The following is a 204,554-nucleotide window of genomic DNA, read 5'->3' on the forward strand; positions in this document are numbered from 1 at the left end:
CCTCTTCGGGTCATGTAAGCGGCGCAGATGAAACCGGACGTGGTCGGCGCGGAATCGCTCCGCGAAAGCCTCGGTAGCCACATCCTCGAGGTTGTGCGCCTCGTCGACGACGAGGTGCGGGCGCGGCCGATCGGGCTGGTCACCCGGGTCAGCCATGGTCGCGAGCAGCCACGCCTGGTTCGTGACGATGACCTGCGCCGCCGCGCGCTGCGCCCGGTCGATCTGGTAGCCGCACAGGTGGACAAACGGGCAGGTGTCGCGGCAGCGTGCGGCGTGCGTTTCCACGGCGAGCTCAAGTTCCCGGAAGGCGTCGCTGAACTGCCACGCGCCCGGCAGCGCCTCGAGGTCGTAGTCGCCCTGATGCGCGAACGACGCGACGATCGCGTGCGCGCGGCGCACTGCAAGGTCTGCCTCCCTCGCGCCGTCCACGAGGGTCTCGGCGAGGGCGTCGAGGCAGATGTACTTCCGGGCGCTCTTGGCATTGACGGCGTTGGTGGCATAGGTGTGGGACCACCCGCGAAGCTCGTCGTACACCTGCTGCTGCAGCACCTTGGTGTGCGTAGCGATGATGACCTGCTCCTGCGGGTGGGTGGCGAGGTAGTGCTGGGCCGGGAACAGGTACCCCTTGGTCTTGCCCGTTCCGGTCGGTGCCTGGATGACGGCGGCGGGCACGGCGCCCTGGAGAACGTCGCACACGCGGCGTGCCATCTCCGCCTGGGGGGCGCGGATGGTCCCGTCCGTCTGGCGCTTCACCCGGAAGCTGCCAGCAAGCGTCCTCACCGCTCGCGCCGCCTCGGGCGCGTCCGGGTCCGCCGCAAGGACCTCCCGCACTCCCGTGAAGCTCACGTCACGCGTCTCCACAGCCCTGAGGAAGGCGGGGACCTCTATGTCGCGCACGCGGCCTTCCCGTACCGCCGCCTCGGTCCAAGCGGGAAACAGGGTGTCTACGCCTGGGAAAGACTCGCCAGCGCTGCGCACGCGCGGCACCGCCGCGGGAACGCGCAGGTAGTCCATTAGGGCGTCCTCGCCCAGGGGGTCGGCTGGGAAGAAGCGTGCGGCGTCGACTTGCAAGCGCGACCACAGGCGGCGCGTGGCCTGCGGAACGTCCTCGCGCAGCAAGGCGTGAAAGACTTTCTGGTTGGCGATGACATCGGCGTGCGCGCGGTGGGCCCCCTCGAGCGGCTCGCCCAACAGGAACTCGTGCAGGTCGCCGAGTTGGTGGCTAGCGAGCCGCGCCGCGCGGCCGTCCGGGCGCCTCGCGTCCCGCAGGACCGGCAGAACCAGCCGCGCGAGCCACATGGTGTCGACTCCCTGACCGTCCTTCGCCGCCTCGGGGACGGGCAGGCCAGCGGCCTCAAGGGCACGCCGCAGGACCGGCAGGTCGTAGGTGTGGATGTTGTGCCCGGCGAGCTCGGCGTCGCCCACATAGGCGAGAAACGCCGCGAGTTGCCCCCGGGGCTCACGCTTCTCGCAGTCGTACTCATCGCGCGGGATGTGCGTGATCTTGTAGGTCTTGTCTGGAACAGGAGATGTGGTCGCGAGGTAGGCGTGGAAGGGCGGGTGGCCGTCCCGGACGGCGGCGATCTCCACGATCTCTGCCTCCTCGACCTTCTCCGAGGTGGTCTCCACGTCGAAGAACACCAGCAGCCGCGCTGGTGCGCTTACGTCGACGTTGCTCTGCACTCCACCAGCCTAGCGCCCTCGCCATGTTCGTGTGGCGCAAATGAGGCGTCGTGCTACGCTCGCGGGGAAGCCTTAGGTACGCTGTGTCGCTCGTCCCCCTCACTGAAGAGCAGCGCCGGATCGTCGCGCACGACCACGGCCCGGCCCTGGTGTTTGCCGTCGCGGGGGCTGGCAAGAGCACCGCCGCCGCGCACCGAATCGAGCGTCTCGTGCGCGAGCGGGTCTTCGCGCCGCGCGAAATTCTCGCGACGACATTCAACCGCGCCGCCGCCCGCGAACTGCGGGAAAAGCTGCACGCCTGGCCCCATTGCGCCGCCGTGCCGGCCACCACCTTGCACTCAGTCGGGTACCGCATCCTGAGGCGCGCCCTGCACTTGGGGCACCTCACCCACCTGCATCTCGGCGACGCAGAGCAGACGGACCTCAACGTGACCATCTATACCCGCGCCCTTGCTCAGGCCCGCGCCGACGGCCTCAACCTCGGGCACGGGGTGGACCGCGACGACTTCCTCGAGTACGTCTCGCGTTGCAAGGGCGACCTTCAGTACGCTGATCTCGACGCGGCTGGCCTCCCCCCCGAGGGCCTCGCCGTTGCGCGGCAGGCGCAGGCCCCCACGCCCGGCTCGCCCTACCTCGCGCTGTACCACACTTATGAGCGCGTCCGTCGCCGGGACGGCATCGTCACCTTCGACGACATGCTCCTCGACGCCTGGGAGGCCCTGGTGCGCTTCCCGGACCTCCTCGCGGACATGCAGAGACAGCACCGGTGTGTGATCGTCGATGAGTTCCAGGACGTCAACCTCGCCCAGAGCGAGATCGTCGACCTGATTACCCGCACGCACCGAAATCTGATGGCTGTCGGGGATGACGACCAGACCATCTACGAGTGGCGCGGAGCGCGGGTCGACTTTATCCTGGGGTTTGCCGAGCGGTACGGGGCCACCACGTACTTCATCCGCGACAACTTCCGCTCGTTCGCGCCGCACGTTGTCCTTGCCAACAAGGTGATCGAGCACAACACGCGGCGCCAGCCCAAGCGCCTTGAACTCACCCGCGGCTTTGCGGGGGAGACGCTTGTCCATCAGCATGCCAGCGCCGAGGAGCAGGGCCGCGCCGTCGCCTTGGAGATTGACGCGGCCCTGCGCGAGGGCACGCGCCGCAGCGACGTCGCGGTGCTCGTCCGCACCTACGCGCAGACGCCCTTTGTCGAGCATTTCCTGATCGAGTCGCGCATCCCCTACGTGGTCCGCGGCAACCTGCCCTTCTACCAGCGGCCCGAGGTCGTCGTCCTCGTAAGCTACCTGCGCCTCGCGGACGCCGAGCGCGCCCTCCGGCGCGGCGCGGGACTGAACGATGCCCGCCTGACCGTGGCCATGCGCGACTGGCATCGACTCGTCAACCGTCCCACGCGGTATGTGCCCAAGGCGGTCGCCGACGAGGTCGCCTTACGCGTTACCCGCTACCACCTGGCGTTCGGGCGCGCAGCGCGCCTCGTGGCCGCCGGGCAGAATGATCAACTCGCTACGCGCCTCACCGACCTGGCCGAGACCCTCGCGTGGCTCGCTGACACACTGGACGACATGCCAGCCAGCGACCTGCTCGAGGCGCTTGACCGGCGGGTGGGGTACACCCGACATCTCCTGATGCTCAGCGGCCTGCCCGAAAACGCCGAGGGCCGTGTGCGCAACGTCCAGGCCTTTACTCGCTACGCGCGCGACAAGGGCAGCGGCGCGCTGTTCCTGCGCCACCTCGACCACATCTCCTTCGGGTGCGTGGGGGGCAACGCGGCCGACGAGACGGACGTCGTCATCCTTACCACTGTCTTCAGGGCTAAGGGGTCCCAGTGGCCCATCGTGTTCATTCCCGACGCGAATGCGGGCACCTACCCTATGGGCGGCCCCGACCGCTTGGAGGAGGAACGCCGCATCTTCTACGTCGCCCTCACGCGCCCTCAGCAGACTCTGCACCTGCATACGGTCGTCGGCGCCCCCACCTCACCCTTCCTGCTCGAGGCGGACTATGAGGCTGCCCTTGCTGATACTGGCCGCCTGCGCGCCGCCTTGGAGCGTGACCCTGCTGCGTGGGATGCCACGGATGCCCGCGCGATTCTCACTCTGCCCGCCCGCCTTGGCCTTGAGCGGTACCTGAGGGCTTGGTGGCCCTCCCAGGCGGACGGGGACCATGTCCTGGGGGTCGCGCGCCACGCGGCGCGGCTCCACGCAGCGGCAAGCCTCCTGTCGGCACACGATGTGTTGAGCGGTACGGAGGTTGACAGCGGCGTCTGGGACGCCTTTGGGCCGGGGGAGGAGCCGGATGAGGTGGACCTCGCCTTGGTTCGCGCTATCACCACCTCCAGGGAGGCTCCGGCACCAAAGGCGGTTAGGCTCACGGCGTTCGCCCACGGTCAGCGGGTTCACCATCCGAACTTCGGAACGGGCACTGTTGTCGCCGTGGAACGGGACGGTCGCGAGGAGAACGTCACGATCTTTTTCGATTCCGGCAGCACTCGCACCATGCTGGCTCGCTTTGCCCAATTGACGGACCCCGCCCGTACATAGACGCAGGCCAGGAAGGTTTCCCTTCCTGGCCTCAGGAGAGCGGGGGTATTGCCTTAGGGATGGCAGGCGCTGGTTGCCTTGCGAAAGCCTGGATCCTGTTGCCCCTTTCAGCTCGGCTCTCTCTCGAGTGCTGTTGCCACCCCCTGGGCAAGGCGTGTCGCTCTCTCCAAGTTGGTGTTGCCCCCTTGGGCGCTGAAGCCCGCGCTGTGGGTGGAGTGCACATGGTCGCGCAGGGAAGCGCGGCGCAGGTCACCAGGCGGGGCATACGGGACACCGGCTTTGCGGCAGGCCGAGTGCAGGGCGGCTCGCAGGTCGCGCTCGATCTTGTAAGGGAAGACCTTGCCACGCGCAAAGAGACCCCCCGCGTCCCGGTGCAGGGCTTGCAGCGCCTGGAGTGCCACGTCACTGAGACGCGTGACTGTATGGGGCCGCAGGGCGTCTCCAGTGCCCATATCGAAGTCGTCCCACTGCAAGAGCAGCAGCTCACGGACCCGGTAGGCGTGTTCGTCGATCAGCACCAGGGCGGCGTGCAGCGCAGGGTCGCTCCGGGTGACGCGGTGCAGGGCCGCGACTTGTTCGCGGGTGATAAGGGGAGCCCCAGCGCGTTCGTTGGGAGGACGCTGGATGCCGTCCAGTGGATTATGGGTGAGGACCCTAGCCTGAATGGCCTGATTGTAGATGTTGCTAAGGAGAGAAAGCCGCAGGCGAATGGTGTTGGGTTTGGCCTCTGGACCACGGTGATTGAGGCGGGCGACCTGAAGGAGCCAGGCGTGGAACTCGTCTGGGGGAGAGAGGAGGTCGATTCCGTCCGTAGCTGCCTGTTTGAAGATGAGGCTCAGCAGCGTGAATGCGGTGTTGGGGGGAACTGGGAGCTGGTCGCGGACGTGGGGGAGGAGTTCGTCGAGGCGAGATTGGGTCAGGGCATCCCGAATCTTGGTGGCGCGTTCATCGAGAAGGTCCATGCCCGAATGTAGCAGTTAATCACCGTTATTAGACAGACTGCCTTCTCTGCCCCCTCCTCCCTACCCCTCCCCCCAACCTCCGCTCCAGGTGCTGATTCAGCACGTGAGGAATCGCAGCATCCACCCTCAGCTCTCGCTCTAGCATGTCCCATGAAAGCGCCGGAACTTCACCCACCTACACGCGGTGAGCCGCCCGGAAGTACGCCGCATTGAGTTGCTCGGCATGAGGCACATCAGACGAAAACTTCTGACGAACAACCGCTTCGACACGCTCCAGGTCAGGACGCAGGATGCTGCACATGAAGCAGCAAAACCAGCTGACCAATCCAGGGAAACACCCACCGGCTGCGGAGTCTTCCCCAGACCCCAATGGGTGACTTCAGGCGGGACCCCTAGCGCAAGACGCATCCGGGCTACCGTGCAAAGGGACTGAGCAGTGAACGCTGTCCCGGACGCGAGAGCGCCCGGATTGATAACCCAAACCCCTTGGTCCAACGTCACCATAGGAATGTGCTTGTGCCGAGACATCACGATGCGTGCGCCTGCGGCCTGAGCGTGAGCCACCAGGTGTCCCATGCGTCCCCTTTTCACAACTCCATCTCGTCGGCTCGCCGAGCGAAATGACTGTGCCACAGGAAAACCCTGTGCGTTTGAATGCTCAGGCTCGGCCGCTCGGGAAGTTCGCGCTGCGCTGTCCCGGTGTCCTCGAGCAGCTACTCCAGGTGTGAGCTGATGGAGGACCCGAGGTTTCCCGACATCATCGGGATGGAGGATCAGACCGACATTGACAAAAGCAGCTGATCAGGCATGTTCTTCTGCGATTCCATAGGTGCGGTACAGCATAAGCCTGGGCTGGGGCGGGAAGGGGTGTGTCTATTAACGGTGGTTAAGTGGTAGGTGCAAAAATGGCCGCGCCAGCGCCCCATCCGGTTGCTCCTCATCCGCTAACCCCAAGGCCTCTCAACAACCCACCCATCCCCGAGCCAACCCCCACCCCAGTTCACGTAATGAGAACAAATAGGCGCGTTGCACGCATTTCGCGCGAGGCGGTATGCACCCGGCCCTCTGTACCGGACATCTTCAGGTTGAAGCTGTGCTGGACGGAAAATCTCTGAACGTGTGATCGGTCGCGAAGTGGCACGACAAACGGCGGTGTTTTGAGTGTGTGACCATCCCAAAACCCGCCGATCTCCAGCGTATCGAACTCACCCGCCACTTCAAAGCCTGCGTGCCCTTCCTGCGCCACGACACGCTGCAGCGTGTCGTGGACTTGATCTTCGCGATGGTGACGGCCCGAAGCGTGAACCAGAGTGACCTGTGCGCCCACCTGCCCGGAGTCAGCTCCCTCGACGCGAAGAGACGCCGGGTGGAACGAGGGTACCGGGATCCTCAGCTCACCGAGTCCGTCTTCCTGGCCTTCCTCCTGGCCCTGCTGCCCCCAGGGAAATTGCTGCTCAGCATGGACCGCACGACGTGGGAGCGCGGCGAGTCGCCCCTGAATCTCCTGGTGCTTGGCGTCGTCCTGCACGGCTACACGGTGCCACTCGTCTGGACTGCCCTGGATCACGACGGCAACAGCGGTACGGTCCGGCGGATCCAGCTGGTCTCACGACTCCTGAAGGCCCTTCCAGCGGCCCGCTGGAAGGGCCTCGTCGCCGACCGGGAGTTCATCGGCGGCGAGTGGTTCCGGTTCTTGAGACGGAAGGGCATCAAGCGCGCCATCCGTATCAGGAAGAACGCCGTGGTCGACGAGTTGCGTGTGGATGCGTGGTTCGGTGATCTGAAGGTCGGAGAAGTGCGGTGCCTCGCCGAGCGGGCCAACGTGTACGGGGAGGTGATGCAGGTCGTGGCCACCAGGTCCCCCGCGGGGGACCTGGTGGCGATCGCCACGGATTTCAGCGTCTGGGACACCTGCGTCCTGTACCGGGCGCGCTGGTCGGTGGAGTGCACGTTCGCCAGCCTCAAGGTGCGCGGGTTTGACCTGGAGCGGACCGGCATCACTCGACCAGACCGACTGGAACGGCTGTTCGGGCTGGTCATACTGGCCTGGGTCAGTTGCCTGCGGGTGGGCGTATGGCTCCAGGCGCACGTCCCGATCAAGGTGAAGGCTCATGGCCGCCCGGCCATGAGCCTGGTGCGGTACGGCGCAGAGCAGCTGTGCAATGCCCTGCGGTGGAATCTGCCCGAATTACCAGGGCTGATCAGGCTGCTGAGCATGCCATTTCACGTGCCAGGCGCAGTTTGAAGGCAAGATGTCCGGTACAGAGCACCCGGCCCAAACAACCCCCTCACTGCGGGTGACCCGATACGGCGTAGATGGAGATAAGCCTCGAAGATAGGAGGCACCATCATGACCGACCGCAGAACCCACAGCGCCGAGTTCAAGCGAGACGCCGTCCAACTGGCCCAAACCAGCGGCAATCTTTCCGGCACGGCCCGCGACCTGGGCGTCAATGCTTCTCTGCTGCGCAGACCTGACCCGGCGCCCGAGCGGGAAGTGGATCATTGATTTTGATCTGATGACGGAACAAGAGGCCCGGCAGTACCTGGCTCCGTTTGAATATGTCGAGCAATACGTCCAGCCTGCACGGTTGAACAACGGGCGTGAGGGTCGGCGGGTGTATTGGTGGCGCCTCGGCGAATCTGGCGCAGCCCTGAAGCGGAGGACAGCCCCCTTCAGCCGATTCATCGGCATCCCTAGGGTCGCCAAACATCTCCTCCCAGTCTGGCTACCTGCAGGCACCCTGCCGGACACCCAGGTCGTGGCGGTGGCCCGTGACGACGACTTCACTTTCGGGGTGCTAGCTTCCATCTTTCACCGCGTCTGGGCCAGGGCGCAGGGCACGTACATGGGCGTCGGCAACGACCTCCGCTACACACCCTCGACGTGCTTCGAGACGTTCCCCTTCCCCCGTCCGGTTGAAGACCACCGCGCGGAGGTCGAGAAGTGGGCGCGGTACGTCGTGCAGTTGCGTGAGCATCTGCTGGGGCAGGACCCGAAAGCGACATTGACGGGTCTGTACAACGCTGTCGCGGGGCTACGTGTAGAGTCGGACGCGACCCATCCCGTCGCCGCCCTGGCGACCGCGCATGACCACCTCGACACGGCCGTCGCCGCCGCCTACGGCTGGGACTGGACTCTCACCGAAGATGAGGTGCTGTCCCGCCTGCTGGCGCTGAACCTCGAACGCTCATCTGCGGGCACGGACCTTGCCTGAGCGACGTACTCTGCTCCGCATGTCCGACCGCGCCCTTCATGACGCCGCCAATGCCGAGCTGATTCAGCTGCTGCGCGAGGCGCTAGAGGAAGTGCCCACCGCAGAGGTGGCAAGTCCGCCAGCCTCACCCACCTCTCAAAGCAAGGCTCCCTGTGGCGCTCAGCTGGCCCCGACCGCCTCACTGGATTGACCCTGGGAGTCCAGTGCCCCCTGTAATTGGACCGCCGCGTCGAGAGCATCGGCGTAATAGAGCAGGCGGCTCGTAGCGTGCCCGCCGCTGATCAGGCCACTTCCGGCGTACAGCACGCCGTACATTGAGCAGATAAAAAGCGCGACGAAGACCCACGAGGGGATGGCAGGCAGCCAGCCCCGCACCACGTTCCAGGTGGTCGCCAGCGCCAGCGCGCTCAGCAAAATCCCGACGAGGCCATTTCCCCTTGATGACCCCAGAGCCGCCACTACGCGCCGCGCGACGAGGCCGCCATGGGCACGACAGAGCTGAGCAACGTAGATGAGGGCGGCGCGGTCGCAGGGCAAGAGCTTGGCGATCAGGTCCTCCCACACGCCCGCAGTCACCGCGAGATGCTCGACGCTTTCAGCGCGGCGCTCTTGGAACGGCCGTCCCCGTAAGGTAGGGTGCGGCTGTGCCGCGTGCGCTTGGAGGGCAGCCAACACCTCGTCCACGGCGTTGAAGAATGGGTTCCGTTCCGTCACGCTTTCTGTATAGCGGAGCGTAAACGCCTGGCCTGTGGCATACCCTGCTCTCAGGCGCCCCGCCGACCTGCTCGACGGGGTGGCCGACGCCACAGGGTGTCACGCTCCGGGCTCTCCTCGCCCTGCTGGACGATCTGCATGTCCGTTTCGAGGTGGTGGGCGGCGGCCTGACCGCATACCTGCCGGGTCACGCCAATCAGGAGGAGCGCGCCGCGCAGGTGCTGCACGCTTGGCTGGGTCAGGAGCGCGAGAATCAAGTGGTGCCGTCGGGCTGAGGCGCCCAGTCGCGCGGTTGGCCGCACATCTTGACTCGATGAAGGGCAAGGAGAGGGGGATGGACTGATTCCCTTTACCTTCATTTACAGTTGTGCAAATTTGTGAAAACTACGCCGTCGGCAGGCTATCGCCCCTGCTCAAGGCCCGCCACAGTGGATTCGCGTCTTTCTCAATGCGGCCACAGCAAAAGCCCCCGGTTGGGGGCTACCCGCCGACTTCACCCCTCGTCACTTCTGCACCCCGGCTCGTCTCCTGCCTGCTAGGCTCGACCCACGAACAGAAAAGGAAGGATGGTGGGAGGTCCCCACCGTTCGGAGCCCCTGCGTCCATGGAGAGCCCGCGTTGACGAACACACCAGCACGCCGTTCATACCGTGATCTCACCCCACGCGAGTACGGCGGCGAGGAAGCCCGGAAGGGGTTTGATTTTCAGGATCACGTTACCGCCGGTTACTGCCTGGACATGCTGCTGGGCGGCGACCTGGTCGAGGTGTGGTGTGAGACGCTAGATGACGTCACCCTGGTCCACGATCGGAACGGACATGAGACGTATGAGTTCGTCCAGGCCAAGAGCAACGACCTGGGCAAGCACTGGAGCGTCACCGACCTGTGCCGACGAAAGACGGTAAAGGTCAGCGGAAAGATCGTGCACCAGCCCGGCACGTCCATTTTGGAAAAGTCGCTCGCGAACGACGCTGGGCACGAACCCTGCGGCTTCCGGGTGGTGACCGCTGGCCCTGTCGACAAGGAACTGGCCCTCCTGAGTTTGCCCCTCGACGCACCAGGGCGCGCGGCAGCCGATCCCGCCTACTGCTCCTTGCAGCAGCGCATCACCGCACACGTCGCCGGGTTCACCTCCACAAACGGACGTGACGCCACCTTCTGGATGAGCAACGTGGTGTGGCAGGTCATGTACTCTGGGGACGCGGTTCAGGACAGGAACCTGTTGAAGTTGGACCGTCTGCTCGAACTGCGGGCCGTGGTGCTATTTCCCGACCAGCGCGCTGAACTGTACCGGCAACTCGTCGGAAAGGTGTACGAGGCGGCCAAGGCGCCCTTCGACGTCAATCCCCTTGCGAAACGCTTGACGCGGGACGCCTGCTCGCAGTGGCTTCAGGAGGTCGTGGACCGCGCCCGGTTCCCCGGCGCCGCCGGAAAGGGCATGTTGCTGCGCCAGAAGCTGGACCTGGGAGGCCTCGGTCACTACCAGGTGACGGCGCGCGAGCAGCAGATGTACTACCTGATGCGCCGCCGGAACCCGGGGTACCTGAACACCTTCGACGCCCCGCTTGCCGAGGCGGAGGCGCAGCGGGCCCTCACGCGGCTGAACGTCGAGCTGGACCGGGGCAACCTCACGGAAGGTCCTGAGTTCCTGGCGCAATGCGATGACATCCTCCAGGGTATCGCCCAACGCCTGGGTGAGCCGGGGACCGGCCTCCCGTCGTACCTCACCGGCTTCATGTACAACCTCGCCGACCGCTGCGTCTTTCGTTTTCGTAAGGCCGGGCCATGAGATCCATCCGGCGCCTGGGAGACCTGCCGGCTGGGCGTTCGCTCGCCGCCGACGACCTGTTGGAATTCCACGCGGCGCGCCTGCTGTTGCTGCTGCACCTGTGCGGCACGGCCGGCCGCATTGACGGCCTCACCAAGCTCGCGAAGCTCGACTTTTTCGTCCGCTACCCGCAATTTTTCAACGAGGCGGTGGCGCGCGAGGGTCAGAACGCGCGCTCCGCGACGCAGACTGTGGAGTCCAGTATGATTCGGCACCACTACGGCCCCTGGGACAAACGGTACTACCGGGTTCTGCCCTACCTGGAGGGGTGTGGATTGATTCAGGTGCGGAAAGAGGGCAACGCGTACCGCTTCGAACTCACCGGCATCGGCCGGGAGGCGGCGAAGCGTCTCGCCGGAGACAGGGCCTTTGAGGAGATGGTGCAGCAGATGCAACAGGTGAAAAAGGCCTTCGGCGGTCGCGCCGGCTCTGCCTTGAAGAGACTGATCTATGAGGTGTTCGACCGGGAGGTCGGGCAGAAGAAGCTCGGTGAGGTCATCCGCTGATGTCGCACAAAACATTGTTCATCAAGCGCCTCGCGCGCTACCCCGAGTCCGGTCCGTACGACCAGCTTCACTTCCAGCGGGGTGTGAATGTGCTCGTGGGGCCGCCCAACACGGGCAAGACCCAGTGGTTACGCATGCTGGACTACCTCTGGGGCGACCCCGGCTCTCCCGAGCAGGCGTTCGACGAGGACCTGGCCGAGAAGTACGAGCGGATTGAGGCGCTGGTGGAGATCGGCGGGGAGGAATTCCTGCTGGAGCGCCGCTGGAAGGAAAAGGGTGGCCGCACCAAGGTGTACATCAACGGCGAAGCCGTCGGCACCGACGAGTTCTCCTCGCGTTTCCTGTCGCTGCTCGACCTGCCGCTGGTTCACTTTCCCTCGGGCAACCCGTACGCCTCGCGCAAGTGGCCGTTACTGAGCTGGCGCGAGCTGTACCGGCACATCTACCGCCGTCAGGATTCCTGGTCGGACCTCGCGGCCCGGCAACCCGAGGGCACGCAGCACGCCTGCCTGCTGTACTTCCTCGGCATCGCTGAACACGTGTACTCCGAGACGTACAGCGAGGTCGTCAACCTCAACAAGCAGCTCGGCGCGATCGAGACGACCAAGGAGCAGTTCGCGAAGCTCCTGCAACGCGTGTCCCAGGAACTCATCGACGCGGAGAACCTGGGATTGAACCTCACCGGCGGGTCCATCGACGCCGCTCAGGCCCAGTTGAAAGAGGAGCGCGACCGCCTCACGGCGGAACGCGAAGACGTCCTGCGCTCCGCTCGGGAACAGGTGCCGTGGGACGGCGCCGCCGAGGTAGACCGGTTGTCGAAGCGGTGGGAGGACGTGCAGGTCGCGCGGCAGCAGCTGGCGGACCAGCAGCAGCAGGCAGAGCAGCGGCTGCACGAACTTCAGGCGTACGCCCAGAGCGTGGCGGACGAACTGGGCCGGATGCAGCGGGCGCAGGCGGCTGGCAGCGTTCTCGCAGACCTCAGGGCCACGCACTGCCCGGTCTGCGACCGCGCGGTGAACCCGAGAGACACTCCTGCCGGGCACTGTTACATGTGCAAGCAGCCGGACGAGTCGCCGCTGGATGAGGAGGCCAGTCGCCAGCGGGTCGAGTTCGAGTTCGCCCAGTTGCAGGCCGAGGCGGAGGAAGCGGATGGCCTCGTGCGGTACGCCGAGGAGGAGGTCGCCGCCCACCAGCGGCAGGCGCGTCGCCTGCGCGAGGAGTTCGAGGAGGTCGCCGCCAGTCTGCGCCCCATCCAGCGGGCGACCGCCGCGATCGTGCCGCCTGAACTCAGCCGCATCGACAATCAGATGGGGCGCCTGCACGAGCGTGAGCGGCAACTGGAACGCCTCAGGTCGGTCCTGGGCCTGAGACAGGAACTCATTGAGGAGACGGAGCGCCTGCAAACCCAACGGGATGAACTGGAACGGGAACTGGAGCGACGGGTGGCCACCGTCGACTTCGAAGAAGCCGCTAACGAACTGGCGAACGGCATGAACTTCTACTTGAAGGGCGAAGTTGCGCGCGCGAACCCGGACGCCTGGACGCAGGAGAGGGTGAATGTGCTCCTGCGGGAACGGGGGTTCACCATCAATGTCGGGGAGAAGTCGTGGAGGAAGTTGGGGGGGACGATGTCCCTCTTCTTTCTCGTCGCGTACAACTACGCCCTGTTGCGCTTGTCCCCGTGGGCGCCTTACCGGTACCCGGGCCTGCTCATCCTGGACATGCCAGCAAAATTCGAGGACACGCAGATGACCCGCGATGAGCGGGAGCAATTCGTGGTCGAACCGTTCGTTCGTTTAAGGAAGCAGGCGCCCACGCACGAGTTCCAGGTTCTCGTCACGGGAAGAAGTTTCTTCGGGTTGCAGGACGCACACCGCATAGAACTCGACACCATCTGGACGTGAAGGTGTGCGGGCACGGCTCGGCATGATTGACGGGTCCTCACCAGTGAACAGAGGGCCGTTCTGCATGGGGCCCCTCAGTGGATGACGCGTCCGTCCTCGCATTGACAGCTCCGGTTCACACAACCACCGGTCAGGTTCGACGGGTGGGCGCGGGAAAGCTTACGGGGTACGTCGCGGCCCCAGGACTCCAGTTCGTACAACCACTCCAGGGTGGAGGACAGGTCGCTGGAGCGGCCGACGATGACGGCGAAGTACCCGTCCACCATAACCCGAGCGAGCACTCGCGTCTTCAGGGCGGTTCGGCGGGCACTAAGCGCACGGGCACGGTGGTCACTTGCTGCGCGGCGCACTTCCTGCACCTTGCAGGCACCTCGGTCTCCTGCCTGGGCGTCGTGAACGTCTGGGGACCTGGTGCCCGCCCCACCGGGCAGGGCGAGCAGGAGCGCTCGATGCTCCGAGGTAACCTCGTTCCTGACGGACGTGCCGCACACCTTCCCGTTCCTCACTGAACTCCCTTCGTATGAGGAGGGGGGAACCAGACAGCGCGGACACTGCGCTTATGGCTTCCCCACCCTCCTCTCCCTGGCGGCACGGTGCACTATGGCTCGTCCTATACCTCGCGGCGGCCGCTCTCCTGATTGGCGGCGTGCTCGCGCTGGTGGTTTACGGCAGGCTGCCGATCTCCAGCCTGCCGGTCGCGGTCTTCCTCCTCGGCTTGGGTGGCGCCGTTCTGGGACTGGTGTTCACCTTCCGCCTCACCGGGCCCGCCCTGAGCCGCAGGCGGGAGCTGGCCCTGGCCCGGGTCCTCGCCGACGTCACCGCCGGGAAGTACCCCGCCGCTCCGGATGAGATGTGGCTCTTCCAGCGCCGCGGCTGGTGGACTCCAAGACGGGAACTCACCCCGCTCGGCGAAGCGGTCCTGGCCCAGGGCAGGGGAGAAGGCCGTGCCTGAGCCACCCCCGCCGCTGCTCACGGTTCAGGCCAATGTCCTCCAAGACCGCTGGGGCGCCACACCTTCGACGGGAACGAGGCGCTGATTCAGTTCCTCGGCAGGCTTGACCGTAGGGAAAGAACGCCCCACCCCCACGAACCGTTGGGATGACGGATATGGCGTTCCATCCAGGCGTTGCCTAACAGCGCGTGCGTACTCCAAGTCCTTACGTCTCCAACAGAATCCCCCGGTGTACGATGGGCGGGAGCATGATCGATGACTCCCTTCCGCCCCTCACCCGACCCGATGTGGTCTCGAAGACGCCACTTCAGCTTCCGCTCAACTTCCGGCTCACGGAAGAGGCGTTGCGTACCCCAGGGGAGGCCCTGCTGGCCGCGGGAGACTACACCGCCATCTGGCAGGTGGTGTACGTCCAGAAAACCCGCTGCGATGGGTGCGGGCGTCCCAAGCAGGCCAAGGAGCTGGTCATCATCCGGGATAACGACACCCTCGAGGAACGGCACGTCGGCCTCGACTGCATGGAGAAGCTGTACGGGGAAAGTGCGGCCCGGTTGAGGCAGCACGCCGGTGATGTCCGCGCGGCGCGCCGGGGCCTCTTGAGCAAGCTGAGGCTCAAAGACGACATCTCCACCGAGGAGGCGATCCGCCGGATTCGGGGGATGGTGCTCGCCCATGTCCCCCGGCCGGAACCTCATCTCACCTTGTTGGACGGCATCGACACCCTCACGCCAAACAAGCACGAGCAGGATCAGCTCGCCCGGTTGCAGGACCTGGCCCTCTACCACCGGGAGTGGCAGGACGACCCCGACCGGGCCCGGCGACGCTGGTCCGCGCTGAGCACCCATCCGCGGTTCCTCTACAGCGGACCTCGGAACCGGGTGAGGGAAGCCTGCCAGCGCGCCCTGCACAGCGGCACCCAGTTACCGGAAGATGAAATTCATCAGCTCAACACCTGGCTCGCGCAGGCCCAGACCTTCGATTCACCCCTCCGCACCATGACCCGGCCCGAAGAGTACGAAGGTCAGGAAGCGTACGAGGCCGCCGTGGAGGAAACCCTTGCCCTGTACATGGGAGCTGCCGTCCCCCAGCGGGTGCACTGGCGCCCACCCTTCATCCCGTCCCCGGAGGAACTGGTCTCGGTGGACAGGCGGGAAGGGTACGCGGTGGTCGCCATCGACCCGAGAGAGGTGCGGCGCTTCAAGCAGCGGATCCTGGAGCACGGACCCTACCGGAAGGCCACCCAGCGCCCCATCATCGTCGTCGGGCCGGAACAGGTGCATGTGGACCCGGCCGTCTACCGGCGGGGCCGAGTGGACGACCGGGAGGACCAGGGGGACGACGAGCCAGGCAGCGAGATCCTGGTTGCGGAACGGCGGCACCGGTACGTGCTGGTGGGCTGGGCGCTGGCGGAACGGTACACACCGACCCATCGGGCCTGGCGGCAGTGGTCACGCAGCGCCCTGGAGTTCTACCTGTGACGCCCGCTCCCGCCCGCCTGCTGAGTAGCCTGACCCTGAGGCGGCGTCACCCCCGCTGGCTTGAGCTGTACCCCGCCGGGTTCTGGCGACCCTGGCACATGGGCCTGCTGGGACATGGGAGCGTTCCCGTGGAAAAGCCGGTGTCCTTGATGGAGGGGCTCTACCGCCGTGACCGGCAGGAGACACCCGCTGCTCAGGACCTCCTGCGGTTCGAGGCGCGGACGGTCATCGGCCACCTCCCCACCCAGACGGGCGCGACGGCCACGCTCTTACAGGGCTTTGCCGAGGAACTAGAGCCGGCGGCCGACTTGCGGCCCTTCTGGACCACCCTGAACGCGCATTTCGAGAAACACGGCCAAAATTCGGACGAGGTGGCACACCTGCAAGCCGCTTCCACGGCGACCATGCAGCACCTAGTGGGGCTGATCGGACTCAGTGAGGCGGAGCGGGCGGCCTTCGATCCGGGTCCTGTGGACACGCCCGGGCGCTACGCGGCGCTGGCCCGCCTGGTGGTGCTGCTGGCCCTGACTCCCGAGCGCCCCTTCGGGTTCAGCCTGTACTGCTCGTATGGCGACTACGAGCCGTATCACGCGCTGTCCCTGAACGTCACGGTCCCCCAGGCGTTCCTGGCCGACCAGGGGGTGCTGGCCGAACGGGACGTCATTGTGGGCCTGACCGTCGCGGGGAAGGACGCCCTGCCTGTTCCGGGCGGGGAACTGCTCCTGCCGCGTCTGGTTCCGGAGCTGTACTTCAGCACGCTGTTCGCGCCCAGACCGCGGGAAGCCACCCGAATGTACGCGGGTGGTCGTTTCTGCCGCCTCATCCTGTAATACTCTGAGGTGTATGGAACGCGACCCGGAACTGAGGGACATTGACAACGAGTATGTCGATGCCGTGGCGGAGGCCCTGCGCCTCGGTCCGCGTCCCCACGTCGTCCGGCGTCCGGAAGGTCAACCCAGCCTACTGCAACGCCTCCAACAACCGGAGCTCCGCACTCTCCCGTTGCAACAACCGACTGAACCCGTGAAGCGGTAGACGGCTGGCCCTCCGGCTCGGCCTACCGAACCCTTGAGTTCCGGTAGGCCTGTACCTGGGCATCGAAGGCGGGGCGCTGAAGATCGAAGAAGCCGAAGACGGAAAAAATCTGTCGGGCCGCCACGAACACGATGTTCTCAAAGTCGGCTACCAGTTCGTCCAGCGTGTAGACCCCCGAGAATTGCACCTGGGCCTGTGTCGCGCGTCCACCGCCCACGCCGTAGCGGTGGTTGGACGAGGACAGCAGACGGCCCTCCAAACCCTCGTACCGCAGTTCGAACAGCAGTTCGCGGCTGCCCTCGACTGCCAAGGCCTTGTACAAGGCGAGGCCATGATCAAAGGCCTCGGCCATACGCCAGATGTGGGTGTCGAAATACAACACGTGGCCCGGTTCCTGGGACCGCGTATCTTCCTGAAAGAAGCGGCCCAGGAAGTAGCTGCCGTCCGAGGTTAGGGACCAGTCGTCGAAGTGGTCGACGTCGTTCCGCCCGATCACCGTGCGGATGCCCTCCGGAAGGGATCGGGTGGAGTCCTCGGGGTCCCGGAAATGCTCCACCACCAACCCCATCGGCCAGCCGGTGTTGGGCCGCTCCGCCTGCCGGGCGGCTTCTCGCAGGTCAACGGCAGTCCGGCGACCCCCGAGGAGCCGAGCCGGACAGTGGGCGACGATATAGGCGCCGTGGACGGTGCGTCCAGCGCTCGCGGCTTCCCGATAGAAGTCAGCCGTCCGGGCATCCACCCATGTCGAGAACTCTGTCTGGAGCTGGTCCAGGGAGAGTGAAGGGGCAACGTGAGGCGAAACCCCTCAAGACTTGCCGGAAGCCCCTTCCTGGCCTTCCTGTGGGCGAGCGATTTTCGCTTCGTCTGGGACGACGTTTTATGCACCTCTCTTATGGTGATGGTAAAGAGCAGTAGCCTTATTCTGTTTCTGAACAATGAGGGCTAGGGCGCAAGCCGGTTGTATAGGTCAGGAGGGGCCGCGTGGCCCCTGTTAACCCCGGGGGTTGACCCCGCGAAGCGACCCAGGCGGAGGGTTGCTGGCCGCTCCTCAAGCGGTCGTTGGTTTTTCCAATAAGGATAGTTATTGTAAGATTCCTAGGTGGCTCCAGCGTTGCACCCCCGTCTGCGTGGCTTGACCCGGCATGCCCACGCCCCCCTCGCCGTCGCCGCCGGACTCCCGGACTTTCTCAGCCGTCACCCCCACTTCGAGGATCATCCTGTCACGAATCGGCTGCGCGACCTCGCACGTCGGATTCACCAAGCAGAGACGCCCGAACGAGCGGCCACCCTGGCGGCCGAACTCCTCGACCTGGTGGAAGCCATCACCCTTATGCACCACGAGGCGGGCCACGCCGCCGCGTACTACGCCCTGACGCCAGCCTCGCAGATCTGCCTCGTCCGGGTGACCTTCGACCCGCAGGAGATCCCGGTGCCCGGCTTCGACCAGTTCGCCGCCGTGGTACGCGAACTCCCCGACACCTGGCCCGGGAACGCGCACGAGGCCCTCCTCGAACTCGCCTGCCTCCTCGCCGGGCCGCTGCACACCCCCGGGTACGAGGGGGGCTACGGCCAGGCGCACATGCGCCAGGACGTGGCGCTGCAAGGCACCGACGCCCTGCGGGTCGAGGAACTGCTCTCCGCTTTCGCCGAGAACGGTCTGGACCCAGAGGCACAGCGGCGGGAGGCGGAACGGCTCGCCACCGACCCCACCCTGCTCCCCGCCATCCGCGACCTGGCGCGGGTCCTGTTCGACGCCTGGGAGGAGGGACAGCGCGACGTTCCAGGCTCCGTCCTGGAAGCCGTCCTTGCGCGGCACCTCCGGAGGCCGCGAGCATGACGGGCTTGTCCCTCGACCTGGTGCGCCAGGACCTGCAGGGCCGCGCCCGCGCGTGGGTGTCACTCCACCCCGACGAGCGCCGCCGCCGCGCGGTGCAGGCCTGCGCCGAAAAGGACGCCGAGGCGCTCTGGTCGCTGGTTGAGGCGTACCTAACCCAGCACGCGCAGCCGGGCGTCCTGATCAGCCGCCACACCCTGCTCAGCTACCGCACCGGGGTGCGGCAACTCGTGGACCACATGACCAACCAGGCCTGGACCGTGCTCTCTCCCGAGCGTGAGGACGCCCAGACGTGGGTGGGCGATCTGATCGCTTCCGGCAAGTCGATCAGCACCGTGCAGGCCCGAGTGGCGGCCGGGATCACCTTGTATAAGGCCCTGCGTTGGGCGGGCGCCACGAAGGCTGTTCCCTTCGAGGACGTGCGCCTCCCCCGTGACCGCCGTCACCCCCTGGAGAAGAACGCGCCTTACACCGAGAGCCTGGTCACCCGGGTGCTGACCCGAGCCCGGGAAGCCTACGGGGAGGCAGAGACACCAGCAAAGCGCTCCCGGCAACTGGAGGTCTGGGCGCTGCTGCTGGTCCTCACTCACTCGGGATTGCGCATCGACGAGGCCCTCAGCCTGCGCTGGCCGGACGTGGACGCTGGGGACGACGAGCCGCACCTCGTCGTGCAGTCGGGCAAGGGGCGCAAGAGCCGGGTGGTGCCGATCAGCCCGCGCTTGGCCGACGCGCTGCATGCCTATCGGGGGGTTATCCGGACTCGGCGGCACCGGGAGGACTTCATCTTCCCGTACCGAACCTGGCAGGGAGCGGCGTACCACGTGCGGCCGCTGTTCGCGCGACGGGACGGTGGGAACGACTTCCGGGGGTTTCACGCCTTCCGCAAGTACATGGGGAGTCGGCTGTACGAGGCGCTGGGGGACTTCGTGGCGGTGGCGGAGGTGCTGGGCCACGCGAACGTGAACACCACGCGCGGATATGTGCGCGTCGGCGTGAAGCGCGCCCGGCAGGCCATCCGGGAATGGTAAGGCACCATCGCTGGACACATAGACATACGGGTGACCACGCCACAGGCTGATCAAGGCGTCGAGAAGCCACGCCCGTCATGAGCCGGGGACGTGCCTCCGGACGCGCTCCAACAGCACAAAGGTGGGACAAGTGGGATGCCCTGATGGTGACGCCTGGCCCTTCATCTTCGACCCATACGCTGCGGACTGAGGCCGTCATACTGAGGTGCCAACCTCCTGCACCCACTCCTAGGCTGGTCCGGCAAGTTCTGACTCCCAGGAGGAACGTATGCTGATCACCGGACTCCGCCGTCCTGCTCCTATTAAGGGGCGCGTCCGTCTGCTCCTGCCCGCCGTGGCGCTGGCCTTCCTCGCCTTCATCCAGCCCATCCTGGTGCCGCTCGCCCTGCTGGTGCTGTTCGCCGTGACCGTCCCGGTGGGCACCGAGGTCCAGAGCGTCGTGGCCGTCTTCGGGCTCGGATTGCTGGCCCTGTTCGCCGGCTCGGCCGTGTCTTTAGCGACCGGCAGCCTTTGCACGGTCACGACGGTCAGCACGCTGGCGTTTCTGGGGACCGCCATCGTGGTGTTGTGGCGCACGCACAAGCGCTGAGGTTCGCCCCACGCCGCCACCGCGGCACGCCGTAACCACTTCGCCCCTACAGTCAGGTCCATGTTGCATGGATCATTGATCGGCCAGGTCACGTCGACACCCCAGGTGCTGACGTCACCTGGCGGCCTTCTTTTTTCGATCTGCGCCGGTCGTTCCGTGCTCGACGTGCTCGTAACGCACGAGCTGGCGAACAAGGCCAGGCGGCAGCTTGCCCCGGACCGCAGCGTGTTCGTCCAGGTCGGTCACGTACACGGCGGGCTGCTGGTGGCCTCCGCCTTCGACCTGGTGATGCCCGGCACCCCCCCACTCAACATGTTCAACGTCTCCGGTCGGGTCTCCGGTTGGCCGGAAGAGCGCCAGGGCGAGTTGCGGGTCCGACTCCTTGTCGAAGCGGCCGACCTGCCCTCCACGCTGGCCCTGACGGCGCCGCAACACCTGCCCTGGCTCGGCTCTCTTCAGCTCGAACACGGTGTGCAGGTGATCGGCGAGCTGCGGCAGGTTAACGGCACCCTCGTGATCGACGCGACGCGCGTCGAACGGTTGCTAAGCACCTGAACCGCAGAGGGCCCCCGGCCCATTACCGAGAACAGGTTCCACGGAGCAAGCCAGAATTCCGTACAATGCAGGAACACTGACAAGGGGGCAACCCACCCTTACCCCGGTGTTCTCTGAACCAGCCTGGCTGGTCTGCTGACTCGGCAGAGTCATTCGGCACCTTCAACCCAAGCGTCTCACACGCCCCCTCGGCGGCGTGAGACGCCGAGGCAGAAAAGTGTTGTTTTGCGTTTGGTCGATCTGGTCGTGGACACTGACGTGTCCAGGAGCCCTATTCGGGTCCAGGCAAAGCATCTCCACGTAATCAGCGGTGACGGGTTCGACCGCCACCCGCGTCTCGGTCTACGGACTGGAGTTCGAGGTCGTCGTCGTGCAACCCGTACCCCGGCCCTGCCGCCCACGGATGATGCAGAGCACCGAGTTTCCCACCGGGAACCTCGAAGAGGAGCCCAGGCCGGTCCCAAGAAGTTGCCCGCGCCCGATGCTTTTCAGCTCTACCTGTCTGCTTTCCGTGCCTGCGAGTTCCTGTACGCGCACCATCACTTTCGATGTGAGCAGTGCGGTCAGCCGGGGCGGAGGGGTTTGAACCTTTGCGAGGAGTGTCTGGAAGGGCTGACTGAAGCCCAGACAGAGCGCCAACTCGCCGAGTTCGACGAACACCGTTTCGACTGATTGTTCCTCCAGCGACCCGTAAACGCAGCCTCTCCGCACGTTGTCGTGCCCTCACCGCTCGCGCGGCTGAGGTGACTCGGCCGCGCGGAAAGGACCCACCCATGTCCAGCACCATCATCCTGCTCCGCCCGCTGCTCGTCCTCAAGGCCTTCCAGGACTTCCTGCTGGTCGAAGGGATTTCTCTCCGACCTCTGGCCCTGCTCGTCTGGAAGCTTGGAGTCAAAGAGCACCATCCCGACCGCGTGTTCACCCAGGCGGTCACGGACCTCGCTCTGGAGAACGCGGTGGTCGGGCCATGGATAGAGGGCCTGATCAAGCGTCAGATGGACGCGCCGAGCACGCGGGGCGCACTGCGTGGAGCTGTCCCCTTCGCGGAAGGCAACGCTTACCTCGAGCAGGTAAGAAACGCCGTGTTCCAGACTGTCCGCATCCTTGCGGCAGAACGGACCGAAGCGCTGGGACCAGTTGGCACACCCACCCTGACGGTGTCGTTCAAGACGCGGAAGGTTCGACTGACCGCAGCAGATCGCCTCTCCCCGAGAGTGCGCGAGCTGCACGTCGAGGACCCCCGGGTCGATCCTCGTTCGGAACGTGCGCTGGATTGGCTGGACTCTCTGGGTTCAGTTCAGCTCACGGACCACAACGCGGAGGGTGATTTGGTCACCGGACACGACGAAGAATCGCTCGTGCCCATGAGCCTCTTCACCAGCGCACTTCGTGAGGCCAAGGAATTTGGTTTCGCGGACGCGTACGATCCCACCGATCCCGGTGGCATCATGGAGCTGGCAGAGAACCTGGAACGTTCCTACAACCGCGCACTTGCCTTCCAGCTTCGGGCGGCATTGCAGGTTCACGGCACGGCCCTCCAGGCTCGCGCGTACTTTCTCCCCGACAGTGACCAACGCGTCGCTGAGGAGATGGCCTGGCATCACCCCAAGGTGCCTGGCGAGTATGTCGGAACCACGCACCTGCCGTGGCGTTCCGCGAATCACTGACGGCGTCAGTGAGTGAAAGCAGCGTTGTTGCTTTCACGGCCCTTTGAGTCCGAACCGGTTGGTTCAGCTTGAAGGGTTTTCTTTTTGCTGTCAGGGGAACCACCCGCACCGTACCGTGCAGCCATGCCACCTCATGCTGAATTCGGAAGTGTTGTGGACCTGATCGGGTGTGTGGCACGGTCGCCCGAACCTCGCGGGGACTGCCTCGCGTTCGTCGTGGCGGGTGAAGAACTGGTCTGCTTCTCCGACGGAAACGTCCGCGAGATGGCCTTCTACCAGCGCTGCCTGATCGAACGGAATTCCCTGTACGCCGGGAACATCCTCAAGGGAGCGGCGGTGACCGCGACCGGTCGGCTGTGGCAGACGAAAAACTCGATCACCCACAAATCCAGGGTGGAGGTGAAGGTGTCCCGCGTGCTCCAGATCGAGCGGCCAGCGGCCGACCTGGTTCAGGATGGCGGCGGGGGCTACCGGTTACGTAACGGGTACCAGCAGGTCCTGGTGTCCGGCCGGGCCGGAGGAGCAGCGCAGCGTGGCCTGATCGAGAACAACACCGAGCTAATGAGCGTGAGTCTCGCCGTTCCCGATCAGGTGCGGGACGCGGTCCACTGGGTGGACGTGTGTTCGTACGGTCCGCTGGCAGCCCACGACATCGGCCGGGGCCAGCGCGTGATCGTCAGGGGGCGCCTGTGGAACCGTGCGAAGACGCTGCCCGCAGGAGGGCGCCACACCTTTACCGTGGTGGAGGCAAGCCAGGTCTGTACCAGTCAGCTCTACCGTCCGGGGGGGACCGCCCCACTTCTGCCTAGCTGAGGCAAGGCGGCCGTGTTTTAACCTTCGACGGCCGGAAACCCGAGCGACTGCCGTGAAGCGACGGCGGCGTCAGTACCAAAGACGTTGCTGGGTAGAAAGGCCCGCCCTCCATGAACGCACGAACAGAGCAACACGACGGCACCAGGTAGCCACCGACACAAAGGGCTTCTTGATCTCCTCCTGGCGGAAAGCCCTCCTCAGGGCCGGATGGCACCCATTTTGGCGGCAAAGCCTTTCGCAGTCAGGTGGCCGTCGAGCAGCTCCCTCGTGTACCGCTCAACGTCGTCCAATGCCCCGATCATGGGGTAGAGCGCGTTGGTCATCGGCCGAATGCCGTAGGTCTGAATTACGGACTCCGCCCGCCCCTGATATTCCGGGTTCTGGTGTCGCATCATCCCGTAGGCGAGCTTGACAGCCGACACCGGAAGCCGCCAGACGGGGACAGTGCCACAGGTCTGCAACAAGTCCTTTTTCTTCTTGCGGGAGGCTCCGGGATCACCCTGCACAAAGGCGAAATCCCGACGCAGGTCGAAATCCAGTGCCCTCAACGTCAAGTCACAGGCATACACCGGTGGGATACCCAGGTCGTCGACGAAGTTGTGCTGCCCAACTTTCATCACCGAGCGCGTGGCCGACGCGCAGGCCAGGACCGGATTAGGGGCGAGCGCGAGATAGGCCGCTGCGGTGGGATGCCAGCGCTGGAGCAGCCGGGCTAGACCTGCTGGCGAGGCATACCGAATACGGGTGGCATCAGCGAAAGCTTGACGCAGCAGATGCTCGTACCTCGCGACCGAGAACCCCTCCGGAGCCTGCCAGCTCAGTGACAACTCCAGAGCCGAGCCTAAAACCAGAACCCGAATATCCAGCGCTTCAGGGTTAGGTTGTTCGGCATGTTCGAGCACGCCCGCAGCATCGACGAACTCGCCACGGCCCAGGTGGGCGGTCGCGATTGCCCACTGCGCGAAGAGGTGCTTCCAATCGTGCCAAGGGTGACCGTTCTCTTCTGCTCTCCGGCATTGCTCAAGAACTTGCGAAAAATGCTGGGCACGTTCTTCGGCGTCCTTGCCCTCGCGCGGTACACCGTAAGCCCGCATCAATGAACGCGTCACTTCGGTAAGCCATTGGGAGGGAGCGGAGCCTGTAGCAACGGCGTAAGTCGGTCCCTCTAAACCTCCGACACCCCAGATGGCCTCTACGCGTTGCCTGTATTCGAGCGCCCGTTCCCGACGTTCTCCTTCACTCCTGGCTACCAAGCCACTCATAATCGAAGAGGCTTCCTCGTAGTTGCCAAGCCTAAACAAGGCAGCAGCCAACTCCAGGTCCGCGTAGTGTGCGTCGTACCTGAGGGATTGGCGCCGGTCGTCCTCTACCATCTGAATGGTCGCAACGGTGTGCCCGGCATTGGCCTTGCAACAAATCACCATCGTGCGGGCACGCGCAATGGTGATGGGAGCCTGAAGTTGCTCGGCCAGGAACAACCCTTGAGAGGCCAGCTCAATGGCGTCCTCGTACTGGCGTTCTTCAAGGAGCAGGACACACAGCGGGATGATAATGCCGACCTGACCCTCGATCACCACGTCGGATTGGGGCAGGGCAGCCAGACGTCGTTGAGCTAAGGTGAGCGCTCCCTTCATCTCAGAGATCCGAACCCGCATGTGAGGTTCACCTTGGCGCAATATTTCCAGCGAGCGCTGGAACACCGCATACCCCTTCGCAATCTCCGCAGCAAGCAGATCTCCAGACGTGAGGCACTGCTTGGATAAGTCCTCGTATTCCGGCAAACGGTCTTGATATGCCACACTAAGCGCGCGAATGGTAGCCAGAGTGGAGTCCATCTCGCCTAGAGCTGCAACAACTTCGCTCGGCGTCGCCCCTGCTTCAAGCTCTTCCAAATACCACTCTTGAAAGAGTCGTGTTGTATTCAGATCGACACTAAAAACGTCCATAGAGAGCCGCGTTATTTAATGGTTCTGGCGGGTGCGGTCGTCACGGCTGTAGTCCACGCAGCAGGCACTCTGATTAATGGGCACGACATCTTGCGCCAGCCCCCTATTCGCAGCGACCACTCCCAGACCAATACCTAGAACGAGCAGATATCCTACGAGCTTTTTCGACATAACTCCTCCTTTAGCTGAGCCATTCGTTTAGCACGTCTCGAGCAACAATGAGTTGATTTCTCGAGAAAGGGAACACGATCCCAGCCTCAGCAAAAATCGCCGTCGGTCCCGCAGTGGCGCCCATCCGCATGGCCGCTTTGAGTCGCGCGAGTGCGCCTGCCGCGTCTTCTTGGTAAGCGCGCACGAACAACAGGGCGGCTACCGTGGCAATGGCATACTCGATATTGTAAAAACTGTGGAGAAACAAGAATCGGTTCTGCCACCGCTTGCGGAGAATATCCTCATGTGCCGACCAGTCCACGACAGGGCGGTGATACAGCGTCAGGTAGTGGGCGTCAATCTCTTCGATGGTGACGTCCCGAGTCTGCTGGTAAAGCCAGAGCTCAATCCGCACTCGCTCGTCCACATCCCGCAATCGAGAGAGAAAGCCTGCGGCCAGGGACTGTTCATACCATCTCCGCTCGTCTGAACCCAGGTTGAGATTCTTATACAGATAAGATTCGCCCAATATATTGAAAACGAAAGCACAAAATTCGCGGACCTCCATAAAATTGTAGAAGTCCCAAACGAGGTTGTTAGGGTTGGAGGAAAGGAAATGCGAGTGAACCGAATGACCTAGCTCGTGTAACAACGTTCCGAAGCCCATGAGCCCGTCTGTATCGCTACACAGCACCTCAGACGTACCGTAAGCGAAGAGATGAACTGAAAGGTTGCCAGTGTCCTTGCCCAAACGTGGCAAGAGGTCCATTCTTCCCTCGGCTTCCAGCTTACGGACCACTGCACCAAATGCAGGATCAAGGTGATCCAGAACCCGTTGAGCAGTTGCGACGTACTCCTCCACCCGAAGCGTGTTGCTTGCTGGAGGCTCCAACTTGACGGTTAAATCCCAAGGCTTCAGCTGCCCTATCCCAAGCTTCTTCGCTCGGTCGTGGTCTACCTGTGCGGTCAAAGGTGCGAACACCTCAGCCATGCCGTCCAGGAACTCCACGGCCTCCTGGATGGTGTATTCCCGGTTGGTCTGCCGCCAGACATGCTCGGCGTAATTGTCGCTTCCGGCCTGGACAGCCACCTGCTGCCGTGCTCGCAGGAGTTCGGCGAACAGAGCGTCTAAATCGCGAGAAACGCCCAGGTCGGACCGCTTGATCGCCTTCCAGATGACCTCACGTTCGTCAGCCTCTGTCGAGGATTTCAGCCGGTTCCTTGCCTCCTGGGCAAGCAAGCTGCCTCCTGCCAATTCAACCGTTTGATTGGTCGTGATGCTGTTGTACTGCCTGCTTAGAAGGCGCGCTTGGGCCAGTGCCTCTCGCAGTTCCTCCGTGTGTTGTCCCCCCAATTCGGCCACCAATTTGCGCGCAAGTCCGGGCTGGAGTTTAGCTACACCCGCATTTAATACTGCGCGGTCCAACGGCTCTTCGTACGCCTCCAGCTTTGGCATCCAGGTCCCCATCAGATGCTTGTAAATCGCCTGCGCCTGAGCGTCATTCGAATTACGTTCAGTCGCCAGGAGGCGCTCCGCCCACAGGGTCTGAACTCTGCACTTGACGCGGCTGTACTTCCTCAGCCAGTCAGGAAGCGTCTTGGCATCCACTGGAGTCGTGTGTAAGGCTTCCAGATCGCTCAAAAGCGCCGCAGCCTGGGAGTCCAGTTCGGCCACGGAATCGGCCGTCGAAGCGGTCATACCCTACTATACCGTGGGCAGCACATGACTCCCCGACGCGATCTGGACCCCTACCTCGCGCTGATTCCGGCGGTTGTCCTGTGCGCTGTGGCCGTGGTTCACCTGTGGCGCTGGCACCACGAGCCCGTGTCCTCGTGGCGCGGGGGCGGTTTCGGCATGTACGCCGACATCAACGACGAGGCGGGGCGGTATCTCAGGGTCTACGTGCTACGCGACGATTGGCAACCTGCCGAGCTGAACGACCGCCTCACCACGCGGGTCACGAATGTGCGACTCAACCCGACCAGGTTCAACGTCACCGCTTTCGCGGACTACTTGGCTTGTAGCGACCTCTTTCTGTCCCAGAATATAGGCGCCAAGCGAATCCGGCTGGAGTACTGGGAGCAGAAGTTCGAGGCGAACACTTCGACCGTGCGGATGGAGAAACGTCTGGAGGTGAGCCGTGAACCCTGCCGAGTGGGCTAGATCGTATGTCCGCCTCTGCGCCTCGCTTGACCCCTTCTGGGCCATCTCCGCGATGACGCTGGTGGTGATGGTCCGCTACGAGCAGGGCGCTTGGTTCTACAGCATCCTCAACGCAGTCCTGCTCAGCCTGGCGTGCCTGTTTCCGCAGGTTGTGAGGCGGGAGCAGTTCTGGCTGGCGGTCTGTCTGGTGGGTGGATCGTCGATCATCCTCAACTGGTATCTCCACGGCAACCACATCTATTTGCAGTTCTACTGGACGCTGGCGCTGCTCATCTCGTGCTTCGCGAGGAACCAGATGCGCGTCCTCGCCCTGAGCGCCCGTTGGCTGGTGGGAGGCGTCTTTCTCTTTGCCTGCATCTGGAAACTGGTTTCGGCGGATTTTCAGAGTGGGGCCACCATGCGCTACCTGATGAGCGCCACGCTTCCCCTAGGTCAGAGTGCCGTGGTCCTTACCGAACTGACCGGCCCACAGTTGGCGGAGAATATGGCGGCCGTCGAAAGGGTCATCGCCGCACCGGGGGCCGCGTCCACCTCGATCATCGTGCCGCCTGGCTTGGGCATGCTGGCCGACATCCTGACGAGGGCGACGTGGGTCATGGAGGGGTGGATGGCCCTGGTGTTTCTCAGCCCGCTCTCCACCCGCTGGCGGTGGCTGCGCGAGGCGAGTTTGCTGGTCTTCTTCGTCACGGCCTACACGCTCCTCCCCGTAGCCGCGTTCGCCACCCAACTGGCTTACCTCGGGTACGCGCTGACCCGCTCGGACCGGTACCGGGCAGCCTTCATCGCCGCGTATTTCGCGTACCAACTCGCGGATCTAGGTCTAGGAAGGGTCTGGAGCCCCACCTATTGATGACGGCCAAAGTACGAATCGATTTTCTCCAGGAGCCTGACGCCGTGGAGCACGTCATAGAGCTCGCCCGTGCTGTTGACCAGCTCCGATTTACGCCGTTCTCAATAAGAGGTTCTCATCAAGTGGTCGCCTCAAAGTCGTGTCGGTTTTCGCTGGCGCACCTAGCATTTTTTTATGCGGTGCTTGAACGTTTCTCCCATCGGAACAGGCCGCGCCCGGTCGCGTTTGCCGACAGTAGGCGGCGCCCATTCGAGCAGCCGGCTATGACGTCGTCCCCACATCTGGCGTTGTATTTGGCCGCCGTGCAGCGCTGCCGACAGCACGACTGGGCGCAGGCCACCACGTCCCTCCAGCAGGCGCTGGAGTCCTGTCCACCGCAACAGCTCACCCAGTCCGATTGCGCCACGCTCCGCACGGTCAGTGACGATCTGGTGTACCTGGGCCAACTTCTCCCGTCTCCAGCACCCATCCTCACCTTGCTGTCACGCCTCATCGAACTGGAACGGAGGCCTGTCTGATCCCTATTCATAGGAACGACGCGGCCATCCAGTTGGACCGGTGTTCAAGCTGAGGCAGGTTGGTTCAACGAAAATGCGCGCAGCCATCTTCCACCATGCGATTGGAGAAAACGGGGGTTCGTTGTGCCGGCACTCCGCCCCACCCCAGCGCACACGCTTACTTCTGCGCTACAGCCGCTGTTCCGTCCCTGGGGGGGCTGGCATGCCCTGCTGAGGCATCGCGCTGCCACCTCCGGCGTAGTTCGCTTCGCATTGACCTTGACGATCTTGTCATTGGTTCTGCTCGACCTGATGCGGTACGCCCTGGCTCTTCTGCTCGCCCTGTCCACGGTCGGCCTGACCGTTCTGATCGGCATAGGGTACCTGGGGTTCGTGCTCTTTGTCGTGCTGTTCTCCGGTCTGGTCGGCGGCGCCTTCGCCGTGCGGGACGCTCCCGCGGGGCGGTGCTGGCCCAATGACCGGTACCTGGGACCCCGGCCGTGAGAGTCATCCCGCGGATGCGTCTCCTCAGTACCCTCTGGCGACCGGGCGCATCGCGCGTGGTCTTGCTGCTCGGCCCGTCCGGGTACGGCAAAACCATCCTGATGGCTCAAGCGGCCGAGAACGCTGAACTCTGCGTTCCCCTTAATCTGCTTGAGGTCGAGGGGGACGCCCACGCCCTGGTCGAGGCGATGGCCGAAGCGCTTTCCGACAGGTTCCCCGAAGTCGCCCACGAGATTCACACGGGCAATGGCGAGCGCACGTTGCCTGCCCGACAGACGGCCAGACTGCTCGGCCACCTGCCTCCCGCCCTGATCCTGGTGGACCACGCCGAGCGGCTGTGCGCGGACAGTGAGACGTGGCTGCTGGAGTTGGTCCGGGCCCTGCCCCAGCAGCATCGGATGATCATCGCCGGGCGTACGCTCGATTCCTTCGAAGTGCCGTACCTGGTCGCCACGCAGCACGTCAGGGTCATCGGCCCAGAGCAACTGGCCTTCGATAACCATGAACTGCACCTGTTGGCCTCGGAGGCGCCTCATGCTCCAAACTCCGCCGCTCTTCAACACCTGCATGGCTGGCCGTTAGGCGTCGCCCTCGCGATTACCGGGGCGTACGGGCAGACGGCGGCCGAGCTAATCCGGGTCCTCCTGCGGACCCTGCCGCGCGACCTCCAGCGGGTCCTGCCGCACCTAGCTCCGTACGACACCTGGACCGACTCCCTCCCACCGTCCCTGGGGTTGGAGGTGCCGGACAACTGGCTGGGCACGCTGCTGATGGCGCGGTGGCCACTGCTGCAAAACGGCCAGGGTGGATTCAACCCCCATGAAGTGATCCTGGGCGTGCTCGAGGAGCAATTGCGCCGGGACACACAGGAATGGCAACGGGCTTACCGGCAGGCCGCCGAACGCGCCCTCGCAGGTGATCGCCCCCTGCACGCCTTCGGGCTGCTGTTGAACGCCGACCTGGTGAGTGAGGCGGCGCACCTGGCGGAGCGGGTCGTGCCGACCCTCATGAGCCGCGGCCAGTTCCTGGTGATGCGTCAGGTGCTGGACAGGCTGCCAAAGGAGGTCACCACCGGTTCCCCCGTCCTGACCCGGCATTACGGGATAGCCCTTATCGAGACCGAGCAGCTTCAGGCGGGGATGGGGTACCTCCAGGCCCTTGCCGAGGCGCCGGGCACGCGGGTCCAGGTCCTGCCCGCCCTCGCTCACGGGATGTGTTTACAGGCCCGCCTGCTCGATGCGAAGGCACTCATCGAGGAGGCCAAGGGGTACCTGGGACAGTACGGCGTCGAAGAGCAGTTGGAGCTGTTGTCGACCGAGGGCAACATTCTGCGCGATATCGGCCATCCCAGGGAAGGACTCGAACTCCTGCTCAAGGCGGCCCGGCTCGCGGAGACGAACAACGCCGAGAAAGCGCTGGGCACCGCGATGATCGGCCTAAACGCGAGTTACCTGCGCCTTTCCAAGCTGGACGAGGCCATGAACGCCGTGAAAAAAGCCCACCTCATCTTCGAGCGGCTAGGGATGGTGGGCCGCCTGCCCATCCCACTGCTGAACGCCGCGCTCCTCCACGCCGCAAAGGATGAACTGACACCGGCCAGAGACCTGCTGCACCGCGCCCTGAACATGGCCGAGGAGCAGCAGGCACGCTCCCTCACGTCCGTGTACTTCGCGCTGGGCGGCATCTGTCTCAAGGAGGGCAAAACCGAAGAGGCCACGGGGCACCTCATGAAGGCCGTGGAGCACGCGCGCGTCAGCGGTCGCCCCGACCGGCAATACATGGCCGAGTTGATCCTCTCGGAAGCCCTGCGCGCGCAATTCCAGCACGTGGAGGCCGACCGCCACCTCGGGCTTGCCGAGAGCCTGCTGGAGCTGCACCCGCAGATCGAGGAGAACGCCACGCTGGCCGGGCTGATTCAGTTCCAGCAGGGGCAACGTGCCTATGCTCAGGGCCGGGGAGCGGAGGCCGCCTCGCACTTCCGGGCCGTGCCCACCGAGACCGGGGAAATCAGCGAGTGGGCGGCGCGGGCTGGCCTGTACCGTGCCCTGATCGCCCATGAGCAGGGCACGCTCGGGGAGGAGCACATCCGCGCGTTTATGGAGCTCCACCGCCAGCAACAAAGCCGCCGCTACCTTTACCCCGATCTGGCCGTGACCCGCCCGGTGTTGCGCGAGGCCGTGCGGCAAGGCTGGTTTGTCCCCGAACTTCAGGAGTTCGCGTTCGGGCAACTTCAGGATCAGCGGCACCGGCTTTACATCAAGACGCTGGGGGCCCTGACGGTCACCCTCAACGACGAGCCGCTGCAACTTGTCGGCAGCAACGTCACCCGTGCCCAGGAGCTGATCGCCCTGATGGCCCTGGTGCCACCGGCCACGGCAGGCGAACTGCAACGCATCCTGATCGGCGAGAAGAAGGGCGACCACCGCAACGCCCTGTCCACCCTGCGTCAGTCGCTGGTCAGAGCTACCGGTCTACCGCACCCGGTGGTGCAGGACGCCAGCCGCCGGTACAAGTACAGTGACGAGCTTGACGTCCGCACGGACATCGACGAGTTGCGGCGGGCCGTCCGCACCAGGAACATTCTGGCCCTCCGCAAGCTCCTCGGGCAGGGCACCGAGTTCCTGCCGGGGATCGACAGTGCCTGGGCGGCCGATCTGCGGGAGACGGAAATTCCGGAAGTTCTGTCCGATGCGTACGAGGTGCTGGGGACTGAGGCGCTCGAGCGCCGGGCTTTTACAGAGGCCCTGCGGTACTACGAGGCCGTGCAGCACCTGAATCCGGCGGAGCACATCCTGCGGGCGCTCATCGAGATTCACCGCGCCCTGGGGGACACCGCCAAGATGCAGAACACCGAACGCGAACTCCAGGTCCTGTTCCCCAACTGACGGCACGGCGCGGGATCACTCCGAGGGCACCGGAACAGACGCCGCACTGACCATCAGCAGGCGGACGGCCGGCGCGAACGGAGGCACCTCCAGGACCCGCCCTTCGAGGCCGTGAGCAGCGAGGACCGCGAGCAGGGGTGCCAGGTCACCGGTTGAGGCATATGACTGATAGACCAGCCTGAACTGTCCGGCGGCATCCCGGCAGAACGTCGGCCGGTCGAAGAACACCAGTTGTTGCGTGAGACTCAACGTGGTCCGGGCGCGGCGAAGCGACCGCAGGACCGCACGCCGGCTCGTCGCGTCCGCCGCGCGGTCGGGCTGCAACCCCAGGGCCGAGAGGGCCGCGTGGTCCGCCTGGACCACGCGGCTGTCCCCCATCAACAGGTCGAGCATGGTGAGCAGGGCATCCCGCCAACGCGCGGTGGAATGCAGGTCCCGCAACTCCTGCCCCAGTCGGTCCTGCACGGCCGTCAACACGTCGGCCCGTTGCAGGCCGCGCTCCAGGTCCTCCCAGCGCTCCCCGCTCTCGAAGTTGGGGCAGTGCGCGATAGAGGTGCCGTCCGGCCGACGCCACAGCCGCTCCCCACCCTCACTGATGCACAGGTAACCCGCCACCACGGTGGCCAGTCGCTGGTTCAGGTCGGGAAGCTCGGCCGCCACGGTTCCAGCATAAGCGTCTGAAATCACATTCTCGTCACGCGGCTCCACGAGGTTTCCACAAGGTCTCCATAGGACTTAGCCGGGATTCCACAATGCGCTCCCTAGGGTGCGCGGCATGGGAGCCGCCCAAGAGCACCGCCGCACCACACACCGGCAGTTGGTTCTCACGGTATTGAACGACCCTGCCCATCCGTCCCTCTCCCTCACCGAGCTGCGGGAGCAGGTCAACACCACCTTACGCGCTGGGTACGACACGCTGGCCGCCGTTACCAAGGACCTGTGCGAGGAAGGCCTGGTCACACGCCACGGCGGCAACGGCGGGCGCTTCATGCTGCCCGAACGCGAAGCGGAAGCGCTGCGCACCTTGGAGCACCGCGTGCGGACGTACCTGGCCGGATGTCCGGAGCCCGTGGCGTACAACCAGCTCTACGCGGAACTGCTGCTGGACAAGACCACCCTGACGAGCATCCTGACCGTGATGGCGCGGGAGGGCACGCTGCTCGTGGTGGAAAGCCTCAGTCTGGGCAAGAAGCTCTATCACCTGGCCGAGACGCCAGCAAGCGAGCAGGAAGACTTCCATGTGGAGCTCGCCGATCAGGTGCTGAAGGTGTTCAGGCGCTGGGGCCGCGCCCTCGCCAGTCACGCCGATCTCCAGCGGCTCGGCAGCAAGGCCACCATCAAGCGTTACCTGACCTGCCTCGTCGAGTACGGGCTGCTTCAGGAAACGGGGGGCGGCAGCGCGACGAACTACCGCGTGTACACCCAGGGGGTCCACGGGGCCGGGGTGGTCGCCGAGGTCCTCAAGATCATGGCCCAGGAACTCGGCCAGCCTGCCGCGCCTGTGGCCGCCACGACCCCTCCTCTCCCCACCCAGGAGACTCCCGGCCATGACGAAACCAGCAGCCACACCCATGCCCACCTCGACCACCTCTCGCCCGACGCAGCATCTGTGGCTGCTGGTCCGCAACCTGCCGGGCTCTCAGAACGTCGAGGTGACGGAGGTGATCGCGCAGAACGGGGCAGGGCGGGCCTTCCAGTACCAGGTAGCGGCTCAGGCAGACCGTCAGGCGCTATTGGGCAGCGTGCTGCTTCAGGCGATCAAACGGTGCACGAACAACGGGGTCATCGCCCTGCACAGTCCACACACCGAGTACGTGCGGATCGCCGACCGCCAGGGCAAGCGCCCGCCGGAACTGGCGGGCACCCTGAAGCGGCACAACCTGACCCTCACGCTGGCGCGGCGGCAGGGCGGGGTGGGACTGTTCGCAGAGTACGCCGAGGCCCTGCACGAACACCGCATTCCGGACCTGCCCCCCATGATCGACTTCCAGCTGTACACCGGCTGCATCACCGATGGTCAGGAGGCCTATGTCGGTGCCGTTCTGGTGGGGGCGAACCGGCTGCACACCTGGCGCAACACGGTCAAGGGTCCCAACCTGACCCTCTCGGAACTGCACGCGGTGCGCTGGGCCTTCAGCACCATGCCTTCCGGGAGCACGGTGGAGATTCACAACCAGTCGCGGGACGCCCGGCGGCTGTGGACCGAGCCCGAAGAGGTGATGGGAGAGCACGAGGCCGACCTGAGGCCCTACATGCTCAGGCTCGCCCAGACCATCGCCAGTAGGCAGATCCGCTTTCAACCTCCCAAGGGGACAGCACACCCGGGGCTGTTTCGTCAGCACACGCGCTTGCTGGCAGGCACGCAGTTCGCTGACGCCGCGAGGGAGCGCCCATGAGCTTCGACCTCCAGACGCTCCAGGCCCGTGGCCTCCTGTCGGGGGCGCAGGTGGCGGCCGCCCTGAGCGTTCAGGAGCGGCGCGGCGGAACATTCCTGGGCGCCGTGGCAGAGCTTCTGGGAGACCAGGCCGGGCAGGTCTGGCAGCAGTTCGCGCGGGACCTGAACTGGCCGTTCTATCCGGACCACAAGGCGCTGAAAAGCCTCGAAGGGCACCTGATCGACCACAGGACCGCCTTACGCCTGGGCGTTCTCCCCCACCGTCGGCAACACCTGTCCCTGCACGTGCTCACCCACGACCCCGAGCTGCGGGTGAAGGACCTGCACGAACTGGGGAGCTTCATCACCCTGGAACTCGTCACGCCGGATGTGTACCGCCGGGTGTCTGCACTGATCTACCCCCGCCTGCCGTACGAGCGATTCGACGAGTCTGAGGCCCTGGCCATCGCCACCGGGCGCGGGGCAAGGCTGTTCGCGGGCGGCAGCATCGCGGACTGGCGCGGCCGCCGCCTCATCACGGAAACCCAGGCCGCCGAGGCGCAGGCCATCCTGAACGGCTTCGAGTACGTCGATCCCGAGATCAGCCCACCCGATCCCAGCACCCTCAGCCTGGTGGACTGGGACACCCTGGTGACGCTGCGCGTCTACCCCTACCGGCTGGTGGGCACCCACCTTCAGGTCCTGATGAGCGAGTCCAACGACATGACGCTCCGCACGCTCGAGTTCAGCGCGCAGCGGCGGATCGTGCCGGTCATGACGGCCCAGGCTTCCCTGGACCTGCTGCTGAGCGCCAACGCGGAAACAGGGTCGACCATCACGGCCCTCGCGGACATGATCAGCGCGCTGGGGCCGCTGCCGACCCAACCGGAGCCGTCCGTTGCCAGCGAATAGCCTGCTCATTGAGGCGCTGGCAGCCCACGCCGCGGGCCTGGTGGTCATGCCCGTGAACGCGGGCGGAGAGTACGACAAGCGGCCGCACCTGGTGTTGATGGACACCGGGCACCGCGCGCCGAGCCGCAAGGCCCCGGGCCGGTGGGTGCCGTCCTGGCGCCCGCTGATGGAGGAGGCACCCACCGAGGACATGGTGGTGACGTGGTTCCGCCGTCCGGCGGGGAAGGGGCTGGCCTGTCTCACCGGGCAGCGGTCCGGACGGGTCGTGATCGACCTCGATGGCGCAACCGGGGATGAATTCCGCCAGCGCTGGGGGGTGCGGCCCCATGTCCGCACCGGGAGCGGGGGCTGGCACATCCACGTCGCCGCCCCGCCCTGGCGCGTCCCCACCCTGAACAGCAACAGCAAGGCGGCACTCGGGGCGGCCTTTCCCGGGTTGGACAGCCGGGCCGACGGCGGGTACGCCATCCTTCCGCCCACGGTCAGCCGCGCGGGACCCTACACCTGGCTGCGCCCCCTTGCCGATCTGGAAGGGACGGCGTTCCTGCCGGTGCCCGCTCAGGTGCTGCTGGGGCTGGTCGGTCCACCCCGGCAACCTCCGGCTTCACCGGCAGTGGCCCACCCTCCTTCCCCACTCCCCGCTGCAGCGGGGAGCCGCCCGCCACCGGGTGTCATGCAGGACGCCTTGGACGAGGCGTTGCGGCTGGTGGCCGCCTTCTACGGGCGTGACAACGCCGGGTTCTGGCTGGCGCGCACCCTGCGCGACTGGGGGCACGGCCGAGAGGACGTGAAGGACCTGAAGTTCCACACGCGGGTGCCCGAATACAACACCAAGGGCGAGAGAGAGCCGTATACGCAGGACCACTGGGAGGCGTCGGTGGACTCGGCGTTTACCCGTGCCCCCCGCGTGGGGGCGTCCAGGAAGCCGGAGCCGGTCACCACCCCCGACCGGCTGGTCCGGGTCTGGCCGCACCTGAACGGCGAGGAGCGGCGCCAGGCCCTGCGGTGTGTCGCCGCAAGCTGGACAGCCCAGGGGAAAGTGGACCGCGTCGTGTCCTTTTTCACGGCCCTGGCGGTGCCCGAGGAGGTGATCGCGGCGGAACTCGGCCACCTGACTCAACAACAGGCGCGGGGAATCCTCCTGCCTGGCCTGACATCGCTCGCCACCCGGTACCTTCCCGGCTGGGAACGCCGCGCCGCGGGTTGACGGCGGAGCCTGGTTCAGACCAAACTGGCCCTTACCAGAGGGTTTCCCAACCGGAGCGCTTTGGAAAACGCACCCCTCCTGCGCAAGTAGGAGGGGAAACTTGTTTCTTGTTACGCTGCCCCTGCGTTTTCCAAAAACTCAGGAGGAAAGTATGTTGGACCTGGTGCGTCGGCCCTTTGGTTTCGCTTCTGCTCTTGCGACGGAAGCCCACACGTTCACCGCAGACGAGAACGTTTTGCCCACCTCAGATGCGGTCCTCCGGGATCAGCTCCAGCTGATGCGGGAAGAGATTCGGCGGCAGTACGTCCGTCTCTCCAACACCGACCTGGTGTGGCACGCCAACGTGATCAACACGTACAAGGACGTGCATACGCTCTGGTTCGATGTCTGGGGAAGCACGCCGCCCTATCTCCTCACCCTGGCGTGCCTTAACTGGCTCAGGCACGTCCAGCGGTGGAACACCGAGGCTCACGCCTCGGTGGAGAATCTCTGGCGATTTGCAGCTCCCATCGCTCTCAAAGTGAGCGTGGAAGCCGCACCCCAGTTCTCCAGCTGGCAGGAGGCCTTCAGTTTCGTTGCGAGCAACGGCCTGGAGGTGATTCACCGCTGGAGACCCAGGGCAGGGATCACCTTCCTGAAGTACTTCGAGGAGTCCAGCCGAGCTGAACTTCCGAAGGGGGTGGCGTTCCTGCGTGGTCGCGGTCAGCAGCTTGACCAGCGCCTGCGCACCGTCTGGGCGGCTCGTGCGACGCTCCTGGCCTACGGCATCGATCAGGCCATGATCACGCCCGACCTGGTGCTGCGCGAGATTGCAAGCCAGTACACCGTGAAAAAGGAACCGATGCCCCGGCACTGGAACCTGAGGACGGTCACCGAGCTGCTGGAATCCCAGCAGTACGCGCCGATGTGGTCCCTGGACTACACCGGCGAGGACGATGACCGGATGTACGGTGACACCCTCGCCAGTGAGGTGGACGTCGAGCGCCGGTTCGAGACGACCACGATGCACCGCGAAGCCGGGATCGCCGCCCGTGCCCTGGCACACGCTGGACTCTGGCCCCTTGCGATGTCCCTGCCTCTCAAGGACCTGCTGGAAGCTGCGGAAAGTGGAACTCAGCCACTGGACGCCTTCTGTCGGGAGTACAACTTGAAGCGGGACGACGCATTGGAGATCGTCAGCCTGATCGGTCACCTGACCCTCTGGACCGACTGATCCCCGAGAGGCAACGCCGTTGCCTGACCTCCAAGGTCACCTCAGAAATCTCAACACGACGTGTTGACTTCTGAGGTTCTTTTTTTGGCGTGAACCAGTCTCCACCTACGGTGAAGGCATGAAAAAGGTGCTGCTCGCGTTATCACTTCTCTCCGCCGCGTCCCTGTCGCTCGCCGCCACACCCGGCCCAACGCTGGGCGGGAACATCACCACCACGTTCAACGCCCTGGACCTTCAGGACCGGCCGATGGTCCTGAAGATGCACCAGGGCGAGACGTGGCAACTGGACCTGCCCGACAGCGTGGCCAAAATCATCTCAGGCCGCGACGACCAGCTCGACGTGCAGGTGGACTCGAACGTGGTCTTCCTGAAGGCCATCCAGAACACCGGCTGGGGCAATCTGACGATCCGTCTGAAAAACGGCGACTCTATTCAGGTGGTCTACAGCCTGGCGAGCGCCAGCGGCCGGTACATCCGCCGGGTGGTGGTCGAGTACCCGACGGACCCTGAACTCACCGAGGCGCCGGTCCAGGCCGCACGCCCCGTCTACAGCACTCCGACCACCACGGTACCCGCCGCCTCGACCCCCAGGACTCCTGCGGCGCTGGCGCCGACCCCGACGATCCCGGTGGCAACGGGCCCACAGGTCGCGCCCGAGTGGCTGCGGTTCGGCTTCATCGGCGGCACCCGCAACGGCACCAGCCTGAACCTGGGCTACCGCATCACGAACATCGGGACCGAGGCCGTCGTGTTCAACCCCCAGGCCGTGCGGATGCAGGCCGGTTCCCAGGCCCTGAAAGTCGCCGTCCTCGGGGACCAGAACGGCACCGTACGCGTGAACGCCGGGCAGACGGTGTACGGCAACCTGGTGGTCGACACGACGGGCAGCGTGTCGAACGCGCCCATCACCTGGAGCTGGATCGGCTCGACGATGAGCGGCGCGCACCAGTACGACGTCGGCGGCCCGCTGACCCTCGTGCTGGCCGGAGCGGGCCATGCGGGGCGGTAAGCTCGGCGCGGCCGGGCTGCTGCTGGCCACGCTCAATGTGGGCAGCGCGTCGGCGCAGACCGGCATCGTGTCGTTGATCGACACGAACATCGCCCCCAACACCCGCTTCTACCGCAACCGCGCGCTGATCGAGGTGATCGACCTTCAGTTGCTGGGGAGGTGGCGGGATCAGGGCTGCAAGATCGGCGCGAAGCCCAGCAGTGCCTGCCCGACCTTCGAATTCAGCGTGCCGTTCCTGCTCGACCCCACCAGCCTCCAGAAGAGCAGCCTCGACGTGAGCCGCGACCTGGGCGGCATCATGCAGTACGAGTGGCAGCGGTTTCAGGACCGGACGCGCTGGGCTGTCAGCATGGACCTGAACAGGAGCATCAGCGCCGCGACCGCGCTGCCCGCGCTGCCCTACGCCACCCGGCCGCTGGGATGCACGCCCGGGCTGAACATCGCGGGTGAAATGGCGATCACGGCGGCCAAGCTGCTGGCCGGGAATCCGCTCGACATCAGCAGCACCCCGGCCCCCTACGCCCTGAGCGTGCCCGCCGGGAGCACGAACCCCAACTTCAGGCTCCCCAGCGGCCTGAGCTACGGCCTGAAGGACGACGGGGTGCCGCTCCCGAACTACCCGTACCCGCGCGTCGCGCGCGCGCAGTACTGCCCCGGGCGCGAGCTGCCACAGGTCCTGCCCGACTCGGCCTATCCCCTCCCCGGCAGCGTGTACATGCCCAACACCTCGGTGTACGGGGTTTCGGGACCGAGGTACCCGCTACCCCTGGCCTTCAACTGGGGCGAGGTCCGCAGCCGCATCAAGAACTCCTGCAACCAGGCCGTCAAGCAGTACTACAAGGAGTATGTGGAGAACGTGCTGGGGGCCGTCGCCACCAAGATGCAAGGCAGCATGCACTGGAACGGCTACACGAAGTGGCAGGGCAACCGCAGCGGGGTGATTTTCGCACCGGTGGCGGGCGCGCTGCCCAACACGGCGAAGTTGGTGGACCTCGCGTCGAAAGCGCAGACGCCGCAGTTCGCCGATTACCTGACGGTGCGCACGCCGGGCTCCCAGCTCATCAGCAACCAGTCCCGCGTGAGCGGCAAGCTGGTGCAGCTCGAGGATCTGAAGCGCTGGCTGGAGGCGGGCAACCTTACGGACGCTTCCACCCAGGGCAGCGTCAACCTGTTTCAGACCTGGCAGCAACTCCTGCCGATGGTCGACAGGCGCCCGCTCACCTTTTACGCCCACGCGCGGTACTGCACCCTCACTGGATGTGTGCCGGTGCCAGTACCGATGCTGATGCCGGACATGGTCGTGAGCGCGGCGGGCTGCACCGTCGCCCCCACGGCGGGCGGATTGGGCACCATGACCTTCACCCTACCCGCCTTCCGGTTCGCCTGGGTGTCGGTGCCCGAGGGCTTCCCCATCCCGGGGCTGAGCGGCCACCCCGAGCTGAGGGTCCAGTGAGGCGGCTTCACGCCTGGCTGCTGACGGTCACGGCGCTGGCGGGCCTGTCCGCTGCCAGCGCCGCGACCGCCCCCTCCCAGACCCCGCCCAAGCTCTCTTCCAAAGAACGTGCGCAGGCCACGCAGATGATGCGGGAGCTGACGGCGCGGCCCCAGGCCCTCCTCCTGAACCCGGGAGTGCTGTACGGCGATCTGGGAGCCGACCGCGGCGAGGTCCTGGTCGTGACCTACCAGATGCCGCAGGACCTGGCCGACGCCCTGGTGAAGGCCGCTCGGGCAGGCGCACGCGTCACGGTGCTGACCGACGCCCGCACCGCGCGCAGCATGGTGGCCCTGAAAAGCGTGGGGATCGCGCTCTACCGGTCCAGCATTCCTGTGAACCAGGGCATCCTGGTGTACGGTTCGGTGGTTCTGACCGGACGCCTGGTGAACAAGACCGAGCAGGGCAGCAGCGCCTTCAGGTCCGTGACCACTGCCGACTCCATTCGGGCCACCTGGCCGACCCTGGTGAAACTCAGTACACGGCTATGACCACCAAACTTTTCCTGCTCATCGTCCCTGTTCTGATCTGTAGCTGCAAGGCGCAGGTACAGAGCGGTGACCGTCAGGCGGTGACCGTCAGCGTGCAGGAGCAGTCGGCAACGAAGCCGTCGGCGCGCGAGGCGGAGCAGGCCATCAACGAACTGATCGCCGACGTGAGAGCGTACACGCTGGAGGACCTCCGGGCGGATTACCGCTCGCAGGACTCGGGACGGCACGAGTTGATGCTCGCGACCGTGCAGGACCCCAACTACCGGCTCCAGCCGGAACTGCGCAGTGAGGGCGGCCAGGCCAGTGAGTGGGGAGTGCGGGTCCACCGGGCCAACGCCCAGCCGTTCCTGAGCTACCAGGCCATCCAGGCGGCGGCCACCCGGATCGGTTCGGATACGGTGGGGACACCGCAGGTCACGGCCGAGAAAAACCGCCACGCCGCGGACCAGGTGCGGGCCGGTGCCGCGCCGTACGTGGACCTGTTCGTGCCCGTCACATTCAACCGCGAAGGAACAAAGTGGACCATTCAGCGTACTCCACAGCTCATCGGCACCCTGACGCAGCCGTAATCCCCTTCACTCAGGGTCTCGGCGACCTCCGACGCCCACCCCAGCGCCGGGTGGGCGAAACGCATCTGGCCTTTTTCCGCGAGGTGGACCGCTGGTCGGCCGTCGGTGCCCACGATGTCACCCAGGTGCTGGGGGCCGAGGAAACCAGACACCTGGTGCGGGACGGGTACCTGCTGCACTGGCCCAGCCTGATCGGCGGCGTGATGATGCTGGGACCGGCCGCCCTGCGGGTGGTCGCCCCGCAGCAGCGGCCCTGGATCGGCAGTTCGACGGAGGCCACCAACCAGGCCTACGTCCGCGAGGGCATCAAGCGGTTGCTGGCCGAGGGGTACACGTACGAGCTGCCGGACGAGTACAGGCGGCACTGGATGTATGCGCCTGGCGGCAGGCGGTGCCTGGTGATCGGCCGGTGCATCGGCGAGGGCTACAGTCCACGGGCCGTCCGCAGCCTGCTCCAGCAACGGCGCTCACACCTGCTCTCCCAGAACGCGGGCCTCGTGGTCATCACGCCGACCCTGGCCCGGCTTTCCCGGCTGGCGGGCGCCCACCCCCACCTGGTGGTGCTCTACCGTCTGCCGCTGTCAGAAGTTCAGATCGGCCCCCGTGCCGTCCCACCAGTTCACGTGTAAGACCTGCACGCCGTGGGGAGCGAGGGTCTCGACCAGATTCCGTGACCTGACCCGGCTGGTCACGCCCCACACCAGCCCGGCGTACTTCCCGCTGAAGGCCTCACGTTTCTGCCGGACGACGCGGCCACGGTAGGAGCCCGTGTCGAACTCGATGGCCACCAGGTGCGGCCCGAGCGTGAGGACAGCGTCCGGCTTGTTGAGCTTCCCCAGAGCGGCGGCGTCGGAGTGCCACTGCTCGGGCGGGTACCCCAGCCGCAGTCGAAGCTCGGCGGTTCCGCACAGGTGCCCGATTCTCTCCGGGCTGAGGCGCCGGGGCAGACGCGGCGCGGACGTGACGAACCAGATGAGCTGCCGGGAGGTCTGGGTCCGGAAGATCGGCTGCACCACCGCACTGAAGCAGATGAATTCACGCAGGCCCTGCAACTGCCCCAGGTCCAGATCGAAGTAACGCTTCAACTGAGCGGCGCTCAGGACCCGGTCGGTCCTGAGCGCCGCTCTGAGCCGGGCCAGTTTGCTCAGGAGAGGGTTACCGCGGGGCGCCATCACCCGCCACGCTTCCACCGAAGAGGACGTTGATGGGAGTGCCGCGGTCGATGTGGGCCAGGGTGACGACCGAGGCCGTGGTTGAGGGGAGCTTGAAGCTGTTGACGGCCCCGCCGAGAAGGGACAGCCAGAAGTTGGGCGGCGCCTTGGTCACGACCGTCGCTCCGCCTGTCACCACCGTAGTTCCCGCCTGCAACTGGGCGTTGGCCGCCTCCTGTACCCCGGAGAGCGTGCCGCGCACCGCGTCGATGGCTGCCGCAGGCGCCGAGGGACGGAAGCCGGGCTTCACGCCGAGCGTCCCGTCCGTGGCGACTCCGCTCGCGCGCACCGGGACGACCTGTCCGTCAGGCAGGGCCAGTTCTGTGAAGTTCATCTGGACCCGCTTGGAACCGTCGAGGGTGGCTGTGCCCTTCCAGACGTAGTTGCCCTGAGCGGCTGGGGTGTTCACGAAGAATTCCACGCCGGCCCCCTCGATCAGATCGAGGGCAACCACCATGTTGGCGGGAATAAGCTGTCCCATCTGGAAGGGCGAGGCGGAAGCCGGGGCGCTGGAAGAGGCTTGCCCGTTTCCCTGGGCGACAGGAGCTGCACTCGCCTGCTCGGGCGCGCTGTAAAGGACCTTTGACCGGCCGTCCTGAGCCTGGGGGGGGGGGGTGCTGGAGGTGGAGCCCGTTTCGGTCGTCTGACCGTTCTGTGGGGCCTGCGCTTGGGTACCGGACTGTCCCTGATTCTGGTTCTGACCGGTCCCGGAGGATGTGATCCGGTTCGTGGCCTTGGCGTCGTAGATAACTTTCAGGTTCCGCGAGCGTGCGTCGTTGGCCCCTCCTGTAGAGTTCCCTGCCCCCTCCGCTCCCTGACCGCTCCCGGCGCTGGCCGTGGACGCCTCATTGCCAGCGTCAGCGCCCCTCACGGAGAGCACCGCCATGCGGCCCGTACGCTGTCCCTCTCCCTGCTGCCCATTGGCCGCCGTATAGGCAACATGAAGCCCCGAGGCCGCCCCCCCTGCCCTTCCGGAAGGGGAGGTGGGTCCCGCCGCTGTGGCGGGGGAGGTCGCCGCCGAGTTTAGCTGACTTCCCGCGAAGTTTTCAGACACCTGCACGGGTGGGGGTGTCGTGGGCGTCACCGTCACAGGCGGCGTGGACGCGGTGTTCGAGTCCGGCCCGGGTGTGGCCGCCGAGATGCTGGCAGCGGGTGGAGGGGTGAAGACCACGGGCGCGGCGGTGTCATCTGGAGCGGCCGTGGTGTCGGGAGTGGCGCTGCTCACGGCCGGGGGCGTGGAGGCGGTGGTGCTGTTCACGGCTGGGGGAGGCGTGTCGACGCTCACAGGTGGGGTGTACACGGTACTCCAGTCCGGCTCGGGTGTGGCCGCCGAGATGCTGGCGGCGGGTGGAGGGGTGAAGACCTCAGGCGCGGCGGTGTCGTCTGGAGCGGCCGTGGTGTCGGGAGTGGCGCTGCTCATGGCCGGGGGCGTGGAGGCCGTGGAGCTGTTCACGGCCGGGGGGGGCGTGTAGACGCTCGGACTGCTGGGCGGCGGCGAGTAGCTGGAGGACGTGTCGTTGGCGTAAGACGGCGCGGTGTAGGACGGCGCGGTGACCTGTGACTCCGTGGGGGCCACAGTCTGTCCCGTGCCGATACCCGGCGTGGACCCTGTGGACGAACCCGGCGCGGGGGCCAGCGGGCTGGTCTCCACGGGCTCCGTCGGAAGGCGCGGGGGACCACCGGCACTCTCGGTATCGCTGCCTGCCTGCACGTTCTCCGACTGGGCCGCGCCCGGAGGGGTGGCCGTGGCACTGGCCGTCACCGTCTTGGGCTGCCGCGGCCAGAACATGAAGGCGCCCAGCGTGCCGATCAACAGGCCTGCACCGATGATGCCCAGCCGCCGCGCGTCAGGCACCGGTGCCCCGTTGGGGGTCCGGCGCGTGACCCTGGCCGTGATGCGCTCCACGAACGACTCCCGGCCGTCGATGGCCCGGGCCTGCTCCTGGAGGAGGGCAGAGGCGCGGACCTCGGATTCGGGGATGCGCGCCAGGCTGACCCGGGTCGCCAGGCCGGGGTTCTTCGCCCTCAGTTGCTCCATAAAGGCGGCGTAGTCCGGGCTGTTGGGATCGCGCGGGATCTCCAAGCCCAGCGCCTCGACCTCACTGCTCAGTGTGTCCACCACTTCGGGATCGTAGATGTACGTCTGGGGATCGGGATGCGTCATGGCTCCACCCTAGATGCGGGCTGGTTTCGCCCAGGGACGCGAGAAGGCCCGGCCGCTCTGGCGGAAACCTGAATCCAGTTAGAAATCGGAGGTGTTCGTCGTCTCCGTGAATGGCGCGAACTCCGGAGGTAGGTATGAATCAGGGGCTCACCATCAGCCAGCGTTCCGTCGCCTTTTGGACCCGCGTGGGGGTCAGTCCGCTGCCCCTCCTGACCTGGGGCGTGATTCTTTTGGCGGCCTTGGTCTTCAGCATGGCGTTCGCCCAGCAGACCGGCAACAACCCGTTCGACACGACCTTCGCACAGCAGGGGAAGACGGGCTGCGGCTGGATCGCCTCATTTGTCAGCAGCATCCTCGTGCGCATCGTCTTCTTCGGCATGGCGATCATCGGCTTCGTCATGGGTCTGGCGCGCATGCGGGGGGGCTGGGGGTGGTGCGCCCTGGGGATTGTCGGCGGCATCCTCTCCCTCCAGGCCATCCCCCTCGGCAAGAACCTCGGCATCGTCCCGCCCCAGTGCGGCCTGTAAGCCCCTGGCGAACGCCGAGTCTTGTGAACGGAAACGGGTGAGGACGTGGAGTACGATCCGATCTACCGCTTCAACCAGGAACCGGAATGGCGCTTCGGCATCACCTGGCCGAAGCTCGGCAAGGCGGGGGCGGTGGCCTTTCTCGCGTTCCTGCTGCTCTCAGGCTCCCTCGAAGGGATTCCCCTTCTCGCCGTGCTGCTGGGCGTGCTGGTCGGGACGTACCTCGCCCTCGCCGCCTACCAGCGCCTGGTCCCCCGCAACTACATCAAGAACCTCTTCTATTACGTTTCGACCCCGATGGTCCTGGAAGTCACCAACGACAGTAGGCCCCTGCCGCTCTCGGTGCCCAGGTATGCCGAGGTGGCCCCTCCCAAGAACAACCGGCGCAGGCCTGCCCGCACGGCACCCGCACCCATCCAGGACGCCAAGGCCTGAACTCTCTCTGTCCGGCCCGCACCCACCAGGGCGGGCCGCTTCCCATTGGTGCCAACCAGAAAGAATCTACGGTGGGCCTATGTCCTTTCTGACCAGTCTTCGGGATGCCCTGACGCCTGTACGCCAGACCAGTTGGACCGAGAAGTCCCCGTTACTGGGAATCCGCCAGGGGGTCCACGTCGCGCGGAACGGCTCGGCCGAGATCGGGTTCGAATTCCATCTCCCGAACGCGCTGCAAGTGTCTAACGCCGTACGTGACAGCATCAAACACACCCACAACATCCTGCTGAGCCAGGCCCTGCCGGTCGGCTCACGCGGACGCATCATCATCGAGAACCGCGACATGCCCGAAAAAGAGGTGCGGAGCTACATGCTCGAGGCGCAGGGTCAGCAGGACATCCTGAGCGCCGTGGTGCAGGCGGACAACGACCTTCTGGAACGTGACCGCCGCGCCGGGAAATTGAAGCGCACGCGCTATTACCTCACCGTCAAGGTCAACCGCAAGACTCCGAAGAACCGCAGCCTATCCGAACGGGAACTTGGCATTCTGACCGACTACTGCAACGCCTACGCGGGCCGGCTGGGCGACGCCATGCACGCGGCCGGTCTGTCGCCCCGCCGGATGGGGACGCAGGACATCGCCAACCTGATCTACAGCTACCGCAACAAGCAGTTCGGCGACATGCCGGGCGAATACCGCAGCGTGGTCCCCACCGGCGACGCTTCAGTTCGCTCGCTGCAAGCCGACGACCGCATTCAGCTTCCCTCCCCGCGCCGCCAGCTCACGGAAAGCTCGGTGGACAAGTCCAATCCCGGGTTTCTGGTTGTGGGCACACGCCTGGTCAACGTCGTGAGTTACTCCGAGGTGGGCGAGGGCACGCAGAGCGGGATGCTGGAGCAGCTCCTGGCCGCCCTGCGGGACGTCGAGTATTACCTGATCATCGATTTCGTCATCGTTGATCCCACCACCAAGAAAGCCGCCCTGGCGTACAAGGCCGAAGGGGCTGGCAACACCCTGGCCGAGGGAGGCGGTTCCGCAAACAGGGCGATCTCCGACGAGATGGAGGAGGCGCTGTACGCCATCACGCGCGGCAAGGCCAAGATGGTGAACTTCGGACTGGCCATGGTGATCTACGCGCGGACGCAAGACGAGCTGAACTACGCCACCAACCGGGCGCGCGCGGAGATGGGGCAACTGGGAGGGGCGCTGGCCCGGGTCGGGAACGTGGACAATATCCGGCAGTACGAGGTGCTGGAACCGTTCAACGGTCTGACCAACCAGTACCTGTTCGACGGCCGCACGATCAATGTGGCCGGTCTAATTCCGCAGGTGGGCGCCTGGGAGGGCACGCCAGACCCCCTGGTCGTCTTCCGGAACCGGCACGGCGGGCTCACGCCGATCAACCAGGCGGTGGGAACCAACAACTCCGGGACGTTCATCATCGGCACGGCAGGCAGCGGCAAGAGCAACCTGAACATGACGTTCCTGCTCAACGTGCGCGCCATCGGTGGCAAGGTCTATATCCTGGACCTCAAAAAGGACTACGACGCCGTGGTGGAGGCGGTCGAGGGCGAAATCATCGAAATCTGCCCGGGTGCCGTGCTGCCGAACGGCAAGCCGGTGTGCATCAACATGTTCGACCTCCCCCCGGGTGGGATCACCGCGACGGCGGAGAAGCGCGGCCTGCTGATGGGCATGTTCAAGGCGCTGCTGATGCCCAGCGGCGGGCTGGGGCCACTCGACTACACTATCCTCACCAGCGCGCTCGAGGCCGCCTACGACCTGGCAGTCAAGCGGATTCCCACCGGGGACGGAAAGTACCGCGAAGAGTTCAAGGAATTCTACCTCGGGGACTTCGTGCGGATTCTCAGGAACCTGCCAACCGTGGCGGGCGTCGCGCCGAACAAGACCATGCAGGATGCCATCGACATCCTGGGTGCCCGGCTCGGGGCCTTTACAGGCAAGGGGGAACTCGCGTCTTTCCTGAACGGCCCCACGACGGTCCGCATCGGAAGCGACGTGACGAGTTTCAACATTTCCGCCATGCGTGACGAGTCGGCCCGGGAACTGCGGCGTATCGGAATGATCCTGCTCGTCGACCTGATCTGGCGCAGCGGTTTGGACAACCCGGGCGTGATCAAGTACCCCGTGTTCGAGGAGCTGGGAGCGATGGCGGAGATCGAGGAGGCCGCGAAGTTCGTGGCCGAGATGTTCAAGGTCGGGCGCACCTTCGGTTTCTACCCGGTCGGGCTCAGCCAGGAGATCGGGGACATCGAGAACCTGGGGGGCATCATCAACAACAGTGCCCTGCGCCTGATCGGCAGCGTCACGCCCGACGAGGCCGAGAAGATCGTGACCACCCTGAAGCTGAACGAGGCCACCCACGCCAGCATCAACAGCCTGGGCGGCGGCGCCAACTTCCGTGAGTACGTGGCGATTATGGAGCTGTCGAATGGAACCACGGTTGGCGACGTGATTCAGAACCACCTGACCCCGCTGAAGCGCTGGTTGACCAGCAGCCACCCGGCGGACAAGGAACGCCGCGAGGAGTACACCCGTCGCCTGGGCGGCAACCGGATGTCCGCGGTGCTGGCCCTGGCCGGTCATTTCGTCAACTGACGGACCCAGAGTGCCTTTCGGGAGGAACCTATGAAAAGAACGTTGCTGACCGTCACGGCCACCGTCTTGCTGTCCACCGGCCCCGCGCAGGCCGCAGGAAGTGTGGGCGGCGTGCCGCTGCCCAGCCAGGCGCAGAGCGCTTACGACTTCTACCAGCGCAACCAGGCCTGGCTCCAGTCCCTGACCGACCTGAAAAGCATCAGTGACCGGATTTTCAGCGAGGACAACCTGAAGAACCTCGGCTCAGTCATGCTCCAGCGGCTGGCCGACCAGGGCTTCAACACCGCGGGCATCGACCCGGAGGGCTTCCTCAACGACCTGCAACAGCAGATCGACGCGATCAAGGAGGAGATCAGCAAAGGTCAGGCGTTCGTCGCCTCGGCCGCGTTCCTGAAGCCCGGCACGAACGAGGTGGACACCGCGATCGCTTTCAACCCGACCCTCCAGCAGATGAAACGCGACAGCGCCGTGCAAAACGTACAGGCGGACGAGCTGACCAAGTCGCAGTTGCAAAATACGGCCGACAGCGCCAGGACCGTCGAAGAGGCCGTCACCACGGCGAACACGCTTCAGGACCGGGCCAAAGATGTCGCTACCCAGGCGCTGCACCTGGGGAACGCCCTGAACGGCGCTGACTCCACCCGGGACGGCGTGCAGGTGCTGGGGCAGATCGTCCTCGAAGACATGAACAACCGGGCCATGAGCGACGCGGCGCTGGCCGCGCAGTTCGCGCAGCTCTCGCGCAGCCTGGACATCACCAACCAGACGATGGGAGCCGTGGTGAGCGACCTGATTGCCCGGAAGAAGGGCGAGGCGCTCGCGCGTCAACAGATTGTGGAAGAGCAGGTGGCCCGCTCACAGGCGCGCGCCGACGAAACGGCCAGGTCGGTCCGTGCGACGGGCAGCGCCATTGTGGAGATCACGACGGCACCGGAGACCAATACCGAGAACACCGGCCAGTTGCTGCGGGGGAACTGATGCAGGGATCATTCCGCTTCGCGTTCATGCTGGGCATTCTTGCGCTGACCCTGTTGGGCAACGCCGGGGCCACCACGACGCCGGGGCTCTTCGAGGTCAACCTGTCCGACTACGTGCAAAATCCCCGGATCTGGATGGATACCCTGGCCAAGGACATCGGCGACCAGCGGCTGATCCAGTCGCTCGCCCTGTACGGCATGTACATCGCCGGTGGCATGGGCCTGTACGTGATCTTTTTCAAGGGCATCTTCCGCAACAACTGGGGAGTGGCCACCCTGACCATGTTCAAGATTCTCGCCGTGCTGGCCATCATGGATGCCACCCGAGATGGCAACGGGCCGGTCTGGGCCGTCATCGACAGTTCCACCGCCGGGTGGTCGGCGCTCTACACCACGGCCTCCAGGCTCGCCAGCCCATTGATCAAGGATGCCGTCGAGGTGGGCACGGCGGACATGGCGAACGCGGCCCACGAGTACCTGATGGCGGCGGGCGCAGCGTCGGGCATCGCGGAGGTCATCACGACGGCGCAGTGGAAGAACCCGAACAATCCGCTCGACGACACGACCGTGCAGGCCCTGGTCACGGCCGAGCAGCAGGCCCGGCAGATCTCACCGCTGGACCGCGCGAGTTGGATCGTGCAACTGGGCTACGTGCTGATCCTCGGATTTTTCGCACTCTTCACCTCGATCATCCTGGGAAGCGGCTTCAGCCTGATCCTCGGCAGTCTGCTGCTGCCGTTTGGCGTGGTGGCGTGGGGCATCGGCGACGGCCGGATGCTCAAGTACATCCTCATGCTGGTGATCGGGGCGTGGCTGACCGCTGCCGTGACGCCCTTCGTCATGGTTCTGTCCGCCAAGATCGCGGTGCAGTACCCCCAGCAGGTGCTCACTAACCAGATCAAGAGCAGGACAGCCGACCTCAATGCCCTGGCCTATCAGTACCGAGAAGAGATGGTGAAGTGCATGTCGGGCACCACCGGTCAGGGGAACGAGTTGGGCGTTCCCAAGTGGCTCGGCGGTGACTCCGCCTGCTCTGGAATCAAGGCCTTCTTCCTCCAGATCAACGCCGGGTTGCAGTCGTTCTGGAGCATGGTCCGGGGGTTCATCCTGTTCGTCATCGCCATGGTTGTGGCTCAGGGCATCGCGGCCGCCCAGCTCCGGCGCGTCCCGGGCTTCCTGGCGAGCGCACTCAGCACGGGCATTGACTCGACCGTGTACGGCATTCAGACAGCAGGTGCGGGCATGTTGGCCCGCATGGGGGGGGGCGCCATGCGGGGCATGTCCGGACCCGCCGGGAACCTGGCGACCACCGGCGGCCGGGCACTCGTGGGCGGCGCGAACGCCACTGCGGGAGGCGTGGGCTACATGGGCAAGAACGCCACGGACTCGTACCGAACCGCTCGGCTCGGAAACGAGATGAACCGGACGATCCGGGACGCCCCTGGACAGTCCAGCCGTGAGACGTACTCGAACGCCGCCTCACGGATGAGCCCGCAGGGCGGCACGCAGACCAGACCCCAGCAGCCGTACACCGGGAACAGCGGCAACCCTGGCAGCGCGCGCGGCACGGCCGCCGACGTGGGCGCCAAGAGCGGCCGGACCAACCAGAAGAACTGACCTCACAACCAGCAGCAACCCCTTCCAGGCGGGCCGTCATCTGACCGCCCGCCTGCACTCACTCAAGGAACGGACGATGCTACAGAAACGGAACAACATCGAGAACCTCCTCGTGAAGTCGAGGTCGCCGTGGGCGGTCCTGGGCATGACCCTGTGCCTCGCCGCGTTCTTGGGCGGCCTTGCGTATGGCGTGGGTGAGCTGATCAAGCTCATGGTCGGTCTGGGAAAAGAGCTGATCGGCCTGGGCTGGGGGCGCGTGTACTCTCAGGAAAGCCCGCTGATGGTGTTCACCTACTGCCTGGGAGACGGGCGCTGTGCACCTGGGGCCAACAAGGCGCTGTCGGCCGCCTTTCCCTACCTGCCGTTCGCCCTGAGCTTCGTGCCGCTGGCCGGAGCCGCCCTGATCCACCGCGCAGGAGGTGGCAACAAGCACGTGAAGATGCCTGGCCAGCAACGTTGGGCGCTGGAGACGGACGACAAGATCAAGGTCTATGTCAGGGGAGACAAGGACCGACCAGAGAACAAGCAGAGCGGTTACCTCGGCTACTTTATGCGGCCCGCGGGCACCGACCGGTTCGACCTGAAAAAGCTCGAAATGATGATGCCCCCGGTCGAGGACCGCTGCACCAACACCATCATCATTTCCGGCGTCGGCGGCGGGAAAACTTCCGGCCTCTTCATTCCACAGCTCATGATAGACGCCATCCAGGGCAACAGCGTGATCCTGTTCGACCTGAAGTACCCCAACCGCAAGGGGTTCTACAACATGATCGCGTTCTGGCACCGGCTCGGGCGACAGGTGCAGCTCTTCACCCCGTTTTCCGAGGACACGCTGCACATGCCGCTGCTCGACAGCGTGACGGACATGAAGACGGCCCTGGAGGTGGCCGAGAGCATCATCACCCCGCCCGAGTATCAGAAGGAGGTTGGCGAGCACTACAAGAGCGTGGAGCGGCACACACTGGCCTCGATCATGCTGGCCGTCGCCAATCACCCCGTGCAGTCCAAACGCACCTTCCGTGAGGTGCTGCGCATCGCCCAGTCCACCAAGACCGAGCTCGAGCAGTGGTATCAGCGCGAAAGCGCGAACAATCCCGAGATCAAGGAGGCGATGAAGGGTATCTTCGACCGCTCGCCAGCCGCCAACGCGGACATGCTGCGGGGACTGATCTCGGAACTGAAGATCTTCTTCAACCCGGTCTTGGAACGGGCCACGACCAGCAGCCCGGGACGCAACCTGAAGCTGGTGGACGTGTTCAAAAGGCCGACACTCCTGTACGTCGGTATTGAGCAGGAACACCTGGTGGACGGCTCCGGGGAGACGCTGATCAAACTGATCAATCGCCAGGTGGACCGGGTCGCGTTACAGGAATCCGCGCGGCAGGGCGGGACCCTGGCCATTCACGTCGAAAAAGTCTTCGACGAGTTCAACAGCTTTGGTCGGCAGGGCAACATGATGCGCTCGACGGCCACCAACCGTGAGCGCAACATCGGCATGACCATCGGCGTCCAGAACAGCAGCCAGGGGCGCTTGGTGTATGGCGACCTGTACTACTCGGCGATGACCGAGAACGTTATCGGCCACACCATCCTTCTCCCCTACGGCATCACCGGTCAGGACGCCATCAACTGGTCGAAGTTGCTGGGAAACACGAGCAAGGTGGTGACGGGTGAAAGTGCCGCAAACGACCAGTTCCTGCCCACGCCGTTCAAGGGGCGGCGCACCACCTCGGAGCGCGTGGAGCGGCAGGCCTTCCTGCCTCCAGAGGAATTCGCCACATACACCAAGAACGAGGGTGTCCTGTTGATGATGGGGTGCCCGCCAGTTCGCATCAAACTGCCGCGTTACGACGCTCGGTTTGTGGTCTCCGTACCCTGGTGGCAGTTGTGGTCTCGCCCAGTCGAGAACCGCATAGCAAAGGTCTACCGGAACGTCATGGGGAAGGTCGCGCCCGGCGTGCTGACCGACCAGCTTCTGGCCGATCCCAGCTTCCGTCATCAGGGGCGGGCACCCGTGCAGGAGAACGCCCCGGAGACTCCTGAGGCGCTGTTGCATGCCTGGGCGGACGCCGCGCTGGAACAGGGCGCCCGGGTGCGTCTTGTCAGGGCGACCAATCCCCCGAAAATCTACGTTTCCAGCGACTCGTTCGAGTCCCCAGTCTCGGCCGAACAGGTCGCGTTCTTGGTGGACCAGAGCAAGTGGCTGGCCCGCGGTGCGGCGGGCACAGAGTTGCGCATCACGGACGCGGGACAGGCCCTGCTCGGCGAGACCAAGATGAAGCGTTTCACGGACGCCGAGGTGCTGGGGCCGATCATGCGCTGGATGCGTCAGCGGGCGCCCAGCATCGAACACCATCCGGTCCGCGACGCGTTGCCGGAAGACCAGCGCCAGGAGGTCACGGCGTACTACGAGTACGAGATGCTGGCGATGCCCTCCACGGTGCTGCGCGAGTTGCTCGGCGTGGTCCCAGAACTGCCCACCAAGCGTCTCGGGACCAAGAACCTGGTGGTGGTCCCGTTGAACGATCCCGCGAGGCTCAGGGCAGCCGTAGACGCCGCCCGCGAGGCCGCCGAGATGCACCCCAATGGCGAGGCCAAGGGCTGGGGCAAGGCGAGACAGGAGGCTGCCGCGAACCAGCCTCCCGTCGACCCTGAACCGCGCCCGAAGCCCGCGAAGACAGGACAGTCAAAGACCTCCAAGAAGGAGTCCAGAAAGGCACCGACCCTGCTCGAGGAGCACGCCTTGCTGAGGGCCCGGGAGGCTGCCGAAATCGCAGAGGTCGCCGAGATGGAGGCGGCACCCGCCCCCGCTCCAAAACCGGTCAGGACACCTCGCAAGAAGTCGGGAACATCACCGTCCCCAGCAAGCAACCAGCCCCCGATTTTCCTGCCTTTGCCGGAACTGGAGCGAACCTCAACCGGCCTACCCTCAGAGCAGGCAGGTGCAACGGAGCCCACGCCCGAGTCCAGTTCAAACGTGGAGGCCGTGCCAGACGTCATGGCGATTTTCACGGCCAACCGTATGAGGGGAGAGGAATGAAGAAGCTGTGTTGTGTTTTGACCCTTATGTTAGTGACGACGGCAGGCGCGCAGGCCTCGCCGCGGGTCGCGCTGAACGTGGCCGTCAACCTGATCGCGAGGGCGCAGAACTCGCTGCTGATCTACGCGCCGACCATGCAGAATCCTGAAGTCACCACGGCCTACCGTCAGGCCGTCGCGCGCGACGTCACGACGGTGATTATCACCACCCCAGAGGCGGTCCGGCAGGGCAGCAGGAACGAGCGCGTAGTGCAGGTGGCCTTTGCCGGTTGGGACACCGAAGTGACCCAGCTCTACGCACCGAACGTCACCAACGCGGCGACCAGCGTGCCGTTCGTGGTGATCGACGAAACTTTCGCCCTGGTGGGCCGCAACCTCACCCGGATTCCGCTTCCGGGAGACAGCGTGCAGGTGGACCTGGTGCGTGACCCGAAAATCGTGGCGTCGCTGGTGAAGTGGGTCAAGGCAAACGCGCAGGCCAATCCACAGGTCGACCTCCTGAAGTGGTTTTCCAATCGCCTGAAACGGTCATGAGCAGCAGCAAGCGGTGCGGCCTCCGGGCCGCTTTGTGCTGGCCCGGCTCCCGGGCAGAACCACTCCCCATCTACGGTGCAGGGCGAGGTGATTGCAGTGAAACAACGGTGGTTCTACCCAGCAGATCTGTTCTTTCTCGCCTGCGTGGTCCTGGCGGTCATGGCCGCCTCCGCGGGCGGGGCCCTGGGCTACTTGATCGGCTTGGTCACGGTGGGCGTGGGCCTGATCGTCAGCATCCTCCAGCGCATCCTGGTGGCGGTGCGCCTGCCCGCCCCCGCCCTACGCGAACAGGGGCAGACGGCAGGCGGCACGTCCAGGGCCGGGACGCACCTTGGGGCCGTGGCGGGCAGCGCAGAGGCGACGGTACGCCCGGGTGCGGAGCAGGCGGGCGCCGCAGCCGCGATGCCCGGAACGGCGCAACATGACGGTCAACTTCCCCGCTAAGTTCACCCGCAAGTGGGCGCTGATCGGAGGCGTGATCAGCGCCTTTTCCGGTTCAGCCCAGGCGTGCGGCGTGATCCCCCAGAACCTCCACGGCTGGACGGTGTATCACGCCGGACGTTTTGGCCTCGACCCCGATCTGCTGGTGAGTCTGATCTGGGTGGAAAGCCGGTTCTGCCCGCGCGCCGTCAGCCCCAAAGGGGCGCTCGGCCTGGGCCAACTGATGCCCGGAACGGCACGCGACCTGGGCGTGACCGACCCGCTCGACCCCCGGCAGAACCTGTACGGGGCGGCGAAGTATTTGCGAAGGCAGTGGGATACCTTCAAGGACTGGCCTCTCGCGCTGGCGGCCTACAACGCTGGCCCGGGCAACGTCATGGCAGCCGGGGGGGGTACCCAACATTCCGGAGACCCGGAACTACGTGGCAAAAGTGCTCGCAACATACCGGGCTTTGAAGCGGGCTCCGGTCCGTTTCCAGGGGGTGAACGGATGACGGTGGTGGACCTGACGAGGCCCGAGGAGTACCAGATGGTGCTCGACTCGTTGCCGGAAGAACTTCAGGTGTATCTGGCAGGCCGGATGCACCTGGTCGACGACATTGCCCTCGACGTTGGGCAGCACTTCGCCGTGCTGATGGACGACCTCAGCGTGACCTTCCCACGGGTGGTCACGGAGGCCGACTTGATGCGCGTGTTGAACCGGGTGGGCCGACCTCGTGCGGACGGTCGCCAGGGCATCCCGGGCACCCTGCACCGGTACAGCACAGCGACGAATGCCGCCGGGCAGTACACGTCCATTTCCATTCGGGTTGGCCGCTACCTGATGGGCATGTTGGAACCGTTGCGAAAGGAGATTGAGGCGGCTCAGGGCATCGCGATTGTGGGCGAACCCTTCTCGGGGAAGACGGCCACGCTCCGGGACTGCATGCGCATCCGCACGGAGATTCAGGGCAAGCGGTTGTCCGTGGCCGACACCAGCGACGAACTTCTGGGACCTGGTGTGATCCCTCACGCCTGTGTGGGCGTAGCAAAACGGGTCTCCGTCGGGGACCCCTCCAGACAGCGGGCGATGATCGCCTACGCCTTGCAAAACAACAGCCCGCGCGAGCTGCTGACCGACGAAATCGGTCCGCGCGACGACGTGCCGCTGGTGGTGGAGTACGCCAACAAAGGTGTGCTGTTCGACGCCACCCTGCACGCCCGCAACACGGCTCAGGCCTTCACGAACCTGACCTACCGGCCACTGTGGGGACTCGACGCCAACAAGCAGGTGGTTAGCACACCCATCTTCAGCCTGATCATCGAGGTGCTGTCGAAGGGTGTGTACCGCGTAATCGACGACGTGCCGGGTGCAGTGGACGCCTGGTTACGAGGCGATGAGATCCAGGGACGAATGATGCAAGCCGCCTGAGCCCACCCCTTCCACAAACGCCGCCGGTCTCCCCGATCAGGCGGCGTTTTCCTGTCACCATTCCGCGCCCCAGTATGTTCAACCCACACCTCCCGGAACAGCGAAAAAGGCAACGCCTGGAAGCACCTGTTTTCATCGAGATGCCGCAGTTGAGACCGACCGATTTGCAGCCCTCGCCTGTACCTGTGCCAGGTAAAATGCCCCGCTTTCGCGGCAGAGCGTGGCTGCGGTCAGTTGCTCATGTAATCCTCATTTTAGAGGCCAACTGGGGAGCCCGGTGACCAGCCCTCATCCCATGCGGGTTTTACATTTGAGCGCCAATCCTAAACCTCAGACCCTGGCCGTTTCTCGCCGTTCCAGCGCAGGTACAACCCACGTTCCTGTCTCTATCAAAATCACTTCACCAACTGATTTAGATTATAAACCGCAATCTCTCACGCTCTTCATACTCCGGGGTTGTCTCCGAACCGCCGCCGCACCCGCGAGTGCCAGTCGGAGTCACCACATAGGCGGCGGAAGTGGCCGGGGGAACCTGCGCCGTTTTACGGTCAGGGTATGGAGACGGAGAGCAAGCGGGAGCTAGAGTTTGAAGGCAAGTCGGTGCGGCGTCTGAGCGAGGTGATTGCGGCGTTGCCCGAAGACGCGGCGAAGCGTTTTCTCACGGCCTACGAGGAGGCGTACGCCAAGGCGGTGTTCGAGGCGGTGTTCCTGCGCGAGACGCTGCCCGCCAAAGTCGGCGGCGGCGCCAGGCGAGACGAGCTGATCGAGGTGACCCCGGCGTACGAACGGTGGGAACGCCGGACCCGGGCGTGCGTGCTCGACCCGGGTCCCCACGCCGAGGTGTCCACCTCCCTGGACGAGCTGCAACAGGGAGACGCGAGTTTCGCCGAGCTGGCCAAGGCCCGCCGCGAGGCCACGGCGACACAGAGAAAGGCAGCACGAGGCTCACGCCGTTCGGGAAGGAAGCCGAAACCCAGAGCGGGCGCGGCTAAAGGACCGGACGCCAAAGCGGCGTGACGTGATTCAGAGGTGGTCGGGAAGGGAAGGGAGAGCGGTGGTCCCTTCCCTCTTTCCATGCCGCCTGATGGACCGGGTGTCGCGCACTCACGTGCGCGCGGGCAGGTCATGTCGCAAAAACAGTACGAGGTGCACTTCCGCAATGGACGCTCGGTCGTGGTGAACGACGCGCTGGCGCTGGCCGGTGTGGTCTTCCGGGAGATGCCGCAGCGGGTGACGGTCTGGGACCGGGAAACGGGAGAGGCACTGGAGGAACTGGACGGCCGCCTGCGGCCAGTCTGGAGCGCCGGGGCCACGCCGCTGGTGGAGGTGGAGGAGAACCTGCTGGGAGGGCTGTTGCTGACGACAGGGGCGGCGCACGTGACCCTGACCTGGGCGGAGACCGTGACACTCCTGATGGTGGTCGTGGCGCGGGCGAACCCGGGCTGGCGGGGACTGGCGAACGGAGAGCTGAAGGTGTGCGCCTCCGCAGAGGTCGTGTCGCTGTCCCTGAACGGGGCGCAGGACACGGTGTTCCTAGACGCGCCGTCGGGGCGGGCGCTGGAGCGGCGGTTGCGCCACCTGGTGGACGGCAACGCCGAGGCGGCGCGGCTGCTGCTGGCGGCACAGACCCCGCAGGGCTCGTGGACGCACAAGCTGGCGAGTCCGTTCTCGCGGCCCCAGCCCCGGAACAGCACGCTGGGTGCCGGGCAGTACTCCCGTCCTGAGCGGACGCGGCGTGGCAACAGACGTTAGCGCGCGGTCCCTCGGCGCGTCAGGGGTCGGACGCTGGCGCGTCCAGGGGTGAAGTGTCGGGAGTGGTTCGGCACATCGAGATCACGCATAGGGAGGAACGCACATGGCCTTGGGACTGAACCGGGTGACCCTGGGGGGGCGGTTGGCGGAGGACGCGGCGCTGCGGTACACGCCGACCGGTATGGCGGTACTGGAAGGCACCTTGCACGGGCAGGAGGAGCTGTTCGTCGGGGACGACGTGCGGATGGTGGAGTGGTACCACCGCTTCGAGCAGGTCGGGAAGGCCGCCGAGTACTCGGACAAGCGCCCCTGCGTGAAGGGCACGCCGATGGTGCTGGACGGCTCGCTGGAGTACAGCGAGTGGGAAGCGCCGGAAGGCGGCAAGCGCAGCGCGCTGAAGGTCAAGGCCTTGCAGCTCGCGGTGCTGGACGCTCCGGCGGACGCGGTGCTCGGCCTGAACCAGGTGCTGGTCTCCGGTCACCTGGCGCGCGACGTGCAGCTCCGGCAGACGGCGGCGAAGGAACCGGTGCTGGAGATGCGGGTCGGCGTGACGGACCGCTTCAAAAACCGCCAGGGCCAGCCGCAGGAGAAGACGCACTGGATAGACGTGGTGTTGTGGCGCCACCTGGCCCTGACGCACCAGGGTACGCGCAAGGGGACGGGCGTGGTGGTGGGAGGGCGGCTGTTCAACGAGCCGTGGACGGATCGCGAGGGCAACAAGCGCCTCTCCACGAAGGTGGAAGCGCGGAGCGTGCAGCTTCTCGCGCGCAGCAGTCAGGACGCCCCAGCAAACGGTGCCTGACCCTCCCCTTGCCGGTCAGGAAGGGATGCGGACCCCTGGTCTCCCCCACAACGCGGGGAGACTGGAGGCCCTTTTTTTTACGGCCACTGGGCATGTACGTCGGCATCTTCGCCCTCGCGGCCCGGCGGACACCGCTATCGTCGGAATGGTCAGCCTTCGCGCCTGCGGCGCTGGGAAGAACGCGGAGGTGCAGGATGATGGCAAAGGTGTTTCATGCCAGGGGTCCCGGGGCACAGTGGCCGGACGACTTCGTGCTGGTGGCGGAGGTGGAACGCTGCACTGACCCGGACATGGCCTTCCGGGTGGTGCAGCACTTTAGCGACTCGCACTGGGCGCGTGGCTCCGGTGTCCGCTGCCTGGTGCCCCAGGAGACGGCGCGCAGCACGAGGCCGGGTGACGTCGTCGAGTTGAACGGCGAAGTGCTGGAGTGCATGCCGGGCACGGGGTGGCGGCGGCTGGAGTAACACTCGGGAACGCAGACAGCGGGGAGTCGCGCGCGGCCGCGCGCCGCAGAGGGGCATGACCCAGGACGAACGCGCCGACGTGATCCTCGCCTTCCGGGACTCGGACTTCCGCCTGATGCACCCCAACCCCAAGTTCCATCACGAGACCTACCACGTGGTGGGCCGGACAGGCACGCCGGTCGAGGGCGTGAGCCTGCGCTTCAGCACCCTGCCTGAGGGGCGCGAGCTGGTGTGGGAGTGTCAGGGCCACCTGGCGATGCCGGACGTACTGACCTTTGCCACCCGCCAGCGGGTGTACGGCGGCGCAGTGCTCGGCGGATACGCCAGCGTGCACGCGCACTTCCGGGGGACATGGGCGGGCATGCGGCGCCTGGACCTGCTGGCGCTGTGCCGCGAGGCCGGGGTGAAAGAGGAGCAGCGCGCGGGGTGGCTCGAAGGCGCCCGCGCGTACGTCAGGGCGTTCTGGCAGGTGGTCGGGCCGGGACCCACGGTTGAGAACGCGGCCGATTGAATTGAGGGGGTGCAGGGGGGGACGTGCCGGTGTATGGCGCGTCTCCCCTTTTTGCGTGGAGCGTCGCGGCGGCCGGGGCCGCCGCCAGGTCGGGTGTGAAAGGAGGTGAGAGCATGTGGAACTTCGTCTGGACGTTCCTGACCAGGTGGCGGTTTGACACCTCGGGCCTGGGCAGCGAGACGCAGGTGATCTGACCTGAGCCCCTCGTGGGGGTACGGGGTGCCACGCGGTGCCGCGGCCCCCTCTTCTCATGGAGAGAGCCATGCACCCACTCTTCCGTTGCGCCGTGTTGGGCCTGTGCACCGCCGCCATCCTGCTTGGCCTGATCCTGCTGGGGCTGAGCGTCTGGCAGTGGCACGCTGGCCCGGCGGACGTTCAGCAGATATTGGACCGTTCTCGCGTTGGCGTGGCAGGACTCTAGGTCGGGGCGCTGATGTGCGATTGGGTAAGGGGCAGGAGGCGGAGCCGGTAGTGTCGCGCCGGGACTGCACCGGCGCGGTAGCCGCAGTGGAGGTCAACATGGACGCAACACCGCTGTTTCAGGACTCAGGCGAGCGGCAGTACCAGGTGGTGCCGCTGGCGGAGATCGAGCCGCCCGAGCTGCGGGGCGCGCGCAACCCCATCGGCCCGAGCGTGGGGGAGTTCGGCATCCTCACGCCGCTGGAGCTGTACCCGGCGCCCCAGGGCAGTCCCTACCGGTACCGCGTCTCTGCCGGGAGCCGCCGCTTCCACACCGCCTGGGACGTGGGGCTGACGGACGTGCCCGCGTTCGTGAGCAGCAATGACGGGTCGGCGGCGGACATCACCGGCATCGAGAACCTAGGGCGCTCGAACAACCCGGTCGCCGAGGCGCTGGCCCTGCGCAAGAAGCTGAATCAGGGTTACAACCTCAAGGGGGTCGCGGACCTGTGGGGTGCGCCGCTCGGTACCTTGAAGAAGCGCGCCCGGCTGCTCGAGCTGCCCGAGTGGGTGCTGGACCTGGTCGGCGAGCGGGTGGCCGTCGGCGTGGTCGAGCAGATTGCCGGGCTGAACGAGCCGTACCGCACGCAGGCGGTCGAGGCCTTACAGGCCAAGGTAGCGGGGAACCTGGGCGCGAAGTTCACGGCCGACGACCTCAAGGGCGCGCGGGTCGCCCACGCCGAGGACCTGGGCGACGTCCTCGGCGCCGCCCTGATGGACGCCCCGGCGCCACTGATCGAGGTGGACGTGGTCGCCGACCTGGCGAGCCGGGTGGGGGCGATGGCCCGCCACGAGGGCGTAGACCTCGGCGCGCTGGCCCAGGCGCTGCTGAACCTGGTCCGGGACGGCGCCGCGCCGGAGACATCGGCCACGCGGTGCCCACCGTGGAGGCCACGCCGGAGCCCACCCCACCAGAGGTGCCCGCTCCGCCCGCCGTAAACCGTCCTCCAAGCCGGGTGCGTGTGACCCGCTCCGGAGCCGCCTGAGGGCCAGCAAGGCCAGGGGCGGCGGCTGGGGGAGATGGCCTCCCGGCCCGCGCTGCCCTCTTCCCGGGGCGGGGAGAGGGCCCGGCGCCCGATCACTTCCCCGAGGTTCCCATGACCCAGCCCCTGCACCGTGCGCCGTCCACGTCCGCGGCGTGACGGTGGACTGGTGCGCCGTGCCCACCCACACCTCCCCCTGGGTGCTCACGACATACCTCACCGTAGCGGAAGCCTGCGAGTACGCGCTCAGCGGCCGCACCCCTGCCCTGCGGGCCACCTGGACCCAGGCCGCCCGCCCGGTCACCCTTCACGACCTCGGGCGGGCCGCGACCCTGCTGAGCCTAATCGGGCCGTGGAGCGTGGTAGAGATCACGCCCTTGGGGTGGACACGCCGCACGGTTACGGGCGCCACCTCGGTCCACGTCGAGCAGGTCCTGCCGCCCTGAGGAGGGGTCGCGCGCTGCTCGCGCGCAGGCGCAGGGCAACGGAGGTGCAGCATGCACGGACTGGCGCAGGGTGGACGGCGGCTTTGCGGCGACGGGCGGATGCTCGGCGGATGGTACCTGGAATGCGCGGTCAGCGCCAGCGGCTCCCACCCACTCGACCACTTCCTGGTGGACTTCCCCACCCTGGTCCCCACCAACCTGAGCGTCAGCGCGCTGGGCGTCACGCTCTGGACTGATCCCAAGGGGGTTACGCACGTCGTGGACGTGATCGGCGAGTCGCACTACCCCTTCGTGCCGGACTTCTGGGAGGAAGCGCGGCGCATGGGCTTCTCGCGCAAGGTCTCCCCCACCCTGCCGGTGGGCAAGCTCAGCGCGCAGAGCCGCTTCCTGTTCCTCCACAACAAGGCGCTGATCGCCAATCCAGAAGCCCTGATGCCTCACCTGGAAGGGACGCACGTCTGCCCAACGGGCAAGCGCCACCCCGCGGACACGAGTTGCACCGGCCTGCACTGGTGGGTCACGCCGAGCGCCACGCCGGGGACCCTCACCCGGTACCTGGGAGAGGGGGCGTACGAGTTGCGCGGCCACCTGGGGGCCGGGGCGCCAGCCGTGCGCTACGCCCGGGCGATCTTCGCGTCGGTGCCGATCACCGCGATCAGCCACATCGTGGGCCAAGGCGGAGTGCAAGGGGCCAACCAGGCGCAGTTCGCGGCCGCGCAGCAGAGCGGCCTCCCCGTCTACGCGGTGCGGGCGTGAGCCCCCACGATCGTGCGACCGTCTGGCGGCAGTCGGAGGCGCTGCTGGGGACGGGAAGCCCGGGGACAGCGCTGAGGAATTGAACGGTTGCATCTCTTGAAAGTCCTCGTCCAATTGCAATTAAGGTTGCCCATATAAAATGAAGGCGTAAGGTGGCGATTTGCTGAATCAGAGAGAACCTGGAGTCCACGCGCGAGCCTGGCCCCGCCCAACGAAGGAGGCCATGCTTGCCGCGTAGATCGGCGCGTGCGAAACCGACTCCGCCCGCCGAGGGCGAGCGGCGCGCGATGGGCGGGTATCTCTCCCAGTACCGCTGGGCGGCGGCCCGCGTCCTGCGCGACCTCGAGCGCGGCCTCGCCTGGATTCGGCTCGCCGACCCCGGCGCGGGGCGCACGGACGACCTCCAGGTCGGGTTCGACCTGCGGGTGGACGCGTACCAGGTCAAGTGGAGCCAGTACCCCGCGCCCTTCACCTTCCAACAGCTGGTGGCGCAGGGCGGCGACACGCCGCCGCTGGTGGCACAACTCGCCGACGGCTGGACCCGGCTGCGCGCCAGCAACCCTGGGCGGCGCGTGGTCGTGCACCTCGTCACCAACGACCTGCCGTCCACCCGGGACCGCCTGCCCCTCGCCGACGGCGCCCGGCACTCCCACTTCGCCGCCTTTATGGAGGAGGGGTGGAGGCCCGGGCCGCGCCACGCCCCGGGGGCCTGGCGCGGGGCGTGGCGGGCCCTACAGCAGGCCAGCGGGCTAGGCGAGCCGGAGTTCGAGCGGTTCACCGCCGACTGCGATCTGTTATTCGGAGAGAAACTCCCGGCCCCGAGCGGCGCCCCCGGGGCCGGGGCGCCGCAGGAGCCATTTCTCGAGCACCTGGTCCGGCACTTCATGGCCGTGGTGGCCGACCCCGGGGGCACGGTCGAGGTGTCGCGCGCCGAGCTTCTGGCGAGGCTGGGCGCCGGGGCCGGGCAGTTCCGGGCGCGACACGACTTTCCAGTGGGCGCCGCGTACGTGGCGAGCGGGGCGACGGCCACCGCGTTTGCCCAAGCCCTGGACAGGTTGCCCGGCGGGTACGTCGCCGTGTTCGGCCCGCCCGGGGCGGGCAAGTCGACGTTCCTGACGGCGGCGCTACGAGAGCGGCCCGAGCGGGTGGTGCGATATTACGCGTACGTGCCCGACACGCACGATCCCGTGGTCGCTCGCGGCGAGGCGGTGAACTTCCTGCACGATATTGTGATGGCGCTCGAGCAGGCGGGCGTGCCAGCCGGGGCGCGCGTGCGCCCATTGGAGCGGGAGGCGCTCCTGGGCGCATGGCATACCCAGCTACGGCACCTGCACGAGGAGTGGCGCACCCAGGGCGTCCGCACCGTCATCCTGATCGACGGTCTCGACCACATCCCGCGCGAGCAGCGCCCGAACCGGTCGCTCCTGCAGGACCTCCCCCTGCCTGAGGAGGTCCGTGAGGGGGTGTTCCTGGTACTGGGCACGCAGACGGACCACCTTGACGGCCTCCCGACGCGGGTGGCTGTGGCGCTGCGGGAGCCCTCGAGGCGCGTCGACGTGCAGCCCCTCAACCGGGAGGAGGTCGCCCGGTTGGTAGAGCAAGCGCGTCTTCCAGTGCCGCTCGACCCAGAGCGGCAGCGGCGCGTGTTCGACGCGTCGAGCGGGCACCCGCTCGCCCTGTCGTACTTGCTCCAACGTCTGGCGGGCGCCGCGACGGTGGTGGACGTAGACGAGGCGCTCAGCACGGCGGCGGTCTTCGGGGGCGACGTAGCCCTCGAGTACGAGACGTACTGGTCTGCTCTGGAGGCCGAGGAGCCGGTGCGCGCCCTGCTCGGCCGGCTGTGCCGGCTGCGCCGGGTGGTGGACCTCGAGTGGGTCGAAACCTGGGCTGACCGCAGAACCCTGCAGAGGTTCGTCGCGCTGACGTGGCAATACTTCCGCCGCGAGACCGACACGCGCTGGTACTTCTTCCACAACAGCTTCCGGCTCTTCCTGCTTAGCCGCACGGCGCGCCGCCTGTTCGGCCCCGGGCAGGACGAGGCCCTCGACCGGGCGCTGCACGCCGAACTCGCTGACCGGTGCGCGGCGTCCGGGTCGCCCGTGTGGCGCTGGGAGGAGCTGTACCACCGGGCCCGCGCCCAGCAGGGGGACGTCGTGCTGGGGTGGGTCACCCCGGCCTGGGCACGCGAGCAGTTCTTCGCCCTGCGCCCGCACGACGCCCTCCAGACCGACGTGCTGCTCGCGCTGCGCGAGGCGACGGCGCGCCGCGACGGGGTGGCCCTCGCGCGCTGCGCGCTCATCCTCTCGGAGTTGCAGCAGCGCGCGTCCCAGCTCGACGTGGCCGAGTTCGACTTTGCGGACCTGCTGCTCGACCTGAACGAAGCCCAGGCGGCCGCCGAGCTCCTGCGCGACGGCGGGAAGCTGCGCGTGAAGCGTGCCCGCGCCCTCGACCTCAGCGTGCGCCTGCTGGAGGCGGGACTGGAGACCGAGGCGCGCGCCGTGTTCGGTCTCGCCGAGCCGTTCGAACTGTTCTCCGGCCGTGCGGTGGCCCTGGATTATCCGGACGAACCCCGCGAGGACATTCAGGCGTGGGCGCGCGCCGCACCACATTTCCGGCAGATGCCTTACCTGATTGGTGCGATCGAGCGCATCAGGTTTGAGCGCACGCGGGGGTGGGAAACCTCCGAGGACCCGACGCGTGAGTGGCAGGCACACCTGCTGCTGCTCACTGGCCTCGGCGCCATTGACACGAGGAACGAGGGGGACGTCTCACTCGTGGACGCCGCCTTGAACGCCCGAAGCGACGCCGCAGAAGCGCGGTTCTGGCTCGCCATGCACCGCTGGCGGGAGACTCCCGGGGCCCGGCGCGAACTTGTTCAGGGCGCGGCAGAAGCCTTTGCGGGCGCAAGCCTGTCCGCGAACGCGCGGCTGACGCTCGCTGAGGCGGTGCTCCGCGACCTGGGTGACCCGGTTCGCGCCGCCGAACTGGCCGAAGGCCTCTCCCCTCCAAGTCTGGACGACGTCCTGAACGTACAGAACGCCGAACAGGTGTTTCACCGGCACCTGCGGCACTACCGCCTGCTGTTCGCCCTGGGGCGGGAGGACGAGGCACGCTCGGCGGTCCCGGGGGCCGAGCGGGACGGCCAGCGGGGGCTGGTCGCGTACGAACGCGCCCTCAACGTGCTCGGGCGCCTGTGGGCGGACGCGTGGCGTGGCCGCCTCCGATCTGGGGCCGCGCTGTTCCACGAGGTGCAGGTGTTCATCCCGCTGTTCGACAACTTCCGTCCACGCGGCGGCGACGGGGTGGCGAGCTACCAGGTCCCCCACCAGCGCGCGGCCTTCCTCGAATGGGTGGTGGACGTCGCCCACGCGCACGGTCCGGCGGCGTTCGACGAGGTGCGCCGGCTCGTGCAGGCGCAGTGGGACTCACCGCCCAGCCGCGCGGCATGGCCGGTCGCCGTGCGCCGCCGCGTCGCGCGACGCTTTCTGGCCCACGGCGCGTCCCCCGCCTGGGTCGTCGCGGCCCTGCATGACGTGCAGGCGGACATGCCGCGGCACGCGGAGATGTTCGGGCAGCTGGAGGATGTGGCCGAGCAGGTGCGGGCGTGGATCGAGGTGGGCGAGTTGCCTGCCGCCCGGGGCATGCTGCATGAGGCGCAGGCGCTGTCCTTCAAGGTCGGGCAGCGCAAGGACGAGCAGATGACCGACTGGGTGGGCTGGCTTGGTCGGCACCTTCGGGCACACCCCGGGGACGCCGGGGAACAGCTCGCGTGGTGGGCGCGGGCCGTCGCGTCGCTTGAGCACTTCACCGAGACCGGGGCCGAACGGCGGGCAGCCCAGGAACTGATTGAGGTCGCGTACGGGCGCGGCGCCGACTACGGCACCGGCTTGTTCGAATGGTTCGTCTCCCGCGGGACCCTGTCCTTTGCGGCTGGCCTCTCGGCCCTGCTCGGGGCCGCGGTACGTGGCGCGTCGGGGGAGACGTTGGCCCTGGTGGGCGCGGGGGTGCGCGACCTGCTAATCGCGTCATCCGCGAGCGCCCAACCGGGTGCGGTCGGCAGGTACCTCCGGCGCACTGCGGAAATGGGTGGGCGGGCGCTTGCGGAGGCGGAAACGTCGGACCTGCGACGGGCCGTGGCGCTTTACGCCCTGCCCTCCGAGCTCGCTGACTGGATGGAGGGCCTGAGGGACGTCGCCGGCGAGCTGGACCTCGAGGTCCCAGGTTTGGACGTGAACGCGCCCCCCACGGGCGTGCAGGACTACGACTCGCGGGTGCTGCGCCGGACCTCCGGTCCCCCCCTGAGCCTCGCGCAGGTGCTGCGCCGCGTCCACACGCTCGACGAGTTCTTCGACCTGCTGGGCGAGCAGGCCGAGGGCCGTTCCTTCGGCTGGGCACCGGTGATGCGGGCACTGGCGCCCAGCCTCGGGCCCGGCGAGGTGCAGCGTCTGGCCGAGGAGGTCCGGGCAGGCCGGGCCGGGCTGGGCCAGGGCGTGGAGTCCGGCCGGTCCTTGGTGCTCGCCGCCCTCGCCCGGAGCCTGGTGGCGGCTGGGCAGGCCGAAGGCGCCTGGGCGCTCGGCCTGGAGGCGCTCCACACCTCGAGCAGCAGTGGTTGGACCCGGTGGATCGACGGCGGGACGCGCGTCGAGGCCCTTGCGGCGCTGGTCGCCGCCGATCCCGCCCGGGGCCATGCACTCGCGTTCGATGTCCTCGCACGCGACATCGAGGCGCAGCCGTACCTCGCGCAGACCGTCGCCCAGGAACTCGACATGGTGCTGCCCCTGCTTGCGGACTTACCGCCGACCGAGGCCGTTTGGGGCGAGATAAACGGATACGTTCAGGCGATGTTCGCTCGGGCGCCCCTGCCCGACGACGACCCGACGTTTCCTGCCCCGGGCCAGGCGGAGGACGACGTGCTCGCTCGCGGTCTCGTGCGGGTGGCGCGCCACCCCGTGCCGCTCCTAGCCTTCGGGGCCCGCCGCGCCCTCACGCGGCTGTGGGGCAGCGGTCACGGCGCCGTGACGCGCGCCCTGCGTGAGGGCGTGAACGGGGACGAGGCCACGCGGGAGGCCCTGGCCATCGTGCTTGAGGGCGCCGGGAGGGACTGGCCCGACCTGCTGCGTGGTTGGTCGGGGGAACTCTCGGCCTGGGCGCTGACGGACAACGTGGCGCTGCGGGACAGCGCGGTGAGGCTGCGGGGCCGCCTGGGTCTCGTCAGGGCCGCTCCGCCCCGGCGCGCCCTACCCCTGGAGTACGCCCTAGTGGTACCCGGGGATGTCGCGGCGCCCTCCTTCCTGTTCCCTGTGCGGTCCGACGACGCCCTGCCCGACTCGGCCGACCCGGCCCAGACCCTGCGCCCGTACAACGAGGTGCTGGAGTATGTGGCCGACCTCGCTGGGCTGGGCGGACGGGCCGTGCTGTGGCGGGCGAGGCGGCTGATGGGGGAACTGCGCCCGGAGGCGGCCTGGTCCGCGTCGGGCGAGCGAGCACTGCGTGACAGGCTCGACCGGGCGGGCCTGCGGCTGACATTCAACCGGCCACGCGCGGCCCTAGCGAGGAGGGCGCTGTTCCACATCGTGGCGGAACTCCTCGATGCGGGCCAGCTCGACGCGGCGGACCAGCGCCTGTTGCGGAGCGAGTTGAGGTTCTTCGACCCGGCGTTCGTGACGCGCGAGCCCGAACCTCGCCCCGAGTTCGTAGCGGCGCCCCGCCGCGGGTGGGCCCGCTCGCCCGCTGCCTGGGAGGACGTGGTGGCCGGCGCGGCCGCAGGGCTGCCGTTCGTGCTGACGGACGGGCGCGTCGTCCTAGCCGAGGAAAGCCTGTTTCGCCTGGTGGACCAGGGGCGGCCCTTTGAGCGACGCTCGTCGCGCGTCGACCGCGCGGCCCTCCTGTACGAAGTGCCCGGGGGCGTGCGTTTCCCGAGGTCCGTCCTTGTCAACGCGTGGCTGGACGACTGCGCGGCAGGCACGGGTCCTGACGAGGACGTGCCGCTAATCGTAGAGCACGAGGGGCGTGGCTTCGACACGCCCGGCGAAGGGTGGCTGGCCCTCCACCCAGCGCTAGGAACGCGGTTGGGGTGGTCGTTTGACGCCCGCGGTCTGTTCCGTTGGACGGACGGGCAGGGACAAGTGATGGTGGAGAGCCTGTGGTGGCAGGCGGGCGGCGCCGACCACGCCCAAATCGCCAGCAACGCTGCGCTCGGCCGGGGCTGGATGGTCGTGGCGACGGCGGCCGGTTGGGCCGCGCTGCGCTCGGCCTTCAGCCGCTGGCGACGGGTCGTCCGAGTGGAACGTGGACGTGAACCTACTCCCGACTCCGTGGATGAGAAGGCGGTTGATCAAGAAGTGCATGAGGTGTAGGGGGCGACGGCCACACCCCGGATTGTTGAGGCGTGTACTTTTAGGCGCAATTCCTTAGCGCCAATTCGGTCCAAGCTTATTGGCCTCGAGCGTCTTACACGGCGAGCTGCCAGAAAACCGGGTGCCCGAGCCTGAAGACTTTCCGAGTCGTGTCACCGCCCTATGCCGAGCCGGAGGCGGGCCGGTCCGGGGCCTCCTCCCCACCGTGCCGGACAGCCCTGTCTTCAAGGGTCCCCCCGGCGGGGCCGGGGGAACGGCCCGGCATAACCGAGATACGAGGGTTCCGTGGTCGGCACGCCTTTCTGAGCAACTTCGAGCCTGCCGTTATCTGGATGCGGGGCACGCGGTACCCGACCATCGAGCACGCCTTCCAGGCCTGCAAGACGGAGGACCTCGCCGAGCGGGCCGTCATCGCCGCCCTGCCGACCCCGGTGGAGGCACGGCGGGCCGCGGGCAGCAGGTCACCCTACGCCCGGGCTGGGACGACCTGAAGGAGGAGGTGATGCTGGCGATGCTCCGCGTGAAGTTCCGCCAGCCGGACCTGCGCGAGCGCCCGGTGGCCATCGGCGCGGCCACGCTTGTGGAGGAAAACGCCCAGCGGGATCGGTACTGGGGCCTCTACCGCGGGCACGGCCTGAACCGGCTGGAGGTGCTGCTGATGCAAGTCCGCAAGGAAATCCTGGCCGTGCAGCTTCAGGCGGCGTAGCCTCCCTTGCCGGGCCGGAAGGGACGCCAGCCTCTTTCCGACCCGGCCGGGCGTCGCGGGCGCCCGGCGCCCGCCGGGGAAGGATGACCCCACGAGGTCAGAAAGGATGCCCATGCCCGACCAGCCCGACAACCTGCCCCTCTCCCCTGCCGCCACCCACCTGTCCCAGGTCCAGCGGCGGTTCCAGGCCCCCTTTCCCAGCCACCTAGTGGGCTGGAAACCGCAGGCCTTCACCAAGGACCGTGGCCGCACGCTGCTGGTGGCCTACGTGGACGCCCGCGCCGTGCAGGACCGGCTGGACGCCGTGTGCCCGGACGACTGGTCCTTCGAGATCGCAGTCGTGGCGAGCACCACCCCCACCGTCAAGGGGCGCTTGACGGTCCTCGGCGTGACCCGCGAGGACATCGGCGAGGCGGGCGAGGGGGAAGCGGGCACCCTCAAGGCCGCCTCCTCGGACGCCCTGAAGCGTTGTGCGGTGCAGTTCGGCATCGGACGCTACCTGTACGACCTGCCCAAGCAGTGGGTGGACTGGAACAACGCGCGGCGCGAGCCCGCCACCACGCCCGAGCTGCCCGAGTGGGCGCGACCGGACGACGAACGCACCGCCGCCGGTGGGGCGCACCTCGCCCAGGCGCTGGAGCAGCTTCGGCATGAGCTGCCGGAGGACCTCGATCTCCAGCGCGAGGTGTACAAGCACCTCAAGGCGGCGCTCGGCAGCATCAATGCCTTCCGGCGCGGCCAGAACACTCCGGCCTGAGCAAAGGGCTTCAGGGGCGGCAGAGGATGTCCCACCGCTCCTGAAGCCCTCCACCGGCGCCGCGAGGTGTCGCGCCCGGAGGGCGCAGTGAGCAGGGGCGAAAGGAGCATGTCATGACCCAGCCCGCGCCGGTTCCCGCCTATGTCCTCTCCACGCCGCACGGCACCCACCTCGCCCACTGCGCCACCCGCGCCCTCGCCGTGCAGGCCTCGCAGGTGCTGGCCACGCACTACGGCGCCGGTTGCTGCTTCGTGCAGGCTGCCACCGGCGAGGAACGGGACGCCCAGGGCTGCGCCCTCGAGCTGCTCACAAGGGACGAGGACACCGAGCTGGTGCTGGCGGTGCAGGCCCGCCTCGATCCGTTCGGCGGGGTGATCACCCGGCAGGTGATGACCCTTCGGGGGCTGGTCTGGCAGGAAGCGCGCCGGGTTCAGGGGCAGCCCGTGGCCTGCACCCTCGATTTCGACCACGCGCTGGCGCTCCTCGCCCCTCACCTGCTCTAAGGGTGAGGCGCCCGGCCCGCCGCCACGGGCCTGGGACACCCCGCGGCCCGTCCCAGGTCCTGCGCCCCGTCTCCCACCGCCCGGAGGAGATCCCCGTGCCCCAGCCCCTGATGTACGTCGCCTACGACGGTCACGACCACCCCTTCCTCGCCACGGCGGACTCGGCCCGGTACGGCGAGGACGACCACGAACCGGCCCGCAGCCTCGCCCGGCACCTGTACCGGGGAGGGCGCGCCGTGGTGCTCAGCCTCAGCCCCAAGTGGGAGGAGGGCGACTCTCTCCTAGACGCCTTGCAAGCTGTGGCCCGCGGGGAGCCCCCCGTGGAAAGCCTCGGTCAGGTCACGGTGGAGGCAACCTACGACACCCTGAGCGCCTTTCTGAACGCAGAGGACTCCTAACGGTCTCTTCGCCAGTGCCCCAGCCCCCAGCAACGGCCGGGGCATCTCGGCCCCCCCCTTCACGCTTTGGTCCCACGAGGTGTCGTATGTCACTCCCATCTCCGCAATCCCGGGCCCTCGCCGCCCTGGTGAACGCCGTGCTCAACCGCGAACTGGCCGTCCGCAGCTTCGAAGCCACGCCGGGTGTCCTGACGCGCTGGCGTCTGCGCCTGAGACTCCACCAGGAGCACCGCGCCCTCACCCGCGCCCTCCGGTTGGGGATGCGTCCCGAGCGGTCCTACGCCGCCGGGCACTGGATGGTCTGGATTACCCGTGAGGGCAGCGTCGTCGTGACCGACGATCTGGAGCTGGACATCCTCAACCGGCAGGTCAGTCTCGAACGGGCCAACGAGGTGCTGGAGCCTCACGGGCTGTGTCTGTGGCCGACCTCCGAGGACGGCTGGACGGCCGTGCTGCTGGACACGACCGGGCGTTACCTCGCCTCCGCAAGCGTGGGCGACCACGGTGACGTCAGGTTGCTGTCCCCGGACCACCGGATGCTGATGCTGACGTCTATGCGCGGGCCAGACGCCCAGGGCTTGCCACAGGTGACCTGCGACACCCGCACCGTGTCGGCGGCCCAGCTCGGCGAGTTCCGGCCCCCCTTGGTGGAGCACCGGAGGTCCTGAAGAGGACCTACCCCATGTGGGCCTGGCCTGCCCCTGGCGGCCCATCTGGGATTTTTTCGAGGCTCCCCGCGTGAACCACAGCATCCCATTGTCCTGGGCGGACCAGGACTGTTCTGCCGGGCAGAAGTCGCCCCCTCACGGGGGCAGCGGGGGAGCGGAGGTGCCCCATGCCCAAGACCTTCTGGTCGGCCGTCAATGCCATCGCGTTCACCCACACCAAGAGCCAGTCGGTGTGGCCCAGCCTGTCCTACCACCAGGCCATCCCGCCGGGCGCACACTCACAGCACAAGGACACCACGGCGAAGAGTGTCGTCGGCTTCGGTGTGCTCACTGCCATCTGCGGGGTCCTGACCGGCGACGTCCAGGCCACGCCGGGCAACGGGCAGGACGTGCTGATCTGCTACCCCACCACTGGGAGCGGCCAGAGTGGGAACCGCTGGCTGGGCGCGACGGTGCACGGCACCCACATCACCTTCGAGGGCGGCATCGGCCGCACCGGCCCGTTCGCCCTGACGGTCGTGCTGGCGGTCCTGAAATGCCACCCCGCCCTGGTGGAAGTTGAGACGCGCTGGTGGCTCCTGGTAGGCGAACTCTCCCGCCTGCGCGGCCCGCGCACGCCCGCCCAGCCGACCTTCACCAAGGCCGACCTGCGCCAGGCGAGCAATGACTCTGACGCCACGCTGGCCATGATGGCCCTGATCGACAGCCTCTACTACAGCATGAAGGCGCTGTTCTCCGTGGGCGAGATGGACCACCTGGACGTCGAGCCCACGCAGGCCACCCTGTTCCTGCCGCCGGAGGAGTTCACCATCCTCAAGGGCACCCTGCCCACCACCGCGCCGCAGCCGAGTGCCGGGAACACGCCGCTGGACGAACTGCTGCGGGTCTCGCGCCGCGGCGGGCGGGTACTGATCACCGGTCCCACCGGCGTGATGAAGACCGAGACGGCCAAGGCCGCCGCCGTGCGGCTGGAGCGGCCGCTCTTCGTGGTCAAGGGCAGCCCGAACATGGACGACCAGGACTTCCTCGGTGGCTACCAGATGGTCGGGGGCAAACCCGAGTGGGTGGACGGCCCCTTCACCCAGGCCTTCCTGCGCGCCCAGGAAGCGCCGGTGGTGTTGCTGTTCGACGAGCTGCTGCGCTCGGACCCGATCAACCTCTCCAGCGCCGTGGGCATCCTCGACCACGTCAGCGCCCAGGAGGCGGGGCTGATGGGCGTGCCGCACCTGGAAGAAGGGCGCTACTACCTGCTGCGCCTGAAAAACGGCGAGCTGGTCTGGGCGCCGGTGAAGAACGTCCTCCTCATCGCCACGACCAACCTCGGCGACGGGTACATCCAGGCCGGGCAGAGCATCGATACCGCGCTGCTGGGGCGCTTCAACCTCCACCTGGACATGGAGTACGGCGACCCGGCCGTCACGGTGGCCCTGTACGAGCGGCTGTCCAGCGACCCCCAGCTCGCGGCCCACCTGTACAGCATCGAGGTGGAGACGCGCGCCAACCACGTCAGCCGCTCGGGGCTGCTGGAGCGCGAGGCCAATCCCCGGGTCGTGATCAGTTGGCTGGAGGCGATCCTGGCCCTGGTGGAGGACGGGTGGGAGCGGCACGAGGCGTTCCGGCGGGCGGCCGAGACGACCCTGATCCCCTTCTGCGTGCCCCGGAACGACTTCGGGCGGCTGGAGCCCGCCGCGCTGGAGGACCTGCGGCGCGTGCTGAACGAGCAGGCGCTGAAGCTGGTGTAGCAGAAGCTGGCCGCCGGAGTACTGAGGGGTGCTCCGGCGGCCAGCGGTCCCCCTTCAGGTGCTTTCCAGTTCCGGCACCTCCCAGATCGCCCTGGGTTCCAGCAGCGCGAGCAGCGTCAGCAGCCCGACCAGCCCCACCAGGCGTGTAGCCAGCGCCAGGTACAGCGGCACGCCGAAGCCCAGCACGTCCAGCACCACCGCCCCGCCCCCCACCAGGGCGGCCAGCATCGCCGGTGACCCGTGGGGCGAGGGGCGCAGATCGCGCCCGCCGCTGCGCCACACGAACACCAGGGCCAGCACCTCCAGCACCAGGGTCACCACCACCATGAACAGCGGCACGCCCGCCGTGGCCCTGACGTTGGACAGCAGGACCACCAGGTCCCCCACCGACAGGGCGACGACCCCGGCCAGTCCCACGATGCCCAGCGCGCGGTAGCCCACGTCCCCCCACGTCTCGCCTGCGAACTTCTGCATGTCCAGACGGTAGGAGCGCGCTGGTTCCGTCCGGCGGGAGTCGCGCCGCGCGGCGGCGCCGGGGAGGGTCAGAAAGGAGTCTTCATGATCGTACCCAGCGGGCCCTCCACCCTCCCCTGGCCGCATCAACCGGCCTGGCGGACGTTCGCGGGGCAACTGTTCCGCTTCTACAGCCGCAAGAGCAACTTCACAGTGCTGCTCACGAAACGCGGCGGCACGGCGGCCGTCGACCCGGAGTCGAAGGTGGTGTACCTCGATCCCAACCTGCTGCCCGTCACCGACCCCAATGTGCTCCGGCACGCCCCGGTGGACGAACATGGCACGCGGGCGCTGCTGCTCCGGGCCATCCTGGCCCACGAGGCCGGGCACGTCCAGTTCAGCGGCGACAAGCCAGCCGCGCTGCTGGGGCAGCTCTGGAACGCGCTGGAGGATGAGCGCATGGAGCGCCTGATGGCCGCCCGCTACCCCGAGCTGGTGCCTGCCTTCGACTTCTTGGGCGACACCCTCGCCGAGAAGGTCAGCCCGAAGTGGCGGTTCGACTCGCTGGAGGGTTGCCTGGCGGTGCGCTTCGAGCACGACCGCGCCGCCCCCAAGTGGGCCCCCGCCCGTCCGGACGAGTGGGCCGACGTCTGGCCGCTCATGCAGGCCGCCTGGACCGCGCCGGACAGCGACCGGGTGACCTGGATCGCGGGCTGCATCCTGGGCCTCCTGGGGCTGGATCAGGCAGACGAGCGCGACCCGTTTGGCGGCCTGGTCGGCGCGGGCGGCGCGGGCGGCGCGGGCGACCCGGACCGGCAGCAGCCGCGCGACGACGGGGACGGCGGCCGGTCTCCGGGAGGGCAGGGCAGCGGAGACCCCGGGGACCGGCCGCCCCCCGATCCGGCCCCCGACCCGGCCGACATCCTCACCGTGGGCGACGTGGAGGGTCCCGCGCGGCTGGTGGCGTCGGTGCTGCGCGAGCGCGCCCGGCCCGGACGGACCCGCCCGCACGAGACCCGCGGGAACCTGGACCTCACGCGCTACCTCGAGGGCCGCTCCAAGCTGTTCCGGCAACGCCAGGAGCCCACGCGGCCCAGCGAGCTGCACGTCACCTGGATCGTCGACCGCAGCGGCAGCATGAACGAGGAGGGCCGCATGGGCTGCGCGGTCCGGGCGCTGCACATGGGCATCCGCGCCGCGCAGATCGCGGACGTACCGGTGCGGGTGATCGCCTTCGACGACGTGGTGGAGGAACCCGTGCCGTTCGGGCTGTCCCCCGCGGCCGCGACCTCGGCCCTGCGCACGATCTTCCCGCGCGGGTACACCGAACTCGCGCCCGCGATGCGCCGGGCTTTTGAAAGTCCACGCCGGGCGGGCGAGCAGCACCTGCACATCGTGATCTGCGACGGCGGTCTGGACGCGGAGGACATGGCGGCCTGCGGACGGCTGATCGGAGATCACCGCGACGTGCGGGTCCTGCCCGTGCTGATCGGCGAGGCCGCGAACAGAAGCATCGCGCAGGCCTGGCAGGCGACCTTCGGCACGCTCCTGCTGGCCCACGACCACACCCAGCTCGCGGGCGTCATCCGCGCGCGGCTGCGCGCCCTTCGCCGCTAAGCGGGGCCCTGCCCACCTCCATGCCGGGGTGGGCGCCCACTCTCCCTGGAGGCTCGCCATGTTCCCTTCGGTTCTCGCCCAACCCTCCCTCGACGAGGACGTGCTGTGCCATCTGGCCCACGTCAACCACCGCCCCCTTGCAGTATTACGGCCTGCGCCTGCGCGGCGGGCAGTATCTCCGGCTGTGCCGCCTGATCGAAAACCGCTGTATCCCCTTCCGGGTGCTGCGTAAGGACGGACAGAACCGCCAGGTGGTGCAGGTGGTCTGGAAGGGCCAGGCGCTGCTGCTGGTCTACTCGCCGGTCCGGCAGCTCCTGCACACCGCCCTGCATCCCGAGCGCGGCCTGGCTCCCCGGGGAGGGCCGCGTGTCCCCCGGCCCCGGCGGGTCACCCGGCGTCACGCCTACGCGCAACGGGGGCGGGGCAGTCTCCTCAAGCACCCGGAGTGCGGGGACGCCTCCTTGCAGGTGTCGCGCCCGGGGGGCGCCCGGGGCAGGTGGAGGTCGAAATGAGCAACGGGATGAACGTCGGAAAGAGCAGCTTCGGAAGCTTCTTCAAGAACTGGGGGTCCGACCCGGCGCCGACCCCTGGTCCCCAGGCGGCACCGACCGCGGCGGTCCAGCCCGACCCCGTGCCGTCGCCGGTGCAGGAACCGCCGGTGGCCCCCACCGCACCAGTGCCGGACGCGCCCGCGCTGCTGGCTCCCCCCGCGGCCGTGCCCCCGCCGCCCGCACCCGCCGCGCCTCCCCCGGCCGTGACGGAACCCGTGCCCCCTGCTCCTGAGGCTCAGTCCCCCGCGCTGGAGCAGAGCGCGCCTGCGGACGAGGCAGACGACCCGGAGGGCAGCGACGAGGAAGAAGAGGAAGGGGCCGAGGAGGCCGGTGAGACCGCTCCCACCGAGGTGGAGGAAGCGGCCAGCGTGCCGGAGGCCGGGGACGCCCCCGGGTTGCCCGCCCCGACCGGAGAGGTGTTCGGACACCTCGCGAGCCTGATGAGCCCGGGCAGCGCCCTGGCCTTCACGCTGAGCCTCGGCGAGGATGGCCGCCTCACCGCCCAGGTGAGGCCCCTGAACCTGCCCGCGCTTCCGGAACTGACGCTCACCGGCACGGTGGAGGAGTTCGACACCGCCGAGCTGCTGTACGCGCTGCGCGAGTACCGCCCGGCCGTGCAGGGCGGACTGCGGGACCAGGCGCGCAGCCAGGCGAAGGCCGTGCAGACGAAGACGGCCGCGCCCGCCTCGCCGAGCCCCGCACCGGCGGCCAGCGACCGCAACAAGGGCAAGCTGAGGATCGCGGTGGATGTCCCCGGCGCTGGCTTGAAGGCGACCCTGGGCGGCCACGGCATCACGGTGAAGGTGGGGGAAAACGACCTGGCCCCGGGCCGGTACACCGTCGAGGCCAGCGCCGAGGGCTACAGGGCGGCCAAGCAGGCGGTGAAGGTCGAACGCGGGAAGACGGCCGAACTCGCCTTCACCCTGGGCGGCTCGCTGGAGGTCCAGGCGCCAGGTGGGGCGGCCGTCACGGTCCTCGATCCCGCAGGAAACCCGGTGAATCCGGCTGGACCGCTCCCGGAGGGCATGTACAAGGTCCTGGTCGAGGCCGAGCAGAAAAAACCCTTCACCTGGCACGGCACGGTGAAGGCAGGCGCGCCCACAAAGGTGACGGCGACGCTGGACGACGCGCCCCAAACGCTCTTCGGGTCGTAACAGGGGTCGGAGGGGGCCGGAAGCGCCCCCTCCACGGTCAGGGCGGGAAGTCACCTTCCCAGGAGGAACACCTATGGAAGCAAACGTCGTGGTCCGCAAGTTCGTGTACGCCGATCTCAACGGGGGGCAGCCGATGAACGACCCCAACCCTTCGGGCACGCCGGACGACGTGCGCAAGCTGCTGGCGGTGAACACCCCGTCCCTGACCAACGCCAGCATCGAGGGGCCGGAGGTGGAGGGGAACGTCCACAAGTACACCTTCCGCCGCGCGGTCGGCACGAAGGGCTGACCCTGGCCTGCCACCTGGTGCCGCCTCCTCCCCGGGGGCGGCACCCTTCACGCACCGCGAGGTGACCATGTTGCTCCACGCCGCTCCTGCCACCGTGCTCGCCGCCCTCTCCCCCGCCGTCACCGAACTGAAGCTGCGGCCCCTCGCCCTGGCGATGGCCGAGCGGGACTTCACCGGTAAGCCAGGCACCGTGCTGAACTACGTGCTCAGCGGCCTGCAAGACACCTTGCAGCATCTCCCCCACCATCTCGAAGCGGTGGTGGACACCTGCCGCACCGAGCAGGGAGAGGTGCTGCGGGTGCAGTTCCACTATCAGCCGGTGCGGACCTTTACGGCCATGCACCTGGGCGGCGCGCGCCGGGTGCTGCACAAGATCCACCGCAGTCTGCTGCCCGAACTGCTGAGCCGCGCGGCCCACGCCAGCCGTCAGGTCCTGCCCCTGTTCACGCCCGTCGAGGCGCTGGGCTTCTATGCCGAGCACCATCTCCACGGTGCGGAGAGCGACGAGGACTACGCGGACCTGATCACCGACCTCGGCATGTGGGACGCCGAGCCGCACCTTCCTGTGGAAGCGGCGCTGGATCTCGCGCGGAGGGCGGACGTCCGCCTGCCCAGCCAGGTGGAACGCCGCGTGCCCGGCTTCAAGCTGTGGCGCCCGGAATCGGTGCTGCCCGAGCTGACGCTGCCCCCCAGGGTGCAGGCCCTCGTGGCGGACTTGGAGGCGCTCGAACGGCAGGCGGAAACCCTGCCCGAGTACTCCAACGCGGAGTGCTCGGTCTCCCCCGAGGGGCTGTGGCCGTACTACCGCGAGAGCCTGCTGGTGGACCCCTTCCCGACCCGCGACCAGCAGCGACTGAGCTTCACCCGCGAGATGCACGGGGAACTCCAGTACCACGACGGTGAAGAGTACCCGCTCCGCACCTTCGTGCTTCAGGGCGAGCCCGACTTGGAGCGCCTTGACGCCTATCTCACGCAGGTTCCCGCCCTGCAAGAGAGCGTCCGAACCTGGCTGAAAGCCCTTCATGCCCTGGGAGGGAAGTGATGCGAATTCACGCCGCCCCGGCCCGGCTGCGCAGCGGGGTCCACAGCCCTTCGCTGGTGGAGTTCGGCCAGCTCTGCCTCGAGGCGGACTGCACGCCCGCGCGCGACCCGGAGCCGGACGAGACACCCCGGGCCTACGTCGAGGAGGCCCTGCTGGTCCCCCTGCGCCGCCTCAAGCTGCCCTGCCACTTCGGGGTCTTCGCCGACCAGGAAGACCTGATCGCGTACGTGAACCTGGACGACGAGAAGCACGAGACCGTCTCCCTGGCTGGGGCGGCACGGGCCTGGGGGCATCCCTTCGTGGCCGGGTTGCTGCCTCACCTGCACGCTGTGGCGAGGCCCGTCATGCCCGTGATCTCCCCTTTCGACGCCGGGGACCACCTGCTGGGCATGTACGGCAACTTCACCATGCCGGGCGAGCAGCAGGAGATCGTGGAGGGCCTGGCGGAGTGGTACGGCGTCGAGGGTGAGGACGCGGACGCCCTTCAAACGGCGCTGGAGGCTCAGGGCCGCCCGACCCCCCGCACCCTCCTGCGTGAGTTCGGCCCGTTCCTCTCGGTCCCCGCGACCCTGGAGGGGCTCGCGGCGCAGGCTGCCGGGTTGCCCGGGCGGGCGCTGGCCGTGGTGCGGCGGCTCCAGCAGGCCGAGGCTGTCGCGGCGAGGCTTCACCCCGTGTCCCCTGATGACTGGCCGGACTCCATGTCCGCCCCGTACAGCCTGGACGGCGAGGACCCGGTGGTCGTGCTGCTCACGACGACGCCAGCGGGCAGCCAGGACCTGGGCTGGGTCGAGCACGCCTTTCACAGCCTTCAGGCACAGATGAACGAGGCGGGAGCTCGCCCCCTGCACGCCTGGGACCTGCACCGGCCCGAGCAGCGCCGCGCGGCCGCCGCCTACCTGCGCCACGCCCCGGAGTTGGCACGGCACGTGCGGGCGATCCTCGCCGACCTGCGCGCCGCGTGACCAGGAGTCGCCCGCCTCCCGGCGAGCCGGAGGAAGACCATGCAGATTCATGGAGCGCGCTTCCACCTGAGCGAGCAGCCGGATGCGGCGCCGCCCGCCGGATTCGATCACCTGATCCGGGCGGGCGTACCCCTGGCCTCCCCTCCCCTGCCGGACGACCATCCCAGCGTCTGGGCGTTCCGCGAGGTGCTGACGCCACTCCTCGCACCCCTGGACGAACTGGACTGCGCGTGCCGGGTCTACGAGGTGACCCGGCGCACGCGCGCCCTGGCCGTGGGGTTCGTGCGCCACACCCAGGGCATGAACATCCCTCACATCGATCACCTGCCCGCGCTGTACGGAGGGTTGCCGGAGGGGACGCTCGGCAGCGTGCTGTCCCACCTGTGCGAGGGGGCGGCGGGGGTCTATCCGGTCTTCACCCCACAGTTCGCGCTGGAGTACACCTTCCCCGAGATCGACGTCACCACCACCTCGGGACGCGAGAAGGGACTGTGGCAGCTCGCCGAGGAATACGGCATCGAGGCCGACGACCTGCCCGCCCTGGAAGCGGCCCTGGCCAAGGAGGGCACGACCACGCCGACCGTCATGGCCGAGGCGCTGGCGCCCTACCTGACCGAGGCCCCGTTCGAGTTGGAACATCTCGCGCGCCTGGCCGCCGGGCACCCCCACCTGCGCCGGGTGGTTCGCGCCCTGACGGCCCTGCACGAGGCCTCGCGGCAGGTGCCGACCCCCGAGTGGGACGATTGGAAGGCCGGGGAGGACGGCCCCTTCTACAGCGCCACGGTGAGTGGGTTCGCCGCCGCGCTGTTCGTCTCCGCGCCGGGGCAGCCCGGGCAGCGCCACGTACCCTGCCAGGTCGAACACGCCCTGGACGACCTGGGCGACCGGGGCATGAACACCGAGTTCGCGCCGCACTGGGCAGTGTATCTGGGTGACCCCGCCGCCGCCCGTCGGCTGCTGGACTACGTGGCCGTCGCGCCGCGCATGCAACGCGCCGCGCAGGCGGTCCTCAGAGAACTCGCACGGAGGCCGTCATGAACAAACAGGAGCTGATCAAGTGGCTGCGGACCGCACCCCAGGACCCCCAGGACGCGGGGGCGAAGATTCTAGAGGGGGAACGCTCGCCCGAGCACCGCACCCTCGCCCAGACAGTCGCCGGGCTGAAGCACGTCGGCCCGGCGCTGCACACCCCACACCCCGACGAAGCGGAACTTCTGCCGTGAACATCCACGGGGCGAGGTCCCACCAGCGCAGCCACACGATTCACGAGCACGCGGGCGTGTTCGAGCAGCTCGCCCGGTATGGGCTGCTGCCCGGACGGCCCCAACCGGGCGAGACGTTGCCGGTATTCGCCGGGCGGGCCCTTGAGGACGGCTTGCGGGCCCGTTTCCCGGAGTCCGCCGTCCCCACACTGCGCCTGGAGGTCGCGGGCCACCACCTCCACCACCACTCGGCTACGCTGGAGGTGAGTTACGAGCCGGTGATCGAGTCCCGCGGCCTCTCGGCGGAGTTCCTGGACGCCACCGACCCGCTGTGGTTGCAAACGGTCATGGCCTACCTCAGCACCGCCAGCTCGCAGGGCCTGTCCGTGTGGACCCCTTACGACGCCTGGCATTACTACACCCGGGAGTGGGGCGACTTCGAAAGCTTCCGGCGCCACTGCGCGGTAGAGCAGCAGGTCCCGGAAAAGGAGCTGACCGACCGGGACGTACAGGACTGGGCCGCGGCCTTTGAGATGCTCGATCCCTGGACGGTGGCGCGGCTGTTTCGCCTCGACCCGGGGCGTAAGCTGCTCTCCCTCCCCGCCCTGGAGCGCCAGGCCGCCACACCGCTGCACCGCCGTATCGCCGAGCAGCTCGCAGCGCTGGTACACCTCGATTGGCGCCTCCCGGCCGGGCACACTTCGCAAAAGCAACCCTGCCCCCACGTGATCGTCTTTTACGACGGGGACGACGGACTGTGTCTGGAACTGGCCGCCGAGGTCCTGGATATGCTCGACACCGGTCCAGCTCTGCGGGTGAACGTGGACCCGGGAGGGCTGAGGGTCTTCAACACCTACGCCAGGAACGCCCAGACGCTGTTCCGCCGCACCGAGGCGCTGCTCGACCTGCTCCAGGAACTCTAACGCCGGGCAGCTCTTCCACCGGGTGTCGCCGCTGACGCGGCAGGAGGAAGGCATGCCGACCCTTCTTCGGGAAGAAGACGCGGCTCGGCGTCACCTCACCAGCTCCCAGGACGGCTTTGAAGCCTGCATCCTCTAGCAAAATGACCGACTCCACGGTTATCGACGTGCCAGGGGGTAGAAAAGCCTAAATTTCGATGAACCACTCCTCAAATCGAAGCCACCCTGCGAAGTACCGACTGGCAGGCCCTCGCCGAGCAGAAGGCGGCGCTCGTCGACCTGCGCGCGACCCTCAACGAGGAGGGGGACCGCTACGGCAAGCTCAGCGGCCTGATTCACTTCCTTGAGGCTCTGTTAGACAGCGCTGAGGCCGATGGGTTCCCCGTTGTCTTCCTGACCGATCCCGACGAGGGCGACGATGAAAGTTGACCAGAGCGTGAAGGAGATCCAGTGAGAGGAAAGCACGCCTACAAGTTCCACGTCAGCGGCGCCCTCACGGTCAGCGCCGACGTCACCGTGATCGCCGCGAGCCAAGAGGAGGCTGAGGCCTGGGTCCGCAAGCAGCTCGACCTGCGCGCCTCGAACCTCACCAACGAGTTGCAGGAATCCGCCGTGGAACAGGTTCGCAAGGAGATGGGAAGTGACGAGTTCGAGGTCGAGCTGACGGAGGTCCGCGAACCCACCGAGGACGACGAGGAGGCGTGAGCAGCGGCGCCTTCCTTTCCCTTGGTGGCATGGCCCCGCTTTTTGGGCGATCTCTCCCCGTCATCGCCAGAGGCGCGTTCGCTGTCCGGGCGCACCTCGCTCCCGCTCAGCCCATCCCTCTCCAGGCCGTGGAACGCCAGGCGGTTACGTCCCTGCAACAACGTATCGCCGAGCGGCTCACGGAACTGTTGCGACTCGACTGGCGCATTCCCGCCGGTAACACATCGCAGAAGCAACTCTGTCCCCACGTCATCGTCTTTCACAACGGCGACGAGGGCCTGTGCCTGGAACTGGCCGCCGAGTTCCTGGAGATACTCGACACCGGCCCAACCCTGCGGGTTGACGTGGACCCCGGGGGGCTTATGGTCTTCAACACCTACGCCAGCACGCCCAAGCCCTCTTCCACCACACTGAGACGCTGCTAGACCTGCTTCAGGAACTGTAAGCCGGGGACGGGCGGCCCTCCGCACAGCCTCGCACGAGCGCGCCATGCGTACGAGCGGTCGCCTCCGAGGCCTCGGGGAGAAGCTCGACCAGCCACTGCCAGCCCCGCCCGTCACTCAGTGCATTTGAGCGATCTGAATGAGATTCCCGCATGTATCGTCGAACACCGCCGTCGTGACCGGGCCCATCGCCACGGGCGGCTGCGTGAAGCGCACGCCCGCCCGCTGCAACCGGTCATACTCTGCCTGCACGTCTTCGACACGGAACGAGGTGTAGGGGATGCCGTCCTCCACCAGCGCCGTCTTGAACGGCCCCACCGCAGGATGCTGGTCGGGTTCCAGCAGCAGCTCGACGCCGTTCGCGTCGCCGGGAGACACGACCGTGAGCCACCGGTAGGCCCCGGCGGGGACATCGGTCTTCTTCTCGAAATCGAGCGTGCCGGTATAGAAGCTCAACGCCTTTTCCTGGTCGTCTACGAACACACTGGTCACCACGATCTTCATGTCTCTCCTTCTTGCCGTGTGGACCGACTCGGGCTGAGCCAACGCTCCACGATGGCGCCCAGCGGCGTCGTGTCGAGGTGGTGGTACTTGTAGCGGCCCTCCCGCCTGGTCGTGAGGAGCCCGACCGCCTCAAGCAGGCCAAGGTGTTGGGACACCGCCTGCCGGGTCAGCGCGAGGTCGTAATGCATGGAGAGCCGGGCGCAGAGTTCGAAGAGCGTCTGGCCGTCCCGTTCGCGGAGGGCGTCGAGGATCGCGCGCCGGGCAGGGGCGGCCAGCGCTTCGTACAGGTCAGCCACACATTCAGCATAGGCAAGTAGCTGCTTGCCTGTCAAGGTGGGCAGGGGTGGACGGGACGCCCTCTGCCCTCGGTCGTCGCGCCCCGGCCGGGGCGCCAGGGTGAAGTCAGGAGGGTTCTATGCAAGTGGACATCCAGATCGACGCCGGACGCGACTACCAGCCCCACGCCGCCATCCTGGTCTACCGCGACGCGCAGTCCGGCCAGACCATCGCCGAGTTCCACCCCGCCTACCGCCGGGGCCAGGAGTTCCACGTCGCGGAGGCCCACCCGCTGACCTCCGGCGACGTGAAGGAGCTGCTCGACAGCCTCGGCGCCACCGCGCTCCAGTTCGTCCCACAGCACGCCGTGGCGGTCAGCGCCCTCGCCGTCGCCTGGTGGACCCCGGCGCAGAACCGGGCCATGTTCTTCCTCAGCCACACCGACAAGGCCGTGAACGAGCTGAGCGGGCGGGTCTTCCCGCAGCCTCCCCTGCTGTTCATCGCGCGGCGGGGCAGCCTGACCGTGTACGCCCTCGCCGAGAACACCCGCCCGGGCGCGGACACCCCATTGATGTGCGCGCCCTACTTCAACATCTTCCAGGGGCACGGCGTGTGCCGGGGCACCACCCCGTACCCCGAACACGTGGAGGCCAGCCGCACCGACGAGTGGGAGCGTGCCTTTTTCGGCTCGAACTTCACCCACAACGCCGCGGGCACCCGCAAAATCACCGCTTTCGGCGGCAGCCACGCTGAACTGTGGCTCGCCACCGAGCACGCGGGCGCCTTCGACCCGGCCTGGCTGGTCCCCGCGGGCCGCACCCTGGGGGAGGCTCTGCTATGACCCGCCGCTACCTGCGGCCCCTCAAGCGCCCCATGACCGTCGCCGTGGTCGGCTGCGGCGGCACCGGCAGCCACATCCTCAGCGGCCTGACCCACCTGCACCACGCCGTCCAGGCGCTGGGCGGCCAGGGCCTCACCGTCGTCGCCTACGATCCCGACACCGTGGAGGCCCACAACGTCGTGCGCCAGCGCTTCTACCCGGGCGACGTGGGGCAGCACAAGTGCGAGGTGCTGATCAGCCGCATCAACCGCGCCCACGGCCTGCACTGGCGCGCGGTGCCCAAAACCTTTGCGGAGGGACCAGGCATCCCGAACTTCGATCTGGTGATCGGGTGCGTGGACTCGCGCCGGGGCCGGGCGGAGATCCGGAGCATGATCACCAGCGGCCCCTGCGCCCGGACCCGCTTCTGGCTGGACATCGGCAACGCCCGCTTCCCGGACGGGCGTTTCGGCGGGCAGGTGGTTCTCGGCGAGCCCAGCAACCTGCGCAACTGGCGTTCCCGGCGCACCGGGCGGCTCCCCATCGCCAGCGAGCTGTACCCGGAGTTGGTGGGCACCCGCCTCGCAGAGGACGAGCAGCCCTCGTGCAGTGCCCTGGAGAGCCTGAAGCGCCAGGACCTGTTCCTGAACGCCCTGCTCGCCCAGCACGCGCTGAACATCCTCTGGCGGGTGATTCTCGACCGCAAGCTGGACGTGACCGGCGTGTTCCTGGACGCCAGCTCGCACATCGTCAATCCGGTGTATGCCGAGCTGCCCCAGCAGCGGGAGGCAGCGGACGAACACCGTTCCCCCGGCTTCTTGGAGGACCCGGGGGTGCGGTCGCCCGGCACCCATGCTCAGTCAGCCAAGTGAGCGTTCAGCTTTTGGAAAGGGAGACCGATGACAGGAACCGACGTTGGTAAAGTGCTCACCCGTACCGATTGGGCGTTACTGGGCCAGCAAAAGCTCCAACTCGTCCTCGTGATCGACGACCTGGAGAGGCGATGCGACGCAGCCGTGACGTACGGAAGAACCGAGGAGAAAGCAGTGTTGTCCAGCCAGTTGGAAGCGCTCAGCGGCATTCTCCACTGGATCGATGCTCTTCAAGATGCCGCTCAGGCCGAGGGATATCCCACCGTGTTCCTGCTTGATGTCGAGGAGGACAGGTGTTGAACCTCGCAACCTGAACGCAGGCTCAGAAGACCTGCGTCAGGAAGGACTCACGGAGTCGGCGCGCGAGTTCACACTGAGCTGCAAGCTGCTGGCTCGCGCTATGAGTGGTCAGTCGGCTGCCCGACAAGGCGGCTGGCAGGTACACTGGAGGAACCATGACCCGGCTGCCCGAACCCTTGCCCGCCACTGCACGCCCCCACCTCACGGAGGAGCGGCAGGCCGAGGTTTACCGCCACGTCGCCAGCAGCTTACAACTGGAGGGGCTGGACACCACCCCCGAACAACTCGCCCGGCTTGCCGGGCGGGAGGACGAAGGCCGTGGGTCACACCGGGAGTGACGGACGGCCCTTCACCCCGCAGGAACAGGAGCGCCTGCTGGAGGCGCTCCTTTCCTTGACCCGGCAGGTGGCCGCCTCACCGCCATCCATGTTGAGTGAGGCGGAGTTGCAGGCCTGGCACGCCACCCTCTGTGCCGGCATCGAAGCGATGCAGCCCGGTCGCTACCGCCAGGCGGAATTCACCTTCGGCTCGTTCCTCGGCACGGCCCCGCGCGTGATCCCCCACGAGATGACTGCCCTTCTGGAACAGTACCGGGAGGGGCTCCCAGGCCTGGAGGAGCGGCAGCAGGCGGGGGAAGACCTCGCTCAGGCCGTGCTCCACCACGCGACGTGGCTGCACGCCGAACTGATTCGAATTCACCCTACTGGGACGGGAACGGGCGGCTCGCCCGGCTGGTGCAGGCCTGGCTCTGCTGGCGCTTCGACCAGCCTGTGCCGATCTACACCAACCGGGCGCGCTACCTGGCCGCCCTCAGCCGTTACCACCACACCAGGGACCTCACCCTCCTGCTCCAACTGAGTCAGGAAAGCCAGACACGTCCAGGTTGACCGACACAGCGGGGCGGAGCTGCCTCCCTTGCTCCTGGCATCGGTCGGACCCAAGACCTCTCCCCTCCCCCGAGGGGTGCAGGCGTCGCGCCCCTCTGTGGGCCGCTGGAGTGGGGTGAAGGTTACGATCTCACGACGATTCCCTCTCGCGGCCAAGCCTTACAGAGCGATGGATCGCACGGACTCATCAGCGGTCGAGTGAAGGACGCAGGCCGAGGGGTACCCCACCTGAACCATCGAGGGCAGCCAGACTGAAAGCCATCCCCACCCTGCTCGCGCAGCCTCATCGTTCCACGAACCCGAGGCTGCGCTTCCAGCAAGGTCAGGCCGACTGACCCTCGAGCGGTGGAGAGGGCTCTTCCCTTTCCACCCAGCGAGGTCCACACCCCTCGGCGCCACTCCACATACCTAAATACCAGCCGAAAATTTGTCCATGACAGAATAGGATGAGGGCCAACCCTCAGGAGAGCCATGACCCAGACGCAGACCCCCGCCCAGCGCCACGCCCAGCTCACCGCCGAGGTCGCCCGGCACAACCGCGCCTACTACGAAGAGGACGCGCCCACCATCCCCGACTTCGAGTACGACGCCCTGGTGCGCGAATTGCGTGACCTCGAAGCGCAGCACCCGGACCTCGCGGCCCCGGACTCCCCAGCCCAGACGGTGGGCGGCCGTCCCAGCACGCTGTTCGAGAAGGTCCGGCACCCGACGCCCATGACCAGCCTCGACAATGCGTTCAGCGACGCCGAACTCGCCGGGTTCGACGAGCGGGTGGCCCGCGCGCTGAATCTGGCTCCCAGGGGGCAGCACTTCGCCTACACCTGCGAACTCAAGATCGACGGGTTGAGCGTGAACCTGTACTACGTGGACGGCGTGCTCCAGTGGGCTGCCACCCGTGGTGACGGCGAGGTAGGCGAGAAGGTCACCGCGAACGTCGAGGGCATTCCGGGCATCCCTGCCAGATTGCCCGGGCTGAAGGGGGAACTGGAGGTGCGCGGCGAGGTCTACATGAGCAAGGAGGCCTTCCTTGCCTACAACACCCGGGCGGAGGAAGAGGGCCGCCCGCTGCTGAAAAACCCCCGCAACGGTGCGGCCGGTGCCTTGCGGCAGAAGGACCCTGAGGAGACCCGCCGCCGCAACCTCAGCGTGATCCTCTACGCCCTGGGCAAGCGCGACGGCGTTCAGGCGCGGACCCAGTGGGACATCCTGGAGTGGCTCCAGGCCCAGGGCTTCACCACCAGCCTGTATTCGCGCCGGGTCGTGGGCAGCGAGGCGGCGGCGGCCTACCACGCCGAGATGACCGCGGGGCGCGCAGCGCTCCCCTTCGACGCGGACGGCAGCGTGGTCAAGCTCGACGACCTGCACCTTCAGGACGAAGCGGGATACACCAGCCGCGCACCGAAGTGGGCCGTCGCCTACAAGTTCCCGGCGGACGTGGCGGAGACGGTGGTGGAGGCCATCACCGTCCAGACGGGCCGCACCGGAAAGCTCACCCCCGTGGCCGAGCTGCGGCCCGTCCAGCTCGAGGGCAGCACGGTCAGCCGGGCGACCCTGCACAACGAGGATTTCATCCGTGGACTGGATCTGCGGGTGGGCGACACGGTGCGGGTCCACAAGTCGGGCGGCATCATCCCCGAGGTGCTGGGCGTGGTGCTGGACCAGCGCCCGCAGGGCGTCCTGCCCTTCGTCTTCCCCACCCACTGCCCGGTCTGTGCCCACGAAGCCGTCCGGCACGAGGGGGCGGCGGGGACGTTCTGCCAGGGCCCGGCCTGCCCGGCGAAGGCGACCTTGCGCGTGCGGTATTTCGCCTCGCGCGACGTGCTGGACATCAAGGGTCTGGGCGAGCGGCTGGTCGAGCAACTCGTGGACGCGGGCCTGGTCAAAGACCCTGCGGACCTGTACGGGCTGACCGCCGAGCAGATCGAGCACCTGGAGATGGGCGAGACCACTACGGGCGGCGTGCGCCGGGTGGGCCGCAAGAACGCCGAGAAGCTGGTGACCGAGATCGAGGCGAGCAAGACCCGGGAACTCTGGCGCTTCGTCCGGGCGCTGGGCCTGCCCTTCGTGGGTGAGGGGACCAGCACCCGCGTCGCCCGGGTGAACGGGAGCCTCGGCGCCCTCCAGTCTGCCTCGGTCGAGGACCTGGCCCGGATTCCCGACGTGGGTCGCCAGACGGCCGAGAGCATCGTCTCCGGCTTGGCCGACCCGGACATGCGCGCCTTCATCGCGCGCCTGGAGGCGGCCGGTGTCCGGCCCACTCCGGGCGAGGACGTGCAGGTGGGCGAGCAACTGGCCGGGTTGACCTTCGTGGTTACCGGGACGCTCAGCGTGCCGCGCGACGCCATCAAGGCGCACCTGCAACTGCACGGGGGCCGGGTGAGCGGCAGCGTCACGAAGAAGACCAGCTACCTGATCGCGGGCGAGGACGGCGGCGGCAAGCTGGACAAGGCGCGCGAACTGGGCGTGCCCACCCTCGACGAGACGGCTCTGAACGCACTGCTGACCGAACGCGGCGCTCCGGCCATCGGGTAAAGGCACCGGCATCAGGATCGGGGGGCGGCCTGGTGCTGCCCCTCTTCGCCTGCTGGACCCCTCAAGAGTCGCGCCGGGCGCAGCGACGGGAAATGTGGATCGAACAGGGACAGGGCAAGGCCACCATCATTCCCTGCCGGGGCGTCCTCCTGGTGGTCGTCGAACGCACGCCCCACCCGGGCAGCAGCGACTTCGTGCGCCAGCACGCCCGGCGGCCGTGGCTGACCGGGCCTCAGCCGGAGGAGGTGCGGCGGCGCGTGGTCACGGCCGAGGAAGCCATCCGGTTGCTGTTCCGCGAGGGCCTGCACCTCTCCCTCGCGGAACAGGATGCTCTGACCCACCTCGAGCGCTTAATGCCCCCATGCCTTCCTGGTAGGGAAGCGACTTTCTTCCAGGAGTCGCGGCCCAGGCCGCTCTGACCTGTTGGAGGTCACCATGCCAGATCCCATTCCTGCCCGCACCCCAGCCCACCCGCCCCAGGCCCCACGAACTCACGTGCAGGCCTTTGTGCCACTGTCCCTCTCGGCTGAGCGCGTCGAGCGGTTGCTGGCCTGCCTGGACCGGCACACCCGGGCCACGCCCACGCAGCTCGCGGACGCGCTGGGCTTGACCTGCGCCGCCGCCCGTCCGCTGATCGACGAGCTGTGCAGCCGTGGACTGGCCCGGCCCGCAGGAGGTGGCCGCCGCCTCTACGAGCGTGCCCAGACTCCGGTGCAGCCGAGGCTGGTGCTCGACCGTCTGCGGCCGATCATCCGGACCTCCCTGCAAGGCCGTCCGGCGCTGGCCTCCGGTGTGGCCCGCGACCTCGGCGAACCACTGGACAACGTGGCGGAGACCTGCAAGGCGATGCATCTGGAAGGGGAACTGCGCGGCGTCGCCGTGGGGGCGACCTTCGTGTACTCCGTCAACCCCGCCGTCATCCAGCAAGGCCTCCCGGACAGGACGGACGCGGTGGCCGCGCCTCAACCTGCCGCTCCCCACCGTGGGCGCATCACCGAGGACCTGGTGCGCCAGGTGCAGGCGGCGTTGCCCCCGGCCAGACGCCGGGCAGGCGGCGAGGTGGAGCGGGTGGCCGAGCGCTTCGGCCTCAGCCCCAGCCAGGTCTACCGCGCCCTGAAGCAGGTCCTGGCCTCCGGGTAGAGCAGGGGTCGCGGCCCGGCGGGGCCGCTCCGGGGGGGTGGAGGTTCCCATGACCCAGACCCTGCCCGAGACCGCCCCGCTCTCCCCCACCACGCCCGGCGCCGCCAACCCCAAGGCAGTTGCCCTGCTGCTTAAACGCGCTGACGGCCTGGAACGCCGGGCGCAGCAGAAGGAAACGCCCTCCTACGTGGGCATGAATATGACCCGCAAGCGCAGCAAGGACGCGGGCAGCCGGGCCGAGGACGCCTTCCGCCTGCGCCGCATTCAGCGTGCCTACCGGGCAGTGGCCAGTGGTCTGGAGGAAGGCACGCTCCCGGCCGTGCTTGTCCGGGTCACCGACCCCAGGTTGATCGAACTGCTGGTCCACCTTGGTCCTGATCACGCCCACTCGCTCGCCACTGTCTGTCTCGCCAACGAGGAGTTGGGGGCGCTGCGGAGCCACCGGCCCCACTCCCTCGTTCTGGAGAGCGTCGAGGCGCTGCCGGTGAGCTACGGCTGGCTGCGCGAACTCCTGCCCGAGCAGGTGAACGGGGTCCTGACCATCTTGCGGGAATTGGCACCCCTGAAGCCCTTCGAGCACATCACGGTGAACTGCCAGCGGTTCGTGTCTGATGCGAAGACCTGGAAGGCCTCGCACGCGTGTGGCTTGACCACCCCGGCTCTCGTCGAGGAGGCCGCGGCCGCCCTGCGTGCCCTGGCGGAGTCGCGGGTCGATCCAGCCCGTGCCCGGCGCGACCGGGTGGCGGCCCTGGAACGGGACCTGGTCGGATACCGCACGTCTGGGTTCTGGCCCACGCCCGCCCCGCTCGCCACGCATCTGGCGACGCTGGCCGACCTCCGTCCGGGCCTGCGCGTCCTGGAGCCCCAGGCCGGGAAGGGCGACCTGGTGGACGCACTGCTGGCCCTGGAGCCGGAGCTGCACGTGGAGGTCTGCGAACAGAATGGACGGCTGCGCGAGGTGCTCGAGGCCAAGGGGTACCGGCTGATCGGCGACGACAGCATGGCCCTGCGGGGCGAGTGGGACTGCGTCGTCATGAACCCACCCTTCGAGGGGCTGGCCGACATCGGCCACGTGCAGCACGCCTACCGCCTGCTGGCCCCCGGCGGGGTCCTGGTGGCCGTGATGGGGAACGGACCGTTCTTCCGGCAGGAACAGGTGGCCCGGGACTTTCGGGCCTGGCTGGAGGGCGTGGACGCGGAGGTGAACACCAACGACCCGGACGCCTTCAAGGTCAGCACCACCGGGCACAGCACCGGGGTCCAAACCCGCACCCTGCGAATCGTAAAGCCGCCCCTGGGCTGAGGAGCGGTGGGGGCAGGCTCTCCCCTGCCCCCCCGCCCTGCTCGTCAAGAAGGAAGGTCATGATCAGCCCCAGCGCACCGGCGGGAGGCCCCGTGTACTCCCCGATCTGCTGCCCGAACTGCGGCAGCCCGCACGTAGACCTGACCCACCGCCAGGACCCGGAGCTGTTGGGCTGCACCTGTTGCGGCCTGGTGGACGATCTCCTGCAATTCCGCCCCGCCCACCTGCTGGGCAGGCCGACCCCGGCGACTCACGTCCAGGGGTCGCGCCTGCGGGCGCAGGTCCAGGAGGAGGTATGAAGTACAGCGTCATCGCCAGCATCACCGGCTCCATCTCCTCGCCCACTGCGCCACACCGGAACTGGCCGAGCAGGCCCGGCGGGTGCTGCAAAGCCACTCCGGCCCCAACTCCTGTCACCTCCTCCCGGTCACCGGCCTGGAACGGGATGCCAGCGGAGCACCCCTGTCCCGCCTGACGACCGAGGACGATCTGATCTCCGCCTGGTCGACGCGGTGTGGTGCACCTTCGGTCCAGAGGTGGAGTGCAGCGCGGTTCTGCCGGTCGTGACCCTTCAAGGGCTGGTGTGGGATGAAGCGCGGCTGGTCCAGGGCCAATGGCTCGCCCTGGCCCGCGAGGCGGATCGGGGCCGGGAACTGATCGAACGGCACTTGGGCGAGGGGCAGGCGTCGCTCCCCTGATGGGGAGCGCTGGCCCGCCATGTCATCCGGACCCCAGCGTTTCAACCCGGCCATCTGGCGCCGCTCGGAAACCCCTGCGAACTCTCCAGCTCCCACGCCGGAGTTGCCCCCAACTCCCGCGCTGGGGCCTCCCCCAGCTCTGGAGAAGGCCTCGCAAGCGGCCCCAGCGGCCTTCCAGGAAGCACCACTGCCCCGCGCCCCCTGGGCTCCACCGGAGGGGTCGAAGAAAAAGCCCCCGGCCCGGGAGTACCCCGTTCGTCTGCTTCCACCGCCCCACATGGACAAGGACCAGTGCGAGGCGGCCTTTGAAACGCTCAGCGACGAGATCCGTGCCCGCTTTCCCGGCGCATACGCCATCCAACTCGTGGCGACGCACTGTGGGCACCGCACCGGCCTCAGCCTCCTGGTCCGTAACAAGCTGGGCTCCCCGCTGGACCTGGAGCGCGGCGACGGCGCCCTGCCCTTCTACCTGATTGACCGGCTGATGGAACTGGTCGGCCACGGCGACTGGCTTCTCGCCAAGTCCCCTCCTGCCTTCTCGGGAAGAGACGATCACCTGTCCTGAAGGAGACCATCATGCGCACCGTTTATCTGATCACGCCTGTCCGGCCGCGCGAGGACGACTCCCCCGAACGCATCCGGCAGAGCACCATGAACTGCCTGGCGGCGGCAGCGGGTCGTCCGTTTGCTTACCCCGAGGCATGCCTGGTCCTGGAGGTGGGACGGCGAATCGGCGGCCAGTTCGAGTTCCGCTCCAGCACGGTCACGGAACAGGGTGTCCCGCTGTATTCACCGGGGGCGTGGGTGACCTTTCTGGAAGAGCGGTGTGCGGCCGGAAGCGTCCTGTGTTCCGAGGACGGCGCGACCTTCACCTTGGGTGTCTTCCTGGCCCTGCCGGACGTCCAGCGCCGGGTGAGTCCGGGGGTCGCGCCGCAGGCGGCGCCAGGGGAGATCGAGGAGGCACCATCTTGACGACCCCATCCTGGCTGAAAATCGTCCTCAAGTTCGAATAGCGGCACTCGGACGTGTTCCGGGACCCCTCTCCCTCTGACCCTGGCCGCTTGCGTGTGCAGCTCGGGTCAGCGGGAGGACGAGTACCGGCGCACCGCCGCGAAGTTCACCCCGGAGGAACTGAACGGCCTGTGCAAGGCCTTTGGAAACCTGATGCACCTGAAGCTCGCGGACCCCTTCCTGGACCTGTTCAGCGAGACCTAGATGGGTCGCCTGAGCAAGAGCGCGCAGCAGTACCTGGGTCAGGTCTACACCCCGAGTACGATGGCCCTGCTGATGACGAAGATGATCATGCACCCGCCCGAACCCGGCGAGGCCCTGAAGGTGGCAGAGCCCGCCGCTGGAAGCGGAACCCTGGTGCTGGCCGCAGCCCAGGCGCTGGAGGACCTGGGGGTCAGCCGCCTGCACATGCGGGGGGTGGCCACCGACCTCAACCCCTTCGCGGTGGACATGGCGCTGGTCAATCTGGGACTCGCAGGCGTCCCGGCAATCGTCCGCTATGGCAACAGCCTTACCGAGCAGGTCTTCCGCGAGTACCCGGCGCCCGCCTGGCCCTTCGCGTATCCCTACAGCGGCGAGACGAAGGCCGAGCGGCTGCGAGGCATCGATGTCCTGGACATATTGCGGCTGACCGTACCCCTGCCAGTCCGTGCCGCGGGCTGAGGCGCTGTGGGATTCAACCATCCGACTGAGGTGTGGCTTTCACTCAACAAGAAGTCTGGCGTTCCTGAGGAAGTCAAGAACGGCAGGGGAGAGGGGCCCGCGAGTTGTCGCCCTCTACAGCCCGGTCCTCCTCTACACGTTCAGCTTCTCGGCCTCCCCACGCCTCGTCACCGCGGAGTTAGAGACTTGATCTCTAACTCCGCGAAGTCGGTCCTGAAGGGTGTCGTTTGTCGTGCCTCGCCCCAGCCTCTCGGAATGGCGAAGCAATCTCTCCTGCCGTCCACTGGGCTCCGGGGGTGCAGAAACTGGGGAAAGTTGACAATGTTTTAAACATTTGAGTAGCCTGCCGTCATGCCGCTCAAGCCCGTGCCTGGAACCGCTCAGGTGACCAGCGCCGAATTGCGGTCGCGCTTTCCCGAATTGCTCGATCAGTTGGGCCAGGGCACACGGGTCGTCGTCACGCACTACCGCCGTCCCATCGGCGCGCTCGTGAGCCTGGAAGATCTTCAGCGCCTGCGGCGCGCCGACGTCGCGGATGCCCAGTCGGGGCAGGGGAGACTTATGCAGATCATTGGAACGCACAACCAGTCGGGTGGAGTGGGGAAAACCACCAGCGTCGCGGAACTGGGGTACGACCTCAGCACCCGCCTCAATCTCCGCACCGGACAGCCCAACCGGGTGCTTCTGGTCGACACCGATCCGCAGGCCTCCCTCACGAAACGCTTCGGCCTGCATGACGACCCCTCGTCCCCGGCCCACGTAGTCACCAGCACGCTGTTCATGAGCGTGATGGACCCGCAACTTCCCGGGCCCACGCCCCTGCCGTCCCCCACGGTGCCGGAACTGCACCTGATCCCTGCCAACCAGCACCTCAGCCGCCTCGACGCGCTACTCTACAGCGACGACAGCCTGCTGCCGAACCTCGGCCAGGTGCTGCGGCGTTACCAGGACTACGACTACATCCTGATCGACACCCCGCCCAGCCGGGGCATGATCACCCGTGCCGCGCTGATCGCGAGTGAACACATCATCATTCCGGTCAACAGCAGCCTCAAGGCGATGGAGAACTTCGACAGCGTCTCCGAGCTCATCGGGCAGTGCCAGCGCCACAACCCGAACCTGCGGGTGGCGATGTTCCTGCTGACCCAGTACCAGAAGAACATCCTGCACGACCAGGACGTGCAGCGCATCCTCAAGACCCAATACGCCGGGATCGCGCCTACCAGCAGCCCAGTGCCGCACCGCAAGGCCCTGTTCAACGACGCCAGCCTCGCCCGGCTGCCCATCGCGCTCTACCGCCCCAAGGACCCGGTGAACAAGGATTTGCGGAGGGTCACCGATGAACTGCTTGCCTCCATCGGTGAGCCGGTGACGGCATGACGCGCGGGCGACCCAGCATGGAGGCGCGGACGCCGGCACCCGCCACCGTCCTGAATAACCTCGACCTTGCCCGGGCGCGGATCATTCCCCTCACGCAGATTCGCCTGATCGAGCACCACAACCCGCGTGGCCGGTACTCGCGGGACGAGGTGTTCAGCGAGGAGAGTTTGAGCCCGCTCGTGCGGTCGGTCCGCGAACGCGGCGTCCTGCAACCGGTGCTGCTCCGTGCCACGCCGGGCGGACATTACGAACTGGTCGCGGGCGAGCGCCGCTTCCGCGCGGCGCAACTCGCTGGCCTGAGCGGCGTCCCCGCCGTCGTCGAAACGGTCGCCGACGCGGACCTGCTGGAGTACGCGCTGATCGAGAACCTCCAGCGGGAAGCGATGAACCCGGTCGATCAGACCTTTGGGGTGCTGGAACTGCTCAGCCAGCGCACCGGACACCCGCTGAGCGCGCTGCCCGCCTATCTCAACCGCCTGCGCAACGGCACCGAGCGCGACGAACACCGGGTCGAGGAAACCCTGCAACAGGTGGGAGGCTGGACCCTGCTCACCTTCGCCACCCGCAACGTCAAGTTTCTCGGTCTCAGGACCGGGGAACTGGACGCCGTGGCCGCAGGCAAGCTCACCAGCAGCGCCGCCTTTGAACTGCTGCCCTTGGGCGAACACGAGCGGCGACCCGTCCTCCTTGAGGAGGCCCTGCGGCAGGGGTGGTCGGCGAAGGAACTGCGCGCCCAGGTGCAACGGGTGTTGCAGGAGGGGAGCGCACCCTCCGAGACCAGGGCACTCGTCTCCCGGGTCAGGGCTTCCCTGACGGAGCGGCGCGTCGGCCAGCTCAGCGCCGCGAAGCGGAAGGAACTCCAGCGTCTCGTCGAACAGCTCGAGTCGCTGTTGCAGGAGGAGCGCCCCCGAGGCCCGGGAGGACGCCGAACTCAGGCGAGAGCCGCCCGGGGGGAGCGCCCGACCTGAGCACCAGCAAACCCCACGGATCGCGTCCTCCTCCACGTGCCTCCTCTCGGCTCCTCAGGCCTCGGCACACAGCTGGCTTCGCCAACGCTGTTTCAGGGGTGCCGACAACGCCGTCGTGTTCCCCTCCACGCCACTGCGGATCAACAGGAGGGCCAACTGGGCTGCGCCTCCAGTTCAGCCAGTCGGTTCCGACCCCTTTGGGGGAAACCGGACGTGCGGGGAGGCGTCAGCGAGGTGCGCCGCTGAGAATTTCCTTTGGTGGTGACCGCGGCGTTCAATTCGAGAGCAAATGCACCGGTAGTACCGGTCACTAATTGCCATTATTGACCCACGCCGACTCCAGAGTTTTGCGTGCAGCACAGCGGCTTCCTGAATCCCGACCGGCCTCGCCACACAGCTAGACAACTTCGGCGGCAGTCAGATCGAACGCAAAAAACGAGCACACGGTCAAGTTCAAGGCAAATACGGTCAGAACGAAGGCAAATATCGGTACGATTCTGCCTCAGCTACGGTCACCACCGAGGCAAATTCTCAAAAGTGCTGAAAACGACGTGTTGGTGGCCGAATACGTCCGGCCGTGTTGTTGTTCTCTTTTAATCTTTTATCTACTTAAAGACCAACAGACACAGGAGGCCCATGAGCAAACGACTGATCATTCCAGAGAAACTGACGGATGAGCACTTCCTCGCCCGGCTCGGCCTGATCAGCGTGCAAACCCGGATCGACGAGCGCAGCCCCCTGAACCACCGCTGGACCAGCCGCTTCAGCATCAACGGACACGATTACCACGTCGAGGGTTTCGCGGCCGACTTCGGTCGCCCCCGCGGCGTGGACACCGACGTGCAGATCGCCATCGAAACCCTCTTCGAGCGGCAGGGGTGTCCTCAGGACAACACCATTGTCACCACCGCTTATGAACTCCTGATGCTGTGTCTGATGACCGATAAGGGCGACAACTACTTGCGGCTGCGCGAGAGCCTGATGCGCCTGTGGCGGGTGGGCTTTCTGGTGTCCCGCGCCTACCACCACCCGAGCAGCCCCTGGGCGATGTACCTGAACGAGACCCTGAACCTGATTCAGCGGGTCCGGTTCTGGAGCAAGGGGGCCCGCCGGGAGTCACCCGACCTGAGCACGATGGACGCGGACGGCCGGCTGATCATCCAGCTCTCCGACCCGGTCGCACAGAGCATCCGGGCCGGCTTCACCCAGCACCTGGACACCATGCTGCTCTCGCGGATCGAGCAGCCGGTGGGCCGCGGCGTGTACCGCCTCCTTCAGGCGCACCGCACCAGCGAGCAGGGGGGAGGGCTGCGGGTCGGCCTGCGGGAGTGGGCCAGCGCGTGCGGCATCTTCAGCCCGGACTCGGACAAGATCCGCCGCGTATTGCAGCCCGCCCATGAGGAACTGGAGGCGAACGCCTACCTGGAGGGGATCGAATTCGAGGGCCGGGGCGCCAAGCAGGTGTTGCACTACCACTTCCGCGTCGAACCGTCGCTCGACCCCCACCTGGTCCGGGACGTGCGGGAACTGGGGATCAGTGAGGTGCGGGCCCAGACCCTGGTGAAGGGGCACCAGCAGGCCCCGGAGCGGGTCCTCGCTTCGGTCGAGTACGTGCGCGCCCAGAAGAACGTCCGCTCTCCAGGGGTCCTCCTCGCGGACATGCTGACCCATCCCCAAAAGTACATCCTGCCTGAGGGGACCACGCGGGGCACCCTGGCATCCGCCGCACCTCATCCCGACCCCCGCGTCCTCGAGCAGCAGATCGAACGGGAGCAGGAGGTGCGGCAGCGGCAACTGCTCGAGTTGCCGCCAGTCGAACAGTGGCGGGCCAACCAGACCACCCTGCGCTTCATGCTCAAGGCCTACCTGAGCGCCCCGCAACTTCAACACCTGGAGGAGGCCTGCGTGTCCGGCCGGTTGAGCGCTTCTCAACTGGCACACGATCTGAGCGTCGCCACGGCCCGGGCGGCCAGAGCGGACCTGGTGCACACCCTGATGGCCGAGTTGGACGGCTGAGCCAGGACCATCGAAAGGTCCACCCACCTGCCGGAAGCACCTCCACAGCACCGACTTCGCGAAAGCTGTGGTAGGCAATCAGGAGGACCTGGGCTTCGTCTCCTGAGCAGCAGGCCAAGCTTGACCAGCCCTCACCACCCCACCAGCTCCCCTTGGCCTTCACAGTGAGGTGCAGCCAGCACAGCGGCCTCCCGGCCCGGCCGTGTCCAGCTCATCCTCCGGCAGCTCCGGCGCCTCCCGGAACCGTTCCTGCCCAGAAGGCAGCAGGGGAGGGGAGAGGCTCCCGGAAAGAACGATTCCCGGTCCACCCCAGAAGCATGCGCACGGTCTTTCTCTCCCTGCTGCTGGCCCTCGGAGACGTGGCCCGCGCGGCCACACCCATGCACCGCCTGGTGGCGGTCGATCAGGTGCTCAACTGGCCGGCCGGGAATCAGAGCGTCACGCTGAACGTTCGTGACCATGAGGGTGGCTCCCCCCGGCTTCGATGGCACCGGGTACACGGCACGGCAGGCGGTCCAAGGCGACGAGCAGGACCGGCCCGAGCTGGTCACCACCTGCCAGCTCACGGACGTGGCCGGGCAGCTTCTCCTGCGGCGCGACTATGTGACCGGGCCGGGGGTCGCCGCAGACGATCTTCTCCGGTGCGCTGCAACCTGGCTCCTACCGGCTGACCTTCTCGGTGACCGGCGCGGCCAAGCGCGCGGTCGGCCTGAGCGTGACCGGCCCGGTCGAGGTCAGCGCCACGGCCATCAATCATACCCTCAGGGGAGCGCGAGTAGATACCAGTGAACACCGTCATCTGGGGGCAGATCGCGCTCGCGGAACTCGGCTTCCGTCCAGACGTGCCCCTGGTTCTGTTCCCGGCGGTGAATGCTCATGAGCTGGTCATGGGTGTAGGTCGCGCGGTGATCATTCACGGTCTCGGCGGCCACGTTCAGGGTGGCGCGCAGGTAGAGCGCCAGGTCCACGCCGACGCGCTGTACGGCGGCGGTCAGGCGCTGCATTTCGAGGTCGCTCAGGAGGACGGAGACAGACTGTTTGCGGCCCAGGCCCTGATACTGCCGTACCTGGAGGCGGCCCGGCAGGGGGGCGTTCACCTCCGCTGGGGGCATTCCTCTTGCGTGCGCGCTGTTGAGAGGTCACCATGCGCACCATGACGAAGAAAGCCGCGAAAGCCCCTGCCGCCAAGAAGCCCGCTGCCCCCAAGGCCCCAGGCCGCGCCACGGCGGAGAGTAACAAGGTCGGCAAGACCCAGCTCGTCGAGCAGGTCGCCGAGAAGTCCGGGTTGACCCGCAAGCAGAGCGACGAGGCCGTCAGCGTCGTCCTGGACGCCCTGGTGGACGCGGTTCGCGGTGGGCAGAGCGTGGGCCTGAACGGTGTGGGGACCTTCAGCGTCAAGGCCACCGCCGCCCGCACTGGCGTACGCCCCGGGACCAGCGAGAAGATCCAGATTCCGGCAGGCAAGAAGGTCGCCTTCAAGGTCGCCAGCACCCTCAAGGGCACCCTGTAACCGCCAGCTTTCCCGATGGGGGCCACAGCAGCGTGCTGTGGCCCTCGTTGTTGCTCCCCATCCCATCCGGGCTGGGAGCGCTTAGACTGCCGGTGATCCCTATGCCTGCTCTCGTCAGTCCTCCCCAGTCCCCTGACCCTGCCCAGGAGACCCGGCGACTGTGCATCCTGCTGATCGACGACAGCGCACCCGACCGGCTGATCGCTCAGGAAGTCTTCGCTGAGTACAGCGATCAGGTCGGCGTGATGACCGCTGAAAGCGGCGCGGACGCGCTGGCGAAGATGCGGCACTCCGGTGTACGCCTCCCGGACGTGGTGCTGCTCGACATCAACATGCCGGGCATGACCGGCTTCGAGGTGTTGCAGGCCATGAAAGCGGACCCCAGGCTGCACCTCATTCCCGTGGTCATGCTGACGACCTCGGGGAACGAGCAGGACATTCAGCGGGCGTACACGTTGCACGCCAGTTCGTACCTGACCAAATCCATGGACTTCTGGCACTTCGTGGAGCAGATCGAGAGCTTCGTGCGTTTCTGGCTCACCACCCGCCTCACGCACTGGCCGGAAGGGCGCGGCCGTGAGGACACCATCCGCCCGTCCGCCTGTTAAGGCCTCAACACGGCGCTGCTCTCAGCGATCAGGCGTGCACCTGAACCATTCATCCGGCCCGTGAAGCGCAGCACACTCACCGCGCCCACCGACCGCCAGGCCAACCGAGGCTCAGCCACCACTCGCACAGCCTCGACCGGCAACCGGGCCGCCAGACGCCCGGCCGCATCCGCCTGCACCACCTGATAGCCCACCCCTGCCGCCTGAGGGTGACGGTAGACCAGCAGGTAGGTTCCGGCCGCAGGCACCTGCACCTGAACCGGGTGCTCCAGCCCCTTCGGTTGCCGCTCGGCCGCGACCGTCAGCCCAAACTCCTGCGCGAGCGCCAGGCCTGCGGTCTGCCAGAGCACCTCCTCAGCCGGGTCCAGCTCCGTAAAAGCGAAGGGGATCTGGGTCTTCGCCAGGCGGACCGTGCTGCGCCCCGCCGCTTGTTCAATCCGCACTGGCAGTTCCCGTAGATTCGCCAGTCGACCGAAGAGGGCCGTGGCCTGAACGAAGGTCTCGTCTCCCCGGCGAAAGGTCGTCTGATCCGGCGGCACCATGACGCCCCTGGCGGCCAGGCGAGCACGGTGGACGTGGTCCGGGCCGTTCGGGAGATCGAAGGTGACCCCGGCGGCCGTTACCCGCAGGACGTCGTTCGAGATGCCTGGAACGTCGGCGGCCGTCGTGCGGGCGGAAGTGACCTTCCACCCCTGGGCCTGGAGGAGGTGTATCAGGTCGCTGAGAGCCACCCACCCCTGACGTTCACTCAGGCACTGGAGTGCGGGCGCTGGAAGATCCGCACACACGGGTCGCTCGCCCTGCGCCGTGACGAGGAGCGCCTGGCTGGCGCGGGTACTCGTGACCACGCCGACCACCGCGAACAAGGCCAGGAACACCGGGACGAGCGGTTGCAGGCGCGGCAGGGTATGCACGCGCGTGAACCCCAGCGCCGTCTCGGCGGGATCGCCGTACAGGGACAGGGCCGCCTGGGTCGCGGCCGGTTGATCCAGGCCCAGGAGGCGCTGCTCGTCGATCAGGCGTTCCAGGTCGGCGCGCAGCTCCCGCTGCACGCGGCGGCGGTCACACGGCCGCAACCCGCGTGTGGCGTCCCGCAGGTACCGTTCGAGGGGCGCGTTCATCCTTCCCCCCAGAGGGCCGTCAGGGTCCGCTGGAAGTCCTGCTGCGCCGCTTTCAGGTCGGCGAGGTGGGCGCGGCCCGCGTCGGTCAGGGCGTACTCACGAACAGGCCGTGCCCCTGCCGGGGACGGCCTGTCCGTGCCGAGAAGAAAGCCCTGGGTTTCCAGGCGGTGCAGCGCCGGGTAGAGGCTGCCATAGCTGAGCGGATTCCCATCGTCGATCAGGGCGTTGATCTGTTTGGCGACTTGCAGGCCGTAGAGGGGGCCGGAATGCAGCAGGCTGAGGATCAGCAGGTTGAGGTTGCCCCGGACGAAGGTGCGGTCCATACCGCAGCGTACGTCAATTTCTCCAGTTTAGCGATAGGCGATAATTAAAGGCCAAAAAGATCAGCAGTACGGCCGCTCACGGGTCTGGCCGTTGACCTCTCCCGTCCAGCCGTCCGAGGCGTCGACATTGACGTGCGCGAAACAGCCGGAGGTGCCGTACGCCCTGGCGAACACGCTCAGGTACGACCGGCCACTCTTCTCGTCCCAGCCGCCGGGGTCGGTGCTGGTGTACGCGACGGCCTGGCCGCTCAGGCTGTAGGCGGAGGAGGGGCAGGAGACGGAGCCGGTGGCCTTGACGCCGCGCGCTTCGGTGGTGACCTGGAACTGGCCTGCACGGTGCACTGCCAGACGCTCTGGGAGGTCAGGGCGCCTTTCTCGCGGGCGGTGTCGAGGTTGCGCTGGAGGGTGTCGACGGAGTGCTGGAGTTTCTGGAGGATGGGGGCGCTACCGGGGCGTCCGGCGAGGTCTTTGGTGACGCGGTCGAGGGTGGCTTTGCGGTCCTGGAGGGCGCGTTCGGCTCCGGCGGCGCCTGCGTAGAGGGTTTCGCGGCCGTCCTGGGTGGTGCGTTCCCAGTAGCCGGGGGAAGTTTGCTGCCAGCCAGGTTCCTGGAGGAGGGTAGCGAAGGTCTTCAGGTCAGGGGTGGCGGGGGCTTCAGCCTGAGTCGGCGAGGTGGCTGGGGCCTGCGCCCCAGGCACGGTGGCCTGTCCACAGGCGGCGAGGAGGGAGAGGGGCAGGGCGAGGAGCACGGCACGGTTCTTCATGGTTCTCCTGGACCGGGGGAACGACCCGGTAATTTACGCTAACCGATAATTTGGGGAGGGGGAGTGGCATTCCCAGCAAGTGAGGGAAGGTTAAGCCCGGCTTAAAACTAGGCTGAGAGACCTGGGCTGGCAGATCGATCACTCGAAGAGGGATGGCTGGGCTTGCTTGGCCGCCACAGCGGGTAAGGCACTCACTTCTCGGAACTCCAGCCCACGCGCTTCCAACTGCGCCCGGGCAGGCCCCGTGATGGACGGCGCCGCCAGAATGCCCCGCACGACTGCACCCCCGACTATTCCCTGAACCACCAGCACGTACCGGGCCAGTTGCGAAACAGCATCCTGTGTCGCCCGCCCACGCTTCAGCTCGACCACCACGTACCGGCCCTGAGCATCCTGCGCGTACAGGTCAATGCCCCCGGACGCCACCAGCAACTCTCGGTTCAGGACCCGAAGACCTGGCTCGATCACCTCCGGGTGCTGCGCCAGGGCTTCTTGCATCTGTGCCTCGGAACCCGAGAGGACAAAACCCGCTTCCTCGGTCCGTTCCAATGCTTGCGCGACCTGCACGTTCAGAAATACCACCCGCACCAGCTCCTGCGGGATCCGCCGGGACGCCATCAGCACGCCCTGCCCGAGTGGGCAGTGCTGACCCCTTCTGCGCTCTGCTGCTGATCCGGCCTGGAAAGCACCAGGCGTTCGTGACGACCACGACCCGCCGCGGGCGACCCCGCCGGGGCCAGAACGAAGCGGGTCCTCGGGTGCCTGGTGGCCCACTTCACGGGCGCCCAGTCGCCTCCTGAAGCGGTCTGCCTTCGCGCCTCGTCAGGGTTTTGACAGGCTCCCGACTCTACCCTCCAGCCATGCTCGCGGACCCGTCGCCCGTGCACCAGGACGCCGACGCGCCACGTCTGGCTGCCCTCCACCGTTACGCCCCCACCAGCACGACGTCCCAGGCTGCCCTCGACCGCACCGCCGCCCTCGCCGCGCAGGTGTTCCGCGTGCCTGTGGCGGCCGTCACCTTCATCGACGCAGACCAGCAGTGGTTCACCGCGCGGGTGGGGGTCGAACTGCGGCAAGCCCCCCGCAGCACGTCCTTTTGTACCCACGTGGTCCGGCCGGACGGCCCAGACGTTCTGGTCGTGCCCGATACGCGTGCGGACGTACGCTTCCGGCACCTGCCGGTCGTCGTGAACCCACCGTTCGTGCGCTTCTACGCGGGCGCGCCGCTCGTCACGCCCGACGGCTTCAAGATCGGTACGCTCTGCCTGTACGACATGACGCCCCGTCCGGACCTCACGCCCGACGAGCGCGCCACCCTCCAGGCCCTGGCGGACAACGTTGTCAGCGAACTCGAACTTCGCCGCACCCTCGCCGTCCTCGAGCGCGAGCGCAAGATCCACAGCGCCGTGCTCGCGTCCGCGCTTGACGGCATGATCATCCTCGACCGCCACGGCCGGGTCACGGAATGGAATCCGGCCGCCGAGGCCCTCCTGGGGTTCACCCGCGACGAGGCATGCGGGCGGGCCCTGACTGAGGTGATGGTGCCGCCCGAATATCACGCGGTCCACCAGGCGGGTCTCGCCCGCGTCATCCAGGACGGTGACACCCGCAAGCGCCGCGTGGAAGTGCCTGCATTGCGGCGCGACGGCGCGACCTTCCCGAGCGAGTTTACCCTCACGCCGTTTGATGTGGACGGGGAGCCGATGTTCATGGTGTACGTCCGCGACCTCACGGACACGCAGGCGGCGCGCGACGCCCTGACGGCCAGCCACGCGCTGCTGCGCACGGTGGTCGACAGCGTGCCGGAGGCCATCTTCGTGAAGGACCTCCAACGGCGCTACGTCATGATCAACGCGGCGGGCGCCGCGCAGATCGGCCTGAGTGCGGAGAGGATCCTCGGCCGAACCGACGACGACCTGTTCCCCCACGGCCCGGCCACCGCCTCCAAAGCGCGCGACGAGGCGGTGCTGAACCATGGCCAGCCGCTGACGTACGAGGCGACGGACCCTCTCCCGGACGGCACACAGCGCACGTACTGGTCCACGAAGGTGCCCACGCGGGAGGCTTGCGGGCAGGTGACGGGTCTGGTGGGGGTCGCGATCGATATCACGGAGCGGCAGGCGGCGGAGGCGATGATCCGGCGGCACAACGGGGAACTCACCACGCGCATCGAGGCGGCGCAGCTGGAGATCCTGCACCGCCTCGCGCGCGCCGCGGAGTACCGCGACGACGACACCGGCGAGCACATGGGCCGCGTTGCCCTGACCGCCGCTGGCCTCGCCCGCGAACTCGGCCTGCCGGATGAGGAGGTCGCCCTGATGGAGCGGACAGCGCCGCTGCACGATGTGGGCAAGATCGGTATCCCGGACGGCATCCTGCTCAAACCGGGTCGCCTGACGCCCGAGGAGTTCGAGGCGGTGAAAGCGCACACCCTGATCGGGTCGAGCATTCTTTCGGGAGGTCAGTCGCCGCTGGTGGAACGGGCAGAGGAGATCGCACGGACGCACCACGAGCGATGGGACGGGAGCGGCTATCCACTAGGCCTGGCGGGTGAGGCGATTCCGCTGTCAGGACGCATTGTCGCGGTGGCCGACGTGCTGGACGCCTTGACGAACGATCGACCTTATAAGCAGGCGTGGTCGTTCGAGGCGGCTCTCGCGGAGATCCGCTCGCAGTCCGGGCGGCACTTTGACCCGCGTGTCGTGGCCGCACTGGAGCGCCTCGTCACGCGTCGATAGGGTGGAAGGTGCTTGGGGGTCAGGGAGACGGTTTCCGACGTGCCTGAACTTCTGCCCCCTCCAGGGCAGGACATCACGCTGCATGACGAGGGCCCCATCAGAGTGTCCTCCCCGGAATACCAGCGCGCGGGGCGCTTCCTGTGGCTAAGGCTGCGGCGGTTCTGAAGCCGTCTCAGGAAGTGTGAGGTGCGCGCTGCGGTCCTGGTGGTGCTCACGGCATGCTGAGGGCGTGATTCCCCTGACGTTGCACGCCCGGGGCCGCCCACCCCTCACCGCGCGCGTGATCGGCGTGACCGTAGAGGGCGAAGACCTCATTCTCGAAGTCGGCGGCTACCCTGGCGTGTTCTTCCTGACGCGCACCGCAACCGGAGCGTGGCAGGCATCCCGCGACGGCAGCCCCCCGATTACCGGGTACGAGGTGCAGGCCGCAGAGGTCGAACAAGCCCGCGCGGCGTTTCTCGCCACCCTGACCCCGCTCCCTCAGCCCTGAGCGCCGCGCCAGGATGGGGGGCTGGTAGCCTGCACCCGTGAAGCCCCTGGAGATCGTCCGCCTTCACCGCTCGGAAGACGTGGCCGAGCGGCCCGGAGAATGGCGCTGCGGCCTGACCCGCGCCCGCGAGCTGATGCTGGACGCCCCTGCCGCGCAGGCCATCGACCGCCTCGCCCGGCTCTCCGCCGAGATCGACCTCCCCAACCCGCACGGTGCCCTGGACCTGGAGGGGGTGACCTTCGCCTTCCGCCCGGCCGAAGACGGTCGCCAGCGCTTCGCGGGCGTGCTGGTGCGGACCCCGGCCGGACGGGTGCTGCGGCATGCCCCCGTGGAGGAAGGCGTGCCGGGCACCGCGGTCGTGTGGTTCCTCCCCGCACCCCTGGAGGCCCTGATCGCGTCTGCCGTTCGGCCCGAGGAGCGGCCCGTGCTGGAGGGCACCCCACGCGCCGTGCAGGCTGAGGCACCACCCGAAGTCGTCCCGGCACGTCCTGCCGGAAAGACCGTGACCGACCTGATCGCGCTGGGGCAGGAGGCCGCCTTCAGCGCTTACGCCGCCGTCCGCAGTGGGCGGGATGAGTTCTCTTCGATGTCTCTGCCCAAGCTGCGCGAGCTGCTCGGGGAACGGGCCGAGACAGCAGAGGGAGCGGCACGCGACCTGTGCCCGGACCTGCCGGACGCCACCCTGGCCCGGGTCCTGCGCTGGGTGGCGCGGGGCCTACCCGGCGCGCAGGCCGCCCGCATCACTCAAGTGCATGACGAACTCGCGCAGGCGCACCGCAGCCCACCGGGCAAGGCCCCGTCTGAAGGTTGACCTGTCCTTCTACTCCACGCTCTCCAGGTTGTCGAAGGCGTCCGCCACCGCTTCCTGCACCCTGGCCCGAACTTCCCCGGCTTTCACCGCGAACGTTCCCGACAGCCGCACATCGGCCGCTTTGCCCTGCACCAAGCGGATCTCCGTCTCCGGTCCATAAATCGCCTGGAGGGCACGCTCCACGCTTGGGTAGATCGCCGCCATCACGCGCGTGAAATCCGGTCCCTCTTCCTTCACCGGCTTGCCTTTTTCATACCGGACCCGCGGGGTTGGGGCGACCAGCCGGACCTCGATGCAGCGGTCGAAAGCGGGTTCACCGGTTGTCGTTACGTCCTGGGCAGATTGCGTCATCACTGTTCACCTCCTAACTATCTTGACACGAGACAAGGAAGGGGGCAATTCTATCCTCAGTCCTTAGACACCCATCCAAGAAGAGAGGAGAGTATGCCCCCCGACCTGACCCGCACCCGCCGCACCATCCTCCAGGCCGCCCTCCGCCTCGGCGTGCAAGCCAGTCTGAATGCGGTCGCCGAACAGACCGGCCTCACCAAGCAGGCGGTGAGCTACCAGGCCGCCATCCTGCGGAATCTGGGGTATCTGGAGCCCGCCAGCAGCCGGTACTCGCCCCTGGTCCCCACCGACCGCGCCCGCGTGGCCGTCGGGGAAGGCCTGCCCATCTACGGGCAGATCGCCGCCGGTCCCCCCACCCTCGCCGACCAGTCCCCCGAGGACTACACGCCAAGTCTGGAGAGCCTGCTCGGGCTGAAGGACGGGGATTTTCTGCTCCGGGTGCGCGGCGACTCCATGACCGGGATCGGCGTGATCGACGGCGACTACGTGGTGGTGCGGCCCTGCCAGGAAGTGCATGACGGGGAAGTCGCGGTCGTGCTGGTGCCCAGCGAGTCGACCGCCACTCTCAAGCGCCTGTATCACTTCGGGGACCAGATCACCCTGATGTCCGAGAACCCGGCCATGCCCCGTCTGACCTTCCCAGCGGACGAGGTGCAGGTGCAGGGGCGGATGGTGGGCCGGGTCGGGGTGGGGGCGCCCCGGGTCAGCGCCCGCTGGGGGTAAGCATGGCCGTGGCTGCGTCCGTCGCCTGTGTGCTGCTGGCGCCGTGGCCGCTGACGCTGCTCGCCCGGCAGCATCCGGGCGTGCCGGTCGCGGTGTTGAGCGAAACGGCTCGGAAGGTGGTCTTCGCGAGTCCAGAGGCGCGCGAGGCAGGCGTGCAGGTCGGGATGCGGGAGACCGCGGCCCTCTCCCGCTGCCCGGAACTGCACGCAGAGGTCGTCAGCGCCCCGACGGCCACCGCCGCCTGGGCGGAACTGCTGGAAGTCCTCTACGCGCGCTACAGCGACCGAGTGGAGGGAAGGGAACCGGGCGCCGCGTACCTGAAGCTCAGTGCGCCCGCTGCCCGTGACCTGGCCGCCGCGTTGCATGCCCCGGTAGGTCTAGGAGCCAGTCTGGAAGTCGCGCAGCTCGCCGCCCTCCGGGCCAGGCCGGGCGAAGTGCGGGAAGTCCCTGCCGGGGCAGAACAGCCCTTTCTCAGGCTCAGCCGAATCGGGCACCTGCATATCCTGGGCCTGACGCCCGCCCACGTGGAACGCCTGCATTTCCTGGGGATACCAGACCTCGGCGGGCTGATGGGCTGGACTGCCGCGCAGCGCGAAGCCTTTCTCGGCGTGGACGCCGGGAAAAAGGTCAATCGCTTTTTGCGTGGCGAGCGCAGCAGCGCTGTGGCGAGGTACGTTCCCGGGCGCGTCATCGAGGCCAGCCTGAGCATGGACGCGCCTCTACACGAGCCGGGAGAGACTGAGATCGTCCTGGGGGACCTGGTGCCCGGCCTGCTCGCCGAGTTGCGCGGGCGGACCTGTGCGTACCTCACCCTGCACGCCGAGACGGTCGGGGGACGGCTGAGCGCGACGAGGAAGTTGAAGTGGCCGCTGGACGCTTCTGGTCTGACCCGGGTAGCAGGACTCGCTCTCCAGGACACGGGTGCTCTGGCCCTGGGCGTGGACACCCTGACGGTGCAGCTCAGCGGCCTCCAGCAACCCAGCCGCATGGTGGGCCTGTGGGCCGGGCTGGCGGACCTCGAAGTCACGCGCGACCTGCTCGACCGCTTTCCCGAGGCCTTGGTCAAGGTGCAGTGGCTCGATCCCTACGCCTACGTGGCCGACGCCCAGTACCAGTGGGTGGACTGGCTGACCGGCGCCGTGCGCCCCACCCCGATGACCCCCCGGCAAGCCTGGGCACCCCAGACCCAGACGCAGCGCCGCGAGCAGGCCGTCAACAAAGTCCTGGCTTTCTTCGAGAGGGTGGAGCTGTGAGGGCCATCCAGCAGGAGGTGAGCGTGACGATCCAGCAGGGCGGCCTGCCCCGGCAGCTGTACTGGCAGGGCCGGGGGCACACCGTCCAGGTCGTGCTGGATACCTGGAGGAGCGGCGGGCGCTGGTGGCTGGACGAGCCGACCCGCGAGTGCTACCTGGTCCAGGCGGGGCCACTCGTCGCCGAGTTGCACCACGAGGACGTGCCGGGCGGCCGCTGGTGGCTGGCGAGGGTGCAGGACTGAGATGACCCGCTCCCTGCCCGCGCTGCTGACCTGCCAGAGCTATTTCTCGGAGGGGCGCAGCACCACGAGTCCTAAGCGGCTGGTGCAGGAGGCCGCCGCTCACGGCTTTGGAACCGTGGGACTGGCGGACTGGTGCTCGGTGGCGGGTGCCGTCGAGTTGTGCGAGGCCGCCCGGGAAACTGGAATCCGCGCCGTGACCGGCGTGACGCTGCCGGTGCTGTTCCCCGCGCCGCCCCGTTCCCCGCACGCGACCGAGGCCTTCCCACTGGTGCTGCTCGCAAAAAGCCGGGAGGGTTACGCGTTGCTGTGCGAGCTGATCACGCACGTGAACCTCCAGAGTCCGGAGGGCGTGCCGCTGACGGTCCTGCAAGCCGTGGCGGCCAGGGGGCGGGATCACCTGATCTGCCTGACGGGCGGACGCGCCGGGTTCCCCAACGTGCTCGGCGAGCACCAGGAGATCGCGCGGGCGGCCGGGTACCTCCGGACCCTGCGGAGCCTGTTCCCCTTCGATTTGTACGTGCAGCTCTTCCACGGCTCGGCGCCGAACGAGCGCCGTCGCCTGGACTACCTGCGCGGCCTGGCCCGTGACCTGGAACTCCCGACCGTAGCCGCTCCGGAGGTCTGTATGGCGGCCCCCGAGGATTACCCCCTGCTCGACGCCCTCACCTGCGCCCGGCTGGGCATCGACGTGCAGACGCCCCACGTTGAAAGGCCCAGAAACGACGCGCGTCATACCGGCACGCCGGACGGCTGGGCAAGACTGTTGCCCTTCCCGGACGCGTTACTCAACGCGCAGAAGCTGGCAGAGGCTTGCACCCTGGATCTGCTGCCTGAACGCCTGCACTCTCCGGAACCTCGCCTGAAGCCCTTCCAGACGCCGCAGGATGCGCTGGAGGAACGGGCTTTCGCGGCGCTGGGTCAGAAGTACCTCCCCGATCAGCTGGTGGCGGCCGACACGCGCCTGCGGCAGGAGCTGGCGACCGTCCGCAGCCTGGGTATGGCAGGCTTCTTCTTAACGGCTTGTGAGGTCACGGATTACTGCCGCGAGCACGGCATCCTCGCCGCCGGACGGGGGAGTGCCGCAGGCTCGGTGCTCTGCTACCTGCTGGGCATCACCCTCTCGGACCCGATCAAGCACAACCTGCTGTTCGAGCGCTTCCTGCACACGGGGCGGAACGTCATGCCGGACGTGGACATCGATATCGCCTCCAGTCGCCGAGATCAGGTGCTGGCCTGGGTCGAGCAGCGCTGGGGAGAGGACGGCACCGGGGAAGCGATGGTCGCCAACCGCATCACCTACCGCTTGCCCAGTGCGGTACAGGACCTGGGGCGGGCGCTGGGGCTGCCTCCAGAGCTGCGCGACCGGCTCAGCCGTGCCCTGGGCCGGGACTACCGCCATCACCGGCCCCACCGAGCGAGGGAAGCGGAGATGGTGTTCAGCGAGGTTCTGGGCGAAGCACCTGTGAGGGAGGCCTTGCTCAAACTCCTGGAGCGCATCGAACCGGGCTTTGTCAGGCACTTAGCGCCGCATTCCGGTGGGGTGGTGCTGAGCGCATCGACGCTGACCTCGCATAGCCCCTTGACCCGCAGTTCGGGCGGCATCCGCATGCTGACGTTCGACAAAGACGACGTCGAGCGCTTGGGCCTGATCAAGCTCGACCTGCTGGGCCTGCGAATGCTCGCGGCGCTGGAGCGGGCCAGGGAAGAGGTGCTGCGCCTCACCGGGGAGTGGGTGGAGTACGGCGACTTGCCCGACGATCCAGCGGTCTGGCAGCGTATCTCCAGCGGGGACACGATGGCGCTGTTCCAGATCGAAAGCCCCGCTCAAATCCAGATGACCGCGCGGCTCCAGCCCCAGACCATGACCCAGCTCGCGCACCAGATCGCCCTGGTGCGTCCTGGCCCGATCCAGAGCGGCACGGTGCATCCCTATGTGCGGCGGGCCAGGGGAGAGGAGCCGGTGCCCGAATTGCCCGAACCTCTCCGAACCATCCTCGCTCCTACCCACGGCACCCTGATGTTCCAGGAGCAGGTCCTCAAGCTGGCCGTCCACTATGCGGGCTACAGCTGGCCGGACGCCGACCGCTTCCGCAGCCGGTTGAACAAGAGTGAGCACGAGGTCGAACGGGAGCAGCTGCGCGACCTGTTCGTGGCGGGGGCGGCATTGACCTGTGGGGCGTTCCCCGACGAGGCCACTGAGGTGTTCGAGATGTGCGCGGCGTTTCGCGGGTATGGCTTTGCCGAAAGCCATGCCCATGCGTTTGCTCAGCATTCCTACGCCTCGGCCTGGATGCGGCACCACCACCCCGCCGCGTTCCTGGCTGGCGTGTTGACGGAGGCGCCCGGCATGTGGCCTGCCAGCACCATCAGCCACGAGGCCAGACGCTGGGGGGTGGACCTGTTGCCTGCCTGCATCAACCGGAGCGGGATCAGTTACCGCGCGGAAACGGCGCAAGTTGTCCGTGTCCCGCTGACGGCCGTCGAGGGCCTGAGCCTGGACGCTGCCCGCGGAATCGTGCAGGAGCGCTTGACCGGGGGCAAGTTCCTCTCGGTCGAGGACTTTTATGACCGGGCGGAGGTCAAGCGGGACGTGCTCGAAGCGCTGGTGAAGGCGGGGGCGTTCGACCGCACAGATCGCCTGAAAAACCGGCGGGAAGCGCTCTACGTGCTGCACACCGTCGCGCACGCCCGCCCACCAGGAACACGGGGGCTGCTGACCCCGGCCACGGCGGCACCGGAGCTTCCGGATCTCTCGCCGGACGAGATCATGGCGCTCGATCTCCAGACCAAAGGGATCAGTGTGACAGGCAGGCATCCGCTGGACGCGCACCAGGCACGGCTGCGGGACGTGGGGTGTGTTCCCCTGGCAACCCTACGGCACGGGCAGGAAGCCTGGACGGCGGGGCTGATCGTGGCGAGGCAGCGACCCCCGACAGCGAAAGGCTTTGCGTTTTTCGTGCTGGAGGACGGCTCAGGCCGAGTGCAGGCGATCATCTCCCCGGACCTCTGGGAGGCGCACCGGGTCCTGTTGCGGGACGCGCGCGCCCTGATCGTGCAGGGAGAGGTCACGGCTCGGGGGCGGGCCGTGACCCTCAAGGTCCGGCGGCTGAGCGAACTGCCACTTCAGGGGCAGGCACCGTCGCAGGCAGCCGATTGACGGTCAGGAGTGATCAAATTCTGCTCCGGGCCAGCGGTACGGCGGACGCAACGGCCAGGGCCACCGTAAGCAACACTTTTCGCATAGCTCCTTCACTCTCACACAAGCAAGGCCGCCCGGTGACAGTGGTACGGCCCTGGCTTAGGTTCTGGTGGCCGAATTGACGGGTTGAACCATCGGGGGAGCCGTCAAGCACAACCGTCCTGACGTCCCCTCATGCTCGTTCGGGCTACCCTGCGGCGGGCTCCTCCTCTTGGAAGACAGGCCTGCCCATCTGACAGCAGGGGAGAGGAGCCCTGGAAAGAACCATTCTCAGTCCATGCTGGGAAGCATGCGCACCGTGTGTCTTTCCCTACTGCTCCTCGCCCTGGCAGGCCCCGCCCAGGCCGTGGCCACACCCACGCTCCGCCTCGTCGCCGTCGGGCAGACCCTGAATTGGGCGCCGGGCGATCAAAGCCTGACCCTGAAGGTCCGGGAACGCGGCGCCGTTACCCTGACAGTGGACCATCCCGGCTTCGACCCCACCGGGTACGCCACGCGCCAAGGGGTGGGCGGCGACGAACAGTACCGGCCCGGCGCGGTCACCACCACCTACCAGCTCGTGGACGCGACCGGGCAGGTTCTCCTGCGGCGCGACTACGCGACCGGGCAGGGGTCGCCGCAGGCGCTCTTCTCCGGCACGCTGGAACCTGGTCCGTACCGACTGACCGTGTCGGTCAGCGGGGCGGCCAAGCGTGCGGTCGGCCTGAGCGTGACCGGCCCGGTCGAGGTCAGCGCCACGACCATCAACCACACCGTGAGGGGGCGCCAGTGGACGCCGGTGAATGCCGTTCGTCTGGGGGGGCGGACCACGCTGCGGCTCTACAACGGGGACAGCGCCCGGGAGCTGGAGTTGCGCCTCCGCTCCGGGAACGGGCAGACCGTGCCGCTTCCCAGCGGCGTACGCGGCCGCTGGACCCAGGTCCCGCTCGCTGCCGGGACAGGCGTGATCGAAGCGCGTCAGGGGCCGGGAGCCAGGCAGTGGAGCAAATCCTTCGCGCTGTCCCTGACGGGTGAGCAGGCCCAGGCCATGCCCCAGGTTCTGCAAGCCTGGACAGCCTCCGCGCCGCGACAGGTGGCGCAAGGAACGCCCGCGCGCACCCAGGTCGTCGAGATCCAGGACGTGCGCGCTCCGGCCCGCGAGGTGCTGGTGCGCGACGTCACACCGGCCAGCCCTCCGGCGCAGGCGGCCTCCAGCTCGCCGTTGATCGGCCCGGTACAAGCGGGCACGCTGGCTCCCCCGGTGGGCCAGAGCAGGGGCACCGTCACGACGGGCGTTCCGGTCAGCCCCACGGCCGTGGACAGCCATTTGCCAAAGACGGTCACGCTCCATCTGGCCGCGCAGGACCCCTCCCGCTTCAGGTATGACCTGTGGCCCGCTCAGATTTCTGGCCTCCGCCTGCCGTAGAAGACTGCCCTTTCGTTGGACCTTGATCCTAGGACTGGTGCTGGGCACGGTGGCGGCTGCCGCAGGTGACAGCTTCGGTGGAACGCGAGGTGGACAGGCACAGACTTCCGGTCTGGGCTCTGAAGTCATGAGGTCATGGGTCCCGCCCGCATTCATAGGTTGATGCGGATTGATGTTCATTATAGGGTGGGGCATGAACGCGGTCGACCTCCCCCTGCTGGGTGAGCCACCGGAACCCCAGTCCCTGCAGGCGACCGAGGTGGTGCGCCACACCCTCAGCCTGCCCAGGGGCGTCTCGGAGTACTTCGCGGCGCAGGGGCGGCCGCTGGGGCTGAGCGGCGCGTCCATGATGGCGCTCGTGCTCAGCCGCCTGACCCACCAACTCGCCCTGCCCACGGCGCCGCTGCAAAACACGCACCGGCGCCTGCTCGCGTTGCTGTCCTGGCACGGCGCGGGACCCGCCGACCTGGACCGGCTGCTGCCACCCTCGGCACGAACAGTTCCCCTGCCCTGGGCGACGCTCGCGAGCAACGAGGCGGCCCTGGAGCTGCTACAAAGGAACGTGCCCGCTTCCGGCACGGCCGCCTCCACCACGCTGCTGCACCATATCGCGGGGGAGTGGCAGGTCGATCCCGACTGGCTTCTCGGCGTCCAGCCCCGTCCCGGCCGCAAGGTCGGCTTTCTGACGGGCGGAACCGCATCGCCGGAGCATCTCGCGGACCAGGTGGTGGAACGGGCCATCCAGCATGGCGACCTGGAACTGGCCCTGCTGACCCATACCCCTGGAGAGGAGCTGACCACCCCACCCCCCAGGCTCCTGTTGCTGGCTGCCCGCTTTGGGGATTCTGTGGAGTTGCCCCGCCACCAGGTGCTCGCCCTCGTCGATGTCGCTGACCGTTCTCAGCTCGGCGCCCTGCGCGAGCTGGCCCGGCGCGTCGCCGCGAGCCACCCCGGCGTGCAAGTCACGGGCGAGCAGGTCGCCCCCGACGACTTCCAGGTGCTGATTACCGGACGGCGCCACATCGCTGAGGTCCGCCACCAAGCATCTCCCACCCGCTGGCCCACCGAGGAACTTCTCGAGCTTCATCCGCCGGGAGCCGCCGACGGACGACCCCCTCCCAGGAGACCCTGATGATCGATCCCGCCGATCCCTTCACCGCCTACCGTGAGGCGGTGGCCACCATGAAAGTGCCTCTGCTGGACAGCCCCCTGCATCGCGTAATTAGCGGCCTGACCGTCGAGGCTCCCTCACGCCACAGCCAAGTGCGGCTGCATGTCACCTTGCAGGGCACCCTCCCGGTGGCCGCTCTGCTCGGCGACGAGACGTTCCGGAGCCTGCTAGCCCCCATGCTGACTCCGGAGGACCTGGAGCGGGCCCAGGTGCAGTTCGAGCACGTCGACCTGGCCACGCTGAAGTACAGCACCCGCGTGACCGGCGTCGATGTCGGCGCGGCGGCCCTGCTGGAGGCTGTGATGCGGGAGTATGTGCAGGCCCTGCGCTACCGGGGTGAAGTGCAGGCCGGTCTGCACCTACGGGTGGAATACACGGAAGGGGAGATCGCGGCCAGCAGCAGCCTCAACCCCCAGTGGCGTGAGCCGGTCATCACGGCCCACGGTGCCGTGTCCCTGTCCCGCCCGGAAACCAGGTTCACGCCGCAAGCCCCCGGCGGCAGTGAGCCGCCCCCCTTCTGATGGCCGCCCCGAAAGGACGTGGGCGGACTGGTCCCGCGCCCACCCCCTCCCCGGACAAAACCACGTCCTCCGTACACTTCCCGCATGGTGACGGGAGGGAAGCGGACATGCTGAGGGGGCACGACGAGAAGAACGTCGCGTCCCTGATTTTCGTTCCAACTCAGGAACGCCTGCCCGGGGACATGTTGCGGCTCGAACGGATCGTGTTCCGCCCCAGCGGGCAGCCCGCCCGGATCGTCTGCGTCGGCGTGGCGGAGATCGGGCTCGCCCGCGGCAGCGACAACGATCTCCTGGTCGCCCTGATCAACACCTACATCGAGGCGGGGTGCCCGGCGGACGGGGTCATCACCACCACGGCGTACGCGCTGCTCAAGCTGGCCGGCCTGGACACCGGCGGTCAGCACTACCAGGCGCTGGGGCAGGGCCTGGAGAGGATGCTGCACACCACCTACCACGTGACGGACGGGTGGTTCGACGTGCGGGAGAAGCGGTATACCACCGTGTCCTTTCGCATCATCGACAACCTGAGCCGCACCCACGGCGAGCCCGAAAAAGGCCGCATCCGACTCGACCGTCGCTCGGCGTTGCGGATCCGGCTGAACGAGGAGATCACCAAGAGTATCAACGCCGGGTACATCAAGCCGCTGAACCTCACGGTCTACCAGCATCTGCCCTCGGTCGGGTCGCGGGCGCTCTACCGCCTGCTGGATGTGTACCTCGACGAGGCCGCACAGCGGGGCGACTCGAAACCGTACCGGGTGGTCGTCCCGATGATGGCCCTGGCGGAAAGCTGCGGCCTGCTGGGGCGCCGGACCGACCATGTGCGCAAGTCGCTGGAGAGCATGCACGCCCCCCTCCTGGGCATCGGGTACCTGGGGGGGGTGGACTTCATCGGGCGGGGCAGCAAGACCACCGTGCAGTACACCTACGGTGAGGCCAGTTCTCCCATCAACCCGGAGCACGTGGCGCGGCTGACCCGGTACGGGGTGCACCGCGGTGTGGCCGAGAAGTACGTCCGCAACCTGGGTGACGACGTGCTTCCGGTGGTGGAGAAGTTCGAGGAGCGTCGGCGAACAGGGGAGAAGATCAACAACGAGGGCGGGTACCTCTCCAAACTGCTGAAGGAGGCCGCCTCCATCGTCGAGGAGGCCCGGGTCGGGGCCCTGAGGGCGCAGGAGGTGCAGCGCACCCGCAAGGCCGCCCAGGGGGCTCAGGGCAAGGCGGAGGCCGAGCAACACCAGCTCTTCGAGGCCCAGCGCCGGAGCGTCCTGGAAGCCGATCCGGAGGAGGCCCTGGAGTTCGTGCTGTCTCCCTTCAAGGCCAAGCAGCTCGAGCGCCGGGGGCTCAGCTTGCAGGAACTGGATCAGGTGCGGTCTCGGGTCCTGGAGGGTAGGGTCACCGCCCCCGAGCTGGACGCCGCGGTGAACCGGGCCCTGATGTCGCCCGAAGGCCTGGAGGCGCTTCGGCAGCTGCTGTGAGGCGGACCGGGCCCGGGGCAGAGCGCGACATGCCTCTGCCTCTTCTGGTTTGCCTCCCTCGCTGTCCGTCCTGTGTTCCCCACCGGAAGCTGGTGGAACCACCCTGTTCTCTGCGGCGACAGACGCGCTGAAACCCTGGAGACCGGAGTATCGGGTAACTTCGGGAGTTTGACGGCCCCAGCTCTCGGGTAACTTCGGGAAGATCCCCGGTTTTTGCCCTCCAGAACGTCAAGCGGGTCCTCCAATGGTCGCTTTCGGGTAACTTCGGGAGTTCAGGTAACGGACTATCGGGTAATTTCGGGGGTTTGGGAACCGGACCATCGGGTAACTTCGGGGAAAGCTATCGGGTAACTTCGGGGGTTTGGGAACCGGACCATCGGGTAACTTCGGGGGAAACCATCGGGTAACTTCGGGGAAACTATCGGGTAACTTCGGGGGAAAACCCAAAAAAAGCTGTTCTGGCGGGCAAAAAAGCCGTCCCTATGATGATGTCATCAATCTTTTTAAGATCTTCCAAAAAAGAAAAAACATCAATCAGCAGAGCCGGTTTGTTCAGGATAAGGATCACCGCAAGCGCTCAGCAAGGAGTCGTCCTGATCAACCTGATGTGGTCGCCGTCTCCCCGGTCCACCTCACCGCGCTGGTGCCCGTCCGCACAAAAGACTGGCATAGCTCCTGAATCTGCTTGCCCCTCGTCATAGGTCCGCCTGCCTGGGTCTGCCCCTGCTCCCGGTCTCCCCGGCAGCCTGACAGCCCACGCGAGGTTCCTCTACTTCGTGTTCACGTGTGAACATCCATTCAGGTATAGTGCGGGCATGACCTCCCCGGACCGGAGCACGCCGCGCTCCCACCTCGAATACTTCGTGGACGGGATGGACTGCGCGAGCTGCGTCCAGAACGTCGAACGCATGATCGAACGCCTGCCTGGCGCAGGCGGCGTGAAAACCAGTTTCAACCGGCAGACCCTCGCCCTGGAACTGGACGAGGCCCAGACGCCCCGGACGAGGCTGGAGGAAAACCTGCGGGCCCTGGGGTACGCGCCCAGCCCCCTGCGGCAGGCGGCCGCTCCCCCTGCGGCTGCCCCGGCCCAGCTCGACTATTTCGTGGAGGGGATGGACTGCGCGAGCTGCGTTCAGACGGTCGAACGGATGGTCGCCACCTTGCCGGGGACCGGGGACGTCAAGACCAGCTTCAACAAGCAGACCCTGGCCCTCTCGCTCGACGAGGCACAGACCCCCCGGACCCTCCTGGAAGGCCACCTCCAGGCGCTGGGGTACACCCCCTCGCTGCTGGGCGGGGTGCCCGCACCCGGCCCGGGCCCGGCCCACGACCACACTGACCCCGTGGGGCCCAGCCATGTTCATGACACCCCGAAGCCGGGCCAGCCCTGGTACGCGACCGGGCAGGGCAAGCTCGTCGTGACCTCCGGCGTGCTGCTCATCCTGGCCTGGGTGCTGAGCTTCACTCTCCCTCCGTTCGCCACCTGGGGCTTTATCGCCGCGACCCTGCTGGGGGTATGGCCACTGGCGAAGAAGGCACTTGCCAGTGCGCGCTTCGGCGACCCCTTCAGCATCAACATGCTGGTGAGCCTGGCGGCCATCGGCGCCGTCCTGATCGGGGAGGCGGCGGAGGGCGCAGTCGTCGTCTTTTTCTTCGCGGTCGGGGAACTGCTCGAAGGCATCGCCGCTGGGCGGGCCCGTGCGGGCATTCAGGCGTTGGCAGCCCTGGCGCCCAAGACCGCCCTGCTGGTCGAGGGTGGGGAAAGGCGCGAGGTTCCCGCCGACGCCCTCGCGGTCGGGCAGACGGTCCAGGTCAATCCCGGCGCCCGCGTTCCTGCGGACGGCACCATTCTCACCGGCACCTCCAGTCTCGACGACAGTCCCGTCACCGGCGAGAGCGTCCCCGTCGTGAAAAGCGCCGGGAACACGGTGTACGCGGGCAGCATCAACACCGACGGCGTGCTCACCGTGCGGGTGGACAAGGCCGCCTCAGACAACACCATCGCCCGGATCATCCACCTGGTCGAGGAGGCCGAAGGCAGCAAGGCCCCGACGGCGCGCTTTATCGACCGGTTCAGCCGGTACTACACCCCCGGCGTGGTCGCGGTGTCCGCCCTGGTGGCGCTGGTCCCGCCGCTGTTCTTCGGAGCCGAGTGGTCCCCCTGGCTTTACAAGGGCATCAGCCTCCTGCTGATCGGCTGCCCCTGCGCCCTGGTCCTGAGCGTTCCGGCTGCAATCACCAGCGGCATCAGCGCCGGAACCCGCCGGGGTCTGCTGATCAAGGGCGGCGCGGCGCTGGAGAGCATCGGCAGCGTGAAGACCATCGCGTTTGACAAGACTGGGACCTTGACGGCCGGGAAGCCGCGCGTGACCGATGTGGTGGGGCAGGACCGCAACGAGGTGCTGCGCCTCGCCGCCGCGGTGGAATCGGGCAGCAGCCATCCGCTGGCGAAGGCCATCACGGACGCCGCGAAGCAGGCGAACCTGACCCTGCCCGCCGCCGAGAACGCTCAGGCCATCCCCGGCAAGGCCGTCACCGCCACCGTGGAGGGCCGAACGTTGAGTGTCAGCTCCCCTCGGCACGCGGCAACCCTCGCCGCCCTCTCCCCTGAACTGGGCGCGAGCATCGAGGCTTTCGAGAAACAGGGACGTACCGCCGTGGTGCTGCTGGACGGTCAGGCGCCCCTGGGGGTGATCGCCATCCGGGACGAGCCGCGTGCCGACGCCCGGGAGGCGGTCGCTCAGCTCCATGCTCTCGGCGTGAACACGGTGATGCTCACCGGAGACAACGCCCGCACGGGCCGGGCGATCGCCGGGGACCTGGGCATGGACGTGCAGGCGGAGCTGCTGCCCGAGGACAAGCTGCGGGTCATCGCGGACCTGAAGGCGCGGGGCGGCGTGGCGATGGTGGGCGACGGGATCAATGATGCTCCCGCCCTGGCCCAGAGTGACGTGGGCATCGCGATGGGCGGTGGCACCGATGTGGCGCTGGAGACGGCGGACGCAGCCCTGCTGCAGGAGCGGGTCATGGGCGTGACCGACCTCGTCCGCCTCTCGCGGGCGACGATGGGAAACATCAAGGTCAACATCGCCTTCGCGCTGGGGCTCAAGGCCATCTTCCTGGTGACCACCCTGCTGGGGTATACCAACCTGTGGATGGCGATCCTGGCCGACACGGGAGCGACGGCCCTGGTGACGGCCAATGCCCTGCGCCTGCTGCGCTGGAAGGGCAGCGCTGCTCCCCGCACGGTCACGCCCGCCCCGACCCCCAGCCGGGCCTGAGCTGTGGCAGAAATCATGCTCTCCACCGTCCCGAACGGCCAGGCTCTCCGGCGGCTCCTGACCCAGCGCAGCGCCACTGTCACGACGAAGAACGTGCGGGGGGATCCGGAGGCCCTGGCCGAGAAGCAGGCCCAAGCAGATGTCCGCACCGCCCCGGTCACGTTGATCGGTGAGCAGGCCTGTTCAGGCTCCTTCGACGGGCCGCGTCCCCGGATGCTCGCCGCTCGGCCAGCGGTGCGTCCTTGAGTTCCTGCCTCCTGACCCTGCCGCGGCTCGGCGTGCCGCTCTCCAGGGGGGCCTGGTGAGGCGGCGTCTCTGGCCCCTGGCGGCGTTGATCGGTCTGCTGGCGCTCGAGAGTCTGCTCAAGGCCTGGGCCGTCCAGCACCTGACGCCCGGCGTGGACCGCCCCCTGTTGCCCGGCCTGCTGCACCTGGATTTCACGCTCAATCCTGGGATGGCCTGGGGGATGCTCGGCACCTTCACGGCTCCTCTGGCGATCCTGCGCCTCACGGTGGGCCTGGTCATCGTGGCCGCCCTGCTCTCCGGCCGCCTGCCCCCTGACCGCCGGTGGCCGCTGGCGCTGATCGCGGCGGGTGCCCTCGGCAACGCCGTGGATGGCCTGGCACGGGGGGCGGTGGTCGACTACCTCACCTCACCGGTGCTGGACGCCGTCTCCAGGGCGCTGAGTGGTGGGCGCTTCCCGGTCTTCAACCTGTCGGACGTGCTGGTGTGCAGCGGTACCCTCTGGCTGCTGCTGCACGCCTGGCGGACGGAACGCCGGTCTGGACATTCGGCCTCTGCCGCGCGTGCTACCTCCAAGGAGAACCCATGAAACGACTGATCCTGCTGACCCTGCCCGCCTTGCTCGCCGCCTGCACCCAGGGGGGTGACATCGAGGGCGTCAAGACCTTCAAGAACGAGGGCGGCGCCCACCAGCCGGGGCGCGTGGCGTACGAACAAAGCCCCCCGGCCGGTGGTCCCCACAATCCTGCCTGGCAGAACTGCGGGGTGTATGACCGGCCGCTGTACGACGAGTACGCCGTCCATAGCCTGGAACACGGCGCGGTGTGGCTCAGCTACAAGCAGGACCTGCCCACCAGCCAGGTGCTGCAACTCAAGGAGGTGGTGGCCGGGCGGACGTACACGCTGCTCTCTCCGCATGAGACCCAGACTGCACCCTTGGTCCTGACCGCCTGGAACGCGCAACTGGAAGTGCAGGACGTCACGGACCCGCGGGTGCAGAAGTTCCTCCAGAAGTACGAGCAGGGCGGGGAAGCCCCGGAGATCGGTGCTTCATGCAGCGGCGCCTACAGCGGCACGGTCTGAGTAGGGTGGCGGCGGGAGCCAGCCTGGCCGCCGCGGTCCTGCTCGGGGGAACGCTGGCGGCCCTCTGGCCCGACACGCCGGGTGAGGCCAGCGCGGAGGTCACCTTCGCCCGCGACATGAGCGCGCACCATGCTCAGGCTGTCGATATGAGCGTCACCCTGTTTCAGCGGGCGGCGGACCCGGCCGTCAAGCTGATCGCCCAGGACATCCTGCTCACGCAGCAGGCCCAGATCGGGCAAATGAGCGGCTGGCTGATGGCCTGGGGGCGGCCGCTGGCGGGCCGGGAGGCCCCGATGGCGGGCATGGACCGCCAGGCGATGGGGTTGGCTTCCGAGCAGGAGGCACGGGAGCTGGCCTACCTGCCCGTAAAGGAAACCGAGACCCGCTACCTCACCTTGATGCGCCGCCACCACCAGGGGGGCGTGGACATGGCGAAGTTGGCCCTGAACACCGTCAAGCGGCCGGAAGTGCGCGCGTTTGCGCAGCGGGTGGTGACGGCGCAGACCTCGGAGATCGGGGCCATTGATGCCTTGCTGGCCGCCCGGGGCGCGAACCCGCCGTCCGCTCAGTCCGAGCCGGAGATGGACGGGATGCACCATGAGTGAGCACAACCACAGCCACGGCGAGAATGCGAACGCCCGGCAACTGGGGATCGCGTTGGCCCTGACCGGCAGCTTCCTGATTGTCGAGGTCATCTACGGCTTCCTCTCCGGGAGCCTGGCGCTGCTCTCGGACGCCGGGCACATGCTCACGGACGTGATGGCGCTGGCCCTCTCCCTGTTTGCCATCCGCATCGGGCAGCGGGCGGCCGACCGCCGCCGCACCTTCGGCTACCGCCGCGCGGAGATCCTGGCCGCCGCCGTGAATGCCGGGGCGCTCTTTGCCATCGGCCTGTACATCCTCTTCGAGGCCTACCAGAGGCTGCGCGAGCCGGTCGACGTGCAGACCACGCCCATGCTGAGCGTGGCGGTGCTGGGCCTGCTGGTGAACGTGATCAGCGCCCGCGTCCTGGTGGGGGGCAGCGGAAGCAGCCTGAACATGAAGTCGGCGTACCTGGAGGTCATGGGCGACCTGCTGGGCTCGGTGGCCGTCATCGCCGGGGCCCTGATCATCCGCTTCACGGGGCTGACCTGGGTGGACCCGGTGCTGGGCGCGTTGATCGGGCTGTGGGTATTGCCGCGCACCTGGACGCTGCTGAAAGCCAGCGTGAACGTGCTGATGGAGGGCGTGCCGGAGGGAGTCGACCTGGACGCCCTGCGCGCGGAGTTGGCCGCGCTGCCGGGCGTGACGGAGGTGCACGACCTGCACGTCTGGAGCGTGACCAGCGGGGAGCATACCCTCACCGCACACCTGGTGGCGGCGGCGCCCGGAGGCGCCCTTCTCGCGCAGGTCCACCAGGTGGCCGAACGGTACGGCCTGGAGCACAGCACCGTGCAACTTGAACCGCCGGGCACCCATGCCGGGCAGGAAGGACACCTGCATCCATGAATGACGCTTCCCTGCCCACCTCCCCGTCCGCGCGGCGCCCCGTGTGGACCTCGGTGCTGTGGGCCATCCTGGCCGTCGGCCTGGTCCTCGGCGGGGCGTGGGCCTACGCCCGGATCAAAAGCCCCTACCCGTTCTACGGCACGGTGTTCAATGTAGAAACCACCTCCCCCGGATTGACCGGCACCGGGGAGGACGGCCAGCCGTTCGCCCTGAGTGCCCTGCGCGGGCAGACGGTGGCCGTGTTTTTCGGCTTCCTGCACTGTCCGAACATCTGTCCGACCACCCTGGCCGCTCTGGAGCAGGTCCGGCAGACGCTTCCGGAGAAGGATCGGGCCAAGTTCCGCACGGTGCTCGTGACCCTCGATCCCGCGCGGGACGACGTCGACAAGCTGCGCGAGTACGTCAGGTTCTTCAGCCCTTCGGCCAAAGGCGTCTTTATCCCGGAGCCTGCGCTGGCGGACACCGCCGCCGCCTGGGGTGTGGGATACCAGAAATCAGACGTGAAGAACGCGGCGACCTACCAGGTCGACCACACCACCGGGGTGTACCTGGTCGACCGCGAGGGGCGGCGGCGGGTGGTCTGGGACTCGACGCAACTCACGCGGGTCGACCGGGTGGCGGCGGACGTGCGGGAGGTGATGCGGTGACGGTCCTGGGCGCCCCGCTGCGCTATGGTCAGGACATGAGAACCGCTTCTCAAGACGACGTGTGCGAGATTCCCTGCGTCCACCCTGAGGCGGTCGCCCGTGTGCGCGCCGCCTTGCCTGACACGGGAGGGGTGGAGGACGCCACCGCGCTGCTCAAAGTCATCGCGGATCCGACCCGCTTCCGTATCCTGACCGCTCTGAACGTGGAGGAGCTGTGCGTGTGCGACCTGGCGGCGGTGGTGGGCATCAGCGAGAGCGCGGTGAGCCACCAGTTGCGCCTGCTGCGCGCCCACCGGCTGGTCACCTTCCGCAAGGAGGGGCGCATCGCCTACTACCGCCTGCTCGACCAGCACATCAATGGGCTCATCGATAGCGCGGTGGATCACGTGCGCGAATGAGGTCTGCCCGGGTCGCGCTCGCCGGGCCGCCCAGCCGGGGCGGCGGGTCGTTCGTGAGCGGGCGCCGCTGGCAGGGTGGCCTGTGACGCACGTCCTCCCCCGGGCCCTGGTCACTGAGCACGCCGGGAGCGCTCCAGAAACCCATGACCCACAGGCACAGGACGCCTGACCGGGCAGTGCCGGAGCACCTTCCCGCGGGAGCAGGTCCGCCCCCTTGGCTACCGGCTGAAAAGGATCATCTGGCCGCCGGTCCCCGGCAACGCGGGCTCGGTCCACCTCTGGCCGGTGTCCTGCTGTGCTTGCTGGCCGGTGTGGGGCTGGCTTTCACCTTTCCGCCCTCGCCGTTGGGTTGGCTCGCGCCTGTGCCCCTGGCCTGGCTGTTCCGGGCCGCGTCGACGCGGCCGCCGGGCCAGGCCTTCACGCTGACCTTCGCCTTCGCTGCTGGTTTTTTCGGCGCGCTGCTGCTGTGGCTGCCGGGCAGCCTGACCCCCCTGTTCGGGCCCGGTGTGGGGGCGCTGTATCCGGCCCTGGTGGGGGGGCTGGCCCTCCTGTGGGCCGGGACGGTGGCCCTCACCCGCCAGGTACTGGGTCCGGCCACCCTCTGGGCCCTGCCGTTTGCCTGGGTGCTGCTGGACACCGCGCGTGGCCTGGGTCCCTTTGGGTTTACATGGGGCAGTCTGGGATATGCCTTCGCCTCCACCCCGCTCGTCCAGCTCGCCGACCTGGGCGGCCTCTCGCTGGTGGGGCTGCTCGTGACGCTCACGGCGGCGGCCCTGGCGGACCGGCGCCCACGCGTCCTGCTGGGCGTGGCGGCGCTGCTGCTCCTGGGCGCCCTGTACGGACTCACCCGGCCGCCGGACGCGCCGGGCACCCAGTGGGCCCTGCTGGTGCAGGGCAACGTCGATCCACGGGCCAAGGTCCAGGGGCGCACGGCGGACGAGCTTGGGCGCTATCTGGACCTGACGCGGGCGGGCCTGGCGGCGGATCCGGCGCAGTTGGTGGTGTGGCCCGAGACAGCTGCCCCAGCCGCGCCCACCTCCCCGGAGCTGGCCCGCGCGCTGACGGCCCTGAACGTGCCGCTGCTGCTGGGCGCGCCCACCGAGCAGGGAGGGTACCGCAACAGCGTGTACGCCTTTGCGGGGGGCGAGGTCCGCGGGCGGCAGGACAAGGTGCGGTTGGTGCCGTTCGGGGAATACTTCCCGGGCCGCTCTCAGCTGGACGGTGCCTACCGGACGGTATTCCGCGCGCTGGGGCTGCCCGCCCTGACCGGGACGGTTCCCGGCCGCCGCCTGAGCCCGCTGCCGGTCGGGAACGTCCTGGTGGGTGCGCTGATCTGTTACGAGTCGACCTTCCCGGCCTTCGCCCGCGCTCAGGTGCGGCGCGGTGCGCGGGTCCTGGCTGTGGTGTCGAACGACGCCTGGTTCGGGCCGTCGGTGGGCGCTGAGCAGCACTTCCAGATGGGGCGCGTGCGGGCCATCGAGACGCGCCGCTGGGTGCTGCGGGCGGGCAACGACGGGGTCACGGCGGCGGTCGCGCCCTCCGGGCGGGTCACGGCCCGGCTGCCGCGGGCGGTCGCGGGGGCGCTGCCCGTCTCCTTCGCGCAGGCCGGGGCCATCACGCCGTATGTCCGCTGGGGGGAGTGGGTCACGGCGCTGAGTGCGCTGGTGCTGCTTGGGCTGTGGCTCAGCGTGCGGGAAGGGTGTTTCCAGGTTTCCAAAACGCGGGAACAGGGGCCAGGCTGAAGACGACAGGCGGTGGCTTTGGGCCACCAGCAGCCGGTGTTGCCTCAGCGGCTCCTCGGGCGGGACATCTTCGACGTGCTTGCCCCGCTGGGCTTCCTCGACGTGTCCTTCACGTCGCCGCTCGGGCGGCGGCTGCGGCGGCGGGACCCGGTGATCGGGACTGACCTGCGCCGTCTGGCTCGGGCGGGCCGGTTGCGACTGACGCCGCGTGTCCAGGAGGCAAGCGGGTTCCGGCCGAACTACAGCTGGTTGGACATTCCCTTGCTGGATGACCGAGGCCATCCGGTCCACGAGGGCGGGGTGACGGGCGTGCCGGGGGTTTCCTTCCTGGGTCTGCCCTGGCAGCGCACGCGGGGATCAGCCCTGCTGGGCGGAGTCGGGCGAGACGCCGAGGTGATCGTGCGGCGGGAGACCGATCGGCTGCGCGGACGGTCGGCAGTCTGAAGAACTAGGCGGGAGGGCAAGCGGGTGCCGGGTCCGCTTCAGCATGGGCTGCGACACGGAGCAGCCCTTGGTGTATACCAATGTCGCGGAATCTCTTCTTGGGGCAACGAGACAGATCAGGTCACTGCGCGAAGGTTTCCGTTTTGCGGGACGCCTCAGGCGTAGGTCACCCAACCTCGGAAGGTGAACCCGGCATAGAACAGGCTGACCCCTGAGCACCCATCGTCCCGCAGAACGGCTTCGTCCTGCGCCGGCGTGAGATGCAAGTGCGCGTTAACCGCCGCACGGGCATTTGCTGCCTTCTGAAGCTCGACACCAGAAGACACCAGGAAGGCGGCGTAGCGTGACGGCCACATGTGTCTCGCTCGCCCTCACCCTTCGGCAGGCTGAAGTGGGCCACCACGAACGGTGCACCAGGCTTGAGGCGACGATGGACTTCGGCTACGGTCTGTCGCCGTTCTGCCTGGGTCAGAATATGCTTGGGACAGCATGTCACTATGCCCGCCCAGGGATCATTCAGGATCAGGGCATGGCGGACCTCTCTGACATGCCCATCGGTCAACTCGCTGCCTCGACCGGCGAGAGCGTCAAGGCGCTGCGCTACTGGACCGACTTCGGCCTGCTGACGGTGGAGCGCCGACCCAGCGGCTACCGGCACTACCCGCCCGAGGCCACCGACCAGGTCCGCTTCATTCGCTCCGCGCAGGCCGCCGGATTCACCCTCGACGAGATCCGCCGCATTCTTGCGGCTCGACAGGACGGCCAGAAGCCCTGCGCGCACGTCAAGGCCGATCTCGACGCGCACCTGGAAACGGTGCGGGCGCAGATCGCGCACCTCCAGGCCCTCGAAGCGCAGTTGCAGGCCAAGGTGACGTGGGCGGAGGAGCATCCCGACCTGGCCTGCGATTCCGCGGGATGCATCTACCTGGAGGACACGCCCAGGGCTTGACTCTCCCGTGGGCGGGAGACTTTAGCTTCTGAGCATGACCACCGCCCCTGATTGCTGCGCTCCGACCACACCGGTCGCGGCGACCACCTGTTCCACCTGTGGCACCACGGGCAGGGCGGTGAAACTCGTCACCCTCAAGGCCCTGCTGACCCCGGCCGCGCTCGCCACCCTCGATTCCAGCGAGGCATACCGCTTCTGCCCCGACATCGCCTGCGACGTGGTGTACTTCAGCCCCTCCCGGACTTACCGGCAGGCGGACGTGAAGGTGCCCGTCTTCCAGAAGGACGGGCGCGGCAGCACGCCCGCCTGTTACTGCTTCGGCCACACTCGGACGGACCTGGAGCAGGCCACCCGGGAGGGACGTGCCGAAGTGATCCCCCAGTCGATCCAGACGCACATCCAGGCCGGACGCTGCGGGTGCGAGGTGAACAACCCCCAGGGAAGCTGCTGCCTGGGCAACGTGAACCGCACCCTGGCCGCCCTGCGGGAGGCCAGCCATGCCTGAGACCGCGCCGGTTCACCCTCACCTGACCGCGCTATTGGACTGCCGCGAGGGCCGGGCACCGGGCACCCGAAACGGTCCTGCGCGAGTTCATTCTGTTCACGCCCACGCCGCACGTGGTGCACACGGCAGGTGGCGTCCGCATCTTCACGCGGTGCGCCCTCGACACCCTGCTCGCCGCGTGGATTCTGAACGGGAACATCGACATCGCCACTACGCCCCCCGGCGAGGCGCAGCCCCTCCACCTCACCGTCCGCGACGGGCACCTCCAGGCACCGCCCGACGCCGTGCTCGCCGTCCCCACCCAGCCTGATGTTCAAAAGGCAGAAGGTATTCACCGCAGCTTCCTTCCCTACGCGCCCGTCTGGAGGTGAAACGGTGATCGGTGCTCAGATCGGGCTGGATAGCCCTGTGTTTCACCCCGTCCCCAGCCCTTGATCGACGTGAGCGCGGGCACTGTCAGGGTGCGGAAGTGACTTGCAGCGCGCGTTGTAACGCCAAAGGTGGGAAGTCGCCTCGTTTGACCGGGAGGTCAACCGGAAAAGACTCAGCCCGATTGTCGCCTGCCTGACTCTTCCAGCGCCCGGCTGCTGCTTGGGGCCAGCAGCAAGAGCGGAGATGGCCTGGAGAGCGGGAGGAACTGTGCGGGAGCACCGCAGCGGCTCCCTCCCTTCACGTCTGCCGCTGCCACGCCCTGTGTCTACCCCACCAGAATGTCGCGTTCGACTGGGTAGTCGATGCCGTGACGCTGTTGCCGCCGCAGGTTGAAGGCCACCACAAAGGTCACCGGCCCGATGCGGCCCAGGTACATCAGGACCGTTAAGATGACCAGCCCCGGGTCGTTGATCCGGGGCGTGGTGTTCATACTCAGTCCCACTGTTGCGGCGGCGCTGACCGTCTCGAACAAGAGGTCAGTAAACCCCAGTTTGGGATTGGTGGCGAGCAGTGCGAAGAAGGCCGCGGCCACCAGCAGCGCGTAGAGCGTCGTCACTGTCCCGGCCCTCACGACGTTCTCGGACTCTATTCGGCGCCGAAAGGCGATCAACTCTCCACGTCCAGACACCATGTTCCACGCGCTGCCCACCAGGATGGCGAAGGTACTGGTCTTGATGCCGCCCCCGGTGCTGCCGCTGTTCGCGCCGATGAACATCAGGGCGATCATCAGAAACAGAGTCGCGCTCGTGAGGCCGCTGATATCCACGGTAGCGAACCCACCGGAGCGGGGGGTCACGCTCTGAAAAAACGCCGCAATCAGCTTTCCTGACGGGCTCAGGGTCCCCAGCGTCCGGCTGTTGTTCCACTCCAGCGCCAGGATCAGGACGGTCCCCATGAGCAGCAGGAACCCCGTGGTCAGCAGGGTCAGCTTGCTGTAGACCAGCAGGCGGTGACGACGGCCCCGCGTCAGGTGAAGGAGGGCATTGAGCTGCACCAGGAACCCCAGGCCGCCCAGGATGATCAGGACGCTGATGGTCAGGCTGACCAGCGGGTCCTGAGCGTAGGGCACCATGCCGCCCGGCAAGACGACGAAGCCGGCATTGTTGTACGCGCTCACCGCGTGGAAGAACGCCTGGTACAGACCCTCACCCCACCCGAACTGCGGCACGAACCGGAAGGCGAGCAGCACGGTCCCCGTCGCCTGCGCGACCAGGGTGTACAGGAAAATCGTGCGGATCAGCGCCAGCACCCCGCCAGCGTCAAGGGCATTGATTTGCTGCGCAAGGTGTTGTCGTTCCCTGAAGTTCACCCGGCGGCCCGTCATCAGGGCAAACAGCGTCCCGAAGGTCAGGATGCCGAGGCCGCCGATTTGCGCGAGCAGGAGAATCGACCATTGCCCCAGCCGTGTGAACGCCTCGCCGGTGTCAGCCACGACGAGGCCTGTGATGCAGATGGCGCTGGTGGCCGTGAACAGAAGGTCGACCGTGTTCAGCGCTGCCCCAGCGGTCGTCATTCCGGGCAGGAGCAGGAGGGCCGTACCCAGCCCGATCCCTACGAAGTACACCAGAGCGATCAGTTGAGGGGGCGACAGTCGGGCAAGCAGGCGACGCCGGGAACGACCGGAAAGGTCCGATAGGCGTAGGCCACGCATAGGCACAGGCTATCCAAGATACCGTGACGGGGGCGCTGAACTCGGCAAGCTTCAAATCCGGGGAACCTTGCCTGACGCTCTTGCCATTCACGGTTACGCCGTGCAGCGCCTCCCAAGACAGGTTGAATGCCCACAGGCTGGGACCGGGCCCAGGGCCAGGCGGAACGGGCCGAAGAGACTGCTTTCTTCGGGAGCATCTCCACCACCGCAAGAATGAACACGCGCGGCTTCGTGGACGGAGACGATATTCAATAGGCCGTGGGAGAGACCCTTCAGGGATAAAACTTGAGAAGGGGAACGGCGATCAGCCGCTTTCGTCCCAACGAAAGAGTTGGTGCCGCAGGCATGGATGAAGCCTTCGACACAGACGGTAGAGGGGCGGGTACCCGTCACGGGTCAGCGAACCTCAGACCCCTCTTCCGGTGACCGCCACCCCAGCCAGTGGCTGACCAGCCAGAAGACGGCAGCGGTGGAGGCCAGGACCAGCGCCACCCAGCCCGTCCCGAGTCCACTCGCCGTTGCCCCCGCCCAGGCGTACATCAAGTTGAATGGCAGCGCGCCCAGCGTGGCTGCCAGGATGAGCTGCCGCCAGCGCAGGGAAGACGCGCCTGCCAGTACGGCCACCGTCTCGGCCAGCAGGGGCACCGGGCGCGTGACGACGATGGCGAGCGGTCCCCAGCGGCGGAGCACCGCCTCGCTGCGGGAACGTGCGCTGGGGGGTACCAGTCGGTCCAGCAGCGGCCCGCCGCGCCGACCGAGGGCAAAGGCCAGCAGCGCGGCCCCTACGCTGCCGACGAGGGAGAGCAGGGTCCCCAGGGCGACGCCGTACAGCGCCCCGTGCGCCACCATCACCACGCTGGAGGGCACAGGCAGCAGCACGTCCGTCGCGAGCAGCGCCACTCCCGCTAGGCCTGCCGCCGCACCCCCGCGGCGCAAGAAGGGCAAGGGGTCCGTCAGCAGCGGCACACCCAGCGCCTCAAAGGCGACGAACAGCACCAGGAAGACCGTGACGAGCGCGCCCACGACCGCCCAGTACCGTTTCACCGCCCATCCCGCCGCAGAAGGGCAGGCGGCACCAGCTGCCACCGGCTGTTCAAGGGTCGCAGGTCGTCGCAGGTGCTCCGCTGCGTCATGTCGCCAGCGCCAAGAGTGCAACATGGGTGGGAAGTGGTCACGGCCTTTTGCTCCTCATTTCACGGTGGTCAGGATAAGCGGTCTGCCGCTGGGCATCACGCCGGGACGGAAGGCTTAGCAAAGCGGTGTGGCTTGGCCGCGGTGGGGTGCATCAGCGGAAGTGCCGTGAGTCACCCGTCGCATCTCGTGTGCGCTCACCGGCTGGTGACCTTCCATAACGAAGGGAACGTCAACATCCTGATCCTCGGCGCCATGCACCACGCCCACGAATCAACGCGCCCCCCAGACTGGTCGTGTTCTTCCTGTCCTGGGCGTTTGCGGGGACGCCCGGCTCCTGTTCAAAACTCAACTGAAAGTTTGCTCATATGTCAGGACAACCGCCCTGTCCTGGGTGGCTAGCATGGCCCGGTGCCCCACCCCGCCCTGCCTGTTCTCAGTCTGCTTGCCCTCGTCGGTGTAGGCACCTACGCGGCGACGGAGCTGCGCTGGCGTTCACCGGCCTACTGCATCGAACGCCGTGGGCAGCTGTGGAACGGTGAGGCCGGAGTGCTTCCCACGGCTTACCGCCCGCAGTGCCCGGCGTCTGCTTCCTACCGCGCAGAGGTCCGGCGCGGCGAGACGCGGGTCGAACAGTACGTCACCTCCGGCTGGCGCCCGGACGAACTCGCGGCGCAGTTCAAAGCTCAGGGGTTTCGTGAGCTCGACGCCGAGCTGATCAACCCCGGACTGTACGAGGCCATCCTCGAGAAGGCCAGTGGCAAGGTCTATTACCTCGCCACCCGCCAGGGTGACACCACTGAGGTCACCATCAATGGTGCGCGCTAAAGGAGGACCCATGAACCACCCGCGACGCTTCCTCGCCGCGGCCCTGCTGCTCGCGTCCCTGGGGGCCTGCGCGCCCAAGCAGGACCCCGGCGGGGCCAACACCGCCCCGCCGCTGACCACCTCCACTGGCGTCCGCATTGAGGGCGCGGAACTGCGCGAGGGCCTGCCGGGCGGGGAGGACGGCGTGCTGTACCTCACCCTCACGAACACGGGCGAGACCGAGGTCAAACTGCTGGGCGGGCGCACCCCCGTCGCCCAGGAGATCGTGCCCATGCGGGACCACAGTGCGGGTGGAACCCTGGCGCCCACCCTCGCGCCTGGCGAGGAGCTGGCGTTCAAGCCGGGCGGCAATCACCTGATGCTGATGGACCTGAAGCGGCCCCCGGAGGTCGGCGAAAAGATCGACGTCACCCTGAATTTTGCGCCGGGCGGCGAGGTCACTCTGAACGTCCCGGTCAACCCGTACTGATCCAGACGCTCGTGCACGGAACAGCGGGGGAGGACAGTCCTGGCCCCGGCACAGAGCTCTTTCAGAATGAAGGCCCCGGCCACCGCCCCGGTGGAGACAGAGACCTGGGGCACCGACAACTCCCTCACGGCACTGAGACGGAAAGGCCGTGCTGAGCGAAATGCGGCCTTAACACAGCGCCGCTCCCTTGACCCCGGAGGCAACGGATATGCACCAGACCCGCCCGATGATCCTCACTGGCCTGCTCCTGGGCACCTTCGCGTTCGCGCAACAGCCCGGTCGTGTGCCCAGCCCCGCGCTCCTCAAGGGCGTCAGCCCCCAGCAGGCCCTGAAGCTCGCCAACACCTGGCGGGCCCAGGGGGGCTGCAAAGCCACGTGACCCCTGAGGCCATCCATTTCACCTTCCCGGATAGCCAGAAGAGGGCCGTCGCCCTGCCCAAAGGCCGGATGGTGGTCGCCATCTCGCCCTACATCACCCGGACCCACCCCTGCAAGACGCACTTCACCTCGGGCTGTCAGGGCGAGCTGGTTCACACTCCGGTCAAGGTGCACATCACCCGGATGGGCAAAACCGTGCTGCGAAAGACGGTGAGAACGCTCGACAATGGCTTTCTGGAGCTGTGGCTTGGCCGCGGCCAGCAGTACAACGTCACGCTGACCGCCGAGGGCAAGATCACCCGGGGAAAGTTGACTACCCTGCCGGGCAGTGACACCCGCGTCACCTCCCTCCAGCTGCGCTGAGCGCCCAGGTCCAAGTCACCCCAACCCTCTGGACGTCCGCTCATCCGTGCAATGGAGCGCCAGTCCCGTAAGCTCGCCCCATGTGGCGTTCCGTGCTCCTGTTCGTGCTGGCCGCCCTCGCCGAGATCGGGGGCGGCTACCTGGTCTGGCTGTGGTTGCGCGAGGGGCGCCCCTGGTGGGTCGGACTGGTCGGCGCCCTCGTCCTCGTCTTGTACGGTGTGCTGCCCACCCTACAACCCCAGAGTTTCGACTTCGCCCGCACCTATGCAGCTTACGGGGGCCTGTTCATCGTCTTCTCCCTGCTCTGGGGCCGGGTCGTTGAGGGACGGGTGCCCGACGTACCGAGCCTGTGGGGCGCCGCCCTCGCTTTGGTGGGCGCCCTGGTCATCGCCTACTGGCCCCGGGCATGACGGCCGTCCATCATCCTGCGGTCCAGTGACCTGGCGACCCTCAGAGCGGCACCACCAGAAGGGCGGCAAACATTCCCGTTCAGTCCGTGAAGGTCCTCCTGCGGAGGTGACCACTTTGGGTCTGCCCAGGCGGGCTGGGCTTTCCCCAGGGTCGACCTACATGGCCTTGGCGTGCGCCAGCATGTCCGCGATCAGTCGCGTCACGTGATCGTTCGCCAACCGGTAATACGCGATCCGCCCCACCTTCTTGAACGTCACCAACCCCAGTGCGCGCAGGTGGCGCAGCTGGTGGCTCATGGTCGACTCGTTGATGCCCGCGATCACCGCCAGGTCGCACACGCACAGGTCCTCCAAGGCCAGTGCGGAAAGAATGCGCAGGCGGGTAGGGTCAGACACCACCTTGGTCAGGTTGGTGGCACGCTCGATCAGCGCGTCGTCGGGCAAAGCCGCCTCCACCCGGGCCACCGCCTCCGGGTGGACGCAATGGACCTCGCAGTCGGCTACGCGGTTGGGCTTTGCATCAGGTGCGGTCGTGGTCATACTCCATTCTCCCGCAGGGCGGCCTCCAGCAAGGGGCGCTGGTCCTCGAAGGTGCCGAAGAAGCCCTGCTCGCCGATCATGGTTACCGGCGCGATGCGCACGTTCGCCCGGGCCTGCATCTCTGCCAGGGTCGCCGGGTCCTCCCGGACGTTCTTCTCGGTAAAGAGCACCCCGCGCTTGATCAGGAAGCGCTTGACCGCCTCGCACGACGAGCAGTTCGGGACGGTGTAGACGGTGACGGGCAGGGGCATGGGACACCTCGGAAAGAAAGGAGCATGGCGGGCGTGTCCGGCTCAACCCGCCGACCGGGCATGTTCCGCAGCCTCGGCCGCTTCAGAAAGGATCTCGCGGCCTCCGTTGGCCGCGATGGCCGACACGACCAGGCCGAGAATCAGGTCCGGCAGGTTCGAATCCAACCAGAGCACCAGCGCCCCCGACAGCACGATTGCCAGGTTCACGATCGAGTCGTTGCTGGTGAAGATGGCCGACGCCTTGAAGTTGACGTCCTCGCCCCTGTGGCGCTTCAAGAGGTGCAGGCAGACCAGGTTCAGCGCCGCGTTGACGGCGGCCATGGCCATCATCGCGGGGCCGACAGGCTCTTCACCACCGAAGAACCGGCGCAGCACCTCCACGAACAGCAGCACCGCGAGGCCGATCAGGAGCCAGCCGGACAGGCGGGCGGCGCGCACCTTGATGGTGGCGGCGCGGCCAACCGCGTAGAGGCTGACGCCGTAGACCGACGCATCGGCCAGGTTGTCGAGGGCCGCGCCGATCAGGGCCGTGGAGGACGCCCAGACGCCGACACCCGCGCCCGCCAGGGATTGCCCGAGGTTGATCAGGAGGACCAGCCACAGGATCCGGCGGTCAGCCGCCTGGCTGGCGTCGAGGTGGTGTGCGTCGTCGTCTGTCCGGGAGTCGCTCATGGGAGTTCACCTTTCTGAGGGCAAGCGCTGATGGTGAAGGCGCTGTGGGTTCCGAAGGTCATGCCTGTAGCGTGGAGGAGGTTCGTGCTTGTTCGTTGCTGCGCACGCGAGAGCCACGGTGGGCAACCGCTCACGCGCCGAGCTTGAAACGCAGCAGGCGCAGGGCGTTGGCGGTCATGAGCACGGTGGCACCGGTGAGCAGGACGTCGCGTCCCTTGCCCGTCTGGTACCAGGGCAGTTCCACTCGGGCAGGCCGGGGAGGGGCCGCCGGAGTGGCCACCACGTCCTCCTGCAATTCCGGCGGGCACCCGGTGGAGCCGCAGGGTCTGTTCGAGCTGTGTCCGGGGTGTCCGTGCCTCGTCCAGCGTCAGCCTCAGCGTCTGGGGAGTGATGTTGACCTCGGGCTCCCGCACGCCGGGAAGGCGGGTGACGACGCCCTGTACCTTGTGGGCGCAGTCCCTGCACTCCACGAAGGAGCGCACTGGCGTACCTGGGGCGGAGACGGCACCCATCATGCTTTATGGTATCTGTACAGTTATACAGACATCAACCGTGGTGGTGAGACCCTGGGCCGTCAGGGGTGCTCAGGCCCGACCCACGAGTCCCCAAACCACGCAGCAGCGCCGTGCCCAGCCCCAGGTACGCCAGGCTCTGCACGGGCGCGAGCAAGGGTTCGAGGTCCGCGACACCGAGCGGTTTGGTGGCGATCACGACGCCCGCGAGCACCGCCGTCACCAGGAACCAGGCACCCAAGATGGTGTTTTGCCGCAGGCGCAACAGCAGTCCTCCACTCAACGCCAGCCACACGCCGAGCAGCAGGTCCGACCCCAGGCGGAGGTGTAAGGCCAGGTCGCCGACCATCCGGCCCATCACCTGTACCGCGTCCCGGGCCTGCCCGGAGGCGTCCATGTAGCCCTGGGCCAACACAGGCGACGCGGCGGCCAGGACCAGCGGCGCGGCCAGGCCGAAGATCACCCCGCCAACACCGGCCATGGCAGCGACCCGGGAGACTCCCCCTGCTCCATGCCGGAGGCGGTCGTGCAGCGCCAACGGTGCGGGCAGCAGCGCAAAAGTGGAGAGCAGCGTCAACCACCACAGGCCGGTGTAAGCGCGGGCATGCTCGGCCACCCAAGGCAGCAGCCGCGCCTGATCGTCGAACATCTCAACGTCCAGCCCAGCCTGGGCCAGGACGCCGTACACGTACATCAGGGAGAGCAGGAACAGGGCGCCCGCCAGCAGCGCACCCGCTCCCCCCAGCCGGGCGAGCGCTGCGTCCGGCGCAGCCTCTTTCCCAGCAGGCTGAGAAGCTGGCGACGGCATCACGCGCGCTGTGTCCCGTGTCCTGCCAGGCGCGTCCGGCGCTCCTGCACCCAGGTGTTCAGCAGCAACAGCAGCACTCCCCCGACCACCCAGACGTCCGCGAGGTTGAAGATGGGAAAGTCCCTCTGGCCGAGGGTGCGGGTCACCAAGGACAGGGCAGGCGAGGCGAGCATGTCGGTCACGCGCCCATGGCTCAAGCCGTCGATGGCGTTGCCGAGGGCACCACCGGCAATCAGGCTGAGGCTGACCGCTTGAGCGGTCGGAGGCGTGCGCCACAGGAAGAAGACGATCAGGCCCAGCCCCGCCACCCCGCGCACCAGCGCGAGCGGCAGCGCCGAGCCGGAAAAGAGGCTCCACGCTGCGCCGGTGTTGTAGGTGAGGGTCAGGTCAAGGACGCCGGGGAGCCAGGACCGCACTTCACCGGGCAGTTCCGTGCGCGCCCAGCTTTTCAGGGCGAGATCAAGGACGACACACAAAGTGGTCAGGGCGAGAAGGCCGAGGGGAGGCACAGACCCTACTTTACGTGTTGAACTTGAAAGCTGTACAGCTATCCAGATATTCAGTTACATGTCTCCGAGCACGACCAGAAGGGAGCAGTGCCTGGGAGCGCGCCGCGGCACCCGGTCAGAAGTTTTCTTCCGCAGGGCCGGCCCTGCGCTGATACTCCTCCGTCCAGTCGTTGCTGAGGGAGAACTGCTGAACTTCCAGTTTGCCGAACGGGACAGTGTTCACGTCCAGCTGCACGCCGCTCCGCATGTCCAGGTTCAGCGCGTCCCGGTCAACCCACACCGTGTCCAGAATCGCGTGCTGGCTTTTGAGCGCTTCCACTTCCCGGCCGTCCCCTTCCCGGTACGGCGGACGAAAGGACGCCTGGGTGTAGGCAGGCGGCCCATACTGTAGCGTGAGCGCGGACCGCATCGTCCGGTAGACGGCCAGGATACGGTCTGCCGGGGGCGTCACCCGCAGGTCCACCGCGACCAGGCGGCCCAGCAGGTCGTACTTGAGGGTGGCCCGCGCCGGGTGCCCAGCGACGGTGCCCGCGTAGACGGCGTCCCCGTAGGCGGCCTGACGGGTGAACCGCCACCCCAGGCGTGTCAGGGTGGGGTGGGCTTCGCTGCGGTCCGCGCCCCAGTGCAGGTCCGCGAAGCGGTGGGGGATAGCCTGGGCGGGGCCCAAGGCGGCCAATAGCAGCGTAGCCGTGAGCAGGGCCAGCAGCCTTCTTCGCATGAAACCACTCTACCCACTCACGGTTGAGGTGCGGGTGCGCCGTCAGGGTGGCCCCTGGACCCGATACTTCAGTTTTGGCGAGTGGCGGGCGTCCGGTCTGCGGGCCAGCCCACGGGTCACGCGCACCCCGGACGGCACGGTCAACACCGACACGCTGACGCTGCCCTTCCGCGCCGACGCCTTTCAGTACCGCGTCACCGCCGGGGCGGGCCTGCAGGTGCGGCTGCTGTCGTTCAACACCTCCGACACGGCCCTGCGATTCCGCGACCAGGGCGCCGCAGGTCAGGCCGCCGCGTGGAACCGGGTGCTGAACGTGCCGGGCCTGTCCCAGATGATCTATCCGGACGGCGGACCCGTCTGGTGCAGCCCGACCAGTGTCAGCATGCTGCTGGGCTTCTGGAAGAACCCCGTGCGCGTCCCGGACGCCGCGAAAGCCACCTTCGATGCCGTCTACCAGGGCTTTGGAAACTGGCCTTTCAACACGGCGTATGCGGGCACCCAGGGCCTCCAGGCCTTCGTCACGCGGATGGGCAGCCTGCGGGACGCGGAGGCTTACCTGGGGCAGGGCCTGCCGCTGGCCGTCAGCGTGCGGTTTGGGGCCGGTGAACTGCCTGGGGGTCCGCTGACGTGGTCGGACGGTCACGTGATGGTCCTCACCGGGTTCGATGCCCAGGGCAATCCGGTCGTCAACGACCCGGCCGCTCCCAGCGACGCGAAGGTGAAACGCACCTACCCCCGCGCCACGTTCGAGCGGTTGTGGCTGAACCACGCGGGCGGAATGGCGTACGTGACCGCCCCGGCGCCCTGAACTCGCGGCGCGGCGAACGGTCGCGGGACGCCCGCCCGGGGCGCGCGAGGCGGACAGGTGGTGCGCGACGGGTCCGGTCCCCGGCAACCCGACTGCCGCCTCCCACTCGCGAGGACGCTCCGCTGGCGCAGACGTGACCGGCTATGCTGAAGAGACGCAGCCCCATGTGGAGGACCTATGAAGCGTGTGCTTGTCTTGCTGGCCCTGCTCTGCCTCGCGCTGTTCTCGCCCGCCTCGGCGGGGGGTGGATCGGGCGCTCTGCGGCGTCCCGCGCCGAACTTCACCCTGACCGATCTGGGCGGTGAGCGGGTCAGCTTGGCGGACCTGCGCGGCGAGGCGGTGATCGTGCAGTTCGGTGATCTGGGCTGTGGCGTCTGCCGTGAGAACGACCGCCTGCTGCGGCAGTACCAGTTCGAGTACCTGAGTCACGGGCTGGTGGTCGTCAGCCTGTACGGGCAGGCCACACTCGGTGAAGTGCAGCGGTATGACGCGGAGTTCACCTTCAGCACCCTCACGGGGCTGGATCCGGGGCAGGCGATCGCCCGCCAGTATCAGGCCTTGCCCATCCCCACGACGGTCTTCATCGACCGCGACGGGTTCATCCGGGACGTGCACCGGGGGCGCCTCAGCGAGGAGGAACTGCTGCGGTGGCTGCAACGTTTCCTCTGACCCCTCAGCCACTGACACGGGACGGGAGGCCGAATTCCAGGCACCACGCAGTATCGGCGGACGGCAGAGCCGCTCCGGGAGGAGCGCCGGGGTGGCGATCAGCCCCGCGAGACGTGCGCCCTCCGGGGAAGGGGATCAGGAAGTCGGCCTGGAATGGGTTGGACCCTTGACAGGTTGACGTCGTCTCCAGCCCGCCCTCGGCCCCATCCAGGGGCCAGAGGCTGCCCGCGTGAGGTGAAACGCCGGGAGCGTCCGCCGCACCGTTGCGGCCCTACGGCACGCTGGAGGGATCGACCGCTTGACCCCGGCGGTACAGGCGGTAGTCGACATGGGCCCCCGTGCTGTTGCCGGTGCTGCCGACCCGGGCGATCACGTCGCCCGCCCCCACGCGCGCTCCGACCCGGACGAGGTTGGCGCTGTTGTGGCTGTAGCGTGTCCTCAGTCCGCTCCCGTGGTCGAGCACGACGGTCCAGCCCCACCCGCTCCGGCGGTCGAAGTAGGACTCCACGACGCTCCCGGCAAAGGCAGCGCGGATGGGCGTCCCGGTGGGGGCGGCGAGGTCGAGCCCTGGGTGAGTCGCCTGGTAGGGCGTGGTGACCCGGCCCTGGACCGGTAGCGCGGCGTTGACCCGGATGGAGGCCGCGCGGACGACCGTGGTGGTGCCGGTGCGGGCTGTGGCCGGAGCAGGCAGCGTGACGCGTTGCCCGACCCGGAGGGGAAGGCGGGGATTCAGACCCCGGTTGACCCCCAGCAGGGCACCCAGCGTGGTGCCGCTCCGCAGCGCGATCAGCGACAGGGTGTCGCCCTGGCGGACCGTCCAGGTCCGGCCTGCCGCGGCGGGCAGGCGCAGGCCCGTCCCCACCCGCAGGCGGTCTGCGTTCACTCTGGGGTTGGCACGCTGGAGAGCCTGCACCGTCGTGCCGTGCCGCACCGCGATGCGGGTGAGGGTGTCGCCGGGCTTCACCTGGACGGTCGTGGCGGCAGCGAGGCTGAACATCATCAGCGTCAGCGCGGCGGACAGGTAAGTACGCATGAACGAGCGGCAAGGTAGCAATATTCGCTAAAGATTGGATGAATGAACAATCATGCAGCTGATTTCGCTGTGCAGCCGGGTGGTTCGTGAGCGGACGCGGCTCAGCAGACGCCAGCCAACGGGAGGCCGGTCCTGCTGCGCGTCGCGATGTTCAGCGCTGTGCTCGCCGCCTAGCGCCTCCGGGAGAGACGGGCTCCGTCGGTGACCCTGGGCGACGGGACATCTCATGCTGAAGGCTGTCGATCAGGGTGCACAATTGCAAACTCACTCCTGCTCTGCATGATTCGTTTGCCTGCCGCCGCATGCTGAGTCCGCGTTCCCTGGTGGGTTGCCGGTGGACTGGCCAGGGCAGCTTCCCGGTAGGGTTCGGGGACGTGGTGCTTACTCCGGCCCTGAAGCTGTCCAGTCTGCCCTGCACGGCGTTGACCGACCCTTGGAAGTCACGCTGTGGCACGTGACCACCGGAGGCGCGAACTCCGACCGACGATACCGAACGGCGTCCGGGGCTGCTGCTCGAGCTGGCGGTGGTGCTCCTGACCCCGGCGGCAACGGTCCCGGTCCGCCCGCCGTGCGTTTGCCCCGGGACGGCACGTCCAGGGCCACCTCGCGCTGGAGGTTGTGCTGCTGGTGGCGGTACTCGGCGTCACAGCGGCCCTCTCAACCAGGCCGCCCCCGGCACGGCCCGCCAGCATCTATCGGCTGCGTTCCCGTAATCCTGCGGTCCTCTCCAGCGGGCAGGCGCAGCCTGCCCGCTGCTCTTGCACTCCATGGAAGCTATGGAGGCTGGTGAGCCGTGCCGGGGGCGGCCACCCCGTCCGCCGAGGGTCGCTGGCGCACCGTTCTGTTCCGCCGACGTAAAACCGGTGTGGTACATCAGGGAAGAGACGACACCTCGCACAAGGGCTGGACAGGACGCGGTTCCATCGGCACGCCATACTCCAGCCAGTTCCATGAGACCCCAGCCCCTGCACCATCTCACCACCGACCGTGCCAAGACGCTCCGGGCAGAAGATCAACTTGAGCGTCAGGCCTTCAGCGACTCCATCGCCCAATCTATTGCAGGCTGGCGCAATAAAGACAGTCTGGTCATCTCCGTTGAAGGCCCCTGGGGCGATGGAAAAAGCTCTGTCAAGAACTTCATCAAAGACTATTTGCAGACGACCGCAAATACCGCCGTAGTCTTCGAATTCACTCCCTGGGAATGGCAGGACGGCGACCAGATTCATAGCGCTTTCTTCCAGCAGCTCAGCAGCCACATCAGCCAGAACATCAAGACCCGGCAGGCCAAAGCGGTGGTTCAACGCCTGAAGCGCTGGAGTGCCACGCTGAATGTGGCGCCCGTCCGCAACGAATTCAGCACACTGGCCCTGGCAGCTGCAGGCCTCTTTGGCTTGCAGGCTGCCGATGCCCTGACCGCTACCCCCCTGAAAGTGCTGCTCTTCATCCTGGCGACCCTGTCCATCATGACCGCAGTTTTCAACTATGCCGTCCAGTTTTTGGAGTCGCGTCATACTGGAGAGCAAACCACCGCTGATCAACACCAGCAACTCAGTGACAGCATGCTCAACCTCAATCACTCGGTGATCGTCCTGTTGGATGAACTTGACCGCCTGACCGGCAGTGAGCTGCGCGCCGTCTTCCGGCTTCTCAAGGCCAACGCCGACTTTCCCAACTTGGTCTATGTCCTGTTCTTCGACCGGGAACTTATTCGGGAGGAGGTCAGGCAGCTCAGCAAAGGCGACCCTGATACCTATCTTGAGAAGTTCATTCAACTGCGCTTTGCACTGCCCCGCATCACCCAGACGCACCTCTGGTCGGTGCTTGACCGGGGCATTCAAACGATCTTCTCCTCGCGGGCCGCTCAGGCCAGGTTGAATGCCGAAACTGACCTGTATCAACTGGAATCGCTCACCGGGCGGTACTTCACCAACCTCCGCGACGTGAAGCGCTACCTGGCCAACCTGGAATTCCACGCGAGCGCCTTCCAGGGGGAGGTGTACGAAGTCAATCCCCGGGATCTCAGCCTCGTTGAGGTGCTTCGCCTCTTCGAGCCGCAGGTGTACACCGCCCTCGCCCGTGAAAAGGAAGCCCTCACCGGCTATATCAACGAATACCGGCGCGATGACAACCAAGCCGTCTTAACGGCTATCGTGGATCAGGCCAACCATCCCGAGCGGGTTCGCGAGATGCTGCATACCCTGTTCCCGGACCGGAACTTCCAAGACGCCCGGGGGAGCGTGGTTAGCAACCACAACCGCAACTACCTGGAGGCTCGGGTCAGCAGCCCGGATCTCTTTGACCGGTACTTCCAACTGCACGTTCCCGCGAGGCAGGTCTCGCACAGTGAAGTCCTGCAGGTGTTTGGCCCGGATCAACCCCCAGCCCAGCTCACAGCAACGCTCCGGCGCTACCTTGAGGATCAACGCTTTCTACCCTTACTGGAGGCCCTCAATCAGCAGCGCGGCGGCATCCCACCCGAGCGCTGGCTGACCATCACTGCCAGCTTCAGCACCCTGGGTGACCAACTCAGTCAGTCCTGGAGCCGGGGCGGTGACTATTCGCTGCTCTGGATCATTCCTCTGTACGCGCTGGTCGAATACTCCGACAGGCTGGACACCTTTCAATTCGTACAGGAGTTGTTGCAGCAAACCGAAGGGGTGTATGTCCCGCTGGCCCTCACGGAGCACCTGCGTGATCAGAGGCATCATCACGACTTGATAATGCCGGAGCAGCAAGGAATGCTGCGAGGACTGCTGCTGGCCCGCATCCGCGAGCTCGCGACCAACGGACGACTCATGCACGTCGGCCACTTCATATACACGCTGGCCCGCTGGCAGGACTGGGGTGACGAGTATGAGGTTGAAACGTGGTGCCGAGATCAGCTCATGACCCGCGAAGGCTGGCTGAGACTGCTGAGCAACTACGTCTCGTTTTACACGGGTGGGCGCCCGGGTGTGAGCCTACCTGTTCCTCAACTCGACCTGCACAATCTCAAACGCCTTCTGCCCGTGCAGGACATTCTGGACGCCTGGGACGCCTTGCAAGTGGCTGAGCCTGCTGGGGAAGAGGCAAATATTCTGAACATCCTCAGGAACGACCTGGCGACGCAATCTGCGTGACCAGCCAGAAAACGGTGATGTCAGCTCTGCCGATGGAGCACAGCTCCATCCTGCGGCAGGATTCCTCGATTCCTCGCTTGACATCAGGCAACTCTGAGGCGCGTCCCAGCCTGGATGCCCCGCAGGCCGGGCAGGCCGGTGCGGTGGACGCGCCCAGGACCCTCCCGGACCCTGGGAGACGCCCGCAGTGGCCGGTTTCCGTGGGTCCGCCCCGATTACCCTTGCGTCAAATCTGTGACGCCTGCTCTTGCTCTGCAACCGTCCAGCCTGGATTGCAGCTCCGGCTCCCCAGGAGGTTCCGGGGGCCGCCCTGGACTTCCCCTCTCGCGGCGTAACCAAACTCGACCTCGTCCTTCCAGCCGACCCCGACCGACTCGCCCTCGGCATCGCGCAGAAGTGACGGGCAGGCGACTCGGCGTCACGACAGGCCTTCTCCCCGAATCTGCCCCCGTTCGCGCGCCTCAACCCTGACGTTGCTGGCGCGGCTTCCGCGCTGCCAGAATCACGCCCAGCACCAGCAGCGGTGCCAGCAGACCCAGCAGCGCGGACACGACGTACCGCCCCGGTGTGGAGGTGGCGGGCAGCACCACGGTCACCCGTGTGGGTTGCCCAGCGAAAGCAAAGGCGCGCGCGGCTACCGCCGCTTCTCCCCGGTAGGTGGTATCCACCACGGTCAACAGATAGCGTCCAGCAGGCAGGAGCGTCAGGGTTCCGCTGTAACGTCCTGCCTCCCCTGCGGTCAGCGTCGCCCGGCCGAGGAGGTCCGCACCGGCCACAGCTTCCGCGCGCGGCACTCCGGTTGTGGCGCGCGACACCCGGACCTCCACCGCTGCGCCGCGGATGGGCAGGCCGCTCGTCTGACCGACGAGATCCGCCTCCACCCGGACCGCGTTCTGCATCGGGGTCAACGAGGTCGTGACCGCCACCGTTTCGCTGTGCGCCAGCGACCCCGACGCGAGGAGCGCCACGAGCAGCGGGGTCAGCCGCCTCACGGCGCGCCGCCCGGGCCGCTGTTCAGCAGGGTGCCGCGCATTTCCATGGGTTGCCCGAGAATCAGGATCGTCAGGGCCGCCAGCACGGTCAACCAGACGAGCAGCGGCGCGGCCGCCCACCACTTCCCCTCGGCCCGCGCGGAACGCACCACCAGATACGCGCTGGCCCCGTAGCCGCCGTAGAGCAGCCCCACCTGCAAGGGAAACAGCAGGTTCTCAGGCACCAGGGCTGCCAGCGTCCAGTCGGGAGTCCCGGCGTTCAGGCCGAGACGCCCCAGGGCCTGCTGGAAGACCGGCACGAGGCTGGCCCAGCCGGTCAGGAAGTGAAAGCTGTAATGCCCCGCCCAGACCGCGAAGGCGAGCGGGAAGACGGCCATCCCCCAGCGGCGCGCGGCCGCCCGTGCGGGCTCGGGCCGTCCCGCGAGACGGCTCGCCCACCCGGAGAGGGCCAGGGTAAGCCCGCTGCCGCCCCCCAGGACCACCCCCAGCATCACCCCCAGCACCAGGGCCTCGCTGCGGGTGCCCAGCAGCGAGGCCAACGACTGCGCGGCAGCGTGGTATGGAGGGGTCATCGCCAGGGCGTTGGCGACTCCCGCGAAGAGCAGCCAAGGTGCCCAGCAGCGCGACGTCGGCCCGGGGGCGCCACCCGGCGAGCGCCCGCGTGGGCGGGCGCAGCACCAGCGCGACGTTGTCGTGCGGACAGGCCCGCACGCAGTTCAGGCAGAGGGTGCAGTCCTGGTTGCTGCGGATCTGCGGCACGAACAGCCCGGTCTCGCAGCCGGGAAAGGCGCGGGCGTCCCCCAGCGGCGCGAGGTGCAGCAGGGGCGCGGAGGGTCCCCCCAGGGTGCCGCGCCCCTGGGCGCTCTCCAGGCGGCCGTTCACGCAGTACTGCCCGGCGCAGGAGCGGCACACGTCGGGGTCGCGCGCGGTGATCTGGGCCGGACTGACGTGTGAGAGGGCGAAATTGAAGTTTCCCAACGGGCAGACATACTTGCAGAAGGTGCCAGCGGGAAAGAAGGTGTCCACCGCCAGGGCCGCGCCGAAGTAGCCCAGGATCAGCCAGGCCGTCAGCCAGGGACTGGCCCACAGGTCGAAGTATTCGTACGCGAACAGGAACCCGGCCGTGAGCCCCAGCACCAGGAACTTGTTGCGCAGGGCACGGGGCCAGGGCCAGTGCGGCGTGAAGCGGCGCAGCGTGCGGGTCGCGCCGCGGGTGAGCATCAGCGGGCACGCCGCGCAAAAGACGTTGCCCACAGCCAGCAGCGCGAGCACCAGCAGGCCGCGGTAGTGCAGCAACACCGAGACTGTGGCGAGGTTCTGCGGGGCGACCTGCCGTCCGGTCAGGCCGTCATAGACGGCGAGCAGCGCGAGCAGCAGCAGGGGGAGCTGGAAGGCCAGCCGTGCGTACCGCAGGCGCATGAAGCGCTCGACGCCCGGGAGGCGCAGCAGGTCTGGACCCCTCACACGGCGCCTGCGCGTTTCCGCGTTCACGGGGCGAACACCTCCAGCGGCACGTCGGTGGTGAGCGTTCGCCCATCGTCGGTGCGGGCAGTGACCGTGACCACCCAGCTCCCGGCCATGTTCAGGGGGAAGGCGTCCACCACATACCGGCCATTGCCGGTAGGCGTGGCCTGCGCGCGGACGGGAGCCATGCCCGCGTGGGCCATGTTGCCCTCGAGGCTGATGGCGGCAGCAGGCACGTCCGGGAGGGTCAGTTCCATCCGCGCGCTCCCCACCCGCGCCGGGTCAGGCTGGGTGGTGAGCCGCACCTCGAAGTCCCGGGCCTTCGGCGGCTGGCAGGCGCTGAGGAGGAGGCACACCGCCAGGGCGCTCGCTTGGCACACGAGGCGTGACGTCAGCAGCGGAGGCAGGCAGCTTGGCATAGCAGTTCAGGAGGGTATCCTGGCCATCCTACCCCTTCCGCACGGGCCCGCGCGGTCATCGGCGCTGTTCAAGCCCGGGACCGGCGGCGGCGCCACCACAGCCCCGCTCCCGCGATCAGCGTTCCCACGCCCACCCCGAGCAGGCCCAGCGTGAGCGGCCCCTGCTGCGCGAGGCGTTCGGCGAGGGAGGGGTTATCGCGCCGCCAGACGAGGACCAGGTCGCGCACCGTTTCCTCCCCCCACCCGGCCACCACCGGAGCAAACGCTCGCACGGTCCGGGCTTCCGAGTGGATGTCGCTCCAGGCGGCCTGGAATTCGCGCGCAGTTCCCGTGGCCTGGGCCAGGCCTGGCCTGGAGGCGGGCGGGTCGGTCACTCTGAGGGCCACCTGGTAGCTGTAGGCGGGATCGCCGAAGCCCACGTAGGTGCGGGGGTTGAGGTAACGGACCTCGGCCTGCAAGTGGGTGAGACCGCGGCGTCCCTCGCACGAGGGCCGGACCTGGTGGCGCACCTTGGCGCGCTTCAGCGTCGACGTCAAAGATTGCGTCAGCGCGGACGCCAGTTCACGCTGCACCTGCGCGGCCCGCGCGGAAGGCATCTCCTCGACCTTCACCTGGACGGACGCCCCATCCAGGCACAGTGTGACGCCCCGCAGGTCGGACGCTTCCTCGCCATGTGCTCCGGCCACACCCAGCAGGGCCGCGCACGTCAGGGACAGGAGGCGGCGCCATTCGTGGGGAAAGGACCGGGGCGGCATGCTCGGGCAGCGTACTTCATCCCCGCGCCCTGCGTCGGAGGGCCACCAGGTTCGGCCTCCAGGAGGCCGGGCCGCGTGCCTGGACGTCCAGGCTGCGGCGTCCACGGCGCCTTCACTGGGGCGCGACACGCGCCTTGACGCTCTGCCTGGGTCTACCCGCCCAGGTTGGCATGGGCACGCCGCTGAAACTCCTGAAGTTCTTTGCTTCGTGGAAACGTTTTCAGGGCCAGCCCCGTCCATTGGAGGGTCTTGCGGTGGTCACCTGCCTGGGTCCAGGCCTCAAACGCCTCCTGGCGGTAAAGGAAATACAGCGTGGGCACGCCCAGCATGACGGCCCGGTCGAAATTGAACACCGCCGCCCCGACATTGCCCAGCCGCAGGTTCGCTTTGCCCAGCCCCCACCAGAGGTAAGGATCGTTCGGCCGGGCGCGGACGTCCTGGTCTCCGTGCATCTTCAGGTGCCGCCAGTTGGCCTGCGCGCTGAAGTCGTCGCCCAGAGCCGCACGGACCTGAGCTTCCTGGGAGGGCGGGTACGCGACCAGGTATTCCCCGTTGTAGAAGCGCCACAATGCCAGCAACTCAGCGGTACTCAGGCGCAGCGAAGGGCCGCGCAGCGGATCACTGACCAGGAAGTACCCCGGACCGTACGCGTACACCGTGCGGAAGTGTGCCACGTTGCTGCCCGCCTTCAAGCGCTGTTGCAACACGACCGGGAAACCGCGGGAGAGCAGCTCCCGCAACAGCTGCGCGTCGCCCGCGTAGCGGATGACGCTGCGCAGCCCGAAGCGGCCGAGGTAGGCGGCCAGTTCCAGGCTGGAGACCTGCGGGTCGCCGGGGTAGTCCTTCATGGCGCTCGCGGCCTGCGCCTGGGTGACGCGGGTGCCGTAATACCCCAGGACCGTCAGGGAGGTCACCGGCGCGCAGTTGTCCGGTCCCTGGTATTCATGGCGGATATTGTTCAGCGTGACATTTGCGGGAAGAGCGGCAGCCACACCCCCCAGCGCGCAAAGGGCCAGCAAGGACCGGAGCAGCAGACAGAGCGCCATTCCCTATCTTGCCGGGTGTTCGCTCACTCCTGCTCATATGTCCAGGGATATTTCTTGATTCTTCATTGAGACAGGGGAAGTCAAAATTGGACTCGCTTTCCCCGGAGGTTCGGCACCCCAAGCCCGAGTAAACGCGAACCCAGGCTTGACGCCTGCCCAGAAGGGCAGGTGGGTGGTCAACCTTTCTGTTGGGCGCACCGTCACGCCCCCTGCGTGGGGGCCGCGCGGCTGGTGCATCAGGAGGGAGGCAAGGCTGGGTCCGTCATCCACCGGACGGGCCAGTCCCCCGGCGGCAGTTCCCACGCCAGCCCTCACGGCCCTTGGTACACTGCGCCACGCTTCATGTCACAACACCCACACTTCGAGGAGGACGTTTCCTTCCCCGCGACTTTGCAGCCGCTGAGTGCCGACCTGAGAACCCGCTTTCCGTTGGCTCCTGCGGACGTGCAGCAGGACGAGCAGGACGTCGAACGCGCGTATGCGCAGGCCCTGGAGCTCAGCAACACGTTCCTGACCCGGCTCACCACCTTCGGCGAGCAGATCCAGCAGCGGGCGATGCCCCGTCCCAGCGGGATCAAGACCTGGGAGCGGACCTTTGAGAAGGCCGACGCGTACGGGCTGGTTCCCCTGGACATTCTGGCGGGCAAGTACGTGTTTCAGGATCTGCGGGCGCTGTACGGCGCCGCCTGCCGCCTGGAAGACGTGTTCCAGGTTCGGGCTTTCCAGGACCGCTTTCTGCAACCGCAGCCCAGCGGGTACCGCGACCTGCAATTTGTGGTCACCGTGGAGGGCCACTGCGCCGAGGTGAAGCTCTGCCACGCGGCTTTCGATGAGCTCGACAGCTACGAGCACGACCTCTACAAGATTCGGCGAAAACTCGAGGCCAAAGTCGAGGATGGGATTTCGGTGATTGAACGGCTGGTCTTGGATACCCTCATTGATGCGAGTACACTGATGTTCCAGCGGGTCTGGAAGACCGTCAGCGGAGAGGCCGGTGAGTGAATGACCAAGTTCTACAGGGTGGGCAACGTGCCCGTGAAAATCACCAAGCGTGAGGACGGCGTGACGGTGATTCAGGCCTTCAATGCGGCGCTGGGCCGGTTTGAGAGCAACTCCCGGTACTACAGCATGATCCGCCGCGACGACACCGGTCTGGTGCGTCAGGTGACCGAGGTGGAGTTTGATCGGCACGTCGAATCGCTGAGCCAACAGGCCTCTTGAGAGGCCTTTACGTCCTGAGAAACGCTTCAGCGTCGGCCACGACCCGCCGGGCCGTGAGGACCGCGCCGGACTCGCCGAGCTTGACGGCTGCCGCGTAGGCCCCGGCCAGCAGGCCAGGAGCCTGCGGGTCGCGGCTCCTGGCCAGTTCCCGGGCGTAGTACAGCCGGGCCAAGACCTCACGTTCCGTGTTTTTCAGGGACCGCGCCACCCGCAGGGCGTCCTCGTACAGTTCCGCGCCACGGGCCGGATCGCCGCGGCGGAACGCGATGAGGCCCTCGGTGGCGCGAAGGGTCAACCCGAGTTCATCATCGGGGGCCGACGCCTGAGCACGCGTCAGATAGTGCTCAGCCAGGTCCAGTTGCCCGTCGTTCGCCAGGTAGAACGCCATGTTGTTGAGGAGGGTCTGCTCCTCGGGCGTGGCCGCCAGGCCGAGCCTGGTGAGTTCAATCGCCTGCCCGGGCGTCTCGTCGAGCAGATGCGAGAGGTACCCGGCCATGATGGCGGGCGTGGACGAGAAGGGCTCGTCCTGAAACCAGGCGACGAACGCCGCGCGCGCGTCCACATAGTTGCGGGCCTCATAACTTTCCTGTCCGCGGGCCTCAAAGTTCCGGGGAACGTCGATCAGCTGCGCTCCGTCCATCTCCAGACGGACGTGTGGCGCGGCCCACTGCACCTGCGCGACCGCATTCTCGGTGGGGCGTTCCAGGGCCTGCTGAAAGAGTTTGCGTCCACGCTTCGTTTTTCCGTCGGTGAGTTCGAGTGTTCCCAGGGCGGCAGCCAGTTCACTGGTGTGTAACGGCAGAAATTCGCGGTTCTCCAGCACCTCACGGGCACGCCTCACGGACCTCGGTGGCAGGCCCGCCACCATCGCCGCGCTGATCTCGGCGGCCATCAACCACGGATCCTGGAGGGTGACGGGCTGCTGGCGCAGGAGGCGAACAGCTTCGCGGGGGTCGTGGGCATGGACATGGAACCGCACGGCGGCCCGCAGGGTCAAGCGGTGCTGCGGAGCCAGGCTCAGCGCGACGGCAAGGTGACGCTCTGCCTTGACCAGGACCCCGAGTGCCGCGTACATGCGGGCCAGGTCCACATGCGCGAGCGGGTTGCGCGGGAAGGCCCTGACCACTGCCTTGAGGCGCCGGACTTCTTCCTGGAGACGGTCTCTGCCCAGGGGTGGAGAGGAGATGCCGGGGCTCGGGAGGGCCATGTTCAACCCCAGGACCTGCCGAGCGGTGGACAGGGCGGTGAAGGTGGTGTCCTCCGCGTGCATCAGCAGGTACTCGGCCGCATCCGCCGCCGCTTCCGGGCGCACGGCCAGCGCGGCGGCGCTGGTCAGCTCAGCGGCCCGCCCGACGCTGGGCCGGGCCGCAAAGGCCACCTGGAGCTGGTCCAGGTGTGCGGCGATCCGGGCACGCACCTGCTCGGTACTCGCGGGACGGGGCGGCCGCAGGCTCGACGCCTCGCCCATTTCGACGGCCACCCGCGTATCGCGCCAGCGCGGAATGACGCGCCGCTTCTCGACTTTCTGAATCAGGGTCATGGGACTCCCCGGGTACTCTGTTTTTGCAGGAGATTCGCCATGACCGCCAAACGGTCGAACACGCTGACGTACTGCTGAAGGCTGGTGGGGTCCGCTTGTCCGAGATTCCGGGGATGGCCGCGCCGCAGGGGATCTGGAAAACACAGCTCCTGGATGCTGCGGGTAATTTCCGCCGCGAGGGCAGGCCCCAGGCGCCGCTCGAGCTGCGCCGCCACCAGCCGCATGGCCCTCCCGAAGGCGCCGAGCAGATGCGGCAGCACCTGAGGAAAATCGTCCTCCCAGTCCCCACCGCAGAAAAGAGGCCGCATCGGCTCGTCCAACTCGCTGTACAGGTAACTGTTGAAGTGTTGGTGCGTGAACAGAAATGTCACCAGCCCACCCAACATGTACAGGTCGGCACGTTTCCGGTCCCGCCAGACGTCGGCGGAACGTGCAAAATAGAGCGCCTCCGGCGGGGCGTACTCCCAGGTGCCGGGAAAGGCCGTCTCATGATGGGGGGATTTCCCCAGAGCGTCGACGGCCGTGCCCAGGTCGCCAATTTTCCAGCCCTCCGCGGAAAACACCAGAACGTTCGCGGGCTTCAGGTCGTTGTGAGCCAGCTTCGCGACGTGAAGTTGCTGAACGCCGACCGCCACGTGGTGGATACATCGCAGCAGCCAGACCTCGTCGATGGTCGTGATCGCCAGGTGGTCACGAACGTCTCCGTCCGCGCGGTCGAAGATGATGTAAGGCACCGGAACGTTCACCCCGGCCAGGCGTTCCTCGCCGTGACTGATGGCCCGCACCACACGGTTCATTCGCAGATCGCGGCACATGGTCAGCAGCGAGACCTCGAAGTTGAACTGTGCCGACACCGCCTGAAGCTCCTGCATGACGTTTGCCGCCTGATAGACGTTGGACAGATCAATCGCTTTGAGAAACCCCTCTCGACCGTCAGTGTGTTGCACGAAATACCCGACAGAATGGTGCCCCTGAGAGTAGGGAGCAGACGGGGCTGTGCTCCCCAGCACGGTCCACCCGTCTGCCAGCGTTATTCCGCTGAGGAAATGTGCGGGGTGTGTTTCACGGGTTCGGGCAGCGGGCGATGAGGTCATTCCATCCTTTCCGAGAGCAGCGTGCCTTTTCCTGGTCGTGGGGGTTCGCGCAGGAACACCACATCCATCTTCACACTGAAGGAGCTTACAGCTCAGCTGTCACTTCGGAGTTCACCGGCGGTATGACCCTGACTCTGCCCGAGGTCGCGGTCTCAGCTGCCGCCAGCATCCTGTTGCCTGGTGTGCGGAGGGTCAATGGGTGTCAGGCGCGGGCCAGTGCCAAGCCGAGATGACGCCCGGTCACGAAAAGTCCTGTGCTGCAGACAGTCAGTATCAGACCATCGGCCGCGTCGAGCAGACGAGGCACTTCCGCGCCTGTTCGGCAGGCGGTTGCTCCGTGCAGACCCACGCCGTAAACTGAATGGGCCTGCCAACATCAGGCAACTTCATGTGCAGGGAGGAGAGGGTGCTCAGTCCTCTCCTCCTTTTTTGGTCGGTCCTGGTCTTGGAAAGCGCTGCCGACAGTTTCCGCCTCGTTTCCACACCCAACGATGACCGTGAGTCATTCAGACGCCGGTCAACTCTTGACCCTGTGGGTTCTTCAAGCTGAGGCCGCGAGAAAGGTGCTGCAGTTCCGACGGAGAGGAACCGCTGCCCCGTGGATCAGAGGTAACGCTGGCTCGAATCGGCCGTGTCTGCCCGCAGAGGGAACGCCCCCATCCCAGGACTCCACCGGAAGTCGCTGGAAGATGCGCTGGTGAAGGTGCTGGGGCCCAGATCCGTTTCCCCGCCTCTCTGGGCACGTTCCGCCATTGCCCAGGTGCCCGCCAGGCGTCAGGCCCGGGGAAAGGGCGCCTGGTGGTTCGCCCTGAACCTGCACTTCAGGCTTCGCGATCGTGTATGGTGTCCCCACATCTGAGCATATGTTCAGATGTGGAAGGATAAGATGAACGAACCCACGGTTGCGCAGGCGCCAGCCCTGCTGGTCTACCTGTTGGTGTACGTCCTGGTGGCCTTTGTGTGGCGCTCCGTGCTGGTGTGGAAGCGCACAGGCATCAACCCTTACGTTCTCTCGGCGGACGACTCGGCGCATGGGTACGTGGGCCGGGCGATGCGGCTACTGATGCTCAGCTTGGCACTCGCCATCCTGGTCCTCACCGTGTTCCCGGAGGCCAGCACCTGGTTAGGCACTCTGTCCGCCCTCACTATTCCGGGAGTCGTGTGGACGGGATGGGTGCTGCTGCTGACGTCCCTGGGCTGGATCGCCCTCGCTCAGGCGCACCTGGGGGCCTCCTGGCGCATTGGTGTCGACGAGTCGGCGCGCACCGCTCTGGTCCAACACGGCATCTTCGCCCGTTCGCGCAATCCGATTTTTCTGGGAATGCGCCTCAACCTCCTGGGCATTCTGCTGGTGGCGCCCAACGCGCTGACCCTGGCCATCCTGGTTGCTGGAGAAGTGCTGATGCAGGTCCAGGTGCGGCTGGAAGAAGCTTACCTGGAACAGGTCCACGGCGAAACGTACCGGGCGTACCGTCAACAGGTCCCCCGCTGGCTGTGAAGGCCATTTCCTGTCCTGCGGCTGCCGATGCTCCGTGCACGGGCTGAGCTTTCTCCCGCCTCCCGCTTCTCACGGCAGACAGGCCCGGAAGCAGTAAGATGAAAATCGTGAAGCAAACCTTGACCTTCGTCACGCTGGGCCTCGCCCTGACGGCGTGTGGCGCCCTCGGCCCCGTCACCCCGGACCCCGTCAACGTGACGGTTTTGGGGCTCAACGATTTTCACGGCAACCTGGAACCCACCCCCTTCTCCGGAGTTCAGGTGCCCAATCCGGGAGGCACCGGCACCGTCGGGCTCACCGCAGGAGGCGTGGAAGCCATCGGGGGCGAGCTCGCTGCTGTCCGCAAGGAAAACCCCAACACGATCTTTGTGGGCGGCGGTGACCTGATCGGCGCGAGCCCGGTCACGTCCAGCCTGCTGCGCGACGAGCCCACCGTGGTGGCGCTCTCGAAGCTCGGCATGAAAGCCAGCGCGCTGGGCAACCACGAGTTCGATCAGGGACTCAAGGAACTGCTGCGCATGCAAAACGGCGGCTGCGATTCCAACAGCCCCGACAAGGCCTGTAAGTTCGACCCTGCCTATGCGGGCGCCAGCTTCAAGTGGCTGGGCGCGAACGTGGTGTACAAAGCGGGCGGAGCCAACCCCTTCCAGCCGTACTTCATCGAGACCATCGGTGGGGCGAAAATCGGCTTTATCGGTGCAGTCCTCAAGGACACCCCCACGATCGTCAACCCCACGGGCGTCGCGGAGCTGAACTTCCTGGACGAAGCGGCGTCGATCAACCGGTACGTGCCGGTTCTCAAGGCCCAGAAGGTCGACGCCATCGTCGTGCTGATTCACCAGGGCGGCGTGGTCAAGCAAGGCTCCACCGCGAAGTTCGACACCGTCGGGTGCCAGGACCTCGAGGGTGACCTCGTGCCGATTGCCCAGAAGATCGACCCGGCGGTCAGCGCCATCATCAGTGGCCACAGCCACCAGGGCTACAACTGCACCGTGCCTGATCCCACCGGCAAACCCCGCATCGTGATTCAGGGGGAGCAGTACGGCCACCTGCTGCAACGCCTGGACCTCAAGGTCGACAAGGCCAACCACACGGTGATGGAAGTCCGGGCCCAGAATGTCGTGATCAACTACACGGACCGCAAGGCCAACGGCACGCTCGACGCGAACATGACCGCGCTGGTCAAGGAGGCCCAGGCCAAGACCGACGTCGTGAAAAACCAGTTCGTGGTGAACCTGGGTGCTCCCCAGATCAAGCGTGCGGCCGACCGCGCCAGTGAATCCGCCCTGGGCGACGTGATCGCCGACGCCCAGCTGGCCGCCACCCAGGCGCAGGGCGCCGTCATCGCGTTCATGAACCCCGGCGGCATCCGGGCCGACCTGCCGGGCGCCCCCAAGGCGAACAACGCGGTCACGTTCGGGGACGTGTTCGCCGTGCAGCCCTTTGGCAACACGATGGTGGTGATGGACCTGACGGGGGCGCAGATCAAGGCCCTGCTGGAGCAGCAGACCACCGGCAACAATGCGGGCACGAACGCGAAGCTCTTGCAGGTCTCGGCGGGTTTCACGTACACCCTGACGCTCAGTGCGGCGGAAGGGCAGCGCGTGTCCAACTTGAAACTCAATGGCGTGGCTCTCAGCGACGCGGCCACCTACCGGGTGGCCATGAACTCGTTCCTCTCGACCGGCGGGGACAACTTCACCGTTTTCAAGGAAGGCAAGAACGTGGTGCAGTTGCCTGGCCTGGTCGATGTGGATGCCCTGGTCAGCTATCTGAAGGCCAATGGCCCGCAGCTGACCGGCGCCGTCCAGGGCCGCATCACCGTTATCAAGTAAACGAATGCTGTTCCAGAACGCCCCTTTTAAAAGGGGCGTTCTGTGTGCTGCCGTGGGGGCGTTCCCAGCCCAGAAGGTCTTCCCTCAGGCTACGTACAGCGAGTGAGGAACGTGTCCCGGGGGTTACCCGTCGTGCGGCGGCGGCTGGTCCGGGTCGCAGTAATCAATGGCAGCCCCCGCCCGGAAGTTCCCGACCACGATCTCGCGTTTGAAGGGGTACCCGATGCGTACGCCCTCGGCCGCCACCTCCAGCGTGAAGCGTTTCCCCTTGGGGACCGGCGTGTCCCCGATCACCAGGGGCCGCTTCGCTTCGTAAATCGCGCAGTACGGCGTGCAGAAGAAAAAGCCCAGGGGTTCACCCTGCACGTTCTTCGCGATGGCCGCTCCACCCGTCTCCACCGCACGGCGGACCTCGTCCCACAGCGTCACGCTCGCCACCGGATCCGGGTCGAGTGCCCACATCTCGTCGATCACGCGCTGGGCATCAGGGTTCTTGCGAAGCGAAGCCACGTTGTTCGGGTCGGTCATCGCCCAACGGTCAAACCCCGGTTCCCCCGGCAGGGGCGTGCGCAGAAAAGGACCCTTGCCCCGGGCTTTGCGTGGGGAAGCGGCGCGGTCCCCATCCACCAGCAGCGCCGGGTAGCTGATGAGCTGCCCGACCCGGTACAGCCCCTCGATGGCCTGTTTCGCATGCGCCTCGATCTGCTCGTGCAGCGTCACGGAGGCCCCGGGCGTGTACATTCCCGACACGTAATTCGCACGGGCCAGCGCCTCGGCCAACTGCCCGTTCAGGCGGGCCAGCTTGGCAGCGTCCGCCTCGGGGGTGGCCTGCTCCACCGTGTGCATGGCGGCTTCCGCGTGCAGGCGCATGGCGTCCAGCGCCGCGATCATCGCGTCCAGGTGAGGCCGAGGGCAGGGCTCCACTGGCGACCAGTCGGGGAGCTTCGCGGGCAGCGTCCCGGCAGGCAGTTCGAAGTCTGCGTCGTGTCCCGCCTGGCTCGCGTACCCCAGCCAACGCTGCACCTCGGTGTAGTAGCCCTGCACCTGATCGAAGGTCACGGGCGGCACGAAGCCCACCGTGGCCGGGTCGGCGGTCTCGTCGGCCCCCAGCATTTTGTCGCCCAGCGTCTGGAGCGTGAAGGCGTTCCAGGCGCAGGCGAGTTCAAGGCCGACGTGACGCTTGAGGGCAAATGGACTCGTGCCGCTGACCGTCAGGTCAAAGCGGCGGCGTTCGGCGGCGTCGAGCAAAGGATGAATCTGCGCGCCTGCCCGGCGGTAGGCGTACAGCGTCTCGGCGTCCCGCTCACCTCGGGCGAAGGCCCGCACGCGGGTCCAGACTCCTGGGGTTTCCATGTCTGCACGGTACGGTATGGCGGGGCAGAGCGTTCCTCGACCCGTGGTCGTTCACGTAAGGGCTGGTGTGGGCATCCCGCCCCGCTGCACCGGGAGTTGCAATAGGGCAATGGCCTCCTCCCTGTCGGTGCTCTCTTCGAAACGGGAGGCGTGCTGGATGACCCTTCGGTGGTTCGGCGTCTCTAGCGTTACAACACGCTGGGGGGCTGTCAAAAATGCAGTCATACAGGTCACGCTCTCCACTGTCCTCATACCGCCCTGATCGGCCGAAAAGGCGAGCCTCGCCTGGGGTCGACTTGCCCGATGCCGAACTCGACACGCAGGACTTCCGATAAGTCCTGAACAAGCGATGCCCGAGTCGGTAAAATACCTGCACATGGTCTCAGAAATGCAGATGATTCCTGCTTTGCGCACGTATCTGCCGTATGTCGCGTGGCTGCAAGCCGTGATCGCCACCACCGGCAGCCTGTACTTCAGCGAGGTCATGCGCCTGCCGCCCTGCACGCTGTGCTGGTACCAGCGCCTGATGATGTATCCGCTGGTGTTCGTGCTCGCTGTCAGTCTGCTGACGCAAGACCGCCGCGTGCGCGCCTACGCCCTGCCTCTCGGCGTAACCGGCTTGGTGATTGCCAGCTACCACAACCTGCTGTACTACGGGGTCATCCCCGAAGGCCTGACCCAGTGTGCCGCCGGGGTGTCCTGCACCGCGCGGCAGATCGAGTGGCTGGGCTTCATCACCATCCCCGTGCTGAGTCTGACCGCCTTCAGCGTCATCACGCTCAGCCTGCTCTTCTCGAAAGTCCGAGGTGCCCAGTGACCCGTCAAGCCAACAAGGCCCCCCTCCTCCTCCTCGCCCTCGGTGCCCTCGCCGTGCTCGCCACCCTGCTGGTACTGAGCCTCGCGAACCGCGCCACCCGCCAGAGCGCCGTGCCCGCCCAGGCCAGCGAGCGCCTGGTGCGCGCCGACAGTCCGGCGCTCGGCCCCGACGATGCCAAGGTCACGGTGGTGGAATTCTTCGATCCTGAGTGCGAGTCCTGCCGGGCCATCGAGCCCGACCTGATACGCCTGCTCGACCAGTACGAGGGTCAGGTGCGGCTGGTAGCGCGGTATTTCCCCTTGCACGCGAACTCTCTGCTGGCCGCGGGCACCATCGAGGCGGCCGCACAGCAGGGGGGGGAGTTGCGTTGGCGGATGCGCGACTACCTGTTCGAGAAGCAGCCCGAGTGGGGTGAGCAGCAGACCCCCCAGAAAGCCAAGTTCCTGGGATACGCCCAGGACATGGGCCTCGACCTGGCTCAAGTCGAGGAGACCATCGAGTCGGCCTCCGTGCGTGACCTGGTGGAGCGCGACCGTCAGGACGGCCTGGCGCTCGGGGTGAGCGGCACGCCGACCTTCTTCGTGAACGGTGAGCGCCTCACGCCGCTCAGCGTCTCCGCGCTGGAGCGGGCCATCCAGGACGCGTTGAACAGGTAGGAGGGCCGGGCAGAGCACGGTTGAGGGTGGACCCACGAGGCGCCCTGGATCTTCATTGCACCACAGTCGCGCTCTCGGGCATGGTCGAGGTGCGGCAGCAGTGTCACGTGCTGGTTCGCGAACTGGCCGTCTACCGTGCGCCCGACTCTGCGGTTCGTTACGAGGCGGTGCGCGCGGCAGCCGCGATGGAAGCGACAGGTGGCGTTCTGACTGATGCCCACCACCAGGGCGAGATCACGCACACCTCCTCGCGCGTCAGGGCGCTGAGCATCTTCGGGCGGGTGGGGTCTGCCACCGCCTTGAGCAGCGCGCTCTTCCTCCACGCACGCCCCGGCCGGCACCGCATCCTGGGCGCGTGACCACCGTGACGGGGACCCTGTGCCACACGGCTCCCGGCAGGCGGTCAGGATGCTGGGCCACCCGCGCCCAAGACGCTCCCTCGGCTCGGCGGTCAGCAGGTGGCGGGAGTGGCGGGCACACCAGGACAGGTGGAAGAGGGCGAGTCCGGCGCTCGCCAGGACGGGGGGGGCGGCCATACATTCCAGCGGCATACCGTATCTCCTGCGCGGAACGGAATGGGGGGCCCCGCGCTATCCCAGGAAGGTCTGCGCGAGCAGGTACAGGTTCAGGCTGATGATCAGCGCCGCGATCAGCCAACCGGTGACGGTGACGAGCCGGGTGTTCACCAATCCCCCCATGAGGTCCCGGCGGGCGGTGAAGATCAGCAGCGGCACCAGCGCGAAGGGGATGCCGAAGGACAGCACCACCTGTGAGAGGATCAGCGTCTCGGTGGGATTGAGTCCTGCCAGAATCACCGCGAAGGCGGGCAGCATGGTGATCAGGCGCCTGAGGAGCAGCGGAATCTGGAAGCCCACGAAGCCCTGCATCACCACCTGCCCGGCCATCGTGCCCACCGTGGAACTGGACAGCCCCGAGGCCAGCAGCGCGAAAGCAAACGCCACCGCCGCCGCGCCGCCCAGCAGCGGCGTCAGCGTCTGATACGCCACCGTCAGGTCCGCCACGTCCGACTTGCCGGTGAAGTGGAACGCCGCAGCGGCGGAGGCCAGCATGCTCATGTTGATCAAGGCCGCGATGGTCATCGCCAGCAGCACGTCAAGCAGGTTGTAGCGCACCAGCCGCCGTTTCTGCTCCTCGGTGCCTGCTGGAATGCGGTTCTGGGTCAGCGCGCTGTGCAGGTAGATCACGTGCGGCATCACCGTCGCGCCAATGATGCCCACCGCCAGGTAGAGGCTCTCCGGTCCCTCGAAACGCGGCACGAAGCCGCCCAGCGCTTCCAGTCCAGGGCGGCTGAGGATCACCTGCACCAGGTAGGCCAGCGCGATCACGCCCACGAAGGCGCTGATGGCGATCTCGATGGGGCGGAAGCCCCGGTTTTGCAGAGCCAGGATGCTGAAGGTGATGATGCCCGTGATCACCGCGCCCCACAGCAGCGGGAGGTTGAACAGCAGCGCAAAGGCCAGCGACGCGCCCAGGAACTCCGCGAGGTCGGTCGCCATCGCCACGACCTCGGCCTGCACCCAGTAGAACCACACCACGGGCCGGGGCCAGCGGTCACGGATGTGCTCGGGTAGGTTCTTCCCGGTGACGATGCCGAGCTTGGACGAGAGGGTCTGGATCAGCATCGCCATCAGGCTGGCCGAGAGCACCACCCACAGCAGCAGGTAGCCGAACTGCGCGCCGCCCTGGATGTTGGTGGCGAAGTTGCCGGGGTCCATGTAGGCCACCGACGCGACGAAGGCCGGACCCAGGAAGGGCAGCACCCGTCCCAGGCCCCGGCGGTTCGAGGTCCGCTCCAGGACAGCGGTCGCCCGGGCATTCATGCGGTCGTCGAGGCTGGGAGTCACTCGGCTCATACGGGCACCCCCCCGGAGACCCGCACCCGGCCCGCGACGGCGAGGGCCAGGGTCAGCGGCATCCCGTCCACCTCCAGCGTCAGCGTGCCGAGGGCCAGGTCGTGACGCAGGACCTTCACGGCCACTCCAGGCGTGAGGCCCGCGTCCATCAGGGCGCGCAGGACCGCCGGGTCTTCCGGCACCTGGGTGATCAACGCCCCCTCACCGAGCTCAAGGGTGCCGAGCGGGCGCTCGTCAAGGGCGGGCAGTTCGCCGTTCAGACCTGGAATCGGCGCGCCATGGGGATCGAAGGCCGGGTCACCCAGCCACGCGGCGATGCGGGCCTCGAAGGTCTCGCTGATGACGTGTTCCAGGCGCTCGGCCTCATCATGCACCTCATCGAGTGGATAGCCCAGCGCGCGGTGCAGGTACAGCTCCAGCAGCCGGTGGTGGCGCAGCACCTCCAGCGCCACCCTCTCCCCGGCGGGCGTGAGACTCGCGCCCCGGTACGCCGCGTGGTTGACCAGGCCGAGTTCGGTGAGCTTGCGCAGCATGCCGGTGGTGCTGGCAGGCGTGACGTTCAGGGCGTCCGCCAGCGCCTGGGTCCCCACTGTGCCCGCCCGACCCAGCAGATACAGCTGTTTGAGATAGTCCTCAGCAGATGGAGAGAGAGTTCGGCTTGCCATAAAATATTATTTAGTCAGGACTAAAAATAAGTCAAGTTAATCTCGCGAAGATGAGGGCAAGCGCCCGGAGTGCTCCAGGTATAAAGGTCTGCCTGAGTCTCTGTGCAAAATCCGGGAGACCCAGATCGCTGCCTGGAGTTCTTCGCGCCTTCGAAGCTCGAGGGCCGCTCTGAATGAAACACAAGCTTTACACGGGGCCTCTACCCTGATCCCCGAGGTGACCGCTATGCACAGAACTCATCCGATGATCCTCACGGGCATGCTCCTGGGCACCTTCGCGTTCGCGCAACAGCCCGGTCGTGTGCCTGGCCCCGCGCTCCTTGGCGGCGTCAGCCCCCAGCAGGCCCTGAAGCTGGCCAATACCTGGCGGGCTCAGGGGGGCCTGCAAAGCTACGTGACCCCTGAGGCCGTCCACTTCACCTTCCCGGATGGCCAGAAGAAGGCCGTCACCCTGCCCAAAGGCCAGATGGTGGTCGCGATTGCGCCGTACATCAACAAGACTCACCCCTGTAAGACGCACTTCACCTCGGGCTGTCAGGGGGAGATGGTCAACACTCCAGTGAAGGTGCACGTCACCACCCGGACGGGCAAGACCGTGCTCCAAAAGACCGTGAAAACCCTCGACAACGGCTTCCTGGAACTGTGGCTCGACCGCGGCCAGCAGTACAAGGTCACGTTGACCGCTCAGGGCAAGACCACCCGGGGAGCCCTCGCCACTCTCCCCGGCAGTGATACCTGCGTCACCACCCTCCAGCTGCGCTGAATCCCAGCCCGTGAGGTCGGCACCACGAGGCTGGACACCCAAGGGTGTCAAAGGGAACACCCCTACCGTCAACGGTGGAGGTGTTCCCCTTGTTGGGGTTACGCTCCAGCGGGTGCCGGACGCTCGAAGCGCACCCGGTTCAGCAGCAAGGCGTTCACGGTGACGATGATGGTGCTGGCGCTCATCAGCAGCGCCGCCCACTCCGGGCGCAGCAAGATGCCGTAAGAGGGGTACAGCACGCCCGCCGCGAAGGGAATCGCCAACACGTTGTAGATGGCGGCCCAGAAGAGGTTCTGCTTGATCTTGCCCCGCACCTGCCGGGCCAGGACGATGCTGCCCGCCACGTCTGCTGGATTGTTCTTCACCAGGATCACGTCGGCGGTCTCGACGGCCACATCGGTGCCTGCCCCGATGGCGATGCCCACCTCCGCCTGGGCCAGCGCTGGGGCGTCATTCACGCCGTCGCCCACCATCGCCACCCGGCGGCCCTGGCCCTGCAACTCCTGAACCTTTGCCGCCTTGTCCTCCGGCAGCACCTCGGCGATCACCGTGTCCAGACCCAGTTCGCGCGCCACGGCCTCGGCCGTGCGGCGGTTGTCCCCGGTCAGCATCACCGTCTGCACCCCCGCGGCATGCAAGGCCCGCACCGCCTGACGGGCGGTCTCCCGGATGGTATCGGCCACGGCCACCACACCCAGCGCCTGCCCGTCAGCAGCCACGTACATGGCGGTCTTCCCGTCGGCTGACAGCCGGTCCGCCGCCTCCGGCAGGAGGCCCACATCCACGCTCTCGCGGTCCATCAGCTTGCGGTTGCCGATCAAGACCTGGCGGCCCTCCACGGTGGCGACCACACCGTGCCCAGGCACCGAGTCGAACGCTTCCGGGGGACGCACGTCCAGGCCCCTGTTCCTGGCCCCCGCGACAATCGCCTCCGCCAGCGGATGCTGAGACGGCTGATCTGCTCCAGCCGCAAGCCGCAGCAATTCCACTTCCTCCACGCCAGGCGCGGGCACCAGGTCGGTGAGCGCGGGCTTGCCTTCTGTCAGCGTGCCGGTCTTGTCGAAAATCACGGTGTCGATGAGGGCGGTGGCTTCCAGGGCCGCCGCGTTCTTGAACAGCACACCCTCCCGCGCGCCCTTGCCGACCCCGACGGTGATGGCGGTGGGTGTGGCGAGCGCGAGCGCATCCGGGCAGGCGATCACGATGGTGGAGACCGCCGCCGTCAGCGCGAAGACCACACTTGCTCCCAGGAGGTACCAGATGAGGAAAGCGAGGAGGCCTGAGCCCAGCGCCACGAACACCAGATACTTCCCGGCCGTGTCGGCCAGGCGCTGCGCGGGAGCCTTGCTGGCCTGCGCGTTTTGCACCATCTGCACGATGCGCGAGAGGGCGGTGTCACTTCCGACCGCGGTGGCGCGGAAGGTCAAGGCGCCATTCTGGTTGACGGTGCCGCCCGTCACCCTGGCTCCGGCCGTTTTCTGGACAGGAATGGGCTCGCCGGTGATCATGCTCTCGTCGACATAACTGCTGCCGGAGACGACGTCCCCGTCCACCGGCACCCGGTCTCCAGGCCGTACAGCGAGTTCATCTCCCACGACGACCTGCTCCAGGGGAAGCTCCACTTCCTGCCCATGGCGCACGACCCGTGCGGTTGCGGGTGCGAGCTTCAGGAGGGCTTCGACGGCGCGTCCTGTCGCGAAGCGGGAACGCATTTCCAACCAGTGGCCCAGCAGCGACAGGGTGGTCAACATCGCCGCCGCTTCGAAAAACACCTCGCCTCCGCCCAGGAACAGGGTCACGTAGACCGAGAACAGCCAGGAGACCAGGATGCCCGTGGCGATCAGGGTCATCATGTTCGCCTCGCGCCGCTTCAGGGCACGCCACGCCGCCGAGATGAACGGCCAGCCGCCCCACCACACCACTGGCGTGGACAGAATCAGCCCGAACCAGGCCATGGAGAGGCCGAAAGGCGGCATTGCCGTGAACCCTAAGGTTTCCCCGATGGGGGAATACAGCACCAGCGGGACTGTCAGAACCAGGCTGATCACGAAGCGGCGCAGCATGTCGTCCACCATGGACGCCCCATGCCCCGCGTGCTCGTCGTGGTTTACCGGCCCAGACGTGTCCCGGCCACCCTGCGCCATGGCCGCATGGTCATGGGTGGTCGCTCCTGAGACACCCGGCATCCGACCAGTCTGGTCATGTCCGCCATGTCCTCCCTCTGGGCGGCTCTGACCCACGGCTGCAGGGCGGTGGTCGCCATGCGCGGGGTGCTCGTGGCCAATGCCCGGATGGCCAGGCTGGGTGGTGGACGGCTCGCAGTCCTTGCAGGTACAGGGGTAGCCCGCGGCATGCAGCTGGCGGCGCAGCTCGGCCTCCTCGATGCGGCCAGGGTCATACCCGAGGTGGGCAACGGCGCGGGTGCGGTCGAGGTGCACGCTCTGCACTCCCGGAACCTGGGCGAGATCCCGCTCCAGGTCCGCGAACTCGGAACCGTCATAGCAATTCTTGAAGGAGACTTCCAGAACTCTGGACAGGCTGGGACTGCTTCCGGCATGGCCATGGTGGGCCTCGTGTGGTCGGGTCATTTCTTCACTGCCTTTCCGCCTCGGTGCGTGTGAGCCTGGCCGTTGCGCTCGCTCCCGGAGCTGTCCTGTGTTCAAGTTCTGTCAACCATTCGCGAGCAGCCGTTGCAGCTGTGGTCGCTGGTCGGCGAACGTGCCGAAGAAGAACAGGTCACCGAGAACCGTGATGGGGGCGATGCGGACGCCGTACCGGGTTTTGGCCTCCGTGGCGACAGCGGGATCGGTGAGGTCCCGCTCGTCGTAGGGAATGCCCTGCCGGTCGAGCCAGACTTTGAGCGCGCGGCAGTCCGGGCAGGTGGGCGTGGTGTACAGAGTGAGGGTCGGGGTGGACATGGGGGCTCCTGGAAAAGGTCTGCCGCACTGTTCTGGGTGGAGCGCGGACGTCGCGGGGGGCGGGGCGGAAAGCCGGACGTCCGCCATGGGACCCCGGGTTGGGGGATCAGGGACCTGAATGTGTGAGTCCGATGCCTGTCCATATGAAAAGAACTCCCGCCTTGGCAGTCCAACCCCGTCCGGGCTGTATTGGTATGCCGAAACCGCAGGCCCTGCTGTTGACGGTGCTCGATGGCTCACCGTTTCCCCAACCAACGCTATACCCTCCCTGGGGGGATGTCAAGAACACGAACTGAAGGCCTCTTCAGTCACGCACATCAGAGCCTGGGTTTGCCCGTATCCCCCTGGGCAGGATGGCCCAGAACCATCTCTATGGCCTGTGCTGCCAGCGCGCTCCCTGAAGTGCGGCCCTACGGATCAGGGTGCTGTCGGTCAGGACGTTGGCGCAGAAGACGGTGGAGGCCAGTCTCATGTATTTTCGCTTATGCGGAAATACGGATACCATGGAGTATGCGGCGCCATGCCCTGGCCATGCCACCCGACCCGCAGGACCTCGCGCACGTCACCGGCCTGTTTCAGGCACTGGCGGACTCCACCCGCCTCAGCCTGTTGCTGGCCCTGATCGACGCGGAGCGGACAGTCACCGACCTGAGCGAGACCCTGCGGCAACCACAGAGCACGGTCAGCCGCCACCTGGCGACGCTGCGGCACACCCGGCTGGTTCAGACCCGGCGCGACGGCCCGCGTGTGTACTACCGCCTGGCCGACGTCCACCTGACCCACCTGCTGACGGAGGCCTTCAGCCACGCGCAGCACGCGCGCCTCGGCCTTCCCGACCACCCGGCCGTGCCTGCCAGAGAGCCCCAGTGAACGCATACGCCACCTTCGCCGCGCTGCAAAATCCCCTTTTCGCCCGGCTCTACGCCGCGCAGACCGTGAGTCAGATCGGTGACGCGCTGACCTGGGTGGGCCTGGCCCTGCTCGCCGCTCAACTCGCCGGACCCGCCCAGGCGCCTGCCGTCCTGGCCGTTGCCCTGACGCTGCGCGTGACGGCCTTCGTGCTGCTCAGCCCCCTGGCGGGCGTCCTGGCTGACCGGATGAACCGCCGCACGATGCTCGCCGCCTGCCATTTCGGGCGGATGGTCGTGATCGGCCTGATGGTGTTTGCCGGTGCGGTATGGCAGGTGTACCTGCTGATGTTCTTGCTCAATGCCCTCACCGCGTTTTTTACTCCCGCCAACCAGGCGACCGTTCCCCTGGTGGTCGGGCGTGACGAGGCCCGCCCGGCCTTCGCGCTGTCCAGCGCGACCACGGAACTGCTCGGGATCCTCGGCCCGGGTCTGGCAGGTCTGCTCGCCGCAGGGCTGGGCGCTCGGGCCCTGTTTGTGGTGGACGCCGCCTCATTTCTGCTGGCGGGCCTGCTGATTCTGACCCTGCCAGCGTTGCGGGCTGAGCGCGGCAAGGTGCAGCACAGCAAGCTCGACGACGTGCGTGACGGGACGGCTCGGCTCTGGCGGGACCCACCGGTCCGGTTCGCGCTCCTGATGGAACTGGTCGCGGCCATTGCTGGCGCGCTGATCCTCACCGTGACCGTGGCCCGGATCCAGGGCGGTCTCCAGCTGGGCGACGCGCCGTTCGGCTGGGTGATGGCCGCCTATGGCCTGGGGGCGACCCTGGCGTCCCTGGCCGTCGGGGCAGCCGGGAAGCGCCTTCCCCTGACGCGTTTTATCGCGCTGGGGGCGCTGATCACCTCCGCGGCGATCCTGCCGGGAGACCTGCTGCCCCTGGGGGGGCTGATGGTGTTCTGGCTGCTGGCCGGCGTGGGGCAGAACTGGGTGAATCTGCCGACAGAAACCCTGCTGGCCGAACGGACCGAGGAGGCCGCGCAGGGCCGGGTGTACGGCGCGCATTTCGCGTGGAGTCACCTATGGTGGGCCTTCGCGTATCCGGTTGCGGGCTTCCTCGGCACACGCTTCCCGGACCGGGCGTTCCTGCTGGGTGGCCTGCTGTCGCTGCTGGTGCTGGCCGGAGTCTGGGTTACGCACCGCAAGCGTATGACCTGAGGAGACCGGGTGTCACGGGGAAACCGTTCAGAAGCCAATCGGGCCTTCGTCAGTGGATGGCCCTGGGTGGCCGACGCCGCGGGAGGTCGATTTTCCCCCGGGGTTTGTAGACCGAGAGCGTGGTCACCACCAGCAGCACCAGCGCTCCGCCACCGGCGTGGAGCACCATGGATTGCATCGCTCCCCGCAGCTCCGCGTTGGACAACGTCGCGGCGGTGGCCAGCCCGGCCACGCTGTGAATCCCCTCCATCTGGAGCAGCAGAATGCCGGTGGCGACGACCGTGAGGATCAGTTTGATCAGCACCCAGTAGTGGCGAAACAGGCCCCAGGGGGTCCCCAGTGCCTGAAGGATTCCCGTGACCAGGGCGGCCAGAGCCAGGGGGACGATGACGAACCGGGTGATCGGCTCCATCGCGATCGCAGCCGCGCGCGCCACCTGAGGATCCTGGCTGGTCAGACCCACGACCGCCAGCGCCAGAAATGCGGCCACTGCGCCGAGCCAGCCCACGGAAGCGGCGACGTGCGCCGTCAGCGTGAACCGGCGCAGGCTGGGGGTCATGGTCATCCGCCAGCAGCCTGGACGGAATACCCGCTGAACAGGACGTGCTGCGGCGTGAGGCTGGTCGAGGGAATATGACGACCTGGGCCATGGTTCTCACCGGCGAGCAGCTTCACAACCAATAGTAGCGTCAGCACCAGACCGGCCACCCCGAACAGCTTCACCCAGCGGGGGACGCCCTCGGCCGGGCTGTCACCAGGGCGCACGCGGGGACCGTTGTGGTCGTCGGAGGGCAGATCACTCATCGGCAGTTCCTCTGTCACGGGAGGGGAAAAAGTGTTCATCCGTGATGGCAGGAGTTTATAGAGACACTTTGTCTCTGTCAAATCAAGGTGTCTTGCGTGCGTCACTGCGTATACTGTGGATGTGCCAAAGCTGTGGACTGAAACGGTGGAAGCCCACCGCCGCGCAGTGCGTGACGCCACCCTGGACGCCACCGCCGCCCTGGTCGCCGAGCACGGACTGGCCGCTGTGACGATGTCCAGGATCGCCGAAGAGACCGGCATCGGGCGGGCGACCCTCTACAAGTACTTCGCGGACGTCAACGCGATTCTGATGGCCTGGCACGAGCGACAGGTCATGAGCCATCTCCACCACCTCGCGGCCATCCGTAACCAGGCCGGTGACCCCGGCCAGCAGCTCGAAGACGTTCTGGAGGCCTTCGCCCTCATTTCCCACGAGGATCACGGCACCGAGCTCACCGCGCTGCTGCACCGGGGTCCACACGTCGCGCGGGCACAGCAGCATCTCCAGGAGTTCGTTCAGAACCTGCTGGCGGAAGGCGCGCGGGCAGGGGTGCTCCGCAGTGACGTCGCACCCAGCGAGCTGGCCAGCTACTGTCTGCATGCCCTCACCGCAGCCAGCAGCCTGCCCTCCAAGGCCGCGGTGCAGCGCCTGGTCTCCGTTACCCTGGCCGGATTGCGGCCTCCTCTCCACTAGGAGTGGAAGAGGGACGTCCTACACTGCGCGGGTGCGTCTCTTCCTGCTCGTTTCCGGCTTGACCGTCCTGCTGGGCACTTCAGCCGTTGCCGCCCCCCGGGTGGGCACGCACACCGGCTTTACCCGCGTGGTGTTCGCGCTGCCCAAGACCACCACCGCCAGCGTGAAGGTTTCCGGGCAGACGGCCACCGTGAACCTGGGGCTGTCCCTATCGGCGGAGCGGGGTGCCCTGAACGCGCTGGGCATCACCGGGTACGCCGTCACGGGCCGCACGGTGACCCTCACGTTGGCCAAGGGGCATGGCCAGGCGAAGGCCAGCGTGCTTCCGGCAGCGGGTGGCCAGCCCGCCCGGCTGGTGATCGACGTTCCGACCGGTGCCGCGGCTGCGCGTGTGCCCGCCCGCCCGGCGGCATCCCCCGCGGCAGGGGTCCCCCGGCCCGTCAGCCGTCAGGCGGCCCGGCCACGGGTGGTTCTCGATCCCGGGCATGGTGGGAACGATTCCGGTATGGCCAGCGCCTGGGTGCGCGAGGCGGACGTCAACCTTGCGGTGTCGCTGATGGTCCGCCAGGAACTGGTGAAACGCGGAGTGGACGTGGTGATGACCCGCAGTTCCGACCGGCACCTCCATGCGGACAAACGCAAGGATCTGGACCTGCGCTCCCGGCTGGCCACCACCGGCACGGTCAGTGCGTTTGTCAGCATCCACACCAACGCGTCTGGCCCGGGGGCGCAGGGCATCGAGACGTTTTACTTCGGGCAGCCGCTGGCCGGGCAGGGACGCAGCACGGCCGTCTTCGAGAACGGCGGCGGCGCGGTCGGCGAGGCCCTCACGCGCAGCCTGACCAACAGCGCTCAGGGCATGCTGGGCGACCTGCTCGCGCAGGCGAAGCTGTCTTTCTCCCGGCAGCTCGCGCAGCAGGTGCAGTCCAACCTGATCCGCGCCACGGGCGCCGTGAGCCGCGGCGTCCGCACGGACGCGTTCTACGTGATCAGCAATCCCACGACGCCCGCCGTCCTGATCGAGCTGGGGTTCGGCTCACACCCGGTCGAAGGCCCGAAGCTCGCGCAGCCCGCGTACCAGCAGCGTCTCGCCGGGGCCATCACCAAAGCGCTCCTCGCGTTCCTGAACATCAAGTAGACGCCACACCCTCATCATGGCGTGAGGGCGTGGCTCCCGAGAAACAGTTAAGGTTCAGCAGACCAAGCTGCTGAACCGTGCGGGTTCGTTGGCACCGGGCCGAGCGAAGCCAACCGCCCAGGTGGACGGTGCCAGTTCGGAATCAGTGGGTTCAGGCGCTCAGGCTCTCCAGGAGGTGCTGGCAGGCTTGCTCACAGCGGCGGCAACTTTCGGCGCAGACGGCGCAGTGCTGCATGTTCATCTCGCGGGCGTGCATTTCACACTCCTGGCCGCAGGCTTGGCAGGCCGCGAGGCACGCCTGAAGCTGAGCGCGCATGACGCCTGGGTTGGACTGGGTGAGCCGCGAGAGGATCCGGCCGGTCGCGTTGCAGATGTCGGCGCAGTCGAGGTTGAGGCGGATACAGCTCACCAGGTGCATCAGGTGCTCGCGCTCCCCCAGGCAGGCATCGGCGCAGGCGGTACACACCTGCGCGCAGTCAAAACAAGCGGCGATACACTCCGCCAAAGTGCCCTGATCGAACAAGGTTTGAGGCTGAGGGTGGGTTTGCAGCATGTCCTGAATGTGTTGCGTCATGGTGGGCCTCCGTGGGGTCGAAAGGTGGGCGAAAGCGCTAGCGGGCGTCAGTCAGGGTTCCTCCTGAAGGGGCACACGAGACAGAGGCGTTGAAACCCCAGTCGCCGCCTCCCGACCACGTGACCCGGATGCAGCGCGGTCGTGGTATTCACCGTGTCAGTCTCCTGTAAAGATTCCCTGAGAACGCCCTTGTGGCGGGGGTCATATGGACGCCACAGAAGAGGCGCCCCTGGCTGCCTGGCGCCAGCCGGGTGGCTTAACACAACGGCAACAGTGCGCCGATACCCTGGAACGCGTGAAGTTTTCCCGGATCCTCCTGCCCGGCACCCTGCTGCTCGCTTCAGTGGCGGCGGCGGCGCCCTACGCCCAGCAGACCAGCTTTGGTGAGCCCTCGCCCCTGATTCAGGCGGCTCAGGCACAGACGAGCATTCCGGCCAGCTGGCTTCCCCTCCCGCCAAGCCGCGGGGGCCATCTGGAAGGCCCGGTCGTGGACGTCGCCCCCTTCAACGAGCTGATTCCCAGCTGGAATGTCACCGGGCTGGCCTCCAGTGCCCTCACTGTGGAAGTCCGGGTGCGGCGACCGGATGGCCGCTGGACACCGTATTTCGGTTTCGGATCGTGGAGTGCGGCCGGGACCCGGGCCAGCGCCCGCGTCATCCGTACGGCAGACGGGACGGTCAACACCGACACGCTGACGTTGCCGTTCCGCGCCACGGCCTTCCAGTACCGGGCGACGCTCGGTTCCGGCCTGAGCGCGCAGCTGCTGTCCTTCAACACGGCGGACACCGCCCTGCGGTTCCGCGGTCAGGGAGCGGCGGGCCAGCCGGGCGCCTGGAACAAGGTGCTGATGGTGCCGGGCCTGTCCCAGATGATCTACCCGAACGGCGGGCCCATCTGGTGCAGCCCGACGAGCGTCAGCATGATCCTGGGGTTCTGGAAGCGGCCTGTTCGGGTGCCGGACGCGGCCAAGGCCACGTACGACCGGATGTACGACGGCTTCGGCAACTGGCCGTTCAACACGGCGTACGCGGCCACGCAGGGATTGCAGGCCATGGTGACGCGCCTGGGCAGTCTGCGGGACGCCGAAGCGTACCTTCAGCGCGGCCTTCCGCTGGCGCTCAGCCTCCGCTTCAAGGCGGGTGAGCTGCCCGGAGGCCCCCTCTCCTGGTCGAACGGCCACCTGCTGGTCCTCACCGGATTCGACGCCCAGGGCAACCCGGTCGTGAATGACCCGGCGGCCAGGAACGACGCCAGCGTCAAGCGCACCTACCCGCGCGCCGTCTTCGAGCGGTTGTGGCTGAACCACGCGGGTGGCATGGCCTACGTGATGGCCCCCCGTCCATGACGACTCACGCGAAAGGTCCAACAAGCATGCCTGACCTGTGTCGGTTCACCCTGCTCCTCGCCTGCCTGAGTGGCGCCGCCCTGGCTCAGGCGCAGCCGTACAGCAAAGAGCCGCTGTCGATCGAGCGCATGCGGGCCCGCTCGTACCCCGGCAGCACCCTGACGACCCGGCAGACGCTCTCGCCCGGCGCGACCTATGCCCGGCGTGTCGTGTCGTACCAGTCAGAGGGGTTGCGCATTGACGCGCTGCTGACCGTGCCCAGCGGGACACCGCCGAAAGGTGGCTGGCCGGCCATCGTGTTCAACCACGGCTACATTCCCCCGCAGCAGTACCGCACCACGGAGCGGTACGTCGCGTACGTGGACGCGTTCGCGCGCGCCGGGTTCGTCGTCCTGAAGCCCGACTACCGCGGCCACGGGAATTCCCAGGGCAAGCCGGCAGGGACGGCGTACTGGTCCCCCGAGTACACCACCGACGTCCTGAACGCCTTCTCGTCCTTACGGAAGCTGGGGAGCGTGAACCCCGCACGGATCGGCATGTGGGGTCACTCGATGGGCGGGCACATCACCCTGCGCGCCATGGTCATCAATCCGCAGATCAAGGCCGGCAACATCTGGGCGGGCGTCGTCGGTCCGTACGACCTGATTTTCAAAGACCTGCCCCGCTGGGGCAGCAGTGCGGCCAGCACGGACCCGCGCGCGCAGATGCTGGCGAAGTACGGCACGCCCGCCCAAAGCCCGGCCCTGTACCGGGCGATTTCTCCCAACTCCTTTCTCGCGGACCTGGGGGGGCGCCCCGTGCAGCTGCATCACGGCACGGGGGACACGCACGTGCCCGTCTCGTTCTCGCAGGCGCTCGCAAGGGGACTCAAGACCGCTGGGCAGCCCCACACCCTCTTCACCTACCCGGGAGACGACCACAATCTCAGCCGGAATCTGGGCGTGGCGCTCAGACGGTCCGTGGAGTTTTTCAAGAAAAGCCTCTAGCGCGGCAGGCGCCGTGAGGCGTCCCGCAGTCAGGAACCAACATGAACCACACCGTCATTCCCCAGCCGCCGCTGTCCACCCGCAAGACTGCACATTCCTGCCGCGTCCTGCTCCTGGTGGCCGCGCTTCTGGCGGGCGCCGCCGACGCTTACACCGTCAGACCGGGCGACACCCTGTACCGTCTCGCGCAGGTCCACGGCACGACCGTCACGGAACTCGTACGGCTAAACGGTCTGACGGGCACGGGCCTCGAGGTCGGCCAGTTCCTTCGGCTACCGGGCGAGGGCCCGGCCCTGGGGACCGCTGCTTCCGCGCCGACCACCCCGGCCGACCTGTCCTCGGGAATTAGTGGGGTGACAGTCACCGCGCCCGTGACGCTGCGGATGGGGGACGCCTTCGTCCTGCGCCTGAACGGCCCCAGAGCCGGGCAGGCCACCGTGCGTTTTCCCAGCGAGGTGGGTGAGGACGTCCGCCTGCCCGCTGAGCGCTTGAGCCCCGTCGCCGTGGGAAGCGAGTACCTGGTGCTGGGACGCGCCGTTCTCGGAAAAAGCACGCCCCTGGAGTATGAGGTTCAGGTGGGCCAGGAGGTGGCGCGCGGCCGGATTCCCGTCACCGGGCTGGCGCAGCCTCTCCAACGGCTGAACCTCCCGCGCAGCGTCGCGAGCAAGCTCGAAGACCCGGCCCGGAAGGCGGAGGACGCCGCGGTGGAGCGGGCGTACGCCCGGCGGACCGCCCAGGCGTGGTCGCAGCCTTTTCAACCGGCGGCGAAGGTGCGGGCGCAGAGCAGCGCGTTCGGGCAGCCGCGGACGTATGTGGCTGGCGGGCCCGTCGGGTACCACTACGGGACGGACTACCTGGCGCCCGCCGGAACTCCCGTGACGGCCGTGAATGCCGGGACAGTCGTTGTGGCGGGCATGTACCCGGTGCGCGGGGGGCTGGTCGTGATTGATCACGGCGCGGGAGTGACGAGCATGTACTTCCATCAGCGTGCGGTGACGGTCAAAGTCGGGCAGCAGGTCACCCGCGGGCAGAAGGTCGGGGAGGTCGGCAGCACCGGGCTCAGCACCGGGGCACACCTGCACCTCGAGATGCGGGTGCGTGGTGAGGGCACGGACCCGGCGGGGTGGATGAACCGTCTCTGGCCGAAATAGACAGCGGCTCCAGAGCGGGCCACCCTCGCTGAACTACCTGTGGTGAGGCCGTGTTGACCACCAATTTTTGCAGGATCGCGGCTGTCGGCATCTTCAATTGGCTGACATATTTGGAGCTCATGAAATTCCCCCTCCCCTCGTAGGGGGTCAGATCAACGTACAGGGCGTCGTTTCGTGCTCTCACGCAGGGGGGGATTCAGTCTGGCGACGGATCTCGAGCCTGCCCGTCGCAGGGGACTGACTGGCGTTTGTCGTCCTGTACTGTATTTTTTCAACTGGGTGATGGCTTGCATTCCCCGACAATGAGGATTATGGTGGTACCCACCCGGGGGGATTGAATTTGAAGTCTGGCACGCTCAGCGCGTGTCCGGGGCAGGTCGTGTCACACCATTCGTCGTGCTCGCATGACCACCGGTGAAACACCGGTGTGGGAGGTCACCTATGAGACGGAGCCCAGTTGCCCGCTTTCTCACTGCTGCCTTGGCAGTCGCCCTCGCGACCACCGCGTATGCCGGACACACCGGGAAGCGCATCGTGCTGGCGATTCCCCAGGACGAAGGCGAACTCTCGCCGTTCACGTACGTCACCGGCTACCCCGGATACAACCTGATGAGCCTCGTGTACGACACGTTGTTCGTCAACGACCTCAACGACGTGCCCCGGCCGTGGCTGGTCGAGTCGTACTCGGTGAAGGACGGGAAGGTCTGGACGCTGAAGTTAAAAGACGACGTCAAGTGGCACGATGGTCGACCCCTCACCAGCGCGGACGTCAAGTTCAGCTTCGAGTACTACAAGAAGTACCCGGTCGTGGGCCGCTTCGCCTCGGCGGTGCGCCCCATCACCAGCATCCGCACCCCGGACGCGCGCACGGTGATCATCACCCTCGAGCAGCCGGGCGCCAATTTCCTGCTTCAACCTCTTGCGGACGCGCCCATCTTGCCCAGACACATCTGGGAGAGCGTCACCGCTCCGAAGACGTTCAAGAACGTCATCGGCTCCGGACCCTACAAACTCGTCGACCACAAGACCGACCAGTCCTACCGTCTGACGGAGAATGCGGAGTACTTCGCCGCCAAGCCCGGTGCCGATGAGGTGGTTCTGGCGGTCATTCCGGATCCGACCTCCATGTTCCAGGCGCTCCAGGCCGGGCAGATCAACGCCGCCGCGCGTGAAGTGCCGCCGGAACTCATTCAACGGTTCGCCGGGAACGCCCGCCTGAAGACCCTGCGGGGTCCCAGCTACACGAGTACGCTCTTGCAGTTCAACACCACCACCGCGCCGTTTAACAACGTGGGGTTCCGGCGGGTGGTCGCCGGACTGGTCAACAACAAGGCGCTGGTCGAAACGATCCTCCTGGGCAACGGCACTCCCGGCACTGCGGGCTTCGTGCACCCGGACAGTCCCTTCTTCAGCAAAGCGGCCCCGACCTACCCGAAAATGACGGTGGCGCAGGCGAACAGCACGCTGGATACCCTCGGTTTCAAGCTCAACCGCGCTGGAGTCCGGATGGGCAGAGATGGCAAGCCACTCAACCTGACGTTCCTGGTGGCCTCCAACAACCCGCAGCGGATTCGCGCGGCGGAGATCATCGCCTCGCAGCTGCGCCCGACGGGCATCCGGCTCACCATCAAGTCCCTGGATCCCACGACGGTTCAGCAGGCCCTGTGGCCCGATTTCGACGTCGCGAAAGGCCGCAATTTCGACGTGGCCATGTGGGGCTGGTCGGCGCCCGTTCAATCGCAGCTCAACCTGGCGGGATTGTTCCACTCGAACCCCGTGATCGGGACCCTGAACGTCGGTGGGTACCGGAACAAGACCGTGGACACGTTGACCACGCGCATGCTGACGACGGTGAATGCCGATGCCCGCGAGACGCTGGCCGCACGCGTTCAGGAGATCATCGCCAAGGATCTGCCGTTCCTGACGTTGTGGTACCCCGACACGGTGTACGCCTTTGACGCGAATGCGTACGACGGCTGGAAGTTCCAGAAGGGGCAGGGCATCATCAACAAGCGTTCGTTCTTGAGGTAAGGGGACGTCATGCTGGAGCGGGTCGGACAGTACGTTCTCGTGTTGATCGCTGCGATCAGCCTCAACTTCTTCCTGCCGCGGGCCATGCCCGGCTCCCCCTTGCAGTTCCTCGCGGGCGAGGACGTGGCCCTGCTGCCCGCCGAAGACCGCCAGGCGTTGCTCGCCCGCACGGGCCTCGATCAGCCGCTGATGGTGCAGTACGGGAAGTACGTGGGGTCGCTCGCGCGCGGGGATCTGGGCTACTCGTATCAGGCGAACAAGCCCGTATTGACCATGCTGATGGAACGGCTGCCGTGGACCCTGCTGCTCACCGGCTCGGCGCTCCTGCTCTCGACCGTCTTCGGCGTGATCGTGGGGGCGCTGGCCGCCTGGCGCCGCAATGGCTGGCTGGACCACGCCACCCTCACGTCCTCAATCCTGCTCGACTCTGTGCCCTCCTTCTGGCTGGGCATGATGCTCGTCGCGTTGTTCGCCGTGCAGTGGCCCCTGTTCCCGGTCTTCGGCGCGCGGACGCCCTGGTCGAGTCTGACGGGTTGGGCCAACGTCATGGACATCGCCCGGCACCTGGTGTTGCCGGTCGTGACCCTGACGCTGGTGAGCTTGTCCGGGACGTTCCTGGTGATGCGCTACGCGATGCTTTCGGTGCTGGGCGAGGATTACATCCGCACGGCCCGTGCCAAAGGCGTCAGCGAACGCCAGGTCCTGTATAAGCACGCCCTTCGGAACGCCTCCATGCCGGTGTTCACGGTGTTTATGCTGAATCTCGGGACCCTGGTGGGGGGGGCCGTCGTGATTGAGACCGTCTTCGCCTTCCCAGGCCTCGGACGGATGCTCTTCGAGGCGGCCAGCAACCGCGATTACCCGCTGTTACAGGGAGCTTTCCTGATGGTCACCCTCTCCATTCTCGCGGGGAACATTCTGGCCGACCTGGTCTACCCGCTGCTCGATCCCCGTGTCCGGGTGCAACGTGGCTAGTTCTTCGGCGCCTGTCCTGACCTCACGCGCCGATCCACCGCCTGCCGGTGGCCTGAGATCTGCCGTGTCGATGCTGCTCTCCACCTGGATGGGCCGAACTGGCCTGGCCCTGCTGCTGTTCTTGCTCTTCCTCGCTGGTGCGGGTCCCTGGATCGCCCCCTACGATGCGGCCGCGCAGACCGGCGCACCGTTCTCCGCGCCCAGTGCCGCGCACTGGCTGGGAACCAACGACATCGGGCAGGACATCCTGTCGGAGTTGATCGTCGGCACGCGCGTGTCGCTCAGCATCGGCTTTACCGCAGCGGCGCTCGCCATCGTGATCGGCACCCTGGTGGGGGTCATCGCGGGCTTTCTGGGAGGCCGCACCGACGCCACCCTGATGCGCCTGGTCGACGTCGTGCTGGTGCTGCCGTTCATTCCGCTGATGATCGTCCTGGCCGCCTTTTTCGGGGCGAGCGCCGGAAACCTGATCATCGCCATTTCGCTGCTGATCTGGGCGCGTCCCGCCCGGGTCATCCGCTCCAGTGCCCTGGGCATCCGGAACCTGACGTACGTCGAGGGTGCGCAGGCACTCGGCGCGTCGAACCTGCACATCCTCTGGAAACACGTGCTGCCGGGCGTCTTGCCCATTGCCGTCTCGCAGTTCATTCTGGCCGCGTCCAGCAGCATCCTGATCGAAGCGTCCCTGGCCTTCCTGGGCCTGGGCGACCCGATCCGCAAAAGCTGGGGGACCGTGCTGTACTACGCGCAGATCCGCGGAGCGTTTCTCAATGGTTCGTGGCCATGGTGGGTCGTGCCTCCCGGTGTGCTGATCTCCATGGCGGTGCTCGGGTTCGCCCTGACGGGCCGCGCCATCGAAGCGGCGTTGTTTCCCCGCCTTCAACAGCGCCAGTAAAGGAGCCTCATGCCCAGAACCCTACTGATGTTGGCCACTTTTGGTCTTGAAATCGTGGAAGTGGGCGGAACCCTGGCCAAACACGTGGCCGCCGGAGACACCGTGCATGCTGCGGTGACGCTGGCCCGACCCGAGTCGCGGGCCGGCATCGAGGCCGCTGCGCGCGTTCTGGGCGTGCAATCGGTCCGGTTTCTGGACTTTACCGCGGGGGAGGTGAGCCTGGACCTGCCGTCCAAGATCACCCTGGTGAGCTTGTTCCGCGAACTTCACCCGGACATCCTGATCACGCAGGAACCGGAACATTCGTACCAGGATCTGGACCCGGACCGCCGTGTGGCGATGCTGCTCTACCTCGAGGCCGCGGCCATCGCGGGCCGCAGCTGGCGACAGGAGGAATGCGGCGGGCATCCCCCACACCTGATTCCGTCCGTGTACTTTATGACGCCCCTGCACCCCAACTGCGTGGTGGAGATTGGCAGCACGTTCGCCCTCAAACAGCAGGCCATGAATGTCCTGGAAAGTCAGATGCGCTTCACGGCACAGATGCTCCGGAGCCGGCTGGACGCAGGCGCACTCCAGCACATCGTTCCCAATGGGGAGGTGGGTGGCGACGACCTGGAACTCGGACGGGCCCTGCATCTGGAAATGAACAAGGCCGACGCCCTGAGTCACGGCCTGCTGAGCCACAGCGGAGCCACGCTGGCCGAGGCGTTCCGGCACATGAATCCTTTTCGGCTGGAGGCCCTGCTGTGAGACGCGACCGGTTTTTCAAGCGGTGCCGTCTGCAAGGCCACTCGGCCCCCTGTGCTGCGGGCGCCGTCCCTCGCCTGAGCGTGGCGGCGAGCCGATGACCACCACCACGAAAGACAGCCCTTGCGTGCATGGGGAACACACCTTGTGCATGCCCGAGTCCAGCCGCAAAGCAGCCCGGCGGCGCCTCGCCATCGCCCATGGCCATCTGGAAAGCATTCAGAGGATGCTGGAAAACCCGGACGTGTACTGCGTGGATGTCCTCAAACAGCTCAAGGCCGTGCAGGGCGCCCTGGCCGGGACCGGTGAGGTGGTCCTGCGGGGTCACCTGGAAGCGCACGTGGCCACCGCGGAGTCCAGGGGTGACACCTCGGAGATCGTGAATGAGCTGATGCACGCCCTCAAATACACTTGAAGCGGCCCCACGGCGGTCCGGTGGAGGGGTTGCTGAGGCTCACCCTGGGGTGGAATCCAAACAGCGGTCTACCAGGAAGGTAGACCGCTGCCGTGACGCTCTGGCGCTCAGGTGTACTTGAGGGCTTCCATCAATTCTTCGACGATCTCGACGCTGTCACCGCGCGTGGAGGCGGTGGCGACGTGGGCTTCCAGGTGACCCCGCAGCACGACCTCGCCTGCGCCGGACAGTGCTCCCTGCACGGCTTTGAGCTGCCGGAGCACGTCGACGCAGTACGCATCTTCCTTGTCCAGCATGGTGACGATGCTGTCCAGGTGACCCCGGGCAATCTTCAGCCGCCGCGCCGCGCGTTTGCGGGCGTCCTCGGGCATGCACAGGTGGCCCGGCGCGGCCGCGTGACAGGCAGCGGGACCGGCTTTCGCGGCCGTCACTTTAGGCGCGGACCTGGGCGCCGTAGCCTTCTTCCGTGACGGCGGCGATGAGGGCCTGAGGATCCGCTTCTCCCTGGACGCTGGCCATGCCGCCTTGCAGATCGACGCGAACGTCCTGCACGCCGGGGACACTCTTGAGCGCGTTCTTAACGGCCGTCTCGCAGTGGCCGCAGGTCATTCCATTGACAGTCAGTTCGGTGGTCATGGGTCAAGCCTAAACCCTGGAGGGGGGGATGTCAAGCGTATAACACTGCACTAATCGGCGGGTTTTGCCCATAGTGCCGACAGGAAGGGTTGTCACCGGGAGGTTCCTGACGTATGCTTCTGCTATACCCCCTGGAGGGGGATAGGAGAAGCCATGAGCAAAACAATGGAGCTGGGTGTGCAGGGCATGACCTGTGCCAGTTGCGTGGGGCGCGTCGAGCGGGGCCTGAAGAAGGTGACGGGTGTCGAGACCGCCACCGTGAACCTGGCCACCGAGCGCGCCACCGTCACCTACGACCCGCAGCAGACGGACCCGCAGGCCCTCCTCGCGAAGGTCAAGGATATTGGGTACGAGCCGCTGGTGGGCGAGGCTGACCTGAGCATTCAGGGTATGACCTGCGCGAGTTGCGTGGGCCGGGTCGAGCGCGCCCTGCGCAAAGTCGACGGCGTCCTGGACGCCACCGTGAACCTGGCCACCGAGCGCGCTTCCGTCCGTTACCTGCCGTCGGCCGTGAGCGTGGGCCAGCTCAAGGCCGTGGTGACCGCCGCGGGGTACGAAGTCCTGGACACCGGGGCGGGAGCGGACCGCAGCGACCAAGAACGTGAGGCCCGCGAGCAGGAAGTCCGGTCGCTGCGCCGGGCCGTGACCTTCAGCGCCATCTTCGCCATTCCCCTGGCCATCCTGGCGATGGTCCCGATGCTCGTGCCCGCCGTGAACGACTGGCTGATGGGAACTTTCGGACACGGGGTCATGACCACCCTGAACTGGGTCATGCTCGCCCTCGCCGTGCCTGTGCAGTTCGGCCCCGGGATGCGCTTCTACCGCCTGGGCTGGAAGGCGCTGAAAAACCGCTCCCCCGACATGAACTCCCTGGTGATGATCGGCACCTCGGCGGCCTTCTTCTACTCACTGGTCGTCACGCTCGCGCCGCAGGTCTTTCCCGAAGGCACCGCGCACGTGTACTACGAAGCGGCCGCCGTTGTGATCACCCTGATCCTGCTGGGCAAGTACTTCGAGGCCATCGCCAAGGGACGAAGCAGCGAGGCGATGAAGAAGTTGCTGAGCCTCCAGGCGAAGACGGCGCGGGTGGTCCGGGGCGGCCAGGAACTCGAACTGCCCACGGACGAGGTGCTGATCGGCGACCTGATCTCCGTCCGTCCCGGCGAGAAGATCCCCGTCGACGGCGAGGTCACCCTGGGCAATTCCTTCGTGGACGAGAGCATGATCACCGGCGAACCGATCCCCGTCGCCAAGCAGACCGGCGCGGCGGTCGTCGGCGGCACCATCAACCAGAACGGCGCCTTTCAGTTCAGGGCGACCAGGATCGGGGCGGATACGGCTCTCGCGCAGATCATCAAGCTGGTGGAGAGCGCCCAAGGCAGCAAACCCCCCATCCAGGGCCTCGCGGACCGGGTCGTCTCGGTGTTCGTCCCGGTCGTCATCGGCATCGCCGCCCTGACGTTCCTGATCTGGATGCTGGCGGGCGGGAGCACCGCCCTCTCGTTCGCCCTGGTCACGACCGTCGCGGTGCTGATCATCGCCTGCCCCTGCGCGATGGGACTCGCCACGCCGACCAGCATCATGGTGGGCACCGGCAAGGCCGCGGAACTGGGCGTGCTGTTCCGCAGCGGCACCGCCCTCGAAGGCTTGCAAGGCGTGAACGTGGTCGCTGTGGACAAGACGGGCACCCTGACCAAGGGGAAGCCCGAACTCACCGACTTGGTGACGGCCCCCGGCTTCGACCGGACCGAGGTGCTCAAGCTGGTCGCGGCGGCCGAAGAGCAGAGTGAGCACCCCATCGCCCGCGCCATCGTGGACGCGGCGAAGAGGGAAGGCATGGCCATCCTCCCCCTGGAGAGCTTCGAGGCGGTGCCCGGCTACGGCCTGGAGGCGCGCGTGGAAGGCCGCCTGGTGCAGGTCGGCGCCGACCGCTACATGCACAGGCTCGGGCTGAACGTGGGCGAGTTCACCGCGCAGGCCGAACGGCTCGGAGACGAGGGCAAGAGTCCGCTGTACGCGGCCATTGACAGTCAACTCGCCGCCGTGATCGCCGTGGCCGACCCGATCAAGGAGGGCAGCCCCGAGGCGGTTCAGGCGCTGCACCGCCAGGGCCTCAAGGTCGCCATGATCACCGGGGACAATGCCCGGACCGCGAACGCCATCGCCCGCCAGCTCGGCATCGACGAGGTGCTCGCCGAGGTGCTGCCCAGCGGGAAGAGTGACGCCGTGAAGGCGTTGCAGGCCAAGGGGCAGAAGGTGGCTTTCGTGGGAGACGGCATCAACGACGCTCCGGCGCTCGCCCAGGCCGACGTGGGCCTCGCCATCGGCACCGGGACCGACGTGGCCGTCGAGACCGCCGACGTGATCCTGATGTCGGGCGACCTGCGCGGCGTGCCCAATGCCTACGCGCTCTCACGTGCCACCCTGCGGAACATCAAGCTCAACCTGTTCTGGGCCTTCGCGTACAACATCGTGTTGATTCCGGTCGCGGCGGGCGTGCTGTACCCGGCCTTCGGTTGGCTGCTCAGCCCGGTGCTCGCCGCCGCCGCGATGGGCTTTTCCAGCATCTTCGTGCTGACCAACGCCCTGAGATTACGCGGGTTCAAGCCACCCGTTCGCCCGCAGCCGGTTTCCGTGGCTCCCCAGCGGCCGCTGCTCGATGCCCGCGTCTGACTGTGATCAAGTGGGCGCCTACACTTTTCCTCACAGGAGTTTTCCCATGACCAAACTGACTGTTGGACCCTGGATCGCCGCTCAGAAGCTTCCTCACCGTGACGTCTCGCGCAACCGCCCCGCCTTCCTGGAACGCACCCGGGTGCGGCAGGATACGCAGTCAGTCGCTGGCTTTCCCCTGGTGGGTCTGGGAGGCAGCTGCGGGAAGCCGTGCTTCGCCTTGCCTTACGTGCTCACGTGGACCGAAGAAAACACCCAGCAGCTTGAGGAGGTAGCGGCCGAGTTCGGGTGCTATGTCGAGTACGGCGTGTACCCCCACTTGAAGCTGCACGAGAACGATCAGGAGGTGGCCGCGGTGCAGGACTGGACGACGTCCGCCACCGTGTACCTGCGCCCCGGGTACGATCGGGCCGAGGAACTGCTGGTTCGGCTCGCCGACACGCTGAACCCGGCTTCCTCCTGAGGCGAGCGTTCTCGGAACCCGGGCGGCCGAGGACTCCTCGGCCGCCCTTCTTGTTCCTGGACCTGCCCCGCTTTTGCCGTTCTTCCGCTCATTGCATGCACCGGGTCGCCTACGGATCTGATGCTCGCTTGATCTTACTCACGACGCCCTCGGTCGGCCCGTTGCTCGGGCGCAGGGTCATGCTGGCCAAGAGGGCCTCTTGCTCCCCACAGGACTGGTCGCCAGCGTTTGGGGAGCAGGCAGGCCGTAGGAAGTGACTGGCTCCACCCGCCCATCAAGGCGGGAAACGCGGTGAGGCTCGCCCGGCAGGATGGCTGGCAATCGCTGCCAGGGAAGAAGGGGGAAAGTACACCAGGAACGGCTTCCTTCTGGGGCGAGACGGGCAGGACGTGGGCGGTCCTCTGCCCGCGCCAAGGTTCAGGGTGCTGAGGGGGCCGCGCCACCCCTCATACCGGGCATCGTCTCGTGATCCATACCGGGCATGGGAGGCAGACTGGGGTCCATCGCAGGAGTGGTGATCAGGCCGCGGTCCGACATCGAGTTGGCCAGCCAGGCCGCACCCAGGACTGCCGCCAGCACAAGGAGGGCGCCCAGCCAGAAGCCGGACCTCCCACGGCGAGACGGTGAGGGCGTCACCGGGATACCCGGCTGGGAGGAGGACGAACGGAAGAGACAGCGGATGTGGGTATAGGCATGGGGGAGACCCTCCGCCGGAAGCTTAGGCAGGGGCTGTTAGGTCCGTGTAAAGGTCTTTTGATTGCACCTGAACTCGACTCCTGTGCCGTGCAGCCCATGAGCGACCACCTGGCCTCCCGCGCCTGACGAGCCGGGCCTATACCCAGCTCAACGACGTGGACCGGGTGGTGGCGGACGTGCGGCAGGTGATGCGGTGACGTGGACGCTTCGGCGTTCCTGGAAGGCTGGACGGCTCGTGCTCGCTGCTGCGGTGGCCGGGCTGGCGGTCCTGGGCGGGTGGTGGTTCACGGTAGAGCGCCGATGGCAGGGCGAGGTGTACTGCATCGAGCGGCCGGGCACGCTGTGGAACGGCCTGGCGCCGCTGCCAAGTGGTCTGACGCCGGAGTGTCCGACCTACAGCCGGGCCTACCGGCAGGAGGTTCGCCAGGGGCTTGCCCGCATCGAGCAGTACCGGCTGTCCGGCTGGCAACCGAAGGCCCTGCTCGATCCGTTCAAGCGGGCGGGCTACTGGCAACTTAATGACCCGTTGCCGAGCAACTACGCGGCCTTCTTGAGCTGGGAAAGCGACGTAGTGCAGTACCTCGCCACCCGGGAGGAGGGCACCACGCTCGTCGCCATCAGCGGTCGGCCGTGAGGTTGTTCTCTCCTGGACGTTCAAATGGGGACAGGAGAGGAGGTTGAGAGCGCCTTGGCGTTTCTTCCGTGCCGCTGCTGGCGCGATCCCTCTACCCCAGCACCACGGCTTCTCCGTTAACGACAATGGAACGATCTGCCCTCCTCCCTCGGGGCGAACTCCTCTCGCGCCTACACCTGTACTTCTGTACAGACTTGCCTCCGACATTGCTACAGTCAGGTATGCCCCGTCTCGCCCTCCTCGCGCTGATTACCCTGTGCATCGTCCTCGACCTCGCCCTCAAAAGCTGGGCTCGCGCGGAGTTGCCCGGGGAGGTGCGGCCCTGGCTCCTCGGCGTCCTCGACCTGACCCTGACCTACAACACCGGCGCGGCGTGGAGCCTTCTGTCCGGCGCCGCCCTGCCCCTCGCCCTGGTGCGTGGGGCGGTGGGGCTGGGCCTGGTCGTCTTCCTGCTGCGGCGCCCCCGGCCCACCGGGCAGGCCCTCGCGCTCAGCCTGATCGCCGGGGGGGCCCTCGGCAACGCCCTCGACGGTCTGATCGCCGGGCGCGTGACGGACATGCTGGCCTCACCGGCGCTGTCGGCGGTCACCCGCGCCCTGGGACAGGGCGACTTCCCGGTGTTCAACCTCGCGGACGTCTGGGTGGTCTGGGGGGTGCTGCTCCTGCTGCTCAGCGAGTGGGTTCGGGCGCGCCGCACCCGCGGCGTGGTGCCCGCATGACGGGGCCTGCGCGCGGAACCTTCCCGCCTGGCCCCCCGGACGGCGGGCGGGCCCCATCCGAGGTCGAGGATCAGCGGCTGGCCCGGCTGGGAGGCGCTGGCGCCCTGCTGGCGGGTCTGCTGTTCCTGCTCTCCCTGGTTTACGTGTATGGCGTCCTGGCCCAGGCCGGGCTGGACGTTGAGATGTTCGACGATCAGGCGCGTCTGTTGCCCTGGGTGGCCGAGCACGCCCGCGCCTACACCGGCTTGTGGTGGCTGACCCTGCTCTCCACCCTGGCCGTGCTGCCCGCACCGCTGGCGCTGCATGACCGGCTGCGATATGGGGCCCGAGGTGTCTCCCGCGTCGCGGCCGTGGCCGGGCTGGGTGGCGTGGTCTTCGGGCTGGCCGCCCCGCTCGTGCTGGCCGCCGCGTCGCCCATCCTGGCGCAGAGCTACGTGCAGGCCTCCGGGGAGACGCGGGACGCGGTGCAGGTCATGGGCCGGATGGTCGGGGACCTAGCCCTCCACCTGCGCCTGGGATCGGACCTGCTCCTCGGCGTGTGGTTGGGTGTGAGTGGGGGTCTGCTGCTGCGCCTGCGACAAAACGCCATCTTGGGCACGTGGTTCCTGGTGACGGCGGTGCTCGCGGGCGTGGTGATCGCCACCAAACCGCTGGGGATCGCGGACCTAGAACCGTTCCTCGCGCCGGTGCTGAGCCTCGCGTACCTGGGGCTGGGCACGGCGCTCCTGCGTGGTGCGGGGGCCACCCGGGCACCCACCGGCACACCGCGCCCACCTGCATGATGGCTCCCATCTCAGCTCTGTTTCCTGGTGTGCCTAGCAAGGTGGACGGCTTGATGGTGGAAGTGGTGCTGGACGAACCGGGCACCCCACCCCAGGCCGGGGATACGGTGTCCGACCCGGCCGGGAACGACGACCGGGTCTTGCAGAGTCTCAGCCTGGGCGCGGCCCAGGGATGGTGGCTGATCGAGGGCCAGCTCATCCTCTGAAATCAGCGGGGCGTCCTCTTCACCCTCCACCGGGCACACGCGAGCCCCAGGAGGCCCAGGGCTGATCCCCCCACCGGCCAGTTCCCCAGCCGGACGTACCAGGTCTGCCCTTCCTGCAAGGCAAAGCGCGCCTGAAGCGTTCCCGCCTGCTTGACCGGCAGCGCCTGCGTCACCCGGCCGCGCGGGTCGATCACTGCCGTCACGCCGATGTTGCCCGCGCGCAGCAGGAAGCGCCGGGTCTCAATGGCCCGCACCCGGCCCAGTTGGAAGTGCTGCGCCACCCCGTTCCCCGCGTTGAACCAGCCGTCGTTGGACACGTTGACGAGCACGGCCGCCCCGTCCTGCACCAGGCCGCGGGCAATCCCAGGAAATACGCTCTCGTAACACACGTACGCCCCGTACGCCACCCCGCCCAGCGTCAGCGGCCGGTCGAGGCGACCTGGAAGGAGGCCCGTCAGGTCGGGCAGCCCCAGCGCCCGGAAGACCCGCCCGTACAGTGGGGCCAGGGATTCACGCAGCGGGAAGTACTCGGCGAACGGCACCCGCCGCCGTTTGTCGTAGGCGGCCGCTAGGCCGCCGTCCCACGCCTCGACCCGGTTCTGACCCGGGTGGGCGACGCCGATCAGCAGGGGCCGGGCGGGCAGGCGGGCCAGGTCATCCCCCGTAACGGCCGTTTCCGGCCAGATGGCGACGTCTCCAGCCGCAGTGGAACTGAGACGGGCGTAGACCGGCAGCGGGTCGGCCCTGCCCGCGACCTTGTCCAGCGGGTTGAGGTTGCCCTGGACCAGCAGCGCCTGGTGGGTCGGTGGCGTGACCTCTGGCCGCGTCAGCCCGTACGCCAGTGCCAGACCCCAGACGGGCAGCACCAGCGCGAGGGGACGAACCTCTCGCCGGGCCAGGCTGGCGAGCGCCGCCGCCAGGGTCGTGACGAGCAGGCTGGCGAGCAGGACGCCGCCGAGGTCAGCCACCTGGATCAGCGGGGTGGGCAGCAGCGTGTAGCCTAGCGTGCCCCAGGGAAAGGCGAAGGGCCCCAGGTGCCGCAGCCACTCCAGCAGCACCCACCCGAACGCCAGGCCCCAGACCCGCCCCAGGAAGGTGGGAAACAGCCGCGCCACCAGCAGCCCCAGCAGCGCGTAAAAGGCTCCTTCGAGCACGAACAGCGCCGGGAAGAGCAGCGCGCCCGCCACGCCGAAGAGCTGCGCGAAGCTGAGCGGCAGGAACAGCAGGTGCAGGGCGAAGAAGGCGGTCATCCCCCAGAACAGCCGGGCAGCGACCACGCGCGGGGCCGCCGGGTTACAGACCCACCACAGCAGCGCGGCGAGCGGCAGCGGGGTCAGGACACTCCAGCCGTACGGCACGGCCGTCAGCGCCAGCGCGGCCCCCAGCAGCATGGACAGCAGGACGGCCGCCAGACCGGACTTGTTCCTCTTCATGCACACACGCTCCCCGACCAAGAGCACCCCGCTGTGCTTGATATCTGTACATTCATACAGATATCTTAGGGCATGACAGGTTTCCCCTCCACCTCAGGGACGCCCCTGCGCTACTTCGTGAACAACATGGACTGCGCCGACTGCGCCAACAAGGTGCAGGGCGTGGTGACTCGTTTGCCGGGAGTGGGGGAGCCCAAGGTCAACTTCACCACCCAGACGCTCAGCCTCACGCTGGACGAGACCAGGACGCCGAGGACACAGCTCGAACAAACCCTGCGCTCCATCGGCTACCCACCGGAATTGCAGGGCGAAGTTAGCACCACGCCCGGCACAGCCACCCCAGTCACTCCCCGTCCAGCCCGGGTCGAACTGCCCTGGTACCAGACCGGGAAGGGCCGCAACGTCTTGCTCACGGGTGGGCTGCTCGTCGTCGCCCTGCTGTTCAGCCTGATCGCGCCTCCCTTCGCCTTCTGGGCGTACGCGGCCGCGACCGCCATCGGCACCTGGCCGCTCCTCCGCAAAGCGGTCGCCAGCGCCCGCCTGGGTGAGCCTTTCACCATCAACACCCTGATCAGCGTGGCCGCCATCGGCGCCATCGCCATCGGGGAGGCGGCGGAAGGGGCACTCGTCGTCTTCCTCTTCGCCATCGGCGAACTGCTGGAGAACGTCGCGGCCGGGCGGGCCAGGGCAGGGATTCAGGCGCTCGCGGCGCTGGCTCCCAAGACCGCCCTGCTGCTCGAAGGTGGTCAGACCCGCGAGGTGCCCGTCGAGGGGCTTCAGGTCGGCCAGTTCGTGCGGGTCCAGCCGGGTGGCCGTGTCCCAGCAGACGGCACTATCACCGAGGGCGACTCCAACCTCGACGACTCCCCGGTGACCGGCGAGAGCGTGCCCGTCCACAAGCGTCCCGGCGATCCGGTCTACGCGGGCAGCATCAACACCGACGGGGTGCTGACCGTCCGGGTGGACCGGGGGGCCTCGGACAACACCATCGCCCGGATCATCCACCTGGTCGAGGAGGCCGAGTCGTCCAAGGCACCCACCGCGCGCTTCATCGACCGTTTCTCCCGCTGGTACACCCCGGCGGCGATGGCCGTGGCCTTCCTGTTCGCCGTCCTCCCACCTCTGCTGTTCGGCCAGCCCTGGAACGAGTGGATCTACAAGGGCGTGGCCCTGCTCCTGATCGCCTGCCCCTGCGCCCTGGTGCTGAGCGTCCCTGCTGCCGTGACCAGCGGTATTTCCGCCGGAGCCCGGCGCGGCCTCCTGATCAAGGGCGGCGCCGCCCTGGAGACCATCGGCAGCGTCTCGACCATCGCCTTCGACAAGACCGGCACCCTCACCGAGAACAAGCCACAGGTGACGGACATCGTTCCCCTGGGCGCTTCCGAGCAGGAGGTAGTGACCCTGGCCGCCGCTGTCGAAACTGGCAGCGCGCACCCGCTCGCCAAGGCGATCCTCGCCCGTGTCCAGGGGCAGGCCGTTCCCGCTGCCCAGGACGCCAAGGCCATTTCCGGCAAGGCCGTGACCGCCACAGTGCAGGGCCGTGCCCTCGCGGTGGGGTCCCCGCGCTACGCCGTGGAAGTGGCCTCCTTGAGCCCTGACGAGCAGGCGCAGATCGCCCGGCTGGAGGAGCAGGGCAAGACGGTGGTGGTGCTGCTCGACGGCCGCCAGGTGCTCGGTTTGCTCGCCATCCGGGATGAGCCACGTCAGGACGCGAAGGAAGCGGTGGCCCGGCTCAAAGGTCTTGGCGTCCGTTCCCTCATGCTCACTGGCGACAACGCCCGCACGGGGAACGCCATCGCGCGTGACCTGGGATTGGACGTGGAAGCGGAACTGCTGCCGGAAGACAAGCTCCAGCGCATCGCGGCCTTGAAAGCCTCCGGTAAGGTGGCGATGGTCGGGGACGGCATCAACGACGCCCCTGCACTGGCCCAGTCGGACGTGGGCATTGCGATGGGTGGCGGGACGGACGTGGCCCTGGAGACCGCCGACGCCGCCCTGCTGCGCCATTCGGTCACCGGGGTCGCGGAACTGGTGCAGCTCTCCCGTGCGGTCATGACCAACATCCGTCAGAACGTCGCCTTCGCCCTGGGCCTCAAGGCCATCTTCCTGGTCACCACGTTGCTCGGGATCACCGGCCTGTGGCCCGCCATCCTCAGCGACACCGGCGCTACGGTGCTGGTGACGGCCAACGCCCTGCGCTTGCTGCGCTTCAAGCCCGGCGCGTGAGCGGCTGCCCACCGCAGCCCTCGCCTTCGCAGCAACGAACTACCACGAACCCCCTTTCCGGTACAGCCCTGGCCTTCGGAACCCACAGCGCATGCACCGTCAGCGGTGGCCATCAGCAAGGTGAACGCCCATGAGCGACTCCCGGACAGACGACGACGCACCCCACCTCGACGCCAGCCAGGCGGCTGACCGCCGCATCCTGTGGCTGGTGCTGCTGATCAACCTCGGGCAAGCCCTGGCTGGCGCGGGGGTCGGCGTCTGGGCATCCTCTACGGCCGTGATCGGCGCGGCCCTCGACAACCTGGCCGATGCGTCTGTCTACGGCGTCAGCCTCTACGCGGTGGGCCGCGCCGCCACCATCAAGGTCCGCGCCGCCCGCCTGTCCGGGTGGCTCCTGATCGGCCTCGCGGCGCTGCTGTTTGTGGAGGTGCTGCGCCGGTTCTTCGGGGGTGAAGAGCCGATCGGTCCCGCGATGATGGCCGTGGCCGCCGTCAACGCGGCGCTGAACCTGGTCTGCCTGCGGCTCCTCAGGCGCCACCAGGGCGAGGACGTCAACTTCAAGGCGTCGGCCATCTTCACCAGCAACGACTCGCTCGTGAACCTGGCGATCGTGCTGTCCGGAGCGCTGGTGCTGTGGTTGGATTCGAACCTGCCGGACCTGATTCTCGGCCTGGTCGTGTCGGCTATCGCGGCCAACGGGGGCCGGGAGATCCTGTCCGAAGCCGCTGAGGCGGCGGAAGATGCCCGGTCGGAGGCTTGATGCCGCACACGCCCTCCCTGCTCCCTCACTTCCTTTCCTTCTGAGGTGTCCCATGCCCCCGACTGTGACCGTCTACACCGTCCCCAACTGCTCGTCGTGCGAGGCCGTCAAACGCTTCCTGGGAAGCCGTGGCGTGCCGTTCACCGAGAAGAACGTTCGCGAGGACCCCGCGGCCCTGGCGGAGATGCAGGCCCGGGCCAACGTCCGCATCGCCCCGGTGACCGTGATCGGCGAGCAGGCCTTCTACGGCACCTTCGACGACCAGCGCCCCCTGCTGGAGGCCGCTCTGCGGGAGAATGGAGTATGACCACGACCCCTGACGTGAAGACTGACCGCGCCGCGGACTGCGAGGTCCACTGTGTCCACCCGGAGGCGGTGGCGCGGGTGGAGGCCGGGCTGCCTGACGACGCTTTGATTGAGCGCGCGACCAGCCTGGTCAAGGTGGTGTCTGACCCCACCCGGCTGCGTATCCTCTCGGCGCTGGCACTGGAAGACCTGTGCGTGTGCGACCTGGCGGTGATCGCGGGCATCAACGAGTCCACCATGAGTCACCAGCTGCGCCACCTGCGGGCGCTCGGCCTGGTGACCTTCAGGAAGGTGGGGCGGATCGCGTATTACCGGCTGGCGAACGACCACACCACGCGGCTGATTGCGGACATGCTGGCGCATGCCCGGGTCATGTGAGGACGGGGCCGCATCAGGCGACCGTTCCGCCCTCGTCTTTTCCCAAGGACTTCTCTTGAACGACACCATCGCAGCAGCCCTCCTGGGTCTGGTCGAGGGCATCACCGAGTTCCTGCCAGTGTCCTCCACCGGCCACCTGATCGTCACCGCCGACCTGCTGGGGTTTCGTAACTCGGGTGGCACCTTCGAGATCGTCATTCAGCTTGGGGCGGTCCTGGCAGTGATCGTGTACTACTGGCGCGATCTGGTCGGCCAGGCCCGCGCCCTGCCCACAAGCGTGGACGCGCGCCGCTTATGGCTGGGCGTCGCCCTGGCCTTTGTGCCAGCGGCGGTCCTGGGCTTCCTGTTCAGTGACCTGATCACCCGTTACCTCTTCTCCCCGGTCACCGTGGCGATCTCCCTGATTCTTGGAGGCATCGCGCTGTGGGTGATCGAAGGGCGGCCTGTGGCGGCCACCACGCAGGGCCTGACCCAGGTGAGCCAGCGTCAGGCCCTGGTGGTGGGGTGCGCGCAGTGTCTTGCCCTGGTGCCGGGCGTCTCGCGCAGCGCGTCGAGCATCATCGGCGGCCTGCTCACCGGCCTCGACCGGCCGACTGCCACGGCCTTCTCGTTCTACCTGTCGATCCCGACCCTCGGCCTGGCGACCCTGTATGCCCTGGTCAAGGGCCGGGAGGTGCTGGGCGCGGCGCAGCTCGGTCCACTCGCTGTCGGGCTGGCCGTGTCCTTTGTCACGGCGCTGCTGGCCGTGGGCTGGCTGCTGCGCTATGTCTCCCGGCACAACTTCCGGGCCTTCGCGGTGTACCGGGTGCTCGCGGGTCTCGCCATCCTGGGGTGGGCGCTGTGGCGCTGAGCAGGCCGGTCTGGCTGACCCCGGAGCAGGCGACCTTGCTGATCCCGCTCGTCGTCAGGGCGCGTCAGAATGCGTGGCCCGACCCGATCCTACGCGACGAGACGGCGGCCCAGGCGTTGCTTCGTCTGGGGCAGGCCGCCCCGCCCCTGCCTGCCCTGCGCGGCGACGCCTTCGGGCTGGCCCTGCGTGCCCGGCACCTCGACGGGTGGACGATGGCCTTCCTCGCGCGGCACCCGGCGGCCACTGTGCTTCATCTGGGCTGCGGTCTGGACGGGCGGGTGGACCGGGTAGACCCCCCTCCCGGCGTGCGCTGGTTCGACCTCGATCTGCCGGACGTGATCGCGCTGCGTCGGGTCGCCTACCCCCGCGAGGAGGGACCGAGCTACCAGATGATCACCGCCTCGGTGACGGACGCAGGGTGGCTGCGGTCGGTCCCCGCAGATCGCCCGGTGCTGGTGGTCGCGGAGGGGTTGTTGATGTACCTGCCGGAGGCCGAGGTGCGCGCGCTGCTCACGCGGCTGGGTGGGGCGTTTCCTTCGGGGGAGCTGGTGTTCGACGCCCTCAGCCCGCTGGGGGTGCGCTGGGGCGCGCGGCACCCGGCCCTACGCGCGTCCGGCGCCACCTTGCGCTGGGGCCTGGAAAACCCCCGGGAGGTGGAAGCCTGGCCTCCAGGCTTCCACCTCCTTGACGACGTTGGCCTGCTGGGTCTCCCGGGATTCGCGCGGCTGCCCAGGGTGGAGCGGACCGCTTGTCGGGTGCTGCGGCAGGTCCCAGCGCTGCGGCGGCTGCACCGCCTGCTGCGCTACCAATTCTCGCCATCGGGGCGCGCTGTCGGCGTGCCAGGGTTCTTCTCACCCTGACGGCACGCCTTGAGGGGGACACCCATGCCTCAGTCCAACACCTCCACGGGAAGGCGTGCCGCCCTGGGGTTGCTGCTGGCCTTGCTCCTGCTCGGTCTGCTCAGCGCCTGGGACCGGCGGCTGGATGCTCCGCCCCTCGAGGAGGCGCCGACCGGGGACGTCACACCGGCGGGTCCTGCCCGCTGAATGGAAGGCTCAGGTTGAGTCGGGCATCACGTGGACGGGGTATCGCCCGGCAAGAAGGGAGCACGATCAGTCTCGCCCAGGAGAGGGCGTTGGTCCTCAGACACACCCGGACGGCCGTTGAAACCTTGGGGAGCGTGCATCCGCCTGGGGCAAGGACCGGAGCAGGGCTGGTGGGCGAGTCCACCTCCCCCACACTTACGGCAGGATCTGTGACAGGGCCGAGCCGTTCCCAGGCTTCATGAAGACGTACCCTCCCACTTCCTGGATCAGGAAGTTCCCCTGCCGGAGTTCGGCGCTCAGCTCCTCAAAAAGCGTGTGAAACGAATTGGCGACCACCCGGGGACAGGGGATGTCCAGTCCGAAGACGACGACCTGGCCCCACACGCCCGACGCCACTGGGGCCAGAGAGAAGCCGGGAAAATTCCCGGTGTTGTCCGTGAACAGCGGGACGTGGTGCGGATTCGGTTCGTACGCCTGCGTGCGCCCGTCCAGATTCGTCACCGGCACAGGCCCCTCACGTTCCAGGAGGCGGGCGACGCTCTGGCGATGGTGGGTGATGCCGTGCGCACTCATCGGTTTCAGGCCAAACAGCAGGCGGTGCCCGGCCCGTTGCCCGTTGTGGGTGGCGAGCACCTGATGGACGTCGTTTGGAGGCGGGCTGTTCAGCGCCGCGGTCAGGGCCCGGAGGTCCTCGGCCGGGGCAGGCGGGGCGAGACCCGCGAGCAGCCCGGGCGTCAGGTCGGAGACACAGTTCGGGAAAGCTGTCCAGGACACGAGATTGCTCTCCTGCCCGCCAGGGGGGCGGCCGGGCCCAGGCCATCGCTCACAGCCTGCCCACCCCGATCTTGTCCAGCCCGACGTTCAGCCGCTCGCGGTTCAGGCCGCCCCGGTCCAGGTGCTGAACCACGCCTGCCCTGTCGATGAAGAACGTCTCGGGAATGCCGCCTACGCCGTAGTTGATCGCGGTTCTGGACTGGGGGTCACGCAGGCTGGGATACGCGAGGGCGAATTCACGAATGAAGTCGCGGGCGTTCTGTTCTTTGGTCTCCTGGAAGAGGATGCCGATCACGGCGAGGCCCTGGCTGGCCTCCTGCCGTTCGCTGAGTTCACGGAACAGGGGCGCTTCCTCGCGGCACGGGGTACACCACGACGCCCAGAAGTTCAGCACGACGGGCCGACCACGCAGGTCCGCCAACCGAACCGGCGCACCGTCTAGGCTCTGGAGGGCGAAGGCGGGGGCTGGCTTTCCGACGAGCGGGCCGCCGCTGGTTGTGCCGCGCGCTGGGTTGAGCAGGGCCACGCCCAGGACCACCGCGAGGGCAGCCGCGAGCACGGGCGGCAGCAGGCGTCGCCACAGGGTCACCGGGGCGTGAGGGCCAGGGGAAGGGGAAGTCGAATTCACGGGTTGCGCCCTTCCAGTGGCCAGGGGCAGGCCTCTGCCCCCTTCGTCAGCAGGGCCGGAGCGGAGTGGACTGCGGCCCCTTGAACCTCAGCCCTCAAGGTGTGCTTCCCGGGCGTGTAGTCCTCGAAGCTTCGCCTGCTCCAGTGCACTTCAGCAGACCGTGCAGGGAACCCCATCGGGCACCAGGGCCAGGACGGAGAACGGCGCGGGAAGTGAGGATCGGCGTCCTGGAAAGACCGATGGCTGAGGACACTGGACGCATACACTTGTAAGGTATCTGTACAGACGTACAGATGTCATGAGGATGGCAACCAGGATTTGAACATGCGGAGAAACTGTAGCTGAGGCTGGCAAAGGCGTGGCGTTCCGGGAAGGTCTAAGCTAAACGGTCAGGGGGCTTTCCCCAGTGCAGACCCTGGTTCATGGCTGGTACCCTGCCACGAGCCTATGTCACGTTGACTCTGGCCCAGCGTTGGTTTTCACGCCATTCCTGGGGTGACCCCTCCTGCAAGGAGACTCCATGCAGCAGCACTGGACCGTTGAGGACTTGATCGACGACTGGACCCTCCTTCCTGCCGAGCAGGCTCTCCTCGCGGGCAGCCATGAGGCCAATTGCCTTGGCCTTGCGGTGATGCTCAAGGCCTTCCAGCACGAGGGCCGATTCCCGGCCCGCACGAGGGACGTCCCCCACGCCGCCGTGGCGTTCGTCGCCCGTCAGGTGGGCGTTAAGGTCACGCAGTTCGAGCGGTACGACTGGCGGGCGCGCACGCCGCTGATCTATCAGCACGTCAACCCGGATGGCATCTTTCGCCTCGACATGACCACCCGCCTGGACCTGGGACGCGCAGCGGCCTCAGCAAAGCGCGGCCAGTCCTCGTCCTCCCGCGCTTTGCTCAGGCCACCTTCTTGTCTCGTCCTTTTGCAAGCTGGCGCAGCTGCCCGATACCGTTGGCGAAGTCCGGGGGAAGCTGGGTGAGGCCGGTGTTTGACGGACCCGACCGATAGCTCGACCCTCCGACAACACACCTGTTTTCGACTTCGCCCACGGTATCGCTTCCCTGACGGAGGCCCATGACCGGGAGCCTGGGGTACGATTTAGAGGCAACGGAACGGAAGGCTGCTGTTGCTTCGCTGCTCCGCAGCCAGGAGTGTTGAACATGACCATCAGGACCGTCGCGGTGTGTGGCAGTGGAGTGCTGGGTTCGCAAATCGCCTTTCAGACCGCCTTCCACGGCTTCGACGTACGCGTCTATGACATCAACGACGAGGCCATCACCCGGGCCAGGGCCACGATGCAGGGCTTGCAGGAGCGGTATCAGCAGGACATCCAGGCCACGCCCGAACAGACCCAGGCCGCGCAGGGCCGCCTGTCGTTTTTCACCGACCTGGGCGAGGCGGTGCGCGGCGTGGAGCTGGTGATCGAGGCCATCCCGGAAGTCATCGACCTCAAGCGGGACTTCTACCAGAAGCTCGGCGCGATCGCCGACCTGGACACCATCTTCGCGACCAACACCTCGACCCTGCTGCCCAGTAACCTGATGGAGGCCACCGGGCGACCCGAGCGGTTCCTGGCCCTGCACTTTGCCAACCAGATCTGGGTGAACAACACGGCGGAGATCATGCGGACCCCGAGAACCGACGACGCCGTATTCGATCAGGTGGTGGCTTTCGCCAAAGACATCGGCATGGTCGCGCTGCCGCTGCACAAGGAGCAGCCAGGGTACATCCTCAATACCTTGCTGGTGCCGCTGCTGGGGGCAGCCCTGGAACTGGTCGTGAAGGGGGTCGCCGATCCACACACGGTGGACAAGACCTGGATGGTGGCGACCGGTGCGCCACGGGGACCCTTTGCCATTCTGGACGTGATCGGCCTGACGACGCCGTACAACATCAACATGGCGGCGGCGGCTGAGGGCGACGAGGGGCGCGGGGCGGTGGCGCAGTACCTCAAGGAGCAGTACATCGACCGGGGCAAGCTGGGCATCGCCACGGGTGAGGGCTTTTACACCTACCCGAACCCGGCCTACCTCCAGCAGGACTTCCTGAAGTAACGGCTGGATTAGGCGTTGGCGAAGTCAGGCGGGGAGTGGCAGGCGGGCAAACTGGGCTGTGCGGGTGGTCGCTCTCGGCACCCCCTGCCACCATGCATACACGCGCCGCAAGTTGATGCCCGCAGCAACGGCCGTGCCCTGAACGCGCAACTTGGCTTCCCGCGGTACCGATCGGTTCGTGCCCCATGGGCACGAACGGCGACTGACACGGTTCCTTCCGTTCCAGCGATTGCTGCTGAATTCGCAGAGTGCGCAACGCCTCATAAGCAGCTTGGTCCTGAACCGTGATCTTGCGGCCCAAGTGCTTTGACTTCGTGCAACGTGGCTTATCTGGGCATCGGTTGCAGAGCCCACGTCGAACCCGTGACGGGCGCGCTCATGCTGGCCCCAGCGAGCGCACTCGTGGAGAGCAGACGAAACCAGAGCGCCGTCGCAGAAGTCCCACCTCCAGCATGGAGAACCCAGTGTCCCGTTCGCGTAGGGGATCGCCAGCATTCAGGTGCCTCCCCGCTGCCAAGACCTGTTCATCCGTCACCGGGGGCCGTCGGCTCTTCAGCCCCCTTGAAACCGGCGGGCGTTCCTTCACCCGGCGTCACGTGCGGCGGCCGGGTCGAGGGCAGAAAGTGGCGGGTGATGCCCAGACTGGCGTCGGTCTTCGCGATGGACACCGCCGCGTCGGGTTCGAGGCCGCTGAGCGCACGGATGCAGTCCACGTTCTCGGGAATCACGATGGCCTCGTTGTGCACCTGGAAGGTGAGGTACACCTCGCGCCCGTCGCTGGCCAGGGCGTCCTCCCACACCGCCACCTCCCACATGTCGCCGCGGGGGCGCCGGAGGTCGCGCATCAACTCCATCACGCTGTTGAGCGCCTCCAGGCCATCCGCCGCACGCACCAGCGCCACACGCGGCGTGTCCAGAAGAATCGCGCGCAGCTCTTCCACGTCCACCGGGCGCGTCGTCTCGATCATGGCGAAGTGCAGGTGGCTGAGGTTGTAGGGACCCGCCCCGGCCAGGGTGGTGATGTCCAGCCCCGGGATCACCGTCTGGGCGTCCGGGCCCTGATGGCTGGGCACCTTCGTTTCCGGGATGGCCGTGTTGATCATGCCGTTCCGGTGCGACTCCCACGGGTCGGTCGCGCGCCGCATCAGTACGGCCCGTACGCGCCTGGCCAGGCCGCGTCCGTGCAGGGCGTGGCTGATCCGGCTGAGGGCGGTGGTATTGCAGGACACCACCCGCGCGGAGTCCCGGTTCAGCGCCCCCGCGTAATTCACCTGCGCCACGAACGAGTACCCCGCCAGTTCGTGCTTCTCCCCCCCCTGCCAGATCGCCTTGACGCCCGCCGCCTGGTACGCGGCCTGGTTGGCAGCTGCGACCTTCTTGGGGGCGCAGTCCACCACCACCTCCACCTGCGCCAGTAGTTCCTGGAGCGTTCCGGCCACGGGCACCCCGGCGGCCTGCATCTCGCCCGACCTTTCCGGAACGCTGGCGTACACCGGGTACCCGCGCTCGACCGCCACACGAATGCGGTAGTCCGATACTACGTCTGCCACACCCACGAGCTCCATGTCATCCTGCGCGCTGACCGCGTCCGCAACGCGCTTGCCGATCACGCCGTAACCGTTGACGGCCACCCGAACTTTTCCCGTCGATAAAGTCATGCTGTCCTCCCTTTCCAGAACACCAGAGGTGGTGTGCCATCCGAATCCAGCCTCGGCAGCCGGGTCAAGCAGGCCCGGCCTCGCGGCTGAAGCTGCGCTGAACATCGCGTCTCCCGTCTGGGTGCGGCCGGAGGTCCGGGCCACCTGGCGAACAGTTGCCGGGGCTCCCGAGGTGCGTCGGGCGTGTGGAGCCACAGGTTCAGGCCCTCCTTCCGCGCCCTTGGCCCCGGAGCGGGCGTGCCAATGCTCGCCGCCGCTCACGTGGCGGCCGGGCTCAGCCCCCCACCTGCGCCACCATGGACGGCCGAACTCCCCGGCCAGGTCCGCGAGCTGGCGCACCCGCCCGGCCCCCACCGTGCCGAGCGAGTGCTGGCGCTCCCGCTCATCCCCGAGCCCCATCGCCTCCTGCCACATGGCGCGTCCCGCCAGGAAGCCGGACGCCCCGGCCTGGGCCGCGATCCGCACCTGGCGGGCGAACAGCTCGAAGGGCATGCCGCCCGACAGCAGGATCCACGGGGCGCTGGACGCGGCATCCAGCGCCTCGCACGCGGCGCGCATCCGGCCCTCATCCTGCTCGAAGCGTGGGTCGGTGGGAGACTCCGCCTTGAGGACGTCCACGCCTAGCGCGGTGAGTTCCCGGGCGCTGCGGATCACCAGGTCAGGCTTACGCCGGGCGAACACCTCGGGGGCCTCGTCCCCGGGCGTGCCGGGGTACGCGACGGGCTTGACCAGGGCAGGCAGGTCCTCTTCCCGGCAGGCGGTGATGAACGCGGAGGTCACCTCCCGCTGGCGCGCCGCCGCGTCCTCCCGGCCAGGGTGGGAGGGCACCAGCAGCTTTGCCGCGTCCGCGCCCATTCGCCGGATGCGCTGCACGCTCCACCCGGTGTGCCGCGTTCCGTGGTCGTCGTTGTGCCTGGTGGCCTGCGCGCCGACCAGCATGCCCGTGTCCCGCGGCAGCGCTCCCGCCGCAATGGCCTGCGCCGCCCCGTACATGGGATCGAGCAGCACCGCGCTGGACACCGGGGCCAGGGCATGGGTGAGGTCCAGCTTGTACCCGGTGAGGCGGGCGGCGCCCACCGCTTCCGGGTGCTGGGGGTCGATCGTGCGTTGCAGCGACCCGCGGTGGTCGAGGGCCGTCATCACGAACAGCCCTTCCCGGGTGGCGAGGCGTTACAGTCCGCGGAGTTTCCTGATCGTGAGGGCATCCTGGCTTCTCCTGGAGTTTCCGGGGTCCCGGAGGGAGACAACGAGGCAACCGGACCAACGGGTCGGCGGCGGGCGCCCTCTCAGTGGTGGCTTTCGTGTTGCTCTTCGCCGGGACTTGGCTCTATCTTCATCTGGCCCAGACCCAGGTCACGGACGCCCCCCGGAGTCGGCGCGAGGGGCGAGAAGCTCACCCCGTTCGGCCCCCCACCGGTCGGCACCCGCGCGACGGTGCGGCGGGCCGCCAGATCGACCACCGCGAGGGTATTGGCGTAAGTGTTGGTGACGTACGCGAAGCGCCCGGTGGGGTCCACCGTCACGCCGTGGGCGCCCGCGCCGGTCGCGATGTCCGCCACCACGCTGAACTTCGCGGCGTCGATGACCGATAGGGTCTGGCCGGGGCGCTCCGGGGTGCCCTGGTTGGCCGCCAGGACGAAGCGGTTGTCCGGGGTCACGGTGATCTGGATCGGCCCGGGACCCACCCGCACCTTCCCGAGGACCTTCCGGGTGGCGACGTCGATCCTGGCCACCGTGTTCTCGTCGCGGAGCGTGACATACGCCGTCTGGCCGTTCGGCGCAAATGCGACCTGCGCCGGGGCGCGGCCGACCGGAAGCTCCGCGACCGTGCGGGAGGTCCGGGCGTCGATCCAGCTCACGCTGTTCCCGCCGGTGTTCGCCACGAGGACCCACCGCCCGTCCGGGCTGGGGCGCAGGCCGTGCGGGTGCGCCCCCACCTTCACGGTCGCCAGAGGCTGAAGCGCGGCGGCGTCGATGATCGTGACGGTGCCGTCCTCGCCATTCGTGACGTACGTGCGCTTTCCGTCAGGACTGACGATGACGTGGGCAGGAGACGCCCCGGTCGGGACACTGCCCAGCAGCCGGTAGCTGGCCGCGTCGATCTTGACCGCCCGCGCCTGCTCGCCCAGCACGACCCAGACGCTCTTGCCGTCGGGAGCGAGCTGAACATTGTGGGGCGAGGGCACCCCGCTCAGGGTGGCCTGGACGCGCCGGGTGGCGGCGTCGATCACCGTCAGGCTCCCGGTCGTCTCATCCGCGACCCAGACACTTCCGCGCACATTCGGCGCCCCTCCTCCACCCAGGGTGGTCGCGGTGGACACGCCCAGGAACAACCCCAACAGCGGAACGACTTGCAGCATACGAGTAGACATTGCTTCCTCCGGAAAACCGAAACGGCGTGAAGGCACTCCGGCTCCTGCCGTCCTGGTGTGCCGTCCTCGGCCCGACGTCATGCTAGGGCGGGTGTGTAAAACTTGTGCAAAGCCGCACATGCTGTTGCCCTGAGCCTTCGGTCGTCCCGGGACCCCCGGTAGCCCGGGAAGACCAGGCTGACTTGGGGGTACTCATGGTGCAGGGACGCTGCCAGGGCCACGGGACAGGTCATTTGGAATGAAGAGCACGCGCGGTGGCCCAGGGCGACACGGTAAACGCCCGGCTGCACCTTTCTCCCGGGGAGCGTCGAGGCGAACTTGGAAGCCGCCCTGGGGAGGCGGGGGGTCATCTCCACGGACGTGCGCGTGGAGGTGGTGGAGCAGCTTTTTGCGGACCGCGCTGGGCGAGACGCCCCTGAGCCGAGTGCAACCCGCTGAGCCGGAATTCGGAGGAGCGGGCCTCCGTCCTCCGGCTTTACCGAAATTAAACAGACCTTCCCTATGGTGAGGTCCGTGAAACGTTTGGGAATGTGCTTGAACTGGGAGGTCGCCCAGGGCCTCGCCATCGCCGTGACGTTGTGCTGGACGGTGTTCTCCGTTACGTCAGGGGCGGCGCTGCCCTTCTTGCTGGCCGCCGCGTGCCCACTCTCGATGCTGTGGATCAGACACGCCGCGCCGCCCCTGGCCCCTGCGTCTGCTCCGGGGCTGGCCGGGAGCGCGTGACATGACGACGAGCGCTCGGCATCGGCGCCGCGCGGCATTGCCCCTGGCCCTGCTGGCCGCGGCCGCGCTGGGCGGCGCGCTGTGGTGGCAGACGCAGGGCACTCCGGCTCAGGCCGCGGGGCGGCTGAGCGGCGACTTCCACGCCCTGCGGGTCCTCCCAGATGGCCGCCTGTTGTACGGGGAGCACGCGGGCGTTTCGGTCAGCGAGGACGGCGGAAGGACCTGGGGCGCTGCCGAGGGTGCCGGAGACGCCATGTCGCTTGTCCCTGCGATGCCCGGCACTCTGGTGATGGCCGGGCACGACGTGCTGAAGGTCAGCCGGGACGGCGGGCAGACCTGGCAGGAGACCGGATTCGGGAATCTGCCGGGCACGGACATCCACGGGTTCGTGACCCTGCCGAGTCGGCCGAGCGTGTGGTACGCGAATATCGCCGGGCAGGGCCTCTACCGCGCCGAGAACGGGCAGGACTGGCGCTTCGTTTCCCCGGCCACGGCGGGCGCGATGGCGCTCGCGGCAGGCCCGGGGGAGATCCCACGGCTCTATGCCCTCAGCATGGGGGAGGGGCTGATCGTTTCGGATGACGGCACGACCTGGCGACGTGCCGGAGCCGCGCCTCGGGCCGCCGGTTCCGGCCTCGACGTTCATCCCGTGAGCGGGAACGTCTATCTCGCTGGTCCCGCCGGTATGGCGCGTTCGGAGGACCGGGGCGCGAGCTGGACGAACCTGGGGCTGCCCGAAGGCGCGCTGCTGGTCACCGCCGACCCCAGGGACGAGACGAGGCTGTATGCCGCCGGTGAAAGCGGCGCGGTGTACCGCTCGGCGGACGGGGGGAAGACTTGGAGCCAGTGACGCCGCGCTGGCGGCTCGCCGCGGCAGGCACCCTCGTCGCCGCGCTCCTCCTCGCGTGGCCAGCCGCCTCCCCGGTCCTGCGGGAGGTGGCCCTCGACCTGTACCGGCTGAGCGGCACCCTGAATGCCGCCCTGGCAGGCCCCGTCACGGCCCTGCGAGCCCGGACGGGCGCCTCGCTGCTCACGCCGTTCTTGCTGGGCCTGCTGGCCGCCACCGCCCCCTGCCAGCTTTCGACAGGTGCGGCGACCCTCGCGTACGTCGCGCGGGACGGGCACGCCAGGGGGGTGTGGCCGCGCAGCCTGGCCTTCGTGGGGGCGCGCGTGCTGGTGTACCTTGCGCTGGGCGCTGTAGCCGTGTACGCCTTTGGCGGCAGCGTGACCGCCTCCGGCGACTTCTTCATGGGTGTTCGGCGGGTACTGGGCCCGCTGATGTTCCTCGTGGGCCTGGTGATGGTGGGCGTGGTTCGCCTCCGCTTCACCCTCGGAACGCGCCTCGCGGGGCGGCTAGAGGAACGCGCCCGCGTGGGACGCGGCACGCTGGGTGCGTTCCTCCTGGGTCTGGCCTTGAGCCTCGCGTTCTGCCCGACGCTCTTCCTGCTCTACTTCGGTCTCACCCTCCCGCTGATGCTCACTGCGCCGCTGGGCGCACTGTACCCGGTCGCGTTCGTGCTGGGGATGACGCTTCCCCTGCTCGTCCTGGTCGCGTTCCTGCCCGGCGCCTCGGCCAGCGAGCAGCAGACGTATGTCGGTGGACTCGGGCGCGTCCACCAGCTGGCCACACCGCTGGCCGGGGCCGTGTTCGTCCTGGCGGGGCTGTACGACACCTTCGTTTCCTGGCTGCTCTGATGGAGATGGGGACGCGGCAGAGCGCAGCGGTGGCTGCGGGGCTTCGGGGGCCCCGCCTGTTCTCCTGAGGCCTCGCCCGGATGGGCAACGTGCCTCTCGTTCCAGGCCAGGGCCGCCACTCAGGTGTCGGGCCGCGGGGGACAGACCGGAGTGGCGAACGAGGTTCAAGGGGGCAAGTTGCACCAGCGGCACGGCCCCCACGCCCAGGCTGGGTATGGGCGGGATGCGGGCGTTGTACGGCCACCCGCCGAGTGCGCAACATCCCCCTGCACAGCACCGCCGCCAGGAGTAGCCATCTCCCACTCCGGAGCCAGGAGGCGGGAGATCCGTCCATGACGCGAGAGAGTGGCATGCTCAGCTTCTCCCGGGCGGAGAAGGCAGGCCGTGCCGGGGATGGACAGAGAGGGCGCGGATGAGCGCCCGGCAGTTCTCACGCTGCACCTTCAAGCGCAGACGCGGACCTTTTTGTAAGCCTGCGGTATGCAGCGGAAGAGCCGCATCACCAGGCCTCCCTCCAGGCGTCCCGCCGGTCAGGTCTTGCGGCGTCATCCACTCCGGGTGTGCCCCACCAGGGACACACTCTTCTCCTGGGTGAGGCCCGCAGATGTTCAGTACAAACTCAGAGGGTTGACAGGCGTTCCCTGCACCGTGACCCGGTAGTCCAGGTGTGGGCCGGTACTGTTCCCGGTACTGCCCACCCGCGCAATCACCTGACCAGCTTCCACGCGAGTCCCCACCCGGGCCAGGTTGGCGCTGTTGTGGCTGTAACGGGTGGTCATCCCGTCGCCGTGGTCGACGAGGACAGTCCAACCCCAGCCGCTCTGACTGTCGAAATGAGACTCCGTGACCACGCCCGGTCGTGCAGCCCGGATAGGCGTCCCGGTCGGGGCGGCCAGGTCCAGACTCGGGTGGCTGGCAAGAAAGGGCGTGGTCAGGCGGCCCTGCACTGGCATCACGGCCGTGACCCGAATGGCCGCAGCACGCACGGTCGGGGTGGCTGGCTGACGCGCGGCGGATCTCGTGGACGGCAGCGCAAGCTTCTGGCCGACCTGGAGGGGTGCCTGAGGATCAAGGCCACGGTTGGCGGAGAGCAACGCCGCCAGCGTGATGCCTTGACGCTGGGCGACGGTGGAGAGCGTGTCGCCGCGGCGTACGGTCCAGCTGCCGACAGCCCCCGGCAAGGTCAACCGTGCGCCTGCCTTGAGCAGGCCCTGACGCACACTGGGATTGGCCTGAATCAGGGCGTTCACGGTGGTGCCGTGGCGGACCGCCAAGCGCGTGAGCGTATCGCCCGGCTGGACAGTGACGGTGGCGGCGGCCGCCAGGCTGAGCCAGGTCAGGGCCAGGGTCGCAATAAAAGGCACTCGCATGAATGTCGAGCAGCATGCTGGAGTCTTGTAAAGATTGGGTAAAGTTCAGGCGCCAGCTCGCAAGGGCTGCGGCATTCCGCCGGGAGGAGGCTTTGAAACATCAAAAACGCCCATGCCCTGACCAGCGGGGCATGGGCGTCATGGGAGAAATTTACAAGCCGCGCTTCATCAGCCAGGTGCGGAAATCGTACATCTCCTGAGCCTGGGCCCGGACGATGTCCCGGGCAAGCTTGAGCACGCGCGGATCACTGGTCTTCTCGAGCGCCATATTCGCCATCTCGATGGCGGACGCGTGGTGGGGCAGCATGCCCTGCACGTACGCCACATCCGGGTTCTTCGCTTTCGTCACCATATCAGCCATCCCGCTCATGCTGCTCTTCATCATGTTGGCCATGGCGGCATTGCTGCCCCCGTAGCTCTTGAGGAGCGTGTTCATCTGGTTGATCTCGCGGTTCTGATCCTTGATGACGGCGTTGGCCCAGGTTTTGACCGTCACGTCCTTGCTCCTGGGAAGCACGGCCTTCGACATGTCCACGGCCATCTGGTGGTGCGGGACCATCATGCTGAGAAACGCGCGGTCGAAGGCTTTCCCTTGAAGTTTTTCGAGGCCACTCATGTCCATCTTCATGGTCATGCCGGTCATCGTGCTGCCGGACATCTGGCTGTGGTCCATCCCGCCCATGCTGCTCTGCGCGACGGCCGCGCCAGCCAGCACCATTCCTGCTCCCACCATCAACATCGGGTTCCGTTTCATGGCCCCAACATACCGGGGGCCTGTAAATATTCTGTAAACCGCTTCGGCCGCACCGGAGGTCACCCGACGTGCCCACGGCGCACTTCAGGCAATTGAACTCAGGCCGACCTTTACACCAGCTTAACAAGCGGGACATACCCTCAACCACAGCCAGGTCGCATCCGGTCCGGGCACTGGAGGTGGCATGGATCCTGTCTTTTTGCAGATCGGCAATTTCACGATTGCCTGGTACGGCGTCCTGATCACGCTGGGCATCGTCCTGGGCGTGTGGATCGGAACCCGGCTGGCCCGCGAGCGCGGCCTGAACGTAGACCTCTTCAGCGACATGGTGCTGTGGGCCATCGTGTGGGGTCTGGTCGGCGCCCGCATCGTGTTCGTGGCGACCTCCTGGGAACAGTTCGCCAATATTCCCTTTCCGCGCATCCTGCTCGACATCGTCAACCTGCGCCAGGGCGGCATCTCGATTCACGGGGGGCTGATCGGCGGCATCCTGGTGCTGATCTACTACACCCGGCGCTACAAACTCAATTTCTACCAGTACGCCGACCTGTTCGTGCCGGGCGTGGCCTTCGGGATCATCGGCGGGCGCATCGGCAACATCATGAACGGCACCGATACGGTGGGCCGGGTG

At 67.3% G+C, this 204,554-nt stretch carries 213 protein-coding genes and 4 pseudogenes (1 of these 217 only partly in view); 159 read left to right on the forward strand and 58 right to left on the reverse strand.

The genetic code is table 11. The features are described from left to right. Window positions 1–1,683, reverse strand: the beginning of a protein-coding gene (locus HNQ09_RS07865) for a RecQ family ATP-dependent DNA helicase (protein WP_184027642.1). The gene continues 3,483 nt to the left of window position 1, outside the view; only the first 1,683 of its 5,166 coding nucleotides appear in the window; the start codon lies at window positions 1,681–1,683; the stop codon falls past the left edge of the window. Between the two features lie 83 nt (window positions 1,684–1,766). Here HNQ09_RS07865 and HNQ09_RS07870 point away from each other — a divergent pair, with 83 nt between their 5' ends. Then, window positions 1,767–4,241, forward strand: coding sequence for a UvrD-helicase domain-containing protein (locus HNQ09_RS07870; RefSeq protein ID WP_184027644.1), 2,475 nt, complete (start codon window positions 1,767–1,769; stop codon window positions 4,239–4,241). 107 nt (window positions 4,242–4,348) lie between these two features. On the opposite strand, the gene HNQ09_RS07875 is transcribed toward HNQ09_RS07870, so the two are convergent. Next, entirely contained in the window at window positions 4,349–5,203 is an 855-nt protein-coding gene (locus tag HNQ09_RS07875; RefSeq protein ID WP_184027647.1) for a hypothetical protein, read from the reverse strand. A 138-nt stretch (window positions 5,204–5,341) separates the two neighbouring features. Next, window positions 5,342–5,980, reverse strand: a complete 639-nt coding sequence (locus tag HNQ09_RS19315) for a metallophosphoesterase family protein (RefSeq protein ID WP_425485872.1) — start codon at window positions 5,978–5,980, stop codon at window positions 5,342–5,344. 505 nt (window positions 5,981–6,485) lie between these two features. On the opposite strand from HNQ09_RS19315, the gene HNQ09_RS07880 reads away from it, so the two are divergent. The 3 genes and pseudogenes from HNQ09_RS07880 (at window position 6,486) to HNQ09_RS19250 (ending at window position 8,421) form a co-directional block, all read left to right on the forward strand. Continuing rightward, complete coding sequence (locus HNQ09_RS07880; protein ID WP_184028118.1) at window positions 6,486–7,448, forward strand: IS4 family transposase; 963 nt, start codon at window positions 6,486–6,488, stop codon at window positions 7,446–7,448. 105 nt (window positions 7,449–7,553) lie between these two features. Further along, window positions 7,554–7,676 (forward strand): annotated as a pseudogene (locus tag HNQ09_RS07885) (transposase); the annotation flags it as partial. 46 nt (window positions 7,677–7,722) lie between these two features. Then, the gene (locus HNQ09_RS19250) at window positions 7,723–8,421 is read left to right on the forward strand and encodes a type IIL restriction-modification enzyme MmeI (RefSeq protein ID WP_343057673.1); all 699 of its coding nucleotides are present in this window, start codon (window positions 7,723–7,725) and stop codon (window positions 8,419–8,421) included. A gap of 159 nt (window positions 8,422–8,580) precedes the next feature. Here the strand turns inward: HNQ09_RS19250 and HNQ09_RS07895 are convergent, their stop codons facing one another. Together HNQ09_RS07895 and HNQ09_RS07900 are read right to left on the reverse strand one after the other, a co-directional pair. Further along, on the reverse strand, window positions 8,581–9,135 hold the full coding sequence (locus tag HNQ09_RS07895; protein WP_184027651.1) for a hypothetical protein: 555 nt from the start codon (window positions 9,133–9,135) through the stop codon (window positions 8,581–8,583). Window positions 9,136–9,185: 50 nt separating this feature from the next. Further along, window positions 9,186–9,392, reverse strand: coding sequence for a hypothetical protein (locus HNQ09_RS07900; protein ID WP_184027653.1), 207 nt, complete (start codon window positions 9,390–9,392; stop codon window positions 9,186–9,188). A gap of 361 nt (window positions 9,393–9,753) precedes the next feature. Here HNQ09_RS07900 and HNQ09_RS07905 point away from each other — a divergent pair, with 361 nt between their 5' ends. From HNQ09_RS07905 to HNQ09_RS07930, 6 genes are all read left to right on the forward strand, one after another. Next, the gene (locus tag HNQ09_RS07905; RefSeq protein ID WP_184027655.1) at window positions 9,754–10,923 is read left to right on the forward strand and encodes a dsDNA nuclease domain-containing protein; all 1,170 of its coding nucleotides are present in this window, start codon (window positions 9,754–9,756) and stop codon (window positions 10,921–10,923) included. Beyond that, complete coding sequence (locus tag HNQ09_RS07910) at window positions 10,920–11,468, forward strand: hypothetical protein (RefSeq protein ID WP_184027657.1); 549 nt, start codon at window positions 10,920–10,922, stop codon at window positions 11,466–11,468. The genes HNQ09_RS07905 and HNQ09_RS07910 overlap by 4 nt, the downstream gene beginning before the upstream one ends. Further along, window positions 11,468–13,372, forward strand: coding sequence for a hypothetical protein (locus HNQ09_RS07915; protein WP_184027659.1), 1,905 nt, complete (start codon window positions 11,468–11,470; stop codon window positions 13,370–13,372). The genes HNQ09_RS07910 and HNQ09_RS07915 overlap by 1 nt, the downstream gene beginning before the upstream one ends. Window positions 13,373–14,018: 646 nt before the next feature. Then, window positions 14,019–14,324 (forward strand): hypothetical protein, encoded by a 306-nt coding sequence (locus tag HNQ09_RS07920; RefSeq protein ID WP_184027661.1) that lies wholly within the window; start codon window positions 14,019–14,021, stop codon window positions 14,322–14,324. Between the two features lie 248 nt (window positions 14,325–14,572). Next, on the forward strand, window positions 14,573–15,802 hold the full coding sequence (locus tag HNQ09_RS07925) for a hypothetical protein (protein WP_184027664.1): 1,230 nt from the start codon (window positions 14,573–14,575) through the stop codon (window positions 15,800–15,802). Beyond that, the gene (locus HNQ09_RS07930; protein ID WP_184027666.1) at window positions 15,799–16,632 is read left to right on the forward strand and encodes a hypothetical protein; all 834 of its coding nucleotides are present in this window, start codon (window positions 15,799–15,801) and stop codon (window positions 16,630–16,632) included. The genes HNQ09_RS07925 and HNQ09_RS07930 overlap by 4 nt, the downstream gene beginning before the upstream one ends. A 227-nt stretch (window positions 16,633–16,859) precedes the next feature. Here HNQ09_RS07930 and HNQ09_RS07935 read toward each other — a convergent pair whose 3' ends face one another. Continuing rightward, window positions 16,860–17,576, reverse strand: a complete 717-nt coding sequence (locus tag HNQ09_RS07935) for a hypothetical protein (RefSeq protein ID WP_184027668.1) — start codon at window positions 17,574–17,576, stop codon at window positions 16,860–16,862. A gap of 360 nt (window positions 17,577–17,936) precedes the next feature. Between HNQ09_RS07935 and HNQ09_RS07940 the strand changes: the two genes are divergently transcribed. From HNQ09_RS07940 to HNQ09_RS07965, 6 genes are all read left to right on the forward strand, one after another. Continuing rightward, window positions 17,937–18,674: a hypothetical protein gene (locus tag HNQ09_RS07940; protein ID WP_184027670.1), complete on the forward strand. Its 738-nt coding sequence runs from the start codon at window positions 17,937–17,939 to the stop codon at window positions 18,672–18,674. Further along, window positions 18,671–19,699, forward strand: coding sequence for a tyrosine-type recombinase/integrase (locus HNQ09_RS07945; RefSeq protein ID WP_184027672.1), 1,029 nt, complete (start codon window positions 18,671–18,673; stop codon window positions 19,697–19,699). Before HNQ09_RS07940 ends, HNQ09_RS07945 begins: the two co-directional genes overlap by 4 nt. A gap of 268 nt (window positions 19,700–19,967) precedes the next feature. Then, window positions 19,968–20,288: a hypothetical protein gene (locus HNQ09_RS07950; protein ID WP_184027674.1), complete on the forward strand. Its 321-nt coding sequence runs from the start codon at window positions 19,968–19,970 to the stop codon at window positions 20,286–20,288. Window positions 20,289–20,453: 165 nt separating this feature from the next. Next, window positions 20,454–20,843 carry a hypothetical protein gene (locus HNQ09_RS07955; RefSeq protein WP_184027676.1) on the forward strand — a complete coding sequence of 130 codons (390 nt, stop codon included), beginning with the start codon at window positions 20,454–20,456 and terminating at the stop codon, window positions 20,841–20,843. 773 nt (window positions 20,844–21,616) lie between these two features. Beyond that, complete coding sequence (locus HNQ09_RS07960) at window positions 21,617–22,510, forward strand: hypothetical protein (protein WP_184027679.1); 894 nt, start codon at window positions 21,617–21,619, stop codon at window positions 22,508–22,510. Between the two features lie 123 nt (window positions 22,511–22,633). Then, on the forward strand, window positions 22,634–23,323 hold the full coding sequence (locus HNQ09_RS07965; RefSeq protein WP_184027682.1) for a single stranded DNA-binding domain-containing protein: 690 nt from the start codon (window positions 22,634–22,636) through the stop codon (window positions 23,321–23,323). A 197-nt stretch (window positions 23,324–23,520) separates the two neighbouring features. On the opposite strand, the gene HNQ09_RS07970 is transcribed toward HNQ09_RS07965, so the two are convergent. Together HNQ09_RS07970 and HNQ09_RS07975 are read right to left on the reverse strand one after the other, a co-directional pair. After that, on the reverse strand, window positions 23,521–25,269 hold the full coding sequence (locus tag HNQ09_RS07970; RefSeq protein WP_184027685.1) for a hypothetical protein: 1,749 nt from the start codon (window positions 25,267–25,269) through the stop codon (window positions 23,521–23,523). A 181-nt stretch (window positions 25,270–25,450) separates the two neighbouring features. Next, window positions 25,451–27,118 carry a M3 family metallopeptidase gene (locus HNQ09_RS07975; protein WP_184027688.1) on the reverse strand — a complete coding sequence of 556 codons (1,668 nt, stop codon included), beginning with the start codon at window positions 27,116–27,118 and terminating at the stop codon, window positions 25,451–25,453. 24 nt (window positions 27,119–27,142) lie between these two features. Between HNQ09_RS07975 and HNQ09_RS07980 the strand changes: the two genes are divergently transcribed. The 5 genes from HNQ09_RS07980 (at window position 27,143) to HNQ09_RS08000 (ending at window position 32,319) form a co-directional block, all read left to right on the forward strand. Beyond that, window positions 27,143–27,583 carry a hypothetical protein gene (locus tag HNQ09_RS07980; protein ID WP_184027691.1) on the forward strand — a complete coding sequence of 147 codons (441 nt, stop codon included), beginning with the start codon at window positions 27,143–27,145 and terminating at the stop codon, window positions 27,581–27,583. Then, window positions 27,561–28,433, forward strand: coding sequence for a hypothetical protein (locus HNQ09_RS07985; protein ID WP_184027694.1), 873 nt, complete (start codon window positions 27,561–27,563; stop codon window positions 28,431–28,433). Before HNQ09_RS07980 ends, HNQ09_RS07985 begins: the two co-directional genes overlap by 23 nt. Before the next feature lie 263 nt (window positions 28,434–28,696). Next, window positions 28,697–28,951, forward strand: coding sequence for a hypothetical protein (locus HNQ09_RS07990; RefSeq protein ID WP_184027697.1), 255 nt, complete (start codon window positions 28,697–28,699; stop codon window positions 28,949–28,951). A gap of 252 nt (window positions 28,952–29,203) precedes the next feature. Then, window positions 29,204–29,434: a hypothetical protein gene (locus HNQ09_RS07995; protein ID WP_184027700.1), complete on the forward strand. Its 231-nt coding sequence runs from the start codon at window positions 29,204–29,206 to the stop codon at window positions 29,432–29,434. A 14-nt stretch (window positions 29,435–29,448) separates the two neighbouring features. Next, window positions 29,449–32,319: an ATP-binding protein gene (locus tag HNQ09_RS08000; RefSeq protein WP_184027702.1), complete on the forward strand. Its 2,871-nt coding sequence runs from the start codon at window positions 29,449–29,451 to the stop codon at window positions 32,317–32,319. A 15-nt stretch (window positions 32,320–32,334) separates the two neighbouring features. On the opposite strand, the gene HNQ09_RS08005 is transcribed toward HNQ09_RS08000, so the two are convergent. Both HNQ09_RS08005 and HNQ09_RS08010 read right to left on the reverse strand, forming a co-directional pair. After that, the gene (locus HNQ09_RS08005; RefSeq protein ID WP_184027704.1) at window positions 32,335–32,979 is read right to left on the reverse strand and encodes a hypothetical protein; all 645 of its coding nucleotides are present in this window, start codon (window positions 32,977–32,979) and stop codon (window positions 32,335–32,337) included. Between the two features lie 235 nt (window positions 32,980–33,214). Next, the gene (locus tag HNQ09_RS08010; RefSeq protein ID WP_184027706.1) at window positions 33,215–33,754 is read right to left on the reverse strand and encodes a hypothetical protein; all 540 of its coding nucleotides are present in this window, start codon (window positions 33,752–33,754) and stop codon (window positions 33,215–33,217) included. 112 nt (window positions 33,755–33,866) lie between these two features. Here HNQ09_RS08010 and HNQ09_RS08015 point away from each other — a divergent pair, with 112 nt between their 5' ends. From HNQ09_RS08015 to HNQ09_RS08055, 9 genes are all read left to right on the forward strand, one after another. After that, complete coding sequence (locus HNQ09_RS08015; protein WP_184027709.1) at window positions 33,867–34,715, forward strand: hypothetical protein; 849 nt, start codon at window positions 33,867–33,869, stop codon at window positions 34,713–34,715. Continuing rightward, window positions 34,712–35,605 (forward strand): GspE/PulE/PilB domain-containing protein, encoded by an 894-nt coding sequence (locus tag HNQ09_RS08020; RefSeq protein WP_184027712.1) that lies wholly within the window; start codon window positions 34,712–34,714, stop codon window positions 35,603–35,605. Before HNQ09_RS08015 ends, HNQ09_RS08020 begins: the two co-directional genes overlap by 4 nt. Then, window positions 35,592–36,812, forward strand: a complete 1,221-nt coding sequence (locus HNQ09_RS08025; RefSeq protein ID WP_184027715.1) for a bifunctional DNA primase/polymerase — start codon at window positions 35,592–35,594, stop codon at window positions 36,810–36,812. The genes HNQ09_RS08020 and HNQ09_RS08025 overlap by 14 nt, the downstream gene beginning before the upstream one ends. A 151-nt stretch (window positions 36,813–36,963) precedes the next feature. Beyond that, the gene (locus HNQ09_RS08030) at window positions 36,964–38,025 is read left to right on the forward strand and encodes a hypothetical protein (RefSeq protein WP_184027718.1); all 1,062 of its coding nucleotides are present in this window, start codon (window positions 36,964–36,966) and stop codon (window positions 38,023–38,025) included. A gap of 118 nt (window positions 38,026–38,143) precedes the next feature. After that, the gene (locus HNQ09_RS08035; protein WP_184027720.1) at window positions 38,144–39,034 is read left to right on the forward strand and encodes a hypothetical protein; all 891 of its coding nucleotides are present in this window, start codon (window positions 38,144–38,146) and stop codon (window positions 39,032–39,034) included. Next, entirely contained in the window at window positions 39,021–40,487 is a 1,467-nt protein-coding gene (locus HNQ09_RS08040) for a hypothetical protein (protein WP_184027722.1), read from the forward strand. Before HNQ09_RS08035 ends, HNQ09_RS08040 begins: the two co-directional genes overlap by 14 nt. After that, on the forward strand, window positions 40,484–41,017 hold the full coding sequence (locus HNQ09_RS08045) for a phospholipase D-like domain-containing protein (RefSeq protein WP_184027724.1): 534 nt from the start codon (window positions 40,484–40,486) through the stop codon (window positions 41,015–41,017). The genes HNQ09_RS08040 and HNQ09_RS08045 overlap by 4 nt, the downstream gene beginning before the upstream one ends. After that, complete coding sequence (locus HNQ09_RS08050) at window positions 41,014–41,586, forward strand: hypothetical protein (RefSeq protein WP_184027726.1); 573 nt, start codon at window positions 41,014–41,016, stop codon at window positions 41,584–41,586. The genes HNQ09_RS08045 and HNQ09_RS08050 overlap by 4 nt, the downstream gene beginning before the upstream one ends. A gap of 50 nt (window positions 41,587–41,636) precedes the next feature. Then, entirely contained in the window at window positions 41,637–42,215 is a 579-nt protein-coding gene (locus HNQ09_RS08055; protein ID WP_184027729.1) for a hypothetical protein, read from the forward strand. Here the strand turns inward: HNQ09_RS08055 and HNQ09_RS08060 are convergent. Both HNQ09_RS08060 and HNQ09_RS08065 read right to left on the reverse strand, forming a co-directional pair. Beyond that, window positions 42,168–42,758, reverse strand: a complete 591-nt coding sequence (locus tag HNQ09_RS08060; protein WP_184027731.1) for a hypothetical protein — start codon at window positions 42,756–42,758, stop codon at window positions 42,168–42,170. The genes HNQ09_RS08055 and HNQ09_RS08060 overlap by 48 nt on opposite strands. Continuing rightward, a complete protein-coding gene (locus HNQ09_RS08065) occupies window positions 42,742–44,961 on the reverse strand; it encodes a hypothetical protein (RefSeq protein ID WP_184027733.1) in 2,220 nt (739 codons plus the stop codon). The genes HNQ09_RS08060 and HNQ09_RS08065 overlap by 17 nt, the downstream gene beginning before the upstream one ends. 134 nt (window positions 44,962–45,095) lie before the next feature. Between HNQ09_RS08065 and HNQ09_RS08070 the strand changes: the two genes are divergently transcribed. The 25 genes from HNQ09_RS08070 to HNQ09_RS08195 all read left to right on the forward strand — a co-directional run bounded on the left by HNQ09_RS08070 (window position 45,096) and on the right by HNQ09_RS08195 (window position 73,865). Further along, complete coding sequence (locus HNQ09_RS08070) at window positions 45,096–45,488, forward strand: hypothetical protein (RefSeq protein WP_184027735.1); 393 nt, start codon at window positions 45,096–45,098, stop codon at window positions 45,486–45,488. A gap of 45 nt (window positions 45,489–45,533) precedes the next feature. Beyond that, complete coding sequence (locus HNQ09_RS08075) at window positions 45,534–45,923, forward strand: hypothetical protein (RefSeq protein ID WP_184027737.1); 390 nt, start codon at window positions 45,534–45,536, stop codon at window positions 45,921–45,923. Window positions 45,924–46,002: 79 nt separating this feature from the next. Further along, on the forward strand, window positions 46,003–48,543 hold the full coding sequence (locus tag HNQ09_RS08080; RefSeq protein ID WP_184027739.1) for a VirB4 family type IV secretion system protein: 2,541 nt from the start codon (window positions 46,003–46,005) through the stop codon (window positions 48,541–48,543). A gap of 30 nt (window positions 48,544–48,573) precedes the next feature. Further along, entirely contained in the window at window positions 48,574–49,521 is a 948-nt protein-coding gene (locus HNQ09_RS08085; RefSeq protein WP_184027742.1) for a hypothetical protein, read from the forward strand. 26 nt (window positions 49,522–49,547) lie between these two features. Next, window positions 49,548–51,137 carry a hypothetical protein gene (locus tag HNQ09_RS08090; protein ID WP_184027744.1) on the forward strand — a complete coding sequence of 530 codons (1,590 nt, stop codon included), beginning with the start codon at window positions 49,548–49,550 and terminating at the stop codon, window positions 51,135–51,137. 76 nt (window positions 51,138–51,213) lie between these two features. Further along, the gene (locus HNQ09_RS08095; protein ID WP_184027746.1) at window positions 51,214–54,177 is read left to right on the forward strand and encodes a type IV secretory system conjugative DNA transfer family protein; all 2,964 of its coding nucleotides are present in this window, start codon (window positions 51,214–51,216) and stop codon (window positions 54,175–54,177) included. Between the two features lie 32 nt (window positions 54,178–54,209). Continuing rightward, complete coding sequence (locus HNQ09_RS08100; RefSeq protein ID WP_184027748.1) at window positions 54,210–54,710, forward strand: hypothetical protein; 501 nt, start codon at window positions 54,210–54,212, stop codon at window positions 54,708–54,710. Between the two features lie 96 nt (window positions 54,711–54,806). After that, window positions 54,807–55,154: a hypothetical protein gene (locus tag HNQ09_RS08105; RefSeq protein WP_184027750.1), complete on the forward strand. Its 348-nt coding sequence runs from the start codon at window positions 54,807–54,809 to the stop codon at window positions 55,152–55,154. Further along, window positions 55,132–56,562: a transglycosylase SLT domain-containing protein gene (locus tag HNQ09_RS18655; RefSeq protein ID WP_221269700.1), complete on the forward strand. Its 1,431-nt coding sequence runs from the start codon at window positions 55,132–55,134 to the stop codon at window positions 56,560–56,562. Before HNQ09_RS08105 ends, HNQ09_RS18655 begins: the two co-directional genes overlap by 23 nt. Before the next feature lie 555 nt (window positions 56,563–57,117). Further along, window positions 57,118–57,579, forward strand: a complete 462-nt coding sequence (locus tag HNQ09_RS08120) for a hypothetical protein (protein WP_184027755.1) — start codon at window positions 57,118–57,120, stop codon at window positions 57,577–57,579. Between the two features lie 108 nt (window positions 57,580–57,687). After that, window positions 57,688–58,314: a hypothetical protein gene (locus tag HNQ09_RS08125; protein WP_184027757.1), complete on the forward strand. Its 627-nt coding sequence runs from the start codon at window positions 57,688–57,690 to the stop codon at window positions 58,312–58,314. A gap of 103 nt (window positions 58,315–58,417) precedes the next feature. After that, window positions 58,418–59,116 (forward strand): single-stranded DNA-binding protein, encoded by a 699-nt coding sequence (locus HNQ09_RS08130; protein ID WP_184027759.1) that lies wholly within the window; start codon window positions 58,418–58,420, stop codon window positions 59,114–59,116. 194 nt (window positions 59,117–59,310) lie between these two features. After that, window positions 59,311–59,580 (forward strand): hypothetical protein, encoded by a 270-nt coding sequence (locus HNQ09_RS08135; protein WP_184027761.1) that lies wholly within the window; start codon window positions 59,311–59,313, stop codon window positions 59,578–59,580. Between the two features lie 55 nt (window positions 59,581–59,635). Then, window positions 59,636–60,091 (forward strand): hypothetical protein, encoded by a 456-nt coding sequence (locus HNQ09_RS08140; RefSeq protein ID WP_184027763.1) that lies wholly within the window; start codon window positions 59,636–59,638, stop codon window positions 60,089–60,091. A gap of 519 nt (window positions 60,092–60,610) precedes the next feature. Continuing rightward, window positions 60,611–61,489, forward strand: coding sequence for a ParB/RepB/Spo0J family partition protein (locus tag HNQ09_RS08145; protein ID WP_184027766.1), 879 nt, complete (start codon window positions 60,611–60,613; stop codon window positions 61,487–61,489). A gap of 220 nt (window positions 61,490–61,709) precedes the next feature. Next, window positions 61,710–61,979: a hypothetical protein gene (locus HNQ09_RS08150; protein WP_184027769.1), complete on the forward strand. Its 270-nt coding sequence runs from the start codon at window positions 61,710–61,712 to the stop codon at window positions 61,977–61,979. A gap of 51 nt (window positions 61,980–62,030) precedes the next feature. Further along, complete coding sequence (locus HNQ09_RS08155) at window positions 62,031–62,735, forward strand: hypothetical protein (RefSeq protein WP_184027772.1); 705 nt, start codon at window positions 62,031–62,033, stop codon at window positions 62,733–62,735. Window positions 62,736–62,962: 227 nt separating this feature from the next. Next, window positions 62,963–69,091: an AAA family ATPase gene (locus tag HNQ09_RS08160; protein WP_184027775.1), complete on the forward strand. Its 6,129-nt coding sequence runs from the start codon at window positions 62,963–62,965 to the stop codon at window positions 69,089–69,091. 332 nt (window positions 69,092–69,423) lie between these two features. Further along, window positions 69,424–69,582 (forward strand): NADAR family protein, encoded by a 159-nt coding sequence (locus tag HNQ09_RS18835; RefSeq protein WP_184027777.1) that lies wholly within the window; start codon window positions 69,424–69,426, stop codon window positions 69,580–69,582. A gap of 11 nt (window positions 69,583–69,593) precedes the next feature. Beyond that, window positions 69,594–69,797, forward strand: a complete 204-nt coding sequence (locus tag HNQ09_RS18840; protein WP_184027779.1) for an NADAR family protein — start codon at window positions 69,594–69,596, stop codon at window positions 69,795–69,797. 112 nt (window positions 69,798–69,909) lie between these two features. Beyond that, window positions 69,910–70,554 carry a Rad52/Rad22 family DNA repair protein gene (locus HNQ09_RS08175; RefSeq protein ID WP_184027781.1) on the forward strand — a complete coding sequence of 215 codons (645 nt, stop codon included), beginning with the start codon at window positions 69,910–69,912 and terminating at the stop codon, window positions 70,552–70,554. Window positions 70,555–70,667: 113 nt separating this feature from the next. Beyond that, on the forward strand, window positions 70,668–71,057 hold the full coding sequence (locus HNQ09_RS08180) for a hypothetical protein (protein ID WP_184027784.1): 390 nt from the start codon (window positions 70,668–70,670) through the stop codon (window positions 71,055–71,057). A 95-nt stretch (window positions 71,058–71,152) separates the two neighbouring features. Next, window positions 71,153–71,455: a hypothetical protein gene (locus tag HNQ09_RS08185; RefSeq protein WP_184027787.1), complete on the forward strand. Its 303-nt coding sequence runs from the start codon at window positions 71,153–71,155 to the stop codon at window positions 71,453–71,455. 86 nt (window positions 71,456–71,541) lie between these two features. Further along, on the forward strand, window positions 71,542–72,123 hold the full coding sequence (locus tag HNQ09_RS08190; protein ID WP_184027789.1) for a hypothetical protein: 582 nt from the start codon (window positions 71,542–71,544) through the stop codon (window positions 72,121–72,123). 167 nt (window positions 72,124–72,290) lie between these two features. Next, on the forward strand, window positions 72,291–73,865 hold the full coding sequence (locus HNQ09_RS08195) for an AAA family ATPase (RefSeq protein ID WP_184027790.1): 1,575 nt from the start codon (window positions 72,291–72,293) through the stop codon (window positions 73,863–73,865). 54 nt (window positions 73,866–73,919) lie between these two features. Here the strand turns inward: HNQ09_RS08195 and HNQ09_RS08200 are convergent, their stop codons facing one another. Beyond that, the gene (locus tag HNQ09_RS08200) at window positions 73,920–74,339 is read right to left on the reverse strand and encodes a hypothetical protein (RefSeq protein ID WP_184027793.1); all 420 of its coding nucleotides are present in this window, start codon (window positions 74,337–74,339) and stop codon (window positions 73,920–73,922) included. An 84-nt stretch (window positions 74,340–74,423) separates the two neighbouring features. On the opposite strand from HNQ09_RS08200, the gene HNQ09_RS08205 reads away from it, so the two are divergent. The 11 genes from HNQ09_RS08205 (at window position 74,424) to HNQ09_RS08255 (ending at window position 83,185) form a co-directional block, all read left to right on the forward strand. Beyond that, window positions 74,424–75,935: a vWA domain-containing protein gene (locus HNQ09_RS08205; protein ID WP_184027795.1), complete on the forward strand. Its 1,512-nt coding sequence runs from the start codon at window positions 74,424–74,426 to the stop codon at window positions 75,933–75,935. Between the two features lie 137 nt (window positions 75,936–76,072). Then, a complete protein-coding gene (locus HNQ09_RS08210; RefSeq protein ID WP_184027797.1) occupies window positions 76,073–76,447 on the forward strand; it encodes a hypothetical protein in 375 nt (124 codons plus the stop codon). Beyond that, complete coding sequence (locus HNQ09_RS08215) at window positions 76,444–77,640, forward strand: hypothetical protein (RefSeq protein ID WP_184027799.1); 1,197 nt, start codon at window positions 76,444–76,446, stop codon at window positions 77,638–77,640. Before HNQ09_RS08210 ends, HNQ09_RS08215 begins: the two co-directional genes overlap by 4 nt. Before the next feature lie 73 nt (window positions 77,641–77,713). Beyond that, the gene (locus HNQ09_RS08220; RefSeq protein WP_034360937.1) at window positions 77,714–77,929 is read left to right on the forward strand and encodes a PRTRC system protein C; all 216 of its coding nucleotides are present in this window, start codon (window positions 77,714–77,716) and stop codon (window positions 77,927–77,929) included. A 67-nt stretch (window positions 77,930–77,996) separates the two neighbouring features. Continuing rightward, a complete protein-coding gene (locus tag HNQ09_RS08225; protein ID WP_221269702.1) occupies window positions 77,997–78,971 on the forward strand; it encodes a hypothetical protein in 975 nt (324 codons plus the stop codon). Continuing rightward, window positions 78,971–79,933 (forward strand): hypothetical protein, encoded by a 963-nt coding sequence (locus HNQ09_RS08230; RefSeq protein WP_184027803.1) that lies wholly within the window; start codon window positions 78,971–78,973, stop codon window positions 79,931–79,933. Before HNQ09_RS08225 ends, HNQ09_RS08230 begins: the two co-directional genes overlap by 1 nt. A gap of 39 nt (window positions 79,934–79,972) precedes the next feature. Continuing rightward, entirely contained in the window at window positions 79,973–80,971 is a 999-nt protein-coding gene (locus HNQ09_RS08235) for a hypothetical protein (RefSeq protein WP_184027805.1), read from the forward strand. Next, on the forward strand, window positions 80,968–81,156 hold the full coding sequence (locus HNQ09_RS08240; RefSeq protein WP_184027808.1) for a hypothetical protein: 189 nt from the start codon (window positions 80,968–80,970) through the stop codon (window positions 81,154–81,156). The genes HNQ09_RS08235 and HNQ09_RS08240 overlap by 4 nt, the downstream gene beginning before the upstream one ends. Next, window positions 81,153–82,058 carry a hypothetical protein gene (locus tag HNQ09_RS08245; RefSeq protein WP_184027811.1) on the forward strand — a complete coding sequence of 302 codons (906 nt, stop codon included), beginning with the start codon at window positions 81,153–81,155 and terminating at the stop codon, window positions 82,056–82,058. Before HNQ09_RS08240 ends, HNQ09_RS08245 begins: the two co-directional genes overlap by 4 nt. Before the next feature lie 447 nt (window positions 82,059–82,505). Further along, window positions 82,506–82,760, forward strand: a complete 255-nt coding sequence (locus HNQ09_RS08250; RefSeq protein WP_184027813.1) for a hypothetical protein — start codon at window positions 82,506–82,508, stop codon at window positions 82,758–82,760. Beyond that, window positions 82,757–83,185 carry a hypothetical protein gene (locus tag HNQ09_RS08255; RefSeq protein ID WP_184027816.1) on the forward strand — a complete coding sequence of 143 codons (429 nt, stop codon included), beginning with the start codon at window positions 82,757–82,759 and terminating at the stop codon, window positions 83,183–83,185. Before HNQ09_RS08250 ends, HNQ09_RS08255 begins: the two co-directional genes overlap by 4 nt. 135 nt (window positions 83,186–83,320) lie before the next feature. Here the strand turns inward: HNQ09_RS08255 and HNQ09_RS08260 are convergent, their stop codons facing one another. After that, window positions 83,321–83,707 (reverse strand): VOC family protein, encoded by a 387-nt coding sequence (locus HNQ09_RS08260; RefSeq protein WP_184027819.1) that lies wholly within the window; start codon window positions 83,705–83,707, stop codon window positions 83,321–83,323. Then, window positions 83,704–84,003, reverse strand: a complete 300-nt coding sequence (locus HNQ09_RS08265; RefSeq protein WP_184027822.1) for a helix-turn-helix domain-containing protein — start codon at window positions 84,001–84,003, stop codon at window positions 83,704–83,706. Before HNQ09_RS08265 ends, HNQ09_RS08260 begins: the two co-directional genes overlap by 4 nt. Before the next feature lie 119 nt (window positions 84,004–84,122). Here HNQ09_RS08265 and HNQ09_RS08270 point away from each other — a divergent pair, with 119 nt between their 5' ends. The 19 genes and pseudogenes from HNQ09_RS08270 to HNQ09_RS08350 all read left to right on the forward strand — a co-directional run bounded on the left by HNQ09_RS08270 (window position 84,123) and on the right by HNQ09_RS08350 (window position 98,573). After that, window positions 84,123–84,824: a PRTRC system protein B gene (locus HNQ09_RS08270; RefSeq protein ID WP_184027825.1), complete on the forward strand. Its 702-nt coding sequence runs from the start codon at window positions 84,123–84,125 to the stop codon at window positions 84,822–84,824. Beyond that, window positions 84,821–85,675 (forward strand): PRTRC system ThiF family protein, encoded by an 855-nt coding sequence (locus HNQ09_RS08275; protein WP_184027828.1) that lies wholly within the window; start codon window positions 84,821–84,823, stop codon window positions 85,673–85,675. Before HNQ09_RS08270 ends, HNQ09_RS08275 begins: the two co-directional genes overlap by 4 nt. Before the next feature lie 27 nt (window positions 85,676–85,702). Next, complete coding sequence (locus HNQ09_RS08280) at window positions 85,703–85,975, forward strand: hypothetical protein (protein ID WP_184027831.1); 273 nt, start codon at window positions 85,703–85,705, stop codon at window positions 85,973–85,975. A 155-nt stretch (window positions 85,976–86,130) separates the two neighbouring features. Continuing rightward, window positions 86,131–86,313: a hypothetical protein gene (locus HNQ09_RS08285; protein ID WP_184027834.1), complete on the forward strand. Its 183-nt coding sequence runs from the start codon at window positions 86,131–86,133 to the stop codon at window positions 86,311–86,313. A 148-nt stretch (window positions 86,314–86,461) separates the two neighbouring features. Continuing rightward, window positions 86,462–86,617 (forward strand): annotated as a pseudogene (locus HNQ09_RS19320) (hypothetical protein); the annotation flags it as partial. A gap of 26 nt (window positions 86,618–86,643) precedes the next feature. Next, on the forward strand, window positions 86,644–86,862 hold the full coding sequence (locus HNQ09_RS18845) for a hypothetical protein (RefSeq protein ID WP_246363228.1): 219 nt from the start codon (window positions 86,644–86,646) through the stop codon (window positions 86,860–86,862). A gap of 471 nt (window positions 86,863–87,333) precedes the next feature. Further along, on the forward strand, window positions 87,334–89,394 hold the full coding sequence (gene ligA, locus HNQ09_RS08295) for an NAD-dependent DNA ligase LigA (RefSeq protein ID WP_184027840.1): 2,061 nt from the start codon (window positions 87,334–87,336) through the stop codon (window positions 89,392–89,394). Between the two features lie 92 nt (window positions 89,395–89,486). Continuing rightward, a complete protein-coding gene (locus HNQ09_RS08300) occupies window positions 89,487–89,813 on the forward strand; it encodes a hypothetical protein (protein WP_184027843.1) in 327 nt (108 codons plus the stop codon). 16 nt (window positions 89,814–89,829) lie between these two features. After that, window positions 89,830–90,534, forward strand: coding sequence for a helix-turn-helix domain-containing protein (locus tag HNQ09_RS08305; RefSeq protein WP_184027846.1), 705 nt, complete (start codon window positions 89,830–89,832; stop codon window positions 90,532–90,534). A 49-nt stretch (window positions 90,535–90,583) separates the two neighbouring features. Beyond that, window positions 90,584–91,837 (forward strand): hypothetical protein, encoded by a 1,254-nt coding sequence (locus HNQ09_RS08310; protein WP_184027848.1) that lies wholly within the window; start codon window positions 90,584–90,586, stop codon window positions 91,835–91,837. 92 nt (window positions 91,838–91,929) lie between these two features. Continuing rightward, window positions 91,930–92,136, forward strand: a complete 207-nt coding sequence (locus tag HNQ09_RS08315; RefSeq protein ID WP_184027851.1) for a hypothetical protein — start codon at window positions 91,930–91,932, stop codon at window positions 92,134–92,136. A 264-nt stretch (window positions 92,137–92,400) separates the two neighbouring features. Continuing rightward, window positions 92,401–92,535 carry a hypothetical protein gene (locus HNQ09_RS19135; protein WP_281378297.1) on the forward strand — a complete coding sequence of 45 codons (135 nt, stop codon included), beginning with the start codon at window positions 92,401–92,403 and terminating at the stop codon, window positions 92,533–92,535. Between the two features lie 277 nt (window positions 92,536–92,812). Then, window positions 92,813–93,100: a hypothetical protein gene (locus tag HNQ09_RS08320; RefSeq protein ID WP_184027854.1), complete on the forward strand. Its 288-nt coding sequence runs from the start codon at window positions 92,813–92,815 to the stop codon at window positions 93,098–93,100. 11 nt (window positions 93,101–93,111) lie between these two features. Continuing rightward, a complete protein-coding gene (locus HNQ09_RS08325; RefSeq protein ID WP_184027857.1) occupies window positions 93,112–93,507 on the forward strand; it encodes a hypothetical protein in 396 nt (131 codons plus the stop codon). A 93-nt stretch (window positions 93,508–93,600) separates the two neighbouring features. Beyond that, window positions 93,601–93,750, forward strand: coding sequence for a hypothetical protein (locus tag HNQ09_RS08330; protein ID WP_184027859.1), 150 nt, complete (start codon window positions 93,601–93,603; stop codon window positions 93,748–93,750). Further along, entirely contained in the window at window positions 93,751–94,209 is a 459-nt protein-coding gene (locus tag HNQ09_RS08335; RefSeq protein WP_184027862.1) for an N-6 DNA methylase, read from the forward strand. A 351-nt stretch (window positions 94,210–94,560) separates the two neighbouring features. Beyond that, complete coding sequence (locus tag HNQ09_RS08340) at window positions 94,561–95,589, forward strand: AAA family ATPase (protein WP_184027865.1); 1,029 nt, start codon at window positions 94,561–94,563, stop codon at window positions 95,587–95,589. Further along, a complete protein-coding gene (locus HNQ09_RS08345) occupies window positions 95,586–96,557 on the forward strand; it encodes a ParB/RepB/Spo0J family partition protein (RefSeq protein ID WP_184027867.1) in 972 nt (323 codons plus the stop codon). Before HNQ09_RS08340 ends, HNQ09_RS08345 begins: the two co-directional genes overlap by 4 nt. Before the next feature lie 636 nt (window positions 96,558–97,193). Next, window positions 97,194–98,573: a replication initiator protein A gene (locus tag HNQ09_RS08350; RefSeq protein WP_184027870.1), complete on the forward strand. Its 1,380-nt coding sequence runs from the start codon at window positions 97,194–97,196 to the stop codon at window positions 98,571–98,573. Window positions 98,574–99,334: 761 nt separating this feature from the next. Here HNQ09_RS08350 and HNQ09_RS08355 read toward each other — a convergent pair. Further along, window positions 99,335–99,685: a hypothetical protein gene (locus HNQ09_RS08355; protein ID WP_184027873.1), complete on the reverse strand. Its 351-nt coding sequence runs from the start codon at window positions 99,683–99,685 to the stop codon at window positions 99,335–99,337. A gap of 32 nt (window positions 99,686–99,717) precedes the next feature. Between HNQ09_RS08355 and HNQ09_RS08360 the strand changes: the two genes are divergently transcribed. Beyond that, window positions 99,718–100,083: an HU family DNA-binding protein gene (locus HNQ09_RS08360; protein ID WP_184027876.1), complete on the forward strand. Its 366-nt coding sequence runs from the start codon at window positions 99,718–99,720 to the stop codon at window positions 100,081–100,083. Between the two features lie 101 nt (window positions 100,084–100,184). Beyond that, complete coding sequence (locus HNQ09_RS08365) at window positions 100,185–100,691, forward strand: response regulator (protein WP_184027878.1); 507 nt, start codon at window positions 100,185–100,187, stop codon at window positions 100,689–100,691. On the opposite strand, the gene HNQ09_RS08370 is transcribed toward HNQ09_RS08365, so the two are convergent. From HNQ09_RS08370 to HNQ09_RS08385, 4 genes are all read right to left on the reverse strand, one after another. Next, a complete protein-coding gene (locus HNQ09_RS08370) occupies window positions 100,688–101,812 on the reverse strand; it encodes a hypothetical protein (RefSeq protein ID WP_184027881.1) in 1,125 nt (374 codons plus the stop codon). The genes HNQ09_RS08365 and HNQ09_RS08370 overlap by 4 nt on opposite strands. Continuing rightward, window positions 101,809–102,135, reverse strand: coding sequence for a PadR family transcriptional regulator (locus HNQ09_RS08375; RefSeq protein WP_184027884.1), 327 nt, complete (start codon window positions 102,133–102,135; stop codon window positions 101,809–101,811). Before HNQ09_RS08375 ends, HNQ09_RS08370 begins: the two co-directional genes overlap by 4 nt. Before the next feature lie 60 nt (window positions 102,136–102,195). Beyond that, on the reverse strand, window positions 102,196–102,477 hold the full coding sequence (locus tag HNQ09_RS08380; RefSeq protein ID WP_184027887.1) for a hypothetical protein: 282 nt from the start codon (window positions 102,475–102,477) through the stop codon (window positions 102,196–102,198). A gap of 557 nt (window positions 102,478–103,034) precedes the next feature. Then, on the reverse strand, window positions 103,035–103,514 hold the full coding sequence (locus HNQ09_RS08385; protein WP_184027889.1) for an endonuclease NucS domain-containing protein: 480 nt from the start codon (window positions 103,512–103,514) through the stop codon (window positions 103,035–103,037). Window positions 103,515–103,756: 242 nt separating this feature from the next. Between HNQ09_RS08385 and HNQ09_RS08390 the strand changes: the two genes are divergently transcribed. From HNQ09_RS08390 to HNQ09_RS08400, 3 genes are all read left to right on the forward strand, one after another. Beyond that, on the forward strand, window positions 103,757–105,634 hold the full coding sequence (locus tag HNQ09_RS08390; RefSeq protein WP_184027892.1) for a PAS domain S-box protein: 1,878 nt from the start codon (window positions 103,757–103,759) through the stop codon (window positions 105,632–105,634). Between the two features lie 229 nt (window positions 105,635–105,863). Further along, window positions 105,864–106,124: a hypothetical protein gene (locus tag HNQ09_RS08395; RefSeq protein ID WP_184027894.1), complete on the forward strand. Its 261-nt coding sequence runs from the start codon at window positions 105,864–105,866 to the stop codon at window positions 106,122–106,124. A 37-nt stretch (window positions 106,125–106,161) separates the two neighbouring features. Then, window positions 106,162–106,935 carry a hypothetical protein gene (locus HNQ09_RS08400; protein WP_184027897.1) on the forward strand — a complete coding sequence of 258 codons (774 nt, stop codon included), beginning with the start codon at window positions 106,162–106,164 and terminating at the stop codon, window positions 106,933–106,935. A 9-nt stretch (window positions 106,936–106,944) separates the two neighbouring features. Here the strand turns inward: HNQ09_RS08400 and HNQ09_RS08405 are convergent, their stop codons facing one another. After that, window positions 106,945–107,286: a hypothetical protein gene (locus HNQ09_RS08405; protein WP_184027900.1), complete on the reverse strand. Its 342-nt coding sequence runs from the start codon at window positions 107,284–107,286 to the stop codon at window positions 106,945–106,947. Between the two features lie 93 nt (window positions 107,287–107,379). Here HNQ09_RS08405 and HNQ09_RS08410 point away from each other — a divergent pair, with 93 nt between their 5' ends. The 8 genes from HNQ09_RS08410 (at window position 107,380) to HNQ09_RS08445 (ending at window position 117,278) form a co-directional block, all read left to right on the forward strand. After that, a complete protein-coding gene (locus tag HNQ09_RS08410) occupies window positions 107,380–108,009 on the forward strand; it encodes a LexA family protein (RefSeq protein WP_184027903.1) in 630 nt (209 codons plus the stop codon). Window positions 108,010–108,011: 2 nt separating this feature from the next. Beyond that, window positions 108,012–109,262, forward strand: coding sequence for a Y-family DNA polymerase (locus tag HNQ09_RS08415; RefSeq protein WP_184027906.1), 1,251 nt, complete (start codon window positions 108,012–108,014; stop codon window positions 109,260–109,262). Between the two features lie 23 nt (window positions 109,263–109,285). After that, window positions 109,286–109,504, forward strand: coding sequence for a DUF6504 family protein (locus HNQ09_RS08420; RefSeq protein WP_343057683.1), 219 nt, complete (start codon window positions 109,286–109,288; stop codon window positions 109,502–109,504). A 1-nt stretch (window position 109,505) separates the two neighbouring features. Beyond that, on the forward strand, window positions 109,506–112,661 hold the full coding sequence (gene dnaE, locus HNQ09_RS08425; protein ID WP_184027912.1) for a DNA polymerase III subunit alpha: 3,156 nt from the start codon (window positions 109,506–109,508) through the stop codon (window positions 112,659–112,661). Window positions 112,662–112,980: 319 nt separating this feature from the next. Next, a complete protein-coding gene (locus HNQ09_RS08430; protein ID WP_184027915.1) occupies window positions 112,981–114,108 on the forward strand; it encodes a hypothetical protein in 1,128 nt (375 codons plus the stop codon). Window positions 114,109–114,301: 193 nt separating this feature from the next. Beyond that, window positions 114,302–115,240, forward strand: coding sequence for a hypothetical protein (locus HNQ09_RS08435; RefSeq protein ID WP_184027918.1), 939 nt, complete (start codon window positions 114,302–114,304; stop codon window positions 115,238–115,240). Then, the gene (locus HNQ09_RS08440; protein ID WP_184027920.1) at window positions 115,240–115,800 is read left to right on the forward strand and encodes a hypothetical protein; all 561 of its coding nucleotides are present in this window, start codon (window positions 115,240–115,242) and stop codon (window positions 115,798–115,800) included. The genes HNQ09_RS08435 and HNQ09_RS08440 overlap by 1 nt, the downstream gene beginning before the upstream one ends. Before the next feature lie 107 nt (window positions 115,801–115,907). Continuing rightward, on the forward strand, window positions 115,908–117,278 hold the full coding sequence (locus HNQ09_RS08445) for a replication initiator protein A (protein WP_184027923.1): 1,371 nt from the start codon (window positions 115,908–115,910) through the stop codon (window positions 117,276–117,278). A 577-nt stretch (window positions 117,279–117,855) separates the two neighbouring features. Here HNQ09_RS08445 and HNQ09_RS19325 read toward each other — a convergent pair. Then, on the reverse strand, window positions 117,856–117,948 hold the full coding sequence (locus HNQ09_RS19325) for a DUF2171 domain-containing protein (protein ID WP_380003121.1): 93 nt from the start codon (window positions 117,946–117,948) through the stop codon (window positions 117,856–117,858). 145 nt (window positions 117,949–118,093) lie between these two features. Here HNQ09_RS19325 and HNQ09_RS08450 point away from each other — a divergent pair, with 145 nt between their 5' ends. The 13 genes from HNQ09_RS08450 (at window position 118,094) to merB (ending at window position 128,429) form a co-directional block, all read left to right on the forward strand. Continuing rightward, window positions 118,094–120,559, forward strand: coding sequence for a heavy metal translocating P-type ATPase (locus tag HNQ09_RS08450; RefSeq protein ID WP_184027925.1), 2,466 nt, complete (start codon window positions 118,094–118,096; stop codon window positions 120,557–120,559). Window positions 120,560–120,574: 15 nt separating this feature from the next. Continuing rightward, window positions 120,575–120,805 carry a glutaredoxin family protein gene (locus tag HNQ09_RS08455; RefSeq protein WP_184027927.1) on the forward strand — a complete coding sequence of 77 codons (231 nt, stop codon included), beginning with the start codon at window positions 120,575–120,577 and terminating at the stop codon, window positions 120,803–120,805. Window positions 120,806–120,860: 55 nt separating this feature from the next. After that, window positions 120,861–121,391: a signal peptidase II gene (locus HNQ09_RS08460; RefSeq protein WP_343057684.1), complete on the forward strand. Its 531-nt coding sequence runs from the start codon at window positions 120,861–120,863 to the stop codon at window positions 121,389–121,391. Then, entirely contained in the window at window positions 121,388–121,885 is a 498-nt protein-coding gene (locus HNQ09_RS08465) for a thioredoxin-like domain-containing protein (RefSeq protein WP_184027929.1), read from the forward strand. Before HNQ09_RS08460 ends, HNQ09_RS08465 begins: the two co-directional genes overlap by 4 nt. Then, window positions 121,855–122,490, forward strand: coding sequence for a DUF305 domain-containing protein (locus HNQ09_RS08470; protein ID WP_184027931.1), 636 nt, complete (start codon window positions 121,855–121,857; stop codon window positions 122,488–122,490). Before HNQ09_RS08465 ends, HNQ09_RS08470 begins: the two co-directional genes overlap by 31 nt. Further along, window positions 122,483–123,373: a cation diffusion facilitator family transporter gene (locus HNQ09_RS08475; protein ID WP_184027934.1), complete on the forward strand. Its 891-nt coding sequence runs from the start codon at window positions 122,483–122,485 to the stop codon at window positions 123,371–123,373. Before HNQ09_RS08470 ends, HNQ09_RS08475 begins: the two co-directional genes overlap by 8 nt. Then, entirely contained in the window at window positions 123,370–124,020 is a 651-nt protein-coding gene (locus HNQ09_RS08480; RefSeq protein WP_184027936.1) for an SCO family protein, read from the forward strand. Before HNQ09_RS08475 ends, HNQ09_RS08480 begins: the two co-directional genes overlap by 4 nt. Before the next feature lie 35 nt (window positions 124,021–124,055). Continuing rightward, entirely contained in the window at window positions 124,056–124,418 is a 363-nt protein-coding gene (locus tag HNQ09_RS08485) for an ArsR/SmtB family transcription factor (protein WP_184027938.1), read from the forward strand. 143 nt (window positions 124,419–124,561) lie between these two features. Next, complete coding sequence (gene lnt / locus HNQ09_RS08490; RefSeq protein ID WP_184027940.1) at window positions 124,562–126,160, forward strand: apolipoprotein N-acyltransferase; 1,599 nt, start codon at window positions 124,562–124,564, stop codon at window positions 126,158–126,160. 39 nt (window positions 126,161–126,199) lie between these two features. Next, window positions 126,200–126,604 (forward strand): hypothetical protein, encoded by a 405-nt coding sequence (locus HNQ09_RS08495; RefSeq protein ID WP_184027942.1) that lies wholly within the window; start codon window positions 126,200–126,202, stop codon window positions 126,602–126,604. A gap of 529 nt (window positions 126,605–127,133) precedes the next feature. Beyond that, window positions 127,134–127,553 (forward strand): MerR family DNA-binding protein, encoded by a 420-nt coding sequence (locus tag HNQ09_RS08500; protein ID WP_184027944.1) that lies wholly within the window; start codon window positions 127,134–127,136, stop codon window positions 127,551–127,553. Between the two features lie 34 nt (window positions 127,554–127,587). Next, complete coding sequence (locus HNQ09_RS08505; protein ID WP_184027946.1) at window positions 127,588–128,058, forward strand: putative iron-sulfur cluster-binding metallochaperone; 471 nt, start codon at window positions 127,588–127,590, stop codon at window positions 128,056–128,058. 92 nt (window positions 128,059–128,150) lie between these two features. After that, a complete protein-coding gene (gene merB / locus HNQ09_RS08510; RefSeq protein ID WP_246363250.1) occupies window positions 128,151–128,429 on the forward strand; it encodes an organomercurial lyase in 279 nt (92 codons plus the stop codon). Window positions 128,430–128,755: 326 nt separating this feature from the next. On the opposite strand, the gene HNQ09_RS08515 is transcribed toward merB, so the two are convergent. Together HNQ09_RS08515 and HNQ09_RS19140 are read right to left on the reverse strand one after the other, a co-directional pair. After that, the gene (locus HNQ09_RS08515; protein WP_184027950.1) at window positions 128,756–130,141 is read right to left on the reverse strand and encodes a TrkH family potassium uptake protein; all 1,386 of its coding nucleotides are present in this window, start codon (window positions 130,139–130,141) and stop codon (window positions 128,756–128,758) included. Between the two features lie 396 nt (window positions 130,142–130,537). Continuing rightward, a complete protein-coding gene (locus HNQ09_RS19140; protein ID WP_184027952.1) occupies window positions 130,538–131,185 on the reverse strand; it encodes a VTT domain-containing protein in 648 nt (215 codons plus the stop codon). 498 nt (window positions 131,186–131,683) lie between these two features. Between HNQ09_RS19140 and HNQ09_RS08525 the strand changes: the two genes are divergently transcribed. The 5 genes from HNQ09_RS08525 (at window position 131,684) to HNQ09_RS08545 (ending at window position 133,720) form a co-directional block, all read left to right on the forward strand. Next, on the forward strand, window positions 131,684–132,100 hold the full coding sequence (locus tag HNQ09_RS08525; RefSeq protein WP_184027954.1) for a hypothetical protein: 417 nt from the start codon (window positions 131,684–131,686) through the stop codon (window positions 132,098–132,100). Between the two features lie 10 nt (window positions 132,101–132,110). Next, on the forward strand, window positions 132,111–132,569 hold the full coding sequence (locus HNQ09_RS08530; protein WP_184027955.1) for a copper chaperone PCu(A)C: 459 nt from the start codon (window positions 132,111–132,113) through the stop codon (window positions 132,567–132,569). A 208-nt stretch (window positions 132,570–132,777) separates the two neighbouring features. Beyond that, complete coding sequence (locus tag HNQ09_RS08535) at window positions 132,778–132,948, forward strand: hypothetical protein (protein WP_184027957.1); 171 nt, start codon at window positions 132,778–132,780, stop codon at window positions 132,946–132,948. Then, entirely contained in the window at window positions 132,945–133,310 is a 366-nt protein-coding gene (locus tag HNQ09_RS08540; protein ID WP_184027961.1) for a CueP family metal-binding protein, read from the forward strand. Before HNQ09_RS08535 ends, HNQ09_RS08540 begins: the two co-directional genes overlap by 4 nt. 80 nt (window positions 133,311–133,390) lie before the next feature. Next, window positions 133,391–133,720, forward strand: a complete 330-nt coding sequence (locus HNQ09_RS08545) for a YnfA family protein (protein ID WP_184027963.1) — start codon at window positions 133,391–133,393, stop codon at window positions 133,718–133,720. Between the two features lie 156 nt (window positions 133,721–133,876). Here the strand turns inward: HNQ09_RS08545 and HNQ09_RS08550 are convergent, their stop codons facing one another. The 7 genes and pseudogenes from HNQ09_RS08550 to HNQ09_RS08580 form a co-directional block, all read right to left on the reverse strand. Beyond that, window positions 133,877–134,260, reverse strand: a complete 384-nt coding sequence (locus HNQ09_RS08550; protein WP_184027965.1) for an ArsR/SmtB family transcription factor — start codon at window positions 134,258–134,260, stop codon at window positions 133,877–133,879. Then, window positions 134,257–134,511 (reverse strand): glutaredoxin family protein, encoded by a 255-nt coding sequence (locus tag HNQ09_RS08555; protein ID WP_184027967.1) that lies wholly within the window; start codon window positions 134,509–134,511, stop codon window positions 134,257–134,259. The genes HNQ09_RS08550 and HNQ09_RS08555 overlap by 4 nt, the downstream gene beginning before the upstream one ends. 42 nt (window positions 134,512–134,553) lie before the next feature. Beyond that, a complete protein-coding gene (locus tag HNQ09_RS08560; RefSeq protein WP_184027970.1) occupies window positions 134,554–135,183 on the reverse strand; it encodes a cation efflux transmembrane domain-containing protein in 630 nt (209 codons plus the stop codon). Between the two features lie 380 nt (window positions 135,184–135,563). After that, window positions 135,564–135,698, reverse strand: a pseudogene (locus HNQ09_RS18850) (hypothetical protein); the annotation flags it as partial. Between the two features lie 31 nt (window positions 135,699–135,729). Continuing rightward, on the reverse strand, window positions 135,730–136,506 hold the full coding sequence (locus HNQ09_RS08570; RefSeq protein WP_184027973.1) for a DUF4386 family protein: 777 nt from the start codon (window positions 136,504–136,506) through the stop codon (window positions 135,730–135,732). Next, on the reverse strand, window positions 136,503–137,066 hold the full coding sequence (lspA, locus tag HNQ09_RS08575) for a signal peptidase II (RefSeq protein WP_221269713.1): 564 nt from the start codon (window positions 137,064–137,066) through the stop codon (window positions 136,503–136,505). The genes HNQ09_RS08570 and lspA (HNQ09_RS08575) overlap by 4 nt, the downstream gene beginning before the upstream one ends. Before the next feature lie 61 nt (window positions 137,067–137,127). Next, the gene (locus HNQ09_RS08580) at window positions 137,128–137,730 is read right to left on the reverse strand and encodes a hypothetical protein (protein ID WP_184027975.1); all 603 of its coding nucleotides are present in this window, start codon (window positions 137,728–137,730) and stop codon (window positions 137,128–137,130) included. On the opposite strand from HNQ09_RS08580, the gene HNQ09_RS08585 reads away from it, so the two are divergent. Together HNQ09_RS08585 and HNQ09_RS08590 are read left to right on the forward strand one after the other, a co-directional pair. After that, window positions 137,729–138,538 (forward strand): peptidase C39 family protein, encoded by an 810-nt coding sequence (locus tag HNQ09_RS08585; protein ID WP_246363229.1) that lies wholly within the window; start codon window positions 137,729–137,731, stop codon window positions 138,536–138,538. The genes HNQ09_RS08580 and HNQ09_RS08585 overlap by 2 nt on opposite strands. A gap of 177 nt (window positions 138,539–138,715) precedes the next feature. After that, window positions 138,716–139,207 (forward strand): TlpA family protein disulfide reductase, encoded by a 492-nt coding sequence (locus HNQ09_RS08590; RefSeq protein WP_184027978.1) that lies wholly within the window; start codon window positions 138,716–138,718, stop codon window positions 139,205–139,207. A gap of 271 nt (window positions 139,208–139,478) precedes the next feature. On the opposite strand, the gene HNQ09_RS08595 is transcribed toward HNQ09_RS08590, so the two are convergent. After that, window positions 139,479–140,240 (reverse strand): LysM peptidoglycan-binding domain-containing M23 family metallopeptidase, encoded by a 762-nt coding sequence (locus HNQ09_RS08595; RefSeq protein ID WP_184027981.1) that lies wholly within the window; start codon window positions 140,238–140,240, stop codon window positions 139,479–139,481. A 950-nt stretch (window positions 140,241–141,190) separates the two neighbouring features. Here HNQ09_RS08595 and HNQ09_RS08600 point away from each other — a divergent pair. Next, window positions 141,191–143,359, forward strand: a complete 2,169-nt coding sequence (locus tag HNQ09_RS08600; protein ID WP_184027984.1) for a KAP family P-loop NTPase fold protein — start codon at window positions 141,191–141,193, stop codon at window positions 143,357–143,359. A gap of 461 nt (window positions 143,360–143,820) precedes the next feature. Here HNQ09_RS08600 and HNQ09_RS08605 read toward each other — a convergent pair whose 3' ends face one another. The 6 genes from HNQ09_RS08605 to HNQ09_RS08625 all read right to left on the reverse strand — a co-directional run bounded on the left by HNQ09_RS08605 (window position 143,821) and on the right by HNQ09_RS08625 (window position 147,981). After that, window positions 143,821–144,351, reverse strand: coding sequence for a hypothetical protein (locus HNQ09_RS08605; RefSeq protein ID WP_184027987.1), 531 nt, complete (start codon window positions 144,349–144,351; stop codon window positions 143,821–143,823). Next, complete coding sequence (locus tag HNQ09_RS18665) at window positions 144,348–144,575, reverse strand: hypothetical protein (protein ID WP_221269703.1); 228 nt, start codon at window positions 144,573–144,575, stop codon at window positions 144,348–144,350. Before HNQ09_RS18665 ends, HNQ09_RS08605 begins: the two co-directional genes overlap by 4 nt. Beyond that, window positions 144,568–145,815, reverse strand: coding sequence for a 4Fe-4S binding protein (locus tag HNQ09_RS08610; protein WP_221269704.1), 1,248 nt, complete (start codon window positions 145,813–145,815; stop codon window positions 144,568–144,570). The genes HNQ09_RS18665 and HNQ09_RS08610 overlap by 8 nt, the downstream gene beginning before the upstream one ends. 23 nt (window positions 145,816–145,838) lie before the next feature. Then, on the reverse strand, window positions 145,839–146,195 hold the full coding sequence (locus HNQ09_RS08615; RefSeq protein WP_184027989.1) for a FixH family protein: 357 nt from the start codon (window positions 146,193–146,195) through the stop codon (window positions 145,839–145,841). Between the two features lie 107 nt (window positions 146,196–146,302). Further along, complete coding sequence (locus tag HNQ09_RS08620; protein ID WP_184027991.1) at window positions 146,303–146,989, reverse strand: hypothetical protein; 687 nt, start codon at window positions 146,987–146,989, stop codon at window positions 146,303–146,305. 152 nt (window positions 146,990–147,141) lie between these two features. Beyond that, window positions 147,142–147,981 (reverse strand): C39 family peptidase, encoded by an 840-nt coding sequence (locus tag HNQ09_RS08625; protein WP_343057687.1) that lies wholly within the window; start codon window positions 147,979–147,981, stop codon window positions 147,142–147,144. Window positions 147,982–148,377: 396 nt separating this feature from the next. On the opposite strand from HNQ09_RS08625, the gene HNQ09_RS08630 reads away from it, so the two are divergent. Together HNQ09_RS08630 and HNQ09_RS08635 are read left to right on the forward strand one after the other, a co-directional pair. Then, a complete protein-coding gene (locus HNQ09_RS08630) occupies window positions 148,378–149,037 on the forward strand; it encodes a hypothetical protein (RefSeq protein WP_184027996.1) in 660 nt (219 codons plus the stop codon). Next, window positions 149,038–149,256 carry a hypothetical protein gene (locus HNQ09_RS08635; protein ID WP_184027999.1) on the forward strand — a complete coding sequence of 73 codons (219 nt, stop codon included), beginning with the start codon at window positions 149,038–149,040 and terminating at the stop codon, window positions 149,254–149,256. A gap of 7 nt (window positions 149,257–149,263) precedes the next feature. Here HNQ09_RS08635 and HNQ09_RS08640 read toward each other — a convergent pair whose 3' ends face one another. Further along, window positions 149,264–150,796, reverse strand: coding sequence for a hypothetical protein (locus HNQ09_RS08640; protein ID WP_184028001.1), 1,533 nt, complete (start codon window positions 150,794–150,796; stop codon window positions 149,264–149,266). Further along, on the reverse strand, window positions 150,793–151,743 hold the full coding sequence (locus HNQ09_RS08645) for a protein kinase domain-containing protein (protein ID WP_184028004.1): 951 nt from the start codon (window positions 151,741–151,743) through the stop codon (window positions 150,793–150,795). Before HNQ09_RS08645 ends, HNQ09_RS08640 begins: the two co-directional genes overlap by 4 nt. A 1,033-nt stretch (window positions 151,744–152,776) precedes the next feature. Between HNQ09_RS08645 and HNQ09_RS08650 the strand changes: the two genes are divergently transcribed. Beyond that, the gene (locus tag HNQ09_RS08650; RefSeq protein WP_184028005.1) at window positions 152,777–153,388 is read left to right on the forward strand and encodes a methyltransferase family protein; all 612 of its coding nucleotides are present in this window, start codon (window positions 152,777–152,779) and stop codon (window positions 153,386–153,388) included. 98 nt (window positions 153,389–153,486) lie between these two features. Continuing rightward, window positions 153,487–155,223 (forward strand): bifunctional metallophosphatase/5'-nucleotidase, encoded by a 1,737-nt coding sequence (locus HNQ09_RS08655; RefSeq protein ID WP_184028007.1) that lies wholly within the window; start codon window positions 153,487–153,489, stop codon window positions 155,221–155,223. A gap of 123 nt (window positions 155,224–155,346) precedes the next feature. Here HNQ09_RS08655 and HNQ09_RS08660 read toward each other — a convergent pair whose 3' ends face one another. Next, window positions 155,347–156,576 carry a hypothetical protein gene (locus tag HNQ09_RS08660; protein WP_184028009.1) on the reverse strand — a complete coding sequence of 410 codons (1,230 nt, stop codon included), beginning with the start codon at window positions 156,574–156,576 and terminating at the stop codon, window positions 155,347–155,349. A gap of 394 nt (window positions 156,577–156,970) precedes the next feature. On the opposite strand from HNQ09_RS08660, the gene HNQ09_RS08665 reads away from it, so the two are divergent. The 3 genes from HNQ09_RS08665 (at window position 156,971) to HNQ09_RS08675 (ending at window position 158,408) form a co-directional block, all read left to right on the forward strand. After that, window positions 156,971–157,393 (forward strand): disulfide oxidoreductase, encoded by a 423-nt coding sequence (locus tag HNQ09_RS08665; RefSeq protein ID WP_184028010.1) that lies wholly within the window; start codon window positions 156,971–156,973, stop codon window positions 157,391–157,393. After that, the gene (locus tag HNQ09_RS08670) at window positions 157,390–158,049 is read left to right on the forward strand and encodes a thioredoxin domain-containing protein (protein ID WP_184028012.1); all 660 of its coding nucleotides are present in this window, start codon (window positions 157,390–157,392) and stop codon (window positions 158,047–158,049) included. The genes HNQ09_RS08665 and HNQ09_RS08670 overlap by 4 nt, the downstream gene beginning before the upstream one ends. 80 nt (window positions 158,050–158,129) lie before the next feature. Next, window positions 158,130–158,408: a hypothetical protein gene (locus HNQ09_RS08675; RefSeq protein WP_184028014.1), complete on the forward strand. Its 279-nt coding sequence runs from the start codon at window positions 158,130–158,132 to the stop codon at window positions 158,406–158,408. A 231-nt stretch (window positions 158,409–158,639) separates the two neighbouring features. Here HNQ09_RS08675 and HNQ09_RS08680 read toward each other — a convergent pair whose 3' ends face one another. Then, the gene (locus HNQ09_RS08680) at window positions 158,640–159,923 is read right to left on the reverse strand and encodes an Nramp family divalent metal transporter (RefSeq protein ID WP_246363231.1); all 1,284 of its coding nucleotides are present in this window, start codon (window positions 159,921–159,923) and stop codon (window positions 158,640–158,642) included. Next, window positions 159,920–160,588: a metal-dependent transcriptional regulator gene (locus tag HNQ09_RS08685; protein WP_184028016.1), complete on the reverse strand. Its 669-nt coding sequence runs from the start codon at window positions 160,586–160,588 to the stop codon at window positions 159,920–159,922. The genes HNQ09_RS08680 and HNQ09_RS08685 overlap by 4 nt, the downstream gene beginning before the upstream one ends. 259 nt (window positions 160,589–160,847) lie before the next feature. On the opposite strand from HNQ09_RS08685, the gene HNQ09_RS08690 reads away from it, so the two are divergent. Then, a complete protein-coding gene (locus HNQ09_RS08690; protein ID WP_246363232.1) occupies window positions 160,848–161,351 on the forward strand; it encodes a CueP family metal-binding protein in 504 nt (167 codons plus the stop codon). A 98-nt stretch (window positions 161,352–161,449) separates the two neighbouring features. Here HNQ09_RS08690 and HNQ09_RS08695 read toward each other — a convergent pair whose 3' ends face one another. Next, window positions 161,450–163,537, reverse strand: coding sequence for a copper-translocating P-type ATPase (locus HNQ09_RS08695; RefSeq protein WP_246363233.1), 2,088 nt, complete (start codon window positions 163,535–163,537; stop codon window positions 161,450–161,452). A 75-nt stretch (window positions 163,538–163,612) separates the two neighbouring features. Here HNQ09_RS08695 and HNQ09_RS18855 point away from each other — a divergent pair, with 75 nt between their 5' ends. Continuing rightward, window positions 163,613–163,972: a hypothetical protein gene (locus tag HNQ09_RS18855; RefSeq protein ID WP_246363234.1), complete on the forward strand. Its 360-nt coding sequence runs from the start codon at window positions 163,613–163,615 to the stop codon at window positions 163,970–163,972. Window positions 163,973–164,020: 48 nt separating this feature from the next. Here HNQ09_RS18855 and HNQ09_RS08700 read toward each other — a convergent pair whose 3' ends face one another. Next, the gene (locus HNQ09_RS08700; protein WP_184028019.1) at window positions 164,021–164,269 is read right to left on the reverse strand and encodes a glutaredoxin family protein; all 249 of its coding nucleotides are present in this window, start codon (window positions 164,267–164,269) and stop codon (window positions 164,021–164,023) included. Between the two features lie 510 nt (window positions 164,270–164,779). On the opposite strand from HNQ09_RS08700, the gene HNQ09_RS08705 reads away from it, so the two are divergent. Next, on the forward strand, window positions 164,780–165,139 hold the full coding sequence (locus tag HNQ09_RS08705; protein WP_184028021.1) for an ArsR/SmtB family transcription factor: 360 nt from the start codon (window positions 164,780–164,782) through the stop codon (window positions 165,137–165,139). Next, on the forward strand, window positions 165,136–166,332 hold the full coding sequence (locus HNQ09_RS08710) for an MFS transporter (RefSeq protein WP_184028023.1): 1,197 nt from the start codon (window positions 165,136–165,138) through the stop codon (window positions 166,330–166,332). Before HNQ09_RS08705 ends, HNQ09_RS08710 begins: the two co-directional genes overlap by 4 nt. Window positions 166,333–166,381: 49 nt before the next feature. Here the strand turns inward: HNQ09_RS08710 and HNQ09_RS08715 are convergent, their stop codons facing one another. Together HNQ09_RS08715 and HNQ09_RS08720 are read right to left on the reverse strand one after the other, a co-directional pair. Beyond that, entirely contained in the window at window positions 166,382–166,897 is a 516-nt protein-coding gene (locus HNQ09_RS08715; RefSeq protein ID WP_184028025.1) for a hypothetical protein, read from the reverse strand. Next, window positions 166,894–167,175 carry a hypothetical protein gene (locus tag HNQ09_RS08720; RefSeq protein ID WP_184028028.1) on the reverse strand — a complete coding sequence of 94 codons (282 nt, stop codon included), beginning with the start codon at window positions 167,173–167,175 and terminating at the stop codon, window positions 166,894–166,896. The genes HNQ09_RS08715 and HNQ09_RS08720 overlap by 4 nt, the downstream gene beginning before the upstream one ends. Window positions 167,176–167,257: 82 nt before the next feature. Here HNQ09_RS08720 and HNQ09_RS08725 point away from each other — a divergent pair, with 82 nt between their 5' ends. Together HNQ09_RS08725 and HNQ09_RS08730 are read left to right on the forward strand one after the other, a co-directional pair. Then, on the forward strand, window positions 167,258–167,830 hold the full coding sequence (locus tag HNQ09_RS08725; RefSeq protein ID WP_184028030.1) for a TetR family transcriptional regulator: 573 nt from the start codon (window positions 167,258–167,260) through the stop codon (window positions 167,828–167,830). 31 nt (window positions 167,831–167,861) lie between these two features. Further along, on the forward strand, window positions 167,862–168,968 hold the full coding sequence (locus tag HNQ09_RS08730) for an N-acetylmuramoyl-L-alanine amidase family protein (RefSeq protein ID WP_343057689.1): 1,107 nt from the start codon (window positions 167,862–167,864) through the stop codon (window positions 168,966–168,968). Window positions 168,969–169,119: 151 nt separating this feature from the next. Here the strand turns inward: HNQ09_RS08730 and HNQ09_RS08735 are convergent, their stop codons facing one another. Further along, entirely contained in the window at window positions 169,120–169,542 is a 423-nt protein-coding gene (locus HNQ09_RS08735; RefSeq protein ID WP_184028034.1) for a four-helix bundle copper-binding protein, read from the reverse strand. A 295-nt stretch (window positions 169,543–169,837) separates the two neighbouring features. On the opposite strand from HNQ09_RS08735, the gene HNQ09_RS08740 reads away from it, so the two are divergent. From HNQ09_RS08740 to HNQ09_RS08775, 8 genes are all read left to right on the forward strand, one after another. Further along, window positions 169,838–170,887, forward strand: a complete 1,050-nt coding sequence (locus HNQ09_RS08740) for a peptidase C39 family protein (RefSeq protein ID WP_343057690.1) — start codon at window positions 169,838–169,840, stop codon at window positions 170,885–170,887. Between the two features lie 26 nt (window positions 170,888–170,913). Then, a complete protein-coding gene (locus HNQ09_RS08745; protein ID WP_184028038.1) occupies window positions 170,914–171,873 on the forward strand; it encodes an alpha/beta hydrolase family protein in 960 nt (319 codons plus the stop codon). Between the two features lie 41 nt (window positions 171,874–171,914). Next, window positions 171,915–173,024, forward strand: coding sequence for a peptidoglycan DD-metalloendopeptidase family protein (locus tag HNQ09_RS08750; protein ID WP_184028040.1), 1,110 nt, complete (start codon window positions 171,915–171,917; stop codon window positions 173,022–173,024). A 480-nt stretch (window positions 173,025–173,504) separates the two neighbouring features. Beyond that, window positions 173,505–175,055: an ABC transporter substrate-binding protein gene (locus HNQ09_RS08755; protein ID WP_184028042.1), complete on the forward strand. Its 1,551-nt coding sequence runs from the start codon at window positions 173,505–173,507 to the stop codon at window positions 175,053–175,055. Window positions 175,056–175,064: 9 nt separating this feature from the next. Beyond that, entirely contained in the window at window positions 175,065–176,030 is a 966-nt protein-coding gene (locus HNQ09_RS08760) for an ABC transporter permease (protein ID WP_184028044.1), read from the forward strand. Between the two features lie 70 nt (window positions 176,031–176,100). Then, the gene (locus HNQ09_RS08765) at window positions 176,101–176,925 is read left to right on the forward strand and encodes an ABC transporter permease (RefSeq protein ID WP_184028130.1); all 825 of its coding nucleotides are present in this window, start codon (window positions 176,101–176,103) and stop codon (window positions 176,923–176,925) included. 9 nt (window positions 176,926–176,934) lie between these two features. Further along, window positions 176,935–177,678 carry a PIG-L deacetylase family protein gene (locus tag HNQ09_RS18860; RefSeq protein ID WP_246363235.1) on the forward strand — a complete coding sequence of 248 codons (744 nt, stop codon included), beginning with the start codon at window positions 176,935–176,937 and terminating at the stop codon, window positions 177,676–177,678. Between the two features lie 94 nt (window positions 177,679–177,772). After that, window positions 177,773–178,090 (forward strand): metal-sensitive transcriptional regulator, encoded by a 318-nt coding sequence (locus HNQ09_RS08775; protein ID WP_184028046.1) that lies wholly within the window; start codon window positions 177,773–177,775, stop codon window positions 178,088–178,090. 107 nt (window positions 178,091–178,197) lie between these two features. Here HNQ09_RS08775 and HNQ09_RS08780 read toward each other — a convergent pair whose 3' ends face one another. Both HNQ09_RS08780 and HNQ09_RS08785 read right to left on the reverse strand, forming a co-directional pair. After that, the gene (locus tag HNQ09_RS08780) at window positions 178,198–178,461 is read right to left on the reverse strand and encodes a metal-sensitive transcriptional regulator (RefSeq protein WP_019009372.1); all 264 of its coding nucleotides are present in this window, start codon (window positions 178,459–178,461) and stop codon (window positions 178,198–178,200) included. Between the two features lie 61 nt (window positions 178,462–178,522). Continuing rightward, window positions 178,523–178,726: a CopZ family metallochaperone gene (locus HNQ09_RS08785; RefSeq protein WP_184028049.1), complete on the reverse strand. Its 204-nt coding sequence runs from the start codon at window positions 178,724–178,726 to the stop codon at window positions 178,523–178,525. A 153-nt stretch (window positions 178,727–178,879) separates the two neighbouring features. Between HNQ09_RS08785 and HNQ09_RS08790 the strand changes: the two genes are divergently transcribed. From HNQ09_RS08790 to HNQ09_RS08815, 6 genes are all read left to right on the forward strand, one after another. Next, entirely contained in the window at window positions 178,880–181,399 is a 2,520-nt protein-coding gene (locus tag HNQ09_RS08790; RefSeq protein ID WP_184028052.1) for a heavy metal translocating P-type ATPase, read from the forward strand. 46 nt (window positions 181,400–181,445) lie between these two features. Beyond that, window positions 181,446–181,862, forward strand: coding sequence for a hypothetical protein (locus HNQ09_RS08795; RefSeq protein ID WP_184028055.1), 417 nt, complete (start codon window positions 181,446–181,448; stop codon window positions 181,860–181,862). Between the two features lie 931 nt (window positions 181,863–182,793). Beyond that, window positions 182,794–183,192: a hypothetical protein gene (locus HNQ09_RS08800; RefSeq protein WP_184028058.1), complete on the forward strand. Its 399-nt coding sequence runs from the start codon at window positions 182,794–182,796 to the stop codon at window positions 183,190–183,192. A 221-nt stretch (window positions 183,193–183,413) separates the two neighbouring features. After that, entirely contained in the window at window positions 183,414–183,911 is a 498-nt protein-coding gene (gene lspA, locus HNQ09_RS08805) for a signal peptidase II (RefSeq protein WP_184028061.1), read from the forward strand. After that, the gene (locus tag HNQ09_RS08810) at window positions 183,908–184,693 is read left to right on the forward strand and encodes a DUF4386 family protein (protein WP_184028064.1); all 786 of its coding nucleotides are present in this window, start codon (window positions 183,908–183,910) and stop codon (window positions 184,691–184,693) included. Before lspA (HNQ09_RS08805) ends, HNQ09_RS08810 begins: the two co-directional genes overlap by 4 nt. 29 nt (window positions 184,694–184,722) lie before the next feature. After that, window positions 184,723–184,899, forward strand: coding sequence for a hypothetical protein (locus HNQ09_RS08815; protein WP_184028067.1), 177 nt, complete (start codon window positions 184,723–184,725; stop codon window positions 184,897–184,899). A gap of 2 nt (window positions 184,900–184,901) precedes the next feature. Here HNQ09_RS08815 and lnt (HNQ09_RS08820) read toward each other — a convergent pair whose 3' ends face one another. After that, window positions 184,902–186,332 (reverse strand): apolipoprotein N-acyltransferase, encoded by a 1,431-nt coding sequence (gene lnt / locus HNQ09_RS08820; RefSeq protein WP_246363236.1) that lies wholly within the window; start codon window positions 186,330–186,332, stop codon window positions 184,902–184,904. 72 nt (window positions 186,333–186,404) lie between these two features. On the opposite strand from lnt (HNQ09_RS08820), the gene HNQ09_RS08825 reads away from it, so the two are divergent. The 7 genes from HNQ09_RS08825 to HNQ09_RS08855 all read left to right on the forward strand — a co-directional run bounded on the left by HNQ09_RS08825 (window position 186,405) and on the right by HNQ09_RS08855 (window position 191,898). Next, window positions 186,405–188,558, forward strand: coding sequence for a heavy metal translocating P-type ATPase (locus HNQ09_RS08825; RefSeq protein ID WP_184028070.1), 2,154 nt, complete (start codon window positions 186,405–186,407; stop codon window positions 188,556–188,558). 130 nt (window positions 188,559–188,688) lie between these two features. Beyond that, a complete protein-coding gene (locus tag HNQ09_RS08830; protein ID WP_184028073.1) occupies window positions 188,689–189,318 on the forward strand; it encodes a cation efflux transmembrane domain-containing protein in 630 nt (209 codons plus the stop codon). A 52-nt stretch (window positions 189,319–189,370) separates the two neighbouring features. Continuing rightward, the gene (locus HNQ09_RS08835) at window positions 189,371–189,625 is read left to right on the forward strand and encodes a glutaredoxin family protein (RefSeq protein ID WP_184028075.1); all 255 of its coding nucleotides are present in this window, start codon (window positions 189,371–189,373) and stop codon (window positions 189,623–189,625) included. Next, window positions 189,622–190,002, forward strand: coding sequence for an ArsR/SmtB family transcription factor (locus HNQ09_RS08840; RefSeq protein WP_184028077.1), 381 nt, complete (start codon window positions 189,622–189,624; stop codon window positions 190,000–190,002). Before HNQ09_RS08835 ends, HNQ09_RS08840 begins: the two co-directional genes overlap by 4 nt. Window positions 190,003–190,057: 55 nt before the next feature. Beyond that, window positions 190,058–190,852 carry an undecaprenyl-diphosphate phosphatase gene (locus tag HNQ09_RS08845; RefSeq protein WP_246363237.1) on the forward strand — a complete coding sequence of 265 codons (795 nt, stop codon included), beginning with the start codon at window positions 190,058–190,060 and terminating at the stop codon, window positions 190,850–190,852. Next, window positions 190,843–191,712 carry a class I SAM-dependent methyltransferase gene (locus HNQ09_RS08850; protein WP_184028081.1) on the forward strand — a complete coding sequence of 290 codons (870 nt, stop codon included), beginning with the start codon at window positions 190,843–190,845 and terminating at the stop codon, window positions 191,710–191,712. Before HNQ09_RS08845 ends, HNQ09_RS08850 begins: the two co-directional genes overlap by 10 nt. Before the next feature lie 24 nt (window positions 191,713–191,736). Next, window positions 191,737–191,898 (forward strand): hypothetical protein, encoded by a 162-nt coding sequence (locus HNQ09_RS08855; RefSeq protein ID WP_184028083.1) that lies wholly within the window; start codon window positions 191,737–191,739, stop codon window positions 191,896–191,898. A 195-nt stretch (window positions 191,899–192,093) separates the two neighbouring features. Here HNQ09_RS08855 and HNQ09_RS08860 read toward each other — a convergent pair whose 3' ends face one another. Together HNQ09_RS08860 and HNQ09_RS08865 are read right to left on the reverse strand one after the other, a co-directional pair. Beyond that, window positions 192,094–192,672: an SMI1/KNR4 family protein gene (locus HNQ09_RS08860; protein WP_184028085.1), complete on the reverse strand. Its 579-nt coding sequence runs from the start codon at window positions 192,670–192,672 to the stop codon at window positions 192,094–192,096. Window positions 192,673–192,721: 49 nt separating this feature from the next. Beyond that, complete coding sequence (locus tag HNQ09_RS08865) at window positions 192,722–193,261, reverse strand: TlpA family protein disulfide reductase (RefSeq protein ID WP_343057692.1); 540 nt, start codon at window positions 193,259–193,261, stop codon at window positions 192,722–192,724. A 559-nt stretch (window positions 193,262–193,820) separates the two neighbouring features. Here HNQ09_RS08865 and HNQ09_RS18865 point away from each other — a divergent pair. Beyond that, window positions 193,821–194,276, forward strand: a complete 456-nt coding sequence (locus HNQ09_RS18865) for a DUF4158 domain-containing protein (RefSeq protein WP_246363238.1) — start codon at window positions 193,821–193,823, stop codon at window positions 194,274–194,276. A 181-nt stretch (window positions 194,277–194,457) separates the two neighbouring features. Further along, window positions 194,458–195,351 (forward strand): 3-hydroxyacyl-CoA dehydrogenase, encoded by an 894-nt coding sequence (locus tag HNQ09_RS08875; protein WP_184028090.1) that lies wholly within the window; start codon window positions 194,458–194,460, stop codon window positions 195,349–195,351. Window positions 195,352–195,875: 524 nt separating this feature from the next. Here HNQ09_RS08875 and HNQ09_RS19145 read toward each other — a convergent pair. The 3 genes and pseudogenes from HNQ09_RS19145 to HNQ09_RS08885 all read right to left on the reverse strand — a co-directional run bounded on the left by HNQ09_RS19145 (window position 195,876) and on the right by HNQ09_RS08885 (window position 199,369). Next, a complete protein-coding gene (locus HNQ09_RS19145; protein ID WP_343057696.1) occupies window positions 195,876–197,114 on the reverse strand; it encodes a type II glyceraldehyde-3-phosphate dehydrogenase in 1,239 nt (412 codons plus the stop codon). A gap of 159 nt (window positions 197,115–197,273) precedes the next feature. After that, window positions 197,274–198,167, reverse strand: a pseudogene (locus tag HNQ09_RS19150) (tagatose 1,6-diphosphate aldolase); the annotation flags it as partial. A 128-nt stretch (window positions 198,168–198,295) separates the two neighbouring features. Then, entirely contained in the window at window positions 198,296–199,369 is a 1,074-nt protein-coding gene (locus HNQ09_RS08885) for a YVTN family beta-propeller repeat protein (RefSeq protein ID WP_184028093.1), read from the reverse strand. A gap of 525 nt (window positions 199,370–199,894) precedes the next feature. Here HNQ09_RS08885 and HNQ09_RS08890 point away from each other — a divergent pair. The 3 genes from HNQ09_RS08890 to HNQ09_RS08900 are packed head-to-tail and all read left to right on the forward strand — an operon-like array spanning window position 199,895 to window position 201,799. Next, window positions 199,895–200,104 carry a hypothetical protein gene (locus tag HNQ09_RS08890; RefSeq protein ID WP_184028095.1) on the forward strand — a complete coding sequence of 70 codons (210 nt, stop codon included), beginning with the start codon at window positions 199,895–199,897 and terminating at the stop codon, window positions 200,102–200,104. Between the two features lies 1 nt (window position 200,105). After that, on the forward strand, window positions 200,106–200,954 hold the full coding sequence (locus tag HNQ09_RS08895; protein WP_184028097.1) for a WD40/YVTN/BNR-like repeat-containing protein: 849 nt from the start codon (window positions 200,106–200,108) through the stop codon (window positions 200,952–200,954). Continuing rightward, window positions 200,951–201,799: an urease accessory protein UreH domain-containing protein gene (locus tag HNQ09_RS08900; protein WP_184028100.1), complete on the forward strand. Its 849-nt coding sequence runs from the start codon at window positions 200,951–200,953 to the stop codon at window positions 201,797–201,799. Before HNQ09_RS08895 ends, HNQ09_RS08900 begins: the two co-directional genes overlap by 4 nt. Window positions 201,800–202,407: 608 nt before the next feature. Here the strand turns inward: HNQ09_RS08900 and HNQ09_RS08905 are convergent. Further along, complete coding sequence (locus HNQ09_RS08905; protein ID WP_184028102.1) at window positions 202,408–203,169, reverse strand: LysM peptidoglycan-binding domain-containing M23 family metallopeptidase; 762 nt, start codon at window positions 203,167–203,169, stop codon at window positions 202,408–202,410. A gap of 151 nt (window positions 203,170–203,320) precedes the next feature. Then, a complete protein-coding gene (locus HNQ09_RS08910) occupies window positions 203,321–203,923 on the reverse strand; it encodes a DUF305 domain-containing protein (protein WP_184028104.1) in 603 nt (200 codons plus the stop codon). A 184-nt stretch (window positions 203,924–204,107) separates the two neighbouring features. On the opposite strand from HNQ09_RS08910, the gene HNQ09_RS08915 reads away from it, so the two are divergent. Continuing rightward, window positions 204,108–204,554, forward strand: a 447-nt coding sequence (locus tag HNQ09_RS08915) for a prolipoprotein diacylglyceryl transferase (protein WP_184028106.1), incomplete at its 3' end; no start/stop codon positions are given.

Source organism: Deinococcus budaensis, assembly GCF_014201885.1.
GTDB classification, from domain to species: Bacteria; Deinococcota; Deinococci; order Deinococcales; family Deinococcaceae; genus Deinococcus; species Deinococcus budaensis.

What these genes read in the sequence shown, in the direction of transcription:
- HNQ09_RS08285 (WP_184027834.1), top strand. Translation starts at nt 86,131, where the DNA reads ATGACCCGGCTGCCCGAACCCTTGCCCGCCACTGCACGCCCCCACCTC.
- HNQ09_RS08840 (WP_184028077.1), top strand. Translation starts at nt 189,622, where the DNA reads ATGACCACGACCCCTGACGTGAAGACTGACCGCGCCGCGGACTGCGAG.
- HNQ09_RS08660 (WP_184028009.1), bottom strand. Translation starts at nt 156,576, where the DNA reads ATGGAAACCCCAGGAGTCTGGACCCGCGTGCGGGCCTTCGCCCGAGGT.
- HNQ09_RS08070 (WP_184027735.1), top strand. Translation starts at nt 45,096, where the DNA reads ATGAATCAGGGGCTCACCATCAGCCAGCGTTCCGTCGCCTTTTGGACC.
- HNQ09_RS08410 (WP_184027903.1), top strand. Translation starts at nt 107,380, where the DNA reads ATGCCCCCCGACCTGACCCGCACCCGCCGCACCATCCTCCAGGCCGCC.
- HNQ09_RS18860 (WP_246363235.1), top strand. Translation starts at nt 176,935, where the DNA reads ATGCCCAGAACCCTACTGATGTTGGCCACTTTTGGTCTTGAAATCGTG.
- HNQ09_RS08535 (WP_184027957.1), top strand. Translation starts at nt 132,778, where the DNA reads ATGCACCAGACCCGCCCGATGATCCTCACTGGCCTGCTCCTGGGCACC.
- HNQ09_RS08585 (WP_246363229.1), top strand. Translation starts at nt 137,729, where the DNA reads ATGAAACCACTCTACCCACTCACGGTTGAGGTGCGGGTGCGCCGTCAG.
- HNQ09_RS08200 (WP_184027793.1), bottom strand. Translation starts at nt 74,339, where the DNA reads ATGCAGAAGTTCGCAGGCGAGACGTGGGGGGACGTGGGCTACCGCGCG.
- ligA (WP_184027840.1), top strand. Translation starts at nt 87,334, where the DNA reads ATGACCCAGACGCAGACCCCCGCCCAGCGCCACGCCCAGCTCACCGCC.
- HNQ09_RS08695 (WP_246363233.1), bottom strand. Translation starts at nt 163,537, where the DNA reads ATGCCGGGTGTCTCAGGAGCGACCACCCATGACCATGCGGCCATGGCG.
- HNQ09_RS08360 (WP_184027876.1), top strand. Translation starts at nt 99,718, where the DNA reads ATGCGCACCATGACGAAGAAAGCCGCGAAAGCCCCTGCCGCCAAGAAG.
- HNQ09_RS08180 (WP_184027784.1), top strand. Translation starts at nt 70,668, where the DNA reads ATGACCCAGCCCGCGCCGGTTCCCGCCTATGTCCTCTCCACGCCGCAC.
- HNQ09_RS08270 (WP_184027825.1), top strand. Translation starts at nt 84,123, where the DNA reads ATGCAAGTGGACATCCAGATCGACGCCGGACGCGACTACCAGCCCCAC.
- HNQ09_RS08375 (WP_184027884.1), bottom strand. Translation starts at nt 102,135, where the DNA reads ATGGACCGCACCTTCGTCCGGGGCAACCTCAACCTGCTGATCCTCAGC.
- lnt (WP_184027940.1), top strand. Translation starts at nt 124,562, where the DNA reads ATGACCCACAGGCACAGGACGCCTGACCGGGCAGTGCCGGAGCACCTT.
- HNQ09_RS08130 (WP_184027759.1), top strand. Translation starts at nt 58,418, where the DNA reads ATGGCCTTGGGACTGAACCGGGTGACCCTGGGGGGGCGGTTGGCGGAG.
- HNQ09_RS08775 (WP_184028046.1), top strand. Translation starts at nt 177,773, where the DNA reads ATGACCACCACCACGAAAGACAGCCCTTGCGTGCATGGGGAACACACC.
- HNQ09_RS07980 (WP_184027691.1), top strand. Translation starts at nt 27,143, where the DNA reads ATGACTCCCCGACGCGATCTGGACCCCTACCTCGCGCTGATTCCGGCG.
- HNQ09_RS08555 (WP_184027967.1), bottom strand. Translation starts at nt 134,511, where the DNA reads ATGCCCCTGCCCGTCACCGTCTACACCGTCCCGAACTGCTCGTCGTGC.
- HNQ09_RS08000 (WP_184027702.1), top strand. Translation starts at nt 29,449, where the DNA reads ATGCGTCTCCTCAGTACCCTCTGGCGACCGGGCGCATCGCGCGTGGTC.
- HNQ09_RS08090 (WP_184027744.1), top strand. Translation starts at nt 49,548, where the DNA reads ATGCTGGGCATTCTTGCGCTGACCCTGTTGGGCAACGCCGGGGCCACC.
- HNQ09_RS07945 (WP_184027672.1), top strand. Translation starts at nt 18,671, where the DNA reads ATGACGGGCTTGTCCCTCGACCTGGTGCGCCAGGACCTGCAGGGCCGC.
- lspA (WP_184028061.1), top strand. Translation starts at nt 183,414, where the DNA reads ATGCCCCGTCTCGCCCTCCTCGCGCTGATTACCCTGTGCATCGTCCTC.
- HNQ09_RS08190 (WP_184027789.1), top strand. Translation starts at nt 71,542, where the DNA reads ATGTCACTCCCATCTCCGCAATCCCGGGCCCTCGCCGCCCTGGTGAAC.
- HNQ09_RS08440 (WP_184027920.1), top strand. Translation starts at nt 115,240, where the DNA reads ATGATCGATCCCGCCGATCCCTTCACCGCCTACCGTGAGGCGGTGGCC.
- HNQ09_RS18865 (WP_246363238.1), top strand. Translation starts at nt 193,821, where the DNA reads ATGCAGCAGCACTGGACCGTTGAGGACTTGATCGACGACTGGACCCTC.
- HNQ09_RS08080 (WP_184027739.1), top strand. Translation starts at nt 46,003, where the DNA reads ATGTCCTTTCTGACCAGTCTTCGGGATGCCCTGACGCCTGTACGCCAG.
- HNQ09_RS08620 (WP_184027991.1), bottom strand. Translation starts at nt 146,989, where the DNA reads ATGCCGCCCCGGTCCTTTCCCCACGAATGGCGCCGCCTCCTGTCCCTG.
- HNQ09_RS08095 (WP_184027746.1), top strand. Translation starts at nt 51,214, where the DNA reads ATGCTACAGAAACGGAACAACATCGAGAACCTCCTCGTGAAGTCGAGG.
- HNQ09_RS08655 (WP_184028007.1), top strand. Translation starts at nt 153,487, where the DNA reads ATGAAAATCGTGAAGCAAACCTTGACCTTCGTCACGCTGGGCCTCGCC.
- HNQ09_RS08455 (WP_184027927.1), top strand. Translation starts at nt 120,575, where the DNA reads ATGCTCTCCACCGTCCCGAACGGCCAGGCTCTCCGGCGGCTCCTGACC.
- HNQ09_RS08640 (WP_184028001.1), bottom strand. Translation starts at nt 150,796, where the DNA reads ATGACCCTGATTCAGAAAGTCGAGAAGCGGCGCGTCATTCCGCGCTGG.
- HNQ09_RS08895 (WP_184028097.1), top strand. Translation starts at nt 200,106, where the DNA reads ATGACGACGAGCGCTCGGCATCGGCGCCGCGCGGCATTGCCCCTGGCC.
- HNQ09_RS07990 (WP_184027697.1), top strand. Translation starts at nt 28,697, where the DNA reads ATGACGTCGTCCCCACATCTGGCGTTGTATTTGGCCGCCGTGCAGCGC.
- HNQ09_RS07960 (WP_184027679.1), top strand. Translation starts at nt 21,617, where the DNA reads ATGTCCAGCACCATCATCCTGCTCCGCCCGCTGCTCGTCCTCAAGGCC.
- HNQ09_RS08785 (WP_184028049.1), bottom strand. Translation starts at nt 178,726, where the DNA reads ATGACCACCGAACTGACTGTCAATGGAATGACCTGCGGCCACTGCGAG.
- HNQ09_RS08275 (WP_184027828.1), top strand. Translation starts at nt 84,821, where the DNA reads ATGACCCGCCGCTACCTGCGGCCCCTCAAGCGCCCCATGACCGTCGCC.
- HNQ09_RS08550 (WP_184027965.1), bottom strand. Translation starts at nt 134,260, where the DNA reads ATGACCACGACCGCACCTGATGCAAAGCCCAACCGCGTAGCCGACTGC.
- HNQ09_RS19145 (WP_343057696.1), bottom strand. Translation starts at nt 197,114, where the DNA reads ATGTTCAGCGCAGCTTCAGCCGCGAGGCCGGGCCTGCTTGACCCGGCT.
- HNQ09_RS07880 (WP_184028118.1), top strand. Translation starts at nt 6,486, where the DNA reads ATGGTGACGGCCCGAAGCGTGAACCAGAGTGACCTGTGCGCCCACCTG.
- HNQ09_RS08690 (WP_246363232.1), top strand. Translation starts at nt 160,848, where the DNA reads ATGCTCCTGGGCACCTTCGCGTTCGCGCAACAGCCCGGTCGTGTGCCT.
- HNQ09_RS08780 (WP_019009372.1), bottom strand. Translation starts at nt 178,461, where the DNA reads ATGCCCGAGGACGCCCGCAAACGCGCGGCGCGGCGGCTGAAGATTGCC.
- HNQ09_RS08600 (WP_184027984.1), top strand. Translation starts at nt 141,191, where the DNA reads ATGAGACCCCAGCCCCTGCACCATCTCACCACCGACCGTGCCAAGACG.
- HNQ09_RS08795 (WP_184028055.1), top strand. Translation starts at nt 181,446, where the DNA reads ATGACCAAACTGACTGTTGGACCCTGGATCGCCGCTCAGAAGCTTCCT.
- HNQ09_RS08450 (WP_184027925.1), top strand. Translation starts at nt 118,094, where the DNA reads ATGACCTCCCCGGACCGGAGCACGCCGCGCTCCCACCTCGAATACTTC.
- HNQ09_RS08750 (WP_184028040.1), top strand. Translation starts at nt 171,915, where the DNA reads ATGAACCACACCGTCATTCCCCAGCCGCCGCTGTCCACCCGCAAGACT.
- HNQ09_RS08325 (WP_184027857.1), top strand. Translation starts at nt 93,112, where the DNA reads ATGCGCACCGTTTATCTGATCACGCCTGTCCGGCCGCGCGAGGACGAC.
- lnt (WP_246363236.1), bottom strand. Translation starts at nt 186,332, where the DNA reads ATGAAGAGGAACAAGTCCGGTCTGGCGGCCGTCCTGCTGTCCATGCTG.
- HNQ09_RS18655 (WP_221269700.1), top strand. Translation starts at nt 55,132, where the DNA reads ATGACGGTCAACTTCCCCGCTAAGTTCACCCGCAAGTGGGCGCTGATC.
- HNQ09_RS18855 (WP_246363234.1), top strand. Translation starts at nt 163,613, where the DNA reads ATGCGCGGGGTGCTCGTGGCCAATGCCCGGATGGCCAGGCTGGGTGGT.
- HNQ09_RS08040 (WP_184027722.1), top strand. Translation starts at nt 39,021, where the DNA reads ATGCGGGGCGGTAAGCTCGGCGCGGCCGGGCTGCTGCTGGCCACGCTC.
- HNQ09_RS08015 (WP_184027709.1), top strand. Translation starts at nt 33,867, where the DNA reads ATGACGAAACCAGCAGCCACACCCATGCCCACCTCGACCACCTCTCGC.
- HNQ09_RS08340 (WP_184027865.1), top strand. Translation starts at nt 94,561, where the DNA reads ATGCCGCTCAAGCCCGTGCCTGGAACCGCTCAGGTGACCAGCGCCGAA.
- HNQ09_RS08220 (WP_034360937.1), top strand. Translation starts at nt 77,714, where the DNA reads ATGGAAGCAAACGTCGTGGTCCGCAAGTTCGTGTACGCCGATCTCAAC.
- HNQ09_RS08135 (WP_184027761.1), top strand. Translation starts at nt 59,311, where the DNA reads ATGATGGCAAAGGTGTTTCATGCCAGGGGTCCCGGGGCACAGTGGCCG.
- HNQ09_RS08855 (WP_184028083.1), top strand. Translation starts at nt 191,737, where the DNA reads ATGCCTCAGTCCAACACCTCCACGGGAAGGCGTGCCGCCCTGGGGTTG.
- HNQ09_RS08260 (WP_184027819.1), bottom strand. Translation starts at nt 83,707, where the DNA reads ATGAAGATCGTGGTGACCAGTGTGTTCGTAGACGACCAGGAAAAGGCG.
- HNQ09_RS08305 (WP_184027846.1), top strand. Translation starts at nt 89,830, where the DNA reads ATGCCAGATCCCATTCCTGCCCGCACCCCAGCCCACCCGCCCCAGGCC.
- HNQ09_RS08065 (WP_184027733.1), bottom strand. Translation starts at nt 44,961, where the DNA reads ATGACGCATCCCGATCCCCAGACGTACATCTACGATCCCGAAGTGGTG.
- HNQ09_RS08720 (WP_184028028.1), bottom strand. Translation starts at nt 167,175, where the DNA reads ATGAACACTTTTTCCCCTCCCGTGACAGAGGAACTGCCGATGAGTGAT.
- HNQ09_RS08430 (WP_184027915.1), top strand. Translation starts at nt 112,981, where the DNA reads ATGCTGGGAAGCATGCGCACCGTGTGTCTTTCCCTACTGCTCCTCGCC.
- HNQ09_RS19325 (WP_380003121.1), bottom strand. Translation starts at nt 117,948, where the DNA reads ATGCCAGTCTTTTGTGCGGACGGGCACCAGCGCGGTGAGGTGGACCGG.
- HNQ09_RS08705 (WP_184028021.1), top strand. Translation starts at nt 164,780, where the DNA reads ATGCGGCGCCATGCCCTGGCCATGCCACCCGACCCGCAGGACCTCGCG.
- HNQ09_RS08140 (WP_184027763.1), top strand. Translation starts at nt 59,636, where the DNA reads ATGACCCAGGACGAACGCGCCGACGTGATCCTCGCCTTCCGGGACTCG.
- HNQ09_RS07925 (WP_184027664.1), top strand. Translation starts at nt 14,573, where the DNA reads ATGATCGATGACTCCCTTCCGCCCCTCACCCGACCCGATGTGGTCTCG.
- HNQ09_RS08320 (WP_184027854.1), top strand. Translation starts at nt 92,813, where the DNA reads ATGGACAAGGACCAGTGCGAGGCGGCCTTTGAAACGCTCAGCGACGAG.
- HNQ09_RS08485 (WP_184027938.1), top strand. Translation starts at nt 124,056, where the DNA reads ATGAGAACCGCTTCTCAAGACGACGTGTGCGAGATTCCCTGCGTCCAC.
- HNQ09_RS08810 (WP_184028064.1), top strand. Translation starts at nt 183,908, where the DNA reads ATGACGGGGCCTGCGCGCGGAACCTTCCCGCCTGGCCCCCCGGACGGC.
- HNQ09_RS08390 (WP_184027892.1), top strand. Translation starts at nt 103,757, where the DNA reads ATGCTCGCGGACCCGTCGCCCGTGCACCAGGACGCCGACGCGCCACGT.
- HNQ09_RS08715 (WP_184028025.1), bottom strand. Translation starts at nt 166,897, where the DNA reads ATGACCATGACCCCCAGCCTGCGCCGGTTCACGCTGACGGCGCACGTC.
- HNQ09_RS08435 (WP_184027918.1), top strand. Translation starts at nt 114,302, where the DNA reads ATGAACGCGGTCGACCTCCCCCTGCTGGGTGAGCCACCGGAACCCCAG.
- HNQ09_RS08350 (WP_184027870.1), top strand. Translation starts at nt 97,194, where the DNA reads ATGAGCAAACGACTGATCATTCCAGAGAAACTGACGGATGAGCACTTC.
- HNQ09_RS08205 (WP_184027795.1), top strand. Translation starts at nt 74,424, where the DNA reads ATGATCGTACCCAGCGGGCCCTCCACCCTCCCCTGGCCGCATCAACCG.
- HNQ09_RS19250 (WP_343057673.1), top strand. Translation starts at nt 7,723, where the DNA reads ATGACGGAACAAGAGGCCCGGCAGTACCTGGCTCCGTTTGAATATGTC.
- dnaE (WP_184027912.1), top strand. Translation starts at nt 109,506, where the DNA reads ATGACCCGCTCCCTGCCCGCGCTGCTGACCTGCCAGAGCTATTTCTCG.
- HNQ09_RS08665 (WP_184028010.1), top strand. Translation starts at nt 156,971, where the DNA reads ATGATTCCTGCTTTGCGCACGTATCTGCCGTATGTCGCGTGGCTGCAA.
- HNQ09_RS08300 (WP_184027843.1), top strand. Translation starts at nt 89,487, where the DNA reads ATGTGGATCGAACAGGGACAGGGCAAGGCCACCATCATTCCCTGCCGG.
- HNQ09_RS08830 (WP_184028073.1), top strand. Translation starts at nt 188,689, where the DNA reads ATGAGCGACTCCCGGACAGACGACGACGCACCCCACCTCGACGCCAGC.
- HNQ09_RS08215 (WP_184027799.1), top strand. Translation starts at nt 76,444, where the DNA reads ATGAGCAACGGGATGAACGTCGGAAAGAGCAGCTTCGGAAGCTTCTTC.
- HNQ09_RS08465 (WP_184027929.1), top strand. Translation starts at nt 121,388, where the DNA reads ATGAAACGACTGATCCTGCTGACCCTGCCCGCCTTGCTCGCCGCCTGC.
- HNQ09_RS08195 (WP_184027790.1), top strand. Translation starts at nt 72,291, where the DNA reads ATGCCCAAGACCTTCTGGTCGGCCGTCAATGCCATCGCGTTCACCCAC.
- HNQ09_RS07910 (WP_184027657.1), top strand. Translation starts at nt 10,920, where the DNA reads ATGAGATCCATCCGGCGCCTGGGAGACCTGCCGGCTGGGCGTTCGCTC.
- HNQ09_RS08125 (WP_184027757.1), top strand. Translation starts at nt 57,688, where the DNA reads ATGTCGCAAAAACAGTACGAGGTGCACTTCCGCAATGGACGCTCGGTC.
- HNQ09_RS07965 (WP_184027682.1), top strand. Translation starts at nt 22,634, where the DNA reads ATGCCACCTCATGCTGAATTCGGAAGTGTTGTGGACCTGATCGGGTGT.
- HNQ09_RS08635 (WP_184027999.1), top strand. Translation starts at nt 149,038, where the DNA reads ATGACCAAGTTCTACAGGGTGGGCAACGTGCCCGTGAAAATCACCAAG.
- HNQ09_RS08225 (WP_221269702.1), top strand. Translation starts at nt 77,997, where the DNA reads ATGTTGCTCCACGCCGCTCCTGCCACCGTGCTCGCCGCCCTCTCCCCC.
- HNQ09_RS08355 (WP_184027873.1), bottom strand. Translation starts at nt 99,685, where the DNA reads ATGCCCCCAGCGGAGGTGAACGCCCCCCTGCCGGGCCGCCTCCAGGTA.
- HNQ09_RS08790 (WP_184028052.1), top strand. Translation starts at nt 178,880, where the DNA reads ATGAGCAAAACAATGGAGCTGGGTGTGCAGGGCATGACCTGTGCCAGT.
- HNQ09_RS07950 (WP_184027674.1), top strand. Translation starts at nt 19,968, where the DNA reads ATGCTGATCACCGGACTCCGCCGTCCTGCTCCTATTAAGGGGCGCGTC.
- HNQ09_RS08875 (WP_184028090.1), top strand. Translation starts at nt 194,458, where the DNA reads ATGACCATCAGGACCGTCGCGGTGTGTGGCAGTGGAGTGCTGGGTTCG.
- HNQ09_RS08470 (WP_184027931.1), top strand. Translation starts at nt 121,855, where the DNA reads ATGCAGCGGCGCCTACAGCGGCACGGTCTGAGTAGGGTGGCGGCGGGA.
- HNQ09_RS08700 (WP_184028019.1), bottom strand. Translation starts at nt 164,269, where the DNA reads ATGTCCACCCCGACCCTCACTCTGTACACCACGCCCACCTGCCCGGAC.
- HNQ09_RS08680 (WP_246363231.1), bottom strand. Translation starts at nt 159,923, where the DNA reads ATGAGCCGAGTGACTCCCAGCCTCGACGACCGCATGAATGCCCGGGCG.
- HNQ09_RS08580 (WP_184027975.1), bottom strand. Translation starts at nt 137,730, where the DNA reads ATGCGAAGAAGGCTGCTGGCCCTGCTCACGGCTACGCTGCTATTGGCC.
- HNQ09_RS08030 (WP_184027718.1), top strand. Translation starts at nt 36,964, where the DNA reads ATGTTGGACCTGGTGCGTCGGCCCTTTGGTTTCGCTTCTGCTCTTGCG.
- HNQ09_RS08085 (WP_184027742.1), top strand. Translation starts at nt 48,574, where the DNA reads ATGAAAAGAACGTTGCTGACCGTCACGGCCACCGTCTTGCTGTCCACC.
- HNQ09_RS07875 (WP_184027647.1), bottom strand. Translation starts at nt 5,203, where the DNA reads ATGGACCTTCTCGATGAACGCGCCACCAAGATTCGGGATGCCCTGACC.
- HNQ09_RS08445 (WP_184027923.1), top strand. Translation starts at nt 115,908, where the DNA reads ATGCTGAGGGGGCACGACGAGAAGAACGTCGCGTCCCTGATTTTCGTT.
- HNQ09_RS08020 (WP_184027712.1), top strand. Translation starts at nt 34,712, where the DNA reads ATGAGCTTCGACCTCCAGACGCTCCAGGCCCGTGGCCTCCTGTCGGGG.
- HNQ09_RS08910 (WP_184028104.1), bottom strand. Translation starts at nt 203,923, where the DNA reads ATGAAACGGAACCCGATGTTGATGGTGGGAGCAGGAATGGTGCTGGCT.
- HNQ09_RS08560 (WP_184027970.1), bottom strand. Translation starts at nt 135,183, where the DNA reads ATGAGCGACTCCCGGACAGACGACGACGCACACCACCTCGACGCCAGC.
- HNQ09_RS07915 (WP_184027659.1), top strand. Translation starts at nt 11,468, where the DNA reads ATGTCGCACAAAACATTGTTCATCAAGCGCCTCGCGCGCTACCCCGAG.
- HNQ09_RS07975 (WP_184027688.1), bottom strand. Translation starts at nt 27,118, where the DNA reads ATGACCGCTTCGACGGCCGATTCCGTGGCCGAACTGGACTCCCAGGCT.
- HNQ09_RS08685 (WP_184028016.1), bottom strand. Translation starts at nt 160,588, where the DNA reads ATGGCAAGCCGAACTCTCTCTCCATCTGCTGAGGACTATCTCAAACAG.
- HNQ09_RS08500 (WP_184027944.1), top strand. Translation starts at nt 127,134, where the DNA reads ATGGCGGACCTCTCTGACATGCCCATCGGTCAACTCGCTGCCTCGACC.
- HNQ09_RS08825 (WP_184028070.1), top strand. Translation starts at nt 186,405, where the DNA reads ATGACAGGTTTCCCCTCCACCTCAGGGACGCCCCTGCGCTACTTCGTG.
- HNQ09_RS08735 (WP_184028034.1), bottom strand. Translation starts at nt 169,542, where the DNA reads ATGACGCAACACATTCAGGACATGCTGCAAACCCACCCTCAGCCTCAA.
- HNQ09_RS08835 (WP_184028075.1), top strand. Translation starts at nt 189,371, where the DNA reads ATGCCCCCGACTGTGACCGTCTACACCGTCCCCAACTGCTCGTCGTGC.
- HNQ09_RS08335 (WP_184027862.1), top strand. Translation starts at nt 93,751, where the DNA reads ATGGGTCGCCTGAGCAAGAGCGCGCAGCAGTACCTGGGTCAGGTCTAC.
- HNQ09_RS08235 (WP_184027805.1), top strand. Translation starts at nt 79,973, where the DNA reads ATGCAGATTCATGGAGCGCGCTTCCACCTGAGCGAGCAGCCGGATGCG.
- HNQ09_RS08175 (WP_184027781.1), top strand. Translation starts at nt 69,910, where the DNA reads ATGCCCGACCAGCCCGACAACCTGCCCCTCTCCCCTGCCGCCACCCAC.
- HNQ09_RS08415 (WP_184027906.1), top strand. Translation starts at nt 108,012, where the DNA reads ATGGCCGTGGCTGCGTCCGTCGCCTGTGTGCTGCTGGCGCCGTGGCCG.
- HNQ09_RS08155 (WP_184027772.1), top strand. Translation starts at nt 62,031, where the DNA reads ATGCACGGACTGGCGCAGGGTGGACGGCGGCTTTGCGGCGACGGGCGG.
- HNQ09_RS08530 (WP_184027955.1), top strand. Translation starts at nt 132,111, where the DNA reads ATGAACCACCCGCGACGCTTCCTCGCCGCGGCCCTGCTGCTCGCGTCC.
- HNQ09_RS08595 (WP_184027981.1), bottom strand. Translation starts at nt 140,240, where the DNA reads ATGCGTACTTACCTGTCCGCCGCGCTGACGCTGATGATGTTCAGCCTC.
- HNQ09_RS08545 (WP_184027963.1), top strand. Translation starts at nt 133,391, where the DNA reads ATGTGGCGTTCCGTGCTCCTGTTCGTGCTGGCCGCCCTCGCCGAGATC.
- HNQ09_RS07970 (WP_184027685.1), bottom strand. Translation starts at nt 25,269, where the DNA reads ATGGACGTTTTTAGTGTCGATCTGAATACAACACGACTCTTTCAAGAG.
- HNQ09_RS08060 (WP_184027731.1), bottom strand. Translation starts at nt 42,758, where the DNA reads ATGGCGCCCCGCGGTAACCCTCTCCTGAGCAAACTGGCCCGGCTCAGA.
- HNQ09_RS08765 (WP_184028130.1), top strand. Translation starts at nt 176,101, where the DNA reads ATGCTGCTCTCCACCTGGATGGGCCGAACTGGCCTGGCCCTGCTGCTG.
- HNQ09_RS08760 (WP_184028044.1), top strand. Translation starts at nt 175,065, where the DNA reads ATGCTGGAGCGGGTCGGACAGTACGTTCTCGTGTTGATCGCTGCGATC.
- HNQ09_RS08050 (WP_184027726.1), top strand. Translation starts at nt 41,014, where the DNA reads ATGACCACCAAACTTTTCCTGCTCATCGTCCCTGTTCTGATCTGTAGC.
- HNQ09_RS08475 (WP_184027934.1), top strand. Translation starts at nt 122,483, where the DNA reads ATGAGTGAGCACAACCACAGCCACGGCGAGAATGCGAACGCCCGGCAA.
- HNQ09_RS08885 (WP_184028093.1), bottom strand. Translation starts at nt 199,369, where the DNA reads ATGCTGCAAGTCGTTCCGCTGTTGGGGTTGTTCCTGGGCGTGTCCACC.
- HNQ09_RS08230 (WP_184027803.1), top strand. Translation starts at nt 78,971, where the DNA reads ATGCGAATTCACGCCGCCCCGGCCCGGCTGCGCAGCGGGGTCCACAGC.
- HNQ09_RS08675 (WP_184028014.1), top strand. Translation starts at nt 158,130, where the DNA reads ATGGTCGAGGTGCGGCAGCAGTGTCACGTGCTGGTTCGCGAACTGGCC.
- HNQ09_RS08310 (WP_184027848.1), top strand. Translation starts at nt 90,584, where the DNA reads ATGACCCAGACCCTGCCCGAGACCGCCCCGCTCTCCCCCACCACGCCC.
- HNQ09_RS08035 (WP_184027720.1), top strand. Translation starts at nt 38,144, where the DNA reads ATGAAAAAGGTGCTGCTCGCGTTATCACTTCTCTCCGCCGCGTCCCTG.
- HNQ09_RS08145 (WP_184027766.1), top strand. Translation starts at nt 60,611, where the DNA reads ATGGACGCAACACCGCTGTTTCAGGACTCAGGCGAGCGGCAGTACCAG.
- HNQ09_RS08630 (WP_184027996.1), top strand. Translation starts at nt 148,378, where the DNA reads ATGTCACAACACCCACACTTCGAGGAGGACGTTTCCTTCCCCGCGACT.
- HNQ09_RS08905 (WP_184028102.1), bottom strand. Translation starts at nt 203,169, where the DNA reads ATGCGAGTGCCTTTTATTGCGACCCTGGCCCTGACCTGGCTCAGCCTG.
- HNQ09_RS08405 (WP_184027900.1), bottom strand. Translation starts at nt 107,286, where the DNA reads ATGACGCAATCTGCCCAGGACGTAACGACAACCGGTGAACCCGCTTTC.
- HNQ09_RS08280 (WP_184027831.1), top strand. Translation starts at nt 85,703, where the DNA reads ATGACAGGAACCGACGTTGGTAAAGTGCTCACCCGTACCGATTGGGCG.
- HNQ09_RS08505 (WP_184027946.1), top strand. Translation starts at nt 127,588, where the DNA reads ATGACCACCGCCCCTGATTGCTGCGCTCCGACCACACCGGTCGCGGCG.
- HNQ09_RS08345 (WP_184027867.1), top strand. Translation starts at nt 95,586, where the DNA reads ATGACGCGCGGGCGACCCAGCATGGAGGCGCGGACGCCGGCACCCGCC.
- HNQ09_RS08590 (WP_184027978.1), top strand. Translation starts at nt 138,716, where the DNA reads ATGAAGCGTGTGCTTGTCTTGCTGGCCCTGCTCTGCCTCGCGCTGTTC.
- HNQ09_RS08745 (WP_184028038.1), top strand. Translation starts at nt 170,914, where the DNA reads ATGCCTGACCTGTGTCGGTTCACCCTGCTCCTCGCCTGCCTGAGTGGC.
- HNQ09_RS08240 (WP_184027808.1), top strand. Translation starts at nt 80,968, where the DNA reads ATGAACAAACAGGAGCTGATCAAGTGGCTGCGGACCGCACCCCAGGAC.
- HNQ09_RS18835 (WP_184027777.1), top strand. Translation starts at nt 69,424, where the DNA reads ATGCGGGGCACGCGGTACCCGACCATCGAGCACGCCTTCCAGGCCTGC.
- HNQ09_RS18840 (WP_184027779.1), top strand. Translation starts at nt 69,594, where the DNA reads ATGCTGGCGATGCTCCGCGTGAAGTTCCGCCAGCCGGACCTGCGCGAG.
- HNQ09_RS08365 (WP_184027878.1), top strand. Translation starts at nt 100,185, where the DNA reads ATGCCTGCTCTCGTCAGTCCTCCCCAGTCCCCTGACCCTGCCCAGGAG.
- HNQ09_RS08515 (WP_184027950.1), bottom strand. Translation starts at nt 130,141, where the DNA reads ATGCGTGGCCTACGCCTATCGGACCTTTCCGGTCGTTCCCGGCGTCGC.
- HNQ09_RS08480 (WP_184027936.1), top strand. Translation starts at nt 123,370, where the DNA reads ATGAATGACGCTTCCCTGCCCACCTCCCCGTCCGCGCGGCGCCCCGTG.
- HNQ09_RS08385 (WP_184027889.1), bottom strand. Translation starts at nt 103,514, where the DNA reads ATGGCGTCCCGGCGGATCCCGCAGGAGCTGGTGCGGGTGGTATTTCTG.
- HNQ09_RS08370 (WP_184027881.1), bottom strand. Translation starts at nt 101,812, where the DNA reads ATGAACGCGCCCCTCGAACGGTACCTGCGGGACGCCACACGCGGGTTG.
- HNQ09_RS08120 (WP_184027755.1), top strand. Translation starts at nt 57,118, where the DNA reads ATGGAGACGGAGAGCAAGCGGGAGCTAGAGTTTGAAGGCAAGTCGGTG.
- HNQ09_RS08650 (WP_184028005.1), top strand. Translation starts at nt 152,777, where the DNA reads ATGAACGAACCCACGGTTGCGCAGGCGCCAGCCCTGCTGGTCTACCTG.